This window comes from Mesorhizobium sp. RSR565B (assembly GCF_054719465.1).
Map to the genome: position 1 here is coordinate 1 of NZ_JBTTIE010000001.1, position 220371 is coordinate 220371.

General features: G+C 62.8%; 221 protein-coding genes and 4 pseudogenes (1 of these 225 only partly in view). 96 read left to right on the forward strand and 129 right to left on the reverse strand.

Translation table 11 applies throughout. From position 1 onward, the window contains the following. From ACYG9R_RS00005 to ACYG9R_RS00015, 3 genes are all read left to right on the forward strand, one after another. Positions 1-605: stage II sporulation protein M (locus ACYG9R_RS00005; RefSeq protein ID WP_460221798.1), on the forward strand; the 605-nt coding region annotated here is incomplete at its 5' end. Next, positions 592-1458: an RDD family protein gene (locus ACYG9R_RS00010; RefSeq protein WP_023824559.1), complete on the forward strand. Its 867-nt coding sequence runs from the start codon at positions 592-594 to the stop codon at positions 1456-1458. The genes ACYG9R_RS00005 and ACYG9R_RS00010, both read left to right, overlap by 14 nt. Before the next feature lie 13 nt (positions 1459-1471). Beyond that, a complete protein-coding gene (locus tag ACYG9R_RS00015; RefSeq protein WP_023702292.1) occupies positions 1472-1825 on the forward strand; it encodes a hypothetical protein in 354 nt (117 codons plus the stop codon). A gap of 7 nt (positions 1826-1832) precedes the next feature. Here ACYG9R_RS00015 and ACYG9R_RS00020 read toward each other — a convergent pair whose 3' ends face one another. Beyond that, complete coding sequence (locus tag ACYG9R_RS00020) at positions 1833-2519, reverse strand: D-lyxose/D-mannose family sugar isomerase (protein ID WP_023694398.1); 687 nt, start codon at positions 2517-2519, stop codon at positions 1833-1835. Between the two features lie 150 nt (positions 2520-2669). Between ACYG9R_RS00020 and ACYG9R_RS00025 the strand changes: the two genes are divergently transcribed. From ACYG9R_RS00025 to ACYG9R_RS00035, 3 genes and pseudogenes are all read left to right on the forward strand, one after another. Continuing rightward, complete coding sequence (locus ACYG9R_RS00025; protein WP_023824558.1) at positions 2670-3728, forward strand: D-TA family PLP-dependent enzyme; 1059 nt, start codon at positions 2670-2672, stop codon at positions 3726-3728. Between the two features lie 69 nt (positions 3729-3797). After that, positions 3798-4102: pseudogene (locus tag ACYG9R_RS00030) on the forward strand (type II toxin-antitoxin system RelE/ParE family toxin). Continuing rightward, positions 4095-4391: an addiction module antidote protein gene (locus ACYG9R_RS00035; protein WP_023824557.1), complete on the forward strand. Its 297-nt coding sequence runs from the start codon at positions 4095-4097 to the stop codon at positions 4389-4391. Before ACYG9R_RS00030 ends, ACYG9R_RS00035 begins: the two are co-directional and overlap by 8 nt. A gap of 47 nt (positions 4392-4438) precedes the next feature. On the opposite strand, the gene ACYG9R_RS00040 is transcribed toward ACYG9R_RS00035, so the two are convergent. The 10 genes from ACYG9R_RS00040 to hutI form a co-directional block, all read right to left on the reverse strand. Next, on the reverse strand, positions 4439-6070 hold the full coding sequence (locus ACYG9R_RS00040; RefSeq protein WP_023824556.1) for a tetratricopeptide repeat-containing sulfotransferase family protein: 1632 nt from the start codon (positions 6068-6070) through the stop codon (positions 4439-4441). 35 nt (positions 6071-6105) lie between these two features. Further along, on the reverse strand, positions 6106-6777 hold the full coding sequence (locus ACYG9R_RS00045) for an outer membrane protein (protein WP_023824555.1): 672 nt from the start codon (positions 6775-6777) through the stop codon (positions 6106-6108). A 190-nt stretch (positions 6778-6967) separates the two neighbouring features. Next, entirely contained in the window at positions 6968-7729 is a 762-nt protein-coding gene (locus ACYG9R_RS00050; protein WP_023824554.1) for a heme ABC transporter permease, read from the reverse strand. A gap of 171 nt (positions 7730-7900) precedes the next feature. Further along, positions 7901-9673 carry a glucan ABC transporter ATP-binding protein/ permease gene (locus ACYG9R_RS00055; RefSeq protein ID WP_023672897.1) on the reverse strand — a complete coding sequence of 591 codons (1773 nt, stop codon included), beginning with the start codon at positions 9671-9673 and terminating at the stop codon, positions 7901-7903. A gap of 343 nt (positions 9674-10016) precedes the next feature. Beyond that, entirely contained in the window at positions 10017-18596 is an 8580-nt protein-coding gene (locus ACYG9R_RS00060; protein ID WP_460221799.1) for a GH36-type glycosyl hydrolase domain-containing protein, read from the reverse strand. Between the two features lie 289 nt (positions 18597-18885). Further along, positions 18886-19485, reverse strand: a complete 600-nt coding sequence (locus ACYG9R_RS00065) for a HutD/Ves family protein (RefSeq protein WP_023824552.1) — start codon at positions 19483-19485, stop codon at positions 18886-18888. A gap of 12 nt (positions 19486-19497) precedes the next feature. Next, the gene (gene hutU / locus ACYG9R_RS00070) at positions 19498-21171 is read right to left on the reverse strand and encodes a urocanate hydratase (RefSeq protein ID WP_023672900.1); all 1674 of its coding nucleotides are present in this window, start codon (positions 21169-21171) and stop codon (positions 19498-19500) included. 25 nt (positions 21172-21196) lie between these two features. Further along, the gene (gene hutG / locus ACYG9R_RS00075) at positions 21197-22009 is read right to left on the reverse strand and encodes an N-formylglutamate deformylase (protein WP_023742743.1); all 813 of its coding nucleotides are present in this window, start codon (positions 22007-22009) and stop codon (positions 21197-21199) included. Position 22010: 1 nt separating this feature from the next. Further along, the gene (gene hutH, locus ACYG9R_RS00080; protein WP_023824551.1) at positions 22011-23549 is read right to left on the reverse strand and encodes a histidine ammonia-lyase; all 1539 of its coding nucleotides are present in this window, start codon (positions 23547-23549) and stop codon (positions 22011-22013) included. Continuing rightward, positions 23546-24781 carry an imidazolonepropionase gene (hutI, locus tag ACYG9R_RS00085; RefSeq protein WP_023816261.1) on the reverse strand — a complete coding sequence of 412 codons (1236 nt, stop codon included), beginning with the start codon at positions 24779-24781 and terminating at the stop codon, positions 23546-23548. The genes hutH and hutI overlap by 4 nt, the downstream gene beginning before the upstream one ends. Before the next feature lie 88 nt (positions 24782-24869). Between hutI and ACYG9R_RS00090 the strand changes: the two genes are divergently transcribed. Beyond that, a complete protein-coding gene (locus ACYG9R_RS00090; protein WP_023824550.1) occupies positions 24870-26222 on the forward strand; it encodes a formimidoylglutamate deiminase in 1353 nt (450 codons plus the stop codon). Continuing rightward, positions 26219-26959: a histidine utilization repressor gene (gene hutC, locus ACYG9R_RS00095; protein ID WP_023824549.1), complete on the forward strand. Its 741-nt coding sequence runs from the start codon at positions 26219-26221 to the stop codon at positions 26957-26959. The genes ACYG9R_RS00090 and hutC overlap by 4 nt, the downstream gene beginning before the upstream one ends. A 169-nt stretch (positions 26960-27128) precedes the next feature. On the opposite strand, the gene ACYG9R_RS00100 is transcribed toward hutC, so the two are convergent. Continuing rightward, positions 27129-27473, reverse strand: coding sequence for a RidA family protein (locus ACYG9R_RS00100; RefSeq protein ID WP_023672906.1), 345 nt, complete (start codon positions 27471-27473; stop codon positions 27129-27131). Between the two features lie 207 nt (positions 27474-27680). Here ACYG9R_RS00100 and ACYG9R_RS00105 point away from each other — a divergent pair, with 207 nt between their 5' ends. After that, entirely contained in the window at positions 27681-28019 is a 339-nt protein-coding gene (locus tag ACYG9R_RS00105; RefSeq protein WP_023672907.1) for a protein tyrosine phosphatase family protein, read from the forward strand. A gap of 215 nt (positions 28020-28234) precedes the next feature. On the opposite strand, the gene ACYG9R_RS00110 is transcribed toward ACYG9R_RS00105, so the two are convergent. Beyond that, positions 28235-28702 (reverse strand): Lrp/AsnC family transcriptional regulator, encoded by a 468-nt coding sequence (locus tag ACYG9R_RS00110; protein ID WP_023734215.1) that lies wholly within the window; start codon positions 28700-28702, stop codon positions 28235-28237. 139 nt (positions 28703-28841) lie between these two features. Here ACYG9R_RS00110 and hppD point away from each other — a divergent pair, with 139 nt between their 5' ends. Together hppD and ACYG9R_RS00120 are read left to right on the forward strand one after the other, a co-directional pair. Further along, complete coding sequence (gene hppD, locus ACYG9R_RS00115; RefSeq protein WP_023694412.1) at positions 28842-29957, forward strand: 4-hydroxyphenylpyruvate dioxygenase; 1116 nt, start codon at positions 28842-28844, stop codon at positions 29955-29957. Between the two features lie 3 nt (positions 29958-29960). Continuing rightward, on the forward strand, positions 29961-30185 hold the full coding sequence (locus ACYG9R_RS00120) for a type II toxin-antitoxin system Phd/YefM family antitoxin (RefSeq protein ID WP_023743658.1): 225 nt from the start codon (positions 29961-29963) through the stop codon (positions 30183-30185). A 3-nt stretch (positions 30186-30188) separates the two neighbouring features. Here the strand turns inward: ACYG9R_RS00120 and ACYG9R_RS00125 are convergent, their stop codons facing one another. Genes ACYG9R_RS00125 through hmgA form a run of 6 tightly spaced genes read right to left on the reverse strand, consistent with a single transcriptional unit; the run spans position 30189 to position 34561 of the window. Continuing rightward, on the reverse strand, positions 30189-30725 hold the full coding sequence (locus tag ACYG9R_RS00125; protein ID WP_023824548.1) for a DinB family protein: 537 nt from the start codon (positions 30723-30725) through the stop codon (positions 30189-30191). Between the two features lies 1 nt (position 30726). Beyond that, a complete protein-coding gene (locus ACYG9R_RS00130; protein WP_023743660.1) occupies positions 30727-31023 on the reverse strand; it encodes a hypothetical protein in 297 nt (98 codons plus the stop codon). Positions 31024-31030: 7 nt separating this feature from the next. After that, the gene (locus ACYG9R_RS00135; protein WP_023743661.1) at positions 31031-31327 is read right to left on the reverse strand and encodes a hypothetical protein; all 297 of its coding nucleotides are present in this window, start codon (positions 31325-31327) and stop codon (positions 31031-31033) included. Positions 31328-31339: 12 nt separating this feature from the next. Continuing rightward, on the reverse strand, positions 31340-32353 hold the full coding sequence (locus ACYG9R_RS00140) for a fumarylacetoacetate hydrolase family protein (protein ID WP_023672913.1): 1014 nt from the start codon (positions 32351-32353) through the stop codon (positions 31340-31342). Further along, complete coding sequence (locus ACYG9R_RS00145) at positions 32350-33237, reverse strand: MBL fold metallo-hydrolase (protein ID WP_023824547.1); 888 nt, start codon at positions 33235-33237, stop codon at positions 32350-32352. Before ACYG9R_RS00145 ends, ACYG9R_RS00140 begins: the two co-directional genes overlap by 4 nt. Before the next feature lie 10 nt (positions 33238-33247). Beyond that, complete coding sequence (gene hmgA / locus ACYG9R_RS00150; protein ID WP_023824546.1) at positions 33248-34561, reverse strand: homogentisate 1,2-dioxygenase; 1314 nt, start codon at positions 34559-34561, stop codon at positions 33248-33250. A 124-nt stretch (positions 34562-34685) separates the two neighbouring features. Here hmgA and ACYG9R_RS00155 point away from each other — a divergent pair, with 124 nt between their 5' ends. Continuing rightward, on the forward strand, positions 34686-35123 hold the full coding sequence (locus tag ACYG9R_RS00155) for a MarR family winged helix-turn-helix transcriptional regulator (RefSeq protein ID WP_023724852.1): 438 nt from the start codon (positions 34686-34688) through the stop codon (positions 35121-35123). A gap of 31 nt (positions 35124-35154) precedes the next feature. Here ACYG9R_RS00155 and ACYG9R_RS00160 read toward each other — a convergent pair whose 3' ends face one another. The 3 genes from ACYG9R_RS00160 to ACYG9R_RS00170 all read right to left on the reverse strand — a co-directional run bounded on the left by ACYG9R_RS00160 (position 35155) and on the right by ACYG9R_RS00170 (position 38188). Then, positions 35155-35778, reverse strand: a complete 624-nt coding sequence (locus tag ACYG9R_RS00160; protein WP_023824545.1) for a DUF4304 domain-containing protein — start codon at positions 35776-35778, stop codon at positions 35155-35157. Positions 35779-35796: 18 nt separating this feature from the next. Next, on the reverse strand, positions 35797-36831 hold the full coding sequence (gene tdh / locus ACYG9R_RS00165) for an L-threonine 3-dehydrogenase (protein WP_023715233.1): 1035 nt from the start codon (positions 36829-36831) through the stop codon (positions 35797-35799). 169 nt (positions 36832-37000) lie between these two features. After that, on the reverse strand, positions 37001-38188 hold the full coding sequence (locus tag ACYG9R_RS00170) for a glycine C-acetyltransferase (RefSeq protein ID WP_023824544.1): 1188 nt from the start codon (positions 38186-38188) through the stop codon (positions 37001-37003). 309 nt (positions 38189-38497) lie between these two features. Here ACYG9R_RS00170 and ACYG9R_RS00175 point away from each other — a divergent pair, with 309 nt between their 5' ends. Further along, the gene (locus ACYG9R_RS00175) at positions 38498-40564 is read left to right on the forward strand and encodes a putative bifunctional diguanylate cyclase/phosphodiesterase (RefSeq protein ID WP_023672920.1); all 2067 of its coding nucleotides are present in this window, start codon (positions 38498-38500) and stop codon (positions 40562-40564) included. Positions 40565-40585: 21 nt separating this feature from the next. Here the strand turns inward: ACYG9R_RS00175 and ACYG9R_RS00180 are convergent, their stop codons facing one another. Further along, positions 40586-40990: a MarR family winged helix-turn-helix transcriptional regulator gene (locus ACYG9R_RS00180; RefSeq protein WP_023672921.1), complete on the reverse strand. Its 405-nt coding sequence runs from the start codon at positions 40988-40990 to the stop codon at positions 40586-40588. Positions 40991-41180: 190 nt separating this feature from the next. Here ACYG9R_RS00180 and ACYG9R_RS00185 point away from each other — a divergent pair, with 190 nt between their 5' ends. Next, a complete protein-coding gene (locus tag ACYG9R_RS00185; RefSeq protein WP_023824543.1) occupies positions 41181-41588 on the forward strand; it encodes a hypothetical protein in 408 nt (135 codons plus the stop codon). Between the two features lie 220 nt (positions 41589-41808). Here the strand turns inward: ACYG9R_RS00185 and ACYG9R_RS00190 are convergent, their stop codons facing one another. Next, positions 41809-43854, reverse strand: a complete 2046-nt coding sequence (locus ACYG9R_RS00190; RefSeq protein WP_023824542.1) for an oxidoreductase — start codon at positions 43852-43854, stop codon at positions 41809-41811. 140 nt (positions 43855-43994) lie between these two features. On the opposite strand from ACYG9R_RS00190, the gene queF reads away from it, so the two are divergent. Next, positions 43995-44456, forward strand: a complete 462-nt coding sequence (queF, locus tag ACYG9R_RS00195) for a preQ(1) synthase (RefSeq protein ID WP_023713074.1) — start codon at positions 43995-43997, stop codon at positions 44454-44456. Between the two features lie 219 nt (positions 44457-44675). Here the strand turns inward: queF and ACYG9R_RS00200 are convergent, their stop codons facing one another. From ACYG9R_RS00200 to ACYG9R_RS00215, 4 genes are all read right to left on the reverse strand, one after another. Next, complete coding sequence (locus ACYG9R_RS00200) at positions 44676-45287, reverse strand: hypothetical protein (RefSeq protein WP_023824541.1); 612 nt, start codon at positions 45285-45287, stop codon at positions 44676-44678. 4 nt (positions 45288-45291) lie between these two features. After that, complete coding sequence (locus tag ACYG9R_RS00205; RefSeq protein ID WP_023694426.1) at positions 45292-45771, reverse strand: DUF3828 domain-containing protein; 480 nt, start codon at positions 45769-45771, stop codon at positions 45292-45294. Between the two features lie 92 nt (positions 45772-45863). Next, positions 45864-47513 carry an ABC transporter substrate-binding protein gene (locus ACYG9R_RS00210; RefSeq protein WP_023824540.1) on the reverse strand — a complete coding sequence of 550 codons (1650 nt, stop codon included), beginning with the start codon at positions 47511-47513 and terminating at the stop codon, positions 45864-45866. Positions 47514-47574: 61 nt separating this feature from the next. Next, a complete protein-coding gene (locus ACYG9R_RS00215) occupies positions 47575-49125 on the reverse strand; it encodes a trimethylamine methyltransferase family protein (protein WP_023824539.1) in 1551 nt (516 codons plus the stop codon). A gap of 90 nt (positions 49126-49215) precedes the next feature. On the opposite strand from ACYG9R_RS00215, the gene ACYG9R_RS00220 reads away from it, so the two are divergent. Together ACYG9R_RS00220 and mutL are read left to right on the forward strand one after the other, a co-directional pair. Next, positions 49216-50118: a LysR substrate-binding domain-containing protein gene (locus tag ACYG9R_RS00220; protein WP_023824538.1), complete on the forward strand. Its 903-nt coding sequence runs from the start codon at positions 49216-49218 to the stop codon at positions 50116-50118. 273 nt (positions 50119-50391) lie between these two features. Then, positions 50392-52245, forward strand: coding sequence for a DNA mismatch repair endonuclease MutL (mutL, locus tag ACYG9R_RS00225; RefSeq protein WP_023824537.1), 1854 nt, complete (start codon positions 50392-50394; stop codon positions 52243-52245). 25 nt (positions 52246-52270) lie between these two features. On the opposite strand, the gene ACYG9R_RS00230 is transcribed toward mutL, so the two are convergent. Both ACYG9R_RS00230 and ACYG9R_RS00235 read right to left on the reverse strand, forming a co-directional pair. Continuing rightward, the gene (locus ACYG9R_RS00230) at positions 52271-53032 is read right to left on the reverse strand and encodes a hypothetical protein (protein WP_155923298.1); all 762 of its coding nucleotides are present in this window, start codon (positions 53030-53032) and stop codon (positions 52271-52273) included. A gap of 109 nt (positions 53033-53141) precedes the next feature. Further along, positions 53142-54035: a DMT family transporter gene (locus tag ACYG9R_RS00235; RefSeq protein ID WP_023730491.1), complete on the reverse strand. Its 894-nt coding sequence runs from the start codon at positions 54033-54035 to the stop codon at positions 53142-53144. A 92-nt stretch (positions 54036-54127) separates the two neighbouring features. Between ACYG9R_RS00235 and ACYG9R_RS00240 the strand changes: the two genes are divergently transcribed. Continuing rightward, positions 54128-55054, forward strand: coding sequence for a LysR family transcriptional regulator (locus tag ACYG9R_RS00240; RefSeq protein ID WP_023824535.1), 927 nt, complete (start codon positions 54128-54130; stop codon positions 55052-55054). A gap of 17 nt (positions 55055-55071) precedes the next feature. On the opposite strand, the gene ACYG9R_RS00245 is transcribed toward ACYG9R_RS00240, so the two are convergent. Continuing rightward, complete coding sequence (locus ACYG9R_RS00245) at positions 55072-55677, reverse strand: hypothetical protein (RefSeq protein WP_023824534.1); 606 nt, start codon at positions 55675-55677, stop codon at positions 55072-55074. Between the two features lie 112 nt (positions 55678-55789). Here ACYG9R_RS00245 and ACYG9R_RS00250 point away from each other — a divergent pair, with 112 nt between their 5' ends. Then, a complete protein-coding gene (locus ACYG9R_RS00250) occupies positions 55790-56023 on the forward strand; it encodes a DUF2093 domain-containing protein (RefSeq protein ID WP_023694434.1) in 234 nt (77 codons plus the stop codon). Between the two features lie 230 nt (positions 56024-56253). Here ACYG9R_RS00250 and lpxK read toward each other — a convergent pair whose 3' ends face one another. From lpxK to epmA, 7 genes are all read right to left on the reverse strand, one after another. Beyond that, positions 56254-57282 carry a tetraacyldisaccharide 4'-kinase gene (gene lpxK / locus ACYG9R_RS00255; protein WP_023824533.1) on the reverse strand — a complete coding sequence of 343 codons (1029 nt, stop codon included), beginning with the start codon at positions 57280-57282 and terminating at the stop codon, positions 56254-56256. After that, the gene (gene waaA / locus ACYG9R_RS00260) at positions 57283-58599 is read right to left on the reverse strand and encodes a lipid IV(A) 3-deoxy-D-manno-octulosonic acid transferase (protein ID WP_023694436.1); all 1317 of its coding nucleotides are present in this window, start codon (positions 58597-58599) and stop codon (positions 57283-57285) included. It lies immediately after the preceding gene. After that, positions 58596-59384, reverse strand: a complete 789-nt coding sequence (locus ACYG9R_RS00265) for a lysophospholipid acyltransferase family protein (protein ID WP_023682942.1) — start codon at positions 59382-59384, stop codon at positions 58596-58598. The genes waaA and ACYG9R_RS00265 overlap by 4 nt, the downstream gene beginning before the upstream one ends. Positions 59385-59389: 5 nt before the next feature. Next, positions 59390-59635, reverse strand: coding sequence for a DUF4170 domain-containing protein (locus tag ACYG9R_RS00270; protein ID WP_023682943.1), 246 nt, complete (start codon positions 59633-59635; stop codon positions 59390-59392). A 68-nt stretch (positions 59636-59703) separates the two neighbouring features. Then, a complete protein-coding gene (locus tag ACYG9R_RS00275; protein ID WP_023689592.1) occupies positions 59704-60510 on the reverse strand; it encodes a 3'(2'),5'-bisphosphate nucleotidase CysQ in 807 nt (268 codons plus the stop codon). Then, positions 60497-61840, reverse strand: coding sequence for a TldD/PmbA family protein (locus ACYG9R_RS00280; RefSeq protein ID WP_023824532.1), 1344 nt, complete (start codon positions 61838-61840; stop codon positions 60497-60499). Before ACYG9R_RS00280 ends, ACYG9R_RS00275 begins: the two co-directional genes overlap by 14 nt. Positions 61841-62037: 197 nt before the next feature. Beyond that, positions 62038-63084, reverse strand: coding sequence for an EF-P lysine aminoacylase EpmA (gene epmA, locus ACYG9R_RS00285; protein ID WP_023745485.1), 1047 nt, complete (start codon positions 63082-63084; stop codon positions 62038-62040). 129 nt (positions 63085-63213) lie between these two features. Here epmA and efp point away from each other — a divergent pair, with 129 nt between their 5' ends. The 3 genes from efp (at position 63214) to ACYG9R_RS00300 (ending at position 66142) form a co-directional block, all read left to right on the forward strand. After that, positions 63214-63783: an elongation factor P gene (efp, locus tag ACYG9R_RS00290; RefSeq protein ID WP_023682947.1), complete on the forward strand. Its 570-nt coding sequence runs from the start codon at positions 63214-63216 to the stop codon at positions 63781-63783. 71 nt (positions 63784-63854) lie between these two features. Next, positions 63855-65315 (forward strand): phospholipase D-like domain-containing protein, encoded by a 1461-nt coding sequence (locus ACYG9R_RS00295; protein WP_023824531.1) that lies wholly within the window; start codon positions 63855-63857, stop codon positions 65313-65315. Positions 65316-65341: 26 nt separating this feature from the next. Beyond that, positions 65342-66142 carry an endonuclease/exonuclease/phosphatase family protein gene (locus ACYG9R_RS00300; protein WP_023671569.1) on the forward strand — a complete coding sequence of 267 codons (801 nt, stop codon included), beginning with the start codon at positions 65342-65344 and terminating at the stop codon, positions 66140-66142. Position 66143: 1 nt separating this feature from the next. Here the strand turns inward: ACYG9R_RS00300 and ACYG9R_RS00305 are convergent, their stop codons facing one another. The 6 genes from ACYG9R_RS00305 to ACYG9R_RS00330 all read right to left on the reverse strand — a co-directional run bounded on the left by ACYG9R_RS00305 (position 66144) and on the right by ACYG9R_RS00330 (position 73451). Further along, entirely contained in the window at positions 66144-68105 is a 1962-nt protein-coding gene (locus ACYG9R_RS00305; RefSeq protein WP_023824530.1) for a glycoside hydrolase family 127 protein, read from the reverse strand. A gap of 38 nt (positions 68106-68143) precedes the next feature. Continuing rightward, positions 68144-69001, reverse strand: a complete 858-nt coding sequence (locus ACYG9R_RS00310) for a carbohydrate ABC transporter permease (RefSeq protein WP_023682951.1) — start codon at positions 68999-69001, stop codon at positions 68144-68146. Next, the gene (locus ACYG9R_RS00315; RefSeq protein ID WP_023824529.1) at positions 69001-69921 is read right to left on the reverse strand and encodes a carbohydrate ABC transporter permease; all 921 of its coding nucleotides are present in this window, start codon (positions 69919-69921) and stop codon (positions 69001-69003) included. Before ACYG9R_RS00315 ends, ACYG9R_RS00310 begins: the two co-directional genes overlap by 1 nt. 326 nt (positions 69922-70247) lie before the next feature. Beyond that, entirely contained in the window at positions 70248-71486 is a 1239-nt protein-coding gene (locus tag ACYG9R_RS00320) for an ABC transporter substrate-binding protein (RefSeq protein ID WP_023824528.1), read from the reverse strand. Positions 71487-71555: 69 nt separating this feature from the next. Then, complete coding sequence (locus ACYG9R_RS00325; protein ID WP_023824527.1) at positions 71556-72611, reverse strand: LacI family DNA-binding transcriptional regulator; 1056 nt, start codon at positions 72609-72611, stop codon at positions 71556-71558. 195 nt (positions 72612-72806) lie between these two features. Then, the gene (locus ACYG9R_RS00330; RefSeq protein WP_023824526.1) at positions 72807-73451 is read right to left on the reverse strand and encodes an AbiV family abortive infection protein; all 645 of its coding nucleotides are present in this window, start codon (positions 73449-73451) and stop codon (positions 72807-72809) included. Between the two features lie 203 nt (positions 73452-73654). Here ACYG9R_RS00330 and ACYG9R_RS00335 point away from each other — a divergent pair, with 203 nt between their 5' ends. Both ACYG9R_RS00335 and ACYG9R_RS00340 read left to right on the forward strand, forming a co-directional pair. Next, the gene (locus tag ACYG9R_RS00335; RefSeq protein WP_155922436.1) at positions 73655-73921 is read left to right on the forward strand and encodes a hypothetical protein; all 267 of its coding nucleotides are present in this window, start codon (positions 73655-73657) and stop codon (positions 73919-73921) included. After that, the gene (locus ACYG9R_RS00340; protein ID WP_023824524.1) at positions 73911-75020 is read left to right on the forward strand and encodes an ImmA/IrrE family metallo-endopeptidase; all 1110 of its coding nucleotides are present in this window, start codon (positions 73911-73913) and stop codon (positions 75018-75020) included. Before ACYG9R_RS00335 ends, ACYG9R_RS00340 begins: the two co-directional genes overlap by 11 nt. Here the strand turns inward: ACYG9R_RS00340 and ACYG9R_RS00345 are convergent. From ACYG9R_RS00345 to ACYG9R_RS00355, 3 genes are all read right to left on the reverse strand, one after another. Continuing rightward, entirely contained in the window at positions 75006-75938 is a 933-nt protein-coding gene (locus ACYG9R_RS00345) for an alpha-glutamyl/putrescinyl thymine pyrophosphorylase clade 3 protein (RefSeq protein ID WP_023824523.1), read from the reverse strand. The two genes, ACYG9R_RS00340 and ACYG9R_RS00345, sit on opposite strands and share 15 nt — an antisense overlap. Further along, a complete protein-coding gene (locus tag ACYG9R_RS00350) occupies positions 75935-76951 on the reverse strand; it encodes a thymidylate synthase (RefSeq protein ID WP_023824522.1) in 1017 nt (338 codons plus the stop codon). Before ACYG9R_RS00350 ends, ACYG9R_RS00345 begins: the two co-directional genes overlap by 4 nt. Positions 76952-77316: 365 nt before the next feature. Further along, positions 77317-78195 carry a LysR family transcriptional regulator gene (locus ACYG9R_RS00355; RefSeq protein WP_032886666.1) on the reverse strand — a complete coding sequence of 293 codons (879 nt, stop codon included), beginning with the start codon at positions 78193-78195 and terminating at the stop codon, positions 77317-77319. A 163-nt stretch (positions 78196-78358) separates the two neighbouring features. Between ACYG9R_RS00355 and ACYG9R_RS00360 the strand changes: the two genes are divergently transcribed. The 10 genes from ACYG9R_RS00360 to ACYG9R_RS00405 all read left to right on the forward strand — a co-directional run bounded on the left by ACYG9R_RS00360 (position 78359) and on the right by ACYG9R_RS00405 (position 89340). Then, positions 78359-79549, forward strand: coding sequence for an MFS transporter (locus ACYG9R_RS00360; protein ID WP_031199609.1), 1191 nt, complete (start codon positions 78359-78361; stop codon positions 79547-79549). Then, positions 79546-80016: a cyclophilin-like fold protein gene (locus ACYG9R_RS00365; protein ID WP_023824519.1), complete on the forward strand. Its 471-nt coding sequence runs from the start codon at positions 79546-79548 to the stop codon at positions 80014-80016. The genes ACYG9R_RS00360 and ACYG9R_RS00365 overlap by 4 nt, the downstream gene beginning before the upstream one ends. A gap of 19 nt (positions 80017-80035) precedes the next feature. Next, entirely contained in the window at positions 80036-80431 is a 396-nt protein-coding gene (locus tag ACYG9R_RS00370) for a (R)-mandelonitrile lyase (RefSeq protein ID WP_023824518.1), read from the forward strand. A 24-nt stretch (positions 80432-80455) separates the two neighbouring features. Beyond that, a complete protein-coding gene (locus tag ACYG9R_RS00375; protein ID WP_023824517.1) occupies positions 80456-81472 on the forward strand; it encodes a zinc-dependent alcohol dehydrogenase family protein in 1017 nt (338 codons plus the stop codon). A 54-nt stretch (positions 81473-81526) separates the two neighbouring features. Further along, positions 81527-81961, forward strand: a complete 435-nt coding sequence (locus ACYG9R_RS00380; RefSeq protein WP_023753752.1) for a lipocalin-like domain-containing protein — start codon at positions 81527-81529, stop codon at positions 81959-81961. Between the two features lie 30 nt (positions 81962-81991). Next, a complete protein-coding gene (locus ACYG9R_RS00385) occupies positions 81992-83173 on the forward strand; it encodes an arabinose transporter (RefSeq protein WP_031199607.1) in 1182 nt (393 codons plus the stop codon). 305 nt (positions 83174-83478) lie between these two features. Then, positions 83479-87567 carry a Pls/PosA family non-ribosomal peptide synthetase gene (locus ACYG9R_RS00390; RefSeq protein ID WP_023824516.1) on the forward strand — a complete coding sequence of 1363 codons (4089 nt, stop codon included), beginning with the start codon at positions 83479-83481 and terminating at the stop codon, positions 87565-87567. Beyond that, complete coding sequence (locus ACYG9R_RS00395) at positions 87567-88025, forward strand: GNAT family N-acetyltransferase (RefSeq protein WP_031199606.1); 459 nt, start codon at positions 87567-87569, stop codon at positions 88023-88025. Before ACYG9R_RS00390 ends, ACYG9R_RS00395 begins: the two co-directional genes overlap by 1 nt. Further along, positions 88022-88690, forward strand: a complete 669-nt coding sequence (locus tag ACYG9R_RS00400; protein ID WP_023752074.1) for a 4'-phosphopantetheinyl transferase family protein — start codon at positions 88022-88024, stop codon at positions 88688-88690. The genes ACYG9R_RS00395 and ACYG9R_RS00400 overlap by 4 nt, the downstream gene beginning before the upstream one ends. 113 nt (positions 88691-88803) lie before the next feature. After that, positions 88804-89340 (forward strand): dihydrofolate reductase family protein, encoded by a 537-nt coding sequence (locus ACYG9R_RS00405; RefSeq protein ID WP_023712768.1) that lies wholly within the window; start codon positions 88804-88806, stop codon positions 89338-89340. A gap of 168 nt (positions 89341-89508) precedes the next feature. Here ACYG9R_RS00405 and ACYG9R_RS00410 read toward each other — a convergent pair whose 3' ends face one another. From ACYG9R_RS00410 to ACYG9R_RS00430, 5 genes are all read right to left on the reverse strand, one after another. Beyond that, positions 89509-90369 carry a patatin-like phospholipase family protein gene (locus ACYG9R_RS00410; protein ID WP_023712767.1) on the reverse strand — a complete coding sequence of 287 codons (861 nt, stop codon included), beginning with the start codon at positions 90367-90369 and terminating at the stop codon, positions 89509-89511. Next, positions 90366-91742 (reverse strand): M16 family metallopeptidase, encoded by a 1377-nt coding sequence (locus ACYG9R_RS00415; RefSeq protein ID WP_023821174.1) that lies wholly within the window; start codon positions 91740-91742, stop codon positions 90366-90368. The genes ACYG9R_RS00410 and ACYG9R_RS00415 overlap by 4 nt, the downstream gene beginning before the upstream one ends. Positions 91743-91930: 188 nt before the next feature. Next, positions 91931-93286, reverse strand: a complete 1356-nt coding sequence (locus ACYG9R_RS00420) for a M16 family metallopeptidase (RefSeq protein ID WP_023824515.1) — start codon at positions 93284-93286, stop codon at positions 91931-91933. Between the two features lie 96 nt (positions 93287-93382). After that, complete coding sequence (gene rsmD / locus ACYG9R_RS00425; protein WP_023824514.1) at positions 93383-93937, reverse strand: 16S rRNA (guanine(966)-N(2))-methyltransferase RsmD; 555 nt, start codon at positions 93935-93937, stop codon at positions 93383-93385. Between the two features lie 47 nt (positions 93938-93984). Then, the gene (locus ACYG9R_RS00430) at positions 93985-96153 is read right to left on the reverse strand and encodes a pseudouridine synthase (RefSeq protein ID WP_023824513.1); all 2169 of its coding nucleotides are present in this window, start codon (positions 96151-96153) and stop codon (positions 93985-93987) included. Positions 96154-96333: 180 nt separating this feature from the next. Between ACYG9R_RS00430 and ACYG9R_RS00435 the strand changes: the two genes are divergently transcribed. Then, positions 96334-96786, forward strand: coding sequence for a nucleoside deaminase (locus tag ACYG9R_RS00435; RefSeq protein ID WP_023694762.1), 453 nt, complete (start codon positions 96334-96336; stop codon positions 96784-96786). Between the two features lie 27 nt (positions 96787-96813). Here ACYG9R_RS00435 and ACYG9R_RS00440 read toward each other — a convergent pair whose 3' ends face one another. From ACYG9R_RS00440 to ACYG9R_RS00450, 3 genes are all read right to left on the reverse strand, one after another. After that, positions 96814-97497 carry a hypothetical protein gene (locus ACYG9R_RS00440; RefSeq protein ID WP_023700630.1) on the reverse strand — a complete coding sequence of 228 codons (684 nt, stop codon included), beginning with the start codon at positions 97495-97497 and terminating at the stop codon, positions 96814-96816. Between the two features lie 200 nt (positions 97498-97697). Continuing rightward, on the reverse strand, positions 97698-100679 hold the full coding sequence (gene ileS / locus ACYG9R_RS00445) for an isoleucine--tRNA ligase (protein WP_023824512.1): 2982 nt from the start codon (positions 100677-100679) through the stop codon (positions 97698-97700). 232 nt (positions 100680-100911) lie between these two features. Then, positions 100912-101715, reverse strand: coding sequence for a MipA/OmpV family protein (locus tag ACYG9R_RS00450; protein ID WP_023824511.1), 804 nt, complete (start codon positions 101713-101715; stop codon positions 100912-100914). A gap of 212 nt (positions 101716-101927) precedes the next feature. Here ACYG9R_RS00450 and ACYG9R_RS00455 point away from each other — a divergent pair, with 212 nt between their 5' ends. The 4 genes from ACYG9R_RS00455 to ACYG9R_RS00470 all read left to right on the forward strand — a co-directional run bounded on the left by ACYG9R_RS00455 (position 101928) and on the right by ACYG9R_RS00470 (position 103821). Beyond that, positions 101928-102233 (forward strand): ArsR/SmtB family transcription factor, encoded by a 306-nt coding sequence (locus tag ACYG9R_RS00455; protein WP_050590540.1) that lies wholly within the window; start codon positions 101928-101930, stop codon positions 102231-102233. Then, complete coding sequence (locus tag ACYG9R_RS00460; RefSeq protein ID WP_023824509.1) at positions 102230-102712, forward strand: SRPBCC family protein; 483 nt, start codon at positions 102230-102232, stop codon at positions 102710-102712. The genes ACYG9R_RS00455 and ACYG9R_RS00460 overlap by 4 nt, the downstream gene beginning before the upstream one ends. A gap of 12 nt (positions 102713-102724) precedes the next feature. Further along, a complete protein-coding gene (locus tag ACYG9R_RS00465) occupies positions 102725-103138 on the forward strand; it encodes an MAPEG family protein (protein ID WP_023734253.1) in 414 nt (137 codons plus the stop codon). Between the two features lie 128 nt (positions 103139-103266). Continuing rightward, entirely contained in the window at positions 103267-103821 is a 555-nt protein-coding gene (locus tag ACYG9R_RS00470) for an HdeD family acid-resistance protein (protein WP_023671535.1), read from the forward strand. 29 nt (positions 103822-103850) lie between these two features. Here the strand turns inward: ACYG9R_RS00470 and ACYG9R_RS00475 are convergent, their stop codons facing one another. Both ACYG9R_RS00475 and ACYG9R_RS00480 read right to left on the reverse strand, forming a co-directional pair. After that, entirely contained in the window at positions 103851-104834 is a 984-nt protein-coding gene (locus ACYG9R_RS00475; RefSeq protein WP_023682976.1) for a bifunctional riboflavin kinase/FAD synthetase, read from the reverse strand. A gap of 9 nt (positions 104835-104843) precedes the next feature. Beyond that, positions 104844-105704 carry a TIGR01459 family HAD-type hydrolase gene (locus ACYG9R_RS00480; protein ID WP_023671533.1) on the reverse strand — a complete coding sequence of 287 codons (861 nt, stop codon included), beginning with the start codon at positions 105702-105704 and terminating at the stop codon, positions 104844-104846. 336 nt (positions 105705-106040) lie between these two features. On the opposite strand from ACYG9R_RS00480, the gene ACYG9R_RS00485 reads away from it, so the two are divergent. The 4 genes from ACYG9R_RS00485 to ACYG9R_RS00500 all read left to right on the forward strand — a co-directional run bounded on the left by ACYG9R_RS00485 (position 106041) and on the right by ACYG9R_RS00500 (position 111555). Then, positions 106041-107930, forward strand: a complete 1890-nt coding sequence (locus ACYG9R_RS00485; protein ID WP_023694757.1) for a pilus assembly protein — start codon at positions 106041-106043, stop codon at positions 107928-107930. 187 nt (positions 107931-108117) lie between these two features. Further along, positions 108118-110091 carry a pilus assembly protein gene (locus tag ACYG9R_RS00490; RefSeq protein ID WP_023705732.1) on the forward strand — a complete coding sequence of 658 codons (1974 nt, stop codon included), beginning with the start codon at positions 108118-108120 and terminating at the stop codon, positions 110089-110091. A gap of 155 nt (positions 110092-110246) precedes the next feature. Next, positions 110247-110879 (forward strand): LysE family translocator, encoded by a 633-nt coding sequence (locus ACYG9R_RS00495; protein ID WP_023705731.1) that lies wholly within the window; start codon positions 110247-110249, stop codon positions 110877-110879. Positions 110880-111024: 145 nt separating this feature from the next. Further along, complete coding sequence (locus ACYG9R_RS00500) at positions 111025-111555, forward strand: CAP domain-containing protein (protein ID WP_023671529.1); 531 nt, start codon at positions 111025-111027, stop codon at positions 111553-111555. Between the two features lie 29 nt (positions 111556-111584). Here ACYG9R_RS00500 and ACYG9R_RS00505 read toward each other — a convergent pair whose 3' ends face one another. From ACYG9R_RS00505 to ACYG9R_RS00525, 5 genes and pseudogenes are all read right to left on the reverse strand, one after another. Then, positions 111585-114203: an EAL domain-containing protein gene (locus ACYG9R_RS00505; protein ID WP_245260095.1), complete on the reverse strand. Its 2619-nt coding sequence runs from the start codon at positions 114201-114203 to the stop codon at positions 111585-111587. Positions 114204-114536: 333 nt separating this feature from the next. Beyond that, entirely contained in the window at positions 114537-116072 is a 1536-nt protein-coding gene (locus ACYG9R_RS00510) for a DHA2 family efflux MFS transporter permease subunit (protein WP_023671527.1), read from the reverse strand. A gap of 349 nt (positions 116073-116421) precedes the next feature. After that, on the reverse strand, positions 116422-117594 hold the full coding sequence (locus tag ACYG9R_RS00515; protein WP_023824508.1) for an HlyD family secretion protein: 1173 nt from the start codon (positions 117592-117594) through the stop codon (positions 116422-116424). Continuing rightward, on the reverse strand, positions 117591-118061 hold the full coding sequence (locus ACYG9R_RS00520; protein ID WP_023705728.1) for a MarR family winged helix-turn-helix transcriptional regulator: 471 nt from the start codon (positions 118059-118061) through the stop codon (positions 117591-117593). Before ACYG9R_RS00520 ends, ACYG9R_RS00515 begins: the two co-directional genes overlap by 4 nt. A gap of 126 nt (positions 118062-118187) precedes the next feature. Continuing rightward, positions 118188-118400, reverse strand: a pseudogene (locus ACYG9R_RS00525) (iron chelate uptake ABC transporter family permease subunit); the annotation flags it as partial. Between the two features lie 128 nt (positions 118401-118528). On the opposite strand from ACYG9R_RS00525, the gene ACYG9R_RS00530 reads away from it, so the two are divergent. After that, positions 118529-119362 (forward strand): AraC family transcriptional regulator, encoded by an 834-nt coding sequence (locus ACYG9R_RS00530; protein ID WP_023824506.1) that lies wholly within the window; start codon positions 118529-118531, stop codon positions 119360-119362. On the opposite strand, the gene ACYG9R_RS00535 is transcribed toward ACYG9R_RS00530, so the two are convergent. Both ACYG9R_RS00535 and ACYG9R_RS00540 read right to left on the reverse strand, forming a co-directional pair. Continuing rightward, entirely contained in the window at positions 119293-120339 is a 1047-nt protein-coding gene (locus tag ACYG9R_RS00535) for a bifunctional helix-turn-helix transcriptional regulator/GNAT family N-acetyltransferase (protein ID WP_023824505.1), read from the reverse strand. The two genes, ACYG9R_RS00530 and ACYG9R_RS00535, sit on opposite strands and share 70 nt — an antisense overlap. A gap of 79 nt (positions 120340-120418) precedes the next feature. After that, on the reverse strand, positions 120419-121606 hold the full coding sequence (locus tag ACYG9R_RS00540) for an MFS transporter (protein ID WP_023700643.1): 1188 nt from the start codon (positions 121604-121606) through the stop codon (positions 120419-120421). Between the two features lie 170 nt (positions 121607-121776). Here ACYG9R_RS00540 and ACYG9R_RS00545 point away from each other — a divergent pair, with 170 nt between their 5' ends. After that, positions 121777-122403: a TetR family transcriptional regulator gene (locus tag ACYG9R_RS00545; RefSeq protein ID WP_023824504.1), complete on the forward strand. Its 627-nt coding sequence runs from the start codon at positions 121777-121779 to the stop codon at positions 122401-122403. Here ACYG9R_RS00545 and ACYG9R_RS00550 read toward each other — a convergent pair. Then, on the reverse strand, positions 122400-123269 hold the full coding sequence (locus ACYG9R_RS00550; protein ID WP_023824503.1) for a hypothetical protein: 870 nt from the start codon (positions 123267-123269) through the stop codon (positions 122400-122402). The genes ACYG9R_RS00545 and ACYG9R_RS00550 overlap by 4 nt on opposite strands. An 82-nt stretch (positions 123270-123351) precedes the next feature. Here ACYG9R_RS00550 and ACYG9R_RS00555 point away from each other — a divergent pair, with 82 nt between their 5' ends. The 5 genes from ACYG9R_RS00555 to ACYG9R_RS00575 all read left to right on the forward strand — a co-directional run bounded on the left by ACYG9R_RS00555 (position 123352) and on the right by ACYG9R_RS00575 (position 128137). Next, complete coding sequence (locus ACYG9R_RS00555) at positions 123352-124149, forward strand: class I SAM-dependent methyltransferase (protein WP_023824502.1); 798 nt, start codon at positions 123352-123354, stop codon at positions 124147-124149. 331 nt (positions 124150-124480) lie between these two features. Beyond that, positions 124481-125404, forward strand: coding sequence for a hypothetical protein (locus tag ACYG9R_RS00560; protein WP_023824501.1), 924 nt, complete (start codon positions 124481-124483; stop codon positions 125402-125404). A 239-nt stretch (positions 125405-125643) separates the two neighbouring features. Further along, positions 125644-125940, forward strand: a complete 297-nt coding sequence (gene groES / locus ACYG9R_RS00565) for a co-chaperone GroES (protein ID WP_006203049.1) — start codon at positions 125644-125646, stop codon at positions 125938-125940. A 64-nt stretch (positions 125941-126004) separates the two neighbouring features. Next, a complete protein-coding gene (gene groL, locus ACYG9R_RS00570; protein ID WP_023709705.1) occupies positions 126005-127660 on the forward strand; it encodes a chaperonin GroEL in 1656 nt (551 codons plus the stop codon). Between the two features lie 186 nt (positions 127661-127846). Beyond that, positions 127847-128137, forward strand: a complete 291-nt coding sequence (locus tag ACYG9R_RS00575; RefSeq protein ID WP_023689927.1) for a hypothetical protein — start codon at positions 127847-127849, stop codon at positions 128135-128137. Positions 128138-128139: 2 nt separating this feature from the next. On the opposite strand, the gene ACYG9R_RS00580 is transcribed toward ACYG9R_RS00575, so the two are convergent. From ACYG9R_RS00580 to ACYG9R_RS00590, 3 genes and pseudogenes are all read right to left on the reverse strand, one after another. Further along, a complete protein-coding gene (locus ACYG9R_RS00580; protein WP_155923297.1) occupies positions 128140-129225 on the reverse strand; it encodes a hypothetical protein in 1086 nt (361 codons plus the stop codon). A gap of 137 nt (positions 129226-129362) precedes the next feature. Further along, a pseudogene (locus ACYG9R_RS00585) lies at positions 129363-129476 on the reverse strand (LysE family translocator); the annotation flags it as partial. A 28-nt stretch (positions 129477-129504) separates the two neighbouring features. After that, positions 129505-130113 carry a TetR/AcrR family transcriptional regulator gene (locus ACYG9R_RS00590; RefSeq protein ID WP_023824499.1) on the reverse strand — a complete coding sequence of 203 codons (609 nt, stop codon included), beginning with the start codon at positions 130111-130113 and terminating at the stop codon, positions 129505-129507. A 102-nt stretch (positions 130114-130215) separates the two neighbouring features. Here ACYG9R_RS00590 and ACYG9R_RS00595 point away from each other — a divergent pair, with 102 nt between their 5' ends. Genes ACYG9R_RS00595 through ACYG9R_RS00605 form a run of 3 tightly spaced genes read left to right on the forward strand, consistent with a single transcriptional unit; the run spans position 130216 to position 132121 of the window. After that, positions 130216-131226 carry a zinc-dependent alcohol dehydrogenase family protein gene (locus ACYG9R_RS00595; protein WP_023697707.1) on the forward strand — a complete coding sequence of 337 codons (1011 nt, stop codon included), beginning with the start codon at positions 130216-130218 and terminating at the stop codon, positions 131224-131226. A gap of 41 nt (positions 131227-131267) precedes the next feature. Then, complete coding sequence (locus ACYG9R_RS00600) at positions 131268-131717, forward strand: OsmC family peroxiredoxin (RefSeq protein ID WP_023697708.1); 450 nt, start codon at positions 131268-131270, stop codon at positions 131715-131717. 17 nt (positions 131718-131734) lie between these two features. Continuing rightward, positions 131735-132121 carry a nuclear transport factor 2 family protein gene (locus ACYG9R_RS00605; protein ID WP_023824498.1) on the forward strand — a complete coding sequence of 129 codons (387 nt, stop codon included), beginning with the start codon at positions 131735-131737 and terminating at the stop codon, positions 132119-132121. A gap of 71 nt (positions 132122-132192) precedes the next feature. Here ACYG9R_RS00605 and ACYG9R_RS00610 read toward each other — a convergent pair whose 3' ends face one another. Both ACYG9R_RS00610 and ACYG9R_RS00615 read right to left on the reverse strand, forming a co-directional pair. After that, the gene (locus tag ACYG9R_RS00610; RefSeq protein WP_023671510.1) at positions 132193-132708 is read right to left on the reverse strand and encodes an OsmC family protein; all 516 of its coding nucleotides are present in this window, start codon (positions 132706-132708) and stop codon (positions 132193-132195) included. A 56-nt stretch (positions 132709-132764) separates the two neighbouring features. After that, the gene (locus ACYG9R_RS00615; RefSeq protein WP_023734267.1) at positions 132765-133190 is read right to left on the reverse strand and encodes a GFA family protein; all 426 of its coding nucleotides are present in this window, start codon (positions 133188-133190) and stop codon (positions 132765-132767) included. 182 nt (positions 133191-133372) lie between these two features. Between ACYG9R_RS00615 and ACYG9R_RS00620 the strand changes: the two genes are divergently transcribed. Further along, positions 133373-134365, forward strand: coding sequence for an AraC family transcriptional regulator (locus ACYG9R_RS00620; RefSeq protein WP_023697711.1), 993 nt, complete (start codon positions 133373-133375; stop codon positions 134363-134365). A gap of 23 nt (positions 134366-134388) precedes the next feature. On the opposite strand, the gene ACYG9R_RS00625 is transcribed toward ACYG9R_RS00620, so the two are convergent. From ACYG9R_RS00625 to ACYG9R_RS00660, 8 genes are all read right to left on the reverse strand, one after another. Next, entirely contained in the window at positions 134389-135000 is a 612-nt protein-coding gene (locus tag ACYG9R_RS00625) for a LysE family translocator (RefSeq protein ID WP_023689918.1), read from the reverse strand. A 69-nt stretch (positions 135001-135069) separates the two neighbouring features. Further along, a complete protein-coding gene (locus ACYG9R_RS00630; RefSeq protein WP_023715196.1) occupies positions 135070-135450 on the reverse strand; it encodes a YkgJ family cysteine cluster protein in 381 nt (126 codons plus the stop codon). A gap of 4 nt (positions 135451-135454) precedes the next feature. After that, on the reverse strand, positions 135455-135619 hold the full coding sequence (locus ACYG9R_RS00635) for a hypothetical protein (RefSeq protein ID WP_023671505.1): 165 nt from the start codon (positions 135617-135619) through the stop codon (positions 135455-135457). A gap of 1 nt (position 135620) precedes the next feature. Next, positions 135621-136028 carry a hypothetical protein gene (locus tag ACYG9R_RS00640; RefSeq protein ID WP_023824497.1) on the reverse strand — a complete coding sequence of 136 codons (408 nt, stop codon included), beginning with the start codon at positions 136026-136028 and terminating at the stop codon, positions 135621-135623. Next, on the reverse strand, positions 136028-136252 hold the full coding sequence (locus ACYG9R_RS00645) for a hypothetical protein (RefSeq protein ID WP_023689917.1): 225 nt from the start codon (positions 136250-136252) through the stop codon (positions 136028-136030). The genes ACYG9R_RS00640 and ACYG9R_RS00645 overlap by 1 nt, the downstream gene beginning before the upstream one ends. Positions 136253-136545: 293 nt before the next feature. Next, the gene (locus ACYG9R_RS00650) at positions 136546-136755 is read right to left on the reverse strand and encodes a cold-shock protein (protein WP_023671502.1); all 210 of its coding nucleotides are present in this window, start codon (positions 136753-136755) and stop codon (positions 136546-136548) included. 465 nt (positions 136756-137220) lie between these two features. Next, entirely contained in the window at positions 137221-137550 is a 330-nt protein-coding gene (locus tag ACYG9R_RS00655; protein WP_023824496.1) for a YciI family protein, read from the reverse strand. Between the two features lie 30 nt (positions 137551-137580). After that, the gene (locus tag ACYG9R_RS00660) at positions 137581-138234 is read right to left on the reverse strand and encodes a glutathione S-transferase family protein (protein WP_023684314.1); all 654 of its coding nucleotides are present in this window, start codon (positions 138232-138234) and stop codon (positions 137581-137583) included. Between the two features lie 171 nt (positions 138235-138405). Here ACYG9R_RS00660 and ACYG9R_RS00665 point away from each other — a divergent pair, with 171 nt between their 5' ends. Further along, positions 138406-138585 (forward strand): CsbD family protein, encoded by a 180-nt coding sequence (locus tag ACYG9R_RS00665; protein WP_023671498.1) that lies wholly within the window; start codon positions 138406-138408, stop codon positions 138583-138585. A gap of 50 nt (positions 138586-138635) precedes the next feature. Here ACYG9R_RS00665 and ACYG9R_RS00670 read toward each other — a convergent pair whose 3' ends face one another. Further along, positions 138636-139760: a metallophosphoesterase gene (locus ACYG9R_RS00670; protein ID WP_023824495.1), complete on the reverse strand. Its 1125-nt coding sequence runs from the start codon at positions 139758-139760 to the stop codon at positions 138636-138638. 129 nt (positions 139761-139889) lie between these two features. Between ACYG9R_RS00670 and ACYG9R_RS00675 the strand changes: the two genes are divergently transcribed. After that, positions 139890-140483, forward strand: a complete 594-nt coding sequence (locus ACYG9R_RS00675; protein WP_023671496.1) for a hypothetical protein — start codon at positions 139890-139892, stop codon at positions 140481-140483. A gap of 18 nt (positions 140484-140501) precedes the next feature. On the opposite strand, the gene ACYG9R_RS00680 is transcribed toward ACYG9R_RS00675, so the two are convergent. Beyond that, on the reverse strand, positions 140502-141188 hold the full coding sequence (locus tag ACYG9R_RS00680; protein WP_023824494.1) for a TetR/AcrR family transcriptional regulator: 687 nt from the start codon (positions 141186-141188) through the stop codon (positions 140502-140504). A gap of 85 nt (positions 141189-141273) precedes the next feature. Between ACYG9R_RS00680 and ACYG9R_RS00685 the strand changes: the two genes are divergently transcribed. The 6 genes from ACYG9R_RS00685 to ACYG9R_RS00710 all read left to right on the forward strand — a co-directional run bounded on the left by ACYG9R_RS00685 (position 141274) and on the right by ACYG9R_RS00710 (position 147215). Next, positions 141274-142035: an NIPSNAP family protein gene (locus ACYG9R_RS00685; protein WP_023824493.1), complete on the forward strand. Its 762-nt coding sequence runs from the start codon at positions 141274-141276 to the stop codon at positions 142033-142035. Between the two features lie 128 nt (positions 142036-142163). Beyond that, the gene (locus ACYG9R_RS00690; RefSeq protein WP_023697718.1) at positions 142164-142925 is read left to right on the forward strand and encodes an SDR family NAD(P)-dependent oxidoreductase; all 762 of its coding nucleotides are present in this window, start codon (positions 142164-142166) and stop codon (positions 142923-142925) included. Between the two features lie 103 nt (positions 142926-143028). After that, a complete protein-coding gene (locus tag ACYG9R_RS00695; RefSeq protein ID WP_023684319.1) occupies positions 143029-144015 on the forward strand; it encodes a glycosyltransferase family 10 domain-containing protein in 987 nt (328 codons plus the stop codon). A 587-nt stretch (positions 144016-144602) separates the two neighbouring features. Beyond that, positions 144603-146000 carry a class II fumarate hydratase gene (gene fumC, locus ACYG9R_RS00700; protein WP_023824492.1) on the forward strand — a complete coding sequence of 466 codons (1398 nt, stop codon included), beginning with the start codon at positions 144603-144605 and terminating at the stop codon, positions 145998-146000. Between the two features lie 248 nt (positions 146001-146248). After that, positions 146249-146671, forward strand: a complete 423-nt coding sequence (locus ACYG9R_RS00705) for a DoxX family protein (RefSeq protein WP_023671490.1) — start codon at positions 146249-146251, stop codon at positions 146669-146671. Positions 146672-146807: 136 nt separating this feature from the next. Continuing rightward, a complete protein-coding gene (locus ACYG9R_RS00710) occupies positions 146808-147215 on the forward strand; it encodes a DoxX family protein (protein WP_023824491.1) in 408 nt (135 codons plus the stop codon). 262 nt (positions 147216-147477) lie between these two features. On the opposite strand, the gene ppx is transcribed toward ACYG9R_RS00710, so the two are convergent. Together ppx and ACYG9R_RS00720 are read right to left on the reverse strand one after the other, a co-directional pair. Next, positions 147478-149010 carry an exopolyphosphatase gene (gene ppx / locus ACYG9R_RS00715; RefSeq protein WP_023684321.1) on the reverse strand — a complete coding sequence of 511 codons (1533 nt, stop codon included), beginning with the start codon at positions 149008-149010 and terminating at the stop codon, positions 147478-147480. Next, positions 149010-151202: an RNA degradosome polyphosphate kinase gene (locus ACYG9R_RS00720; protein WP_023700662.1), complete on the reverse strand. Its 2193-nt coding sequence runs from the start codon at positions 151200-151202 to the stop codon at positions 149010-149012. Before ACYG9R_RS00720 ends, ppx begins: the two co-directional genes overlap by 1 nt. A gap of 233 nt (positions 151203-151435) precedes the next feature. On the opposite strand from ACYG9R_RS00720, the gene ACYG9R_RS00725 reads away from it, so the two are divergent. Beyond that, positions 151436-151681, forward strand: a complete 246-nt coding sequence (locus tag ACYG9R_RS00725) for a zinc-finger domain-containing protein (RefSeq protein WP_023705697.1) — start codon at positions 151436-151438, stop codon at positions 151679-151681. Between the two features lie 19 nt (positions 151682-151700). Continuing rightward, entirely contained in the window at positions 151701-152939 is a 1239-nt protein-coding gene (locus ACYG9R_RS00730) for an FAD-dependent monooxygenase (protein ID WP_023824490.1), read from the forward strand. Positions 152940-153158: 219 nt separating this feature from the next. Here the strand turns inward: ACYG9R_RS00730 and ACYG9R_RS00735 are convergent, their stop codons facing one another. From ACYG9R_RS00735 to ACYG9R_RS00755, 5 genes are all read right to left on the reverse strand, one after another. Further along, positions 153159-153824 (reverse strand): TIGR02117 family protein, encoded by a 666-nt coding sequence (locus ACYG9R_RS00735; protein ID WP_023824489.1) that lies wholly within the window; start codon positions 153822-153824, stop codon positions 153159-153161. Positions 153825-153923: 99 nt separating this feature from the next. Continuing rightward, complete coding sequence (locus ACYG9R_RS00740; RefSeq protein WP_023671483.1) at positions 153924-154727, reverse strand: amino acid ABC transporter ATP-binding protein; 804 nt, start codon at positions 154725-154727, stop codon at positions 153924-153926. 84 nt (positions 154728-154811) lie between these two features. Next, the gene (locus tag ACYG9R_RS00745; RefSeq protein ID WP_023700666.1) at positions 154812-155969 is read right to left on the reverse strand and encodes an amino acid ABC transporter permease; all 1158 of its coding nucleotides are present in this window, start codon (positions 155967-155969) and stop codon (positions 154812-154814) included. A gap of 4 nt (positions 155970-155973) precedes the next feature. Further along, the gene (locus tag ACYG9R_RS00750; protein ID WP_023671481.1) at positions 155974-157161 is read right to left on the reverse strand and encodes an amino acid ABC transporter permease; all 1188 of its coding nucleotides are present in this window, start codon (positions 157159-157161) and stop codon (positions 155974-155976) included. Positions 157162-157223: 62 nt separating this feature from the next. After that, positions 157224-158252 (reverse strand): amino acid ABC transporter substrate-binding protein, encoded by a 1029-nt coding sequence (locus ACYG9R_RS00755; RefSeq protein ID WP_023671480.1) that lies wholly within the window; start codon positions 158250-158252, stop codon positions 157224-157226. Positions 158253-158710: 458 nt separating this feature from the next. Here ACYG9R_RS00755 and ACYG9R_RS00760 point away from each other — a divergent pair, with 458 nt between their 5' ends. The 5 genes from ACYG9R_RS00760 to ACYG9R_RS00780 all read left to right on the forward strand — a co-directional run bounded on the left by ACYG9R_RS00760 (position 158711) and on the right by ACYG9R_RS00780 (position 162928). Continuing rightward, positions 158711-159880: a cystathionine beta-lyase gene (locus ACYG9R_RS00760; RefSeq protein WP_023824488.1), complete on the forward strand. Its 1170-nt coding sequence runs from the start codon at positions 158711-158713 to the stop codon at positions 159878-159880. A 225-nt stretch (positions 159881-160105) separates the two neighbouring features. After that, entirely contained in the window at positions 160106-161194 is a 1089-nt protein-coding gene (locus tag ACYG9R_RS00765) for an HPP family protein (RefSeq protein WP_023727878.1), read from the forward strand. Between the two features lie 103 nt (positions 161195-161297). Further along, positions 161298-161966, forward strand: a complete 669-nt coding sequence (locus ACYG9R_RS00770; RefSeq protein ID WP_023730437.1) for an RNA polymerase sigma factor — start codon at positions 161298-161300, stop codon at positions 161964-161966. 115 nt (positions 161967-162081) lie between these two features. Then, the gene (locus ACYG9R_RS00775) at positions 162082-162606 is read left to right on the forward strand and encodes a DUF4142 domain-containing protein (protein WP_023824487.1); all 525 of its coding nucleotides are present in this window, start codon (positions 162082-162084) and stop codon (positions 162604-162606) included. A 10-nt stretch (positions 162607-162616) separates the two neighbouring features. Continuing rightward, positions 162617-162928 (forward strand): cupredoxin domain-containing protein, encoded by a 312-nt coding sequence (locus ACYG9R_RS00780; protein ID WP_023824486.1) that lies wholly within the window; start codon positions 162617-162619, stop codon positions 162926-162928. Here ACYG9R_RS00780 and ACYG9R_RS00785 read toward each other — a convergent pair. Then, positions 162904-163788, reverse strand: a complete 885-nt coding sequence (locus tag ACYG9R_RS00785; RefSeq protein ID WP_023730435.1) for a crotonase/enoyl-CoA hydratase family protein — start codon at positions 163786-163788, stop codon at positions 162904-162906. The two genes, ACYG9R_RS00780 and ACYG9R_RS00785, sit on opposite strands and share 25 nt — an antisense overlap. Positions 163789-163869: 81 nt before the next feature. Here ACYG9R_RS00785 and ACYG9R_RS00790 point away from each other — a divergent pair, with 81 nt between their 5' ends. Beyond that, positions 163870-164460 (forward strand): TetR/AcrR family transcriptional regulator, encoded by a 591-nt coding sequence (locus ACYG9R_RS00790; RefSeq protein ID WP_023730434.1) that lies wholly within the window; start codon positions 163870-163872, stop codon positions 164458-164460. Positions 164461-164552: 92 nt separating this feature from the next. On the opposite strand, the gene ACYG9R_RS00795 is transcribed toward ACYG9R_RS00790, so the two are convergent. Next, complete coding sequence (locus tag ACYG9R_RS00795; protein WP_023824485.1) at positions 164553-165779, reverse strand: anion transporter; 1227 nt, start codon at positions 165777-165779, stop codon at positions 164553-164555. A gap of 767 nt (positions 165780-166546) precedes the next feature. Beyond that, positions 166547-166783, reverse strand: coding sequence for a hypothetical protein (locus ACYG9R_RS00800; RefSeq protein ID WP_023671471.1), 237 nt, complete (start codon positions 166781-166783; stop codon positions 166547-166549). A 272-nt stretch (positions 166784-167055) separates the two neighbouring features. On the opposite strand from ACYG9R_RS00800, the gene ACYG9R_RS00805 reads away from it, so the two are divergent. From ACYG9R_RS00805 to ACYG9R_RS00825, 5 genes are all read left to right on the forward strand, one after another. Beyond that, positions 167056-167382 carry a hypothetical protein gene (locus ACYG9R_RS00805; protein WP_023727873.1) on the forward strand — a complete coding sequence of 109 codons (327 nt, stop codon included), beginning with the start codon at positions 167056-167058 and terminating at the stop codon, positions 167380-167382. A 773-nt stretch (positions 167383-168155) separates the two neighbouring features. Beyond that, the gene (locus ACYG9R_RS00810; RefSeq protein ID WP_023671469.1) at positions 168156-168323 is read left to right on the forward strand and encodes a Thivi_2564 family membrane protein; all 168 of its coding nucleotides are present in this window, start codon (positions 168156-168158) and stop codon (positions 168321-168323) included. Positions 168324-168336: 13 nt separating this feature from the next. Then, a complete protein-coding gene (locus ACYG9R_RS00815; RefSeq protein ID WP_081726903.1) occupies positions 168337-168630 on the forward strand; it encodes a hypothetical protein in 294 nt (97 codons plus the stop codon). A 161-nt stretch (positions 168631-168791) separates the two neighbouring features. Next, positions 168792-169262, forward strand: coding sequence for a GFA family protein (locus ACYG9R_RS00820; protein ID WP_023814799.1), 471 nt, complete (start codon positions 168792-168794; stop codon positions 169260-169262). Between the two features lie 571 nt (positions 169263-169833). Then, positions 169834-170028, forward strand: coding sequence for a hypothetical protein (locus ACYG9R_RS00825; RefSeq protein WP_023824484.1), 195 nt, complete (start codon positions 169834-169836; stop codon positions 170026-170028). An 83-nt stretch (positions 170029-170111) separates the two neighbouring features. On the opposite strand, the gene waaF is transcribed toward ACYG9R_RS00825, so the two are convergent. After that, entirely contained in the window at positions 170112-171134 is a 1023-nt protein-coding gene (gene waaF, locus ACYG9R_RS00830) for a lipopolysaccharide heptosyltransferase II (RefSeq protein WP_023824483.1), read from the reverse strand. After that, entirely contained in the window at positions 171131-172072 is a 942-nt protein-coding gene (locus tag ACYG9R_RS00835; protein ID WP_023808296.1) for a glycosyltransferase, read from the reverse strand. Before ACYG9R_RS00835 ends, waaF begins: the two co-directional genes overlap by 4 nt. A 484-nt stretch (positions 172073-172556) precedes the next feature. On the opposite strand from ACYG9R_RS00835, the gene ACYG9R_RS00840 reads away from it, so the two are divergent. Then, a complete protein-coding gene (locus tag ACYG9R_RS00840) occupies positions 172557-173216 on the forward strand; it encodes a glycosyltransferase family 25 protein (protein WP_023827220.1) in 660 nt (219 codons plus the stop codon). A gap of 19 nt (positions 173217-173235) precedes the next feature. Here the strand turns inward: ACYG9R_RS00840 and msrA are convergent, their stop codons facing one another. The 8 genes from msrA to ACYG9R_RS00880 all read right to left on the reverse strand — a co-directional run bounded on the left by msrA (position 173236) and on the right by ACYG9R_RS00880 (position 178262). Beyond that, positions 173236-173754 carry a peptide-methionine (S)-S-oxide reductase MsrA gene (msrA, locus tag ACYG9R_RS00845; protein WP_023671461.1) on the reverse strand — a complete coding sequence of 173 codons (519 nt, stop codon included), beginning with the start codon at positions 173752-173754 and terminating at the stop codon, positions 173236-173238. A gap of 68 nt (positions 173755-173822) precedes the next feature. Continuing rightward, on the reverse strand, positions 173823-174146 hold the full coding sequence (locus ACYG9R_RS00850) for a hypothetical protein (RefSeq protein WP_023689880.1): 324 nt from the start codon (positions 174144-174146) through the stop codon (positions 173823-173825). A gap of 3 nt (positions 174147-174149) precedes the next feature. Then, the gene (locus ACYG9R_RS00855; RefSeq protein ID WP_023671459.1) at positions 174150-174341 is read right to left on the reverse strand and encodes a hypothetical protein; all 192 of its coding nucleotides are present in this window, start codon (positions 174339-174341) and stop codon (positions 174150-174152) included. Continuing rightward, positions 174326-174565 carry a hypothetical protein gene (locus tag ACYG9R_RS00860; RefSeq protein ID WP_023684348.1) on the reverse strand — a complete coding sequence of 80 codons (240 nt, stop codon included), beginning with the start codon at positions 174563-174565 and terminating at the stop codon, positions 174326-174328. Before ACYG9R_RS00860 ends, ACYG9R_RS00855 begins: the two co-directional genes overlap by 16 nt. A gap of 96 nt (positions 174566-174661) precedes the next feature. Continuing rightward, positions 174662-174865: a hypothetical protein gene (locus ACYG9R_RS00865; protein ID WP_023689878.1), complete on the reverse strand. Its 204-nt coding sequence runs from the start codon at positions 174863-174865 to the stop codon at positions 174662-174664. After that, positions 174862-175554 (reverse strand): glycoside hydrolase family 108 protein, encoded by a 693-nt coding sequence (locus tag ACYG9R_RS00870; protein WP_023727868.1) that lies wholly within the window; start codon positions 175552-175554, stop codon positions 174862-174864. Before ACYG9R_RS00870 ends, ACYG9R_RS00865 begins: the two co-directional genes overlap by 4 nt. 373 nt (positions 175555-175927) lie before the next feature. Further along, positions 175928-177577, reverse strand: a complete 1650-nt coding sequence (locus ACYG9R_RS00875; protein WP_023824482.1) for a terminase large subunit domain-containing protein — start codon at positions 177575-177577, stop codon at positions 175928-175930. Between the two features lie 373 nt (positions 177578-177950). Further along, positions 177951-178262 (reverse strand): hypothetical protein, encoded by a 312-nt coding sequence (locus ACYG9R_RS00880; RefSeq protein ID WP_155922511.1) that lies wholly within the window; start codon positions 178260-178262, stop codon positions 177951-177953. 114 nt (positions 178263-178376) lie between these two features. Here ACYG9R_RS00880 and ACYG9R_RS00885 point away from each other — a divergent pair, with 114 nt between their 5' ends. Beyond that, entirely contained in the window at positions 178377-179522 is a 1146-nt protein-coding gene (locus tag ACYG9R_RS00885) for a HEAT repeat domain-containing protein (protein WP_155922510.1), read from the forward strand. A gap of 333 nt (positions 179523-179855) precedes the next feature. On the opposite strand, the gene ACYG9R_RS00890 is transcribed toward ACYG9R_RS00885, so the two are convergent. The 3 genes from ACYG9R_RS00890 to ACYG9R_RS00900 are packed head-to-tail and all read right to left on the reverse strand — an operon-like array spanning position 179856 to position 181282. Beyond that, on the reverse strand, positions 179856-180593 hold the full coding sequence (locus tag ACYG9R_RS00890; protein WP_245260097.1) for a terminase large subunit domain-containing protein: 738 nt from the start codon (positions 180591-180593) through the stop codon (positions 179856-179858). Next, a complete protein-coding gene (locus tag ACYG9R_RS00895) occupies positions 180493-180879 on the reverse strand; it encodes a hypothetical protein (RefSeq protein WP_023671450.1) in 387 nt (128 codons plus the stop codon). The genes ACYG9R_RS00890 and ACYG9R_RS00895 overlap by 101 nt, the downstream gene beginning before the upstream one ends. Further along, positions 180872-181282: a hypothetical protein gene (locus ACYG9R_RS00900; RefSeq protein WP_023671449.1), complete on the reverse strand. Its 411-nt coding sequence runs from the start codon at positions 181280-181282 to the stop codon at positions 180872-180874. Before ACYG9R_RS00900 ends, ACYG9R_RS00895 begins: the two co-directional genes overlap by 8 nt. Positions 181283-181777: 495 nt before the next feature. Here ACYG9R_RS00900 and ACYG9R_RS00905 point away from each other — a divergent pair, with 495 nt between their 5' ends. From ACYG9R_RS00905 to ACYG9R_RS00925, 5 genes are all read left to right on the forward strand, one after another. Next, complete coding sequence (locus ACYG9R_RS00905; RefSeq protein WP_023693742.1) at positions 181778-182593, forward strand: class I SAM-dependent methyltransferase; 816 nt, start codon at positions 181778-181780, stop codon at positions 182591-182593. Between the two features lie 248 nt (positions 182594-182841). Beyond that, entirely contained in the window at positions 182842-183285 is a 444-nt protein-coding gene (locus ACYG9R_RS00910) for a Ros/MucR family transcriptional regulator (RefSeq protein WP_023671447.1), read from the forward strand. A 72-nt stretch (positions 183286-183357) separates the two neighbouring features. Beyond that, entirely contained in the window at positions 183358-183522 is a 165-nt protein-coding gene (locus tag ACYG9R_RS00915) for a hypothetical protein (protein WP_023685951.1), read from the forward strand. A gap of 114 nt (positions 183523-183636) precedes the next feature. After that, complete coding sequence (locus ACYG9R_RS00920) at positions 183637-183906, forward strand: hypothetical protein (protein WP_023671445.1); 270 nt, start codon at positions 183637-183639, stop codon at positions 183904-183906. Positions 183907-184000: 94 nt separating this feature from the next. Further along, on the forward strand, positions 184001-184306 hold the full coding sequence (locus ACYG9R_RS00925) for a hypothetical protein (protein ID WP_023671444.1): 306 nt from the start codon (positions 184001-184003) through the stop codon (positions 184304-184306). A 22-nt stretch (positions 184307-184328) separates the two neighbouring features. Here the strand turns inward: ACYG9R_RS00925 and ACYG9R_RS00930 are convergent, their stop codons facing one another. Beyond that, a complete protein-coding gene (locus ACYG9R_RS00930; RefSeq protein WP_023700688.1) occupies positions 184329-184742 on the reverse strand; it encodes a DoxX family protein in 414 nt (137 codons plus the stop codon). Between the two features lie 145 nt (positions 184743-184887). After that, positions 184888-185391: an Lrp/AsnC family transcriptional regulator gene (locus tag ACYG9R_RS00935; protein WP_023671442.1), complete on the reverse strand. Its 504-nt coding sequence runs from the start codon at positions 185389-185391 to the stop codon at positions 184888-184890. Between the two features lie 84 nt (positions 185392-185475). On the opposite strand from ACYG9R_RS00935, the gene ACYG9R_RS00940 reads away from it, so the two are divergent. Beyond that, a complete protein-coding gene (locus ACYG9R_RS00940; protein WP_023697757.1) occupies positions 185476-186033 on the forward strand; it encodes an RBBP9/YdeN family alpha/beta hydrolase in 558 nt (185 codons plus the stop codon). 83 nt (positions 186034-186116) lie between these two features. Further along, on the forward strand, positions 186117-186482 hold the full coding sequence (locus ACYG9R_RS00945) for a VOC family protein (RefSeq protein ID WP_023753167.1): 366 nt from the start codon (positions 186117-186119) through the stop codon (positions 186480-186482). Here the strand turns inward: ACYG9R_RS00945 and ACYG9R_RS00950 are convergent. Both ACYG9R_RS00950 and ACYG9R_RS00955 read right to left on the reverse strand, forming a co-directional pair. Then, positions 186479-186634 (reverse strand): hypothetical protein, encoded by a 156-nt coding sequence (locus ACYG9R_RS00950; protein ID WP_155923296.1) that lies wholly within the window; start codon positions 186632-186634, stop codon positions 186479-186481. The two genes, ACYG9R_RS00945 and ACYG9R_RS00950, sit on opposite strands and share 4 nt — an antisense overlap. 97 nt (positions 186635-186731) lie before the next feature. After that, positions 186732-186887: pseudogene (locus ACYG9R_RS00955) on the reverse strand (short-chain dehydrogenase); the annotation flags it as partial. A gap of 142 nt (positions 186888-187029) precedes the next feature. Between ACYG9R_RS00955 and ACYG9R_RS00960 the strand changes: the two are divergent. Beyond that, positions 187030-187206 (forward strand): hypothetical protein, encoded by a 177-nt coding sequence (locus ACYG9R_RS00960; RefSeq protein ID WP_023671438.1) that lies wholly within the window; start codon positions 187030-187032, stop codon positions 187204-187206. Between the two features lie 113 nt (positions 187207-187319). Further along, positions 187320-187613: a DUF982 domain-containing protein gene (locus ACYG9R_RS00965; RefSeq protein WP_023685943.1), complete on the forward strand. Its 294-nt coding sequence runs from the start codon at positions 187320-187322 to the stop codon at positions 187611-187613. Between the two features lie 49 nt (positions 187614-187662). Here the strand turns inward: ACYG9R_RS00965 and ACYG9R_RS00970 are convergent, their stop codons facing one another. After that, positions 187663-188382, reverse strand: coding sequence for a Crp/Fnr family transcriptional regulator (locus ACYG9R_RS00970; protein WP_023671436.1), 720 nt, complete (start codon positions 188380-188382; stop codon positions 187663-187665). Positions 188383-188577: 195 nt separating this feature from the next. On the opposite strand from ACYG9R_RS00970, the gene ACYG9R_RS00975 reads away from it, so the two are divergent. Both ACYG9R_RS00975 and ACYG9R_RS00980 read left to right on the forward strand, forming a co-directional pair. Further along, positions 188578-188895 carry a DUF6894 family protein gene (locus tag ACYG9R_RS00975; RefSeq protein ID WP_023753170.1) on the forward strand — a complete coding sequence of 106 codons (318 nt, stop codon included), beginning with the start codon at positions 188578-188580 and terminating at the stop codon, positions 188893-188895. A gap of 105 nt (positions 188896-189000) precedes the next feature. Further along, the gene (locus tag ACYG9R_RS00980; RefSeq protein WP_023693749.1) at positions 189001-189501 is read left to right on the forward strand and encodes a hypothetical protein; all 501 of its coding nucleotides are present in this window, start codon (positions 189001-189003) and stop codon (positions 189499-189501) included. A gap of 37 nt (positions 189502-189538) precedes the next feature. Here ACYG9R_RS00980 and ACYG9R_RS00985 read toward each other — a convergent pair whose 3' ends face one another. From ACYG9R_RS00985 to ACYG9R_RS00995, 3 genes are all read right to left on the reverse strand, one after another. Beyond that, complete coding sequence (locus tag ACYG9R_RS00985; protein ID WP_023819043.1) at positions 189539-191653, reverse strand: EAL domain-containing protein; 2115 nt, start codon at positions 191651-191653, stop codon at positions 189539-189541. A 145-nt stretch (positions 191654-191798) separates the two neighbouring features. Beyond that, positions 191799-192356 carry an RNA polymerase sigma factor gene (locus ACYG9R_RS00990; RefSeq protein WP_023689856.1) on the reverse strand — a complete coding sequence of 186 codons (558 nt, stop codon included), beginning with the start codon at positions 192354-192356 and terminating at the stop codon, positions 191799-191801. 152 nt (positions 192357-192508) lie between these two features. Further along, positions 192509-192898, reverse strand: coding sequence for a DUF427 domain-containing protein (locus tag ACYG9R_RS00995; protein ID WP_023824480.1), 390 nt, complete (start codon positions 192896-192898; stop codon positions 192509-192511). An 818-nt stretch (positions 192899-193716) separates the two neighbouring features. Between ACYG9R_RS00995 and ACYG9R_RS01000 the strand changes: the two genes are divergently transcribed. The 4 genes from ACYG9R_RS01000 to ACYG9R_RS01015 are packed head-to-tail and all read left to right on the forward strand — an operon-like array spanning position 193717 to position 198317. Beyond that, positions 193717-194208, forward strand: coding sequence for a Csu type fimbrial protein (locus ACYG9R_RS01000; protein ID WP_023685937.1), 492 nt, complete (start codon positions 193717-193719; stop codon positions 194206-194208). A 26-nt stretch (positions 194209-194234) separates the two neighbouring features. Then, complete coding sequence (locus ACYG9R_RS01005; protein ID WP_023715167.1) at positions 194235-194957, forward strand: fimbrial biogenesis chaperone; 723 nt, start codon at positions 194235-194237, stop codon at positions 194955-194957. Beyond that, positions 194929-197346: a fimbria/pilus outer membrane usher protein gene (locus ACYG9R_RS01010; protein ID WP_023756419.1), complete on the forward strand. Its 2418-nt coding sequence runs from the start codon at positions 194929-194931 to the stop codon at positions 197344-197346. Before ACYG9R_RS01005 ends, ACYG9R_RS01010 begins: the two co-directional genes overlap by 29 nt. A 14-nt stretch (positions 197347-197360) precedes the next feature. Next, positions 197361-198317 (forward strand): Csu type fimbrial protein, encoded by a 957-nt coding sequence (locus ACYG9R_RS01015; RefSeq protein WP_023824479.1) that lies wholly within the window; start codon positions 197361-197363, stop codon positions 198315-198317. Here ACYG9R_RS01015 and ACYG9R_RS01020 read toward each other — a convergent pair. The 7 genes from ACYG9R_RS01020 to ACYG9R_RS01050 form a co-directional block, all read right to left on the reverse strand. After that, positions 198311-199288 (reverse strand): branched-chain amino acid ABC transporter permease, encoded by a 978-nt coding sequence (locus ACYG9R_RS01020; RefSeq protein WP_023824478.1) that lies wholly within the window; start codon positions 199286-199288, stop codon positions 198311-198313. The two genes, ACYG9R_RS01015 and ACYG9R_RS01020, sit on opposite strands and share 7 nt — an antisense overlap. A 1-nt stretch (position 199289) precedes the next feature. Next, the gene (locus ACYG9R_RS01025; protein WP_023824477.1) at positions 199290-200177 is read right to left on the reverse strand and encodes a branched-chain amino acid ABC transporter permease; all 888 of its coding nucleotides are present in this window, start codon (positions 200175-200177) and stop codon (positions 199290-199292) included. A 175-nt stretch (positions 200178-200352) separates the two neighbouring features. Beyond that, positions 200353-201057 carry an ABC transporter ATP-binding protein gene (locus ACYG9R_RS01030; RefSeq protein ID WP_023671422.1) on the reverse strand — a complete coding sequence of 235 codons (705 nt, stop codon included), beginning with the start codon at positions 201055-201057 and terminating at the stop codon, positions 200353-200355. After that, the gene (locus ACYG9R_RS01035) at positions 201054-201845 is read right to left on the reverse strand and encodes an ABC transporter ATP-binding protein (RefSeq protein WP_460221800.1); all 792 of its coding nucleotides are present in this window, start codon (positions 201843-201845) and stop codon (positions 201054-201056) included. The genes ACYG9R_RS01030 and ACYG9R_RS01035 overlap by 4 nt, the downstream gene beginning before the upstream one ends. A gap of 14 nt (positions 201846-201859) precedes the next feature. Continuing rightward, the gene (locus tag ACYG9R_RS01040) at positions 201860-203068 is read right to left on the reverse strand and encodes an ABC transporter substrate-binding protein (RefSeq protein WP_023824475.1); all 1209 of its coding nucleotides are present in this window, start codon (positions 203066-203068) and stop codon (positions 201860-201862) included. Positions 203069-203276: 208 nt separating this feature from the next. Beyond that, a complete protein-coding gene (locus ACYG9R_RS01045; RefSeq protein WP_032886639.1) occupies positions 203277-204335 on the reverse strand; it encodes a GSU2403 family nucleotidyltransferase fold protein in 1059 nt (352 codons plus the stop codon). Positions 204336-204546: 211 nt separating this feature from the next. Beyond that, a complete protein-coding gene (locus tag ACYG9R_RS01050; protein ID WP_023743926.1) occupies positions 204547-205143 on the reverse strand; it encodes a YdeI/OmpD-associated family protein in 597 nt (198 codons plus the stop codon). A 171-nt stretch (positions 205144-205314) separates the two neighbouring features. Here ACYG9R_RS01050 and ACYG9R_RS01055 point away from each other — a divergent pair, with 171 nt between their 5' ends. After that, a complete protein-coding gene (locus ACYG9R_RS01055) occupies positions 205315-205929 on the forward strand; it encodes a hypothetical protein (protein WP_023715162.1) in 615 nt (204 codons plus the stop codon). Positions 205930-206117: 188 nt separating this feature from the next. Here the strand turns inward: ACYG9R_RS01055 and ACYG9R_RS01060 are convergent, their stop codons facing one another. Next, positions 206118-207029 carry a S1C family serine protease gene (locus ACYG9R_RS01060; protein WP_023740033.1) on the reverse strand — a complete coding sequence of 304 codons (912 nt, stop codon included), beginning with the start codon at positions 207027-207029 and terminating at the stop codon, positions 206118-206120. A 429-nt stretch (positions 207030-207458) separates the two neighbouring features. Here ACYG9R_RS01060 and yghU point away from each other — a divergent pair, with 429 nt between their 5' ends. Then, the gene (gene yghU, locus ACYG9R_RS01065; RefSeq protein WP_023824473.1) at positions 207459-208328 is read left to right on the forward strand and encodes a glutathione-dependent disulfide-bond oxidoreductase; all 870 of its coding nucleotides are present in this window, start codon (positions 207459-207461) and stop codon (positions 208326-208328) included. Between the two features lie 153 nt (positions 208329-208481). On the opposite strand, the gene ACYG9R_RS01070 is transcribed toward yghU, so the two are convergent. Continuing rightward, complete coding sequence (locus tag ACYG9R_RS01070) at positions 208482-209678, reverse strand: aminotransferase-like domain-containing protein (RefSeq protein WP_031199594.1); 1197 nt, start codon at positions 209676-209678, stop codon at positions 208482-208484. A gap of 269 nt (positions 209679-209947) precedes the next feature. On the opposite strand from ACYG9R_RS01070, the gene ACYG9R_RS01075 reads away from it, so the two are divergent. After that, positions 209948-210688 (forward strand): sulfotransferase family protein, encoded by a 741-nt coding sequence (locus tag ACYG9R_RS01075; RefSeq protein ID WP_023735413.1) that lies wholly within the window; start codon positions 209948-209950, stop codon positions 210686-210688. 22 nt (positions 210689-210710) lie between these two features. On the opposite strand, the gene ACYG9R_RS01080 is transcribed toward ACYG9R_RS01075, so the two are convergent. The 4 genes from ACYG9R_RS01080 to ACYG9R_RS01095 form a co-directional block, all read right to left on the reverse strand. Next, positions 210711-210899 carry a hypothetical protein gene (locus tag ACYG9R_RS01080; protein WP_023671412.1) on the reverse strand — a complete coding sequence of 63 codons (189 nt, stop codon included), beginning with the start codon at positions 210897-210899 and terminating at the stop codon, positions 210711-210713. A 284-nt stretch (positions 210900-211183) separates the two neighbouring features. Then, on the reverse strand, positions 211184-211888 hold the full coding sequence (locus ACYG9R_RS01085) for a Crp/Fnr family transcriptional regulator (protein WP_023685922.1): 705 nt from the start codon (positions 211886-211888) through the stop codon (positions 211184-211186). 169 nt (positions 211889-212057) lie between these two features. Next, a complete protein-coding gene (locus tag ACYG9R_RS01090; protein ID WP_023689840.1) occupies positions 212058-212231 on the reverse strand; it encodes a hypothetical protein in 174 nt (57 codons plus the stop codon). A gap of 140 nt (positions 212232-212371) precedes the next feature. Next, positions 212372-212527: a DUF1127 domain-containing protein gene (locus ACYG9R_RS01095; protein ID WP_023671409.1), complete on the reverse strand. Its 156-nt coding sequence runs from the start codon at positions 212525-212527 to the stop codon at positions 212372-212374. A gap of 618 nt (positions 212528-213145) precedes the next feature. On the opposite strand from ACYG9R_RS01095, the gene ACYG9R_RS01100 reads away from it, so the two are divergent. Then, positions 213146-213982 carry an SLC5/6 family protein gene (locus ACYG9R_RS01100; RefSeq protein WP_023824471.1) on the forward strand — a complete coding sequence of 279 codons (837 nt, stop codon included), beginning with the start codon at positions 213146-213148 and terminating at the stop codon, positions 213980-213982. Positions 213983-214626: 644 nt separating this feature from the next. On the opposite strand, the gene ACYG9R_RS01105 is transcribed toward ACYG9R_RS01100, so the two are convergent. The 5 genes from ACYG9R_RS01105 to ACYG9R_RS01125 form a co-directional block, all read right to left on the reverse strand. Beyond that, a complete protein-coding gene (locus tag ACYG9R_RS01105; protein ID WP_155922509.1) occupies positions 214627-215319 on the reverse strand; it encodes a hypothetical protein in 693 nt (230 codons plus the stop codon). A gap of 32 nt (positions 215320-215351) precedes the next feature. Then, the gene (locus ACYG9R_RS01110) at positions 215352-216530 is read right to left on the reverse strand and encodes a gluzincin family metallopeptidase (RefSeq protein ID WP_023689836.1); all 1179 of its coding nucleotides are present in this window, start codon (positions 216528-216530) and stop codon (positions 215352-215354) included. Positions 216531-216609: 79 nt separating this feature from the next. After that, positions 216610-217332, reverse strand: coding sequence for a TfuA-like protein (locus tag ACYG9R_RS01115; RefSeq protein WP_032886634.1), 723 nt, complete (start codon positions 217330-217332; stop codon positions 216610-216612). A 5-nt stretch (positions 217333-217337) separates the two neighbouring features. Next, positions 217338-218492 (reverse strand): YcaO-like family protein, encoded by a 1155-nt coding sequence (locus tag ACYG9R_RS01120; RefSeq protein WP_050590539.1) that lies wholly within the window; start codon positions 218490-218492, stop codon positions 217338-217340. Between the two features lie 23 nt (positions 218493-218515). After that, positions 218516-220371, reverse strand: partial view of an AAA family ATPase gene (locus ACYG9R_RS01125; RefSeq protein ID WP_023824468.1) — the 3' portion only. 1306 nt of this gene lie beyond the right edge of the window; the window shows 1856 of its 3162 coding nt (coding positions 1307-3162); its start codon lies beyond the right edge, outside the window; the stop codon is at positions 218516-218518.

Sequence of the window (220371 nt, forward strand, 5' to 3'; positions counted from 1 at the left end):
AAGACAAGGGCTGGTTCGACGCCATCATTCCGCCGAGCCTGGCCGGCGGGCGCAACCCGGATGCCTCGGCCGACGTGCTGCGGCAGGTGCTTTATGACGGCGCCGGCGGCAATTTCCTGTCGGGCTTCGCCGCCTATCTGTTCACGCACAATGTCCAGGTGGCGATCCTGGCCTTCGCGCTCGGCTTTGCCTTCGCGGTGCCGAGCGTGCTCTTGATCCTGATGAATGGCTGCCTGCTTGGCGCGATGTTCCAGATCTACATCGCCAAGGGGCTCGGGCTGGAGCTGGGCGGCTGGCTGTCCATCCACGGCACCACCGAGATGTTCGCGATCGCCTTGGCGGGCGCCGCCGGCATGCGCATCGGCACGCGCATCGCCTTCCCCGGCGAACTGACGCGGATGACGGCTGCTGCCTATGCCGGGCGCGTGGCCGCCACCACCATGGTCGGGGTGACGATCATGCTTTTGTTTGCCGGCCTGCTCGAAGGCATCGGCAGGCAGGTGATCACCAGCGACGTGACACGCTATGCCATTGGCGGCGTCATGCTGACGCTGTGGCTTTGCTATTTCTATGTGTTCAGGGTGGTGCGGCATGGCAACCGCTAGGCGTGCTGCCGTCTCGACAATACGGCCGCTGATCACGCCGGAAGGCGTCGATCTCCGGATCAAGCTCGCCGATGCCGGCACCCGCGCCGCCGCCTTCCTGCTCGACTTTGTCATCATCATCGTCACGGCGATCGTGATCTCGATCGTTGCACTGTTCGGGCTGGCCGGCCTCAAAGGCGAAGGCGCGCAGCCGCTGTTCATCGTCTGGATCATCCTGATCTTCTTCCTGCGCAACGCCTATTTCATCGTCTTCGAAGCCGGCCGCCGCGCCGCCACACCCGGCAAACGGATGCTCGGCATCCGGGTGGCGTCGCGCAGCGGCGCCGGCCTGTCGATCGATCAGGTCATTGCCCGCAACCTGATGCGCGAGATCGAGATCTTCCTGCCGCTGTCGATCATCCTCGGCCGCAGCGAGATGGGGCTCGCCGACACGTTGTCGACGATCTTCGGGCTGGTCTGGACGCTGCTGTTTGCGCTCTTCCCGCTGTTCAACCGCGACCGCATGCGCATCGGCGACCTTTTGGCCGGAACGTGGGTTGTCGAGGCGCCGAAACTGGCGCTGGTCGAAGACCTGTCGCAACGCCAGGACACCACCACCCGCGCATTCCGCTTCACCCAGGCGCAGCTCGATGCCTATGGCATCGCCGAACTGCACAAGCTGGAGGAAGTGCTGCGCCGCGACGACTATTTCGCGCTGAAAGCCGTGGCCGAAACGATCGGACGCAAGATCGGCATGACGATCGAGCCGGTCGATTCCAGGGCCTTCCTCACCGCCTATTATGGCGAGCTGCGGGCACAGCTCGAACGCAAGCTTTTGCTGGGAACACGCAAGGCGGATAAGTACCAGCGGTAGATCGGAGTTCGGGATGCCGGCTCAAGTTAGCGAAGCGGAAAAAGCCAGAATAGAACGCGCCATTCAGGCGGCAGTCTCCGGATCCTGGAAGGAATTTGCAGAACTCACCGACGAACCGTTTCCAAACGATGCATCGATGAGGGAGCAATTCGGAGATACTTCTTCCCGACTTCAGCAAGCCGACGGAAATTGGGAAATGACCTCAGGCATAGGTATCGTGCCTGACGGCAGCGCGCGCCTGATCACAGTCTTGATCAAGGCGCCGCCCACCGTGGATATTGTCCTGACGCTGCACAGCACGAGCGATCGGGATGACAGCACGATCAGCATCTGGACGTTCTTTCAGCAGGTGAATTGGGGCGATTAGGCATCGCCTACCCCACCCACTTCTCATAGTCGGACACCAAAAGGTGCACCGGCGCGACATCCTCGTCGATGTTGGAGAAGCGGCCGATCGGCTCGCGGAAGACGTTGTCGGTGAGATCGTCATTGACGGTCGAGACCTCGCCGATCAGCACATCCTTGCCCTCGGCCCAGAAGGCGTGCCAGACGCCGGGCAGCAGCGTCACGCTCTGGCCCGGGTCGAGCTTCAGGAGCCCGCCTGCCGGCAGCCTGTGGATGGTGCCGTCGACCGGCACCGTCACTTCGGCCTTCGGATCGATGCCGCCGTCGCGATCGTGCATGAACAGTTCAAGCACGAGCTTACCGCCGCCGCGGTTGATGATGTCCTCGGCCTTGATGTTGTGGCGGTGCATCGGCGACAGCTGATCCTTGCGCGAGATCATGATCTTCTCGGCATAAAGCATGCCCATGCCCTTCTTCATGTCGGCATAGACGCCGTTGCGAACGGTGAACAGGAACAGGCCGAGTTCGTCGAATTTTTCCTGGCCGTAATCGGTGATGTCCCAACCGAGCCGCGAGGTGAAAATGGCGGCGGAGTCGGCCTTGCGCGCCTTCATCTCTTCCGGGCTCCAGTAGGCGAAGGGCGGCATGATGTAGCCGAACGAGCGGATGAAGGCGTCTGCATCGCGGATGATGTCGTTGACGGTGGAGCGTTTCATGATCGTGATCCCTTCGCGTCGCATTCCCTGGAGTTATCTGAAGCGCATAGCCGAACAGCGCTGCGGTGTCGACGCAAACTGCGTGCTGGCCCCATGACATCCGTGCGGATCGGGGCCATAAGTCAGCCAGATTTCCCAGGGTGATATTTCATGCAAGGCATAGACGACCTCGACACGCCGGCGATCCTCATCGACGCAGCCCGCGCCGAAGCCAACATCACACGAGCGCAGGCGCATGCCGACCGCCACGGGCTGAAACTCAGGCCGCACATCAAGACGCACAAGCTGCCTTATTGGGCGAAGAAGCAGGTGGCGGCCGGCGCGGTCGGCATCACCTGCCAGAAGATCGGCGAAGCCGAGGTGATGGCCGATGCCGGGCTGACCGATATTTTCCTGCCCTACAACATCCTTGGCCGCGCCAAGCTGGAGCGGCTCAAGGCCCTGCATGGCCGTGTGACACTGTCAGTGACGGCCGACAGCCTCGAAACGCTGGAGGGGCTCGCCGCCACCTTCACCGATGCAGGGCACCCCCTGCCCGTCCTGGTCGAATGCGACACCGGCATGGGCCGTTGTGGTGTGCAAAGCGCCGCCGAGGCGCTGGCACTGGCGAAGTTGATCGACCAAGCCAAGGGGCTCACCTTCGGCGGGCTGATGACCTACCCCGCGGCCGGCCGCGCCGCCGAGGCTGAATCGTGGCTGGCCGGCGCCAAACAAACGCTCGCGGCCTCGGGCCTCGCCTGTGAACGCATCTCCAGCGGCGGCACGCCTGACATGTGGCGCTCGGGCGAGGACAGCGTGGTGACCGAATACCGCCCCGGCACCTACATCTACCTCGACCGCTACCAGGTCGCCAAAGGCGTCGGCACGCTCGACGATTGTGCGCTGACGGTGCTCGCCACCGTGGTCAGCCATCCGACGCCGGCCCGCGCCATCCTGGACAGCGGCAGCAAGGCGCTGTCCAGCGACACGCTGGGGCTCGCCGATTTTGGCGAGCTGCTCGGCATGCCCGGCGCCCGCGTCACCAGCTTGAGCGAGGAACATGGCACGGTCACGCTTGGAAATGGTGCGAAGCTTCGCATTGGCGAGCGCGTGCGCGTGGTGCCTGATCATTGCTGCGTGGTGACCAACCTGTTCGACCAGGTGCGTCTGATCGACGGTGACAAGGTGCTGGAAACGCTGAAGGTGGAAGCGCGTGGGCGGATGGAGTGAGGCTTTTCGTTTTGGAGGCTCGCCCTATTTCGACATTGACGAATTGTAATTTATAACTTACTAGTCCCCATGGCAATCCTGAAGCAGACAGCCACCTTTCGGAGGTGGCACCAAAAGCTGAAAGACGGAAGAGCCAAGGCGGCAATTGCCGTTCGGCTGCAACGTTTGATTGTAGGAAATCCCGGCGACGTGGCCCCAGTGGGTGAAGGCATCAGTGAATTGCGCATTCACTATGGGCCCGGCTATCGCGTTTATTTCACAAGCGCGGTGAAACGGTCATCCTGCTCCTGTGCGGCGGGGATAAAAGTTCACAAGAAACCGACATACGGACAGCAAAGCGCCTGGCCGTAGAATGGAGTGACGACAATGGTTGAAAAAATCTATGATTTCGATCCCGCCGAAATGCTCGATTCCGATACGGCAATCGAGGCGTTTCTGGCAGAGGCAATGGAAACCGGAGACGCCAAATTCGTCGCGTCCGCCCTCGGTGTCGTTGCCCGCGCCAAGGGGATGAGCAACATTGCCAGAAAGACCGGCTTGGCTCGCGAGCATCTTTATACCTCGCTCAGCGAAAACGGCAATCCTACGCTGGAAACCACACTGGCGGTCATGAAAGCATTCGGCTTTCATTTGGCCCCAAAGCACGATGCAACTCATGTCTAATCTACGCCAGCGCGCGTCGAGCGCGAGGTTGTTCGGGCCAACTGAAATCAGGACTGATAAACCGGACCCAGCGCCGCCTTCAGCGGATCCAGCGCGTCGCCATACAGCTTCCAGCGCTCGACCGAGGATGAATAGATCGGCTGGCGCACCTGCCAGCGGCTCGGCGTCCGCACCGTGCGCTCGGTTTCGTTGAAACGCAGGCAGGCATCGTCCCACTCGACGCCGAGGAATCCGATCAATCCGCGGGCGCGATTTTCGAAATCGGCGACCGTTTCTTCGTAGGGTATGTCGTGGATATCCAGCGGGATGACCTTGGCCCAATGGCGCATTAGGCGGTCATACTGCCGGTAATACTGCCCAAGCTTGGTCAGATCGGCATTATAGCCGTGCGCCTCGGAAAAGTTATGCATGAAACAGGACGCGCAATTGTCCATCGGGTCACGCCGGCAATGGATGATGCGGGCATTCGGCAAGATCAGGCTGATGAAGGCCAGCAGCTCGAAATTATGCGGCATCTTGTCGACGACAAGCCGCGCCTTGCTGTTGCGTCTGTTGAGATCGTCGAGATACTTCGATCCAAGCTCCTTGGCCTTGGCCGCAGTGAGCGCCGCCATGCCCTTGGTGAAAATGGCTGGGTCGAGCTTGTCGAACCCAAGTTCGCCGGCAAGTGACCGAATGGTCGACAACTCGCCGGCGCCATGGATATCGCGATGGCTGGCGCATATCTGCTCGGTCAGCGTCGTTCCCGACCGGGGCATGCCGACGATGAAGACCGGGCGCCTGGATGGATTTCCCAAACTGGCTCGCGTCTTGAAGAAGCCAGCGTCGAAGGTGTCGATGAAGCTGTCGTAAAGCTGGGTGTGCCGGTCGATGTCGAAATCATTGCCGGAAATCGCCTTGGCCCTCGCGAAATGGCGGATGGCCGGGCTATACTCGCGCTGATCGTTGAGCATCTTGCCGGCGGCGTGGTGCAGCACTACCCGCTCGCGATCGGTGGTTGTCGGCAATTCCAGGCGTTTCAGCACCAAAGGCAACGTCGGATCGTCCTTGACCGCCCGGCGCGCAAGCGCCATTCCAGCCAGCGCCTCGACATGGCCCGGGTCGATGGCAAGGGCCTTGCTGAAGCATTCGACCGCCTCGGCCGGCCGGCCAATGTCGGTGAGCAAATCGCCCATACCGGCAAGTGCCATCACCGACTGGCCGTCGATAGCCAGCGCCTGGCGATAGAACCCTTCGGCAATGTCGCCCTCGAGCTGGCTGCGGTAGGAGCGGCCGAGATTGCACAGCGCTTCGATGAGCCCTCCGTCGAGCTCGATCGCCTTTCTCAGATGTCTGCGCGCCTTGTCGACGTTGCCGGTGACATTGTAGGCATTGCCGAGATTGTTGCGGAAGATGGCGTTGTCCGGTTCGAGCTTGACCGCCTTTTCCATATAGGCAATGGCGGCGTCATGATGCTCGGCCTCGATGGCGAGCGTGCCCATCAGGTTCAGCGCCATGGCATTTTTGGGCTGCGTGCGAAGCACCGTCTGGTAGCAGAACTCGGCCTCGCGAAAACGCTTGCGCCGTTGCAGGTCGATGCCGCGCTGCAATGTCTTTTCCGCCGGCTCACCGGCGGTCGGCAGCGAGGCTGGGATCATTGCCGGCAGGCCCAGGGGTTGCCGGCGTGGCAAGAGCGGCATCCGTCAAATCCCGGTCGCGGCCTGCGACGAACCAATCAGAACTTCAGGGTTACGCCAAGCTGGAGATTGTGGGAGTACAATTTGGCGTTCTCGTATGTGCCGCCGCCATCATTGTCGTCTAGATCCACGCTTGTCACGGCCTTAAAGCGGTAACCGAAATCGAGGTCGACATTCTGCGTTACCGCGTAGGTAACACCGGCGCCCACTTGGCCGGCGAAACCCCAGCCGCCAGGCCCGTATCCAAAGGCGTGGCCATCAAAGTGAGTATCGGCGGTAACATAGGCCGCGCCGAGACCGCCGCCGACATAGAGTTTGGCATCACCAAAATGCGCAACATCGGCCCAGACGTTGGCGAGAAGATAGGTGGCCGACAGATTGCCGGAAGCCGGATAGTTGCCGACGCCCGTGTAGCTGTATTCGCTTGCCTTGTAGCGCGCGTAGGACAGTTCGCCTTCGACACGAAACACATCGTTGATGCGCCGACCGACAGCGCCGCCGATTACGAACCCGGTATCAAGATCGACTGAATAGCCAGTACCATTGTAGTCCGTCTTCACATGGTTCGGGAAACTGGCGCCGCCAAAGAGCGTGACGTACCAGAGATCCTCCGCCCTCGGAACGTCGACGATCGCGTCGGCGGCGTACGCCGAACTCCAGCCAAGCACCAATGCCGTTGTCGCCACACCAGCCAGTAGAAGCAGTTTCATCGTCGATTCCTCGTAGCCTTCCAGCTACTTGCTCGCCTGCGGTTGGAGCTGTCAATAAGCAGACGCAGTCAGGGCACCCTTTCAGGAATCCTCGTTGCTATGCAGCAACATAGCAGCATACTCTAATTTAGACGGAGATAGGCAAAGGCTGCTGTTTCGGTTGTCATTCGAGTGGCCGGAAGAGAACCGCCTAGTCGCGTTGCTCTGCCTGCCGCGCCGCGATGCGCCTCATGCCAATGACCCGCCGGCGGCGAATCTCAGTGCGCATCGCCGTCAAATGCAGCGCGAAGAACAGCACGGTGAAGCCGAGCGCCATGACCAGCAGCGGCCATAGCAGGCTGGGATCGATCGTCGGTCCGCCGAGCCGGAACACCGAGGCCGGCTGGTGCAGCGTGTTCCACCAGTCGACCGAGAATTTGATGATCGGGATGTTGATGAAGCCGACGAGCGTGATGATGGCGGCGGCCCAGGCGGCGCGGCTGGCGTCATCCAGCGCACGCGTCAGCGCGATGATGCCGAGATACATCAGGAACAGGACGAAGACCGACGTCAGGCGCGCGTCCCACACCCACCAGGTGCCCCACATCGGCTTGCCCCAGATGGAGCCGGTGACCAGCGCAAGCGCGGTGAAGGTGGCGCCGATCGGGGCTGCCGATTTCAGGGCGACATCGGCCAAGGGATGGCGCCAGACCAGCGTACCGAGCGCGGCGACCGCCATCACCGTGTAGCACATCATGGCGAGCCAGGCGAAAGGCACGTGGATATACATGATGCGCACCGTGATGCCCTGCTGGAAATCCTCAGGCGCGGCAAAGCTCATATAGAGACCGATGGCGAGCAGGATCGCGGCGATCGACGCCAGCCACGGCACCAGCCTGTCGGCCAGCCCGACAAAGCGCGTCGGGTTGGCGAGGTCGGTCCAGCCGGCGAGGCGTGAGGAGGTGTCGCTCATAAGGTCTAGATAGACCGGCGGCGCGTTCGGGGCAATCGAGCGGTTGTCGCAGTGCTTACCCTCCCCCCTTGTGGGGAGGTCGCTGCAAAGCAGCGGGGTGGGGGTGGTGGGGCACCACCCCCACCGGGACCCTACGGGTCCGACCTCCCCACAAGGGGGAGGTAAAAAAGCTTACGCAGCTTCGATATTCACCGTGCGGCTGAGACGGCGGACTTCCTCGTCGTTGAGCAGGCCGCCGGCGCGCAGCAGGCTGGCGAAACGGCCATTGCGCAGCGACAGTTCGGCGAAGCCGCCCATCTCGACCACCTTGCCCTTGTCCATGAACACGACCAGGTCGGCGTCGCGGACGGTGGTCAGGCGGTGGGCGATGATGAAGGTGGTGCGGTTGCGCCTCAGTTCGTCGATGGCTTCCTTGACGCGGTCCTCGGTCTCGACATCGAGCGCGCTCGTTGCCTCGTCGAGCACCAGGATCGGTGCGTCCTTGAGCACGGCGCGAGCAATGGCGATGCGCTGACGCTCGCCGCCCGAAAGCTGGCCGCCGCGCTCGCCAACGACGGTGTCATAGCCGGCGCTCTTGGCAAGGATGAAATCCTGCGCGGCAGCCGCATTGGCGGCGGCGTGAACCTCGTCATAAGTCGCCTCGGCACGACCGACGCGGATGTTGTCCTCGATCGAGCGGTTGAGCAGGCCGGCATCCTGGAAGACGGTGGCGATCGAATGACGCAGCGACTTGCGGGTCACCGTGCGGGTGTCGATGCCGTCGATCAGGATACGGCCATGAGACGGCGAGAAGACGCGCTGCAAGAGGTTGATCAGCGTCGTCTTGCCGGCGCCGGTCGGGCCGACGATGGCAACCGTCTGCCCGGCCTGGACCTCGAAGGAGACGTCGTCGACGCCCTGCCTCGAATTGGCAAACTCGAAGCCGACATTCTCGAAGCGGACGTGGCCGGTGACGTTGGTGAGGTCGCGCAAGCCGTCCGGCTCGGCGGAGTCGGCGGCCGAATCCTCGAGGTGATAGAAGTCCTCGAGCTTGGCGCGGGCTTCCGAAATCTGGTTGGCGAAAGCCGACATCTGGTCGAGGCGGGCAATCAGCAGCGTGGCAAAGCCGGTGAAGGCGATGACGTCGCCGATCTTGAGCTGGCCATGGGTGACCAGATAGGCGCCGATCAAAAGCACAACCATCATCGAAATGGTCGACGACAGGCGGTGCAACGCATTGGCCATCGCCCACCAGTCGAGCACCGGGTTCTGCGCGTCGAGCAGGTTCTTGACATAGCGGCGCAGCGTATCGGCCTCGTGGCCGAGACGGTTGTAGCTCTGCAGCACGGCGACATTGCTGACCGAGTCGGTCACATGCGCGAAGACCTGATGGTAGTGGCGCTCGACCGCGGCCTGGCCCGCCTTGGTGCGCTTCATCACAAGCCGGCCGATGCCGACATAGAGAACGCCCAGCGCCATCAGTACCAGCGACATGCGAAGATCCATGCTTATCGCGGTCGGAATCAGCAGAGCCAGCGCAACCGCCGTCGACAGATGCTGGCGCATGAATTCAAGCCACAGGCTGAACAGCGTCTCGACGGCGCGCAGCAGCGTGTGCAGCGCGTTGGAGGTGCCGCGCTGGTGGTGCCAGGCGAGCGGCATGGTGATCACGCGCTCGAACGACTGGCACAGCACCTCGCTGCGCCGCTTGTGGGCAAAACGGTCGGCGCCGCGCGCCACCAGCACGAAGGCGACGATGTTAAAGGCGCCGAGACCGGCCCACAGCGCCAGCGTCGAAAACACCGAACCCTTATCGGAGATGGCGTCGATTACCCGGCCGAACATGATCGGCTCGAGGATGGCGATAATGGCGAGCGCGACATTCGCACCGCAGATAAACGCAACGCGCTTCCTGTCGGCTGCGAGATAACCCAGCGCTCTCCAGTAGATTTGCAGAAGTGACACTTCAGCTACTCCGCCCAAAACATTATTGTGCACCGCACCATTTCTTGACACGTACCGGTTAACGGGTCGCAAAACAATGCCCGTCTACCTCTTCCGTTCCCATTCTGCGAACAAAAGATGACGACGTTGCGAAATCTGCCGTGATCACCTAACGGTTTGAGATAAAAGGTGAAATGTCAGTCTTGCGGCAAAATCATGGCAGCAGCTGGCCCTGCCACATTTTTAGTCACTGCACGCTTGGACCGCCGTTATCGGGAAGGCACGCCGTTCTGCGCCAGGAGCATGCCGAAGTAGAAAACGCGCGCCTCGAAAGGCGCGCGTCAATAACCTGAAGCCTTTGATTTTACGAGGGTATCTTGACGACCACCTCGGTCTTGTCGCCGGCTTTCGGCTGAAAACCGGAAGATTTTGTCTTGGTTCCATTGACTTCGAGCGAGATGGATTTGGCCTTTTTGTCGCGGATGACGCGAACCTTGATCTCCGACCCCAGCATCTTCAGCGTGGCAGAATAGCCGTCCCAATGGCTGGGCAGTTTCGGCCGGAACGTGATCTGCTTGCCCCGCCGCTCAATGCCCAGAATGCCTTCGACCGCAGCACGGTAGAGCCATCCCGCTGAGCCCGTATACCAGGTCCAGCCGCCGCGACCGCCCTTGTCCTCACCGGAATAGATGTCGGCGGCGACGACGTACGGCTCGACGCGATAATGCTCGGCCGATGCATCGTCGAGCGCATGGTTGACCGGGTTCAGCATCGAGAAGCAGCGATAGGCATCGTCGGTGCGGCCCATTTCGGCGAGCGCGATCACGAACCAGGTCGCCGCATGGGTGTACTGGCCGCCGTTCTCGCGCACGCCCGGCGGATAACTCTTGATGTAACCAGGGTCCTTTCTCGTGTTCTGGAAGGCCGGGGTAAACAGTTTGACGATCTTGAGCTTGTCGTCGACCAGCAGGTTCGTCGCCTGCTGCATCGCCGTGGTCGAGCGCGCGGGGTCGCCCTCGCCGGAGAGCACGCTCCACGACTGCGCGATGGAGTCGATCTTGCACTCGTCCGAATTGTGCGAGCCAAGCGGCGTGCCGTCATCGTAGCTGCCGCGGCGATACCACTGGCCGTCCCAGGCGGTGCTTTCCAGCGCCCGCTTCAGCACATCGGCGTGTTTTGTCCAGGCCTGCGCCCGCTTGGTGTCGCCCTGCCCCTTGGCCACGGTGGTAAAGTCGCCCAGCGTCTTCAAAAGGAACCAGCCGAGCCAGACACTCTCCCCCTTGCCGGCTTCGCCGACGCGGTTCATGCCGTCGTTCCAGTCGCCGCCGAGGATCAGCGGCAGCCCGGCCGGGCTGCTGCGCTTGACCGCAAGGTCGAGCGCGCGCGCGCAATGGTCGTAAAGCGAAGCGCTCGTCTTGGAGATTTCCGGCGTGAAGAAGGCGTCGTGCTCGCCCTCGCCCAACACCTGCCCGTCGATGAAAGGCAGCTGCTCCTTCAGGATCCCTGTATCGCCGGTCACCTCGATGTAGCGATTGGTGGCATGCGCCAGCCAGACCACATCGTCGGAGATCATAGTGCGCACGCCGGCGTCGGTGCGCGGCAACCACCAATGCTGGACGTCGCCTTCGGGGAACTGCCGGCGCGCCGCATTGAGGATCTGGTCGCGCGCCAGTTTCGGATCATGCGCAAGCAGGGCCAGCGTGTCCTGTAGCTGGTCGCGGAAGCCGAAGGCGCCGCTTGCCTGATAAAAGGCCGAGCGGGCGCGGATGCGGCAGGCCAGGCTCTGATAGGGCAGCCAGTGATTGACCATGGCGTCGAGCGCCTTGTCGGGCGTCTCGACCTGGATGGTGTCGAGGAAGCCGCGCCAGACGCGTTCATTATCGGCCAGCCGCTGGTCGAAATCCTTGCCCGAATGGGTCTGCACCAACGCGCTCGCTTCGGCTGATGTAGCGGCGTCGCCAAGCAGCCAGACCAGCGTGACGTCGCCGCCGGCAGGGATGTCGATGTCGCTGGCGACAGCTGCGCACGGATCGTCGCCGGCCTCGACGCGGCCCGACAGGCCGGCGCCGCTGACGACAGTGTGCGGGAAGGCGCTGGTGCCCTGCCTGCCGATGAACTCGCCACGATCGGCTGTCACCGAATGCACCGGACCGGTGGCGGCCAGGAAGGCCACCCGGTCGCCGAAATCGAGACCGTAGGGGTTTTGCGCCAGAAGCGCGCCGGTCGCTGGATCCCTGGACGGGATGATGGTCGCAGCCGTGCTCGAGCGATGGCTGCCGAGAACCCATTCGGCATAGGCATAGATGCGCAGCCGCGCCGGCGCCGAGCCCGAGTTCTGGATGCGCAGCCGCGTGATCTTCACTGGATCGACGGGATCGACGACGTGCGTCAGATCCATTGACAGCGGGCCGCGTTTGGATCGGAAGGTCGAGAAGCCCTGGCCGTGCCATGTCTCATAGGTCATCGAGGGATCGCGGACCACGGCAGCCAGCGGCGAGAATGCCTTGCCGCTGGCCTGATCGTAGATGTAGATGCCCTCGCCCGGCCGGTTGGTGACCGGATCGTTCGACCATGGCGTCAGTTGGTAATCGCGGCTGTTGCGGCTCCAGGTGAAGGCAGCGCCTTCGGCCGAGACATGGAATCCGAACGAGGCGTTCGAGACGACGTTGATCCAGGGCTGCGGAGTCGTGCGCCGGCCGGTGAGACGCGTGACATAGTGACGGCCATCGCCTTCGAAACCGCCGAAGCCGTTCCACTGGCTGAGGCCGCTGCCGTCGGCGCTGCTGTCGGACGCGGCATGGTATGCAGGCGCCGCCGGCACCGGCAGAGACGGCTCGCGCAGTGACGCGGGGGCCGCCGGCTGCAGGCCATCGCGTGCTTGCAAGGTTGCCGCCTCGGCGCGTTCGATCTGGTCGAAGATGGTGCCGTTGCGCGTGTGCAGAACCACGCGGGCAACCGCCAGCAGCGTCTTGTACGTCGCCTCGTCCATCAGGTCGCGGCGCACGGCGAAGATGTGCTGGCGCGGCCCGAGTTCCTTGCCGCGCAGGCGGCTGTTTTCGCACAGCGTTTCGACCGCGCGCTGCAGGTCCTGGACATAGGACGATGCCTGCTCGTTGACGACCACAAAGTCGATCATCATGCCGCGGGCGCGCATATACTCCTGGAAGCGCAGCGCCTGGGCGACAATTTCGAGGTCGGCCACGTCGCCGATGCGGACCAGGAAGATCGGGAAATCGCCCGAAATGCTGGTCGGCCACAGGCTGGACTGCTTGCCCAGCCCCGAAGCGATGGATTCGCCGGGCAGGCGCAGGAACGGATCGGGATAGATCAGGAAACGCGCCAGCTTCTGCACATTGGCGGCGTCGGTCAGGCTGAGACCAAGATGGCGTGTCTGCACCTGCGAACGCGTCCAGGCAAGCATCGCCTGGCGGGCAAAACTTTCGGGATGGTCGAGCCTGGCGATGGCCTCGTCAAGTTCGGCGCGGTTGGCGCCGACGGCGGTCCAGAAGGTCAGCGATATCTTCTTGTTGGCCGGCACCCGCACCTGGCGGCGCAGGGCCGCTACCGGATCGAGGGTGAAGCCGTGGTGACCGCCAAGCTTGGCGCCGGGATCGAAGGCCGCCGCTTCCGCGATGGTACGGCCACGGCCGATGAAGGCACGGCGATCGGTTTCGGCCTCGGCATCGCGCGCCAATCCGGAGGGATCGGTGACGAAATGCACCATGGTGACGTCAGGCTCGTTCTTGTCGCGCTTGCGCCTGGTGGCAAAGATGGCACCGTTGTTGGCAGCGATCTCGGTCTCGATAAACATTTTCGAGAACGCAGGATGGGCATTGTCGGAGGCTTCGTTGCCCAGCACCAGCTCGGCAAAGGAGGTCACCTCGATATGCCGGTCAGTGGCGCCGTCATTGTAGAGCGTGACGCGCCGTCCCTCGCCATTGCCTTCCGAGATGACGATGCATTCGACCTCCGAACGCAGCGAGCCCACTGTTTTGACGAAGCTCGCCTTGTCGTCGGAAAACAGCGTCTGCACTCTCTCGCCGGTCGCCTGCTTCGGCTCCGCGGTGGCCGACCACCAGTCGCCGCTGCCGGCGTCGCGCAGGAAGATGTAGGAGCCGAGCCGGTCTTCGGTCGGGTCGGGCTGCCAACGGGTGACGGCGAGTTCGCCCCAGCGGCTGTAACCGGAACCGGTGGCCGAGACCATGACGGAGTAGCGGCCATTGGACATGACGCTGGTGGCGCGCAACGCCCTCAGCGGGTCGAGGACGATGCGCGAATCCGGGCTCTCGACCTCGGTCTCGTCCTTCGAGCGCTCGTCGGCTTCGGTCCTGACCGTGGCGGTCGGGATGTCGCGCGGCGCCCTCTCCTGCAGCAGGAGTTCGGCAGACTCGATCACCGGATCGCTGTGGAAGCGGTCGCGCAGCCGGCCCTCGAAGATGGCGTCGGCAACGGCGGCGATCGACATGCCGGAGTGATGCGCCATGTAGTTCAGGACAACAGCGTGGTCGGTGCCTTCCGGCACGCGCTGCGGCGTGAAGTCGACGGCGTCGTAAAAGCCATGCCGGCCGAGAGCGCCGATGGAGCGCAGCCTGGCCAGATTCTGGACGGATTCGCGCGGTGTGAACTGCGCCGCGAGGATCGTGGCGTAAGGGGCGATCACCGTGTTCTGGCCAAGGCCGCGCTTGAGGCCAAGTCCGGGCACGCCGAAATTGGTATACTGGTAGGTCAGTTCGCGGTCGCGGGCATTGTAGGCCGCTTCCGAAATGCCCCAGGGCACGTTCTTCGAACGCGCGTACTGGATCTGGCGCTTGATGATCAGCTTGCTGGTCTGGTTGAGGATCGACCCCTGCGGCTCCTTCATTACCAAAGGCGGCATCAGATACTCGAACATCGAGCCCGACCAGGACATCAGCGCACCCTGGAAGCCGATCTCGACGATCGGCCTTCCAAGCCGGAACCAATGCTCCGTCGGCAGGTCACCCTTGGCGATGGCGAACAGGCTGGTCAGCCGCGCCTCGGAGGCGAGCAGATCGTAGCAGCTCTCATCGAGCTGGTGCTCCTCGACCCGGTAGCCGATCGAGAGCAGTTTGCGCTCCTGACGCATCAGGAAAGAGAAATCCATCTCGAAGGCATAGCGGCGGCAGCGTTCGCGCAGCGCCAGCAGCTTGGCGCGCAAGGCTTCGACGGCGTTTTCGTCGCTGTGCGAGTCATGCACATGCGCCTCGCAGGTCGCTTCCAGCCGTGCCGCCCAGTCGGCGATAATGTCGCTGCGCTGCGATCCGGCCTCGGTGTGGATGGCGGTGGCGAGCTTGCGGATCTCGCCGGCAAGCACGGCCAGGTTAATGGTGCGGATCGAGGCCATCTCCGGCTGCGCCTTGATGGTCATGACGGCGCGCCGCATGCCATCGAGGCGATCGGCCAGACGCTGGCGCAACGGCCGCAGTTGCCGGCGGTCGTCAGGCAATTCCTCGAGGCTCTCGTCGAGGATACTCACCGTGTCGAGGACGCCTTCGAAATCGCCCTGCAGGTGAACGGACGGGGCTTCCGCCCATTCGGCGCAGGCAGCCGCCACCGCGACCAGATGTCCGGCGAGATTGCCGCTGTCGACGGCCGAGATGTAAAGCGGATAGAGCGGCTTGAGCGTCGTCGTGTCGTACCAGTTGAAGAGGTGGCCGCGGTTGCGCGGCATGCTCTCGATGGTCGTCATCGTGGCGTCGATGCGAGTGATGGCGTCGGAGAGCGCAATCCAGCCGAAATCGCGTGCCGACACCACCGACAGCAGGTAGACGCCGATATTGGTCGGCGACGTCCGCGGCGCTACAACCGGCGCCGGGCTTTCCTGGAAATTGTCGGGCGGCAGATTGTGGTGCTCGGCCGTGACGAAGGTTTCGAAATAATGCCAGGTGCGGCGCGCCACGGTGCGCAGCGCGTGGATGTCGGCCTGCGATATGCGCAGGCGGTCCTCGGTCTCGGCCGAGCGGCTGATCCAGCAGGCAACCGCCGGCGAACCGATCCAGAACAGAGCGAAGAAGAAGGCGACGAAGGCACCGGTGGAATCGGCCAGCACGGGGATAGCGAGACCGACGACGCCGATGATCACGGCGCCATACATCATGCTGTAATAGGAGCCGATATCGTTGTCGCCGCCCTTGTGCGCCTGCGACGCGGTGCGCCATTCCAGCAGGTTCTGGCGGCTGACGAACAGGCGGTAGAGCGTGCGCACGATGGCGTCGCCCATCATCCAGGCATTGTGCGCCATCAACAGCACTTTCAGCGCCACAAGGGCCGTGCCGAAGACGGTGTCGTGCGCCAGCGCGGAGAAATGGCCGCGCGGCGTCTGGTCGCCGCTCTTGGGCAGGATGGCGTTGACGACATCGAAGGTCGGCGCCATGAACAGCGACAGGATCAGCAGCGCCTGCCACTGCGCGGCCTGCGTGAAGGGCAGCAGCGTCCAGCCGGCGATCGCCGCCATCACCCAGAAGATCGGGGTCAGCGAGCGGCGCAGATTGTCGACCATCTTCCAGCGCGACAGCGCCGGCACGCCGGAACGCGGCGAGAAGATGAAGCGCAGCAGCTGCCAGTCGCCGCGCGCCCAGCGGTGGTGGCGCGAGGCGTCGACCGAGTAGCGGGTAGGATAGTCCTCGACCAGTTCGACGTCGGTGACAAGTGCTGCGCGCGCCAGCGCACCTTCGAGCAGATCGTGGCTGAGGACGGTGTTTTCCTCGATGCGGCCCTGCAGCGCCGCCTCGAAAGCGTCGACGTGATAAAGGCCCTTGCCGGTGAAGGAGCCGTCGCTGAAGACGTCCTGGTAGAGATCAGAGACGGCAAAGACGTAAGGATCGAGACCGCTGTTGGACGAGAAGACGCGCTGGAAGAAAGAAGCGTCGTCGCCGCTGGTGAGCGAGGCTGTGATGCGCGGCTGCAGAATGGTGTAGCCGGCGGTAACGACGCGCTTTGTCGCGTCGAAATGCGGGCGGTTGAGCGGATGGGCGAGCTTGCCGACCAGTGACGACACGGCGTCGCGCGTGGTGCGCGTGTCGGCGTCGAGCGTCATGACATAGACGACCTTTTCCGGCAGCGGCACGTCGAGCGGCAGGAAGGTGGTGTCGCTGTCGCCGCGCAAGAGAAGGTTCAGCTCATGCAGCTTGCCGCGCTTGCGCTCCCAGCCCATCCAGGCGCCCTGCGCCTGGTTGTAGAGCCGGCGGCGATGCAGGATATAGAAACGCGGCGCGCCTTCCGAGGGATAACGGGCATTGAGCCTGGCGATCTCGTCGCGCGCATATTGCAGGATCTCGATGTCGGCGGCGTCGATCTCGGTCTTGGAATCCGGCCAGTCGGACAGCAGCGCGAAATGGATTTCTTCGGCCGTGTTGGCGAGGTGATGCACCTCGATGTTGCGGATGTTTTCCTCGACATCATCGCGCGAGCCGATCAGCGACGGCACCACGACCAAGGTGCGTGATGCCGCCGGAATGCCGTGCTTGTAGTCATAGCCGACGAGCCGCGTCGGCTTCAGGAACAGTGAAACAACGGTGTTGAAGAAGGCGAGCGCGCCTTCGCTGGCAGGCACCGCAAACAGCGCCAGCATCAGCGTGATGGATTCCACCGACAGGCCGAGATGGGCAAGCGCATTGCCGGAGACAACCAGCAGTAGCACCGTCAGCAGGAAGACCGGCACAACGATGCCGAGCCAGCCCGTGGCGGTGAAGGCGCGCTTGAAGGTCACATGGAAGGGCGGCCGATAGCCGATCGCCTTTTCCAGATCCGGCCGGCGCGGGCCGACCAGGAAGAAGCCGACATCGGTATGCATGGCCGGATCGGCTGATGCATCCGGCACGCCGGAGGCATCGGTGACCCCGGGAACATGGCTGGCCAGCTCGATGGCCTTTTCGGCGACACGGAACTCGGACAGGTCGGAGCGGCGCGCCAGTTGCTCGATCGACGTGCGGTACTGGTCGCGCGAAAAGAAATCGAGCGCGGCGAAATCGGTGCGCTCGCGCAACAGCGTGTCGATGCGGCTGACGCCCTCGAACCACACCGTCCAGTCGACGTCGTTGATGAGGCGCAGGCCGCGGATGATGTTGCCGGTGGTGACATTGCCGCTGGACAGCGTGCGATGCTCGGAAATGATGATTTCCTCGGCGTCGGAGCCGGTTTTCTCGAGCTCGACCTCCAGCCATTCCAGCGCCCTGCCGGCATTCTGCGAGCCGTCCCGCAGGCGGTAGAGCAACTGGGTGGCGAAGGTGGTGTCCTGCGCATGCGCGCCGTAGCCCGACAGGATCTTCCGGCGGTCTGCATTGTCGTCGGTCGCCAGCACGCGGTCGGCGACCTCGTTGGCGATATGGCGCATCTGCCTGGTGCGGTCGACGCGCACGGCGATGCGGCGCAGATTCTCGATCAAAACGAAGCGCAGCAGCGACGGCAGCGCCCAGAGCTCGCCGATCTTGAGCGGCTCGACCGACTGAAAACCCTCGACGATGGATTTGAACATGGTCGCCGAAACCGAACTGTCGGAATGGGCGACATAGCTCCAGGCCAGGGCAAGCGCGCGCGGCACCGCGGCGCGATCGGCCACTTCCAGGGTCGGCAACTGCCGGTAGAAACGGCGCGGCAGGTCGCGCTTCACCTGAAAAATGGTCTCCTCGACGAGATAATTGTTGTCGAGCAGCCATTGCGCGGCAGGCGTGATGGTTTCGCCCTTGGCCTGGGCGGCATTGGTCGAGCGGTAGACTTCGAGGATTTTCTTGGCGCTGTCGCGGATGCGGGCCTGGAAATCGAACGGCGTCAGGCCGAACAGGTCCTTGACGTCGCCCTTGGCGAGGCTTTCGCCCAGCGCGCGCAGCCGCTCTTCGGGCAGGAAATTGGAGCGTATCGGCTCTTCGGTGATGACCGGGAAGCCGGCGCTGGACTTTTCGATATGGGCAGGATTTGTCTGGATATTCATTGAAAATTCCGCATGGGGGACGCGATGCGGCGCCACCGCCACGGCAATGTCCCTAAAACCAATTCAAATGCAATTGGTTGCATGATTACACTGGCCGAAAGTTTTGCTTCGCACCACGCCAGAGGCGTTATCCCTTCGACATTTTAAGTGGGGCTTCAGACAACTCAAGGACGAGCACCCCTGCCCTCCCGTCCGCCTTGGAACGACGGAAGGATTCGGGCTTTTTCGTGATCCAGACAACAGCTTACGCCAGATTTCTCCGGCGTGCGATCATGTTTGGCAACAGGCGTTAATCGTTGTGCTGGCGGTGCGGCTGGCCCAGCCTGGCTATCCGGATGACGAACACGGTCGTCGGCCGTACCGGTTCAACCCGTAGTTTCGCCTGCGGACCGAGCAACAGCGTGTCGAGGGGTCCAAGACGAGACGATGTCGGGCCGCTGAGGCCGACCTCGCCGTCGAACGGCAGGATCAGGGTCATAGCGCTGGTCGGCCGGATATCGGTCGGAACCGAGATCACCAGGCGCTGGACCGTGTGCATGGCCCGCCCGCGGCGGGTCATGACGTTGAGGTCGGTGATCGGACCGGAGATCAGCGCCGCCGAGGTCGGCACATCGGCCGGGAAGGACAGCGGGGCGGAAGCCGCCGTCACTTCGGCCGGCCGCCGGCCAGCAATGTCGAGGACGATGCCCTCGCCTTCCAGCACGGCCAGCGTGCGGTCGACGCCGGCAAAGCCCGAGAACGGCCCGCTATCCTCGACTCGCGCCATCGAAACGCGCCAGTCGAAATCGTCCAGGCCGGCGCCGTCCGGCGAGACGGCGATCTCGGTGGTCGTGCCGCCGCCATTCTTCCACGGCATGACCCGGTAGTCGGCGGCCCGTAGGATGCGCATCATTTAAGCCAATCAGCCTAAAATACCGGGCAGATTGAGCTGGTGCTCCTTCGCGCACTCGATGGCGATGTCGTAGCCGGCATCGGCGTGGCGCATGACGCCTGTCGCCGGATCGTTCCACAACACGCGCTGCAGGCGCCTTGCGGCGTCCGGCGTGCCGTCGGCGACGATGACCATGCCGGCATGCTGCGAGAAGCCCATGCCGACGCCACCGCCATGATGCAGCGACACCCAGGTTGCGCCCGACGCGGTGTTGAGCAACGCATTGAGCAGCGGCCAGTCGGAGACGGCGTCGGACCCGTCCTTCATCGCTTCCGTCTCGCGGTTGGGCGAAGCCACCGAGCCGGAATCGAGGTGGTCGCGGCCGATGACGACGGGCGCCTTGAGTTCGCCCCTGGCCACCATCTCGTTGAAGGCGAGCCCCAGCCTGTGGCGGTCGCCGAGGCCGACCCAGCAGATGCGCGCCGGCAGGCCCTGAAAGGCGATGCGCTCACGTGCCATGTCCAGCCAGTTGTGCAGATGGGTGTTGCCGGGGGTGAGTTCGCGCACCTTGGCGTCCGTCTTGTAGATATCCTCGGGATCGCCCGAAAGAGCAGCCCAGCGGAACGGGCCGATACCGCGGCAGAACAGCGGCCTTATATAGGCCGGCACGAAACCCGGGAAAGCAAAGGCGTTCTCGAAGCCTTCGTCCTTGGCGACCTGGCGGATGTTGTTGCCATAGTCGAGCGTCGGCACGCCGGCATTCCAGAACGCGACCATCGCCTCGACATGCTCGCGCATTGAGGCGCGGGCGGCCTTCTCGACAGCCTTGGGATCGGAGACGCGCTTCTCGCGCCACTCAGCCATCGTCCAGCCCTTGGGCAGATAGCCGTTGATCGGGTCATGCGCCGAGGTCTGGTCGGTGACCATGTCGGGGCGGATGCCCCGCTTGAACATTTCCGGCACGATGTCGGCCGCATTGCCGAGCAGGCCGACCGACTTCGCCTCGCCGGCCTTGGTCCAGCGCTCGATCATTTCCATCGCTTCGTCGAGCGTCTCGGCCTTCTCGTCGACATAGCGGGTGCGCAGCCGGAAATCGATCGAGTCCGGATTGCATTCGATGGCGAGGCAGCAGGCGCCGGCCATGACGGCGGCAAGCGGCTGGGCGCCGCCCATGCCGCCGAGGCCGCCGGTCAGGATCCATTTGCCCGTAAGGTTGCCATTGTAGTGCTGGCGGCCGGCCTCGACGAAGGTCTCGTAGGTGCCCTGCACGATGCCTTGCGTGCCGATATAGATCCACGAGCCGGCCGTCATCTGGCCGTACATCATCAGGCCTTTTTTATCGAGCTCGTTGAATTTGTCCCAGGTCGCCCAATGCGGCACGATGTTGGAGTTGGCGATCAGCACGCGCGGCGCATCGGTGTGCGTCCGGAAGACGCCGACCGGCTTGCCGGACTGGACCAGCAGCGTCTCGTCTTCATTGAGGGTCTTCAACGAGGCGACGATGCTGTCGAAATCGTTCCAGGTGCGCGCGGCCCGGCCGATGCCGCCATAGACGACGAGCTCATTGGGGTTTTCGGCGACATCGGGATCGAGGTTGTTCATCAGCATGCGCAGCGGCGCTTCGGTCGTCCAGTATTTGGCGTTGAGCTTGTCGCCGCGGGGCGCGCGCACTTCGCGGATGTTGTGGCGAGGATTGTTCATCATTGTCCCTTTGGAGTAAGGCGGCGTCTCAGCGCCCGGCCCAGTCAATGGCGGATTGGAGGATTTTCGTCAGTGTGGCGCGCATCGGCGCGGCGAACTCGGCATCATAAGGCACCGGCCAATTGTCCGGTTCGCCCTTGCCCTCGGGCTCGCGCAAATAGCCGCGATCGGCAAGTTCCATCTGCAGCGCATGGTAGCCGCCTTGCGGATTGCCGAAATAGCGGGTGATCCAGCCGCCCTTGAAACGACCGTTGATGACATTGCTTTCACCGCTCTCGGCCATGATCTGACCAACCAGCGCCTGCAGCGTAGGATCCGCGGTCTGGCCGTCATTGGTGCCGAGATTGAATACCGGCAGCGTGCCGTAGAACAGGCGCGGCAGCACCGACCGGATCGAGTGGCAATCGTAAATGACGACCTTCTCATGCAGGCCGCGCAGCCTGACGGCCTGGGCCGCCAGCATTTCATGGTAAGGCACGAAATACGCTATGCGGCGCTGGTCTATCTCCGACGGCGTCGGTTCCGCGCCGGGCAGATACAGCGGATCGCCGTCGAAGGTCTCGGTCGGGCATAGCGTCGTTGTCGTCTGCCCGGGATAGAGCGAGGCGCCGGAAGGATCGCGGTTGACGTCGATGACGGTGCGCGAGATCGACGTGTGCACAATCGTCGCGCCAAGGCCGGCGGCGAAATCGTAGAGATTGTCGATCCACCAGTCGCAATCGCGGCGGCCGAGCCAGGGCGAGACCAGCCGATTGTCGATGCCGGCGAGATCGATACCCGTGTGCGGGATGGACACCAACAGGGGTGCCGTGCCTTCCGTCACTGTCAGCCAGTCGGTCATGTCAGACTCCCGAAATCGAAGGCAGTGTCACCGCGCCGGCAGCCTTGATGGCAGCGCCGCTGCGCACCATGGCGATGGCCTTTTCCATATCGGGATGGAAATGTCGGTCGTTGTCGAGATGCGGCACTTCTGCGCGGACCAGTTTGCGCACGGCTTCAAGGGCCGCGCTCGACGCCAGCGGTGCATGGAAATCACAGCCCTGCGCGGCGGCCAAGAGTTCGATGCCGATGACGGCTGTCGCATTCTCGACCATGCCGATCAGCCGGCGCGCGCCATGTGCGGCCATCGAGACGTGGTCTTCCTGGTTGGCCGAGGTCGGGATGGAATCGACGCTCGCGGGATAGGCCTTCTGCTTGTTTTCGGAAACGAGTGCCGCCGCCGTCACCTGCGGGATCATGAAGCCGGAGTTCAGGCCGGGCTTCGGCGTCAGGAATGCCGGCATGCCGGACAGCGCCGGGTCCACCAGCATGGCGATGCGGCGTTCCGACAGCGAGCCGATCTCGCAGACGGCGAGCGCGATCATGTCGGCGGCGAAAGCCACCGGCTCGGCGTGGAAATTGCCGCCTGAAAGCGCAGTATCGTCCTCGGCGAAGATCAGCGGATTGTCGGTGACGCCATTGGCCTCGGTGCCAAGCGTGTCGGCGGCCTGACGCAGCACACTGAGCGCGGCGCCCATCACCTGCGGCTGGCAGCGCAGGCAGTACGGATCCTGCACGCGCTCGTCGCCGACGCGGTGCGATTCACGAATGGCGCTGCCGGCCATCAAGTTGCGCAGCGCTGCCGCCGTCTCGATCTGGCCGGGATGTTTGCGCAGGAGATGGATGCGCGGATCGAAGGGAGCGTCCGAACCCTTGGCGGCGTCGGTCGACAGCGCCCCGGCGACCAGCGCCGACTGATACAGCACTTCGGCCTCGAACAGAGCGGCCAGCGCGTAGGCGGTGGAAAACTGCGTGCCGTTGAGCAGCGCCAGACCTTCCTTGGCGCCGAGCGTCACGGGCTCCAGGCCGTGCGAGACGAAAGCGACCTTGGCCGGGAAGCGGCCATGCGGTGTAAAGCATTCGCCGACGCCGATCATCACCGCCGTCATGTGCGACAGCGGCGCGAGATCGCCGGAGGCGCCGACCGAGCCCTGCGCCGGCACCATGGGGATGACGTCGTTGGCCAGCATCGCTTCCAGCAACTCGATGGTTTGCGGCCGTACGCCCGACGCGCCCTGCGCAAGGCTGGCGAGCTTCAGCGCCATCATCAGCCGAACCACCGAAACCGGCATCGGCTCGCCGACACCGGCGGCATGCGACAAAACGATGTTGCGTTGCAGGGTCTCTAGATCCTCGGCCGGAATGCGGACGCTGGCCAGTTTGCCGAAGCCGGTGTTGATGCCGTAGACCGGCTCACCCTTGGCGACGATGCGGGCGACTGCCTCGGCGCTGGCCTTGATTTTTGGCCGGCAGGAGGCGTCGAGCTTCGGCATGGCGCCACGATAGATAGCGCGCCAGTCGGCCAGCGTCGCATTGCCGGGCTTCAGGTTAAGTTCGGTCATTGTCCTCTCCAGATGCGGGCATGGAGCGGGTTGAAGCCCATGCGGTAGACGAGTTCGGCCGGACGCTCGATGTCCCAGATCGCCAGGTCGGCGGATTTTCCTGCCTCAAGCGTGCCGGTCTTGCCAAGCAGCCCAAGCGCGCGGGCAGCCTCGCGAGTGGTGCCGGCCAGGCATTCCTCGACGGTTAGGCCGAAAAGCGTCGCTGCCATGTTCATGGTCAGCAACAGCGAGGTCAGCGGCGACGTCCCGGGATTGTTGTCGGTGGCGACCGCCATCTTGACGCCGTGCTGGCGGAACAGGCCGACCGGCGGCTTCTTGGTTTCGCGGATGAAATAGTAGGCGCCGGGCAGGATGGTCGCCACGGTGCCGGCCTTGGCCATCGCTGCGGCGCCGGCCTCGTCGGTGTATTCGAGATGGTCGGCCGACAGCGCGCCATAGCGGGCGGCGAGTTCGGCGCCATGCAGGTTGGACAACTGGTCGGCATGGAGTTTGACCGGCAGGCCAAGCGCCTTGGCCTTGTCGAAGACGCGGGCAATCTGTTCCGGCGAAAAGGCAATGCCCTCGCAAAAGCCGTCGACGGCGTCAGCCAGGCCCTCGGCGGCGATTCCGGGGAGGATGGTGTTGGCGACGAGATCGACAAAAGCGTCCTTGTCGCCTTTTGCTTCCGGCGGCAGCGCATGCGCGCCGAGGAAGGTGGTGCGGACCGTGACCGGGCGTTGCTTGTCCAGCTGCCGCGCGGCGCGAAGCGACTTCTGTTCATGTTCGAGATCGAGCCCGTAACCCGACTTTACCTCTACCGTGGTGACGCCCTCGGCCATCAGCGCATCGAGGCGTGGCAGCGTCTGCGCAACCAGTGCGTCTTCGCTCGCGGCACGCAGGGATTTGACCGAGGAGACGATGCCGCCGCCGGCACGGGCGACTTCTTCATAGGTGGCGCCGGCCAGCCGCATCTCGAACTCGTTGGCACGGTTGCCGGCATGGACGAGATGGGTGTGGCAGTCGATCAGGCCGGGCGTGATCCAGCGGCCTTCGCAATCGGTAGTCTCGCCGCCCTGAGCCAACGCTGACGGCATGTCGGCTTCCGGGCCGGCATAGACGATGATGCCGTCACGGGAGACGATCGCGCCCTTTTCGACGATGCCAAGTCCGGCAACGCCTTCGGCCATGGTTGCCAGGCGCGCATCACGCCAAAGCTGAAGGCCCCCTGCCCGGCTTTTGTCTTGTGCCGCCATCATCTTTTTCCGTTGCTTGGATGGCGATTATGTATATACATATTGAAACGCGCTGCAAGTGCATTGTTTATGGAATTCGGAGAAAAACGTGACGGCGATCTTTGCGGAACAGGCGCTGCTGACCGATGGCTGGCATGACAAGGTGCGGATCGTCGTCACGGACGGTCGCATCGCAACCGTCGAAGTCGACACGTCGCCGCGGAGCGGTGACGAACGCCACGCCATTCTGGTGCCCGGCATGCCGAACCTGCACAGCCACGCCTTCCAGCGCGGCATGGCCGGGCTTGCCGAACTGCGCGGTCCCTCCGCCGACAGCTTCTGGAGCTGGCGCGAGGTGATGTACCGCTTCGCGCTGTCGATGACGCCGGACCAGGTCGAGGCGGTCGCCGCCCAGCTTTATGTCGAAATGCTGGAGGCCGGATTCTCGCGCGTCGGCGAATTTCATTATCTCCACCACGATCGCGACGGAAAACCCTATGCCAACCTTGCCGAGATGGCCGAACGTATTGCCGCGGCCGCCGGCGAAACCGGGATCGACCTGACGCTGCTGCCGGTGTTTTATGCCCATTCCTCCTTCGGCGGCGCTGCGCCCAACGAAGGCCAGCGGCGATTCATCAACGATGTGAATCGGTTCGAACGCTTGCTTGAGAAAAGCCGCGAATCGGTTCGTGCGTTGAATCAGGCTGTCGTCGGCGTCGCCCCGCACAGCCTGCGCGCCGCGACGCCGGAGGAACTCAGCGCTGTTGCCGCCATTGCGCCGGACGGACCGATCCACATCCACGTCGCCGAGCAGGCGAAGGAGGTCGAGGATTGCCTGGCGTGGTCGGGTGCGCGACCGGTCGAATGGCTGCTCGCCAATGCCGGGATCGACAAGCGTTGGTGCCTGATCCACGCCACCCACATGACCGAGGCTGAGACAACCGGCATGGCCAGAAGCGGCGCCATTGCCGGGCTTTGCCCGATCACCGAGGCCAATCTCGGCGACGGCACCTTTTCAGCACCTCTGTTCATCGAACATGGCGGCCGCTTCGGCGTCGGCTCGGATTCCAACGTGCTGATCGGCCTGCCGGATGAATTGCGCCAGCTCGAATATTCGCAGCGCCTCGCACACCGCGCCCGCAATGTGCTGGCGGTGGCCGGCGGCTCGACCGGGCGGGCTCTGTTCGACGCCGCCCTCGATGGCGGCAGCACCGCACTCGGCGCCGGCCCGTCGCGGATCGCCGCCGGCGCCGCGGCTGATTTCGTCTCCCTCGACGAAAACCATCCATCGCTGGCCGGAAAAAGTGGCGATGCGATCCTCGACGCCTGGATCTTTGCCAATGGCGGCAAGGTCGATTGCGTCTGGGTGCACGGAAAAAAACAAGTCAGCGGCGGCCGGCATGCAGCGCGTGAGACGATCGCCGAGCGCTTTCGCCATGTGATGACGGCGCTTTCGGCATGAGCATATCAGAGACAGCGGCGGTGGAAGGCGGCGGTTCGCTGCACCAGCGCATCCTGTCCGACATCAGCGAGAAAATAATGTCCGGCGCCTGGGCGCCGGGTCACCGCATCCCGTTCGAGCACGAGTTGACGGCCGAATACAATTGCTCGCGCATGACGGTGAACAAGGCGCTGTCGCAGCTGGCCAAGGCCGGGCTGATAGAGCGCCGCCGCCGTTCGGGCAGCTTTGTCCGCCAGCCGCAGTCGCAGGCCGCGGTGCTGGAAATCCACGACATCAGGATCGAGGTTGAGTCGCTTGGCCTGGCTTATCGTTACGAGCGCTTGGCGCGGCAGAAAAGGCGCAGCAGCGCCGAGGATCGCGCCTTGCTGGAACTGGACGCAGCCGGACAGGTGCTGGCGCTTGAATGCCGGCATTTTGCCGGCAAGCGGCCGTTCGCGCACGAACAGCGGCTGATCAATCTCGCCGCCGTCGCGGAAGCCGCCGAGGAGGAGTTTCTCGACATCGCCCCCGGCCCTTGGCTGATCGGCCGCGTGCCATGGAGCGAGGCAGAGCACCGTATCCGCGCGGTCGCGGCCGACAGACATATTGCCGAAGCGCTCGACATCGCAACCGGCGCGCCCTGCCTGGTGGTCGAGCGCCGAACCTGGAGCGCCGAGCACCCGGTGACGCAGGCGAGGTTCACCTACGCCGCGGAGAGCCACACGCTGGTGGCGCGGTTCAGGCCTTCGCAGGGGTGATTACCCTCCCCCTCGAGGGGAGGGTCGCGGAGCAAGTGCCGCAAGGCGGCACTGGTGACGCGGGGTGGGGTCGGTGCAGCCTCGCCGACCCCACCCCGTCTCGCAGTCTCCGCTTCGCTTCGACTACTCGCCGACCCTCCCCTCGAGGGGGAGGGTAAGGCGCCGCGCTCTAAATCGCCGCCGTAACGATAATCTCGACGGTGTATTCCGGCCCTGCAAGCTTGGCCTCACCCGTGGCGCGGGCGGGCGTGTTGCCTTGCGGGACCCACTTGTCCCATTCCTTGTTCATCTCGGCGAAGGTGCCCATATCGGCCAGCCAGATGATCGCCTGCAGGATCTTGGTCTTGTCGGTGCCGGCCTTGGCCAGCAGTTCGTCGATAGATGCGAGGATCGACCTCGTCTGTTCGCCAACGCTGGCGCCGGGCGTTCCGACCTGGCCGGCGAGATAGACGGTGTTGCCGTGGATGACGATCTGGCTCATGCGCGGGCCAACATCGATGCGACGAATGCTCATGGGATGGTTCCTTCGTTTGTCGGTGCGCCTGTTTAGAGTCGCTGCCGGCTTCGGGCAAGGCCAACAGCGCGAAACCTCTTGAGCCTGGGTTGGATCTTAGACCGCAAATGTCTATCTGCGCCGAGGTATTTCTTTCCGGCGCGGATTGCCGACCTCGTGTGAGAGTGGCAAGACTTCGCGCCAAACCAGGTTGAGAGGATGAGAGCCATGGAATATCGAGAAATCAGCGAGGACTATTCGGTCTCGGGCCAGATCCAGCCCGAAGATGCCGCCGCCATCAAGGAAGCAGGTTTCAAGAGCGTGATCTGCAACCGGCCGGATGACGAGCAGCCCGACCAGCCTTCGGCCGACAGCGTCAAGGCGGCGGTCGAAGCCGCGGGGCTGGCCTTCCGCTACATCCCGGTAATCAGCGGCCAGATCACAGCCGAGAATGTCGAAGATCAGGCCGAAGCGCTCGACGCGCTCGAAGGCCCGGTATTTGCTTATTGCCGCTCCGGCGCGCGCTGCACCAATCTCTACGGGCTGATTCAGCAGTCCAAGGGGTGAGCATCCTGAGGCGCTGGCGATCCCTCACACCCCCCTCTGTCCTGCCGGACATCTCCCCCGGGGGGAGATCGGATGTCGCCTTCGCTCTTCGCCAATCGCCGACGTTGCAGGATGAGCGCTGGACAAAGCTGCTGATCTCCTCTTTGCGGGGGAGATGGCCGGCAGGCCAGAGAGGGGTGCTGTCCCGCCGACGTATCAACTGAAACTCTCTCAAACTAGATCGGCAGCGCGCCGGTCTCCTTCAGCGTCTCCAACACGATCGCCGTCTTCACATGCTGCACGGATTCGTGCGGCAGGAGCACACCGTTGACGAATTCCGACAATGATTTCAGATCGGGCGTCACCACCTTCAAGATATAATCCATCTCGCCGGTCAGCGCGTGCGCCTCCTGCACCTCCGGCAGCCGCGCCAGCAGCTCGCCGAAGCGCCTGGCATTGTCGCGGTTATGGGTGGCGAGCGTCACCGAGATGACGTTGACCAGCGAGAAGCCGAGCTTGTCGCGGTCGAGCACGGCGCGATAGCCCTTGATGTAGCCGTCTTCCTCCAGCCGCTGGCGGCGGCGTGAGCATTGCGATGCCGACAGGTTCACGCGCTCCGAGAGATCGTTGTTGGTGAGCCGCGCGTCGCCCTGCAAGAGAGCCATTATCTTGCGGTCAAATTGATCGATGCGCGCTTCATTCATCGATTCATCTCCAATCATGCATGAATTACGCACAAGATGATCATTTCAAGCGTTTGAATGCAAGCACCGTGCGGTCACTTCGCACTATCATGCGTCATCTCGTGGTCCGATGCGGCCACCATCCGTTTGGAGGAATGCCATGGGTCCCTTCCCGCACGACGCCCCGCCCGCAAAGATCAGCAAGGAAAACCCCGCCGGCACCGACGGTTTCGAGTTCGTCGAGTTCGCGCATGCGGAGCCGCAGAAGCTAGCAGAACTGTTCACCCGCATGGGCTATGTGGCGGTGGCCAAGCACCGCACGAAGGACATCACCGTCTGGCGCCAGGGCGATATCAACTATGTCGTCAATGCCGAACCGGGCTCGCATGCGATGAAGTTCGTCGACAAACACGGCCCTTGCGCCGCCTCGATGGCCTGGCGTGTTGTCGATGCCAAGCACGCATTCGAGCATGCGGTATCGAAAGGCGCCACGCCCTACGACGGCAACGACAAGGCGCTCGACGTGCCGGCCATTGTCGGCATTGGCGGCTCGCTGCTCTATTTCATCGAAGCCTATGGCAAGAAGGGCTCGGCCTATGATGCCGAGTTCGAGTGGCTGGGCGAACGCGACCCGCGGCCGCAAGGCGTCGGCTTCTATTTCCTCGACCACCTCACCCACAATGTCTATCGCGGCCAGATGGACAAATGGTGGGACTTTTATCGCGAGCTGTTCGGCTTCAAGCAGATCCATTTCTTCGACATCGACGGCAAGATCACCGGCCTCGTCAGCCGCGCCATCACCTCGCCCTGCGGCAAGATCCGTATCCCGCTGAACGAGTCCAAGGACGACACCAGCCAGATCGCCGAGTATCTGAAGAAGTACAATGGCGAAGGCATCCAGCATATCGCTGTCGGCACCGACGACATCTACGCCGCCACCGACAAGCTTGCCGACAACGGGCTGAAGTTCATGCCCGGTCCGCCGGAGACCTACTACGACATGTCGTACAACAGGGTGAACGGGCATGACGAGCCGATCGAGCGGATGAAGAAGCACGGCATCCTGATCGACGGCGAAGGCGTGGTCGACGGCGGCATGACCAAGATCCTGCTGCAGATATTCTCCAAAACCGTGATCGGCCCGATCTTCTTCGAATTCATCCAGAGGAAGGGCGACGAAGGTTTTGGCGAAGGCAATTTCCGCGCGCTGTTCGAGTCGATCGAGCAGGACCAGATCAAGCGCGGCGTGATCAAGGTCGATGGCAAGGCGGCGTGAACCGTGAACGTCTCCATAACCGAAGCAAAGGCCAAACTAACGGAACTCGTCGGCCGCGCGGAGGCCGGCGAGGAGATAGTCATCACTCATCACGGCAAGATCGCGGCGCGGCTCGTGCCACCAGTTCGAGAAGACTTGTTGTCGCGCATAGGTGCCCTGAAGGGCAAGATTTGGATTTCTGACGATTTCGACAAACTCGGCCCTGAATGGAACGAGTACACCAGATAAAGGTCAGAGGCCCAGCCGCACGACCTCTTCCCTCCTCACCTTCAAATCATAATCGAGCAAGAACTCGTCCAGTTGCGGCGGCGCGACTGACGTGCCGGAGAGCATCGCGTGCACCTGGCCGCGATGGTGGATGTCGTGCAGGAAGACATGGGCGAGAATGTCGCCGATTTTTTCGGGGATCATGCCATCCTCGCGCCGGTCGGTGATGACCTGACGGTCGAGATCCGCCTCCGACAGCTTCTCGCAAAAGGCGATCAGGCGTCGATCTGCTGCGACCTGGGCGGCAAACAGCGCCTGCGGCACATCGAACGGCACGTAGTCGTCATAGGCGGCCGCACCGACGCCGCCTTCTTCGAGAAAATCGAGATAGAGATGATCGACCGCAAGGATGTGGTTGAGCGTTGCCTTGATCGACGGGAAGAAGCTGGTGCGTTCGGCTTCGAATTCGCCGGGCTTCAGCGCAAGCACAGCGCGGTAGAGCCGGTCATTCGACCAGAGATTGTTGCCGGCCATGCGGCTGAAGTGGGTGAGAATATCCATGTTATGCGCTTGGCCAACCGACCAAGTCCACCAACTTCAGAATGACGAGTATGGCAGCTATCCCCAGAAGACGAGCGTTCATACCGCGGCGCAGTTCTTGCGTTCCTGCATCGCTTGCGACTTCCCGGTTCAAAGCGACGTACACAAGCCTCGGCAGGCGCGCCTCGCTGCTGAAATTACGCAGCCTTTCAGACCGATCCTCGACCTGCCGGCAGAGCCGAATTGCGGAAATCAAAAGCCAGCCGGTTGCGACGCTGCAAAGCCCAAGAAACCAAAGATAAGAAGCGGTATAGGCCATCTGCCATTCACGCTCCCGTCGATCGCATCAGATACAAGCCTGCCGCCATCACCGCGAAGCCGGCGACAACGATCAGCAAAAGGCGGTTCATGCGCCGCCGCATCGCCTGCGTCTCCTCGTCCCGCGCCACATTGGTGTTGGTGATGGTGTGGAACATCATCGCCTTGCGCGGGTAGCCACTGCGGTTGGTCAGATCGGGCGAGCGCGCCTCGATGCGGTAGCTCAGCCGGATCGCCTGGATGAAGACCACCAGAATGGCCAGCGCCCAGACGCCGGCCAGCAGGTAGAACGCCTCTCCCGTCACTATTGCCCCCTCTTATGCCTGGGACTTCTCGACCTTCTGCTCGATGGCGCCGAAGATCGAGTTTCCGCTTTTATTCTTCATCTCGATACGCACCGTATCGCCAAAGCGCAGGAACGGCGTCTTGGGCTCGCCAGACTCAATGGTCTCGATCATGCGCAGTTCAGCGATGCAGGAATAGCCGGCGCCGCCGGCCGCCACCGGTTTGCCCGGCCCGCCATCCAGCTTGTTGGAGACGGTGCCGGAACCGATGATGGTGCCGGCAACCAGCGGCCGTGTCTTTGCGGCATGGGCAATCAGCGCCGGGAAGTCGAAGGTCATGTCGACGCCGGCATTGGCACGGCCGAACGGCTTGCCGTTGACGTCGGCGAGCAGAGGCAGGTTGACCTTGCCGCCATCCCAGGCGTCGCCGAGTTCGTCCGGCGTCACCGCCACCGGCGAAAAAGCCGAGGACGGCTTCGACTGGAAGAAGCCAAACCCCTTGGCGAGCTCGGGTCCGGTGAGCGCGCGCAGCGTCACATCATTGACCAGCATGACCAGCCGGATGGCGGCGCGCGCCTGGTCGAGGCTGGCGCCCATCGGCACATCGTCGACGATGACGGAGACTTCCGCCTCCATGTCGATGCCGAAGGCTTCGTCCGCCGTGCGGATCGGCTCGCGCGGCGCGATGAAGGAATCCGAGCCACCCTGGTAGATCAGCGGATCGGTCCAGAAGCTTGCCGGCATCTCGGCGCCGCGGGCTTTGCGCACCAGCTCGACGTGGTTCACATAGGCAGAACCATCGGCCCATTGATAGGCGCGCGGCAGCGGCGAATGGGCGTCATGCTCATGGAAGCGTGCCGACGGCACCGCATTGTTCTCCAGCGATTCGGCGATCGTCGCCAGGTGCGGCGAAATCCGCTGCCAGTCGTCGAGTGCCGCCTGCAGCGTGCGCGCCAGGAACGAGGCGTCGGTGAAGCGCGTCAGGTCGCGCGAGACGACGACAAGCTTTCCGTCGCGCGTCCCGTCCCTCAATGTGGCAAGCTTCATGCGGTTTCCTCTCCTGATGCGGCTTTGGCGCCGTCTAAGTTCACAACAAGGCCGTCGCGGGCAATCGTCAAGTCACCCGCCCACGATTTCCTGACGGCCGCCTCCCAGTCGGCCTCGCCGATCGCGGCATCATCGGCCGGAATGAGGTGGTTGAGCACCAGCCTCTTCACCCCGGCATCGCTGGCGATGCGACCTGCCTGCTCGGCAAATGAGTGGCTGGCAAGCAGATGCTCTTTCAGCCGCGCGCCATTGCCGGTCCTGGCGACCAGCCGCTCGATGCCTTCTTCCAGCATGGCCTCATGGACGAGAATGTCGGCATTTCGGGCAAAGCCTGCGAGCGGCGGAAAGAAGGCTGTGTCGGCCGAGAAGACGATGCTTTTGCCAGCGTGGTCGAAACGCAGTGCGAAACAGTCCGTGACCGGCGGATGGTCGACGCGCAGTGCCGAGACCTTCAGGCCGCGCTGCGCAAAAATCTCGCCCTCGCCGAATTCCACGATCGAAGCCATTTCGCGAATGTCCGGCCTGCCCTCATCGACGATGCGAATTTCAATGTCGAACTCCATCGCCTGGCAGAAGCGGCGCCAGTATTGGCCGGTGCCGGGTGGTCCGAACAGCGTCACCGGGCTGGCGAGGCCGGCGGTCCAGGCGGTGTGGAGCAACGGACCCAGTTCCAGCACATGGTCGGAATGCAGGTGGGTGACGAAGACCAGGTCGAGCGCCTTCAGGCTGACGGCGGAATCGACCAGACCGCGCGTGACGCCGAGCCCGCAATCGACGACGATGGTTCGCCCGCCAAGCTCCAGCAGCGACGAACTCGGCCACGGCCCGCCCGGCCGCAGCGCCGGGCCGCCCTTGGAGCCGAGAAGCACCAGCCGGTCGTTCATTGGGCTGATCTCAAGACCAGTCGCCCTCCGGCGTGCCGTTGAAACGCTTCTTCAGATCGGTCCAGCAATCGATGTAATTGTCCTGCCTCGTTTCAAGCTCGGCGCCGTAGCGGGTGAGCATTTGCGGGAATCGGGTCTCGAACATGAAGGCCATGGTGTTGTCGAGCTTGACCGGTTTCAGCTCCGAGCGCGAGGCCTTTTCGAAGCCAGGCGCGTCTGGGCCGTGGGCCAGCATCAGATTGTGCAGGCTGATGCCGCCCGGGAGAAAACCTTCCTCCTTGGCGTCATACTGGCCGTGGATCAGGCCCATGAACTCGCTCATGATGTTTCGGTGGTACCAGGGCGGGCGGAACGTATCCTCCGCCACCAGCCAGCGCGGCGGGAAGATGACGAAGTCGATGTTGGCGGTGCCCTCCTCGCCGCTCGGCGCCGTCAGCACGGTGAAGATCGACGGATCGGGATGGTCGAACAGGATGGCGCCAACCGGAGAAAACGTCGCCAGATCATATTTGTAGGGGGCGTAGTTGCCGTGCCAGGCGACGACATCGAGCGGCGAATGGCCGATCTCGGTGACATGGAAATTGCCGCACCATTTCACCGTCAGCCGGCACGGCGTTTCCTTCTCCTCGAACCAGGCGCTGGGCGTCTTGAAGTCGCGTGGGTTGGCCAGGCAGTTGGCGCCAATCGGGCCGCGGTCGGGCAGCGTCAGCTTGGCGCCGTAATTCTCGCAGACATAGCCGCGCACTTCCTTGTCGGCGAGCTCGACCTTGAACACCAGACCGCGCGGCAGCACGGCGATCTCGCCGGGCCGAAGCTCGATGACGCCCATCTCGGTGAAAAAGCGCAAGGCACCGACCTGGGGGACAATCAGCAACTCGCCGTCGGCGTTGAAGAAATGGTCGTCGACCATCGAGCGGTTGGCGACATAGACATGCGCCGCCATGCCGCTTTGGCCCAGCACGTCGCCGGCGGTGGTGATGGTGCGCATCCCTTGAATGAAATCGGTCGGCTCCTTCGGCATCGGCACCGGGTTCCAGCGGTACTGGCCGAGCGCCAGCTCGTGGTCGCCGACATTGGGAGCGGTCTTCCACAGGGGATAGCTCGCCGCCTTGAAGCGGCCGGTGTGTTTTACGCTCGGCCGGATGCGGTAGAGCCAGGAGCGCTCATTGGTGCCGCGCGGGGCGGTGAAGGGCGAGCCCGAGAGCTGCTCGGCATAAAGTCCGTAAGCCGGCCGCTGCGGGGAATTGCGCCCTTGCGGCAGCGAGCCGGGCAGCGTTTCGGTCTCAAAATCATTGCCGAAGCCCGGCATGTAGGAAAATTCCATCCGATCCTCCCTGATCCCGACCGCCGCGAAGCGCGGCCTGCCGGCGATGTTGACCAAACTGGTTTCATTTGTAACCATCGAAAATGTAACTATCAACGGCTGATGCCGCATCCACGGTGCGCATATGGAAACCCTCGAACTCGAAAATTTCCTGCCCTACCGGCTTTACCGGCTGGCCGACGCTGTCAGCCGAGAATTTTCAAAAATCTACCGCGACCGTCACGGTCTGACGCGGCCGGAATGGCGCACACTCTCTGGGCTCGGACAGCGCGGCACGATGACCGCGACGGCGCTCGGCGAGCAGTCGGCCATGCACAAGACCAAGGTTTCGCGGGCGGTGGCGGAGCTTGAGCGGCGGCGCTGGCTGACGCGCACGCCGGACGAGAATGATCGGCGTGTGGAGCATTTGGCGCTGACCAAGGCGGGACTGGCCGCCTATCGCGAGATGGTGCCGCTGGCGAAAGCCTTTGAACGGCAGTTGCTGGCGAGGCTTGGTACGGAAGAGCGGGCGGCGATTGTGAATGGGGTGGCGGCGCTGGAGGCAAAACTCACCTTGGGTTGAGATCTTCCCATAAGTTCGACCGTCGCTGAAATCAGATCGCGAATGCGGCAGGCAACGCCCCTAGACCGTAATAGGCGCGTTCGGCTTCAATGAAGCCTCTGACACGGCTTCGAAATGCCACCGGATCATCAATGTAGGCTAGAAGCGCCTGCGCTTGCGAAGCCGCGTGTCTTTGAGCGCTTTCAAACAGTCGCCTTGCCGTTTCAAAACCACCGGCCAAACCAGCCGCCACCCCGGCGTGGAAGGCCGCCCACTCGCCGTAGGCGCCCGGCTGCAATTCACTCACGAGGATTTTCGCTGTCGCCTGGACGGAAGGGAACATCGATCGGTGAACCTGATCGATTTCGACGACCTTCTTGGCCATTTGATCAACCGCGAGAAGAAACTGTGGCGGGCTCTCGAACGGAACGAACTGTCCAATGCGCTCAACGCGATCGAAGGTAATCGCTTCCGGAAGCGAACCCCAGAGCCAGTGGACTGCTACGTTAAGGTAAGTGCCCTTGGACCAGGAACTGGGCTGGAACTCGACTACACTTAGCCAGAAGCCGCGATCGGCGATCCAGATTCGGGACTGCCCTTTGCGTCGAAATCCGGCCGGCTTCAGTACGAGCTTTGCCTGCGAGGCAATGATACGACCGTGCTCATTGTCCGCCATCTTGCACCCACACGTGCCTCACCAATCCATCACCACCTTGCCCGAACTGCCGCTCCGCATCGCGTCAAACCCCGTCTGGAAATCGTCGATCCCAATGCGGTGCGTAATCAGACCCGACACATCCAGCGGCCCCTGCACCAGGGCGATCATCTTGTACCAAGTCTCGAACATTTCGCGGCCGTAGATGCCCTTCAAGTGCAGCATCTTGAAGATGACCTTGTTCCAGTCGATTTCGAAGCCGGTCGGCGCGATGCCCAGAATGGCGATCTTGCCGCCATTGTTCATGGTGTCGATCATGTCGCGAAAGGCGGGCGCGGCGCCCGACATTTCGAGGCCGACGTCAAAACCCTCGGTCATGCCCAGCGCCGGCATAACGTCGCGCAGTTTTTCCTTCGAGGCATCGACGACATGCTGGACGCCGAGCTTTTTGGCCAGCGCCAGCCGCACCGGGTTGATGTCGGTGATGACGACTTTTCGCGCCCCCACACATTGGGCAACGAGCGCGCCCATGATGCCGATCGGCCCGGCGCCGGTGACCAGAACGTCTTCACCGACCAGGTCGAAGGACAGAGCGGTGTGGACGGCATTGCCCAGGGGATCGAAGATCGCGGCGATCTCGTCGGGCACATCGTCGGGGATCGGCACGACATTGTGCTGCGGGATCGCCAGATATTCGCCGAAGGCGCCGGGGCGGTTGACGCCGACGCCGAGCGTGTTACGGCAGAGATGCCCCCTGCCGGCGCGGCAATTGCGGCAATGGCCGCAGACGATGTGACCTTCGCCGGAGACACGCTGGCCGACCTTGTATTCGGTGACCGCAGCGCCGAAATCGGCCACCGTGCCGACGAATTCATGGCCGGTCACCATCGGCACCGGCACGGTCTTCTGCGCCCACTGGTCCCAATTGTAGATGTGGACGTCGGTGCCGCAGATCGCCGTCTTCTTGACCTTGATCAGCACGTCGTTGGGGCCGATCTCCGGCACCGGTGCCTCTTCCATCCAGATGCCCGGTTCGGCCTTGGCCTTCACCAGCGCCTTCATCATGTTCGACATGCTACAACTCCTTACCCTCCCCCTTGTGGGGAGGGTGGCCCGAAGGGCCGGGTGGGGGTCAAAAACTGGCGGAGGTCGTGACCCTGCAGACCCCCACCCCGCCTCCCGCCCGCTTGCTTCGCAAGCGGTCGGAAGTCGACCCTCCCCACAAAGGGGGAGGGTAAAACTCTCAGCCAATCACGCCCAGTTCCTTGCCGACCGCCGCGAACGCTGCCACGGCGCGGTCGATGTCGGCGCTGGAATGCGCCGCCGACATCTGCGTGCGGATGCGCGCCTGGCCTTTCGGCACCACCGGGAAGGAAAAGCCGATGACATAAATGCCGCGCTTCAGCATGCGCGCCGCCATTTCCTGCGCCAGGCTGGCATCGCCCAGCATCACCGGAATGATCGGATGATCGGCGCCGGCCAGCGTGAAGCCGAGCTTGCCCATTTCGGAGCGAAAGCGCGCCGCATTGGCATAGAGGCGTTCGCGCAGGGCGTCGCCATTGCGGATCAGCTCGAACACCTTGATGGAAGCGCCGGCAATCGCCGGCATCAGCGTGTTGGAGAAGAGATAAGGCCGCGAACGCTGGCGCAGCCAGTCGACGACCTGGCTTTTGCCGGAGGTGTAGCCGCCGGAGGCGCCGCCGAGCGCCTTGCCGAGCGTGCCGGTGATGATATCCACCCTGCCCTCGACGCCGCAATGCTCGGCCGAGCCGCGGCCGTTCTTGCCGACGAAGCCGACGGCATGGCTGTCGTCGACCATCACCATGGCGCCGTACTTTTCCGCGAGGTCGCAGACGCCTTTCAGATTGGCGATGATGCCGTCCATGGAGAACACGCCGTCGGTGGCGATCAGGCGGAAGCGGCAGTCTTTCGCCTCCTTCAGCCGCGCTTCGAGGTCGGCCATGTCGTTGTTGGCATAGCGGAAGCGCTTGGCCTTCGACAGCCGCACGCCGTCGATGATCGAGGCATGGTTCAGCGCATCGGAGATGATCGCATCCTCCTCGCCGAGCAGCGTTTCGAACAGGCCGCCATTGGCGTCGAAGCAGGAGCCGTAAAGGATGGTGTCGTCCAGGCCGAGGAAGGATGAAATCATTGATTCAAGCTGCTTGTGCTCTTCCTGCGTGCCGCAGATGAAGCGCACCGAGGCCATGCCGTAACCGTAGCGGTCGAGCGCGCCTTTGGCCGCGGTGCGCAACTCGGCGCTGTCGGCGAGGCCGAGATAGTTGTTGGCGCAGAAGTTCAGCACCTTGTCGCCGCCGACTTCGATCTCAGCCGACTGGGTCGAGGTGATCACCCGCTCGGATTTGTAGAGCCCGGCGGATTTCAGCCCTTGCAGTTCGTTGTCGATATGGGAGAGGAATGCCGCGCTCATGATCAGGTCCTGTTGAGATTGGCGCGACTGTCGCGCTACGCGCACTAAAAATCCACCGCAAAAGCGACCGCTTCGGTGGCGCGGCTGCCTCAACCCTGGCGCGATCCGATCGCATGGCCAGCATGCTGGAGTAGCAGGCACGCGAATACGGCCATGCCGCGAAATAACATGATAACCATCTCGGCAGCTTTCGTTTACTGCGGAAGCAGCAGTTCCGCCGGCTTCCAGACCTGTTAACCCTTTCAAGGCAATGGTGTTCTTGCCACGAATCGGTGGCAGAAATCCGTCGACCGAGGGGTCACCTAGAATATGTCGCAGCAGCCGGCGCAAACCGTCTCGGGCAAACTCATCCTGCTGATCAAGAGCGGCTACTGGCTGGCGCTGCTGATCATCGCCGCCATGGTGATGGCCTCCTTCATCCTGCTGCAGCAGATGATGGCGGCGCAACAGCACAACCATACTCTGCTCGACATCGTCAGCACCCAGAAGGCGCTGTCGCAGCGCATTGTCTTTTTGACCAGCGCAACCGGCTCCGCCGCGCGTGACAAGCAGCCGGCCCTGGTTGCCGCGCTGAAACAGGCGACCGCCGAGTTCGAGACGAACTACGACCTGCTGCTCAAACAGACGGGAGCCGACCCACTGTCGCCAGCATTGTCCGATCCAAAGTCGATCGAGAGCGTGCTCTACGGCAAGCCGTTCCACCTCGACTATTTCTCGGTCGGGCTGGTCGCCAATGGCGAAAGGCTGATCTCGTCCTTCGAATCCCAGCTCTCCGGCAATGCCGCCTACAAGGGCGGCGGCGAGCGCGTCAATCTCGATGCTTCCGTCGCCAATGCGACGCTGTCGGGTTATGCCGCGCTCGGCCAACGCATCGCCGCATTCGCCGACGAGCGGTCGGAAAAGCTCCTCGATCTCCACCGCACCTTGTTCTACGCCACCATCGGCGTCATCGTGCTGGTGGCGCTTTTCATCTTCCGGCCGATGTCGAAGGCGATCCTGCGCAAGACCCATGAGCTTGTCGATGCCCGCAACTCGATGGCCTTCATCGCCGTACATGACGGGCTGACCGGCCTGCACAACCGCACCTTCCTGACCGACCACTTCGAAACGCTGATCAAGGGCGCGCATCGCCGGCGTGAGAGGCTGGCGGTCATCCAGCTCGACCTCGACCGGTTCAAGCAGATCAACGACACACTCGGCCACGCCGCCGGCGACTATGTGCTGGTCGTCACCGCGCAGCGCATGCGCGATTCCTGCCGTGCGTCGGATCTGTGCGCGCGCCTTGGCGGCGACGAATTCGTGATGATCCTCAATGGCGCCGGCGGCCCCGAGGACATCAACATGCTGGCCCGTCGCATCCTGGAGGAGATCAACGAGCCGATTACCTTCCAGGGCACGACCATCCTTCCAGGGGCCAGCGCCGGCATTGCCGTCTATCCCATCGACGCCGACAATGCCGAGGATCTGCTCGTCCACGCCGACCTCGCGCTCTATTCCGCCAAAAAGCTCGGCGGCGGCAGCTTCTCGTTCTTCTCCGAGGAACTCAGGCGCGAGCTAGACTACCGCAAGCAGCTCGAGCACGACATCAAGGTCGCGATTTCGGAGAACGCCTTCCAGGTCTATTTCCAGCCGCAGGTGTCGCTGAGCAACGGCGCCATCAGCGGCATCGAGGCGCTGGTGCGCTGGAAGCATGCCGAGCGCGGCATGATTGCGCCGGGCGAGTTCATTCCGGTCGCCGAAAAATGCGGCTTCATGCCCGAGATCGGCCGCATCGTCTTTACCAAGGCGATCGAGCAAGCAGCCGAATGGGATCGCGCCGGCATCGCTTTCGGCCGGCTTGCCGTCAACGTGTCCGGCACCGAGCTGCGCGAACCCGACTTCGACCGCTTCCTGTTCGCAACGCTGGAAAAGGCCGGCCTTGCTCCGCAGAAACTGTCGCTGGAAATCGTCGAATCCGTCATTCTCGACGACGAGAAGACGGGCATCGCGGCGAAGCTGCGCCACATCCGCGCTGCCGGCGTCCATCTTGAGCTCGACGATTTCGGCACCGGCTATGCCTCGCTCAGCCACGTCAATCCCAACGAGATCGACCGGCTGAAGATCGACCGCCGCTTCGTCCAGAACATCAACGAGAATGGCGACAACACCAAGATCGTGCGCGCCATCACCGAGCTGGCGCGCGGTCTCGGCATTTCGATCGTCGCCGAGGGCGCGGAAACCGAAGCCGAGCTCGATTCGCTGATGGCAATCGGCTGCGATCAGGTGCAGGGCTATTCCATCGCCTTCCCGATGCCGCAGGACAAAGCGCGCGAATGGCTGCTGGCGCGCAGCCCGAAGAAAGCCAAGCTGAAGGTGCTTCAGGGCAATTTAGCCTAGACTATTGCCCACCGGTGCCGGTCATTTGGCCGGCGCGACATTCGCCCGCAATGCCGCCAGCACCTCGGCGAACTCCGCCAGCCTGTCGTCCGGCAATCCCGCGCGCAGCCGCTTGTCGAAGATGAGAGCCGCCGCCCGCAGCTTCAGGAACATCGTTTCGCCCGCCTGCGTCAGCTCGACCAGATGAACCCGGCGGTTGTCCGGATCGCGGCGGCGCGTCAGCAAGCCTTGCGCCTCCATGGCGTTGAGATGGTGGGTGAGCGTGGCGCCCTGGATGCCGATCATGCCGGCAAGTTCGCGTTGGTTGGCAAGCTCGCTCGACTTGACCGAAAGCAAGGTCAGCCACACCGGCAGCGTGCCCCCGGCCTCGACCAAAGCGGCGTCAAATGCCTGCGCCACCAGCTTGGAGGTGCGCGCGAGATTCATGCCGATTGGCGGACGGTCAAAGGGAGTCATGCGCCGACAGTAGAACAAGGCGCCGAGCGATGGAACGCGGCATTATACATTGACATCGAACCATTTGATACCTAACTATCATGCGTGTCGATCTGCCGAGTTCGTATTATCCGCGTTCGACAGGGATCCGAGGACGGGCGGCGGCAAGGAGGAAGCGGTCATGCAATATGTCTACATCGTCGTTATCGGCCTTCACGTCATGTCCGGCGTGTTCTGGGCCGGCACCACCATCACGCTTGCCCGCGACCCCGAGATCAGGGCGGAGCGCTTTATCGGACCGCAAATGGGCTCGGCCGGCATGGTGTTCGTGACCGGCGCCCTGCTCTGGTATTTCTTCCACGGCGCCTATTTCGGCTCGATGGAAATGGTGCTGGCGCTGGGCATCCTGGCCGCCTTCGCCGCTGCCGGCGTTCTCAGCGTCGTCGTCCGCAAGACCAGCCGGCAGCTTGCCGGCGCGGACGCCGCAACGGAAGCGGCGCTGCGCACCAAAATGGCCCGCGGCGAGCGCATCGCCGCCTGGCTTCTGGTACTCACCGTGCTTTGCATGGCGACGGCCAGGATGATTTGAGCCCTGCCGCATGTCGCCTCCCGGTTGAAGACCATTCCGCATCGTGCGTCGCCTGGCTCCCGGGCGGTGGCGTACGCGGCGCGCAGTTCGGACGGATGTGCAAGGTGGCTCTCCGCACAGAGGTTTGGCTGCGCGCCACCCATCACTTTGATCGATCGAGTTGCGCCCGCCGGAAGGGTGAGATCGAGTTTTGGAACAAGCCGTAGGCCGCTTGTAAAGCTCACACCCGCAAGCCGAACCTGATGCCATCATAGATGGCCGCGTGGATGTTGCGCGATGCGACCGCATCGCCGATGCGCAACAGCACGAAGCCGCCTTCGGGATTGCGTGAAGGAAAAATATCGCCGCCGCCGACCAGCCGCTCATAGTCGACCGCTCCACCATTCTTCGACAGCGGTTTCAGCCGGAGATAGAGATCGTCGAGCGGCGCCGTGCCGTGCTCGACCACCACCTGGTCGACCCGCCTCTCGCCGCGCCAGCCATTGGCAAAGTCGGAGGCGAGTTCGGCAACCAGCTGATTGCCTTCGCGCCGCACCGAGCGCAGCCTGGTGTTGATGGTGATGGTGACGCCCTTCTCGTGGAAGGCGCGCATATAGGGCACGTGATTCATGCCGCCCATTTCGGGGGCGAAGAAGCGCTCCGGCGAAACCAGCTCCAGTTTTGACCCTGCATTGGCGATCAGCTCCGCCGCGCCCATGCCCTGGTGGCCACCATTGTCGTCGAAGAGCAGCACGTTCTCCGCCGGCTTGACACTGCCGGCCATGATGTCCCAGCTCGACGTGACGAGATTGTCGCCCGATGTCAGCGGCGGGTTCTGCGGCAGGCCGCCGGTGGCGATCACCACCACGTCGGGCGACAGCGCCAGCACATCGTCCTGCTCGGCCCAGGTGTCGTAGCGGATCCCGACGCCGAGCCGGTCGAGTTCGGCCAGCCGCCAGTCGATGATGCCGATCAACTCCTTGCGGCGCGGGTTCTGCGTCGCCAGCCGAACCTGGCCGCCGGCCTGACCGGATGCTTCGAGCACGGTGACATGGTGGCCGCGTTCGGCCATGACGCGAGCTGCCTCCAGCCCGCCGGCGCCGGCGCCAACGACGACGACTTTCCGCCTGGGCCCTTCGGTCATGACGATGATATGCGGAATCTCGGCCTCGCGGCCGGTCGCGGCATTGTGGACGCACAGCGCCTCGCCGCCTTCATAGATACGATCGAGGCAATAGGTGGCGCCGACGCAAGGCCGGATCTCGTGCTCGCGACCTTCCATGACCTTCTTGATGATGTGCGGGTCGGCGATATGGGCGCGGGTCATGCCGACCATATCGAGCTTGCCGGTCGCGATGGCGTGGCGCGCCGTGGCGACATCGGAAATCCGCGCCGCATGGAAGGTCGGAAATTTCGTTGCCGCCCTCACCTCGGCGGCGAAATCGAGATGAGGGGAAGAGCGCATGCCGGTCACCGGGATAACCTTGGTGAGCGCCGCGTCGCTTTCGATCGAGCCGCGGATGATGTTCAGGAAATCGACCTTGCCGGAATTGGCGAGCCGTCTGGCGATCTCGACGCCCTCCGCCTTTGACAGGCCTTTGTCAAAATCCTCATCGGCGACCATGCGGATGCCGACGATGAACTTCTCACCGACGGCAGCCCGCACGGCATCCAGCACCATGTCGGTGAAGCGCAGCCGGTTGTCGAGCGAACCGCCGAACTCGTCGTCGCGATGGTTTGTGGCCGGCGACCAGAACCCGTCCATCAGATGGCCGTACGATTCGAACTCGATGCCGTCGAGGCCGGCCGCCTGGCAGCGCTGCGCAGCGGACGCATAGTCGGCGACGATGCGCTCGATGTCCCAGTCCTCGATAGTTTTCGGGAACGCGCGGTGCGCCGGCTCACGCACCGGCGAGGCCGACAGCACCGGCAGCCAGTCGGCCTTGTTCCAGCCGGTGCGGCGACCAAGATGGGTGATCTGGATCATCACCTTGCAGTCATGCTCGTGGCAGGCGTCCGCCAGTTCGGCCAGCCACGGCACGATGCGGTCGTCATAGACATGCAGATTCCCAAAGGCGGCCGGGCTGTCGCGCGAGACGATGGCCGAGCCCGCCGTCATTGTCAGCGCCATGCCGCCCTTGGCCTTTTCGGCATGGTAGAGCCGGTAGCGCTGTTTCGGCATGCCGTCCTCTGAATAGGCCGGCTCGTGGCTGGTCGACATCACCCTGTTCTTCAGCGTCAGGTGTTTGAGCTGGTAAGGCTGGAGAAGCGGGTCGTTGCTGGTCATCATCTTCCTACCATTCCAGTTTGTGTCGGAGCAGCGCGCGCTGCTCCAGTTCTTGTCTTAAGCATCGAATTTATCCGAAAATCGCTGCACACTTTTTGATCCGATGCTAATGAGCGCGGAAAATCCCCAGGAAAACCACGATGATCGATACCAAAACCCTCACCCAGCTCGGCGCCCACGTCGAGACGCCACAGAGCCCGGAGACCGCGGTCCTGGAGACCGTGCCGTTCCAGCGCGGCGACGGACCGCCGGCGATCGTGCGCTTCACCTGCCCGGAATTCACCTCGCTCTGCCCGGTAACCGGACAGCCGGATTTCGCTCATATCGTCATCGACTACGCACCCGATGCCACCCTTGTGGAATCGAAGTCGCTCAAACTGTTTTTGACTTCGTTTCGCAACCATGGCGCTTTCCATGAAGACTGCACGGTGATGATCGGCCGCCGCATTGTGGCGGCAACGAAGCCGCTGTGGTTGCGCATAGGCGGCTATTGGTATCCGCGCGGCGGCATTCCGATCGATGTCTTCTGGCAGACCGGCGCTCCGCCCGAAGGCGCCTGGTTGCCCGACACCGGCGTTGCCCCCTATCGCGGAAGGGGCTGAAGCTATTTTGCGGACCTTTAGCGGGACAGCGCCCCCCTCTGTCCTGCCGGACATCTCCCGCACACGGGGGGAGATTGGCCGCCACATAGGCTTTCGCTAATCTCAAATGATGCGGAGCGGGCGAGACGCTGGAACTGCTGATCTCCCCACCCGTGGGGGAGATGTCCGGCAGGATAGAGGGGGGCGCGAAGGATCGCAGGCGCTGACCCTCAATCAACATTATTCGCACTGATACTGGCTGAGCGCCCATTCACCGGTCACCGAAAGCAGATCGGATATCTTCCAGTCGCCGTCGACTTTCCTGAATTTCCATTCAAGGCGATGCGGGTTGCCGGCGACGACGAAGGCGACAATGACCTTGGCCTGGTCGCCATTGATCGCTTCGAGTGTCTTCAGGCTCTTATCGATCTCGGCCTTGTCATAGTCGGCATTGTCGAGCGCCATGTTGGGGTCGAGGCATTCGCCCTGCCCGGATTTGCGCAACGCGTCGCTCTTGTCGAGAACGGTTTTTGCCGGGTCGATGAAGTGGCTGCGCTGCGCCGGATCGATCTCCAGCCCCACCTGATCGTAAAATGGCCGCACCACCGCCGTCGGGGATCCCGGCAGAATGGGTGCGGCCGGTGCGGCGTCGGCCGGCGACCACCCAACCGGCGGTGTCGCCGCTTCCACCGCTGTCCCGGGTGGATTTGCGGGCGGTGCTGCGCCGGCCGGTGCCGTCACGGCCGGGGCATTGGCTGGCGGCGGGCCCAACAGGCCTTGTGCCGCGGCTGCGCTCATAGCCACCGCCAGCACGCACATGGGCGACAGCGCCAGGGCAAGACGGCGGAGCACAGGATCACTCCGGCGCTTTGTCGGGCATGCATTCCAGCGCGCTCAGCGTCCAGCTGCTGGTCTTGGAGGTAATGTCGGCGACCTTCCATTTGCCGTCGATTTTCTTCAGCGACCACAGCATTTCGCGTTTGGAATCATCGCCTTCCGCAAAAAGGCTGAAGGTGGCGGTGACTTCGGCCGTATCGCCATTGACGGTCTCGGCCAGCTTCAATGTCTTGGCAATCGACTTCTGGTCGAAATCCTGGGCGTCGAGGCCGGGATCGAAGTCGAGGCAGGCCACTTCGTCGGGCTTGTTCTTCGTTGCCTGGTCGTTGAGATCGAACAGCTTGGTCACCGGCTCGGTGAAGCGGTCGCGGTACTTTGCGTCTCCCTCGAATTTCACTTCAGGCACATAAAAGAACTTGACGGCGTTGGAAGCCGGCCCGGCCAGCACTGTCGCTGGCAAGGCAATCGAAAAGACAGCGGCAAGCACTATCGGTTTCATGCAGGCACTCCGGACGTTTGGCGGCAAGGTGCAATACCAGACATCCTGCATATCGGTTTTTTTGCGGCTCATGAAGCCCCGGCTGCACCGTCTCAGCCATCAAGCCAGACGTTCTGCAGGTCCATCTCGAAGGTCTGGTGGACGCCGTAGTTCTTCACCTTCTTGTTCATGTGGCTGTAGAGCTTCTGCCAGAAGGGTTGAATGATGACGCCGGAATCCTGCAGGATCTGCTCGACATCCTTCATCACCTCACGCCGCTTCTCCACATCGATCAGCGACAGCGCCTGCTTCAGCTTGGCGTCGAAGTCCGGGTTGGAATAGGCCGATTCATTCCAGGCCTCGCCGGTGCGATAACCAAGCGCCAGGACCTGGACGCCAAGCGGGCGCATGTACCAGATGGTCATCGAATAGGGATATTTCGTCCAGTCGTTCCAGAAGGTCGAGCCCGGCAGCACCGTGCGCTTGACCTTGATGCCGGCGTCGCGCAGTTGGCCGGCAATCGCGTCGCCGGTGTTCTTCTGCCAATCGTCCTCGACGGTGATCAGCTCGTGCTCGAAATCGGCCTGCCCAGCGTCGGCCATCAGTTTCTTGGCGCCGGCCGCGTCGCGCGTCTTCTTGGGCAGCGCGAAATATTCAGGATGGATAGGGCTGACATGGTGGTTTTCACCGACCGTCCCTCGCCCGGCATAGCCGAGTTCCAGCACCGCATTGTTGTCGACCGCCATCTGCAGCGCGTTGCGCACCCGCTGGTCGTCATAGGGCTTGTGGGTAACGTTCGTGCGGGCAACCAGCGTGGTTGCCGTCGCAACCTCGGACTTCTCCAGCCCCATCTTATCCAGGATGTCGATGAAGTCGGCCGGCGTCTCGAAATTGAGGTCTATCTCGCCGGATTCGAAGGCGTTGATCGAAGCGTTGAAGTCGGTGCCGTAGTCGATGAACTCGACGCTGTCGAGCGGCGCTTCACCACCCCACCACTTGCCGTTTTCACGACGCTTGACCACCGCCTTCTGGCCGACATCGTAGGAGACCAGTTCGAACGGGCCCGTGCCGATCGGCTTCTTGACCGGGTCGGCGCCTTCGGCGTCGAAATTGCGGTGGACGACGAGCGCGGGATAATCGGTGAGGTTCGGGATCAGCGAAATGTCGGGCGCGCTGAGCGTCAGCTTGACCGTATTGTCGTCGACCTTGGCGATCGCGCCTTCCCTGGCCTTGCCCGACTTTTCGTCGATCAGCCCGCCGACGCGAGCGGCCATGGAGTTGCCGGCGACCTTCTTCTCGCACCAGCGGGTAACATTGAAGACCACGTCATCGGCGTTGAAAGCATTGCCATTGTTCCAGGTGATGCCCTTGCGCACATGCAACGTGTATTCCGTGGCGTCGTCATTGATGTCCCAGCTTTCGAGCAGCACTGGCTCGAAGGTGAATTCCCTGGTGTAGCGGACCAGCGGCTCCAGCCAGCAGCGCGAGATGTTGGCGAGTTCCACCCAGTCATAGGTGCGCGGATCTTTTTGGGCCTTGACCGACATCGATATGTGCAGCGTGCCGCCCTTCTTCGGCTCCTCGGCAAAAGCCTGTCCCGGCGCGGCAAGGCCGATCATGCCGTAGGCCAGCGCCGTCGATGCGCCGAACGCACTTGCCAATGCAAGAAACTCGCGCCGGTCCATACGGCCAGCACGCGTCTCTTGCGCCATCGCCTCGATGGCCGTTGGCACGCGATCGCCATTGCTTTTGAAAAGTGTCATATCTTTCTCCCTTGCGGTTCCCATCGGGTCTTCGCCCGTTATCAACTCATTCGTCGTTCTCTTAGCTAACGCTGTCGGGCAGCCTCTCTTCGCGCTGCGCGATAAAGTCCCTGAGGCCCTCGGCAATGCCCTCATCGAGTTTCGGCTCTTCATAGTCGGCCAGCATGTTGCGGGCTTTCTCGCGGCCGCGCGTGTCGTGGTCCTTCGCCCCTCCAGCCTTCCATTGTTCGTAGGAGTTGAAATCCATGATGGTGGGCATGAAGAATGCCGACTCGTAATGATCGAGCGTGTGCTGGGTGCCGAGGAAATGGCCCTGCGGCCCGACCTCGCGGATCGCCGCCATGGCCTCCTTGAAGTCGTCGAACGGCAGGCCGCCGGCATATTTGTACCAGCCGACAAGCTGCTCGCAGTCGGTGGCGAATTTCGAATAGCCGCAGGTCAGCCCGGCCTCCAACCAGCCGGCGGAGTGCCAAATATAATTGGCGCCGGCGAGGATGGCGGCATGCATCAGCATGTTGGATTCATAGCCGGCCTGGGCGTCGTTGAGCTTGGAGCCGACATGGAAGCCGGAGGTTCGCCAGGGCAGTTTGTATTTCCGCGCCAGCGCGCCCATCAGATACATCATCTGGGCGGCTTCCGGTGTGCCGCCCATCGGCGCGCCGGTCTTCATGTCGACCGTCACCATGAACTGGCCGTAGATTTGCGGCGAACCAGGACGCAGCAGCTGGGTGAAAGCGACACCGGCCAATGCTTCGGCATTGACCTGCGCCACCGCGCCGACGGCCGAGGCCGAAGTCGATGCGCCGCACAGCGCAAAGGGCGCCAGGATCAGCGGCTGATTGCTGCGCGCATAGACCTTCATCGCGTCCAGCATGGTGGCGTCCCACACCAGCGGCGAGTTGCAGTTGGTAATCGACACCAGGACCGGGTTGTCGCGGACGAACTCCTCGCCGAAGACGATGCCGGCCATCGCCATCGTGTCTTCGGCGCGATCTTTGGAAGTAACGATGCCCATGAACGGCTTGTCGGAGTGCTTCAGCGCCGAATGGATGATGTGGAGATGCCGTTTCGGCACCGCGATCTCCATCGGCTCGCAGATGATTGAACTCGACGAATGCAGCGCCGGGGCCATGTAGGCGAGCTTGTGAAAATTGTTGAGGTCTTCAAGCGTGCCATAACGCCGGTTGTTGTCGAGGTCGCGCACGTAAGGCGCGCCATACATCGGCGCGAAGATGGAGTTCTTGCCGCCGACGCTCACGGTGCGCTCGGGATTGCGCGCATTGAGGGTGAACTCGGACGGAACCTTCGCGACCAGTTCCATCAGCAGGCCGCGGTCGATGCGGACGCGTGTCTCGGACACGTCGGCGCCCGCCGCCTTCCACATGGCGATCGCCTCGTCGTCGCGGAACTCGCAACCGACCTCTTCGAGGATGGCGAGTGACTCCTGGTGGATCAGTTCCACCGCCTCGTCCGGGACCATCTGGTAGGTGGGGATCTCGCGGACCAGCGTCGGGAACGAGGTGACGGGGGCGCTCCTCAGCGCCTTGCGTCCGAGGCGACCGCCGCCGCGGCGGTGGATTTGCTCGGTCAGTTCAGTGGCCGGTGCGTTCATGGAGCCTCCTCATTCCGTTGCAGCCAAGTTAGCGAGACGAAATATGGCTGTGACGCTGGAAAATCCTGATCTCTTGTATAAGCTGAGCTTATGCGAAGCCTGCGCCACCTCCTGCCCTCGGCCGGCAGCCTGATCGTCTTCGAGGCGGCGGGCCGGCTGTCGAGCTTCACCGCCGCCGGGCGCGAACTCGGCATGACGCAGGCCGCCGTCTCGTATGCGGTGCGTGGGCTGGAGGAACAGCTCGGTGCTCAACTCTTCCAGCGCCGTCACCGCCAGGTCGTCCTGACAGAGGCGGGCGAGCGTTTTCATGCCGACGTCTCGCTGGGACTCTCACACATCCGCAAATCGGCGGAGGATCTGCGCCTGCAGGCGACCGGCGGCCATGTCACGCTGGCCGCGTCGACCGCCTTCGGCTCGTTCTGGATGATGCCGCGCCTGCAGCAGTTCCGCGACGAGTTGCCTGGCATCGACCTGCGCATCCAGACCGCCGACCGCGACCTCGACATTATCGCCGAGCGCATCCCGCTAGCCGTGCGCGGCGGCGAACCGCGCGACTGGGCGGATTATCATTCGCTGCCGCTGGCCGACGAGGAAATCTTCCCGGTGGTAGGCGCCAGCTATCTGGCGAAATTCGGCATGCCGAGGAGCGTCGCGGAGCTGGCGACGCACCGTCTGATCCATCTCGAGGAGCCCTACCGCGAGGCGGCCAGCTGGGACGAATGGTTCCGGTCGGCCGGAGGCAGCCTCGACGACACCGCGCGCGGCCTGCGCATCAACGACTATGGCCTGGTGATCCAAGGCGTCATGGAGGGCCAGGGCATTGCGCTTGGCTGGCGGCATCTTGCCGAACGGCTGCTGGCCACGGGGTTGCTGGTGCCGGTGACCGATCACGTGCTTAGGACCGGCAAGGCGTTCTATATCGTCTGGCCGAAGAACCGCGAGTTAAGCGAGAATGCGCGCAAGGTAAGGGATTGGCTGGCGGCGCAAGCTTGAAATCGGTTGTAGCGTAGTCACTATCGCGGAGTTCCTTCACACCCCCCTCTGTCCTGCCGGACATCTCCCCCGCAAGGGGGGAGATTGGCAGTTCATATGTCGCGTCACCCTTCAAGCATTGGAGATTGGCGAAAGCCGTCGTGACATCTGATCTCCCTCCTTGCGGGGAGATGGCCGGCAGGCCAGAGGGGGGTGCTGTCCCGCTGGCGTCTCCAATGTCCGGCATTCATTGAAGCCTTCCGCACACCCTTCGAATCCGCCTATAATACCCCCATGCCCATTCGCCAGCTTTCGGAAACGATGATCAACCAGATCGCCGCCGGCGAAGTCATCGAGCGTCCGGCGAGCGTGGTGAAGGAACTGGTCGAAAACGCGCTCGACGCCGGCGCCTCCCGCGTCGAGGTCGTCACTGCCGGCGGCGGGCTGAACCTGATCCGCGTCACCGATGACGGCTCCGGTATCCCCGAACAGGAACTGGCGCTGGCCATTGCGCGCCACTGCACCTCGAAACTTGCCGACAACATTCACGATATCCGCTCGCTCGGGTTCCGTGGCGAGGCATTGCCGTCGATCGGTTCGGTGGCGCGGCTGTCGATCCGTTCGCGCACGACCGCAGGCGACGCTGCCGCCGAGATCGCCATCGAAGGCGGCCGCGTTTCGGCGGTCAAACCGGCGGCGGCCAATCGCGGCACAACGGTCGAGGTGCGCGACCTGTTCTTTGCCACGCCGGCGCGGCTCAAATTCATGAAGGGCGAGCGGGCCGAAAGCTCGGCCACCAGCGACGTGGTCAAGCGCATCGCCATCGCCTTCCCCGCCGTGCGCTTCACGCTGGCCGGCTCGGACCGCTCGACGCTGGAATTGCCGGCGACCGATGACAGTACCGAGGGCAGCCTGCGCCGCGTCGCCCAGGTGATGGGCGCCGAGTTTCCCGACAATTCCATCGCTATCGACGCCAGCCGGGACGGCGTGCACCTGACCGGCCACGTCTCGATCCCGTCCTTCACCCGCGCCAACGCGCTGCAGCAATATGCCTATGTCAACGGCCGTCCGGTGCGCGACAAGCTGATTGCCGGCGCCATTCGCGGCGCTTTCGCCGATGTGCTGCCGCGCGACCGGCACGCGGTGACCGTGCTGTTCCTGACGCTCGATCCGGCGACCGTCGACGTCAACGTCCACCCGGCCAAGGCCGATGTGCGCTTTCGCGACCCCGGCCTGGTGCGCGGGCTGATCGTCGGCGCCATCCGCGAGGCTCTGGCCAATGCCGGCATCCGCGCCGCCACCAGCGGTGCCGCCGGCATGATGGCGGCGTTCCGGCCGGGGGCGGCGTCCTACGCCCATGCCGGCCCGGCCAACGGCCATCGCAGCTACGACGCGGCCCACCGCGCATCGGGCTTTGCCGGGTTCGATCGCTCGCCGCAGCGGCCGCTGGATATGGGATTTGACGGCGCCGGCTTCCGCGAAAACGACCAGGCTGCATTCGATGCCGGGCCGCTTGTCAGCGCCGACGCGCGTGCAGGCACGGCCGAGCCGGCCGAGACGCTGCTTGGCACAACGCTCGGTGCTGCGCGCGCGCAGGTGCACGAAAACTATATTGTCGCGCAAACCAGGGATTCGCTTGTCATCGTCGACCAGCATGCGGCGCATGAGCGGCTGGTCTACGAAGCCCTGAAGGATGCGCTGCATTCCCGGGCCGTGCCCTCGCAGATGCTGCTCTTGCCGGAGATCGTCGACCTGCCGGAAGAGGATGCCGAGCGGCTGGCCATGCATTCCGAAACGCTGGCCCGGTTCGGCCTCGGCATTGAGCGTTTCGGTCCCGGCGCGGTGGCGGTGCGCGAGACGCCGTCGATGCTCGGCGAAACCAATGTCCAGCAATTGGTGCGTGATCTTGCCGACGAGATCGCCGACAACGACACTATCGAGACGCTGAAGGAACGACTGGACAAGATCGCCGCGACTATGGCCTGCCACGGCTCGGTCCGCTCCGGCCGCCTGCTCAAGCCTGAGGAGATGAACGCGCTGCTGCGCCAGATGGAAGCAACGCCGGGCTCCGGCACCTGCAACCACGGCCGCCCGACCTATATCGAACTCAAGCTCGCCGATATAGAGCGGCTGTTTGGGCGGCGGTGAGCACAAGCCAGGTCAGGGCACACGCTCAATTCACCAACAGGCGATAATCCTTGAACCTATGAGAGAAAACGTAATCCCTTGAGTAACCGGCGCTACCGCCGCGAAAATTCACGGAGATTATCTCGAAGCTTCTCCCAACCTGTTTTTGAACATTCATGTAGATGGGAGTCATCAGCATGCCGGCATCGCAATCGTCGTCATCGAAAGCGATCTCCTGAACGACCTTCTTTTTCTTCTTATCGATGACCCGCAGCTTATTCATGCAGACGAGAAAGCCCGCTTTCTCGTAGACCCCGGCAAATCTGTGGGTGGCTGTCTGCGCCCAGAAGGGAATCTCGACGGTGCCGTCAACCTTCGCCTCACCGGTATCGTCGAGGCTTGCGACCTTCTTCAGCGTGATCGGGAACTTGTCCGAGCCCTTGCTCCAAGTCCCTGTTGCGCCGCTTTCGCCAAGGTCGAGAGAAAACGGACATCCGATGGTGCCAACGGGCGTTTTCGATCCCATGACCAACACCCGGTCGAACTCCCTGTCGTCCGCGATCTCGCAAAGGAAGACGCTGGTGCCACTGATCTTGCCGTACACCGCTATCGGGCTTTGCTTCGCGTCGTGGAAATAGCTCCCCTCGACCGTAATCCCGCTGCCGAAACTGTCATATCTCTGCAGCGATAGGTGGACGGGGTTAGGTCCGATGGAGCCTTCGTAGTTTTCGACCTGATACCAGCCCGCGGCGGCTTTCCCGGTCAGCAGCAAAACGCAAAACATTGCCGATATGAACAGTCTTCCCATTCCGTCCCCCAGTGAAGGCAGCGTACCATAGCTGTCCTTCCTCTGGGTGTCTGCATTCTGATGGAAGCGGTTCTCGGTTTGAGTCCGAAAACAGCTCCAATCTTTTGTTTTAACGCTTTAAATTCACGACGATCACGCCGCCGAGGGCCAACGCACCGCCGATTATGCCGAGCAGAGTCGGCACTTCGCCCAGCCAGAAGAAGCCGATCAGGGCCGACATGGGCGAGACCAGATAGAGGAAGTTCGAGGCGCGCGCTGCCGGAAGACGCGACAGTGCGGTTGCCCAGGCGGCATAGGCGATCAGGCTGGGCACGATGCCAAGAAAGATCACGGCGCCGATACCGGCCGTGTTGGCGACCGCGGCCTGCGCAAAGCCGCTCGGCAGAAAGGGTGCCAGGCAAAGAGCGCCAAGGATCATGTTCGAGGCCGAAATGGTCAGCGGGTGATGGCGGGCAAAGAGCGGCTTCTGGACGATCGTGTTGACGGCCGAGCACAGCGCGGAGCCAAGAACCAGCAGCGCGCCGGTGTCGAAACTCAAGCCATTGCCGTCAGCCACAGCGATGATGCCGATGCCGGCGAAAGAAATCGCCGTGCCGAACCAGGCCCAGCTTGAGAAGCGCTCGCCGAGCAATGCCATTGCCATGATGGCGGTGAAGATCGGGCTGACATTGATGATGAAACCGGCGGCACCCGCCGAAACCGTCAATTCGCCGAAATTGAGCATGACAGTGTAGAGCGCGACGAAGATGGCGCCGCCAAAGACCAGGCGCCACACTTCGTCGAGCCTCGGCAGCGCCGGGCGCTTGACGGCAAGAAAGATCGCCGCCGGCACCGCGGCAATGGCAAAGCGCAGCGCACCGAGTTCCAGCGGCCCGAATGCGGCGAGGCCGGCACGGATCGCCGGAAAGGCCGAGGCCCAGCCAACCACCGTCAACGCCACGGCGATGGCCGCCGTGGTGTCCATCCGCTGTGTCGGATTCGACGTGCTGGTCGTTGCGCTCATCTGCCTGTCCTCGGGTTCCCAGAGTGTTGAAAGGCAGAAAGCGCCTTTTCGGCGCCGTTGACAAACGATCATATCGAGGATCACCTGTGACTATGGATCACAGCTCAGACACAATGGTGCCGCTCGAGACCCTGCGCGCCTTCGATGCGGCGGCGCGAACGGGGAGCTTTTCGGCCGCGGCCGAGAAGCTCAACATCACCCACGGCGCCGTCAGCCGGCAGATCGCCAAGCTGGAGGACTGGCTGGGCTTGAAAGTGTTCGACCGCGGCGCGCGCGGCGTCTCGCTGACCATCGAGGGCAACCGCCTGCATCTGCGCACGGCGGAAGCCTTTGCGCTGATCTCCAGCCATTCCGACCGCTGGGTCGAGCCGCGCGGCACCGCCGTGGTGCGGCTGACCTCGATACCCTCCGTCAGCGGGCTGTGGCTGATGCCACGCATGGCGGCGCTGGAGAACAATCCCACCAAGCTGCGCATCGTGCTCGACGTCGACATCCGCCAGGCCGACCTTGCCGATGAAGGCATCGACCTGTCGGTCCGCTGCGGCCGCGGCGGCATTCCGGGCCGCATCTCGGTGAAGCTGTTCGAGGAACATGTCTTTCCCGTCGCCGCGCCCGGCCTTGCCCACGAGATCGGTCGCGGCGACCCGGCCCGGCTGCTCAAATTTCCGCTGATCAACGATTCCGACGCTTCGGGGTGGCGTGCCTGGTTTGCCGCGCAAGGGATGGACTACCGCCCGCGCCCGCAGGATCGCCGCTTCGAGGACTACAATCTGGTGCTCGACGCTGCCGCCTATGGGCTCGGCATCGCGCTGGCGCGGCCACCGCTGACCGGACACCAGTTGGAGGCAGGCCGCATCGTCGCCATCGACGAGCGCACGGCGCTGAACCCGGTGTCGTACTGGCTCGACCGGCCGCTGGGGCGGCCGCGCATGGCTGCCGCCGAACTTTCACGCCGTATCGCTGTCGAGGCGGGGCTGGCGATGGACAAGATGGAAGCATTCCTCGAAGCCGAGCGATAGCGGCGATCGTTCGGTGCTCAGCGAAGCACCAGCAGGGCTAGCCCGACAATGGCGACGGCCAGAAACCCGGTTGCCAGCGCCATCAGACCGACACGCGTCTGCTGTCGGCCTTCCGGCTGGGCCGCATCATTCGGCCCAGACGTCGCCTGCTCCCGCTTCATTGGCATATCGGTGGTGGCAGCGCGGCGCTGCGGCGAAACCACGGGTGCGAGAAGCGCAAACCAGGGCAGTCCTGCGGGCTTTGCGGCAGCGCCATCTTCGGCCCTTGCCGGCGGCAGCGGCAGACCGCGCTGTGCATCGTCGTTGGCTGGCGTCGCCTTGCCTATCGCAGCGGTTGTCGGCCCGATATCGTCGGGCGTGGCGTCACCAGGCTCGGCAAGGGCCAGATAGGCTTGCAGGACCTCGGCAGAACCCGTCTGCTGCCCCTTTGCGGTGGCTGCGGACAACAGCGCCTGCAGCGCCGGCGCCGCTGCCTGCTGCAAAGGCGCGCCGGACGGCGTCGGCGGCTGCACCAGCGCCTTTATAAGTGCTGCTTTCGCCGGATCGGCCTTCGCCGACGGCAACGCTGCCAACATCATGGCCTCACGCAGCAGCGCGGTCAGGCGGGCGGATGAAATGTCCATACCGGTCCCATAAGAATGGTTTGGAGCGACAATAGCGCCTCAGCATTGCGTCAAGCTTGACCTTGCCGGCAATTTATGGCGATGAAATCAGCATGAACCTTGGCACCACTCCATGATGAACCGCTTCGAAGGCCCCGGCGGCAAGGAAGCCCGTATCCGCTATCTCGACGGCGACTTCCAGGTCACCAGCCCCGGCGCCTTCGTGCGCTGCGCGGTGACCGGCGAGAGCATTCCGCTGGACGAGCTCAAATATTGGAGCGTCGCCAGGCAGGAGCCCTATGTCAGCGCCGCCGCCTCGCTGCGCCGCGAGATCGAGATGCATCCGGACCTGCGCAGCCGGGGTTAAAGGCGCGCACAGAGCCGTTGGTCGCGTTCCTTCACACCCCCCTCTGTCCTGCCGGACATCTCCCCCGCAACGGGGGAGATTGGATGATCATCTTTGCTTTCGCCAAATCAACAGCGTTGCAGAATGAGCGCCATTGGCAAAGCTGCTGATCTCCCTCCTTGCGGGGGAGATGGCCGGCAGGCCAGAGGGGGGTGCTGTCCCGCCAGCATCTCCGCGTGACGCTGCACGCCCTACCCTCGCAGCTTCCGCTGTCTCCAGGCATCCAGCGTCTCGTCGATGATGCGCTCCGGCACAGTGTCGAGTTCGAACGTGGCGTCGATCTCCAGCACGGCGAGTTCAGCGAGGAAATCGGCCGGGGCAGCGCCGTGGCGCAGCCGGGCTGCGTCCTTGGCGGTGGTCACGAGGCCCAGTCCCTCACGGCGCGCGGTTGCCGCCAGTTCGGCGAGTTCGTCGGGGGCATAAAAATGATGGTCCGGAAACGACCGGCTCAGCGCCACTTCCGCGCCCGTGCCGCGCAGCGTCTCGAAGAATTTTTCGGGGTGACCGATGCCGGCAAAGGCGAGGAACCGCCGGCCGGCGAACCGCTCCTTGGCGGCGGGCTCGGCATGCGCCTCGAAGATCGGCCGGCCGGCGCGCGCCGCCTGGCGCACGACCTTGTCGGCGGCAGCGCCCTCGCCCATCTTCAACAGCCCATCGGTGAACACCAGTTGGTCGACGATGTTGGCTCTCAGCGGTCCACCCGGAATGACGCGGCCGTTGCCGATGCCGTAGCGGGCGTCGACGACGACCAGCGCATAGTCAATATGGATGCGCGCGCTCTGAAAACCGTCATCCATGATCAGGAAATCGCAACCATGGGCTTCCAGGAGCAGCTTGGCGCCGGCAGCGCGGTTGGGGCTCACCGCAACCGGCGCGTGCTCGGCCAAAAGCAGCGGCTCGTCGCCGACATGCTTTGCAGCGTCGTGACTGGCATCGACGACATGCGGCTGCGCGAACGAGCCGCCATGGCCGCGCGACAGGAATCCGGGATTGAGCTGCATGCGCCGGGCCTGCTTGGCCAGCGCGATGGCGACCGGCGTCTTGCCGCTGCCGCCGACGGTGAAGTTGCCGACGCAAAGCACTGGCGCGTCGATCTTTTTACGTATCGCCCGATGCATATGGCGGCCGGCGACCATGCCATAGACCGCTGATAGCGGCGACAGCGCAAAGACCCGCCAGTCCGGCGCTTCCCACCAGAAAGGTGGTGCTTCCGACGCCACCTATCGCCCGTCGGCGCCCTTCAGGCGCGACTTGACGATCAATGGCTGGATATAAGGCTCGAGCGACTTCAGCGTGTGCGCCAGCGCACCGCGCATCTGGTCGACTGTGGCGGCACCGGCCGCCATCATCTCATGGCGCGCAACTTCATTGCTCAGCAGGAAATTGACGGCGCCGGCCAGCATGTCGCGGTCGCGCACCAGCTTGGCGCCGCCGCTGTCGAGCAGGCGCTGATAGGCCTCGCGAAAATTCTGGACGTTGCGGCCGGCCAGCACAGCGGTGTCGAGCATGGCCGGCTCCAGCGGATTCTGGCCGCCTTCCGAGGTCAGCGAGCGGCCGACAAAGGCGATTTCCGTCAGCCGGAGATAAAGCCCCATCTCGCCGATCGTATCGCCGAGCAGGATATCGGTGTCGGCGGTGATCCGGTCGCCCTTGCTGCGCCGCGCCAGCTTCAGGCCCATGCCGGAAATCTGTGCGGCCAGCGCTTCGGCGCGGTCGGGATGACGCGGGACGATGATCGTCAGCAGGCCATGGTGGCGCTTGTAGAGCGTGGCGTGGACTTCCGCCGCGACCACCTCCTCGCCGTCATGGGTCGAAATTGCCGCCCAGGTCGGGCGGCCGGCGATCTGGCGCTTCAGCGTCGCCAGCGCCCGTTCGTCGACCGGCGGCGGCAAGGTGTCGACCTTGAGGTTGCCGGACACGGTGACCGGCCGGGCGCCAAGCGCGCGAAACCGTTCGCCGTCGACATCCGACTGGGCAACGACGTGTGCTAGGTTCTCGAACAGCGCCTCGGCGATGTTGGCGCGCTTCTTCCAGGATCTGAACGAACGGTCGGAGAGCCGGCCGTTGACCAGCACCTGCGGCACGTGTCGGGCGCCGAGTTCGAGGATGGTCATCGGCCATATCTCGGATTCGGCGATGATAGCCAGGTCCGGCCGCCAGTGATCGAGAAAGCGGCTGACGGCCGGCTTGAGGTCGAGCGGAACATATTGGTGGATGATGCGGTCGCCCAGCCGTTCGTCGGCAACCTGCGCCGAGGTCACTGTTCCCGTCGTCAGCACGATGTTGACACCGTAGTCGAGGATGCTTTGCACCAGCGGCACGACCGCAAGGGTCTCGCCGACGCTTGCCGCATGGATCCAGATCACCGGCCCTTCGGGGCGCGGCCGCCCGGCAACGCCGTAGCGCTCACGGCTGCGGCTGCGGTCTTCCTTGCCCTGCGATGTGCGCCAGGCGACATAGGGACCCATCAGCGGATAGGCGGCTGCACCGGCAAGGCGGTAGGCCGCCAGGAAGGCGCGCGCCCAGCCGACGCTCATGGCCTGCCGTCCACGAGCCGATAGGCCTCGGCGGTTGCGGCATTGAGCGCGGCCGTGACTTCCTGGCGCTTGCGCTCCATTTCGGCCTCGTCGGCATTGGCCGGCACGAAAACCGGCGTTCCGATGACGATCGAGGAGCGGCCGAACGGCAGGTTGATGGTGGTCTTGTCCCAGCTCCTTTCCAGCACCTTGCGGCGGCTGGTGGCGATGGCGGCAGGCATGATCGGCCGGCCGGAAAGGCGTGCCAGCAGAACGATACCAAGCCCCGCGTCGCGCGGCGTGCCGTGGGGAATGTCGGCGATCATGGCGACGTTCTTGCCGGCCACGAGTGACTTTTTCAGGGCGATGAGCGCCTTGGCGCCGCCCTTGTCGAGATGCTTCGTGCTTTCACGCCCGCCGGAGCCGCGCACCGCCTCGATGCCGAATTTTTCGATCATCAGCGCGTTGAGTTCGGCGTCGGCGCTGCGCGAGACCATGGCGACCAGCGGCCGTCCCTTGGGATAATAGGCTGGGGTCAGCAGATGCTGGCCATGCCAGAGCGCGATGATGCCGGGTTCGAATTCGGCGTAGTCGCCGCCTGAAAATTTAGCCGAGCCTTCGACCACGCGGTTGGTCAGGCGCACCAGGCGGACGAACTGGGCGAGCAGGCTGACGATCATGCTCTTGACGATTCGCGACTGCGCCAACGGCTCGCGGATCTTGCGCCAGAATGTCTTCGAACTGCCGCCGCGTCTTCTTCGGACCGCGGCGCCGGTGGGCTGCCCTTTCACCGCTTCATGCTCCATCGCTGTCAACCGGCGGCCTTGCTTTCAGGGTCGAGCAGCCGGTGCAGATGGACGACGAAATAGCGCATATGGGCATTGTCCACGCTGGCTTGCGCCTTTGCCTTCCACGCGGTGTGCGCGGTTTGATAGTCCGGATAAACCCCAACGATGTCGAGCGCGTCGAGATCGCGGAACTCGGTGCCTCCCAGCTTCTTCAGCTCGCCGCCGAACACCAGGTGCAAAAGCTGTTTCTTTCCGTCTTCCGCGGCCATTTCGGTCCTTCACATATTGTGAGTTTGCGACAGGTCTAGCCCAAAGCTGCCGACTTTGGAACCTTCGATCACGCTTCCGTATCGGCAATGACGCCGGCAAGCACGGTCAGCAACTGCCCGCTGCCGGCGACCAGCGCGCCGTGACGGATGATCTCCCCGGCATAAAGCGGCGCGCGGCCATGGCCGTCGAGCACGGCGCCGCCAGCCTCGCGCAAGATGAGATCGGCGGCGGCGATATCCCAGTCATGCGCGTTGGGCTTGACGAAGGTTGCGTCGAGCGTGCCGTTGGCGACCATCGCCAGCCGGTAGGCGAGAGAGGGAATGTGCGCCGCCCGCCGCACCCGGCCCTGCCATTGCGCCGGCATCAGGTCGATCAACTGCTTCAGCCCGCCGATCTCGACCGTCTTACCCAGGCCGCGCACGGCAATCGGCTTGCCGTTGCGGAAAGCTCCATGGCCAGGCAGCGCCCAATAGGTTTCGCCCTTGGCCGGACATTCGAGCACACCGGTGAGCGTGCGGCCATTCTCGACCACCGCGACGCTGACGCACCACGAGCGCAGACCTTCGAGGAAGCCGCGGGTGCCGTCTATGGGGTCGACGACAAAGGTGCGCCGCGCCAGAAGCCGCGCCGGATCGTCAGTCGTTTCCTCCGACAGCCAGCCATAGTCCGGCCGGGCCGCAAGCAGGGTCTCGCGCAAATAGGCGTCCGCCGCGTGGTCGGCTTCGCTGACCGGCGAGGTGCCGCCCTTCATCCACACTTGCGGGTTCTTGCCGAAATAGCGCATGGCGATCGCGCCCGCCTCGCGGGCGGCGTCGCGCAGCAGATCGAGGTCGTCCGAGGCCCCGGCCGATATGACCGGGTCACGCTCCGGCAAGGGTCATTCCTTCGATCAGCAGCGTCGGTGCGGCGGTGCCGAAATCGCGGTCAAGATCGCTCGCCGGCACCATGTTGAGGAACATCGTCTTCAAATTCGAGGCGATGGTCACCTCGGCCACCGGATAGGCAAGCTCACCATTGTCGATCCAGAAGCCGGATGCGCCACGGCTGTATTCGCCGGTCACCATGTCGACGCCCTGGCCGAACACTTCGGTGACATAAAAGCCGGATTTCAGCGACCTGATCAGGTCTTCCGGCGTCCTGTCGCCCGGCTCGATGGCGAGATTGGTCGAAGACGGCGATACCGACGAGCCGCTGCGCGCGCCGCGTCCGTTGGTGGTCAGCCCCAATTCCCGCGCGGCGGACGTCGACAGGAACCAGTGCTTCAGCACGCCGTTCTCGACCATCAACAGCTTTTCGCCCTCGACGCCTTCGCCGTCGAACGGGCGCGAGGCCTGGCCGCGACGCCGTAGCGGCTCGTCGGTGACGGTGATGGCAGCCGACGCAACCTGCTTGCCCATCATCTCGCGCAAGAAACTGGTCTTGCGCGCCGCCGAAGCGCCGTTGATGGCGCCGGCGAGATGGCCGGCAATGCCGCGCGCGACGCGCGGATCGAACACAACGTTGACCGGACCGGTCGCCGCCTTGCGGGCGCCGAGGCGGCGCACGGCGCGCTCGCCGGCCTTGCGGCCGATCAGCTCCGGCGCGTCGAGATCGGAAAAATGCTGGTTCGAGGAGTATTCGTAGTCGCGCTCCATGCCGGTGCCTTCGCCCGCAATAACGCTGGCCGAACGCGAAAAGCGCGATGCGACATAGTGGCCGACGAAGCCGTTCGACGTGGCCAGCACCAGCCCGCCAAGACCGGCGCTGGCGCCGCTGCCGGCCGAATTGGTGACGCCCTTGACTGCAAGGGCCGCTTCCTCGGCGGCAAGGGCCGCTTCCTTCAACTGATCGGCCGAAACCTCGGTGGCGTCGAACAGATCGAGGTCGCGCACCTTGCCGACCAGCAAAGCCGGATCGGCGAGACCCTGATAGGGGTCCTCGGGCGAGACTTTGGCCATGGCCACGGCGCGTTCAGCCAGCGCCTTGGGGTCCGATGCCGCCGTCGCCGAGACGCTCGCCACCCGGTTGCCGACGAAGACGCGCAGCGAGACATCGTCGCCCTCGGACGCTTCGGTGTGCTCGACCTTTCCCAGCCGCACCGACACGCCGATCGAACGGCCGCGCACGGCAACCGCGTCGGCGGCGTCGGCGCCGGCCCGCTTGGCAGCCTCGACCAGTGCCGCGACGCGGTCGGTCAATTTCGCTGCCTCTGATGTATCGGTCATGCGCGTGGTCCTGGCTGAAGCCGCGCCGGGCGGTAGCGGCTGCTGCACCATCTATTGTCCCAATGCGGCTTGTGCAATGGCGCACGGGCAATTGTCCCGCTGCGGCATAGCGCCCAAGCGGCCCGCAAAGCCATCCGCGGCGGCGCCACAGACGCGCGGCTTGACCGGTTTGTGAGTTTAACCGAGGCCGATTTCCGTCAAGGAGTGGCGACCGGCGTCCAGATCACGTCATCGATCCTCGTCGCGCCCGTTGCCAGCATCACCAGCCGGTCGAAGCCAAGCGCCGAGCCGCTGGCTTGCGGCATGATGGCGAGGGCGGCGAGAAAATCCTCATCCAGCGGATAGCGCTCGCCATAGACGCGCTCCTTCTCGTCCATCTCGGCGGCAAAGCGCCGGCGCTGCTCGGCCGGATCGGTCAGTTCGCCAAAAGCATTGGCGAGCTCGACGCCGCAGCAATAGAGCTCGAAGCGCTCGGCCACGCGCTGGTCCTCCGCGCTCGGCCGGGCCAAGGCGGCCTCGGAGATCGGATAGCCATAGAGGATTGTGGCCCGCCCCTGCCCCAGCATCGGTTCGACCTTTTCCACCATCACGCGGCTGAACAAATCGGCCCAGTTGTCATCGTCGGCCGTGCGCAGGCCGGCCTTGACCAGAGCATCATGAAGTGCGGCGCGGTCTGTGCCGCCATCGGCAGAAACGGTGGCAAGAAGATCGATGCCGGCGTAACGCGCAAAAGCTTCCGCCACGCTCACGCGTTCCGGCTCGGCAAACGGATCGGCCTCGCGGCCGCGAAAGCGGAAGGTTTTGGCGCCGGCCCGCTCAGCCGCGAGCTTCAGCAGTTCGGCGCAATCAGCCATCAGGCTCTCATAGGTTTCGCCGACTCGGTACCATTCGAGCATGGTGAACTCCGGGTGATGCAAAGGACCGCGCTCGCGGTTGCGCCAGACGGCGCCCAGGCTGAAGATGCGCCGTTCGCCGGCGGCAAGCAGCTTCTTGCAGGCGAATTCCGGTGAGGTGTGGAGGTAAAGCGGCCGGCGCGCACCGTCGGCGCCGATAGCCTCGGTGGCAAAGGCGGAGAGATGCGCCTCATTGCCCGGTGATATCTGCAGCGCCGCCGTCTCGACCTCGATGAAGTCGCGCTCGCCAAACCAGCTGCGCATTGCGGCAGCTATGGCGTTACGCGCCATCAGCCGCGGCCGGCGGTCGGCGTGAACATCCGGCGTCCACCAGGGCGAAGCGCCAGTCATGGGTTTGCCGGGCAACGGAATTGCTGACAGGGCTGGCGGTTCGGGCCAAGATGCGCTACGGCGACGGCTCTCGCAGCCGATTTGCGCCGAACGATCGTTTCAGGCCAACGAAGTCTAGGATTGAAAACCGTGGTGAAGGTCATCGCCAGTTCGCTCCGTAAAGGCAATGTCGTCGACAAGGACGGCAAGCTTTACGTGATCCTCTTTGCCGAAAACATCCACCCTGGCAAGGGTACGCCGGTCACCCAGCTCGACATGCGCCGCATCTCCGACGGGGTGAAGGTTTCGGAGCGCTACCGCACCACCGAGCAGGTCGAGCGCGCCTATGTCGAGGAGCGCGAGCACACCTTCCTCTACGCCGACGCCGAGGGGTATCACTTCATGAACCCGGAAAGCTACGACCAGGTCGCGGTGCCGGAAAGCGTGGTCGGCGACATGGCGCCCTACCTGCTCGAAGGCATGGCGGTGCAGATCTCGCAGTTCAACGGCATCGCCATAGCCCTGGTGCTGCCGCAGCGCGCTACTTTCGAAGTGGTCGAGACGGAGCCGACGACCAAAGGCCAGACGGCGTCCTCGTCATACAAGCCGGCCGTGCTTTCCAACGGCGTGCGCACGCTGGTGCCGCCGCACATCGCGCCGGGTACCCGCGTGGTGGTGATGACGGCCGATGGCGCTTATGTGGAGCGGGCGAAGGACTGACGCGCGAGCGCCTCCGTCCTGGTTGATCCGTTGCATTGCCTTCTGCGGCCGCTGGCTCGATAGTCCTGCCGATGTGGCAGACCTTTGTGACCTACTGGCCTCTGATCCTTGTGATCATTCCGATGCTGATGGCCGCCATCGGCATCGTCCACGCAATCATGACCAAGGAAGACGTGCGCGCCGCCACCGGCTGGGTCGGCGTGATGATCTTGTCGCCGTTCCTTGGCGCGATCATCTATGCCATTGCCGGCATCAACCGCATCCGCCGCGCCACCATCAGCGCCATGCGGCCCGTCGCCGGTGAAGCCGAGACAGCCAAACACGACCACGACATTGCGCTCGAAGCAATCATTTCAGCCGAATTCGGCCAGCGCTTTGCCGGCCTGAAGACGCTAGGCGACAGGGTGGCGCGGCGCGCACTGACGTCGGCAAACGCGATCACGATCCTCAGGACCGGCGACGAAGCTTACGCAGCAATGTGCCGGGCGATAGACAGCGCACAGCGCAGCATTCTGCTCGAGACCTACATCTTCGACAATGACGAGATCGGACGACGTTTTGTCGAATCGCTGGCCGGAGCGGTCCGGCGCGGCGTGACGGTTCGCGTGCTGATCGATGCGGTCGGCGTGCGCTATTCCGTGCCCAGCATCCTTGGGACACTCCGGGAAGCCGGCGTCACCGTCGATCTGTTCAACGGCAACATCGTCATGGGCCTGAGACTTCCCTATGCGAATTTGAGGACGCACAGGAAAATCCTGATCGTCGACGGCGCGGTGGCATTCACCGGAGGCATGAACATCCGCAAGGGGTTCTCGGCTGAATTCGCTGGCACTGCCAGCTCGGCGGATACGCATTTCCAGGTCACGGGGCCGGTCGTGGCCGACCTGTTCGCGGTTGCCGCCGAGGACTGGCGTTTTGCCGGCAACGAGGCCCTCAAGGACGAGGTCTGGCACGTGGCAAAGCCCTCGCCGCCTCCCGGTCAGCCGATCCTGGTGCGGGCGGTGGCGTCGGGGCCGGACGCCAGCATCGAAACCAACCATAAATTGCTGACGGGGGCATTTTCCGTCGCCCGCAAATCGATCCGCATCATGTCGCCCTATTTCCTGCCGGACCGGGAATTTGTCAGCGCGCTGGTCACGGCGGCCCGGCGCGGCGTCGAGATCGACATCGTCGTGCCCGCGGTCAACAATCTCTTCCTGGTCGGCCGCGCCATGACGGCGCAGTACGACCAGGTGCTGAAGCACTATTGCCGCGTCTGGCGGCATGAGGGGTCGTTCGACCATTCGAAGCTGTTGTCGGTCGATGGCGTCTGGGCCTATGTCGGCTCCTCCAACCTCGACGCCCGGTCGCTGCGGCTGAATTTCGAAATCGACCTGGAGGTGCTGGATACCGGCTTTGCCGCCGAGATCGAGGGGCGCATCGGAGCGGCAATCGCTTCCGCCAAACCCGTCACACTCGCAACCCTAAGAGCGCGGCCATTTGTCATCCGGGTCTTTGACCGGTTGTTATGGCTGGGATCGCCCTATCTTTAGAATCAGGACAGATTGAACGCAGGCCTATGGACATAAACGGACGCAGCCTTCCTGAAACAGTGCTCCTGTCGATCCGCGGCAGGAAAGCGCGCAAGGCGAACGCGACGCCGCGCAAGCACATTGAAGGCGCCCAGATGGTGGTCGCCTCCTACAACGTCCACAAATGCATCGGCACCGACCGCAGGTTCGACCCCGAACGGACCGCCCGCGTCATCCGCGAGATCGGCCCCGACGTCATCGCGCTGCAGGAGGCCGACAACCGCTTCGGCGACCGCGCCGGGCTGCTCGACCTTGCCCGGATCGAACACGAAACAGGGCTTGTGCCGGTGCCGGTTTCCGGAAGCGGCAAGGGCCATGGCTGGCGCGGCAACGTGCTTTTGTTCAAGCGCGGCACCGTGCGCGACGTCCATCAGATCAAGCTTCCGGGACTGGAGCCCCGCGGCGCGCTGGTTGCCGAGATCGACCTCGACGAAACGCGCACTCTGCGCGTCATCGCCGCGCATCTCGGCCTGTTGCGCCGCTCGCGTTCGGAGCAGGCCCGCGTCGTGCTCGACATCATGAGCAACCAGGATGAAAGGCCGACCTTGCTGCTCGGCGACCTCAACGAATGGCGGCTGGGCAACCGCTCGGCGCTCAAGACGCTGCACGCCACCTTTGGTTTCACGCCGGCGGCGGTGCCGACTTTCCCCTCAGGCCTGCCGGTGCTGGCGCTCGACCGGATCATGGCCAACCGGCACGGCATGGTCTCGTCGGTGGAAGCCCATGACACGCCGCTGTCGCGGGTTGCGTCGGATCATTTGCCGCTGACGGCGTTCGTCAGCCTGTAACTCATCCGTCCCGCAGCCAGACCAGCATCTCACCGGGTTCACGGTTGTCCCAGGCAAAGTACGGGACGGCGGTGATTTTCGTTTCGCTCACCGCCGGCGGATCGGTGCGATAGAGCCCGGTTTCCCAGTTTTCCTGGGCTTCCTTGCTGGCAAGTGCCGAAAGCGTGACGATGCCGCCGAGCAGGTTCGGCTCGGCATGCGCCTCGATTGTTGCCGTTCGCGGCAGAGCGATCCGATGCAACTGGCCGGCATTGTCGGTCTCCTCGACGCAATAGATCAGCGGACCGCGCGCAAGTGCGACGCGGCCGATGTCCTGACGCACCTCCGGATTGGCGAACAGACGGGCGATCGACATTTCGAGATCGAGTTCGACCCGGTCGCCCTGGCGCCACTCGCGCCGGATCGCGGCATAGCCGTCGCTGGTGATGTCATCCAGATCGACCGCGGCGCCGTTGACCTTGAGCGCCGCCTTGCCGCACCAGGAGGGGACGCGCAGGTGCAAGGTGAACTCGACCGGCGCGTCGGCTTCGATCCGAATGGAGACCGCGCCATCCCAGGGATAATTGCTGGTCTGAATCAGACTGACCGCCCGGTTCGATATGTCGAATCGCGCGGTGCTGTCGCCGTAGAGATGAACGGCCAGCGCATCATCCGAGAGGGAGTAGAAATAGCTGCCGATGGAGGCGACCATGCGGCCGATATTCGGCGGGCAACAGGGGCAGCGATGCCATTTCCAGCGATTGTGCCTGCCCCGGCTCTCCAACGGGTTCTCGTAGAAGAACAGCGAGCCGTCGAGCGACAGGCCGGAGATCGAGCCGTTGTAGAGCGCTCGCTCCATCATGTCGGCGTAGCGGGCGTTGGGGCCCAGGCCGAGCATGCGGCTGGCCCAGAACACGAGGCCGACCGAGGCACAGGTCTCGGCATAGGCGGTTTCGTTGGGCAGGTCGTAGTCGCTGGTAAAGCCCTCATTGTGCGCCGATGGCCCGAGGCCGCCGGTGACATAGAGGTTCTTGGTGGTGAGATCGTTCCACAGACGGTCGAGCGCTACCCTGAGCGTATCGTCGCCATATTCGGTGGCGATGTCGGCCATGCCGGAATAGAGGTACATCGCCCTGACCGCATGGCCGACGACCTTGTCCTGCTCGCGCACCGGCTTGTGCGACTGGTTGTACTCATAGGTCTTGAAATGATAGGCCTTCGGGTCGGCGCCGCGCGCACGCGCCTCCTCGTCGAAATAATGCGGCTGCTGCCCGCGCTGGTCGATGAAATACCTGGCCAGGTCCATGTATCTCTGCTCGCCGGTCGCCCGCGCCAGCTTGACCAGCGCCAGCTCGATCTCCTCATGGCCGCAATAGCCCTTCTTCTTGCCCGGCTCCGGACCGAAGGTGTCGGCGATATGGTCGACATAGCGGCATAGGATATCCAGCAGCTTGCGCTTGCCGGTGGCCTGGTAGTAGGCGACCGCGCCTTCGATCAGATGGCCGGCGCAGTAGAGCTCGTGGCAATCGCGCAGATTGGTCCAGCGCTTGCCGGGCTGGATGCGCTGGTACCAGCTGGAGAGATAACCGTCTTCCTGCTGCAGTTTGCCGTACAGGTCGATGACGGCATCGATCTTCTTCTCGAGTGCCGCGTTCTTGCGCCGGTAGAGCGAATAGGCCGCGGTCTCGATGGTCTTGCCCCAATCGGAGTCCCAAAACATCTGCGTCGTCACCGTCGAGCCGGTGAAGCCGGGGCTGGCAGCCTCGTCGGGCGACGGCGAATGGAACGGAATGACGACGCCCGGCGAGGGCCGGTCCGGATCGATCTGCTCCAGCATGCGCGCCTCGACGCAGCGCTCGTAGAGGATGTCGGCGGTGCGCGACGCCACGGCATCGACACGGTCGCCCCAGAAGCCGCGGACATCGACCTGCGGCACCGGCAGTGGGCGGAAGGCGAGTTTGTTGGCGGATGGTTGAACGGTCATCGTGTCACTCCGTTGGATATTGGTCATTTCACGGGGGGTCATTTCACCGCGCCGGCCATCAGGCCGCGGATGTAGAAGCGCTGCAGCAACAGGAAGAGCACCAGGCACGGCACCATCATCACGGTGACGCCCGCCTGCACGGCGCCCCAGTCGATGGCGCCGAAGCGGCCCGACTGAAGTGCGGTCATCATGATAGGCAGCGTGAATTTGGACTGGTCGGTCATCAGCACCAGGGCGGCCAGGAATTCGTTCCAGGCGCCGAGGAAGGCAAACAGCGCGATGGTGACGATGCCCGGCCAGACCAGCGGCAGCATCACCTTCAGCAGCATGGTGACGTTGTTGGCGCCGTCCATGCGCGCGGCCTCCTCGATCTCGCGCGGCACCGCGTCGAAGGCGTTGCGCATCATGAAGATCGAGAACGGCAATTGCAGCGTGGTGTAGACCAGGACCAGCCCGGTCAGCGTGTTGTGCAGGCCGACCTTGGTCAGCACCAGGAAGATCGGCGTCAGGATGGACTGGAAGGGGATCATGATCGTCGACAGGATGACGATGAAGAGCACATCCTTCATCGGAAAGCGGAAGCGCGAAAAGCCGTAGCCGGCCAGCACGCTGACGACGACCGACAGGATCACCGTCATCGAGGCGACATAGAGGCTGTTTTGCGCCGGCAGCCAGAGGCCGTCGCCAAAGGTGTCGAGCGTGCGATAGTTCTCGACCGAGAAGCCGGTCGTCGGCCATGGCGGCAGCGGCGGCTGGCGCGCCTCCTGCGCCGGCTTGAAGGTCGACAGCACGGCCCAGACGATCGGCGCGATGAACAGCACTGAGGCGATCATGCCGGTCGAATGCTCGGCGATCCTGAGCCAGAGGCGGCTGCTGCGGCTTCTTGCCTGCGCCATCAGTCGATGCCCTCCGGCTTGCGCAGCAGCCACAGCTGAACCAGGCTGAGCGCCACCAGGATCGCGAGCAGTATCATGGACAAAGCGGCGCCATAGCCGAGCTTGAACGAGACGAAGGACTGGTTGAAGATCCAGTAGACGGCGGTCAGCGTCTGGTTGCGCGGGCCGCCGCGCAGGATGATGTAGAACTGGTCGAAGGCGAGGATCGAGCCGGCGATCGACAGGATCAGCGCCAGCGCCAGCGTGCGGCGCATCAGCGGCAGGGTGATGGCGCGAAAGCGCGCGAACGGCCCTGCCCCGTCGATCATCGCGGCTTCCTGCAGATCGGTCGGGATCGACTGCAGGCCGGTCATCAGGATGATCATGGTGAAGCCCGCCACCTTCCAGACGACCATGGCGATGATCGACCAGAAGGCCGGCTGGAAGGTCGCCAGCAGGTTGAACTTTTTCGCCGTCAGGCCGAAATCGTAGGCGGCAGGGCTGAACAGGCCGGAATCGACATTGAGCAGCCACGACCACAGCAGGCTGGCCGAGGCGAAGCCGACGACCGCCGGCATGAAGAAGGATGTCCGGTAAAAGCCGGTCAGCCGCCTGGGCTTTTCGATGAACAGCGCCAGCGGAAAGGCGACGGCGAAGATCACGATGGTGACGATCACGGTGTAGTAGGCGGTGAAGCTCAGCGCGTTCCAGAAACGGTTGTCGCGCAGGATCGCCCGGTAATTGTCGAAACCGATGTAAAAATGCTCGCCCATCAGCGGCCAGTTGTGCAGCGACATCCAGGCCGTCATGCCGAGCGGGATGATGAAGAATACGACGACCAGCGCCACGGCCGGCGCGACATAGAGCAGGCCGATCCACTGCCGGCGGCCGGCACCGACCAGTTTTCTGGCGCGTGGCGAGGTGGTGGTGGTGATGGTCATTTACCCTCCCCCTTGTGGGGAGGGTCGCTGCGCAGCAGCGGGGTGGGGGTACGGCGCCGGCCTCCCACCCGGACCTGCGGTCCGACCTCCCCGCAAGGGAGAGGTAGGGCGTCGGTGCGATGATTGAGAATGCCAGAGGTCATGCTGCTCTTCCGTTGGATCCGTAGGGCGGCGGGACACTACCCCCACCCCGCTGCTTCGCAGCGACCCTCCCCACAAGGGGGAGGGTAAGGAGCGCCGGCCGCCCGTCCAGGGAGACGGACCGGGCGGCCGGATCAGGACCCGCGACGGCAAGGGCGTTGTGCGCCCTCGCCGCCGGCCAGTCCTTATTTCTGCGCCTGGTCGATGATCGACTGCATGGTCTCTTGTGCATTGGCGATGGCGCCATCGACGTCGTCGCCGAAGACGACCTCGTTGATCATCTGCGTCCACGGACCGTTGGCCGAGTTGATCAGGTCGTTGAACACCACGGAATAGGGCGTGCGGCCCTTGGCCATGGCTTCGGCGGCGATCTGGTAGCGCGGATCGAGATCCTTCAGCGCCTCCTTGGCGATGTCGCCGCGCACCGGCAGGCTGCCGTATTTGGCCAGGATGGTCTGGCCTTCGAGCGAATAGGCGAAGTCGAGAAACTCCTTCACCACGGCGAGCTTCTTGGTGCCCTTGGTGACGACGAAATTGTCGCCGCCGGCAAACGAAGACCAGCCGCTGTCCTTGCCCGGCAGGAAGGTGACGCCATAGTCGATATCCGGATACTGCGTGTTGAGCGCGCCGATGGCGAAGGCGCCGGACGGCGAAATGCCGATATTGCCGGTGGCGAAGGCGGCAAAGAAGTTGGCGCCGGTGTCGGTCTGCGCGCCGGCCGGCACCAGGTCCTTCTTGACCATCGAGCGGTAGAGGTCGATGGCGCCGCGCAGCTGCGGGCTGTCCAGCGTCGCCTTCGACCCGTCCTCGGAGAGGATATCGCCGCCCGAGGCCCACACCAGCGGCGTGAAGGTGAAGATGTTGCAGCCGCCGCAATTGCCGGAGAAATAAAAGCCCTTGATGTCGCCGCCGAGCGCGTTGACCTTTTCGGCATCGGCCTCGATCTCGGCCCAGTTGGCCGGCCCCTTGTCGGGATCGAGCCCCGCCTGCTTGAACAGTTTCTTGTTCCAGATCAGCACCGAGGCGTCGGCCGAGAACGGCAGCCCGTAAATGTGGTCCTTGTAGGTGCCGGTCTTGACGTGCGCCGGCGACAGGCTGGCGAAATAGGGCAGCGATTTCGCCCAGTCGGTGATGTCTTCGAGCTGGCCGGCGGCGGCAAAGGATGGCGTGTAGATCAGGTCGAGCGACAGCGCGTCGGGCGCCGTGCCGCCGGCGGCGGCGGCGCCATATTTCGGGATGATCTCGGCATTGGGAATGATGTCCAGCTTGACCTGGTTCTCATGGCCCTTGTTGAAGGCATCGACGATGCGCGGCATGAAGTTCGAGCCGTCGGCGCGAACCCAGATGTTGGCGGTGTCGGCGGCCATTGCAGGCAAGGCAATGATGCTCGCGGCGAGCGCGAACCCGGTAATCACGGTCTTCATGGTTTTCCTCCTCATGGTTCTGTTCTCCTCCCTGTTGCGGCGCTCCCTTAGATGGCGCCGCACGTTCTCCTAGCCGTCCAATGGGCGGCCGCATGACTGACGCACCACCAGCCGGCACGGCAGTTTTCGAATGCCCGGCGCGGCGGGTTGGCCGCCGACGAGCGAAAGCAGAGTGAGGCCGGCCTCGCGGCCGAGCGCCGCCAGGTTCATGTCGACCGAGGTCAGCGGCGGGCGGGTCGCCTCGGCCACGATCTCCCAATTGTCGAAGCCGATGACGCCGACATCGCCAGGCACGCCAAGGCCACGCTCGCGCAGCGCATCGATGACGCCGCGCGCGATCTGGTCGTTGCCGCAGAACACGGCGTCGGGTTTCTCTCCCTTCTTGTTGAAGAGCGTTGGGCCGTCGAACAGCTTTCCGACGGCTTCATTCCCCCAGGCTTCCGACCACGAGCCGAGCAAGGGCTCGGTGACCGGCAGGCCGTGCGCGGCCAGCACATCGCGAAAAGCCTGTGCCCGCTCATTCACCACGGCAAAGCTGGCAGGACCGCTGACATGGGCGATGCGCCGCCGCCCGAGCCGGCAAAGATGGTCGACCGCCAGCCGCGCTCCGCCGGCATCGTCGGAGACGAAGGCGACGGCATCGGGATCGGGCTGGCTGAAGGCGTAGATCACGGGCACGCCGAGATTGGCGAGGTCGACCGGCAGATGGCGGTCGATGCGCTTGCCGCTGGCGATGATGCCGTCGATGCGCTTGTCCAGCATCGCCTCGACATGCAGCTGCGCCAGCCGCGGGTCGTCCTCGACATTGCACATGAACACCGAGACACCGGCATCGACCAACGCATCCGAAATGCCCGACATGACCGGCAGCGAAAAGCGGCCATAGGTGTCGTTGGTCAGCAAGCCGACGGTAAAGGAACGCCGCCGAAGCAGGCTCTGCGCCAGGCTGTTGGGGCGAAAGCCGAGCCGCTGCGCCGTCTCGCGAATGCGCTGCCGCGTCTCGGCAGTCATCCGCCCCTGCCCGTTCAGCGCCTTCGAGGCCGTGGCCACACTGACGCCAGCCATCGCCGCGACTTCACGCAGGGTGACGGGGGTCTTGGCGGGTGGTGGGGTGTCGGAGGCCATGGTTAGGGTGTCGGTTCTCGGTTTGGGAAAAGGTTTTCTCTTACTGGGCTGTGGCGTGTCGATGTGGGTGGGTGGCGGATGCTGTGGGGTTTGGGAAAAGGTTTTCTCAGAGGGAGACTAGGATGAGAATTTGGGGATGGCAAGGGGAAATGAGGCGTCAAACGAACCCGCAGGTTGTCATGGCAACCGGCCTGCTCAACGACGGGGCGGCATAGGCGATTGCGCAAACTTGCTTACCAGCGACATTACCAATTCATACCGATCTCGCCGCGTTCGCTTGGCGATATTCGCTGCGGTCTCTTCAGCTGAGCTGGCGAGCAGCACATTGGCCGCAGTAATTTGCTGCTTGGCAAACTTAATCATCTGCTCAGCCATCGAAGCATTTATTCGCTCATCTGGTGTAACAAATGAACCGTCCTCAAAATCGCAATACATCGAAGCGTTGCGATATCTGAACAGAGCTGGCCCTACAGCAACTCCGGCGGCGGCCTTCATAAATAGGTCTTCAACGTCGATGGCCTTTTTCTCGGCTGCTACGGCCTCTTCGATCAACGGCACGGCGCTGGCCAATCCCATGAACTGACTTGCTTTCGAGTCATGTGATCTGAAGCGCTTTCCCGTGACCTTCCAGTCGACAGGAATGCCGAGAACGATCTGAGTGGCGGCGCCCAAAAGGATGGATAGCTTGCCGGCCTCTTCGCAAGCCACATACGAAAGAGCGTAGGATCTGCTTATCCTGCTGTTTTGGTAAAGTAACTCCGCGTCTTTTAGGAGTTCAGACGCGTTGTGACGAATCGCTATCATTCCTTCACAGATCGCCTGAAGGCTAAGATCTTTCATTCTCGATAATCCCATATTCTGTGAAATTGGTTGCGACTCTACTGGCGTCCAGCAATTGATCGTTTTGATTGCAAAGTAGCCGCATTAAAGCAAACTGCACTCAAAGCTAATTTTGAGTCGCTTGGTATCGGAATAATAGGCAGCGAATGGAGCTAGCTTTCAATCGCATCGCGCTTCGAAGGCTATGCGAGTCGTCGATAGCAATGGAAGATGAATTTGGGCTGGATGTGGCAAAAGCGCTTATGGCGCTTCTGGCTGAGTTGCGTGCTGCGGATTGCATTGACGACCTTCCGGATGTCGATATGACACCCACCAAAGGGCTCGGCCAGTCAACATCCATTCAAGTGACCGCTGGGGTGTTTCTGAAAATACAAGTGAACCACACGACCCCGCCGATGGATGCTTCCCAGGCGATCCTATGGGGCAAGGTCAGTCGGATAAAGATCATGGACATCTCGGATGAACGATAGAACTGACTCCTTCACTCCCGATTGGACGCATCCGCCTGGGTCTACAATCGCACGCATTATGGATCAACACGGCATGTCGTTAGCGACGTTTGCCACCCACATCGATCTTCCTGAACCGGAGGCAGATAGGCTTCTGATCGGGGAGACAGAGATCGACGAATCGTTGGCGCAACGCCTGAGTAAGGCCGTGGGTTCATCAGCTTCTTTTTGGTTGAAGCTAGAGCATATTTACCGAGCTGATTTTGAACGGACTGTGGGAAGGAAGACGGTAGAACAGCAGACTTGGCTGGCGCAATTTCCGGTCAAGGACATGGTGAAATTTGGCTGGGTTCCAGCACCAGCCAAGGAGGATTTGGCCGCGACTCTCCTGCATTTTTTCGGAGTTGATGACAAGGTCTCATGGCAGGCCCGATACGGACAGGACATAGCGGCAGTCTCATTCCGAACATCGCCCACCTACGAATCAAGACCGGGAGCCGTAGCAGTATGGCTTCGCTGGTCGGAGCTTCAGAGTGAGTTCATCCCATGTGCGCTTTGGAACCCTGCCCTCCTAAAGCTAAAGGTGACCGAGATGCGTGCTTTGACACGTCGGAAACATCCATGGCAGTTCATCCCACTTTTGCAGGCACTGTGTGCCGAATGCGGTGTTGCGCTCGTAATCGCTCCGGCTCCCACGGGATGCAGGGCAAGCGGCGCCACACGCTTCCTTTCAGCGACGAAGGCGCTTATCGCCTTGACGCTTCGCTACAAGTCAGATGACCATTTCTGGTTCACGTTCTTTCACGAGGTTGGCCACCTTCTGCTGCACGGTAAGGATGCACTGTTTCTCGAAGATGGAAGCGAGGTCGCTGAGAAGGAAGAGAAAGAGGCCAACGAATTTGCCGAGCGCACCCTGATACCTTTGGAGTTCAAAGGCTCGCTTGAAAAGATCCGATTTCGAGCCAACGACATCATTCGTTTGGCAGTGCAGATCGGCATCTCACCCGGAGTTCTTGTAGGGCAATTACAGCACTCAGGTCAGCTTGGCCGAGGCCAGTTCAACACGCTAAAGCGTCGTTATGAGTGGTCTCAGTGTGATACGAAGCTATCCTCGAAATAGCAGGTGTTGCGCAGGACTTTTCTGCCAATTGCACAAGCTATCCTCCAATGCCTGCATCCCTACCTTCAACTTCGCGTCGATCTGGAGCAGCAAGTCGTCCAGTTCTGAGGCGCGCAAATTCGCATTTGCTGCTCCGCCGAACAACAGACGAGCGCCGCGAAGTGGTCCAGTAGCGCTGTGCCAGAGATAGGCCGAGCCAGGCTCAATCGGTGCAATACCGAGCTTACCAAGCATTGTGAGAAAATCGAAGCGGCCGAGACGACCGAAGCGCATAACGTCATCCATTGAGCGATACATCTTGTCGAATACCGCCTGTGGGTTCTGCCCAACCTCGACGTGCAGGTCATGGATCATCCCCGCATGGGTGCGAGGTGGACCGACCCACGCAACATAGGTCTCGAACACTCTTGCTGTACCCTTTGTCGAGTCTGCTCTTAGGCTCTCGTACTTCCGATGGTTGCTAAAGCGCCATATACGAAGCAGTTGCTCATTGACGGCGAGCCAAGGTCGGAAAGCTCCAGGATTCTGAGATATTGCGGCCCAGTCCCAACGGCTTGGTCCTCCTACTTTTCCGTATATCTGCCGGGTAAGCTCCCATCCGTCGGCCTGATGTTTCCCGAAATGAGTAGCAAGGAATACGAGCCAATACGCTTCGTCGCGTCGGCCGGCGCGCAGGTGGAGAACTGCAGCTTTGAGCGGATCGAACATGCCGGAAGCAGGGTCGGCACGCGAAGGATGGTGCTGCCCGTCACGGATGTGAAAAACGAACTCAATTCGTCGCCGGCTGTCAACAAGCTGCTTAGCAAGACAGTTATACTGATCCTCCGTTGCGAGACCAGGCAAAGGAACGGTGTTGTTGTTGATCTCGTGTAGTACCTGCTGAAAGGTAGCGATCCTTAGATGCTCCGCGGCGCTCAACTCTGCTTTTCCTTCCCTACAACAAGCCCAGGAATATCAGGCTGGGGTATGAATGCTTGTGGAAGCTCTGCCTCCCTCCCTCGGATGAAGGCGTCGTAGACAGTCGAGGACATCAGATTCTTCTGTTTGACGACACCGCGATGGTCCTTCTGATCGAACAGTCTCTTTACAAGAAGGAGCCGAGCCAAATCGATCCAATATGGGTCTATTCCGTCTGTTCGGCCCAAAACGGTCGCCCCTTCTCGAATTTGGCGTTCCATATTCAGCAGCCATCTGACCGAACTCCACGGATCCCCTTTCGGCATCGGCGGCATCCCAATCGTATCCTGCCAGCCAGCGGCGATATATTTTTTGGCCCTCGCCTCTTCCCTGTCGTAGAGGTGAAGGCTTCCTACTGAATGGCTATAGGTACCGATTTCAAGATCGGTACTGCGGGCGACCAGTTCTTGGAGCACGGTGAATGCAAACACGTCGTGCGGCAAGCCGCGATAGGCGTCGTTGGAGCGCATGGAAACTTGACAATGAAGGTAGTCTCCCCGAGCGAAAAACTGGACCGTGCACGTGCAGGGAACATCCTTCTCCCCCAAGTCCGCTTGGTCAAAAATCTGGACGACTGCTTGGCGCGTGCTGCGCTTGTCCGGATCATTGAGCATGTCAATGATCCGTTTGATTTGGTTAGGTTTTCCTGCGAAGAGCCGCGGTCCGTACGCGCCGGTGGTGGAAGTCGCTTCCTGCGGAATTTTCGAGAATTCGCGGTATTTTGGTATGTAGTATTCGACAAAATCGAGAGTGTCTGACCCTGATAGGTACCAAAGCGTCTCACCTAGACAGCTTAAAAGTGTTGCCCTTTCTTCAGTCCGGCTGAACCTATTTCTAGGATTCGCCAGTTTTAGTAGAACTCCAGTTTCCTCTCGGTTTGGTCCCTTGGTAGGGCTCAAGCGATTACGACTTCTCAGTAATCTTCGGTAGACTACGCCGAGTAGATCATCGAGAGTTTCCCGCACCACGTACATTGTATGCGTCCAGTCACCCTTCCGAATCGGATGAGGCACTGTCGCACAATTTCAGCAACCGGATATCAGATTTAGAAGTATCGTCTGTCTCGGATCGAAAGTTATCTGTTCCGGCATCGCGACCCAAAGTCGAGTTCACCCGCAGCCTCCCGCGATGGGCGATGGGCTGATGGGCGCGGCGGGCCTGTTCGAATCCACCCGTCATGGACATTGCTGCGACCTAAACAGACCGGCAGTTTCAGGAGCATGCCAAAGGCCACCTGGATGACAGGAACCAGGCGCAAAGCAGCTTCCGTAGCGTAGAAATCAAAGAGCCTGGCGGTAGAACCTGCCATTTAAGCTCAGCTTCATGATCCAAACAGTTGTCAGATGCGATGGCGGAGCGCGTCGATGATCACCGCCATCGCAGGGGAGAGCTGTCGCCTGCTCGGATAGTAGAGGTGATAGCCGGCAAATGGCGGGCTCCAGTCGTCAAGCACGAGCCTGAGGCGTCCCTCGGCGATGTGGTGGCTGACGAGGTTTTCCGGGACATAGGCGATCCCGAAACCGCTTGTCGCAGCCTCGATCATGGGAATGGACGAATTGAAGGTGAGTTGGCCTTCCACCCGCACACGAAGGTCGCGGCCATCCCTGGCGAATTCCCAGGCATATAATCCGCCGAACGTCGCCTGCCGCATATTGATGCAGTCATGGTCGACCAGGTCCTGGGGCGCGGTCGGAACCGGATGGCGGGAAAAGTAGTCCGGCGAAGCCACGGCCACGAGCCTCCAATCGGGTCCGATGCGCACTGCGATCATATCCCTGTCGATGCTCTCACCAAGCCGCACGCCTGCGTCGAAGCGCTCCTCCACAATGTTCTTCATGCCGTTGTCGCTGTAGAGCTCGACGCGCACGTCGGGATTGTCGCTGAGCAAGGGCTGCAGCTTCGGCCAGACGGTCGTCTGGAGCGCATGGTCGGACAGGGTGATACGGACCGTTCCGGAGGGCTTGTCGCGAAACGCCACCAGGCTTGCGAGGTCGGATTCGATTTCCTCGAAGCGCGGAACGAGCGATTGGAAAAGTCGCTCGCCGGCGTCGGTCGGAGAGACGCTCCGTGTCGTACGCGTCAGCAGGCGGACGCCAAGACGAGCTTCAAGCTCCTTGATTGTCGAACTCAGGGTCGACTGCGAGGTTCCGAGCTTGGCCGCCGCCCTGGTGAAGCTGCGCTCCCGGGCGACCGCCACGAACCAGAGCAGGTCCTTCATGCCATCGCGTTGCACAGGGCACCTCCCATCGGACATTCATATCATGAGCAGATAAGTCCATGCGGATTGCTTAGTCTACTTAAATGGGTTCCCCTGCAATATCTTCCAGCAGCGATGGGGATTGGCGGCTGATCCGTCCGGTCGCTTTGCCAGGATGCCAATCATGGAAACCACGTACGACACAAGGCTTGTTGAAAACCGCGCCGCATGGGGCGCGGTGTTGTCGATGGCGCTGTGTGTTTTCGTGCTCATCGCGTCGGAATTCATGCCGGTCAGCCTGCTGTCGCCGCTAGCGGCCGATCTCGGCATCACCGAGGGCCGGGCGGGACAGGCGATCTCGATTTCGGGCGCTTTCGCCGTCGTGACCAGCCTGCTGGTCGCCGGCCTCACGCGCCACATCGACCGCCGACTGGTCGTGACCGGCTTTACCCTCCTCCTCATCGTGTCCGGTCTGGCTGTCACCTTCGCGCCGAACTACGCGTTGCTCATGGTCGGCCGGGCGCTGCTCGGTATCGCGATCGGCGGGTTCTGGTCGATGTCGACCGCGATCGTCATGCGCCTCGTGCCGCAAGACATGGTTCCGAAGGGTCTCGCCATGCTGAACGCCGGCAATGCCATTGCGGCCACCATCGCCGCGCCGCTGGGCAGTTTTCTTGGCGCCTATGTCGGCTGGCGCGGCGCTTTCTTCCTCGTCGTGCCGTTTGGTCTCCTGGCGCTGGCCTGGCAGTGGACAAGCCTGCCGCCGCTGCCGCCGCGCCGCAGGAAGCGTGCCGGCAATCCGCTGGCGCTGCTCGGCCGTCTTCCCGTCGCCACCGGCATGGCGTCGATCATGATGCTGTTCATGGGCCAGTTCGCGCTCTTCACCTATCTGCGGCCCTTCCTCGAGAACGTCACCCGGCTCGACATCGCCGCCCTCTCGGCGGTCCTGCTGGCGATGGGGCTGGCCGGGGTGCTCGGCACATGGTGCGTCGGCCGGCTTTTGCGCACGCGTCTGTTCAGCATCCTCACCGTCATCCCGCTGGTCATGGCTGCGTTGGCCGCCGCGCTCATCGCCTTCGGTGCACTCCCGGGTCCCACAGCGCTGCTGCTCGTTGCCTGGGGCTTCTTCGGCATGGCCGCGCCGGTTGGTTGGGGCACGTGGCTCAGCCGAACGTTGCCGAACGACGCGGAGGCCGGCGGCGGGTTGCAGGTAGCCGTCATCCAGCTCGCCATCACCGGCGGCGCCGCGATCGGCGGCACGCTGTTCGATACGGTGGGCTGGTGGGGACCGTTCACTCTGGGCGCGGTGCTGCTCTGCGGATCGGCGCTCGCCGCCCTTGCCGCAGCGTATATGGCCCGGAGGTCTTTGCCATGACGATCGAACGTGCGCCGCTCAGCCGCCGGACATTGCTCGGCGCCGCGCTCGCGGTGGCGGCCCTGCCTCGCACAGCCGCCAGCCAGGAAGGCCAATCTCCCGTCAGCCAGGAGCCCACCGACATGAAGATCAGGATGGTTTTCAACGGCCGCACCATGACCGCCACGCTCTACGACAATCCCTCGGCGCGCGACTTCTTCTCCATGCTGCCGCTCGACCTCGAGATCGAGGACTACGCCCATAACGAGAAGATCGCCTATCTGCCACGCAAGCTGACCGAGGAGGGAAGCGGTCCGTTCGCCGACGAGCAGCCCTACGACCTGTGCTATTTCATGCCCTGGGGCAACCTGGCCATGTTCTACGCCGACTACCGCCATCCCGGGCTGATCAGGCTTGGCCGCTTCGACGAGGGCGAGCAGGCCCTGCACATTCGCGGCAAATTCCCGCTTCGCATCGAACGCATTTGAGGACGCAAAGGAGATCACCATGGACATTCTTCGCGCCGGCACCAGGCCTTCCGGCAAGGGACCACCTGACTGGTTCACCGGAACGGTGCGGATCGATCCGCTCTTCAATCCCTTCGACGCCGAGCGGGTTCAAGGCGCACAGGTGACCTTCGAGCCCGGCGCCCGCACCGCCTGGCACACGCATCCGCTCGGCCAGACGCTGATCGTCGTCTCCGGCCTCGGCCGCGTGCAGCGCCAGGGTGGTCCGGTCGAGGAAATCCGTCCAGGCGACGTCGTCTGGTTCGCGCCCGGCGAAAAGCACTGGCACGGCGCGTCGCCTCAGACCGCCATGACCCACATCGCCCTCCAGGAGGTCAAGGATGGCAAGGTCGTGGACTGGCTGGAACATGTCAGCGACGCCGACTACGGCGGCTGATCTCTCCCCTCGAAAGGAACCAACATGCTTGCAACCGTTCTTCACAAACCGGGCGACATCCGCTGCGAGGAAATCGCCGATCCGAAAATCATGCGGCCGACGGACGCCATCATCAAGCTGTCGGCAAGCTGCATCTGCGGCTCGGACCTGTGGCCCTATCGCGGGCTGCAGCCGGTCGCCGGGCGGATGCATATGGGCCACGAATATTGCGGCATCGTCGTCGAGGTCGGCGCAGAGGTGCGCACGGTCCGCCCCGGCCAGTTCGTCGTCGGGTCATTCTGCCTCTCGGACAATACCTGCCCGCATTGCCGCTTCGGCTTCCAGTCGTCTTGCGTGCAGCGCGAGTTCATGTCGGGCGCGCAGGCGCCTTACGCTCGCGTACCCTTGGCCGATGGCACACTGGTCGCCACCGCCGAGGTGCCGCCGGCCGAACTCATCCCTGACCTGCTGGCGGTGTCCGATGTGCTCGGCACCGGCTGGTATGCGGCCGACGCAGCCGAGGTCCGCGAAGGATCGACGGTGGTGGTGGTCGGCGACGGTGCGGTCGGCCTGATGGGCGTGCTTGCGGCCAAGGAGATGGGCGCCGAGCGCATCATCGCCATGAGCCGGCACGCCAGCCGCCAAAAGCTCGCCCGTGAGTTCGGCGCCACCGAAATCGTCGCTGAGCGCGGCGAGGAAGGCGTGGCCCGCATCAAGGAACTCACCAAGGGCGTCGGCGCGGACTCCGTGCTGGAATGCGTCGGCACGGGAGAATCCTTCGACCAAGCGCTGGCCTGCTCCCGCCCCGGCGGCACCATCGGCTATGTCGGCGTGCCGCATGGCGTGAACTTCGACGGCCAAAAACTATTCTTCGGCCAGAAACGCATGCTGGGCGGCCCGGCGCCGGTGCGCCGCTTCCTGCCCGACCTGATGGACCGTGTGCTGCAAGGTCGGATCAAGCCCGGCAAGGTCTTCGACCTCAAGCTGCCGCTGGCCGAGGTCGCTGAAGGCTACCGCGCCATGGACGAGCGTCGCGCCATCAAGGTCATGCTTTCGGTGTGAGCAGCAATCGGGCGGACGGCCTGTGCGCACCAAAACTCAGAAAAGGAACAACATATGACGATGAGATTGAAGATTGCCGCCCTTGCGCTTGCGCTTTCGGTCGCCACGCCGGCTTTCTCGCAAGAGTCCGCGATCATCGGCGCATGGCGCATGATTTCGCTCGAGGCCGGCGCCGAGGGAAACCTCAAGCCCGTGCCATATTCCGGCCAGGTCATCTTCACCGAGGCCGGCACCCTCTCGGTGCAGGCGCAGAACCCCGACCCCAAGGCGCCGGACACGCCTTACACGGCGAATGGCTACGAAGCCTATTACGGGCCGGTCGCCATCAACGACAAGGACAAGACCTTCGTCATCACGATCGAGTCCTCCCTGGTCCGCAACCTTGTCGGCAAGAGCATGAAACGCAAATTCGAGGTCTCGGACAACAAACTGGTCCTCACGCCTGACAACCCGGCCGAAGGCTGGCGCGTGACCTACGAACGCTACTGATCCGAACAGTTGGATTACCGATTGACCAAAATGGCGCGGATATCAGACCGAAATGGCGTCATGGCGGAACTGACGCCGATCATGGCGGCTGTCTTCGCCGGCTTCCTGCTGATCGGCCTGGCGCTACCCGTCCTGCCGCTGCATCTTCACCAGCAGCTTGGCTTCGGCCCCTTCGCAGTGGGACTGGTGACGGGCAGCCAGTTCGTCGCCTCGATGCTGTCGCGCATCGGGGCTGGCAACTATGCCGATGGGCGCGGCGGCAAGCGCGCCGTCGTCGTCGGCCTCATTGCCGCTACCCTTGCCGGGCTATTTTACCTCGGCTCGCTGGCATTGCTCGACCGGCCGGTAGCGTCCGCATCGGCGCTGTTCGCCGGACGGGCGGTGCTGGGCGCGTCCGAGAGCTTCATCATCACCGGCGGCGTCGCCTGGGGCCTCTCCGTTGCGGGCGGACAGAACTCCGGAAAAGTCATAGCCTGGGTGGGCACGGCGATGTTTGCGGCGCTCGCGCTGGGGGCGCCGGTCGGATCTGCGCTTTATGCGGCGAGCGGTTTCACCGCGATCGCGCTCGCGACGATCATCCTGCCGCTGGCGACGCTGCTTGCCATCCTGCCGATGCGCGGCACCAGCGCCGCCTCGGGCAGCGTGCCGCAGTCATGGAGGAGCGTGGCGAAAGCGGTCTGGCTTCCTGGCGTCGGAGCTGCTTTCAGCAGCCTCGGCTATGGTGCTATTCTGGGCTTCGGCGCCCTGCTCTTCGCCGAGCGGGGCTGGCAGCCGGTATGGCTTCCTTTCACGGCCTATGCTGCGTCTCTGATTGTGGCAAGGCTGTGCTTCGGCCACCTGCCCGACAGGCTTGGAGGCGCACGCGTCGCCGTGATCTTCGTTGTGGTCGAGGCGGCAGGGCTGATGCTGATCTGGCTTGCGACCGGGCCTGTTGTCGCCGCAATCGGAGCGGGTCTGACTGGCCTCGGCTACTCGCTGGTCTATCCCGGCCTCGGCGCCGAGGCCGTAGGCCGTCTTCCGTCGCGCAGCCGCGGCCTGGCCATGGGACTCTACACCGTCTTCCTCGACGTGGCGCTCGGCTTCGGCAGTCCGGCGCTCGGCCTGGTCGCTGCGTCGACCGGGCTGCAATTCGTCTTCTTCGCCGTCGCGGCGGCGACGCTTCCGGCGTTGGGCATAGCTCTGCTGCTGGGTCGCCGTAGCGCTCCATTATAGACAGCTCGCCGGCGCCGTCCGCATGAGGTTCGCTCATAGTCTCTTTCCGGGTCGCCACTGAGGCTGAACCCCTGCCCCGCAAGGGTCGACGAGGCCCGGCAAATTCCCGCCCAGACACACTCCAGAAACAAAATTCAACAGTTCGGAAAAACCGGCGAAAAGATCGGGTGGCATAAGCTCCCCGGTCGAGATTCCGGGCTCTTCCTTTTTGGAAGCCCTCCACCAACAAAATCGCAGCGGCGGCGCAGTGCCTCCTCCAGCGGCGGCATGAACAGCCGGGCAATGCCCGGCGAGGACGAGAAAGTATGGACATGGACTACGATATCGCCGAACTGGACAGCGACGCGGCAACGGCGATCGGCAGCCTGGCAAGCATCGATGCGCTGGCAAGGATCGCTCGCGGCCCGGCAAGGGACGGCCAGGTCCTGACGGGCGCCGACTTTGCCCTGCAGCCGGGTGAGCGGCTCGATACGGTCTTCGAGCAGCTCGCCGTAACGTTTGCCGCACTGCCGGCGGTGATCTCCGAAGAGCGCGTGTGGACCTATCAGGAGCTGAACAGCCGTGCCAACCAGTTCGCCCGCATGCTGATCAAGCACGGCGTGCGGCCGGGCCACCGGGTCGGGCTCATTCTCGATCGGTCGGCGGAGACCTATGTCGCGTTGCTGGCGGCGATGAAGGCGGGGGCTGCCTTCGTGCCGCTGGCCACCGCGTTTCCGCAGGAGCGGATGGCGCTGATCATCGAAGACGCCGCCGTCAGCATGATCGTCACCATCGCCGCCTATGCGTCGCGCGCCGGTCAACTGCCCGTTCCCCATGTGCTGATCGACAGCGCCGCCGCCGAGATTTCCGCGCAGTCGCCCGCGCCGCTGAAGCCGCAGGCGGCCGACGACATTTGCTACATCCTCTATACCTCGGGCACCACTGGCAAGCCCAAGGGCGTGGTCATCACGCACCAGAGCTTCGTCAATTTCATACACGTCGCGGCCGCCTCCTACGGCTACCGGCCGGGCGACCGGGTGTATCAGGGCATGACCATTGCCTTCGACTTTTCCTCCGAAGAGATCTGGGTGCCGTTCGTCGCCGGCGCGACGGTGGTGCCGGCTCCTGGCCAGATGCCGCTGGTGGGCGAGGAACTGGCGGATTTCCTGCGCCTCCATGACATCACCTGCATGGCCTGCAGCCCGACCTTGCTGTCGTCGATGACATCGGACGTTCCCAGCCTGCGCACGCTTCTGGTGGGCGGCGAGGCCTGCCCGCACAATCTGGTGGTGCGCTGGTCGAAGCCGGGCCGGCAGATCCTCAACACCTACGGGCCGACCGAGGCGACCGTCACCGCAACGATGGGGGCGCTGACGCCGGACCGTCCCGTCACGATCGGCGCGCCGTTGCCGACTTACTCGATCGTCATTCTCGACGCTTCGCTGCCGCAACTTGCCGAGCCCGGTGAACTGGGCGAGATCGGCATTGCCGGCATCGGGCTCGCCGTCGGTTATCTGAACCGGCCGGACCTGACCGACCAGAAATTCATCGCCGATTTCGTCGGCCTGCCGAACAACCCGTCGCAGCGCATCTACCGCACCGGCGATCTTGGCCGGATCAACGATAGCGGCGAGATCGAGTATGCCGGGCGCATCGACACGCAGGTGAAGATTCGCGGCTATCGCATCGAGCTCGGCGAGATCGAGGCGGTGCTGCTCGACCAGCCCGAGATCGCCCAGGCCGCCGTCACCACCTGGGAGATCGAACCCGGTCGCGTCGAACTGGTTGCCTATTACGCGCTTAAAACCGGCGTAGCGGCGATTTCCCGAGGGGATCTCGCCCAGACGATGAAGCGGCGGCTGCCCGACTACATGGTGCCCGGCTATCTGGAGGAACTGCCTGCCATCCCGATGACCGTCTCCAACAAGGTAGACCTGCGCCAACTGCCGAAGCCGACGAGCGTCCGGCTTTCGGCCGATCGCACGATGGTGCCGCCCGGCAATGAGGACGAGCGATTCCTGGCGGAAGCGCTGGCCACGGTGCTGAAATTCGACGCGGTGTCGGTCGAGGATCACTTCTTCGACGATCTCGGCGCCAACTCCTTGCTGATGGCGCATTTCTGCGCGCGCGTGCGCACCAGGAAGGAATGGGCGACGACGTCGATGCGCGACATCTATCTCTATCCCACAGTGGCGCGCCTGGCGCTGCATCTGGGGGTAGCGGAGGAGATGACGACGGCAACCAACGAGCCGGTCCTCACCCGCCGGGCCTCGAATTTCGCCTACTGGACCTGCGGCGCGGCGCAGCTTTCGTTCTACGGCCTCTACAGCTACGTGGCGCTCTGGGCGATCAATGACGGCCTCAACTGGATGTATGACGCGCTCGACGATCCGCTGCAGCTCTATATCCGGTGCGTGGCGCTCTCGGCCGCCGTGTTCTTCGGCATGTCGGGCTTTGCAGTCCTGGCGAAATGGGTGCTCATCGGCCGCTGGAAGGCCGAGGCGTTTCCGATCTGGGGCGTGCGCTACTTCCGCTTCTGGGTGGTCAAGACGTTGATCCGCACCGCACCCGTCGTGCTGTTCCGCGGCAGCCCGCTCTACAGCCTCTATCTGCAGCTGCTCGGCACCAAACTCGGGAAAAACGCCGTCATCGAATCGAAGTCCGTGCCCGTCTGCACGGATCTTATTTCCATCGGCGCCAACACCATCCTGCGCAAGGAATCGATGATCCTCGGCTTCAGGGCCCAGTCCGGTTATATCCACACCGGGCCGCTGACCATCGGCCGCGATGCCTTCGTCGGCGTCGGCTCCACGCTCGACATCGACACCAGGATCGGCAACGGCGCCCAGCTCGGCCATTCGTCCTCGCTGCATCGCGGGCAAAGCATTCCCGACGGCGAGCACTGGCATGGATCGCCGGCGGTGCCGACCACGGCGGACTATTGCAAGGTGCGCAATGTCAATCCTTACCAGGTCCGGCGCTTCCTCTATGAAGCGCTGCAGCTGGTCGGCCTGTTTGGCCTCGTCACCCCGCTGCCGCTCCTGTTCCACAGCTACTGGGAATATGTCGGCGACGACTATCAGGAGACGATCGGCCTTGTCGCAATCGGCACCACGGTCACGCTTTTCGGCTATATCGCGGCGGCTTTCCTGGCAGCGACGCTGGTGCCGCGCCTGACGAGCCTGATCTTGAAGCCGGGCCGCACCTACACGCTTTACGGTTTCCGCTACTGGCTGCAGACCGTCGCCGAATTCGCCAGCAATTCCCGCGTGCTCGGGCTCCTGGCCGGCGACAGCTCGGCGATCGTGCACTACATGCGCGCCATCGGCTGGAACCTCAACAGAGTGGTGCAGACCGGTTCCAATTTCGGCTCCAACCAGCAGCACGAAAACCCGCTTCTGTGCGAGATCGGCACCGAGACCATGGTGTCGGACGGGCTGTTCATGATCAACATGCACAAGTCCGCCTCGGCCTTCAGGCTCGAGCCGACGCGCATCGGCGAGCGCAACTATCTCGGCAACAACATCTATTATCCGCCGGACGGGCGCACGGGCGACAACGTCCTGCTCGGCACCAAGGTGATGATCCCCATCGACGGGCCGTTGCGCGAGAATGTCGGCCTTCTCGGTTCGCCCGCCTTTGAAATCCCGCGCATGGTGAACCGCGACAAGGAGCTTATCGCGGGCGTCGACGAGGCAGACCGGCGCCGGCGCATCCCGTTCAAGAACCGCCACAACCTGGTGACCATTCTTCTGTTCCTGGCAACGCAATGGGTCATGCTGTTCGTCACGCTGGCGATCTGGGACCGGGCGCTGAACTACTATACGGAATGGGCGGAGGTGGCGCTGTTCGCCGCCGTCATCTTGACCTCGGCGATCACCATTCCGTTCTACATTCTGGTCGAGCGGGCAAGTCTTGGTTTCCGCGGCTTGAAGCCGCAGATGACGACCATCTACGACGTCGCCTTCTGGCGCCACGAGCGCCACTGGAAGCTGGCGGATTCGCCCATCGTGCGCCTGTTCGCCGGCACGCCGTTCCGGCCGATGATCCTGCGCCTGCTCGGCGTCAAGGTCGGCAGCCGGGTCTATGACGGCGGCAGCAATTTGACCGAGCGTTCGCTGGTCGAGATCGGCGACGACGTCACGCTCAACGAGGGCTGCGTGATCCAGGCCCATTCGCTGGAAGAAGGCGCGTTCAAGTCCGATTTCATCCGCATCTGCGATGGCTGCACGCTCGGGCCTTCCGCCTTTGTCCACTACGGCGTGGTGATGGGCAAAGGCTCGATGGTCGACGCGGACTCCTTCGTGATGAAGGGCGAAGAGCTGGAGCCCAACTCGATCTGGCGGGGCAACCCGGCCAAGCTGCATCGCTTCGTCGAGCCGCTGCCGGAGGATAGCGTCAAGGCAACGGCTTGATGGGCGCAGACGTCCGTCTCGTTTCGGTGACTGCGGCCAACCGGGCCCTGGTCGCGGCTCTGGAACTGGCCGCGGATCAGATCGATTTTGTCGCCAGCAATGCGGAGTCGCTGGACGAAGCCGAAACCGACGGGGACGCACGGCCGCGCGTCGTCATGGCAGGGGATCGCGTCGTCGGTTTCCTGATGTATGAGGCGCCAGAGGACGACGACGAGGCGCGGATCTACCGCTTCATGATCGATCGCGTCCATCAGGGCCAAGGCTACGGCAAGGCCGCTTTGCGCGAAGTGCTGGATGAAATCATGCGGCTCGGCCACATCAGCCACGTTTCGATCTGCTACGAACCTGGGAATGAAGCGGCACGCCGCCTCTATCGCGCTGCCGGTTTCGTCGAAGAAGGGCCCGACGAGGACGGGGAAATGATCGCCGACCTCGCTCTGCGGGGCGAACAGCCATGACGCGCCCGCTCGATGCCGGCGCCAGCCTGTCGGCGCAGTTGCTGGCGGCGATGGCCGCCATGGCACCCGCCGGCGTTCGGATCGGATGCCGCACGATCCGCGAAGGCGATGAGAACCATTTGCTGCCGCAGGAAGCACGCTCCATCCCGTCACGCCTGCCGCTGATGCGGCGGGCGAGTGGCGCGGCGCGGTGGATCGCGCACGAGTTGCTGGCGGATATGGGCTTGAACGACGTCGCTATCCTCCGCGGCTCCTCCGGCGCACCGGTATGGCCTCATGGAGTAACGGGGTCGCTGGCTCACGACGACGAGATGGCCGTGGCGGCCGTCGCGCCGCTCTCCCACGTCGCCTCGCTCGGCATCGATATCGAGCCCGCTTTGCCCCTGCCCGACGACATCTTCGCGCTGGTTGCAGCCCCCGCTGACCGGATCGACGCAACCGACTTGTATCTTGCCGGTCGCATCCTTTTTGCCGCCAAGGAAGCTGTCTACAAGGCCGCCTACCCGCTTGATGGCGAAGTGCTGGGCTATGAGGACATCACCGTCGATCTCGACGCAAGCGACGCTGTGACGAAGACGGGCCGCAGAGCGAGACTGGTTTACTGCGTTGCTCCGTGTGTGGTCGTTCTGGCGTTTGTCGATGGTGTCCGAAGCGCCCCCCTTTAAGCGCGATGGGCCAGCGCCCGACAGCAACGCCTGCTCAACAAAGCGCTTTTTTTTCGCAGAGCGGTCGCAAAAGGCTCACACGGTTCGTCCTTTGACAGAAGAAGGAGAGCGCCATGAGAAACCTTATTGTCACCGAATTCATCAGCATCGATGGCATCGCCGAGGTCGAGAAGCTGCCCAGCGTGACCTGGAACGATGAGATGCAAAGGTTCAAGGAGGACGAGCTTGCCGACAGCGGGGCCATGCTTCTGGGGCGCACGACCTACGAGATTTTTGCCGGCTCTTGGCCCAAGGAAACCGGAGACTTCGCCGACCGGTTCAATGCGCTGCCGAAATATGTCGCGTCGACAAGCCCGAAGGCACTCGACTGGAAACCGGCCGAGTTGCTGAAGGGTGTGTTGCCGGAAGCGGTTCGGGCGCTGAAGCAAGGCAGCGGCGGCAACATCTATGTGCATGGCAGCCTGAGCGTCGCGCGGGAATTGCTGCGCCATGGTCTGGTCGATCGCGTCAGGCTGCTGAGCTACCCTGGCTCCGTCGGGGAGGGCAAGAAGCTGTTCCCGCCCGATATGCCGGTGGCGTTGGAGCCGATCTCGACCGTACAGTTCAGCAATGGCGTGGTGGCGCTGGAATATGCGGCTGGGAGGGTGTGAGACGCTGGTGGGGTAATCTCCCCTTTAGGGGAGATGTCGCCGAAGGCGACAGAGGCGGTCGGTCCGTCCTGACGCAACCTCCTATCGACAGTAGGAGGTCTAGCTTCACGCGAGACGACCCCCTCTGGCCTGCCGGCCATCTCCCCCTCGAGGGGGGAGATCGGCAGCTCACCCTACTTTCTTCCCCCGCTTGCCCTTGGCACGCGCCTCGACCACTCTTTCCACCTCGCGCTTCAGTTCGTCCTTGACCTCCTGCGTCTCGGCCATCAGCGTGTCGATCTTCATGAAATCGAGCACGCGGTATTTCGACACTGGCGGGCGGATCAATATGTCTGGTGGGCGCTGGTTCAGCTTGTGGGCGATGATCGACTGCATCATCAATTGCGTCGCGCCGTACATCAGGTCGACCGTGGTCGGGTGCTTGCGCTCGGCCTCGCTCGGCGCGCCGACGACGTCGATGGCGATGATGATGTCGGCGTCGTTTTCGATGAGGTCGAACGGCACCGGATTGTAGATGCCGCCGTCGATCAGCACGCGGTCGTCGCGCGTCACCGGGCGGAACACGGCGGGAATGGCAGCCGAGGCGGCGAGCGCCGAATGCAGGTCGCCCTCGTCGAAGACGGCCAGCTTGTGACCGAAATAGTCCGTCGCCGTCACCTTCAGCGGGATTTTCAGCTCGGCGAAGGTTTCCGGGATGGCTTCCGGCAGGAACGCCTTCAAGATGCGCTCTATGTTGAACTGGCTGACTCGGATGCCGCCCTGCATCGCCTCGGCGATGGTGCCGGGACGCGAGCGCCACATGCGCGCCGCCACCTCGGCGCGGCGGCCGAGGATCGAGCGGGCGTAGTCCTCGATGTCCTTGCCGCTCATGCCCGAGGCCATGCCGGCGCCCATGATGGCGCCGATCGAGGAGCCGGCGATGGCCACGGGCTTGATGCCGAGCTCGTCCAGCGCCTCGACGATGTGGATATGGGCGAGGCCGCGCGCGCCGCCGCCGCCAAAGGCGATACCGAAAGTCGGACCTGTCATTTGGCCTCCAGCTTCGGCCCGATGCTCATGATCGCGGGCGCCGGCGTCAGCAGCTTCTTCGCCGCTGCCTTGACCTGATCGAGCGTCACGCCGTTGATGAGCGCCGCGCGGCGCTGCACGTAGTCGATGCCGAGATTGTCGAGCTGCAATTCCACCAGGGTCGCGGCAATGGCGCTGGAAGAATCCAGATTGCTGATAGCATAGGAGCCGACCATGTATTTCTTGGTCGCGTCCAGCTCGGCCTCGGTCGGCCCCTCCTGCGCCATCTTCTTGACCACCTCCTTGACGATGCCGAGCGTCTCGGCGGCGCGGTCGGAACGCGTCGCCGTGGTGATGATCAGCGCATTGGAATGCTGGTGGTCGACCAGGTTGGAATCGACGGAGTAGGCCAAGCCGCGCTTTTCCCGCACCTCGTCATAGAGGCGCGAGGTGAAGGTGCCGCCGCCGAGAATCTGGTTCATCAGCACCGCAGGGAAGAAATCCGGCGCATCGCGCTTCACACCGGGATAGGCAAACTGCAGCGAGGTCTGCGGCAGGTCGTAGTCGACCTCGAGCTGCTGGCCGAGCTTCAGCTCGGTATCGGCAACCGGTTGCAGCACCTGCTTTTCCGGCAGATCGCCGAAGACCTCGTCGAGCTTCCGTTTCAGCGTCGCGGCATCTATGTCGCCGACCACCGCAACATGCAGGCCGCTGCGGGCGAAATTGGCCTTGTGGAAGGCAGCCAGATCCGCCGCCGTGATGGTGGCGATGCTGTCCTTGGTGCCCTGGTCGGGCCTGGAATACGGATGTTCGCCATAGATGGCGCGCAGCCATTTGGTTTGCGCGACGGTGTTGGGGTCACGCTCATTGGCGATGATGCCGGACAGGATCTGGGCGCGGATACGGTCGATCGGCGCCTGGTCGAAGCGCGGGCTGGTGACCGCCAGCCTGAGCAGGTCGAAGGCCGCATCCTTCTGCTCGGCCAGCATCCGCATCGCGCCATAGGTGCCGTCGCGCGCCGCTTCGAAGCCCATTTCGGCGCCGGCATCGTCAAGCTTGATCTGGAAGGCCTCGCTGTCGAGGTCGCCGGCGCCCTCGTCGAATAGGCCGGTCATCAGATTGACCAGCCCTTCCCGCCCCGCCGGATCCTGCGTCGAGCCGCCATCGAAGACGAAGCGGATGGCGACGATCGGAATGGAGTGGTCCTCGACCAGCCAGGCGTTGACGCCTTTCGATGAGGTCACCGGCTGAATGTCCATCGCGTGCGCGGCAAGCGCCGGCAGGATGAGGAAGAAGATGCCGAGGAACAGTGTGGCGAAGACGTGGAGAACCGCGATGCGCCTATGAGTAATCCCATCAGGCCATTGATCGCCAAGGTCAGCTCCGCCCCTCATCGCGCTGCCGGGCACTTCTCCCCGTATAGTGACGGGGAGAAGGGGTCTCGCCGCGACGCTGGCGCTCTTCTTACGACGCTGATGGTTGGCGAAATCGACGATGACAGCGCCCCTCTCCCCGTCACTATAGGGGGAGAGGATGCCGGCAGGCAGGTGAGGGGCAGCGCTAACGCTCAATCTCGTCATCATCAATTCCCCGCCTGTTGCTGCGGCAAGAGATAGCCGGTCGTCGTACGATCGAGCAGCAGATAGCGTGCGGCGACCGCCTTGATCTCATCGGCGGTGACCTTGCGAATGCGTTCCGGCCATTCCTCGATATCCCTGACGTTGCCGCCGGTGGCGAGCTCGGCGCCGTAGAGATTGGCCATCTCGTCCTGCTTGTCGCGGGCGAAGATCATGGCCCTGATATAGCGGGCCTTGGCCTTCTCCAGCTCATCGGCGGTGACGCCGTCCTTGACGATGCGGGCGATCTCGGCGTCGACGGCCGCCTCGACGTCGCTCAGCTTGGCGTCGCCGCGCGGCGCGCCATAGACGGTGAAATTGGTGGCGTCGAGCATCGTACCCTGGAAGAAGGCGCCGGTCGCCGATGCGATGCCTTGCTTGACCACGAGTTGCTGGTAGAGCCTGCTGCGGCTGCCGCCGCCAAGGATCTCTCCCAGCAGGTCGAGCGCCTCGGCCTCGCCGGGTTTTGCCGTGTGGTAGGACGGAACCACCCATTGCGTCGAAAAGCTCGGCACCGAAACGCGCCCATCGGTGAGCGTCACCGTGCGCTTGGTGTTCTGCTCCGGCTCGACCGGGCGGATGCGCGGGGGCAGGTCGGGACCGCGCGCGACCTTGCCATAGGTTTTTTCGGCCAGCGCCTTCACGACCTCCGGCTCGACATCGCCGGCCACGATCAGCACCGCATTGTTGGGGCGGTAGTATTTGTCATAGAAGGCAACCGCATCGGTGCGGTTCAACTGCTCCATCTCCTGCATCCAGCCGATCACCGGAATGCGGTAGGGCTGGTTCTGCCAGAGCGTCGCGTCGACCTCTTCGTCGAGCACCGCCTGCGGATTGCTGTCGATGCGCGCGCGGCGCTCTTCCAGGATCACGTCGCGCTCGGTCTTGATGACCTCGTCGGTCAAGATGAGGTTGCGCATGCGATCGGCCTCGAAGCTCATCATCTCACCGAGTGCCGAGGGCGCCACCGTCTCGTGGAAGGCAGTGTAGTCATAGGAGGTGAAGGCGTTGTTGGAGCCGCCGATGGCCGATATGGCGCGGTCGAACTCGCCCGCGGCGTGGTTGGTCGTCGCCTTGAACATCAGGTGTTCGAAGAAGTGCGCTATGCCGGACTTGCCTGGCGGCTCGTCGGCGCTGCCGATCTTGTACCACACCATATGGGTGACGATGGGGGCGCGGTGATCGGGAATGACCACCACCTCCATGCCATTGTCGAGCAGGAAGTTGGCCACCTTGCCATCGTCCGCGGCCAGGGCCGGGCCGGCCATGGTCAGCGCGGTGGCGAGCAAGGCTCTCCGCAGCCATTCAGTATGAAATGTCATTGATGGCTCCGGTTGTTATCGCGCGACGATAGGCAAGGTTAGCCGCGGAGGCAAAGTGAATTGTGCGTCATTTTGAAGGCGCCGGTCGCTCCACCCTTACGCAAGCTCGATGAACCGGACCACCGTCTCGCCGTAGTTTCGTTCATCAACCACCGAGAATTCCGGCCCAATCTCGAAGGGCGCCGAGGCGGCTTCCTCGACCACGCAGAGCGCGCCGGGCAGCAACCAGCCGCCATCCCTGGCCGAGCGCAGGGCGCGCTCGCCAAGGCCCTTGCCATAGGGCGGATCGGCGAAGACCAGGCCGAATGCCGCAAGCGTACCGGCCTCACCCAGGGCGGTCGCGTCGCGGCGGAAGATCTTGGTGCGGCCGGTAAGGCCAAAAGCTTCGACATTGGTGCGGATCAGGCCGCGTCCTTCGGCCGATTCTTCGATAAAGACGCCATAGGAAGCGCCGCGCGACAGCGCTTCGAGGCCGAGAGCGCCGGTGCCGGCGAAAAGGTCGAGCACACGCGCGCCGTCGAGCTTGTCGGCAAAGCGGTGCGCCAGCACGTCGAAGACGGCCTCGCGGGCGCGGTCGGTCGTCGGGCGGATGGCATGGTCGCGCGGCGTCGCCAGCGGACGCCCGCGAAATTGGCCGCCGACGATTCTCATTTATGCCCGGGTCTCATTTAAGGCCGGATCTCATTTAAGTCCCGGCATCATCTGGTCCTCGGGCCCTTGGGACCGTTGCGTGGCCGCTCGCCGCCCCGACCGCCATCCGGACGCTCGCCACCCGGCTTGCCGAACGGCTTGGCTCCGCCCGGCTTGCCATAGGACGGCTTGAATGACGCCTTGCGCGCCTTGGCCTCGGCCGCCTTGGCGGCATCGGCTTCCGCCCTGCCCTTGCCGATCGGACGCGCGCCCGGCGCCATCCAGACATTAGCCTTGCGCTGGCCCGGCGGATCGATCGGCCGCTGCTCGCGCTCGGGCTTCTTGCCGCCGCGCGGTTTGTCACCAAAGGCGCCGCGCGGCTTGTCGCCGAAGCCTCCACGGGGCTTGTCGCCAAAATCGCCGCGCGGCTTTTCGCGAAACTCGCTGCGCGGCTTGTCCGAAAACTCGCTGCGCTCGGGTCTCGGGCCGCGTTCGCCAAAGCTCTTTTCCGGCCTCGCGCCCCTTTCGGGACTGGTCGACAGCTTGCCGAGCGCTTCGTCGCGGCTGCCTTCGCGGCGCTTGCGGTTCTTGATCAGACCGCCCTCGCCGATCGGCCGATGGTCACCCTCGCGGGTGACTTTCGGCCGTTCCGGCTCCGCGTCACGCTCTCGCCGCACCGGCTGGTTGGAAAACGGCTTGATGATCTCGGCGTCGAAATTGGCGCCGGATTCCTCGACCAGTCGCTCGCCGAGCTGGTCGCGCAAGACGCGGCCCTTGATCTCCAGCACATGGCCTTCGGCGAGATCGTCGAGCTGGAACGGTCCGTAGGAGATACGGATCAGCCGCGTCACGTCGAGGCCGAGCGATCCAAGGATGTTCTTCACTTCGCGGTTCTTGCCTTCGCGCAGGCCGATCGTCAGCCAGGCGTTGGTGCCTTGCTCACGGTCGAGCGTCGCTTCGATGGCGCCGTAGAAGACGCCGTCGACGGCAATGCCTTCACGCAGGCCTGCGAGCATGCTTTCCTCGACCTTGCCATGGACGCGCACGCGGTAACGGCGCAGCCAGCCAGTGGCAGGCAGTTCGAGCACGCGCGACAGACCGCCATCATTGGTGAGCAGCAGCAGGCCTTCGGTGTTGATGTCGAGGCGGCCGATGGTCATCAGCCGCGGCAATTCGGCCGGCAGCACGTCGAACACGGTCTTGCGGCCCTCGGGGTCGCGGTTGGTGGTAACGACGCCGGCCGGCTTGTGAAACAGGAACAGGCGGGTGCGCTCGATCGGCGGGATCTCCATGCCGTCGAGATGGATGATGTCGCCCGGCATGACGTTGAAGGCCGGCGAGGTCAAAGCCCGGTTGTTGACCTTGACACGGCCCGCCGCGATCAGGTCTTCGGCGTCGCGGCGCGACGCCAGGCCGGCGCGGGCCAGCCGCTTGGCGATACGCTCGCCGGCTTCTTCCGCATCTGCCGGACGCGGGCGCGGCTTGAAGGCGCCGCCAGATGCTTGCGGCCGGTCACCACCGAAATCGCGCTTGGGGCGATCGCTGAAGTCACGCTTGGGACGATCTCCGGCGTCGCGCTGCGGGCGATCGCCAAAATCGCGCTTTGGCCGGTCAAAACGCTTTTCGCCCTCGGCGGAAGCAGGCCGATCGCCACGCGGTGCGTAGGGCTTGCGCGGCCCTTCACGCTTTTCGAAAGGCTTGCCTTCGGGACGCGGCCCCTTGCTGAATGGCCGATCGCCGCCCTTGAAATCGCGCTTTGGCCGCTCGCCATCGGCCGCAACCGGCCGATCGCCGCGCGGTGCATAAGGCTTGCGCGGCCCCTCGCGCTTTTCATACGGCTTGCGTTCACCCTCGGCCGGCATAGGGCGATCCCCACGCGGCGCATAGGGTTTGCGCGGCCCTTCGCGCTTTTCATACGGCTTGCGCTCGCCTTCGGCTGCCATCGGCCGGTCACCGCGTGGTGCATATGGCTTGCGCGGTCCCTCGCGCTTTTCGAAGGGCTTGCCTTCGGAACGCGGACCTTTGCTGAATGGCCGGTCGCCACTTTTGAAATCGCGCTTGGGCCGCTCGCCCTCAGCCGCTGCGGGCCGGGCGCCTCGCGGTGAATAGGGTTTCTTGGCCCCGAAGGAGGGTTTGCCGCTTTTGCCGGCGGCGCCATCGCGGCGCGGCCCCGCGGCTCCAGGGCCGCTTTTGCCCGGGCCTTTGTGGCGCGGAGATTTCTTGTCGTTGTCGTCCATGTGGCCTTTGCCTTGTTGCGCTGCTACAGCGTGGCGCATCCTTTCGGACGCGCAAAGGACGCTATAGCACTTTGATTTGGCGCATGATCATTTCCGAAAATCTGTTCCGATATTCGGGTTGACGCGCTCCATAACAGGATCACCGCCAAGTGGCGAGGAGATAATCGGAATGGAAACCGCGTGAAGCGGCCGGATTTCATGGCGCTGGCGCTGAAAGAGGCGCAAGCCGCCGCCTTGCGCGGAGAAGTTCCGGTTGGCGCCGTCATCGCCAGCGGCGACACGGTGGTGGCATCCGCCGGTAACCGCACCCGCGAACTTGCCGATCCGACGGCGCATGCCGAAATGCTGGCCATCCGCGCGGCCTGCCAAACGCTCTCCAGCGAGCGGCTGACCGGCCACGACCTCTATGTGACGCTGGAACCCTGCGCCATGTGCGCCGGCGCCATTTCCTTCGCCAGGCTGCGCCGGCTCTATTTCGGCGCGGCCGACGAGAAGGGCGGCGCGGTGGTCAACGGCGTGCGCTTCTTCGCTTCGCCGACCTGCCACCATACGCCCGACATCTATCCGGGCATGGCCGAGGCCGATGCGGCGCTGCTGCTCAGGGAATTCTTTCGGGAAAGACGCGAAACGTAGAGCCTTCAGCTACCGAAGGCGGCGTTCCTACCAGGAGGGCAGCCAGTCGAAGAGCCCGCCGCTCTTGCCTTTGGCGGCCGCTTCCTTCTTGAGGCGGCGTTCCTTCTTGTATTCATCCTCGCCGAGTTCGCCCTGCGGCGCCGTGTCGGAGGCAGCTCGGTAGGCCAGAGGCGGCTCGCTCAGATATCTGCGAGTGTTGGGATCGCCCTGCTTTTGCTCTGCGGTGCGGCGCTGGATCTCCGCGGCGCGGCCCTTGTCTGAATCCTTCGGCGACCAGGCCGGCGGGTGGCTGGAGCCCGAATCCGCCAGCGCCTTCTTCACGGAAGCCGGATCGGTCTGCACGTCATCGACGATCCCCGATTGATAGGACGGGTCGTCCTGGTGGGCAGTGGCGTCGGCACGCAGACGGGCGCGGCGCTGCTCGGGCGATTCGGGCCAATCGGTGCTCGCCGTCTCGATGCTTTCCTGAGGCGGCGGCAGCACTTCCTTCTGCCCCGGCGCCGGCTTTACCAGCTCCGGACGCGGCCTGTAGTCGATCTGTTCCTTGTGCTTGGGCGTGATCGCGAAGGCGCCGGAAAGGTCTCCGGCAAGCTGCTCGCCAGCCGTCTTGTCGGTGCCGTAGGTCGGCGAACCCATGCAGCCGGACAGAGCGAGGCCGGACGCGACAAACGGCGCCAGCAGCGCAACGCGCGCATAAGTTCTCTTGGTCATGCCAAAAAGTCCCACTCTAGACAGCCTCTCGATCGTCACCGGCCGAAGGCCCGGTCCCCATCGTCCACGCTCTTGCGACGGAATTCCGGCGACAATTTGTCTTCCGGAGTTTCGCGTGTTTATCTCAACCACTCGTTAAGGGCAACGCGCGGGCGCTTTTCACCCGCCCGCCGTGGCATTTGTGCACCGGCTTTGAGCACTCACAAACGTCCCAGAGCCTTGAGTTCATGCAGCACGGCGGCATCGCGGGCAGACACGTCGGGGAATTCCACGTCCTGCCCGACATCGGCGGTATAGCGCCACGAACGCGCGCATTTGACCAAGCCGCGGTCCTCGGCCTTTTCGACCACCACCGAGACACCTTTGACATCGTCGAGCGCAAAGGCGCCTTCCGGCGCCTTGCCATGGGCGATGACGAGATCGCTGGTGATCGCCATCTCGGCCATGTCGACATCGGCGATCGCGGCTTCAAGCGCGGCATCGTCGAGGGTCACGACCGGCACGGCTTCCAGAGAGGCACCGATGACCTTCTGAGCGCGTGCGATCTCGAGCGCGCCGGTGACGACACGGCGAACCTGCCGCACCTTGCGCCATTTCTCAGCCAGTGCCTCGTTCTTCCAGTCGGCCGGAATCTCGGGGAACTGGTCGAGATGCAGCGAGACAGCATCCGGATGACGGTCGAGCCAGGCTTCTTCCGTGGTGAAGGGCAGCATCGGCGCCAGCCATTTCACCAGGCAGTCGAAGAGGTGGCGCACCACTTGTACCGAGGCCTTGCGCTTCACGCTGGCGGGTCCCTCGCAATAGAGCGCGTCCTTCCTGATGTCGAAATAGAAGGCCGACAGCTCGACCACCATGAAGTCGAGCAAAGTGCGGGTGATGCGTTTGAACTCGAACGCGTCGTAGCCCGAGCGCACGACCTCATCGAGTTCGGCCAGCCGATGCAGCATCAGCCGCTCCAGTTCCGGCATCTTGTCCAGCGGCACCTCCTCGCCATCATCATGGGCGAGCGTGCCCAGCATCCAGCGGATGGTGTTGCGAAGCTTGCGGTAGGCGTCGATGTTGGTCTGCAGCACGTTCTTGCCGAGACGCTGGTCTTCCCAATAATCCGTCGTCACCACCCATAGCCGCAGAATGTCGGCGCCGGACTGCTTGATGACGTCTTGCGGCACGACGGTGTTGCCGAGCGATTTCGACATCTTTCGCCCCTCCTCATCCATGGTGAAGCCATGGGTGACGACGGTGTCGTAAGGTGCCCTGCCCCTGGTGCCGCAGCTTTCGAGCAGCGAGGAGTGGAACCAGCCGCGGTGCTGGTCGGAACCTTCGAGATAGACGTCGGCCGGCCATTTCAGGTCCGGACGGTCTTCCAGCGTGAAGACATGCGTCGAGCCCGAATCGAACCAGACGTCAAGGATGTCCATCACCTGCTTCCATTTGGAGGCATCGTGATTGCCGAGGAAACGCTCCTTGGCGCCGGCAGCGAACCAGGCGTCGGCGCCTTCCTTCTCGAAAGCGTCCATGATGCGCTGGTTGACGGCTTCGTCCTTCAGCACGTTGCCGTCCTCGTCGGCAAAGACGGCGATCGGCACGCCCCAGGCGCGCTGGCGCGACAAGACCCAATCCGGGCGTTCCTCGATCATGGCGCGGATACGGTTCTGGCCGGCCGCCGGCACGAAGCGTGTGTCGTCGATCGCCTTCAGCGCACGGCTGCGCAACGTCGTGCCGTCGCCGAGGTCCTTGTCCATATAGACGAACCATTGCGGCGTGTTGCGGAAGATGATCGGCTTCTTCGACCGCCAGGAATGCGGGTAGGAATGCTTCAGCCGGCCGCGCGCGAACAGCGCGTTGCGCTTGATCAGTTCGTCGATGACCGCCTGATTGGCATTGCCCTTCTTGCCGTTATCGTCGATGACACGCGCGGCGCCACCTTCGCGATCCGGGCCAAAACCCGGCGCGTCCCTGGTGAAGAAGCCGGCATCATCTACAGTGAAGGGGATGGCAGGGTCGATGCCACGTGCGCGCAAATCCGATGCCGCATCCATCCAGGCATCAAAGTCCTCGCGGCCATGGCCGGGCGCGGTGTGGACGAAACCGGTACCGGCATCGTCGGTGACATGGTCCCCGGCAAGCATGGGTACGGCGAATTCGTAACCACCGCCGAGACCTTTGAAGGGATGTGAAAGTGTAAGGCTTCCAAGCTCTTCGACCGAAACGCTGCGAAGCCGATTCAAGGTGACCTTGGCCTTGGCCGAGGAGTCTTCGGCAAGCGCATCTGCAAAGATCAGCTTCTCACCGGGCTGTGGACCGAACGAATTTTCGGCTGCGGTAACTTCATAAAGGCCGTAGCCGATCCGTGACGAATAATTGACGGCACGGTTGCCGGGGATCGTCCACGGGGTTGTCGTCCAGATGACGACGTGGGCGTTGTCCAAAAGTGCAACGCTTTCCGGAACGCGCATGGACGGTGCAGCGTCTGATACAAAGTGCTCAACGCTCCAAAATCCTGACACAACTGGAAACTTCACCCAGATCGTGTCGGACTCATAGTCCTGGTATTCGATCTCGGCCTCGGCCAGTGCGGTGCGCTCGACGACGCTCCACATTACCGGCTTGGAGCCGCGATAGAGCTGGCCCGACATGGCGAACTTCAACAACTCCCCGGCGATGCGCGACTCCGAGTGGAAAGCCATTGTCGTATAGGGGTTCTTGAAATCGCCGACGACGCCGAGCCGCTGGAACTCGCCGCCCTGCACCGTGATCCAGTTCGCGGCGAAGTCGCGGCATTCCTTGCGAAACTCGTTGACCGGCACCTCGTCCTTGTTCTTGCCCTTGGCGCGGTACTGTTCCTCGATCTTCCATTCGATCGGCAGGCCATGGCAGTCCCAACCCGGCACATAATTGGCGTCATAGCCGCGCATCTGGAACGAACGGGTGATGACGTCCTTGAGGATCTTGTTCAGCGCATGGCCGATATGGATGTTGCCATTGGCGTAGGGCGGGCCGTCATGCAGCACGTATTTTTCGCGGCCGGCCGCGTCCTCGCGCAGCTTGCGGTAGAGATCCATGTCCTGCCAGCGCTTGACCAGCTGCGGTTCTTTTTCAGGCAAGCCGGCGCGCATCGGGAAATCCGTCTGCGGCAGGTAAAGCGTCTTGGAATAGTCGATCGTTTCAACAGTGTCGGTCATTGGTCTGCCATGTGCATTGCCCGGCGGGCGTAAAAGCTCGGGCGTGAACTATCATGATTGGAAAAGCGCGAGGGGGCGCGCAAAACTCCCGGCGGCTCCGGCGGCGCTCAGGCCGCCCGGAACACCGGGCCTGTAATTCGTATCGTCAGCGCGCGAAGGCGTGAAAAGCTCGTCATTGCCGGGCTTTTAGCCGAGAAAGCCGCAGGAATAAAGCGTCTCTTGTTCGATTCACTTACATCGCGAAGTCGAAGCGATAGGTGGTCGAGACGCCGACCGTGAACTGGTTACGGTCGCCGCGCTCCTTGACCAGGCTGGAATCGGCAGCCGGGCCCATCAGGCGCGCATATTCGCCGAACAGGCTGGCGGTCATCGGATCGGTCACCTTCCAGGTGATGGCGCCACCAAGGCCGGTCGATTTCAGGCCGCCGCCAGGATGGTATTCGCTCAGGCCCGAGGCCGCAGCCTCCTTGGCGTTGACACCATAATAAGAGTCGAAATAGCCCGACGAGGCAAAGGACACGCGTGGTCCGCCCGAAATTCTGACAGTCGGCGTCACGTCGTAGAAAGCATCGGCGGCGATGTCGGCGACAAAGCCATCATGGGCACGAATGCCATGGCGCAGTTCGGCGCGGGCGCGCAGCCAGTCCGTCGGATAGATTTCGAAGAAGCCGCCGACCTCACCGCCCCAGCGCACCGGGTCGAGGCCCTTGAGCTCATCCTTGCTGTCGCGGGAAAACAGGAATTTTCCGGTCAGGCCGGCGCGGACGCCGCCATCGTCGACCAGCGCCAGCGAGATGTTGTCGTTGCGCGAGGTAAAGCGCGCGGCCGGGCCGGCCTTGCCCAGCGAGATGATCGGCGATGCGCTGAGCAGATAGCTGTTGGAGCCCTCGAATTTCGGCGCGACCATGCCGGTGGCGCCAAGCGTCAGGTACCAGTCGCCGGACATCCAGCCGAAGGCACCCTCGCCCGCATTGGCGGTGGACACAGTGAGCAGCGCCGAGGCGAGAAACAGCGGAATCGTCCAGACAATACGCATCACCACCCCATACGCGAAACAAAACGGAGAGAACACCCGGCAGCCAAAGCCATGGCGCCGGTTCGGTAAAATTTGACTTAAAATCTACAGCAGTGGCGGCAACTGCGACCCTGTTTTTTGCGCTGTGGCCCATTTGAACAGGGCGCCGCCGGGCCTGTGGCGAGTTGACAGAAATAGCGAGGTTGCCTAAATTCGCGTTAGTGCAGACTAACATGAACAGATGGACAGCGCTTGGCGACCCGACCAGGCGGACGATCTTCGAACTGCTGGTCGAACAACCCTGTTCGGTCGGGGAATTGGCTCGTGCGCTTCCTGTCACCCGGCCGGCGGTCTCGCAGCACCTGAAGGTGCTCAAGGACGCCGGCCTCGTGGCCAACACACGGCTAGGCAAGCAACGCATCTACCGGGTCGAACCGGAAGGCTTGGCCAGCCTGCGCGCCGAACTCGACTGGTTCTGGAGCAAGACCTTGGCGGCCTACAAAGTGGTCGTCGAACAGCCCTTGAAGGAGCAGGAATGAGCACACATCAACCGCCCGTGAGGCACTCCATCCTTGTCGAGGCTCCGATCGCAAATGCCTTCAAGGTCTTCACCGAGGACTTCGGCAGTTTCAAACCCAAAGAGCATAACCTGCTTGCGGTGCCGATCGCGGAGACGATCTTCGAACCCCGCGTTGGCGGTCACGTCTACGACCGCGGTGTGGATGGCAGCGAGTGCCGCTGGGCACGGGTGCTGGCCTACGAGCCGCCGAACCGACTGCTTCTGAGTTGGGATATCAGCCCTCAATGGCAGATCGAGACCAATCCGGACAGGACCAGCGAGTGGGAAGTCCGGTTTACGGCGGAGACGAATAGCCGGACCCGCGTCGAGATCGAGCATCGCAATCTCGAACGTCATGGCGAAGGCTGGGAAGGCGTGCGCTTTGGGATTGACGGTGATCGAGGCTGGCCGCTGTATCTCAGGCGATTCCAAGATCTTTTTGCCAGCAAGGTGACCTGAAGGAGCACAATTATGGAACCCTATTGGCTAAGCATCCTCGGTGTACTGATCCTCTGTCTTTTGTCAGTCGCGCTGGCGGTTTACTCGGGTTCGTCCAAGGGATTTGCCGGAGCGCTTTCCGGTCCGGTGATCCCGGCCGACGACGCCAATCTCCTCTACAGGATCGACCGCATGCATATGAACTCGGTCGAGGCGCTGGCGCCTTTTGTCGTCCCGGCGGTGCTGGCCATGATGGTTGGCGTTGGGTCGGCCACGTTGGCGACCATTGTCTGGGTTCATGTGGCGATACGCCTGCTTCACCTGGGGGTTTACCTACGCGGCGGCAATGCCGCCAAGGGTGGCAGTGTCAGAACGATCGTCTACGTCTCTGGAGCGATCGTCACGCTTGTCCTCGTCCTTGTGACTGGGTGGGCTGCCATAAATTGACACGTACGCGCGAACCTCAAGCCACCGACGCTTTGTTTGTTTGCTAGCCGTCGCCATCGGCTGGACGTCCGCTACAGCCGGGGCTAACCTCCCGGCAAGGTGCCAGGCGATTTCGAGGAGATGCAGCCATGACCCTGCACGGTGATACCCTGAAAGATGCGATCGGCCGGACACGGGACAAATGGGGGTGGTTCGTCGCGCTCGGCGTGCTGCTGCTCATCTTCGGCGGCATTGCCTTCGGCAATCTGTTCATCGCCACCGTCGCCTCGGTCTATGTCGTGGGCTGGCTGATGCTGATGGCCGGCATCATCGAGATCGTGCATGCCTTCGGCGTGAAGACCTGGAGTCGCTTCTTCTATTGGCTGCTCAGCGGCCTACTTTATGCCGTTGCCGGTTTCTTTGCCTTCGACAATCCGCTGCTGGCCTCGACGGTGCTGACCTTGCTGCTGGCGGTGGCGCTGGTCGCTTCAGGCGCGCTCAGGGCCTGGGTCGGCTATAGCCACCGACCGGAAAAGGGCTGGGGCTGGGTCGTCGCGGCGGGCCTGATCAGCGTGCTGGCGGGGCTGACCATCGCCATGGGCTGGCCGGTCAACAGCCTGTGGGTGCTCGGCCTGTTCCTGGCCATCGACCTGATCTTCCAGGGCTGGAGCTTCATCGCTCTCGGACTGGCGTTGAAGAAGTAGGGGCTTGAAGAGGTAAGCGGCCGGAAGGCTCAAAAAGCGATGGCGCCGTCCAGATCCGAAAGCGGCCTGACGCCGGCCAGCAGCGCGCGCGCCTCCGCCTCGTCGCGCTTCATTTGTGCCACCAGCCCATCGAGCCCATCGAACTTCACCTCGGGACGCAAAAAGCCGAAGAGCGATACGTCGCAGATCTCGCCATAGAGATCGCCGGCAAAGTCGAAGACGAAGGTTTCGAGCAGCGGCGCGCCATTGTCGTCGACAGTCGGGCGACGCCCGAAGCTGGCGACACCATCATAGAGCGTGCCGTCGGCGCGGCGAAAGCGGACGGCATAAATCCCTTCCTTCAGAGTCGTTTCCGGCGAAAGCCTCATGTTGGCTGTCGGGAAGCCGAGCGTGCGGCCGAGCTGCTGGCCGCCGATCACTTCGCTTTCGACGGTGAAGCGGTAGCCGAGCAGGCCTGCGGCCTCGGCGACCTCTCCCTCGCAGAGCAGCTCGCGGATACGGCTCGACGACACCACCTCGGCGCCCTCGTCGCGAAAGGCGTCGACCAGGGTGACGCCGAAACCATGGCGCTCGCCTGCCGCCATCAGAAACGCAGGACCGCCCTGCCGGTCCTTGCCGAAGTGAAAATCGAAGCCGGTGACGGCATGGGTGATGCCGAGGTTCGTCTCCAGCACATCGGTCACGAAAGCCTCGGCCGACAGGCCGGCAAAGGCGCGCGTGAACGGCTGTTCGACGAGTGCGGCAAAGCCCAGATGCGACAGCAGCCGCGCCTTCATCGGCGGCGGCGTCAATACGAACAGCGGCATATCGGGCCTGAACACCTTGCGCGGATGCGGGTCGAAGGTCAGCACTAGCGCCGGCACGCCGCGCCGCCCGGCTTCGGCAAGCGCGCGATCGAGCACCGCCTGGTGGCCGCGATGGACGCCGTCGAAATTGCCGATCGCCACCACGCCGCCGCGCAAATGCGGCGGCAGCGGCGCGGTTGCTGAAATGTGTTCGAAAGCTGCGCTCATGCAGCAACCCTACCGCAGTCTCGGAATGACGGCGACCGGCCGGTAGCCGTGCTTTTGCAGAAAGGCTGCAAGCCTGGCGGGGTCCGGCTGCATGGGATCGCCATAGTCGCGCGCGTGAATGCCGCCCGAGACGTAAAGCACGTCGATGCCGTTGTCGGCGGCGCCCTTGACGTCGGTCATCATGCCGTCGCCGATGGCCAGCACCTCGGTGCGCGCGACGTCTCGGCCGAGAAGCACGGCGACCTCCCGCAGCGCTACGTCATAGACCGGCGCATAAGGTTTTCCGGCGATCAGCGTGCGGCCGCCAAGCTGGGCATAGTCGCGCGCCAAGGCGCCGGCGCACCAGATCATGCGCTCGCCGCGTTCGACCACGATGTCGGGATTGGCGCAGATGAAAGGCAGGTTCCTGGCGCGCAGCCGGCGCAGCAGATCGGCGTAATCCTCAGGCGTTTCCACCTCGTCGTCGAACAGCCCGGTGCAGACCGCGCCGGAGGCCTCAAACTCCTCGACGAGCTCGACGTCCAGACCGTCATAGAGGGTGAAATCGCGGTCGGCGCCGATATGGAAGATTTTTCGTGGGCCTTCGGCGATAAGGTCGCGGGTCACATCGCCTGAGGTCACGACGCGGTCGTAGGCGGCGGCGGGAACGCCGATCGCATTCATCTGCGCCACCACATCGGCATTGCGGCGCGGCGAGTTGGTGATCAGGACGACCGGGACCTTCGCCGCACGCGCGGCGGCAAGCGCTTCGGCAGCCGCCGGAAAATGCCATTCGCCATTGTGGATCACGCCCCAGACATCGCACAGGATGGCCGAGTAGGCGCCCGACAAATCCGCGAGCGAGCCGATGATATCAGGCGAATCCGCCATGCCGTTTACCTGCTGTGACGATCATTGCGAGAGCTGCAGCCGACGGTCCGCCGCAACCGGCCCCGCATTAACCGAAGCGTTTCATCCTGTCACCAGCTTTTCGGCACTTGCCAGGCTGTTGCGCAACGGGCTGATCGAAGGTTGCACAGGCAGCAACCACCCTTCTCCGAGCTTCGGTCTATCGAAACAATGTCGCACCGCTGATCACCAGGGCCGAGTGGTTAACGAGCCTTGAAAAGATGGGCCTATGTTGAACGCATTTCAGCAACCTGAAATTTAACGATTTTGTGGGCATCTTCGGACCGATATTGGGGTCCTGGCAGGGGTGCTGAAGGCATGATCCGCAGATTTCTGAACGACAGACGCGGCAACTATGCCTTGATGACAGTGATCACCATGGTGCCCTTGATGGGCGCGCTGGCGCTTGCCATCGACTACACCGATCTCTTGCGCCAAAAGCAGAACATGCTGAACGCGCTGGATGCCGCCGGGATTGCCACGGCACAGCAGATCGTCACCGGGGCGACCGACACGGCAGTCAAGGCCTATGCGAAGGATTTCTTCGAAGCCAATCTCGGCCGCGTCAAAGCAGCCAATACGGCCCTGACGGTGACGCTTCCCAACAACAACGCAGGTGGTGGCACGCTGAAGCTGTGCGCCGAATTGACGTACCACCCCTATTTCCTGCCGGCAGCGGCCATGATGATCGGAAGAACCGCCGCCGACGTCACAACATCGGCATGCTCGGAGATCCGCCTCAAAAACACGCTGGAAGTGTCTCTCGTGCTCGACAATTCCGGCTCTATGAGCATCAACGGCTCCGGCACCGGCCAGCCGCGAATAGATTTGCTCAAGAAGGCCGCGACCGAGCTTGTCAATACAATGGCGCTCCAGGCCGCACAAATGAAGCAGGTGACCAAGCCGGTGCAGTTCTCGCTGGTCCCGTTTTCTGCGTCGGTCAATGTCGGCGCTCCGATCCCCCCGGCTCCATTGCCGACGTGGCTGGACACGACCGGCATTTCCCCGATCCATCATCAGAACTTCGATTGGTCGACGATGACAGCGGCGGCAAATGCCACCAAATGGATCGAAAAAGTAGGCAGCGTTTACTACCAGCGCGGCACGGGCTGGGGCACAGACAAAGACAAGGAGATGACGCGTTTCACCCTCTATCAGGACATGATGGCAACGACCTGTACGAAGAAAAACTCGAACGGCACTTGCAAGACCTCCGTCGTCGCCAAATACGAAGCCTGGAAGGGCTGCGTGGAGGCGAGGCCGTATCCCTATAATGACGACGACACGTCGCCGACCACTGGGACGCCCGCCACCATGTTCGTGCCGATGTTCGCGCCGGACGAAGCTGGCAATTTCTGGACCGACACAACTCGCACCAGCACATCGACGTGGGGTTACGCCAACAATTGGTGGATCGATTATTCCGACACGCTGACTGTCCCCAAACGCCAGGCGGATATGCGCAAGTATTTTCTGACAAAGCCCTGGGACGCAGCAGCCGCTGCGGCCGATGATGGACCCAATTCGGCATGCACGACCGCCGCGATCACGCCGTTGCAGGACATAACCACCACCGATGGCAAGAAAATCCTGACGGATGCCATCAATGCCATGGCCCCGACGGGCAACACCAACGTGCCGGAAGGGCTGGCCTGGGGCTGGCGGACGGTGTCGAGCAACGAGCCTTTTACGCAAGGCCGGCCGAACACCGAAAGAGGCAACGACAAAGTGGTCATCGTCCTGACCGACGGCGCAAACACCTATAGCATCGGCCCCAGCAACGACATGACCAGCAACTACGCCAAGAATGGATCGACATACGCCGCCTATGGCTACACCGGCCCTAATTTTCCGAAGCCAGTGGAGCCTGCGACCCGCCTGTTCGTCAACACGACCGTCGCCAAGACAACCTATACGGCGACCAACTACACGGCCGCGCTTGACGAGCAGATGCAAACCCTTTGCGCCAATGCGAAGAATTCGAACATTCTCTTGATGACCGTCTCGCTCGACCTTGTTAGTTCCAAGCCGGCGGAAAAGACTGCCATAGATGCGCTCAAGAAATGCTCCTCGGATTCGCGCTTCCGCAAGGATCCGACCGACCCGAGCAAACCGGCGAAGCTGTACTGGAACGCGACCGGCGCCACCTTGTCGCAAAGTTTCAAGGAAATCGCCGACGAACTGTCGAACCTGCGCATCGTCAGCTGATCGGCGCGATCTTTCGAACAAGGCGCTCCGCCTCGGCGGGGCGTTTTGCGTTCGGCAGCTGGCGCATTTGGTTAGCGCCTGGTGAAGCGCTATCCGCGCAATCGAGCAGTTTCCCAAACCCGTCCTTCAACGTTTTGTGAAACTGTGGCGGCATTGAAGAATCCGCAGGCGGGGCCGCTTACATCACATGCGTGAACTCTGGCGCACATTCCGGCGTGACTTCTGGCGTGACCGCCGCGGCAATTACGCTCTGATGACCGTTGTGGCGATGGTGCCACTGATGGGCGGCGTGGCCATGGCCGTCGACTACACCGGCGTGGTCAGCGAGAAGCAGAGGGTGGTCAACGCGCTCGACGCCGCCAACTTCGCCACCGCGCGCCGGCTGGTGGAAGGCGCCACCGACGACCAGTTGCGGGCCTATGCGCTCGACTTCTTCAAGGCAAACCTCAACGACGTCGATCCCGCCGACACGACGCTCAGCGTTACGCTGCCCAGCAGCACGACCGGCGGCGGCATCGTCAAGCTGTGCGCCAGCCTGGTCTACAAGCCCTATTTCCTGCCGGCAGCGGCGATGCTGATCGGCAGGACGTCGGAAAACGTCACCTACTCCGTGTGTTCGCAAGTCCGGCTGAAGAACACGCTGGAAGTGGCCATGGTGCTCGACAATTCGGGGTCGATGTCGAACACGGGCACGGGTGCCGGACAAAAGCGCATCGACCTTCTCAAGCAAGCCGCCAAGCAGCTCGTCGACACGCTTGCCTTGCAGGCCGCGATGATCAAGCAGATCGACAAGCCGGTCCAGTTCAGCCTTGTGCCGTTCGCCGCCTCGGTCAATGTCGGCGCCAGCAACGACAACGCGTCGTGGATCGACGCCTACGGGCTGTCGCCCATCCACAATGAGAATTTCGCCTGGTCCACCCTTAACGCAGCCGACAAATATGCCCAGAAGATCGGCGGCATCTGGTACAAGAAAGGCACTGGCTGGGGTGAGCAGGAGGGGCAGATGCTGACCCGCTTCTCGCTCTACCGCGACATGAAAGTGGTCACCAGCCACGAGCGCATCGTCGGCAGCAAACGCGTGGTCTGCGACAAATATCGTGCCAATCATACATGCTCGGACAGCCACAACGAATACGACTACAACGACACATACGGACCGTTCGCCAGCTGGCAGGGCTGCGTCGAGGTCCGTCCCTACCCCTATAATGTCACCGACGCGCCGGCCTCCGGCGGACCGAACAACACCGGCACCGGCGTCGGCGATCCCGCGACCATGTTCGTGCCGATGTTCGCGCCGGACGAGCCGGGCAATCATTGGTACATAACGCAGGACCCCGACGAGGTGGCCCCCAAGACCTATGGCGCAGCCAACAGCTGGTGGAACGACGATCCGGCGAGCACCACCGGCAAGACCAGGCAGTCCAACATGGCCAAGTATTTCCAGCCACGGCCGATCAATGCTCCGGTGCTGGGGACGGGTGCAGGTCCGAATTACAGCTGCACCACCACGCCGATCACACCGCTGACCGACGTCGCCAACGCCGCCGGGCTGACCAAGATCAAGGCAGCAATCGACCTGATGGCGCCCAACGGCAACACCAATGTGCCGGAAGGCATGGCCTGGGGCTGGCGCACCGTCTCCAGCACGGAGCCTTTCACAGGAGGACGTCCTGAGACGGAACGAGGCAATGACAAGGTGGTCATCGTGCTCACCGACGGCGAGAACACCTATTCGACGGTGAGTTCCGACCCCGCCGGCAACAAGTCGACCTATGCCGGCTATGGCTATACCGGCGTTGGCTACAACGGCACTGCGGTCACCCGCCTGTTCGGCGGCACGTCGAGCGCCATCGGCCAGCTCAACTATTCGTCGAGCAACTACACCGCCGCGCTCAACGAGCAGATGGCGACGCTGTGCAACAACGCCAAGGCGGCCAACATCATGGTGATGACGGTGGCGCTCGATATGTCGACGACCGACGCCGGCGACAAGAGCGCGATGGAGGCACTGAAGACGTGCTCGTCGGACTCGCGCTTCCGCAAGGATCCGACCGACCCGAGCAAGCCTGCAAAACTGTTCTGGAACGCGACCGGCGCCACGCTGTCCGACAATTTCAAGGAAATCGCCAACGAGCTCTCGAACCTGCGCGTGGTGAGCTGAGGGTTGAAGCTGCTGATCTTCCCCCTTGCGGGGGAAATTGGCGGCTTCGCCGCTTTCGCCAATTTTCGACGCTGGCGCAAAGTCTCCGGCCATCATGCTCTTGCGGTGAGTCAAAACGCGTGCTCGGTATCGTCACCGCTTCCCGGAGATTGCCCGTGCCCGAAACCGCCAACCATCTAGCCTTCGCGCTGGTCTGCCTGGGCATGGTGCTGACGCCCGGGCCGAACATGATCTACCTGATCTCGCGCTCGCTGTCGCAAGGCCCCAAGGCCGGGCTGATCTCGCTCGGCGGCGTGGCGGCCGGCTTTCTGTTCTATGTCGTATCGGCTGCGCTGGGCATCACCGCGCTGCTGCTTGCCGTGCCGTTTGCCTATTACGCACTGCGCATTGCCGGCGCGCTCTATCTGCTATGGCTCGCCTGGCAAGCAGTGCGGCCCGGCGGGCGCTCACCATTCCAGGTGCGCGAACTGCCGAAGGACAGGCCGCGCAAGCTGTTCGCGATGGGCCTGATGACCAATCTCCTCAACCCCAAGGTGGCGGTGCTTTATCTGTCGCTGCTGCCGCAGTTCATCTCGCTGGGCAAGGGCCATGTGCTGTCGCAGCTTCTGGTGCTCGGCGCCACGCAGATCTCGATCAGCCTGACCGTCAATGCCATCATCGCGGTAACGGCCGGTTCGATCGCCACCTTTCTTGCCGGACGGCCGCTATGGATGGTCATCCAGCGCTGGATGATGGGCACGGTGCTTGCTGGGCTGGCGCTTAAAATGGCGACCGACGCGCAACGCTGATCGACGCAGCGCGCCGAGACTACATCGGCCGCCGACCTTCCCATTCGAATCGGCCGGCCGAACCTGCACGGAGGCCAGCGATTGAGATTTTCGCAGCCCTGCCCGGCAAAAGCCATGATCGCCGCTAAGTCAGGCAGGCATGACAATGATCTGCACCACCAATCACCCGCTCGCGCAAACCCGCTCTGGCGCAGCAAGTCCAAAACCAAACAGGCGCCTGCTGCTGATCGGCCTTGCAGCCATGGCCGGCCTCGCTGCTTGCAGTACGGTCTCGGTGCCGACCGGCGAAGGCGCCGGTGTGTCGTCCTCGGCCACCGCGACGCTGGCCGGCATCCGAGCTTCGGCCGGACTGCCGGCGCTGGTGCCGGACGCCCAGCTCGAGCAGGCCGCTCGGCAGCAGGCCGGCTATATGGCCTCACGCGAACGCATGAGCCACACGACGGGCTGGGGAAAGGATTTCGCGTCGCGGATGAAGGACAATGGGGTGCGGGGCGCCGCCGCCGAGAACATCGCCGAGGGCCGCTTCGACCAGCAGAAACTGTTCGACATCTGGATGCATTCGGCTGGCCACCGCCGCAACATGCTCGATCCGGATTTCAGCCGCTTCGGCCTCGCCTATGTACGCGACGGACGCGACAGCGCCATCCGCTATTGGAGCCTGGTGCTCGGAAAATAGCAGCCAGCGGTTACGGCGCGAGCCAGCCGTCAGCCTTTCGCGATCAGCTCGCCGATATCCCCAGCCGACAGGGGTTTGCTGAAATAATTGCCCTGCACCTCGTCACAATTGTTCTTGCGCAGGAAGGCGACCTGGTCTTCCGTTTCGACACCTTCGGCCAGCACCCGAAGGTTCAACTTCTGCCCCAGGGAAATCACGGCGCCAGTGACCGCCTGATCGTTCTCGTCGGTCGCGAGATCGTTGATGAAGGACTTGTCGATCTTCAGCCGCGCCACCGGAAACGTCTTGAGAGCGCTGAGACTGGAATAGCCTGTTCCGAAATCGTCGATCGATATCTGCACGCCGAGCTTTTGCAGTCCGTTCATCGTTGCGACCGCCAGCTCGAAATCCTGCATGATCAGGCTTTCCGTCACTTCGAGCTCGAGATACCTCGCCTCCAGGCCGCTTTCCTTCAATGCGTTGACGACGCGGTCGATCAGGTTCTTCTCCCGGAACTGCCGCGCCGACACGTTGACGCAGACGGTTACGGGCGGCAGACCGGCGCGCTGCCAGGCTTTGTTCTGCCGGCAGGCTTCGTGCAGGATCCAGTCGCCGAGCGGCACGATCAGCCCGGTCTCCTCGGCGGTCGGGATGAACATCGCCGGCGAAACCAGGCCTCGCGTCGGGTGGTTCCAGCGCACCAGCGCTTCGACGGCGAAAACCTGCCCCGATCGCAGATCCACCTGTGGCTGATAATGCAGAGCGAATTCCGACCGGGCGAGCGCGTTTCGCAATTCCTCCTGAAGCAGGAATTTTTCATGTGCCGTTGAGTTGAACTCCGGGGCATAGAACTGGAAATTGTCGCGGCCGAATTCCTTGGCGCGATACATGGCGGCGTCGGCATTGGCCAACAGCGTATCCGGGCTGGTCCCGTCCTTCGGGTAATTTGCGATGCCGATGCTGGCCGTCGTTCTCAGCCGATGCTCTCCGACAAGAACCGGTTCCGCGATCGCATCCCTGATCGTCTGCAGGGTTTCCGAGACCACATCGACATTGGTGGTTTGGTCGAACAGGACGATGACAAATTCGTCGCCGCCAAGCCGCACGACGGTGTCGGTGGCCTTCACGCATCCAACCAAACGGCTGGCGACGGTCTTGAGGAGTTCGTCGCCGGCATTGTGGCCAAACGTATCGTTCACCAGTTTGAAATTGTCGAGATCGATGAACACTACCGTCATCCAGCGATTGTATCGCTGCGCGTAGAGGACCGCCTGGGAAAGCCGATCCTCCAGCAAAGCGCGATTGGGCAGGCCGGTCAGCGCATCATGGTTGGCCATGAAGTGGATCTGGTCTTCCGCCAGTTTGCGCTCGATCGCGATGCCGGCAATGTGTGTGGTGAACTCGATCAGGCGGGTCTCGGCATGGGTGGGTTCGCGCACGGTCATCGAATACATGGCAAAGGCGCCCAACACGACGCCCCGATGCGACAGGATCGGGGTTGACCAGCACGAACGATAGCCATGGGGTGCCGCCAGTTCGCGGTAATCGTCCCAAAGCGGATCCTGCAGAATATCGGTAACAATGACCGGTTCCCGCCGGTAGATGGCGGTTCCGCAGGATCCCACCTTGGGACCGATGGCCGCCCCATCGATGGCGCTCGTATAGGCTTTCGCCAGGCCCGGCGCCGCACCGTGACGCAAATGAATGCCGTCCTTGTCGAGCAGCAGGACGGAACCGAATATCCCCTTCAACTGAGCCTCGACGAAGCGCATGAGGCGGTCGAGCACGTCCTCCAGCGGCGCGCTCGTGGCAATCATTTCGAGGATCTGCGCCTGCCCGCTGCGAAGGACATCCGCCTGCTTGCGGGCGGTGATGTCGTGGGCAATGCCAACCAGGCCGAAGATTTCATTTTGGCGATTGCGCAACGGCACCTTCGTCGACGAAAGCCATTTGCCGTTCCCCGACGCATCGACGACAAACTCTTCCGCGTCGATCACTGGTTGTCCGCTCTTGAGCAGGCGCTGCTCGACCAGGCGAAATTTCCGCGCAACTTCCGGGGGGTGGAGATCAAAATCGGTCAAACCGATCATGTCGCTGGTCTTGTTGCGGCCGCTATCGGTCGCAAGGGCGCTGTTGACCACGACGAAACGGCTTTGCGTATCCTTGACCCAGAGGTAATCGGGCACCCAGTCGATCAGCGCCTGCAGCGAAATGCGCTCGTCGACGATCTGCCGATTGGCGAGGAGTTCAGTGATGTCCTCATGCGTGGCGATCCAACTGCCATCGGGCATGGGCTGGTTACGGATCTGGATTGTGCGACCATCGACAAGTTTGGCGGTCCAGAGCCGCGAAGCCTTGCCCGAATTGATCGAGCGAGCCGTTGCGAGATAGGTGTCGGCGGCCGTCGCCGCCGTGCCGGCGGCGACGCGGCGTTCGACGATTTCGCTCAGTGTCACGCCAGGCCGCAATTCCTCGGGCGCAATGCGGTAGATTTCCGCATAGCGCCGGTTGCTCAGGATCAGCCGTTCATCGGCATCGAAAAAGCAGATGCCTTGCGAAATATTCTCGATCGCAGTCTCGAAGCGCAGGGTCTGCCCTTCGAGACCCGCAATGGTCGTGCGAAGTTCTCCCTCGAGCGTATCGTAGGAAACGTCAGCCAGTCTTGCCAATGCGGCTACGCCCACCGGCCCGCGCGCCCCGACGGATCTTCTGGATGACTTCGTGACCAACAGACCTCCTCCGGTTTGGCACCTGAAACAAGAAAGGGCCTCTGTCGTGCCAGACGAAAGTCGACTGACAATGTTACAGATGTGCTAATTCAAGATGAACTGTAACGGAATTGGAGGCGTCAGCAACCAGATACCAAAGGTGCAAATGTCATTTCAAATCAACTTCCAACGGCTCATTATCGATATTCTTTTGCACACGCGGGTTTTGACGATCATCCGAGCAACAAATCATCAGGGGCAACCAGCTTGCTGCCAGCGCTACCGGCGCCCGCCTCAATCCATATGCGCGGCAGGAGCTGCCGCGCCGGCCGGAGCGGTCTTCGGCTTGCGCAGCAGGAAGACAAACGGAATGGCAACCAGCGTCATCACCATCAGCAGTTTGAAGTCGTTGACGTAGGAGATCATCATCGCCTGGATGTTGACCATGCGGTCCACCTGCGAAAGTGCCGTCGGATCGCCGCCTGCTGCCGCCGGCGAGGCCGCCCACAAATTGGGGTTGAACGGGTTGATGAAAGCCGACAGTTCGGTGTGATTGACCTGCGTGTTGCGCACCATGAGAACCGTCACCACCGACACACCGATCGACGAACCGAGATTTCGAACCAGGCTGAACAGGGCCGTGGCGTCGGTGCGGAAGCGCACGTCGAGCGTAGCGAAGGCCACCGTGGACAGCGGCACGAACACCATGCCCATGCCCAGGCCCTGGATGACGCCGGAGCTGAGGATCAGCCAATTGTCCATCTGCGGCGTGAAGGAGGACATGGTGTAGAGCGACTGCGCGGTGAGCAGAAAGCCGATGACGACGAGGATGCGGGCGTCGATCCTGCTCATGAGCCGTCCAACGACAAGCATCGAAATCATCGTGCCGACACCGCGCGGCCCCAGGACGACGCCGATGGTGACGGTCGGATAGCCGAAGATGGTCGACAGCATCGGCGGCAGCAGCGACATCGAGGCCAGGATCAGCACGCCCATGACGAAGATGAAAGCCAGACCGGTGACGAAATTGCGGTCGAGGAAGATCTTGGGGTCGATGAAAGGACGTTCCGCCGTCAGTGTATGGATGATGAAAACCCAGAAGCCGGTGATCGAAAGAGCAAGCTCGATCCAGATTTCGACCGAGGAAAACCAGTCGACCTCGCCGCCGCGGTCGAGCAGCAGCTGCAGCGCGCCGACGCCGAGCGAAATCATGGCGAAACCGAAGAAATCGAAGCTGCGGATCCGCCGGGCAACGACCGGCAAATAGGCTGCCATGCCGAGGAAGGCGATGATGCCGACCGGCAAATTGATGAAGAACACCCAGCGCCAGTTGAAATTCTCGGTCAGCCAACCGCCCAGCGTCGGACCCAGGATCGGCCCCAGCATGATGCCGGCGCCCCAGATGGCCATCGCCTGGCCGTGGCGTTCCCTGGGGTTGATGTCGAGCAGGAAGGTCTGCGACAGCGGTACGATGGCTGCGCCGAACACGCCCTGCATCAGCCGGAAGAACACTATGCTCTCCAGGCTCCAGGCAATGCCGCACAGCATCGAGAACACGGTGAAGCCGACAACCGCCGCCAGGAACAGTTCCTTGCGGCCGAAGCGGTCGGCCAGCCAGCCGGTCACCGGCGTCATGATCGCGGCGGCAACGATGTAGGAGGTCAACACCCAGTTGATGTTGTCGGGCGACGCGCCGAGGTCGCCGGTCATGGTCGGCAGCGCGACATTGGCAATCGTGGTGTCGAGCGCCTGCATGACCGTCGCCAGCATCAGCGCCACGGTGATCAGGCCGCGATGCGGCACTTCCTTGAAAGGTTCTGGTGTGGTCATGATGCGGAACTTCCGACAGGTAACAAAAACGTGTACATTAGGTTTCCGGGCGGCGAGGCCTTCTCTGGTGAAGAGACCCTCATCGCGGTGGGACGCGATCTATCGATGTGGGGGTTACATCGATCGAAGGTCTCGACACATCAGGCGCTTGCCGCCCGGAAATCCAAGGTCCGAAGGATGGGCGCCGAGATGGTCCAGGTTGTGGGCAGGCCGCGATGCGGTCCGGTCCAATCCACCCCTCGTTCAACCTGCCGTCGGACCGATCCTGTCATCTCAACTTCACCTCGCCTGCGGCGGGCGTTCTGCCGGGCCGTGATCCTGCTTTTCGAGATCACGGTCCATTCACAGTCTATTGTGCTTCGCCTGCGGTGGCGTGGCCGAAGATAGCGGGGAACCCGCGAGCAACGCCGGTATCCACCGTAACCGAGGCGCTCATGCCGGTGCGCAGCGCCATTTTGGCGTCGGCATCGGTCAGCTCCAGGCGCACCGGAATGCGCTGCGTGACCTTGACCCAGTTGCCGGTGGCGTTTTGAGCTGGCAGCAGCGAAAACTCCGCGCCGGTGCCGGCGCCGATCGCGTTGACGGTGGCCTCGAAAGTTCTGCCCGGATAGGTGTCGACGACGATCTCGGCCTTCTGGCCAGGCTTCATGTGGGTAAGCTGGGTTTCCTTGAAATTGGCATCGATCCAGGTGTCGCCGGTCTCGACCAACGCAAACAGCGGCGTGCCGGAACCGACATACTGGCCGACCTTGAACGAGGAGGCCTGGCTGATGACGCCGTCGGCCGGCGCCTTGACCGTGGTCTGCGCCAGATCGTAGGCGGCCTTGTCGCGCGCGGCGAGTGCGGCCATCACCGTCGGATGCTTGTCGGTCTCGATATCGGGATTGCCGGCGAGAGCCGCCTTGGCGCTGATGATGCCTTGCTCGGCAACGGCCAGTTGCTGCCTGGCCTTGTCGAGATCGTTCTTGGCCTCGTCCAGCGACGATTTGGCGTTGATGCCCTTCTGGGCAAGGTCGGCGGCGCGGTCATACTGCGACTGCGCGTAGTCGACCTGGCTGGCATCGGACTTTTCCTGCGCCAGCGCCTGGCTGTAGGCGGCGCGCAGCTGTTCGATTCCGACGCGTGCGACTGCGACCGCCGCGTCGGCCTGGGCTAACGCGATCCGGTAGGGCTCGGGGTCGATGGCAAACAGCACATCGCCCTGCTTGACCTGCTGATTGTCCGAGATGCCGACCTGAACGATGCGGCCGGCGGTGTCCGAGGCGATCGACACCTTGGCCTGCTGCAAATTGGCGTTCTCGGTTTCCTGATAGCGGCCGCCGGTCACCCAGACATAACCGCCACCAATGGCCAGCGCGGCCGGCAGGGCGACCATCAGCAGCAAGCGGCCGAGGCGGCGCTTCTTGACCGGAGCCGGAGTGGGCTGCACCGGGGGAGCCACCGCGACAGGTGCTGCGGCAACCGGCTGCGCCGGCGTGTCGAGCTTGCTTACATTCTCGTCTATCTTGACTGCCGCGTTCATGCTGCTGCCCCTTCCGTACTCTTCAAGGACGACGTCTCGCCGTCCGCCAGGTTTTGCACGATGGTGTCCAGCGCCCGGATCAGGACGCGGCGATCGTCCGGCGAAACCCCGACCAGCGATTCCTCATAGACTTCGCCGGCCAGGCTTTTGACCTCGGCATAGGCCGCGTTCGCCTTGGCGGTCGGGAAGATCATGCGCACGCGCCGGTCAGTTGCGTCGGAGCGCCGTTCGATCCAGCCGCCCTCCTCCATCCGGTCGACGAGGCGCGAAACGCTGATCGGCTCGATTTCGAGAAGTTCGGCGAGGCGAGCCTGGGCGACACCGGCCTCCTTGGCAACGCGAACCAGAAGCCGCCATTGTGCCGAGGAAAGGCCAAGACCGCTGGCGCGCGCCTCGAAGCGCTTGCGCATGAGGCGCTGCACGTCGTGGATCAAAAAGCCCAATCTATCTATGCCGTCGGAAACCATGAGCGGTATATATTATAAGCGTGCTTACCATTCAAGGCGCCGCATTGCGCCAGAGCCAAAAAAGAGGGATGGCAGCCATGCAGATGCGGTCATGGCACAGTCAATAACGGTTGCGGATGACCTCCCGACCGTGACGTGAATTGCCGTCGAGAACGCCGCGAGGAGAAAGGTCGTCATGCGCGTCCCCGCCACTGGCACACCTAGGCTTTCGGCGGCATTTTCGCCGGCGAGGAAGGCATCGAGCCGGCGGTGGTTCCACAGCGCGTAGCCAAGGATGGTGCCCGCACCCAGCGCGCCCAGCCAGATATTGTCCCAGCGCGCCAGGCCGAGGCCGCCCAGCAGCGGCTTCCCACCATGGTGACCTGTCACAGTCGACCAACGCCGGTCGATTTTACGACAGGCGCAATTTCGATCAAACTGGCCTCGCAAAAAGCCGACAAAATGTGCCGCCAAATGCGAGGAGACCTATGAACCCGACCGAGAAAGCGCTGTGGTTTGTCGAGAGCCATCTGCCGGAAGCGATCTCGCTTGAAGATGTCGCGCAAAGCAGCGGCGTCTCGCGCTTTCATGTGACGCGCGCCTTTGGCGCCGCCACCGGCCGTTCGGTGATGGGCTATATGCGCGCGCGCCGGCTGACCGAAGCGGCGCGCAAGCTGGCTTCCGGCGCGCCCGACATCCTCTCGGTCGCGCTCGATGCCGGCTACGCCTCGCACGAAGCCTTCACCCGCGCCTTCCGCGACCAGTTCGGCACGACGCCGGAACTGGTGCGCGCGCAGGGCAGCCTCAGCAATCTCGATCTCGTGGAGCCGATCCTGATGGACCAGTCCTTCCTCGCCTCACTGCCGCCGCCGCGCTTCGAGACCGGCCGCCCCTTCCTCATTGCCGGGCTCGGCGAGCGCTACAGCTGCGAGACCAGCGCGGCCATTCCGATGCAGTGGCAGCGCTTCGGTCCCTATATCGGCAACATTCCGGGCGAGACCGGTGACGTCGCCTATGGCGTCTGCGTCAATGGCGACGATGCCGGCAATTTCGACTATATCGCCGGGGTCGAAGTTTCGGATTTCTCGGACCTGCCGAAGGAGCTTTCGCGGGTGCGGGTGCCGGCGCAGAAATACGCCGTGTTCACCCATGCCGAGCATATCTCCACCATCCGCCGCACCGTCAACACGATCTGGAACAAATGGCTGCCGGCCTCGGGGCACGATATAGCCGACGGCCCCGAATTCGAGCGCTACGGCCCAGAGTTCGATCCGCGCAGCGGCAATGGCGGGCTGGAGATATGGATTCCGGTTAGAGTGTGAGAGCGTTTGCGCGCGATCTTGCCTTCTTCCGGTGAAAAGGCGCTACAGCTCAGGTTCCAGTTCTGGCCGACCAGATCCTTGCCGAAGGCGTGATGGCGCTCTTCGTCCACCAGCCTGAAGCCCGCACTCTCATAGATGTGCCGGGCGGCGGTCAAAATGTCGTTGGTCCACAGGGTCAGCGTCTTGTAGCCCCTGGCGCGGGCGAAGCCGATGCACTCCTCGACCAGCCGTTTGCCGATGCCGAGGCCGCGCGCCGAAGGCTCGACATAGAGCAGGCGCAATTTTGCCACCTCGTCGGACTTGCGCACGACGAAGACCGAGCCGACCACCTCCCCTTGCCGTTCGGCAATCCAGCTGCGTTCCCATTCTGGATCGAAGGATTTTACGAAGGCGCCGAGGATTTCGGCGACCAGCGCCTCGTAGGTTTCGTCCCAGCCATAGTCCTGTGCGTAGATCTGTCCTTGGCGGCGCACCACCCAGCCGATGTCGCCGACCTGCAAGGGGCGCAGCATATACGGCACTTTGGACTCCGGGCTGTCGCCCAGGAGTTGCTGCACCGTCTGCATGGCCTTGACCAGCCGGTCCTGTTCGGCAGCAGGAAGCCGCTCCAGCAAGGCCGCGACCTGGTCGTGCGAAGCCCGGTTCAGCGGCGCGAAGGCCTGCCGCCCCACCGGCGTCAGCGTGATCGACGACTGCCGCGCATCCGACGCCAGCGGCGCGCGCGCAATCAGCTGCAGGTGCTCGAACTTCTTCAGGAGCCGGCTGACATAACCGGCGTCGAGGCCGAGATCGCGGATGAGATCGCTGGCGGTCAGGCCATCGCGATGCGCCAGTTCGTAGAGCACCCGCGCCTCGGTCAGCGAGAAGGCGCTTTTCAGCAGGCCTTCGTCGAGCAGACCTATCTGGCGGGTGTAGAAGCGGTTGAAAGCCCGCACCGCGTCGATGCGTTCCTTGCCGGGTTGATGATGGATCGTCATGGGAAGCCTCCTGCCCATCAACGATCGGTCATTTATTTGACTTAGTCAAGTATCGAGGAGATGCTCCTCCGGTCGTGTCTCAGGCGATGGCGCGGCGGCGCCGTGCGATCAGGACGAACAGGCCGAGCAGCACAACGCTGGCCGCAGCACTGGCGGCGGCAAATTCCGGCACCGGCCGAAAATCCTTGCCGTCGATCAGCAGCGATGCCGCGACCGGGCCGATCGCCAGACCGAAAAGCTGGGCCGCCGGCACCAGAAGCACGGCCGTGCGCGTCTCGTCGGCGGTGATCGCCAGCCGGATCTGATAGGGCACGATGAACAGAAGGATGAAGCCCATGATCAAGGCCGCGACCCAGAAAACCGTCAGGCCGGGGCTGCCGGCGAGCATCACGGAACTGGCGACGGCGACCACGCCGATCGCCACGATGGCGAAGCGGTAGTCGATGCGCGCCTCGAAGACGGTAGCCGTCATTGCGCCCAGCACCTGCAATGCGAGGTTGGCCGAGACGATCAGGCCGACGGTGCGGCCATCGATGCCGTATTGTGCGCCAAGCGGCTCGAGAAACGCCCAGACCGAGCCGAAGAACATGAAGTAGCAGAAGACGCTCAGCAAAGCGGCAAGCGAAGGAACGGTCAGCACATTGCTGAACTGTTCCTCCTTGGGCAGGTCGGCATAGCTATCCGGGACGATGAAGGCGACGGCCACCGAGGCGATGCAGACGACGGCAAGGACGATGAAGCCGCCCGCCGATCCGGCGGCCGGGATGACGTAAAGCGCCAGCAGCAGGGCAAGGGCGCATTGCGCCAGGGTCTGAAGGGTGACGAAGAAGCCGCCGATGCGCTCGGCCCGGCGTGAACGGGCGATCAGTTCCGTGGCGACCGCCACCAGCCCACCCTCGGCGAGGCCTGCCACCGCGCGGGCGGCAATCAGCGAGGTCGAGGTCAGCGCATAGGCGGTCGCCCCGTTCGCCAGCGCCAGCAAGAGCAGAAGGACGGCACTTTTCAAGCGCATATTGTGGGCGGACAGCATCATGGCGATGGCCGCCGATCCGATGCCGATGGCGATCATCTCCGCCGTGGCGACCAGCGCGAGTTCGTCACCGCTGACATGCCCTTCGGTGTAGAGCGCGCCGAGAAGCACCGGCTGCAGCCCGAGAATGAGCAGGCCGACCGAGCCGATCCACAATGCCGAGGCGAGTTGCGCCCCAGTGGGGTTGCCGACCAGCCAGTCGCCGTTCCCGGCATCCGCGTTACCAGCAGAAGTCACGGTCGCCTCCCAACGTCCTTGCCTGACGGCAAAAAAACTGACAGTCTGTCAGCATTTAGAAACTGATACTCGATCATATTCGTTTGTCAATCAGTAGCGGGACTTGGCACCAACAAGGCTGGGGATGGTCTTGGCGATCGAATGGTCTGGGCGATCGAGAGGATGGCGGCATGAACGAAGCAGTGCAGATGACGACCGAACCGAGGCGCAGGCCCAAACAGGAGCGCAGCCGCGAGCGCATCGACGCCATCCTGTCGACGACCATGCGGCTGATCGGCGAGAAAGGCATCGACGCCGTCACCATGAAGGAAGTCGGCGCACAGGCCGGCGGGCCGATCGCCACCGTCTATCATTACTTCCCCAACAAGTCGGCGATCCTGGCGATGCTCTACGAGCGATTCTCCGAAGTGAGCCGCGCCCGGCTTGCCGCGATCGTTGCCGACGTCGGCGGGCTGAGCGACGTTATCGCTGCGGCCGACCGGCTGCTCGACGACTACTATGAGCGCGTCGCCGGCGACCCCGCCATTCAGGACCTGCAAAACGCCATCCAGGCTGACAAGGCGCTGAAGAATCTCGACATCGCCGAAACCCGGCACCAGGCGACGATGTTCTGCGACCATGTCGGCCCCTTTCTCGCGCCAGAGCGACGCAATGAGTTCGGCCGTATGGTTTTCCTGATCTTCCAGCTGGCCGGCGGCGTCGTGCGCATGGCGCTGACCCAGAACCAGGAGGAAAGCCGCCACACCATCGAGGACTACCGGTCAATCATCCATACGCAGTTGGGACTGTTTCTCTAGCGCCCGATTCGACCCCGTCCGGTCTGGTGGATGAGGTTTTCGAAGCCGTCGGCCAGGTTGGCTGTGCCGGCGGCAACAATCTTCGACAGGTTCCTGGCGCGACCTGGGGTCTTGTTGGCATCGAGCAGCACGGCCCTGCCCTCATGCACGACAAAGTCGAATTTGCCATAGTCGAAGCCCAGCTTCCGACGCAAGGCGCGCAGTTCGTCGGGAACCGCAACCGGCTCCCGGCGGACGGTGTCGTCGCCCTTGACCAGGCGCTGCGGCGAGACATAGCGGGTGCAGCGCTCCCGATCGCCGCAGAATATCCAGAACCGCGCCGCAAACCCGTCGGGCTCGATTTCGGGAATGAATTTTTCCACGATCAGGTCGGCACGCCTGAAAATCTCCGGCGCCACATCGGCCAGCGAGGCATGCACCTGATAACGGTCGAAGGTCTGCGCGCCCGGGAAAGGCACTGCCTTGCCGGCGCGAACGGATTTTCGGTTGAGCTGCTCCTCGGGCGTCCCCCAATGATTGAGGTTGCTCTTGACGATGACCTGGCCGCTCCAGTTGGCACCCTCCTCGAGGATCGCACCACTGATGCGGCGCTTGGAAATGTCGGTTGCACCAAGATTGAGACAAATCGGAAATCCGCGCGCGTAGTCGACATAGTCCGATGGCGTCACCGTCGCGTCGACATGCAGGACGGCAATATCGGCGTTATGACTTGCCGAGGGTCCACGCATGATCTGCACGGAGTGACCGCGCCGTTTCAGCTCCGCCAGGACGTCGAACAGCATGTAGGGGCTGTCCTGGCGCAGCAGGAGGCCCCGCCGGCTCTGGAAGCGGTCAAATTCATGCGTTATGACGGCAATGCGGGCCATGGCCTTTCCTGCATGAGGTAACTCGCAAGGCAACCAACAGCCTGGAAGGAAATATGTCCAGCCTTTCCCCAAACCGTTCCGCATGACTGAGCATTGGGACGCAATTCGCCGTCATTGGCGGCTTCTCGGGTCGCCGCTGTGTCCGCCCCCGGAAGCTGTCGCCGCCTATGAGCGCGAACTTAGCCTGCAATCAGTCGATGTGGTGCTGCTCGGGGTCACGCCGGAGCTTGCCGGCCTCGGAAGGACCATGCTCGCGATCGAGGAGTCCACTGCCATGATATCGGGCATCTGGCCGGGCGATACCGCCTCACGCAAGGCGGTGATCGGCAACTGGCTGGAGTTGCCGCTGGGCGACGAAAGCGCCGGGGCGGTGATCGGCGACGGCTGTCTGTCGGCGCTGGACTCCTCGGTTGCACGGCAGGCGCTGCTTGCCGAGATCTCGCGTGTGCTGAAGTCCGATGGGCGGGCTGCATTGCGCGCCTATGCAAGCCCTCAGGTGCCGGACGATCTGCAGGAGGTCCGGGCGCTGACGCTGTCCGGTGGTGTCGCGACCTTCCACGAACTCAAATGGCGCATTGCCATGGCTTGTGCCGGCGGCGATCCCGACCGCGCCATTCCGGTGCGGGCGATCCTCGACGCCTTCGATGCGCTGTTTGCCGACCGGGAGGCCCTTGCCGCGACGACCGGATGGGAGATGCCGGTCATCGGCACCATCGATGTCTATGCGAATTCGCAGACTGTCTACAGTTTCGCCCCGGCGGCGACGCTGGTCGAAGAGGCGAGCCGGTTTTTTGACAGTGTCCGCCTCGCGCCGACAGGGGGTTATGGGCTGGCGGAACGATGCCCGCTTCTGGTGCTTGAATCGCCGCGGCGCCGGTAGATTTCTTCGGCACGCTGTTGCCGCATGACACTCGGTGGGCGAAGCCTGTCGAAGTCTAGGGCGGCATGACCATCTGGCCTTGGTTCGCCGCAATTTGCGGAGTCGGCCAGCTTCAGAGCTTTACTTTGGCATGCGGAAACTAGACTTTCCTCCAGTAGTTCAGCTCTGCGGGAGGGATGCATTGGGGATTCGCTTTCAATGGTTTGCACGCCTGATGGCAATTGCCGCGGCACTCGGGGCCACATTGCCACCGGCCCAATGCGAAGATGCACACTCGTTGATCGTGCCTTTGATCAAATTGGAGTATCCCGGAGAGCCAAGGAACATTCGCATGCTTTATGTGAAAATCCTTTCGCTCGGCGATCACACAGTAAACCAGCCTTTGCTGCTCGATACCGGATCGAGCGGAATGACGATCGAGTGCCAATCGGTGCTGTCGGCCGAACTCTGTTCGGACACAGGAATAAAGATCACGAAGGATCAGCAGATCGACGGCATCATGGTGACCACGCAACAAGCGGTGATGACGTATGGAACTTACGATGAGTACGGCAACGTTGCCTATGCTCGCGTGGCTTTCGGGTCGCCGAAATCCCCGGTCGCCACCATCACTGCAATCCCGTTCCTCATCCGCTACAAAGTAGTCAGGCGAAGTACCGGCGAAATCGTTGGTGGCCCGCTTTGGGCCAAAGGCACTTTCGGTATCTCTCCCGTTGGCGGAGGCGGACCAGACCGGGTCATCAAATCTCCGCTTGCCTATGTGAACTTTGGGCCCGGCCTCCACAAAGGCTATTACCTCTCGCCGATCGGCGCCAAATGGAAGGTCTGCACAAACGAGGACGGCAACTGCCCGCAAGTGGAAGGGCTCCATATTGGCGTGCCGAAAGACGTAAAAAAGGACTTCAGGGTGCAAAGCTGGAAAGTGGCCAGCTTGCGATACAATTTTCCCACGATCGACGCCTGTATCTCATGGGGATTTGAACCGACGTGCCGGCCAACGCTTTACGATACGGGCAACTCAACGATCATGGTCCCCACCGACGCCTCGGCGCCGTATTCGTCGCTGAACCGAGGCACGAAAGTCCTGGTAAAAGCCGACGGACAGGACGATTGGAATTTCAAGACCACCTACAATCCCGAGGTGGAGATCGTTCCCGGGCTTGAGCATAACATCGTCGGCATCCGCTACTTCGAGAAGAATAGCATGTTGCTGGATTTTGAAACGCGCGAGATCGGCCTGCGCCTCGGACATTGAGTTCCCATCGACAGGACGGCATTCGGGCCTGCGTTCAGGCAGCGAGCCAAGTTTTCCGGAATCGTGAGGCAACTTTGGATAAATTTCGCGCTATTGCCCCTTCCCGCGCGCCTTGACTCTCGAAAGCCACGCGCTTATTTCAGCGCGACGTTAGCACTCTCCCCAGGTGAGTGCTAACGCACATCCGGCACCGCCGGATCGAGGAACAGCTCTCACCGTTCTCATTCGAGGAAGAAAAAATGGCAAAGTCGAAGTTCCGCCCGCTTCATGACCGCGTGGTCGTACGCCGGGTCGAATCCGAATCCAAGACCGCCGGCGGGATCATCATCCCGGATACGGCAAAGGAAAAGCCGCAGGAAGGCGAGATCATCGCCGTCGGCTCCGGCGCTCGCGACGAAGCCGGCAAGCTGGTCCCGCTGGACGTCAAGGCCGGCGACCGCATCCTGTTCGGCAAGTGGTCGGGCACCGAAGTCAAGCTCAATGGCGAAGACCTTCTGATCATGAAGGAATCCGACATTATGGGCATCATCGGCTGATTATCGGCCTCACCGTCAACTGAATTTCGGGCTTGATCGCAAGCCCCCTGCCAGGAGCTAAAAAATGGCTGCTAAAGACGTAAAATTCTCCCGCGACGCCCGCGAGCGCATGCTGCGCGGCGTCAACATCCTCGCCGACGCGGTGAAGGTCACGCTCGGCCCCAAGGGCCGCAACGTCGTCATCGACAAATCGTTCGGCGCACCGCGCATCACCAAGGACGGCGTCACCGTCGCGAAGGAAATCGAGCTTGAAGACAAGTTCGAAAACATGGGCGCGCAGATGGTCCGCGAAGTTGCTTCGAAGACCAACGACATTGCCGGCGACGGCACCACGACCGCGACCGTCCTGGCGCAGTCGATCGTCCAGGAAGGCCACAAGGCGGTTGCCGCCGGCATGAACCCGATGGACCTGAAGCGCGGCATCGACCTGGCCGTGACCGAAGTCGTCGCGGCTCTCGGCAAGGCTGCCAAGAAGATCAAGACCTCCGAGGAAGTTGCCCAGGTCGGCACGATCTCGGCCAATGGCGACGAGTCGGTCGGCGCCATGATCGCCGAAGCGATGCAGAAGGTCGGCAATGAAGGCGTCATCACGGTTGAAGAGGCCAAGACCGCCGAGACCGAGCTGGAAGTCGTCGAAGGCATGCAGTTCGACCGCGGCTATCTCTCGCCCTACTTCGTCACCAACGCCGACAAGATGGTTGCCGAGCTCGAGGACGTCTACATCCTCCTGCACGAGAAGAAGCTTTCCAACCTCCAGGCCATGCTGCCGGTTCTCGAAGCCGTCGTGCAGACCTCCAAGCCGCTTCTTATCATCTCGGAAGACGTCGAAGGCGAGGCTCTGGCCACGCTGGTCGTCAACAAGCTGCGTGGCGGCCTGAAGATCGCCGCCGTCAAGGCGCCGGGCTTCGGTGATCGCCGCAAGGCCATGCTGGAAGACATCGCCATCCTCACCGGTGGCCAGGTCATCTCGGAAGACCTCGGCATCAAGCTCGAGAATGTCGGCCTCAACATGCTCGGCCGCGCCAAGAAGGTGTCGATCTCCAAGGAGAACACCACCATCGTCGACGGCGCCGGCAAGAAGGCCGAGATCCAGGGCCGCGTTGCCCAGATCAAGCAGCAGATCGAAGAGACCACGTCGGACTACGACAAGGAGAAGCTGCAGGAACGTCTGGCGAAGCTCGCCGGCGGCGTTGCGGTGATCCGTGTCGGCGGCGCGACGGAAGTCGAAGTCAAGGAAAAGAAGGACCGCGTCGATGACGCTCTCAACGCGACCCGCGCGGCCGTGGAAGAAGGCATCGTTGCAGGCGGCGGCGTCGCTCTCCTGCGCGCTTCGGCCAACATCAAGGTCACCGGCGTCAATGCCGACCAGGCTGCAGGAATCAACATCGTTCGCCGTGCACTGCAGGCTCCGGCCCGTCAGATCGCTTCGAACGCAGGTGCCGAAGCTTCGATCGTTGCCGGCAAGATCCTCGACAACAAGGGCGCGACCTACGGCTACAACGCCCAGACCGGCGAGTATGGCGACATGATCGCCATGGGCATCGTCGACCCGGTCAAGGTCGTTCGCACCGCTCTCCAGGACGCGGCCTCGGTCGCCGGCCTGCTCGTCACCACCGAAGCCATGATCGCGGAGGCTCCCAAGAAGGAGTCGGCCGGCGGCGGCATGCCTGGCGGCATGGGCGGCGGCGGCATGGGCGGCATGGGCGGCATGGATTTCTAATCCAAGCTATCTGGCTTATGCATACGGAAAGGGCGCCGAGAGGCGCCCTTTTTATTTTGGACTGAGCCCGTCAGCCGCATCTGCATACTCGAACAACAGCGCTGCTGGTGAGGCGGCGCGATTATCGCGCCTGTTGCTCGTGAAGGGACGACTATCTGCCAACGCTACTTCACCGGCTGGCAACGGATGCGCGCGCTCACGCCGCTGGTGGGCAAGTTTTCGGAAACGGCTTTTCTGCGCTTTACAAGGATTAGGCATCAATCGCCGGCGTTGTGGGCCAAACTGGACAAGTTAAGCACAGAAAGGGGTGGCGGCTCCCTGTCGGCATTGTTCCCGCGCAACGAAAGCTGGACCGCATTCTGGAAAGCGATGCTCGTACGCGCCGACGCGGTCGCCGATGTCAAGAAGCGCGACGAGGCAAGAAAGGCGATCGTCGAGCAGTTGGCTAGCCAGAACCTTCTCGACAGCGGGACCTAAATTTAGCGATTGGAATGCAGTTCATCCAGAAGCGTCATAGCCTTCGAATAGACGGCGCGCGACCTTGCCTCGCGGCCCTCGATCGGTGCCTGGAAACTGTAGCCAGCGAAAACGGTGCCATCGATCGAAAACGCGACGCGACATCGGTCCAACGAACAATCCATCAAATAGATCGCGTTGTCCGGCAGCCGCCAGCTTGGGTCGGTGCTGACCCAGTATTCAGCATTCGAAGGCATTTTATAGCGGACAAAACCGACTGCCGGCAGCCCAACGATCGGGTTGCCGCTGCCTGCCGATTTGGCAAGTCCTGCAGCAAGTTCTTCTCGCGGCGGCCCGTTGAGGAGAAAGGGATGCCTCAGCGAAAAATCCGACGATAGACCCACGACAAGCGTTTCGGGCCAGTCTGCCAATGCTTCGGGTGCATTGAATCTGTCGCACCACAGAGCGACCCAACCACCGGGTTTAGCCATGGTACAAAATGTTCGCTCGACGAGATTCGGCTTGCGGTGGTTCTTCAGATCGCCAAAGCGCAGGGAGAGTGAACTGGCGGTCAGGGGAATCAAACCATTGTCAGTTGCGCTGCACACCAGGCGCGTGCCTTTGGCACTGCTCAAACCGTAGTCGGCTATATAGCCGTTGCTGATCTGCACCACGGGCGCAGGCGGGGTCGAGAGCAAACGGCCGCCGATCTTGATGTGGATGATCGATGTCAGACAGGCTTGCGATGCCGGCCGTGCGTCAAGTTTCGGTTTGACGACAAACAGCCATGAAAATCCGAGCGCCAAGACCAGAAACGCGACGAGCACAGGCGACTGTACGATGGCCCTCTTCGCGCCGAACGAACTCAATCCCAACCCTATGCCTCGCGCGATGACGCCCACCGCCGCACCTATTGCCATTGCTGCCCACAGCACGGCAGCCAACAAGCCTCCCGGTCCGTCGAAAGAGCCATCGCCACGCAGGTAAGCGATGCCGGCAGCCAGGACGACAGCGCAGACGGCGAGACACACGCGGTTCGGCATTGCCACCGCGATGAAGAAGGGCACAAACAGAAACGGAAGCGGAATCAGGATCAAAGGCGTCAGCAAGACAAGCACTCCTCGGCGTTGGCCGATTGCCATTTGCTTGCCTATGAGCGCGGAACGATGGCGAGCCGGACCAGGCGCCGTGCAGATGCCGCGTAGATTTTCAGCACACGCATAGATCGGATCGGCCGTCCCTGCCCGTCGGCCATTGCCAGTTTGGCGCCGAGCATGACGAAGGCGCCGGCGAAGGTGCGGCGCATCCAGCTCAGCACCATCGGCCGCGACACGACATGGCTGCGGATCGAGGCGGCGAAGCTGGAGCGCCGATTTGCGGGACCGACCTCAGATAGCGGCGTCGGCGTGCCGCGCAACCTTGCCCGCAAGCACCGCCTGCTCGACCAATGCAGCCACCTCATCGGCCACCACCAGCACCGGTGCACGGTCGCGGGTGGCCCGCGCAATCACCATCAGCCCTTCCAGCGAGGATTCGACCAGCAGTGCCAGGGCATGCGCCCGGCGTTCGGGCACTCCTGCCCTGACAAAGGCCTGTCGCAGCAAGCCGATCCATTGCTCGAAAGCCGATCGGCAGAGTTCCGCCAGTTCCGGCACATCGGTGGGTGAATCCAGCACCACCGGCGCGATGGGGCAACCCAGCGAAAAATCATTGTCCTCCAGCATGCGCCCGACCGACTGGTAGATGTGATGGACGGCCACTGCAGGATCGCTCTCGGCTGCCAGTGCTTCGCCCAGCCTTTTCGTGACGTCGGCAACGCTGTTGCGCGTCACCTCGATGACCAGTTGGTCCTTGCCGCCTGGGAAATGAAAATAGAGCGAGCCGCGCGGCGCCCCGCTGGCGCCCAGAATGTCGTTGAGCGAGGTGCCGTGATAGCCGCGCTGCCTGAGCAACAGGCCTGTGGTCTCGAGTATGCGGGTGCGGGTGTCGTTGGCCATGTCAACCTCTGTCAGCAGTGACGCATTATAGGCCTTGCCAAGAATATGACAATCGGTCTATATAATATGTGGATCAGTCTATATACTATTAAGGAGAGTGACATGCGCAGCTACCGTCTCGAAGGGTTTGGTGGAACCGAATCCCTGGCGATGCGCGACGAGGCGCGGACGGAACCGAAACCGCATGAGATCGTGGTGCGAGTCCGCGCCGCCTCGCTCAATCGGCGCGACACGATGATCCTTGGCGGCACCTATCCCTTGCCGGCGCGGCAAGGCATCGTGCCGCTGAGCGACGGAGCCGGTGACGTCGTCGCAATCGGCGATGCCGTCACCCGTTTTGCCGTCGGCGACCGCGTCACCGGCAGCTACTTCGCCCGCTGGATCGATGGCCGCATCAATGCCGGTCTGATCGACCAGCTCGGCTGTACGCTTGACGGCATGCTGACTGAGTTTGCCGTGCTCGACGAACAATGGGCGGCGCGACTGCCCGATCATCTGAGCTGGCACGAAGCGGCGACGCTGACCTGCGCCGGCGTGACGGCCTGGAACGCGGTGACCGGGACCCGGATTCCGAAGCCTGGTCAATGGGTTCTCACCATCGGTTCGGGTGGCGTTTCGCTGTTTGCTCTGCAGTTCGCCAAGTTGCTCGGCTGCCGGGTTGTCGCCATCACATCGCGCGCGGAGAAGGCCGACAGGCTGCGGGCGCTGGGCGCCGACCTCGTTGTCTCCAGCACCGACATACCGGAATGGGGCGGCTGGGCGCGCGAGCAGACAGGCGGAGTCGACCTCGTCGTCGAAACCGGCGGCCCGGCCACCTTCGCGCAGTCGCTGATTGCCAGCACGCTTTATGGACACATCGTGCTGCTGACGCTGCAGGACGCCAGTGGCAGATCGATCGAGATGCCGGCAGCGCTTTATCAGCGCAGCCTCGCCACCATCAGCCGCCTGTTCGTCGGCAGCCGCAGCAATCTTGAGGCCATGCTGCGCGCCGTGTCGCAGCATCGCCTCAAGCCCGTTGTCGACAGGGTCTTCCCCTTTGCCGAAGCCCCCGAAGCGTACCGCCACTTCCAGCAGGGCGACGTGTTCGGGAAGGTTGTCATCGACTGCGCCTGACCCAATTGCCCGCTTTTCAACCCCGAATCAGGAGAACGACCATGACCATCCGTGAAGCTTCCGCAGAATGGCAAGGCACGCTGAAGGAAGGCGGCGGCCGTCTGCGGCTTGGCAGCGGCGTCTTCGAAGGCGCCTATTCCTTTCCGTCGCGGTTCGAGGACGGTCCGGGCACCAATCCCGAAGAGCTGATCGGGGCAGCACATGCCGGCTGCTTCTCGATGGCGCTGACCTTCATCCTCGGCCAGGAAGGCCACGTCGCCCGCACCATCCGCACCGTCGCCAAGGTGCATCTCGGCGCGACCGCCGCCGGGCCGACGATCACCCGCATCGAGCTCGAAACGGAAGCAGAGATTCCCGGCCTTCAGCCTGCCGAATTCCAGCGTATGGCGGAGACGGCGAAGACGACCTGCCTTGTCTCTCGCGCTTTGGCCGGCGTTACAACCATCACCCTCAAGGCCGAGCTGGCCGCCACCACTGCCACGGAACAATGAAAACCAGGAGGTATGAGATGAGCCAGGACAGCATCACGAGCATTCATCCGGGCGACCACTCTAGCCAGACGGCCGAGATCATGCGTCGCTTCAACGATGTGTTCCAGTTGCACGATCCGTCCGCGCTTGCCGAGTTGGTGGCGCAGGATTGCGTTATCGAAAACACCGTGCCGGCGCCGGACGGCGCCCGCCATGCCGGCAAAGAGGCATGCATTGACCTATGGTCGGCGATCGCCAGCCAGCCCGGCACGCGCTTCGACCTCGAGGAAACCTTCGTCGCCGGTGAACGGGCGACGATCCGCTGGCGCTACTTCATGGCCGACGGCAACTCCATCCGCGGCGTCAACCTGATGCGTGTCGCGGACGAGCTGATCGTCGAGGCGATGGGTTACGTCAAAGGATAGAAGCGTTGCCCGGCACTCCCGTTCCCAGCCCGGAATCTCGCTCAAGTCGAGTTTCCGGGCCGGTTTTCTGGTCACTGGATGACGCGGTGCAGCTTCACCGTGGTGCTGGGACTGTTCTGGATGGTCTGGAAGATCACGCAATAGCGATCCGTGAGTTCGAGCAGTTGGTCGAGCTGACTTTGGGGAGCGTCGGTGTCGATGTCGAAGCGCAAGCGGATTTCCTTGAAGCCGACTGGAACACCCGCAGTCACGCCGAGCGTGCCGCGAAGATCGACGTCACCTTCCGCGGAAACTTCGGCGGACCTGATCGGAATTTCGAGCACGGCCGCCGCCGCGCGCATCGAGACACCGGCGCATGCGATCAGCGCCTCCAGCAGCATGTCGCCGGAGCACAGTTCCTGGCCGCTGCCCCCGGCCATCGGATGAATGCCGGCAAGCGCCAGCCCGCGTCCGGTCTCGACCTTGCAGGTCACGGTGGACGCGTCGGCGACGCCTTTGGCCTTCAAGGTGAGGAACGCGGCCTTCGCATCCCTGCGATAGAGATCCTTGATCGGCTCCTGCGTGGCGCGAAATGTTGCGATTTCCATGAACAATCTCCTGTCTTGAATTGTCGTTGTCAAAAATGGCGAGCAGTGGCCGGGCCTTATTCCGGCACCGCGATGCCGGAGCCGCCGAGCTCAGCCGGAAAGTCCCTGAGCTTGGGCAGCCCATCCTTCATCGGCAGCACGGTCTCAGCGTAGTTGACGTGAACCCCAGGCGTGAATTTCACGCCTGGTATGGTTGCCGCATAGACATCGACCAGGCCGAGCGGCGGATGAACGGTCATCAGATGACCACCGCATTTCGTGCAGAACTGGCGATCGCTCATTTCGGTCTTCTCGAACCCGGACAGGAACTCCGCGCCCCTGGTGACCTTGACGTTCTGAGGCTTCCACAGCGTGAAGGCGTTCACGGGAGACGCCGACCACGATCGACACGAACCGCAATGGCAATAGCCCATTGCCTCGGCGGCTCCGTGCACTTCGATTTCCACGGCGCCGCAAAAACACCCGCCCTTATGTACCGTCATGACATTTGTCCCTGGTTGGTTTCGACAGCACTCAGCGCCCTCTCTCGGCAGCGCTTGAGCACCGGTGCAGGTTTAGGAGTTCTGGCCGCGAACTGAATGATACGGCGTCCGCCTCGCTTGACAGCGCGTCCGGAACTCGAAAGGGATGGCTGACCGGCTAGCCGGGTGCGGGACGAAACGGAATGGCCGGGGATGCTCTGTCTGACCTGTTGAGGACGGTACGCCTTACCGGCGCGACGTTTTTTGACATTGAGGGCCACGAGCCGTGGGCCGTCTGCTCGCCGGCGCCATCGTCCATCCTGCCGAAGATCCTGCCCGGTGCGGACCATCTGATCTCCTACCATGTGGTAACGGCCGGTCGCTGCTTCGCGCGCATCGTCGGCCAGGAAGCGATCGCGCTGGAGGCCGGCGAAGTCGTCGTCTTCACCAGGAGCGACCCGCATATTATGTCCAGCAATCCGGCGCTGCGCGCCGATCCGCCGACAGCCGACGTTCTCGACATCGCAACAGCCGGCCGGATGCCGTTTTACATCAACTGCGCCGGCGACGGCGCGACCTCGGCCAGGCTGGTTTGCGGCTATCTCGCCTGTGATGCACAGCCTTTCAATCCACTGCTCGAGGCTTTGCCGCCGGTGATCAAGGCCGGAGCTGCCAAAGGCGATGGCGGCTGGCTCAGCCAGTTCATCAACCTGGCTGTCACGGAGGTGGCGCAAAAGCGCGCAGGCAGTGAAACGGTGCTCACCAAACTGAGCGAACTGATGTTTGTCGACGTGTTGCGCCGTTACTTGGAATCGCTGCCGCCACAAACCACGGGATGGCTGGCTGGCCTGCGCGATCCGCACCTGGCGAGGGCACTGGCGCTGATCCACGACCGGCCGGCGCATAACTGGACGGTGGAGGCGCTGGCGAAGGACTCCGCGCTGTCGCGCAGCGTGCTCGCCGAACGCTTCACCAGGCTGGTCGGCATGCCGCCAATGCATTATCTCGCCAAATGGCGCATGCAGATCGCCTCGGAGCTGCTCAGCGCCGGCTCCAGCAACATGGCCAGCATCGCCGCTGAAATCGGATACGAATCCGAGGCAGCGTTCAGCCGCGCCTTCAAGAAGATGATCGGCCTTCCGCCCTCCGCCTGGCGTCTAGGCATCCGGACCGGATCCGGAACCGACGAAGAGTAGGCCGATGCCTGCCAGATCCTGTTCTATCGATCAGCAAGCGCCAGCTTGGCCCCAAGCATGACAAAGGCGCCGGCGAAGGTGCGGCGCATCCAGGTCAGCACCATCGGCCGCGACACGACATGGCTCCGGATCGAGGCGGCAAAGATGCCGTAAGCGACGAAGACGACGAAGGTCAGCAGCATGAAGACGCTCGAGAGCTCCAGCATCTTGGCAAATGCGTTCGGTTCGGTCGTGCTGACGAATTGCGGCAGGAAGGCAAAGAAGAAGATCGACAGCTTCGGGTTCAGGATGTTGATCAGGATGCCGGAGGTGATGACCTTGGCTGCCGAGCGGGGTGCCGCGTTTTCATCGACGCTCAGGCCGCCCTTCTCCTTCAGCGTGTTCCAGGCCATGTAGAGGAGATAGGCGACGCCGAGATATTTCAGCGTCTCGAAGGCGACAGCACTTGTGTGCAGCAGCGCCGCCAGGCCGGTGATGGCGGCGGCCATATGCGGGATGATGCCAAGCGTGCAGCCGAATGCAGCAGTGATCGAGGCGCGCGCGCCTCGCGAAAGCCCGGCGCTCAGCGTGTAGAGAACGCCGGTGCCGGGCGAAGCCACGACGATCAGCGACGTCAACAGGAATTCGATGCTCATGGTTCCTCCAACGCCCTGCCCATGGTGGAAGCTATCGGGGGATGTGGGATGAGGCAAGGTGGGCGTCGGCTAGATCGTTGGCATCCCGTGCGCCTTGCGCGCCATCAGGCAATCGTCGCCGCCAGGCATGCAGGCGTGGCAGACGTCCGGGCGGATCTCGTAGATGCCGCAGGCTGTGTGCTTGCCGATCTCGCCCGTAAGCGCCGAACAGCGCACGCCCTCGCAGCGCATCCCGGACAGGTCGGCGGACACGAACTTTTCCGGAATCCGGTCAAGTTGCGCATCGTCCTCGGTCGAGAAGCGCGGCCATTCGGCCGAGTAGGAGCAGCAGGCGCCGCAGCTCTGGCAATCGAAAACCGGCTGGTCGTCCTGTTTTGACGACCGGATATCCCTGGCGGCCAACGCGACCAGCCCAGGCGCTGCGAGATTGCGATCGGCTTGGTGCGGCAAGGCGCTATTTCTTCTTGCCTGCCTTGCCCTTGGGCGTGGCGGCTGGCGCCTCGAACAGATCGGTCGCCGACGGTTCGGCGGCCTTCGGCGCGGCAGCGGGCTTGGCCTGCTTTGCAGTGGCAGCAGCCGGCGCTGCCGGCTGATCCTTGGTGGAAAACTTTATGGCCATGTCAGTCCTCGTCGGAAAAGCGGGATGATGGTGCGCGCGGATTGCGCAAGCGGCCGATCAGCGCCGAGACCGCCGTGATGTTCATTTCCTCGGGCGACCAGTTCCTCGCCTCGGCAATGTGGTGCGCCGCCAGTTCGCGATGCGTGCTGCCGCTATAGGCGGCATCCTGGTAGGTCACGCGCTCGTGGGTCTTTTTGTCCTCGCGGACATATTCGACCAGATAGTTCGGAGCTTCGGCACGGCCGCGCACGCCGACGCGCACCTGGGCATCGCCATGCGCGCGCTTGCAGCGCTCGAGCTTTTCCAGCACACGGCGGACATATTCGACCGGCTTGTCCAGGCCCGGGACCATGGACGCTATGGTCGCATCGGCATCGATCGGCGTGGGCGGTACGCGCTTGGTGGCCATCAGCGTTTGCCTGCCCGCTTTGGCAGCGCCGCAAGGACTGCGGCCGCTGCCATGTCGTCGGCTTCCTTTTCCTTGCGCAGTTCGCGCAAGCGCGCGGTCTTGGCTTCGCGCGCCTCGCTGACGGCATCACGCTCGGACAGGATGCGGTTGAGTGACATCGACTGGGTTTGCGTCTTGCTGAACAGCGAGCCGGCCTGGTCGGCAGTCTTGGATTGAGTGGTCAAAACTTTCTCCTGTCGGGAGCCTGGTGCCGATAGAGCGAGAGCGGTCTTCGATTACGACCAAAGCAATACGGCAGCGGGGCAGTATGGGCGGTTCAGATTGCTGGATCGTCCCTTAGCACGTTCCGGCCGGCGTGCGGCGCACTTTTAGCGGCATGACGCACAAAATGAAAAAGGCCAGGCACCGCCTGACCTTCCATGAAAGCGCCGCGCATCCAGTTGGATGCGCAAGGCGCTCCTTTCAGCCTTTCATCGGTGCCAGTACATCCGTGGTCACCGGAAGGCCGAATTCCTTATCAGGCCGCCTTCAACTGGTCGGCGGACATCTTGCCCGACTTGTTGTCGCGGGTCATCTCGTAGCCGAGCTTCTGGCCCTCGACGATGTCACGCATGCCGGCGCGCTCTACGGCCGAGATGTGGACAAAAACGTCGGCGGAGCCGTCGTCAGGCTGAATAAAACCAAAACCTTTGGTGGCGTTGAACCATTTCACTGTGCCGGTGGCCATGAAGAACCCTTTCCCTGGCAAATATTCGTTCACCATCGTGCGACTGCACAACAGCGTTTTGTCTCGATTTTTGATGGGGAAGTTCGTCAAAGGCGCGCATCATGCGCGGATAACAAAAGTCGGTCAAACAAATATCGACATGTTTCTTATAGACTTCTTTTAGCGCCGAGTCAATTTCTGGTTTGGCCGGAGCCCAAATTCAACCTGAGGGTGCCTGAGGCATAAGCCTCAACTGACGAGGTGGCGGAGCTCAAGGCGTTCCAAAAAATATTCCACGCCCCGGAACCAATCGCAAGCCGGCGCATTTCCGTGGTGTCAGCAATTCAGAGAGCATCTCGGTAATGCTGGCAAAAGAACGCCTCCCGCACATTAAACGGTGCGAGAGGCGTTCTTGTAAGTGCCCTTGTCTGACGCAATTCCCAGGGGAAAACCGTTTCACACTTTCCTTAAACTCACGCTGGCGGCCTACAGGATCGCGCTGATCAGCGGCAGGATCTCGTAGTGGAAACCGCGGCCGGAGCTCGACACCGGATCGCCGTCGGTGACCGCTCTTGCCTCGGCTTCGCTGCCGACACGCAGGATCAGCAGACCCCAAGGACCGGCCGGGTCGGCGACCGGCCCGGCCAGGATCATGGTGCCCTCGGCAAGCTTGCCGCGCAGATAGTCGGCATGCCGGCCCATCAACTCCCTCTCCTCCTCCGTCAGGGTGAAGGCGAAGTCCGGCCGAGGCGGGATCAGCCGGCAGTGGAAGATTGTTGGCGCGGTAGTCTCACGCGGTCCATCATTGCTGGCCATCGGTCACTCACCGTGATGTCATTAGTGGTCCTATTCGTCCGGGCCGGGTTCCGGCCAAGTCTCCTTCGCTGCTTCCGCATACCAGTGCCGCATCGCCGGCGTTGCCAACACGGCGTCGACGTAGGCGCGCGTGTCGGGCGCGAGCTTGCCGCCATAGGTGTCGAAGCGGGTGACGACAGGTGCATACATGGCATCGGCCGCGGTGAAATGACCGAACAGGAAGGGGCCGCCTTTGCCGTATTGTTCCCGGCACTGGCGCCAGATCGTTTCGATGCGCGCGCGCTGCATTTCGCCTTCGGCGTCGAGCGGCTTGTGGCCCTTCGGCCGGCGCAAATTCATCGGCCAGCCATAGCGCACCTCGCGAAAGCCGGAATGCATCTCGGTCGCCACCGAGCGAGCCAAGGCGCGGGCGCCGATATCCTGCGGCCAAAGTTTTTTCTCCGGAAACAGGTCGGCCAGATATTCAAGGATGGCAAGGGTTTCCCAGACAATCCTGCCATTGTGATTCAACACTGGCACAAGGCCGGTGGGCGAGACTTTCGCCAGAGCGGCAAAAGTCTCGGGCGTGCGCAGGCGCACGAAACCTTCCTCGAACGGGATCTCCAGATGCTTCATCGCCACCCATGGCCTCAGCGACCAGGACGAAAAGCACTTGTTGGCGATGATGAGCGTAAATTCAGCCAAGGCGGTCTCCCCAAAATTTCGTCACACTAGTCACACGATACGACGCGGCAAAGCGTTTCGGCGACCATATAAGCGACCAGATGCGACGATGATCGCCGCCCAGGGAACCTAAGCCAAGCCGGCCCGTTTGCCTCCTGCGAATGAATCCCCGGAATCCCAGGAGATGCAAAGATGGTGAACAAGGATCAGGTTGCCGGCGTGGCCAAGCAGGTCAAGGGCTCGGTCAAGGAGGCCGGCGGCAAGGCGACCGGCAACAGGCAGACCCAGGCCGAAGGCACTGCAGACAAGACCGCCGGCAAGGTGCAGAAGGTCTATGGCGACGTGAAGGACAAGATCAAAAAGGCGCTCTGACCCGATCTCGCAGGCAATGAGGAAGGCGGCTCAAGGCCGCCTTTTTCTTGTCAGAGGCTGAGACTCTTGCTGAAGGCGCTGGTGAACTTGACCTCGCCGTGGTCGCCGGCCGCCTCGCCCAGCACTACGTCCATGCTGTCCCCGGTTACCCTCACCAGCGCGAAGCCGCCCATATAGGCGGCCTTCGGCTTGAACAGGTCGAGGCCATCGCTCTTGTAGATCATCGGCACTTCGTGCTGATGGCCATGGAAGATGGCGATGACATTGTAGCCCTTCAGCGCCGCCAGCAGCGCCTGGCGGTCGGCCTCGCTCCACCAATGCGGCGCGCCTGCGCCGTCATCGTCATAGGTGCGCTTGGCCGGGTCCCAGCGCTCGACCGAGAAAGTGTCCCAGCCATAGTGCTGGAACAGGATGACGGGACGGCCATCCGCCGCGTAGGTCGCCAGATCCTGCTTCAGCCACGGCAGGCTGCTCACCGCGCCATGGCCGGTGTCGCCGGCAAAGCGGTGGGTCTGGACGAGATGCAGGCCGCCCCAGTCCCAGGAATAGCAGTCGGTGTCGACATCGTATTCGGTGGCCGGCACCGGCGGCTTGAAGAACACGCCGGGGCGGTGGTTGATCTCGACATAGTCGCGCAATTCACGCCGGTACCAGTCGACATGGGGCGGCGAGCCGTTCTGGTCGAGATCGTGATTGCCGAGGCCGACATAGACCGGCATGTGCACGCGATCGGGACCGACGCCCTGTTGATAGCGCTGGCTGAACTGCAACAGTTGCGTGCCTTCGCTGGGCTCGGTGATCTGGCCGCCGCCATCGTCGGTGATGTCGCCGCCGACAACGAGGCCGAGCGGCGCATCGATGCGGCCGCCGGCCGAACGCAGGCGGGTTGCAACGCCATCGATCTCGACTGGCCATTGCCGGCCGGCCAAGCCATTGAGGACAGCGACATTGCGCAACAGCGCGGCATCGGTCTTGCCTTCCTCCAGGCAGTTGGGGCTGAGGCCGCTCGACATGCGGCAGGCATGGACATCGGCGATGAACAGAAAGGTGGCGTCGATGGGCTGGATGCGCTTGCCGGTCTGGCCAAGCGCGGCGCGCGGCAGCATGCCAGCCATGGCAAGGCCGGCTGCCTGTGCGAGGAAATTGCGACGGGAGAGGACGAGCTTGCGATTCATGACCTGAAATTCAGCACAGCCGGCGCCCCACCGTCCAGTTGCCAGGAATGGCAGGTCGACACGGTACACTGGCTCTGGCATTTCTTGGGTCATGCTGGCGCGCGGCAAATACAAGCACAGGGGGATTTCATGAGAGCCGTTTCGATAGGCGTGGTGCTGGCTGGGTTGCTGCCGGCGGCTGCGGTGCATGCCGCCGATTGTGTCGACGCAAAATCGGCAAAGGCCGGCTTCGTTCTGGAAATGCCTGGCGTCCGCAGCGAGTTTCGGCCGGTGGCCGGCGGCATGGTGTCCGTCGCCAACACCTACGAATCGCAATCGCCGCAGACACAGTTCCTGTTTGCCGGCCTGGTCGAAGTGTTTCGCGACAGCGATACCGGACGGGTGGCGACGATCCCGTTTTCCGATCTGCGAAAACTGTTTCCGCTGAAGACTGGAGCCAAGAGCACGATCGAATTCGTCGAGCTGTCGCCGAACAAGCAGCCGAAGAGCACCAAGACGCTGAGCCTGGTCGTCAAGGGCAAGGAGACGTTCAGTGTCGGCGGCTGCAAATACAACGTGCTGGCCGTCACGGAGACCTTCAAGAACGGCGCCGGCGAAACGCTGGACACATTTACCGCGCTTTATGCGCCCGATCTGCAAGCGTCCCTCGCCCGGCGCTACGACGAAGGGACCAGCGCGGAATCGGTGAACGGTTACGAGACGATCAAGCCGCTTTCCAACTAGAACAGCGCAGTTCCGGCCTCAAGGTGTTCCCGGCCGCAGCAGGATCCTGCTACGCCGCTTCGCTCTGCTCGGGAATGGCGACGTTGAGCTGCCCTGAAGTTCGGCCAGGCAATCGCGCAGCACGCTGGCATCCTGTGCCGTCTTGGCCATCGACATGGCGCCGGAATAGGCGGCGATGGCGAGTGCCGCAAAGCGCTCGGGGTCGGTGCCCTGCTCCCTCCCCGACTGCTGGTCGGCTCGCACCTTGTCGGCAACCGCCTGACGCCATCCGGCAAAGATGCCGGCCAAAGCGGCGCGGAAATCCGGGTCAGCGAGCGACAGTTCATGCGCCAGATTGTTGAGCGGACAGCCGCGCACGAAGCCTTGCTGCTCAAGCTCGGTCGCCACCGCCTCGAATACCGCGCGCACGCCTTCGCGCGCCGAGCCTGCCGCCCGTACAGGGTTGATCCAGGTTTCATCGAGGGCCGCTGCCACGCGCTCCTCGATCACCGCCAGAGCGAGCGCCTTCTTCGTCGGGAAATGATGATGCAGCGCGCCGCCGCTGACGCCTGCGGTCGTCATCAACTCGCCAAGAGCGGATGCATGATAGCCACGCGCCTGGAACGACGCTTCGGCGACATCGAGCACCTTGTTGCGCAGCCCTTCGGGATCGTTGGTGCGTTTTCGCGGCGGCCCTTTCGGAGCCCGAGCAATCTCTGCTGACATTTGCCAACGATAGCAGATTGACAAAACAGGACAACCGATCTGTTTTATAAACCGGATGATCATCCTGTTTTTTGGAGACGACACAATGACCGTACCCCTGAATGCGCCTGCAACGGCAAAACTGCTCGCTTCGCCTGTCGTCGAGTTGCGGCAGTACACGCTGAAGCCGGGCCGGCGCGAGACGCTGATCGACATCTTCGACAGTCGGTTCATCGAAGGCCAGGAACACGCCGGCATGACCATCATCGGACAGTTCCGCGACCTCGACCGCCCCGACATGTTCGTCTGGCTGCGCGGCTTCGGTGGCATGGAAGCGCGGAAGCAGGCGCTCACCGCCTTCTATGACGGGCCGGTGTGGACGGCGCACCGCGACGCCGCCAATGCGACGATGATCGATTCCGACGATGTACTGCTCTTGAAGCCGGCATGGCCAGGCGCCGGCTTCGATCTGTCAGGCTCGCAGCGAGGCGCCATGCCGGCGGATGGAAAGTTGAGCGCAGACAATGGCTTGACCGGTGTTGTTGTCATCCAGATTCATCATCTGCGGTCTGGCGCCGAAGCCGATTTCGCCGGCAATTTCGAAACGGACGCCGTTCCGGTCCTTATCGGCGCCGGCGGACGGTTGCTTGGCGCCTTCATCACCGAGCACGCTGAAAACAGCTTTCCCCGCCTGCCGGTGCGCTTGAGCGAAAACGTCTTTATCGCGGTGACGGGTTTCGACAGTCCCGAGGCGCATGCCAGTTACGAAGCCGCAGTTGCCGCTTCGCCCCAATGGCAAGCGGCCGATGTGACCTGGCGGACCGAAACCTTGCGCCTGACGCCGACGTCGCAGTCGCTGCTGCGGTAACCGGATCGGCACGCGGCCAACCGAAGTTCATACTGAGCGATAGGCCGGCGGCTTGACCGCCCTCGCCGATCGGCATTGCCTTCGTGACGCGGGCAACAGCGAGAGCATTCGATGCGACTTGGCCTTCAATGAGACTTTCTGGCAAGCGAGCACTGGTGACCGGCGGCTCGGACGGCATCGGCCTGGCGATATCGGAAGCTTTCTTGCGCGAGGGCGCCGACGTGCTGATCGTCGGTCGCGACACCAGCAAGCTCGAGACCGCCCGCGAGACACTTGCGGCGGCGGGCAACGTCGGCACCCAGTCGGCCGATCTCTCGACCTCGTCCGGCATCGATGCCGTGGTCGATCGCGCGAAAGCAACCGGCCCGCTCGACATCCTCGTCAACAATGCCGGCGTCGCTTATCTGGTGCCTTTCGAGACCGTCACCGAGCACCAATTCCAGCAATCCTTCGCGCTCAATGTGACGGCGGCGTTCTTCCTTACCCAGCGGCTGCTGCCGCATCTCGGCGCCAACGCCTCCGTCATCAATATCTCGTCCTACTTCGCCGACAAGATGATCCCGAAGCGGCCGTCGAGCCTGTATTCCTTGTCCAAGGGCGCGCTGAATTCGCTGACCAAGTCGCTGGCCTTCGAGCTTGGTCCGCGCGGCATCAGGGTCAATGCGATTGCGCCCGGCACGGTCGACACCGCCATGCGGCGCAAGTCGATCGACAACCTGCCGGCGGCAGCGCAAGCCGAGCTGAAAACCTATGTCGAGCGCAGCTACCCGCTCGGCCGCATCGGCCAGACCAGCGATCTTGCCGGCATCGCCGTCTATCTGGCCAGCGACGAGGCGGCGTGGACCAGCGGCGGCATTTTCGCGATCGATGGCGGGTATACGGCGGGGTGACCGTTTGGACGGCCCTCGGCCTCGAACAAGCGGAGCACTTGACCAAACTTCCGATACCGCGTCTGTCTGCAGATTGAGCAATGCTTCAGACATTCGTGGTGCCATGCCGTCTATCGATCCACTGATCCTCTTCTACACAACGTTCTTCAGCAAACCCGTCGATATCGCGTCGATACAGTGCGAAATGCCCGGGCGGTGGACACTGGACAAACGACGGATTTCCGAGGCCGCGGCAGTCGTCTTCCATATTCCGAACTTTCGCGAAGTTGGCGATGCCTACAAATACCCTGGTCAATATTGGGTCGCCTGGTCGATGGAATGCGGCCAAAACTACAAGCGACTTGCCGACCCCAAAATCATGCGGCACTTCGATATCATCATGACGCATGAATCCCGGTCCGATGTCTGGGTACCCTACCTTCCGCGTGCGGTGTGGTGGAAAGATGCGCTGGCCAGACCAATCGTGCCGAAAACGGAAGAAGCGCCGGTCGCACTCTTCCAGTCGGCCGGCCTGAATTATAGCGGCCGTGTCGATTTGGCGAACGAACTGGCGCGCCACATCAAGATCGATTCTTATGGCCGATATAGCAACAACCGATCGGTCTCTGGCCCCGATCTGGGCTCGAAGACCAAGATCGAAACCATTGCGCGGCACAAATTCTGCCTGGCCATGGAGAACTCGATCGAGGCCGACTATGTCACCGAGAAAATCTATGACGCGTTCATGGCGGGCACGGTGCCGATCTACCTTGGCGCTCCTAATGTGGACGAGTTCGTTCCGGAGCACTCCTTTATTGACGCCAGTGCCTTCGCCAGCGCCAGCGATCTTGCAGCCTATCTCCAGCACCTGATCGCAACGCCGCAAGACTACGAGGCTTATTTCGACTGGCGCTCAAAGCCATTGCCCGACAATCTCGTCAAACGGGTGCAATCATTGGAAACACCCGCGTTCTGCAGACTGATGAGCGTCGTGCGCCAGCGTCTGGAGGCGCGGACAAGCACGCCTTCCGGACGGCGAACACTTCCGTTCGGCTATAGAGCCTATCTCAGGACAAAGCTGCGCCGTTGGAGGAAAAAGGTTCCGAGCTGACGGTCCGCGATCAGGCGCGCTTTCAGCAAAATACCGAGGACAAAGAGCGTCTCTTGCGACGTCGAGACGGCTTCGACCTTGCCGCAATGCATCTTGGAAAACTCCGAGGCCATGTGGAGGCGCTCCCAGGGTGGACTTGAAATTCTCGGCTTCGCGATCCGAAGCTCGATCCGGATGCGATGCCGGATTTTGGTCGGGAAACTGAACAGAAGGACAAGTGCATAAGCTACCTCATCGCTGCTGTTGCCAGTGAGACGCCGGCACGGATGGTAGTTTGTGTGGCAGCGTCGCTCGTAGGTAGAGTAGGTAGACATGAATTGCGCATTGCTGATCCTGGGGGAAGTTTGCGTAGAGCAATCCGCCAGCTCGACATGATCTTATCGAGCTAAATCCGCAAGTTTCCGTCCACTTTATGGGATCAAGCCGCACTGAGGAGCAATTTCCTTCACACGAAAGTGGAGGGTGCAGGATCCCGAAGGGCGGCGCTACTGCTTCAACCGATTTACTGCCTGCCGGCCGCAATCTCTGCTTGAAGGCCATTGTGCAACGCGATACGCCGTTGCCGAATTCGATCGTCGGAGAGACAAGTGACCGCTGCCAGGACCAGAACCGAAACCGACACGTTCGGCCCCATCGAGGTTGCCGCCGACCGTTACTGGGGCGCGCAGGCGCAGCGTTCCCTCGGCAATTTCAGGATAGGCTGGGAAAAGCAGCCGGCCTCGATCGTGCGTGCGCTCGGCATCGTCAAGCGAGCGGCGGCGGAAGCCAATATGGAGTTGAAGCGGCTCGATCCGGCAGTCGGCAAGGCGATCATCGAGGCGGCGCAAGAGGTGATCGACGGCAAGCTGAACGATCATTTCCCGCTGGTCGTCTGGCAGACCGGCTCGGGCACGCAGTCCAACATGAACGCCAACGAGGTGATCTCCAACCGGGCGATCGAACTTCTGGGCGGCGTCATGGGCTCGAAGAAGCCGGTGCACCCCAACGACCACGTCAATATGAGCCAGTCGTCGAACGACACCTACCCGACAGCCATGCACATCGCGTGCGCCGAGCGCATCGTGCACGATCTGCTGCCGGCGCTGAAGCATCTCCACGCTGCGCTCGAGGTCAAGACGAATGCCTTCGCCCACATCATCAAGATCGGCCGCACCCATACGCAGGACGCGACACCCCTCACGCTGGGCCAGGAATTTTCCGGCTACGCCGCGCAGGTGGCCTCTTCGATCAAGCGCGTCGAGATGACGCTGCCCGGCCTGCAGGAACTGGCGCAGGGCGGCACCGCCGTCGGCACCGGCCTCAACGCGCCGGTCGGCTTTGCGGAAAAGGTGGCGGCGCGCATCGCCGAAATCACCGGCATCGCCTTCGTCACCGCGCCGAACAAGTTCGAGGCGCTCGCCGCGCACGATTCCATGGTGTTCTCGCATGGCGCCATCAACGCGGCGGCCGCCGCCCTCTTCAAGATCGCCAACGACATCCGCTTCCTCGGCTCCGGCCCGCGCTCGGGCCTCGGCGAACTGTCGCTGCCGGAAAACGAGCCGGGTTCCTCGATCATGCCGGGCAAGGTCAACCCGACCCAATGCGAGGCTCTGACGCAGGTCTGCGTGCAGGTGTTCGGCAACAACGCCTCGCTGACCTTCGCCGGCAGCCAGGGCCATTTCGAGCTCAACGTCTACAACCCGCTGATGGCCTACAACTTCCTGCAGTCGGTGCAGCTGTTGGCCGACGCTTCGATCTCCTTCACCGACAATTGCGTCGTCGGCATCGAGGCGCGCGAAGACAACATCAAGGCCGCGCTCGACCGCTCGCTGATGCTGGTGACGGCGCTGGCGCCGACGATCGGGTACGACAATGCCGCCAAGATCGCCAAGACCGCGCACAAGAAGGGCACCACCTTGCGCGAGGAAGCACTGGCCACCGGGCTGGTCAGCGAGGCAGACTACGACCGGCTGGTGCGGCCGGAGGACATGACGCATCCGGGTTAAGCGATTCCAGGGGAAGTGCCTTCCTCGAAGCGCGCAGCCCTTCCTCTTTGGAATTGCGTCAACTAGAAATCCGAATTGTGTGGCGGGACAATTTGCTCCCGCCGCTGCTGGCCGCGACAAGAATTTTGCGTCGGTCGAACGATCCCGAAATGTACGTCCTGTGAACAATGTGTCGCCGGACTGGCGGCTTTGGTGAACAGTCGGCTTGGTCTATCTGACGGGACATCAACCCTTTTCGGAGAGCCACCATGTCCATCAACACTTCCGCTGCCGGCGCCGGCATCGCGTCCAACAGCTCCACCACCATCCTGCTCGGCCGCATCCTGCTCGCCGCCATCTTCCTGCTTTCCGGCTTCGGCAAGCTCACCGCCATTTCCGGCACCGCCGGCTATTTCGGCGCCATGGGCCTGCCGGTGCCGACCATAACGGCCATTGTCGTCGGCCTGATCGAATTGCTCGGCGGCCTTGCCGTGCTCGTTGGCTTTCAGACCCGCATCGCCGCCTGGGTGCTCGCGGTCTTCACCATCGCCTCGGCCTTTGTCGCCCATACCGGCTGGGCCGACCAGAACCAGATGATCCATTTCCTGAAGAACGTCGCCATCACCGGCGGTTTCCTGCTGCTGGCTTCCTCGGGCCCTGGCGCCTACTCGATCGACGCCAAGCGCGGCTGAGCTTTCCCTCCCAAGCCTGAAAAAAGCGGCGTGGAATTTCCACGCCGCTTTTTCGTTGTCTGCCCAAGCGCGCGCCCGCCCCATCCCTGCTAGGATCGGTCTCGAAACAGCCTGCGGACAGACAACGGAGATGACCATGCCCCGCGATGCATTGCTTCTGATTTCCCGGCTGCTGCTCGCCGCCCTGCTCGTTCCCTCCGGCTACCACGCGCTCGCCGACATTGCCGGGACGAGCGGCTATTTCGCCGGCCTCGGCATGCCATTGCCGACGCTTGCCGCCTGGGGCACCGGGCTGTTCGAGTTGATTGCCGGTCTCTTGATACTGGTCGGCTTTCAGACGCCGGTCGTTGCGATACTTCTTGCCGCTTTCTGCATCGTTGCAGGCTCCATCGGCCACTACGGCCAGGGCGGCGATGACCCGATGCTCACCTTCCTGCACCAGCAGATGCTGATGAAGGATATTGCCATCGCCGGTGGATTCCTGGCGCTAGCCATGGCCGGCGCCGGGGCTTGGTCGATCGACGGGCGCCGCGCCGCGGTCTGATATCGTCAAATATCGTCCCGGTTGAACCATCGACGCCCGTGCCAGGTCGACCCCCACTCCGTCTCGGCTTCGTCGAGCCACCTCTCCCCCGATCGACGGGGTAGAGGAAGGGCGCGAGCCTATTGCCGCCAACGCTTTCCAACGAGGCTCCCTTCCCTTTCCCTCCGGAGGGGGAGGTGGCGCTGCGAAGCAGCGACGGATTGAGGAAGCCGGTGCTCGAACGCGAGGCCGACGACGACATGGTTTTGCTGTCAGGCCGCGCCTACTTCACCGACACGCTCTGCCCACCCTCGACCGCCAGCACCAGCCGGCGGTTGGTGATCCGCGCCAGTTGCGCCAGCCGTCCGGCCGGGCGTTCGCCGTAAAGATCGGAAAGTGAGGCCGGCAGCACCAGCGCCAACGTGCCATTGCCGCGGTTTTCCCATTTCAGCCGCGGCATGACGCCGGGCATGGCCGCCGTCAGCAGATAGACGACGCGCAGCACCGCCGCCAGGATGCGGGCGCGCTCGAGATAGCGCGGCGTCGCCAGGCCGCGGATTTCCGGCGCCGCATCGTTGAACACGCCTTCGTGGCGGAACAGGCCGACCAGCGCCAGGAAGGCACGGCCGGGGTGATCGACGCCAATGAAGGAGGCGTGGGCAATGATGTTGAGCGACTGCTTGCCGCGATATTCCGGGTGTGCGCGCCAGCCTATATCGGCCAGCAGACAGGCAGCGTGGCGATAGCGCGCCTCATCCTCCGTCTCGTCGATGCCGAAGGCGGCAAAGGTCTTGTCCGTCCATTCGACAAGCTCATGCGCATGGGTGACCGAGCGCGACCGCAGCCGCGCCAGTTCCTCCGAAGCGGAGACCAGCGGATCGGCCTTCTGCTCGGCAGGGTCGAGCAGCGAATAGAGAAACCCTTCGCGCACGCCCAATGCCGAGACGATAATCTTCGACGGCTGCATCGCCGCCATGATCTCCTGCAGCACGACCGCGCCATAGGGCAGCAGCGAACGGCGGTTCTTCGACACACCTTCGATGCCCTTGACCTTCTCGATCTCGCCTTTCGCCACCTGCTTCAGGAAATTGGCGGCGCTTTCGACACCGATCTCATAGTGGTGCATGACGCCAAGCGGGTAGTTGGTCATTTCCATGTGCAGCCGGGCAAGGTTTCGCCAGGTGCCGCCAACGGCGTAAAAGGGCCGTCCCGGCCCGCCCTTCAACAATTTGGCGCGCGCCAGTTCGTCGCGGGTGATCTTTGCCGCCTGGGCGAGCGAATTCCTGGCCATGTCCTGCAGCCGCAGGCCACCCAGCGGCAGCGTGATGCCGTCGCCGATCGCCTCGCCATTGATGTCGATAAGCTCCAGGCTGCCGCCGCCAAGATCGCCGGCAATGCCATTGGCGGGGTGGAAGCCCGAAATGACGCCAAGCGCCGAATAATGCGCCTCCTGCCGGCCAGTGAGCACGCGGATCTCGGTCTTGAGCACATCCTGGGCCCGGTGGATGAAATCGGGGCCGTTGATCGCTTCGCGGGCCGCGGCCGTTGCCAGCACAAACATGTGCTCCGCACCCGCCTGGTCGGAGAGCGCGCGGAAACGGCGGAACTCCTCCATCGAGCGCGTCACCGCCTCGGGATCGAGCTTGCCGGTCGAAACGATGCCGCGGCCGAGACCGGCCAGCATCTTTTCGTTAAACAGCAAGGTCGGCGAGCGCGCCAGCCCTTCATAGACGACAAGGCGGATCGAGTTCGAGCCGATGTCGATGATGGACAGCGGCCGGCGATCCTGCAGCCGGCCTTGGGACGTTGAAATCATCAGCCGGTGTTCTTCTTGCGACGCTTGAACTGCGCGATGCGCTTGGGCGCATGCGACTTCAGCGCGTCACCCCGTCCCGACAGGCTCGGATTGGTCATGAAATATTCCTGCGCGTTGAACGGTTCCTCACCCTCCTCCAGCACGACGCGCCGGGAGGTTCCGTCAGCCAATACGTCGAAACTTTGCTGGTTGTCCATGATGTTGCCCAGCATGATCTGGCCAAGGATCTGTTCATGCACCGTTGGATTGGTGATCGGCACCATGGTCTCGACGCGGCGGTCGAGATTACGTGGCATCAAGTCGGCCGAGGCGATGTAGACGATCGCCTCGTCCGACGGCAGGCCATGGCCGTTGCCGAAGCAGTAGATGCGGCTGTGTTCGAGGAAGCGGCCGACGATCGACTTGACCCTGATGTTTTCCGACAGGCCGGGCACCTGCGGCCGCAGGCAGCAGATGCCGCGCACGACGAGATCGATCTCGACGCCGGCACGGCTGGCGTCATAGAGCGCGTCGATGATGTTGGGATCGACGAGCGCGTTCATCTTCATCCAGATGCGCGCCGGACGGCCAGCCAGCGCGTAGGCGACCTCGTCGGCAATGTGCTTGAGGATACGGCTGCGCAGCGTAAACGGCGAGATGGCGATCCGCATCTCATCGGTCGGCTCGGCATAGCCGGTGATGAAGTTGAACAGCTGGGCGACATCGCGCGCGATCGTCGGATCGGTGGTGAAGAAGGACAGGTCGGTGTAAATGCGCGCTGTCACCGGATGGTAGTTGCCGGTGCCGAGATGCACATAGTTACGCAGCTTGCCGTCCTCGCGCCGCACCACCAGCGACATTTTCGCATGGGTTTTGAGTTCGAGGAAGCCGAACACGACCTGGACGCCGGCGCGTTCGAGGTCGCGCGCCCAGCGGATGTTGGCTTCCTCGTCGAAGCGCGCCTTGAGCTCGACCAGGGCGGTCACCGACTTGCCTGCCTCGGCCGCGTCGACCAAGGCGCGCACGATCGGGCTGTCGTTGGAGGTGCGGTAGAGCGTCTGCTTGATCGCCACCACCTCAGGGTCGGCCATCGCCTGGCGCAGGAATTGGACCACCACGTCGAAGGATTCATAGGGGTGGTGGACGACGATGTCCTTCTCGCGGATGGCCGCGAAACAGTCGCCGCCATGCTCGCGGATGCGCTCGGGAAAGCGTGGATTGTAGGGGGTGAACTTCAGGTCGTCGCGCGGCACGGCGACGATCTCGGAAATCTGGCTGAGCGCCAGCGGGCCGGTCAGAACGCTGATGCGACTCGAAGAGACGCCAAGCTCGCCGGCGACGAACTCGCGCAATTCGCCGGGCATCGACTTGTCGAATTCGATGCGGATGACCGAACCGCGGCGGCGGCGCTTCAGCGCCGTCTCGAACAGGCGCACGAGATCTTCCGACTCTTCCTCGACCTCTATATCGCTGTCCCGGATGATGCGGAAGGTGCCTGAACCCTTGACCTCATAGCCGGGGAACAGCTTGCCGATATAGAGGCCGACAGCCTCCTCCAGTGGAATGAAGCGAACGTGCTGCTTGCGGTCGGGCAGACGGATGAAGCGCTTCAGCGCCACCGGCAGGCGCAGAAGCGCGCTCATCTCCTCGCCATTCTTGCGATGGCGCAATTGCAGCGCCATCGAGAAGCCGAGATTGGGAATGAACGGAAACGGATGCGCCGGGTCGATCGACAGTGGAGTCAGCACCGGGAAAACCTGGTCCTGGAAATGGTCTTCCAGCCAGACTTTTTCATCCTTGGTCAGTGCATCGCGGGTGATGCTCTCAATGCCTTCCTTGTTGAGCAGCAACATCAGCGCCGAAAGGCTATTCTGCTGGTCCTCCTGCAGCCGCTCGACCTCGCGCAGTAATTGTTCCAGCTGCTGCTCCGGCGTGCGGCCGTCGGGGCTCTTGAGCGCAATGCCTTCGCGCACCTGGCCCGCAAGGCCGGCGACGCGGACCATGAAGAATTCATCGAGATTGGCGGCCGAAATCGACAGGAAACGGACGCGTTCGAGCAGCGGATGGTGCTCGTTCTGTGATTCCTCGAGCACACGCCGGTTGAACTGCAGCCAGGAGAACTCACGGTTGACGAACCGATCGGGGTTGCCGCCCTCGGGGCTCGCCACCTCGACATTGATGAATTCGCTCTGCACCGGCTTCAGTTCGTTCATGGTTCCTGCTCTTCCCCGCCAACCGTCCCTTGGAGCGCCGCTGGACGTGCCATGCCTCTAACACGCTTTTGTGACGCATGGCCCTTCGGCGAAAACCGTTCCGATTTCAGGGACATGCACTTAACCGGCTCACCGTATCCTCTGACAGGCTTTTGCGACAGTTTCATTTCATCGATCTTGCAAACAGGCCTGTTATGTTCCAGATGCTTTTCGACGAGATCAAGGAGACGACGATGGCAGGCGGTTCCATTCCCCACTTCCAGAACGATGCGGGCCATCCGGCAATCGACATCGGCGTCAAGGAATTCATGTGCACCGGCGCCAACCCGCCCTTCGACCATCCACACGTGTTCCTCGACATGGGCGACGACAATGAAAAGGTCTGTCCCTACTGCTCGACGCTCTACCGCTATTCGGCGAAGCTGAGGGCGACGGAAACGCTGCCGGCTGGTTGCCTTTATATCGACCAGGCCGCCTGATCCTTCCGCGACAAGCCCGATGGAAGACATCAGGTCCCGGCAGGTCATAATCGCCGGGGCCGGCATCGCCGGGCTGACCGCTGCCCTTGCCTTCGCCGGACGGGGTTATCCGGTAAAGCTGATCGAACAGGCACAGCACCTAGAAGCGGCCGGCGCCGGCATCCAGCTTTCGCCCAACGCAACACGCATTCTTGGAAAACTCGGCGTGCTCGACCGACTGCTGCCCGCAGCGTTGCGGCCGGAAGCGGTCGTGCTCAAGGACGCCGGGACGCTGCGCGAACTGGCGCGGGTACCGCTCGGGCACGCCGCCGAAGCGCGCTGGCAGTCGCCCTATCTTGTCGCCCATCGCGCAGATCTGCAGGCAGCGCTGCTGGGGCAAATGGCTGAACGGTCGCAGATTGAGCTCATCACCGGCGCCCGCGTGACCGGCATCGTCAAAGACGCGCAATATGTCGCCGTGACCGCCGAAGTGGACGGCCGCGAGATCGAGGCACGCGGCAAACTGCTGGTCGGCGCCGACGGCGTCTGGTCGGCGGTCCGGGCGCAACTCGCAGGCGAGGACTTCGTCAAAAGCCGTTTTTCGGGCGAACTCGCCTGGCGAGTCACGATCGCGGCCGACGGTGCGGCCGGAGAAGGCTTTGTCGCGATCGGCGCCGCCGACTGCGTCACCACGTTCCTGCATCCTGGCTTCCACATGGTCGCCTACCCCGTCAGCAAAGGCCGGGCCTTCAATCTCGCCGCCTTCACCAAGGGTGAGCGCATGGCCGAAGGTTGGTCGGGCCATGCCGATCCCGCGATCCTCACGGCTGCCCTGCGCGGCACCGCGCCGGGCCTGACGAAGCTTGTGGCACTGGCCGGCCCATGGACGGCCTTTCCGATCCACACCGTCGAACAACAGCGGTGGACGAGCCCGCGGGGCATCGCGCTGATCGGCGACGCTGCGCATGCGATGACGCCGTTTGCCGCACAGGGCGCGGCAATGGCGATCGAAGATGCCATCACGCTTGCCGACGCTATCGCCGATTTCCCTGGCGATCTGCCCAGAAGTTTTCAAATCTGGGAAAATCTTCGGCGGCCGCGTGTCGCCAAGGCCGCGCGTCGTGGGGCCGTAAACCGCCTCGCCTGGCATGCTGCCGGCCCGGTGGCGATCGCCCGCAATCTGTTCCTGGCCATGCGCTCGCCCGACAAGCTCGCCGCCGACCTCGACTGGCTCTATGGATGGCGAGCGGACACTCGGCAGTCTAGATCGTCGACGTAGCGATCCTTCCCACTCCCCTCTGTCCTGCCGGACATCTCCCACTCAAGGGGGGAGATTGGATGTCGCCGTCGCCTTCGCCAAAATCGCCGGCGTTGCAGCAGGAGCGCGGGCAAAACGGCTGATCTCCCTCTTGCGGGGGAGATGGCCGGCAGGCCAGAGGGGAGTGCTGTCCCGCTGACTTCAAAAGATCCAACACTGTCGCGGTGCGATGAAGGACTGCTAGTTATAAAACCGCATTGAAAATCCCAGCGAGGCCGGCAGCGGGTTCCACCAGCCGGTGCGCAGGCCGGCGGTGCGCAGGCCGGCGGCTGTCCAGGTGTTACAGCCGACAAGCGCGTTGAAATGGCCGTTCGCCTCGAAGAAGCGGTCGAAGCTGGAATAGGCGGCGTTCTCGATGACGACCGGACCATGCGGCCCTTGCTGGAAACTCGCGTCGATATAGTCGAGCAGCGCTGCAAAACGTTCCTCATCGATGTCAAAACCGGTGACAGCAGGGTGCGGCTCGGCGATGGCCCCGGCGATATCGACATGCATGACCGAGGCGTCCAGTGTCAGCGCCTTGAGGACGGGCACTGCTTTCAGCTGCGACCAGCTCGGCGTCTCCAGATAGAAGGCCCGGCCGCCCCAGCCAAAGACGATGTAGCGCACTTCCGGGGCGTCGACAGGGATGCCGGCAGCGACCAGGAAATGGAAGCGCCGGCGCACCTCGTCATCGACGGGAATGGCGATGTCGGTGTGGATCGGATTCTCCAGCACCAGAATATGGCGCGTGCCCTCACCCGCTGCTGACGCCGGCCACAGCGGACGCGGCACCAGCGTGCCGAGCGTGGCAGCGAGCGCGACCACGATAATCAGCATGGCCACGAAACGCAGGGCTTTTCTCATGCGGCGGCGGCTTTGTGTTTCAATGGAGAAGATCGACCCCAGATAGCAAAAGAGCCCGGCCGCATTGCGGCCGGGCTCTTTTGGTTCGCATGAAAATGCTCAGTGCAGGATCTGCGACAGAAACAGCTTCGTGCGCTCGTGGCGCGGATGGTCGAAGAACTCGGCCGGCGTGTTCTGTTCGACGATCTGGCCCTGATCCATGAAGATCACCCGGTTGGCGACTTTGCGGGCAAAGCCCATTTCGTGGGTGACGCACAGCATGGTCATGCCTTCCTCGGCCAGGCCCACCATCGTCTCCAGCACTTCCTTGATCATTTCTGGATCGAGCGCCGAGGTCGGCTCATCGAACAGCATGATGCGCGGATTCATGCACAGCGAACGCGCGATCGCCACGCGCTGCTGCTGGCCGCCCGACAGCTGGCCCGGATATTTGTTGGCCTGTTCGGGGATCTTGACGCGCTTGAGGAAGTGCATCGCGATTTCCTCGGCCTGCTTCTTCGGCGTCTTGCGCACCCAGATCGGTGCCAATGTGCAGTTCTCCAGGATGGTCAGATGCGGGAACAGGTTGAAGTGCTGGAACACCATGCCGACCTCGCGGCGCACCTCGTCGATCTTCTTGAGATCGTTGGTGAGTTCCTTGCCGTCGACGATGATCTTGCCCTTCTGGTGCTCTTCCAGCCGGTTGATGCAGCGGATCATGGTCGATTTGCCCGAGCCCGAAGGACCGCAGATGACAATGCGCTCGCCGCGCATCACCTTGAGGTTGATGTCCTTCAGGACATGGAACTCGCCATACCATTTGTGCATGCCGATGATGTCGATTGCGACATCGGTGGTCGAGATGTGCATCTTCTTGGCATCGACCTTGATCTCTTCGGCGCTGACCGCGTTTTCTATGACCATGGCAGGTTCCCCTTTTTGTTCTGTCTTTTAGCTATGATGCATGTCGTTGTCCCAAAACCGCTAAACACTTTTGGGCGACATGCATCAACGTTTGTGGCCGGTGTCGAGCCGGCGTTCCGTGTACATCGAATAGCGCGACATGCCGAAGCAGAACAGCCAGAAGACGAAGGCTGCAAAGATGAGACCGGATCTCGCGGTCTGTGGCGTCGCCCAATTGGCGTCCGAGAAGTTCTGCTTGACGACGCCAAGCAGGTCAAACATCGAGATGATGATGACGAGGCTTGTGTCCTTGAACATACCGATGAAGGTATTGACGATGCCGGGGATGACCAGCTTCAGTGCCTGCGGCAGCACGATCAGCACCATCTTCTGCCAGTAGCCCAGGCCAAGCGAATCCGCACCCTCATACTGGCCCTTGGGGATCGCCTGCAGGCCGCCGCGCACCACTTCGGCCATATAGGCGGCGGCAAACAGCGAGACGCCGATCAGCGCCCTGAGATATTTGTCGAACGAAACCCCGGCGGGCAGAAACAGCGGCAGCATGACGCTGGCAAAGAACAGAACGGTGATCAGCGGGATGCCGCGAACGAACTCGATGAAGACCACGCACAGTGTCTTGACGATCGGCATCTTGGAGCGCCGGCCGAGCGCCAGCACGATGCCCATCGGCAGCGACACGGCAATGCCGACAAAGGACAGACTCAGCGTCACCAGCAGCCCGCCCCATAGCTGGGTCTCCACATGCGGCAGGCCGAAGATGCCGCCGACCAGGAGCACGAACGCGATGATCGGCAGTGCCAGGAATAGAAGAATGGCGTTCAACCCCTTCCGCGGCACGCGTGGCATCAGCAACGGCACCAGCAGCGCCACGAACAGGACGGCGACCAGGATCGGCCGCCAGCGCTCTTCCAGGGGATAGCGGCCAAGCATCAACTGGCCGAACTTCGCGTTGACGAAGGCCCAGCAGGCGCCTGACCAGCCGTCCGGCTGGATGCCGCCTTGCGCCACCGTGGCGCATACAGTCCGGTCCGGCCCCGTCCACTGGGCGTTGATGAAGGCCCAGTTGACGACGGGCGGCACGATCATCACCACCAGCGCAATAGCCACTACAGTCAGGATGACGTCGCCCACCGAACCGATCAGGTTCTTGCGAACCCAGGCCAAAGGCCCCCGCACGCCGGCCGGGGCTTGTTGAGCGAGTGCCATTTCGGTCCGCACCCAGGAGGTATCATGTTCCTGCATGGTCTTACCTCTCCACCAGCGCCATCCTGGCGTTGACCACATTCATCACCGCCGACGTCACCAGGCTGATGATGAGATAGACGACCATCATGATCAGCACACCCTCGACCGCTTGACCGGTCTGATTCAGCACTGTGCCGGCGATCGCCGTCAGGTCGGGGTAACCGATGGCAATGGCCAGCGACGAGTTCTTTGTCAGGTTGAGATACTGGCTGGTCAGCGGCGGGATGACGATCCGCATGGCTTGGGGAACGACGACAAGCCGCAGGATAGATCCCGGCCGCAGCCCCAAGGCGCCAGCCGCTTCGGTCTGACCCTTGCTGACGCCGAGAATGCCGGCGCGCACGATCTCGGCGATGAAGGAGGCCGTGTAACAGGACAGCGCCAAATAGAGAGACAGGAACTCCGGCCCGATCTGAAAGCCTCCGGTCAGGTTGAAGGTCGATTGTTTTGGAAAGTCGAAGCTCAAGGGAAAGCCGCTCAGTGCATAGGCCAGGAGCGGAAGGCCGACGATCAGCGCCGCCGAAGTCCAGAATACGGGAAACTGCTGGCCGGTTGCCATTTGCCGCTGGCGTGCCGTGCGCGCGACAAAAAAAGCCATGGCGATGCCGACAAGCAAGGCGACAAACATCAGCCAGGAGCCGTCGCCCCAGATAGCGCGCGGAAAATAGAAACCGCGTTGGTTGAGGAAAGAGCCGAACGGCAAATTGAAACTGTCGCGAGGCGCCGGCAGTACCGCGAGCACGCCTGAATACCAGAAGAAGATCACCAGCAGCGGCGGGATGTTGCGGAACACCTCGACATAGACCGTGCAAATCTTGCGAACCAGCCAGTTGCGCGATAACCGGCCGACGCCGACAATGAAGCCAATGATGGTCGCGGTGATAATGCCGGCAACGGCGACGATAATGGTGTTGATAAGCCCGACGACAATGGCCTGGCCATAGGTCGAATCGGAATCATAAGCGATGGGCCTGACTGGAATGTCAAAGCCTGCTCGGTTGTTCAGGAAGCCAAAACCGGAAGTAATATGCAGGCGCTGCAGGTTGACGATGACGTTGTGGACGATCCACCAGACGCCCGCCACCAGCAAGATGACAACCACCGCCTGGAAGAAAAACCCGCGGACTTTCGGATCGTTGATGAAGGAACCGCGGCTCGGCTCCTCGCGAAGAACTTCCTGCGACGCCATTGCTCATCCCCTGGAAAGAGAAACCGGAAGGCAGATGATCTGCCTTCCGGATCACATTTCGATCAGCGGATCGGCGGTGCGTATTGCAGGCCGCCCTTGGTCCACAGCGCATTGATGCCTCGCGCGATCTTCAGCGGGCTGCCGGTGCCGACATTGCGCTCGAACATCTCACCGTAATTGCCGACTGCCTTGACGATGTTGACGACCCAGTCATTGCTCACGCCAAGGTCGGTTCCGATCTTGGTTTCGGCTTCCTGACCGAGCACGCGCTTGATCTCCGGATTATCCGAGGTCTTCATCTCTTCGACATTGGCCTGGGTGATGCCCAGTTCCTCTGCCTGCAACAGGGCGAAGTAGGTCCACTTGACGATGTGGTACCACTGGTCGTCCCCCTGGCGTACGGCGGGGCCGAGCGGCTCTTTGGAGATGATCTCGGGCAGCACGACATGGTCGGCCGGCGCACTCAGCGTCAGGCGGATGCCATAGAGGCCGGATTGGTCGGTGGTGTAGACGTCGCAGCGGCCGGCGTCATAGGCAGCGTTGACCTCTTCCAGCTTTTCGAAGACGACCGGGTTGTACTCCATCTTGTTCGCCTTGAAGTAATCGGCGAGGTTGAGCTCGGTGGTGGTGCCGCTCTGCACGCAGACTGCCGCACCTGAAAGCTGCAGCGCCGAATTGACGCCAGGCAGTTTCTTGGCGTTGATCATGAAACCCTGGCCGTCATAATAGGTGACGCCGATGAAGTTCAGGCCAAGCGCGGTATCGCGATTGATGGTCCATGTGGTGTTGCGCGACAGGAGATCGATCTCGCCCGACTGCAACGCGGTGAAGCGCTCCTTGGCGCTGAGCGGCGTGAACTTGACCTTGGAGGCATCGCCGAAGACTGCACCAGCGACAGCGCGGCAGAAATCCGCGTCGATGCCTTTCCAATCGCCTTTGTCGTCAGGCGCCGAGAAGCCGGCCAGGCCCGTCGAGACACCGCACTGGATGAAGCCCTTCGCCTTGACGGTATCGAGCGTTGTCGCCGACGCGGCCGAAGCCATCCATCCAAGCGCAGCGGCACCGAGAATGCCAATTGCAATATGTTTCATAACCCACAGACCCTTTTCTGTTTTCAGGTAAACCCTGATCCTCAGGCAAATCCTGATCTTTTCCCGCGTGAACCCGGCTCCCATCCGGCTCATTCCGGAACCTCGCGTCGTAACCGACGCCCGGCCCCTCCCATTCACGAACTGCATCGAAGGCGATTATCTCTGTGAGGTCAAGGGAAATGACCGTTTCACGACAGCTTTGAAAACCAATTGCCGCAAATGCCTGAATTGCGGACAACACCCTCAGGAAAGCAGCAAGCCCCGCAAACAAAAACGGCAAAGTCCGTCGACGCTAATCCACATCCACTCATGAAATCCGCGGCTCTGGATTGCCACGCGTTCCAGACTATTCATAGGGGAATTGGCCTATGCAAAGGGCACCGCGTGGCGGGCGCCCGCTGTTGCACGGCCAATGCCGCCGCTCTATGGCTAGCGCTTTCACCACAAGGCGAAGAGCAATGGCGACTGACGGCAACGAAATGGGTATCAACACGCGGCTTGCCCATTCGGGCAACAATCCGCACGACTATTTCGGCTTCGTCAATCCGCCAATCGTGCATGCCTCGACCGTGCTCTATCCCAATGCGTCGGCGATGGCGGCGCGCAGCCAGAAATACACCTATGGCACACGCGGCACGCCGACCACCGATGCGTTGGCGCATGCGATCGACGCGCTGGAAGGCTCCGCCGGCACCATAATCGTGCCGTCGGGCCTGGCGGCGGTGACCGTCCCGTTGCTGGCGTTTCTCTCGGCAGGCGATCACATCCTGATTGTCGATTCCGTCTACCATCCGACCCGCAATTTCGCCGACACGATGCTGAAGCGGCTGGGTGTCGAGGTCGAGTATTACGCTCCGCATGCCGGCGCCGGCATCGCCAGCTTAATCAAGCCGAACACCAAAGTCGTGTTTACGGAATCACCGGCCTCCAACACCTTCGAGGTGCAGGACGTTCCGGCGATCGCCAAGGCCGCGCATGAAACGGGCGCCATCGTCATGATGGACAACACCTGGGCAACGCCGCTCTATTTCCGTCCGCTCGACCACGGCGTCGATATCTCGATCCATGCGGCGACGAAATATCCGGCCGGGCATTCGGACGTGCTGCTGGGCACAGTGTCTGCCAATGCCAACTGCTGGAAGCAGCTTTGCGAGACGTTCTACACGATGGGCTGCTGCGCCGGCCCCGACGACGTCTACCAAGTCCTGCGCGGCCTGCGCACGATGGGCGTTCGGCTGGATCACCATCAAAAGAGCGCGCTTGCCATTGCCGTCTGGCTTGAAGGCCAGCCCGGCGTGGCCCGCGTGCTGCACCCGGCGCTTCCCAGCCACCCCGACCACGCGGTGTGGAAGCGCGATTTTTCCGGCTCTAGCGGCATCTTTTCCATCGTGCTCAAAGGCGGCGGCCAGAGACAGCAGCATGCCTTCCTCGATGCGTTGAAAATCTTCGGTCTCGGCTATTCCTGGGGCGGCTATGAGAGCCTCGCCGTGCCGGTCTTCCTCGGCGACCGTACCGTCGCCAAGGGCCCCTATGACGGCCCGCTGATCCGGCTGCAGATCGGACTCGAGGATGTCGAGGACCTCAAGGCCGATATCCTGCGCGGGCTGGAAGCGGCCGCTGCGGCATGACACCAGCAAACTTGCGAAGCTGATTCCGCTGGTCCGCCCAACCCGTTGAAAGGATTGGCGAGCGACTTTCGCAGGCGATCGACGTCGCAAAGCCGCTCATGGGTCGACCAAGCGCAATCTTATTTCCCCAATGCGCGCTTTTTCGGATCGGTTTGACTTTCAAAATCGTCGGTCCAACGCCATTGCAGGCGCTGCGCGCACAATTCCAGCCGGACTGAGCTTGCCATGGCCTTTCGTCTCTTTGTCCCCATTCTCGCCGGCGCGACGCTGCGCGAGCGCCTCATCGCCTGCATCGGGGCGATGATCGGCATTGCGCTGACCGGCGCGATCGGCGCGCTGGTGCTTGGCAATGGCCCGCATGTGCCGCTGCTGGTGGCGCCGATGGGGGCGTCGGCGGTGCTGCTGTTTGCGGTGCCTGCAAGCCCGCTGGCGCAGCCATGGTCGATCATCGGCGGCAATACAATATCGGCGCTGGTCGGCGTGATCGTGGCCCATTTCGTCCATCAGCCCGTTCTCGCCACGGGCATTGCCGTGGCGATGGCGATCGCCGCCATGTCGTTCTCGCGCTGCCTGCATCCGCCGGGCGGAGCCGCCGCACTGACCGCCGTGCTCGGCGGGCCGGCCGTGATCGGTGCGGGCTTCCTGTTTCCGTTCGTGCCGGTGGCGCTGAACTCCATGATGCTGGTCGCGCTCGGCTATGCTTTCCACAGGCTGTCGCGACGCAGCTACCCGCATGTGCCGGCCCCTGCCCCGAAAAGCACGCACGGAACCATCGATCCGCCGGCTCAGGAGCGCATCGGCTTCCGGGCCGAGGACATCGATGCCGCGCTGGCTGCGCTCGACGAGACCTTCGACATCGACCGCAACGATCTCGAACAGCTGCTGCGACAGGTCGAACTGCAAGCGACGATGCGCGCACACCGAACCATGTTGTGCGAGGACATCATGTCCCGCGACGTGATTTCGGTCGATGAACACGCGTCCGCCGATCGGGCGCGTCATCTGCTGCTCGACCACAATATCCGCACGCTGCCGGTTGTCGACAAGGACGCCAGGCTGGTCGGCACCGTTGGATTGAGGGAATTGGCGCGAGCCGACGAAGCCGTCGGAAGCGTTACGTCGACAGCGTCGACCGCCGCCGCCGGTACGCCCGCCATGGCCCTGCTACCGGTGCTCACCGACGGCCGCACCCATGCAGTCATCATCGTGGACGGGGACAGCCGCATCCTTGGCCTGATCACGCAGACCGACCTGCTTGCGGCCACGGCGCGAGTGCAGGCTGCTGACAAGCCGCTGGCGGAAGCAGTATTCTAGGCGCCGTCGGAGCCGGGCGAAAATGGCCGGGAACCTTTTGCCGGCGATGTCATCCAATGTCTTGATCGAGGTTTCGGACGGGGATTGGATCGAGGAACTGGCCATGCCTGCTATGTCTGTACCAATGCCCACGGCTGCTTCAAGCGAGATGCTTCTCGTGCGCCGCGCGCTGGCACGCGAAGGCAACGCCTTCTGCATCATCATGAAGACCCATAATCAGCGGCTCTATCGCATCGCTCGCGGGGTGGTGCGCAACGATGCCGAAGCCGAGGACATCGTCCAGGAGGCCTATGTCAGAGCCTTTGCCCATCTCGATGCCTTTCGCGGGGAGTCCTCATTGGCCACCTGGCTGTCGCGCATCGTCATCAACGAGGCGCTCGGCCGTCTGCGCAAAAGGCGGCGGACGGTGGCGAAAAACCCGCAAGCCGAAATCATCCAGTTCCCCCTCAATCCCAGCGACGATCCGGAGCGGACGATGGCGCAGCGGCAGATCCTCGAGTTGGTGGAACGGGCGACCGACAGCCTGCCCGATGTTTATCGGACGGTGTTCGTGGCGCGGGTTATCGAGGGGCTCAGTATCGAGGAGACCGCCGAGCTGCTTGGCGTGCGGCCGGAAACCGTCAAGACAAGGCTACACCGCGCCCGCGCCCTGGTACGCAAGGCACTCGACGACCAGATCGGGCCGGTGCTGCTCGACGCCTTCCCGTTTGCCGGCCGGCGCTGCGACAGGCTGACCAGCGCCGTCATGCAGCGGCTCGGCCTGGAGAGCTGATCATCGGCTGATTTGGCCGATTTCCCCGGGAACGTTTGCCGCCGCTGCGCATCCAATGACCGTCAATTGAAAAACATGGCCCGGCGCGATCCCGCGTCCGGGCGAAGGAGATGCCATGCTTACCCGACACACCGCCACCCTCGCAGCCTTGCTGCTGCTTGGCGCCGCCCCGCTTGCACAAGCCGCCGACAAGCCGACGGACCCGCAGATCGCCCACATCGCCTACACCGCAGGCGTCATCGATGTGGAAGCCGCCAAGCAGGCGATCAAGAAATCGAAGACCAAGGAGGTCGTGGATTTCGCCAACGACATGGTGCGCGACCACGAAGCGGTCAACGCGCAGGCACTGGAACTGGTAAAGAAGCTGAAGGTGACGCCGGAAGACAACGCAACCAGCCAGGCGCTGACCAAGGCTGCGGCCGAGGAGCGGGCGAAGCTCGCCAAACTCGACGGCGCAGCCTTTGACAAAGCCTATGTCGACAACGAGATCGCCTACCACAAACAGGTCGACGGCGCGCTTGAAACCCTTTTGATCCCATCGGCCAGCAATGCCGAGTTGAAGAGCCTGCTGCAGACCGGCCTGAAGATTTTTCAGGGCCATGAACAGCACGCCGAGCATGTTGCAGGTATGCTGAAGTAAGGACCAGGCCATGTCGAAACGGCTGCTATGGATTGCACTGGCGCTGGTCTTCGGGACCTCACCCGTGCAGGCCGAAACCATCCAGGTCACCGTCGACAAGCTTGTCTTTTCGCCGGCCACCGTCGAGGCGAAGGTCGGCGACACGATCAAGTGGGTGAACAATGACGTGTTCGCCCACACGGCTACCGTCAAGGGCGGCTGGGAAGTGATGATCCCGCCGAAGTCAACAGCGAGCCTGACCCTGCAGAAGGCGGAAGCGGTCGACTATTTCTGCCGCTTCCACCCCAACATGAAAGGTCATGTGGCCGTGACGGCGCCTTGATCGCGGTCCGCAAGCCCGTCCTGCTGCGTTGAGGCTCGCTTGGCTTCATCCGGCCGGGTGATGTGCGTCCACGAGCCGTGACAGCCCGGCTGGCGGCGTGCGATCCAGGCATCCAGCCCTTCGCGCAGATCAGCGGTCGGAGCCATGCGGGCGAACTGCTCGGCCTCGACAGCCAAGCCATCCGCGATGCTCTGGTTCAGGCCGCGCGCCACTGCTGTGAGGATCGAGGCAATTGCTGCAGGAGAATGCCTGGTCATGCGCCGGGCGAGATCAATTGCGGCGGGCATCAGCTCCTCATGCGGCACCACCTGATTGACGAGGCCGAGTTCGAGGGCGCGCGGCGGCGGGAACCAATCGCCGGTCAACAGCAGCTCGAGCGCCCTCTTGCGCCCTGCCAGCCTCGGAAGCCGCTGCGTGCCGCCGAAAGCAGGCGGCATTGCAAGGTTGATCTCAGGCTTGGCGAACAAGGCGCGGTCGCTGGCGATAGCGAGCGGCACGGCTTCGGTGATCTCGCAGCCGCCGCCGAAGGCGATGCCGTTGACGGCGGCGATGACGGGCTTGCGGAACGCCTCCAGCCTTGCCGTCAGCCGCTGTCCGCGCATGACGAAGTCGCGCAGGGCAACGTCGACGCCGATGGCCACGCTGCCTGAGAATTCATGGATGTCGCCGCCGGCGGAGAAGGCGCGCTCTCCTGCTCCAGTGAGGATGACGGCGCGGATGGCATCGTCGGTCTCGGCGGCATCGAGGAGCGCAAGCAGGCGATCAATCAGCGCATAGTTCAAGGCGTTGAGCTTCTCCGGCCGATTAAGTGTGAGGATGGCGATCCCGTTGCGGGCCCCGGTGAGCACAAGCTCGGTCATGTCTTTTCCTTCCCTGTGTTTGTCGACGGAGAGGATCAGGCTTTCGGTTGTATGTATATTCACTAGTCGGTATACTTGCGTATGAGCGAAGCACCAAGCCCTACCCGCAAACGCATTGTCGATGCCGCAACGAAGCTGTTCTATGCCGAGGGGATCGGCCGCGTCAGCGTCGATGCAGTGGCGGAAAAAGCCGGGCTGACCAAGCGCACGCTCTACTATCATTTCAAGAGCAAGGACGATTTGATCGCGGCCTATCTCGACGGTCGCGACCAGCCGAACCTCAAGCAGATAGCCGGCTGGTTCGAGATGGCCGAAGGCGATGTCGAGCGCAAGGTCGAGGCGATTTTCACCAATCTGGCGCGCGTGGCGAAGCACCCGAAATGGAGAGGCTGCGGCTTTCTGCGCACGGCAGCCGAACTCGCTTCCATGCCCGGACACCCGGCCGTTAAAGCGGGGGCGCGGCATAAGCAGAATTTCGAGACCTGGCTGGCCGGCGAACTCACAGGCCACGGCGTCGACGAGCCGCAGACCCTGGCGCGCGAAATCGTGCTTTTGATGGACGGCGCGTTCTCGATCATGCTGATCCACCGCAACCCCGACTATGTCGAGGCCGCCGGACATGCCGCTGCAACGCTGGTTCGAGCAAGGTCAGGATCGGCGACTATCCGCTAGAGCGTTCACCGTTTAATGGAGACGGCGAAACACGCTATTTCTTTGACGCAATTCCGGACGGAGAACCACTTCACACTTTTCGTGGAGTTGCTCTAGAATCCAGCCGCCAGCCATGCCGTGCCGACGGCAAGGGTGAGCAGCGTCAGTGGCAGGCCGACCTTGAAGAAGGCTGAGAAGGACAGCTGCGTGCCGGCCGCCCGCGCCTGTTCGGCGACGATCAGGTTGGCGACCGAGCCAAGCAAGGTGAAGTTGCCGGCCAGCGTCGAGCTCATCGCCACCACCAGCCAGGCACGCCCGGGGTTCTCAAGGCCGGGTATGAATGGCCGCAGCGCCAGCACGGCCGGAACATTGCTCATGATGTTGGAGAGCACCGCGGTGAAGCCCGATAGACGCCAGACGTCGTCCAGCCCGAGGTTCTTGGCCGAGGCGATGATGTCGGGCGTCAGCAGCGTCTTTTCGGCGCCGGCGACAACGATGAACAGGCCGGCGAACATGAACAGCAGCGGACCGTCGATCTCGCGGTAGATGCGGGCCGGCTTGATGGCGCGGGTGAGCAACAGGATGGCGCCGCCGATGAGCGCTGCCTTGGCAACCGGAACGCCGGCGAAGAAGGCGATGGCCAGGCCGATGCAGACAACCACCGCCTTCAGCACCTGTCCCGGCAGCATGCGGCCGCGATAGACTTCCGGGTTGAGATCGGCGGTGCGGGCGAATTCGGCGCGGTAGACGATGCGCACGATGACGATGACCGCGACGAGGCCGAAGAGGGCAACCGGCGCCAGGGCGGCCGAAAAGGCCGGGTAGGAAATTCCCGACAGCGCGCCGATGACCATGTTCTGCGGGTTGCCGGTGATGGTGGCGACGCTGCCGCAGTTGGACGCGGTGGCGGTGGCGATCAGATAGGGAATGGGATTGCGATTGATGACACGGGTGACGTGGACGACGATCGGCGCCATGACCAGGCAGATGGCGTCGTTGACCAGGAACGCCGACAGCACGCCGGTCAACAGCGTCACCATCACCAGCAGCACGAAAGGCGCGTGCGCATGCTCGATAGCGTAGGCGCCAAGCGCCCGGAAGGCGCCGGACACCTGCAGATGCGCCACCACGATCATCATCCCGAGCAGCAGCGTAATGGTGTCGAAATTGATGGCGCGATAGGCATCTTCCATACTGAGTGCGCCGATGGCGATCATCGCCGCACCCCCCAGCAAGGCGATCCCTGCCCGGTCGAGACGGAGGCCTGGAATACGCCCGATTGCGACGCCGGCATAAGTCAGGACAAGGATCAAAAGTGCCGCTGCGCCCATCAATGTCATTGGCAGACATCCTTGTCCAAACGAACCGACGCAGAAACGGACTGTTCCCGCTCAGGCATTTGCCGGGCAGCTTTAACGCCGCTCCAGCAAAGCGAAAGCCTATAACGATCCGAATGCGAAAATCGGTGGGCAAAATCGCGGGTCGACCGATGCCGGGAGCAACCGGAGCTTGACTTTGAGACGGCCGAAATTGGGAACGAGACACGCGCGGCGGACTGCCGGTGGCCTGAGATCGCCATCCGCGAAACTTCCCCCTCGGAAGGCTCGTGATCTATGTGATTAAATTCTAATTTAGGCTTTCCGGGTATGGATAGCTTAGCCGTATTTCGGCCTTGGGGTTTCAGATGGTCCAGGTTCTTGAGAGGGAATGCCGTGTCTCGGAGAACGAGGCTCTGCTGGCGCGTCCGATAGAATGTCCACAATGCCACGGAACCCGCAAGGTGTTTGTCTGTGCCCGGTGGGCGAGCTCGAACGGCCATTGCTGCCCTGGAGGAACACACCGGCTCAGGTGCCCCGGTCACAGCGTCACGTGCATGGAGTGCGAAGAGAACCTTGAGCGTATCTGAAAGCGATCGCGACCATTTCCTGTTCGGAAAACGCAAAAAGCCCGCTCCGGCGAACCGGAGCGGGCTTTGCAACCATACGCCAAGAGTACCCTGCTGAGACCAGTACCCTGCCGAGAGCCGACCCGCTTTGCGTTTCCGCCACTGCAATAAATTGGTAGCGGCATTTCCAGAAAAAGCGATTGTTGGCTAACCGCCGTCGGATTACTCGCCCGACTGGCCGTCGCCAGTCACACTGCTGCCCAGAATTCCAAAGTCCTGAGACTTAGTTCCTTGTCCCGCAGTCAGGAATCCATCCGCATCCAGGCCGCGCCGCAGCAGTTCCCGCACCGCCGCGGACCGGCTTGGCATGCGCTTTTCGAAGCGCCAGTTTTCCAAGGCAGCCAATTCCTCGGCTGTCAGCATGATCTGCAGTCGCTCGGGTCGTTCCAGCTCGGCCATTCGCGCCTCCAACCGTCAAGACCAAAAATATGGTGAGTTAGTATTGTCTCAATTGCAGTATAGCTAGGGGTCCCCGTGCAGCGCGTCAAGAGAGGCTGATGGGTGACTCACATACAAGACCAACGATGAGGAAGACACGCCGATAGCGCAACCCGCGCAGTCTGCTAACTATTTGATTTACCTGAGAATATTTTATATTCTTCTTGCCATCGGAAGGTCGTTGGCGCATCTTGACCACGACGGGACAACCGGCTCCTGAAAGGAAGGTTTCCATGCGCTACGGATATTCGGCTCGGCTACGGGAGGATCTCAATTCACGGGTCCTGGGCGCGCTGCGCTCGCGCGGAATGGTCAATATTGCGGTGGTTGCCGAGGACATACGATTGCGTAACCTGGACGAGAACGTCGCCCTTGAAGACGTCGAGCGGCTTGTGATGCAGACGGCCCAACTCTACGGCGCGGTGATGGAATTGGACGGACTGACCTCCGTCGAGGCGGGGAGATTGACTTCGCTTGCCGACGATAAGCACGAACTGTCTGGCATCGGCAATTCCGACACCACAGGCGGCCAAACCGCTCCCCTGCTGGGATTGTCCTAAGGCGCGACCCGCTCTTTCAATCGACAAAATCCGCGAGAGAGATTTGGACCGAGCGCAGCCGCGCCTGGAGCGTCCAGACGACGCCTTGTTCCCCAAATTCCAGTTGTCCGGTGCCGCTAAGCGCTTGTGGTGCAACCCGCTTGAGCACGACGGAGCCAAAACCGCGGCGCGTCGTCCCACTCAGGTTCGGCGGCCTCGTTGTAGAAGGTGATGCGGCCCTGTGTGTCGATGGTGTAGGCTGCAACGGGCAACGCTTCCAACAAACTGGCGGGCCCGACACCTGGGATTCCAATCCCCGCATGTTGGATGACGTATTCCCCTACCCCAAATTCCCCACCTGCTCGATTTGCCCGTTCCGCGGTAGCTGAGATGCACGTGCGAGGTTTCGGTTCCCGTCGTCCCCTTGGGACGGCAATTGTTCTCCTCAGAAAAGGCGATCACCCGCCGGGCGGCGCCGGATCTCAGGGCTCGCGCAAATGTCGACAACGAAGCGCAACTCAGGCCGTCTTTGTCGGAAGCTCGTCAACCCGAGGCGGTTCTCCCGTTAGCCCCGCCTGACGCCAGCAACAAGTTGCCTGGAACTGTGTCGCCGATGGCAAACGACAACATTGCGGCAAACAGGCCCTGATCGGCATCCAGCTTCAAAGGCCGCGGAACGTTGTTTCGCAGCCTTTACGCTGCGCCGATGGCTTCGCATCGACAGGAACCAATCAAGGGCCAGAGCGTTTGCCGCTGCGTACTCTTCTCAGACGTAGCCAGACGGAGTGAGGGACATGGCTTCATCGGTACTTATCGGCATTCTGATCACTTTCCTGGTGATCATCCTGGTGCTCTATCTCATCCAGCGTCTGCCGCTCGATGGCCGCACGAGGCAGATCGCGCAGATCGTTGTCATCATTATCGGCATCATTTCGCTGTTGAAATACCTGGCCGTATTTTAGGATAAGGATCGCCATGACATCCCAAACAATCGCATGGATCATTGGAACGGCGTTGTTTGCAGCAACAAGCACGGCCTACGCCCGACCCGACACGCGTTCGATGAGCTGCGAGGAGACGCAGCACCTGATCCGGAGCCATCACTCGGCGGTGTTGACGACCGGCCGGAATACTTACGATCGCTATGTCCGCCAATACGGCAACGAGTGCGACTGGCCGGAGGTGCCGGTCGCTGCCTCCGTTCCGACACGTGATGGCCAGTGCCGTGTCTATTGGTGCCGGGAACCGGTGTCCGATTTCCCGAACTGACATATCCAGCAGCCTTGCGGCGGTCGTTGCCATGGCGCTCCCGGGTTCAGACGATGCATTGCGCGAGGCGACATGGAACCCTTGCGCCGCGCGTGAATTGATTGTGCGCATGGCGCTGCAAGATGTAGCGGTGTGATGCCCAACCAGATGGAGGAGCGGTCATGCCCAATGATACAAGGCGGAGCGGCAGCTGCCTGTGCGGCGGCATCCAGTTTTCGGTGACGGGAGATCCCTTTCGGATTGGCCTTTGCCATTGCAAGGACTGCCGCAAGGCTAGCGGGTCGGCTTTTTCGGCGTTTGCAGTGTGGCCGCTCGAGGCGTTCGAAACGACGGGTATCGTCAACAGCTACGGCGACAGAAGTTTTTGTCCCACCTGCGGCGGCCGGGTCCCTTTGGTTCGTGAGAATGAGGTGGAAGTGACGATTGGCAGCCTCGATGAGGTGCCCACCGAAGGGCTGGAGCCCAGCTATGAACTCTGGGTCAATCGCCGTGAGCACTGGTTGCAACCCTTGCCTGCCGCCCGGCAAATCGAGCACGACCGGGTCGATGACGAGCCGACAAACCGGACAGCCGAACCGATTTCTGACGGTGTCGAGACGCCGTCTAGCTTGCCGCAACGCAAGTCGGCCTAGCGCGAGCGGCGCAGACAGCCGGCAGGCAGGAAATTCATTCTCGAAACCGCCCGATGTCGACAGGGCCGGGTCCGACAACATTTCACCCGGTAGAAGCCAAACGCAAAAAGCCCGCCTTGGCGTCAAGCCAAGGCGGGCGGTAGATCATCCGGCCTGCGCTGCCGTGGAACGATGGGTTGGCCAAAGCCCTGGGCTGAGACCCGGTGCCGTTTGTAACCGGCGATTGACTACGGAGCGGCCCCGGTCAGCTGGAATTCGTCTTGTGGTTGCAACGATGCTACGTTTTGTTTGGAAACGAGAGCCTAAGGCCACGCAATATCGTTACGTCAACTATGCTGTCCAAGTATCTCGTGGTGTGAACTGAAGGAATCTTCCTGTCTTGTACAAAAGAACGCTTTGTTTATTTTCTTTCCGTCAAATAGTGTAGCGAATCTTGAAGCCGGATGGGGCGGGTTTCATGCAGCCAGCGCCTTCGCAGGATCGCGGTCCGCACGTGCAATATCCACTTCACGGCTATCTTCATGCAAGCATAGTCGGCGCAAAGTTCATGCGCAGACATTGGGGGGCACCGATGGACCAGCCGAGCAAAATGGAGAACCTGCAGTTCGCGCAAGCGATACTGCGGGAGCTTCGGCAGAAAGCCGAAGCCGACGGCGAGAAGCTTCTGACCTACCTCATTGACATGGCCTACCTTGAAGCCAGCGACCGCATCCGTGCCCACTGGGTCGGCAATCACGAGCCCGAAAACCGCAGGGCCAAGGGGTAGTGTCAAGGGGTAAACCCGAAACGGGGCTATGGTTGCCCCCACGGAGCGTTTGATCAGACGCTTGGGGCCGGCGAGGCCACCGGTCAGTTGGCAATACCGGCTGAGAGGTCAGCCAGAACCTCCCTCACCCGAGTTTCGCTGACGCCGCGCGTGTCCTTGACCCAGCTAGGCGTCGAAAGCGGCGGTTCGATAAAGCGAACATGGTTGTTTACGGGCCCATGCACATAGGGGCGATTCAGCCCGTAGATGAGCGCGCATGGGACGTTCAGGGCAGCGGCGGCGTGGGAAATCCCGCCATCAACCCCGAGGAACATGGTCGACGCGGCGATCTGGCACATCGCGTCAGCAATCGACGGGGTCGAGGTGAAGTCGATTGCCTCAGGAATGGCGGCGCGGATTTTTGCGGCACCGGCGTGCTCGCGCGGTCCGCCCACAATCCAGATTGCCCAGCCGCGATCATGATGGTCTCTGGCGATCGAAATGAAGCGCTCGACGGGCCATGAGCGGAAATTCTCAATGTCGGCAGTATAGAGCGCCAGGGCCGGTCGGCCGGCATCGATCTTCTTGTGCTGGCGCCAATCGTCCAACTCGGCCGGATCGACCACAAGCCGGGGCGCCGGCCACTCTGCGCCCGCAGCCGGCTTTTCGCCAAGCGAGGCAATCGAGCAGACCTCCTCGAAGAGCCGCGTCTTGCGGGGTCCGAAGGCCCATAGATGCGCCAACCAGCCGGCGGGGAAGCGATTGAGGAGGCCGAATTGCAACTCCTGCGGATAGCCGATGCGCTCCTCTATTCCGGCCATGAACGCCATCAGCGCCGCCTTGGTGCTGCTGGTCATCAGATAGGCCGTACGGTAATTTTCCTTGCGCAACTCGCCAACCAGGCGGCTGCGCTCGCCAAAACCGGGGCGCTGATGACGCTTGGCAAGCGCCCAGCCCTTCCTGACATGCGGCATCAGGCGCGCCAGCGGCGCTGCAACGGGCGAGGTGACGACATCTATGGGGCGATCAGGAAATCGCGCGGCAATGATCTGGATGGCGGAATGGCAACGGACGAAGTCGCCGACCGCGGGGAAGCCGACGAAGAGGATTGGATCGCCGGTCGTCAAGGAAGCGCTTCGCCGTCAAGGATGCGGGCATAGAGATCCAGATAGCCGCGCGCCGCTTTTTGGATGGGAAATCTCGTCGCGGCCGATTCGCGGCATTGCTGAGGCGTAAGGTCGGCGACGGCCTCGAAAGCGGCCGCAAATTCTTCATCGGTCTCAAAGAAGCGCCCGCTGTCGGCATCGACCGTCTCGGGCAATGCGCCTCGCGTCGTCGTCAGCACCGGAGTGCCGCACAACATGGCTTCGACCGGTGCGTTGCCGAACGGCTCCTCCCAGGCGATGGGGTTGAGGAAGGCTCGCGCTTCGCCGAGAAGGCGAAGCTTCGGCTCGCCGTCAACGATTCCGTGGAAACGGTATCGCCTGCCAAGGCTCTTGAAAAACAACCCTTCGCGGCGGGTCTGACTTCGGCCCAGCAGTTTCCAACGCGAGCCACCGGCGATATCGAGACCGAAATCGAATTTTTTGGCGAGATCGACGGCGCGGTTGAGGCCTTTGCTTGATCGTGCAATGCCGGCGAGAAATAGCAGGCGGTCGCCCTTTGCAGCCGACAAACGATAGGCGTCCACCGGAAAGCCATTGTAGACGAATGTCTCGCGCCCATGCTGGCGGGCATGATTGGCGCTGATAAAGCTCCAGTTCGCAACTGGCATGGGCTGGTCCGGCATAAAGCCGCGCTGCGTATTCAGCGTTGGAAATGGCACCTCGACGGGCCAACTATGGGTGTGGACGATTTGCGTGTCGCGCGGAATGGCTGCCCGGCATTCGGCATCGGTCGAAGCGTGCCGGACTTCGAAGAGCGGGTGGCTGGAGCCAGGGCCAGCGATCACCACGACTTCGTGTCCGAGACGAACCATCTCCGTGGCCAGCCATTCGACCTGACGCTGAATCCCACCGTAACCTCGGCAGGGTATTACGCCCTTCAAAACGAGCGTCACCCGCATTGACCTTGCCTCACAATGCTCTCAAAGACGGCCCAGTTGCGTCACGGGCTGGGCATTGTCAAGGTCGCGCCAGAAACGCAAAAAGCCGCGGCGGCCTCGATCGGGTTACGGAATCGTTAATCAGCGCTTGCTACTATACCGGATGACCAAGAATCTCGGCAATGCACCCAGGACCATCTCCAGGCAACAGCCAAAGACCTCCGCTCTTGGTGGGCTGACGCCCGCCCTGTTTCCCCTTGTGGTCGTCGCGCTCGGATACATGATCGGTCGGCAATTCTTCGGCTTCTAGGGCGACTCGTCTAGGCGCGCACGGTAAAGGCTCGCGCCACGCGGGGGACGCCGTCAATGTCCACCCAACCTCCAAAATCAACCGGCGGCACCGTACGCCGCTACCCACTGCCCCGCACGTAAGCAAATTTTGTGCAATCACGGGAACGTGATATTCACTGATCACCGGACAAAGGGGGCGCTGATGAGGTGTCTGGTGATCAATCTTGATCGTTCTCGCGATCGGCTGGCGCATGTCGCGTCCGAGTTCGGCCGGATCGGAGTACCATTTGAGCGTGTCTCCGCCATTGATTGCCCCGATTGCTGCTCTGTCGCCAAAAGCCCGCTAAGCGCTGCTGAGGTTTGCTGTTTCCTGAGCCACCGCTCGTGTTGGGAGATCGTTGCGAACGGCGCGGATCAATATGGCGCGGTTTTCGAGGACGACGTCGTTTTCGGCGCGGGCGCCGGCTCGCTGCTTGCTTCCGATCGATGGGTGCCGCGCGATGCCGATGTGATCAAGCTGGAAACGCATTTTGCCAAAGTGAGGGTCGGACGCAAGGAAGTCATGCCGGCGCTTTGCGCACAGCACCATTTTGTTTCGGGACGAGAGCGCTTTCCAAGCCTCGTGCGACGGCCCGGGAGGCGGCCAAAACCGTTTCTCGATCGAATTGTCGGAGAAGCGGTGCGAACCTTCGCCTATCTTCGAAACCAGAGCCTGACCGGAACAAAGAAGATCGAGGCCGTCGCGTTCTCAGGCTCTGAGGTCGACGGCAAACCCGTCCACGGCGCGTTCATCTATGGGCAGCCCGAGCACGGCCACCTCAACAAGGCGGCCGGCATACCGATCGCGCGGAAGAATAGTTCGACCGCCAGATAAGCAGACGATAGCGGCTGCGTTACGAAACAGCCTTTTCGCGGACCGGAAGCTTCCAGCCCGGCCTGACAAAGTGGCAGGTATAGCCGTTGGGGTATTTCTCGAGATAGTCCTGATGCTCTGGCTCCGCCTCCCAGAAATCGCCCACCGGCGCAAGCTCGGTGACGACCTTGCCCGGCCACAGTCCAGAGGCATCGACATCGGCGATGGTGTCTTCGGCGACGCGCTTCTGCTCGTCGCTGGTGTAGAAGATCGCCGAGCGATAGCTCATTCCGACATCGTTGCCCTGGCGGTTCCTGGTGGTCGGATCGTGGATCTGGAAAAAGGATTCGAGCAATGTGCGAAAGCTGATCCTGGCCGGATCGAAAACGATCTCGATGGCTTCGGCATGGCTGCCGTGGTTGCGATACGTGGCGTTGGGCACATCGCCACCGCTATAGCCGACGCGGGTAGAGATCACGCCGGGATAGCGCCGGATCAAATCCTGCATGCCCCAGAAACAGCCGCCGGCAAGGACTGCACGTTCGGTGGACGTCGCCATATCATACCTCCATTGGATTGCTCCTTAGGTAGGCATTGTCGCTGGCTTCTTCCAGCATCTCAAGTGCATCACTCGTTGCCGGCCGAGCCGAACCGCCGCACGATGACCTCGAAGACGATGTCGGAAATCCACATGGCCGAGACGCCGATCAAAAAGGCGGCGGCGAGCGTCGTGGTGTCGTCGGCCGGATCGGGGATAGGCATGCCGGTTGCCCTGAACCAGGCGACGGCAGGCAGCGTCAGATACGCAGCCGCCAGCGCCCCGCAGATCGGCGAGGCAATCATCTCGCGCAGCTTGTAGCGATGGCGCGACAGTGCTCGCAGCACGCCGCCGGCTAGCCCGGCGGCGACGACCGGCCCCTTGATGCCGAGCATGTCGAAGAGGTCGTGCATCGGCTAAGGCCTCCATCCGCAGAGCTTTTGTCCCTTGCGGTTGTGCGCCAGGAGCGCTCTCGCCTCGGCGTCCGACAGGACGTCGACGGCTTCGGCCGACAGGCGCAGCGGGCTCGAAATCGCGCAGAAGCCGCCCGAAGCAGTCGTGCACCCGGCAAGCGCCACAAGCAGCGCAAGCATCAGTCCCTTGCCCATGATTTCAGCTCCTTTCGAACAGCGTCCGCCGGCAATGCGCCGACGTCGTTCTGCACCTGCTCAGCGACCGCGCGCGCCGCGGCCTCAGCGGCCGCCAGTTTGCCGCGCTCGGCCCTGGCGCCGGCCAGCCGCTGGTGAGCGCCCCAGCAAAGGGCGGCGATGACCGATGCCAGGAAGCCCAGCAGCGCTTTGTTGCCAAGCAGGACGGCGAGGAGCGCGCTCACAGCAGCCACCCGGCGACAAGCCCGGCGGCAAAGCCGATAGCATAGGGTTTCGCGGCTTCGAGATAGGCGATGAGCAGTTGTTGAAACCCTTCCATGTCAGTGCTCCCAGCCGGATTTGCGGGCCAGCCAGTGCCAGGTCTCGGTGACCGAGGCGATGGCGAGACCGGCGGCGATCTCCAGACCAGCTTGAATGTCGGGGTCGGAAGAAAATGCCGCCGCGTCGTCGGCGCCGAGCAGGCCACGCGCGACCAGAACACCGGCGCCGTAACGCAAGCCGATGCGGATGAAGACGGCGATCATGTCGAACTCCTTGCGAAAATCGATTTCAGGATTTGAAGCAGCGCACGCCAGAACGGCAGGCGTTCGACGGGGCTGACGGGCCCGCCGGTAGACACCGGCGGCATCGCACTGCCGGGCTTCGGCGAGAGCGCTGATGGCTGGGGCGGGGTGCCCGGCAAAGGTGCCGGAGCGGGCTGTAGTGCCGACATCAACAGCGCCTGGGAACGGACCGACCGGATGCGATCGCTCCAACCCTTGCCGAAAACCGGCCAGGTCGGCAGCCGCCGCAGGAATGCCAGGCGGGCATCGCAAAGATCGTCGATGACTGCGCCCGGTGGCCTGGCGCCGACAGCTTTGAGCGTGGCCGGGCCGATCCTGCCGTCCTGTGCGGTGCCAACTGCCGCCTGCAGATATTTAGCCGCCCTGCCCGGCCCACTGTTCACGGCGAAGTCGAAGACGGCATAGTCGACACCGCCGGGAAGCTCGGCGCCCGCAGCGGCATTCCAATAGAAGCGGCGATAGACCGTCGCCACCTGAGCATCCGTGATATGGCGAAGGTCGACCTTCGTCGCATCCGCCTTCACGTAGCGGCGGAAATTGGCCAGCGTCACGCCCTTCATGGTTGCGCCGCCGGGATCGGCCGGATTGTCGGACCAGCCGCCTTCCGATTTGAGGACGAGCGCAAGCGCCCGCGCGAAGTTGCGGTCCATTGGGGTTTTCCTTTCTGCCCGCGAAAGGCAGGTTGTCGATTTGCGAAGCTGCTTGCGGTTAGGCGTCGATCATCGAGACAACGTCGCTGGAGACCTTGGCGGGGCGGTATTTGGTGGCGTCGGCCGGAAAGGAGATCGGAACGGCGAATCGAGCGACGGCACCATTGCCGTCGTCGCCGCTGCGATGGTGATCGAAGATGCACCTCCGTATGCAGTGTTAGGAAGAATTCCGGCAAAGGTGATCAAGAAGCGCTTCGACGACGAAAATAGCCGAGGCTTATTGAGATTCGGTGGTGGATTGGGCAGACGCCATATCTCGGAAAGAGAGAGCGGCCTTTTGATCTTTCTTTTGAAGAATTCACTCGAATTTATGCTAGGCCCATGCCCTAATGACAAGCCGCCAGCTTGCATTGGTAATATTTAGAAATCCACCAGTGTCTTTGCGTGTAATCTGAACGGCACTAGAAGCCTGCGACCCAAATCTAACGACCATATTTGTAGCATCGGGAACGACACTTAGGCCTCGATTGGTGCTTGCTTCGTGCGATCCAATCGAGACAGGTTCTTCGTCTCCAATAGAATAGCCACCCTCAGCAGTGGTGCACTGTAAGAATGCAAGGTAATTTTTCGGCTTCACCCCCAGCCCATGAGCCAACGTCAGCGACCCGCCGGATGTGATCGTCTGTTGCGGGCTTTCATAAAACTTCTGAAGCAACGCCGTGGACGACTGGACATAGCGTGCATCCTGTTCGGCCTGCGACCATTGCAGCTTGATCCATCCTCCCCAGGCACCGCCAGCCTGCCTGCGCCGCCATAGCTTTTGGTCTGCCGCCGTAGTGTCGTTGACGAAATCATGCACCGTCTGCGTCCGGTAGCCAGTGCTTCCGTGCGCTTCCACAAACCCCAGGAACCAATTTACGCCGTCTGGCGCATTAGCCGCCGCCGAGGCCATATACCAGCCGTTGTCCAGGGCGTTGTTCCAATCGGTGATCGTCTGCGCGACGACACCGAGGTTAGGTCGGCTATCAAGTTTCAGATCAAACCCAGCCTTGACGAACCCCGTTGTAGCCAATTGCGTGGTATTCGTTCCAGGCGCTGCGGTCGGCCCCGTTGGCGTCCCGGTAAATGTCGGGCTGGCCTTCGGCGCCAGGCTGGACACCGCGATCCCACTATCCTTCCCCACCTTGCCCGTGGTGCCCGCGAAAGTGACAATATTGTCGGTTGCCGAAGACGCAGGCCCCAAAAAATCTCCTACTCCCGTCCCGTCGGCGCCTCTGTCGCCGGTACGGTCGAACATCAGCCAGATGCCGTTGGCCACCGTCGGCAAAGTGCCGGCGCCGCTGACATAGGCGAGCGTCAGTTTGCGGTAGCGCGTCGCGGCCATCAAATCGTCGCGCAGTTTCACCACCTTGCCGTCCTTTCGGTGAAAAAGCCTGAATTCCTCGAACCAGGGCAGCAGCGTCGAAAACACCTTGAAGCGGCCGGATTGCATGCGGTCGAGCATTTCCATCAGCCCCGCCTCGACCGAGACCGAGCCGTCGGCGAAGCGGGCGTGGCCCGACAGCATGTTCAGCCCGTGCGCGGCGTATTGTCTGGCAAGCGCGGTGCCCGCGCCTTCCAGCGTCTCGCGGCGGCCGTCGCGCGGCCAGGCCCAGGGCAGCCACTCGCCCCACGGCTTCAGGGCCAGTACCTGCATGGCCGGCGTCTGCTGCGAGGCCCGCGCCGCCTTGGAGATATAGACGACATCGGCCTCCGTATCCCAGGCCAGCTCGACCGCGGCCGACGGATGGTCCCAGCCGAAATCGAGGGCGCCGATCCGCGGCCAGTAGCGCGGCAGCCGGAACGGCTCGCAGGCAATCAGCTCCTCGGCAATCGGAAAGATGCGGCCGGAGCCCAGCACCGGAATGCCCTTGGCCCTCGCTTCGCGCTCATGTTCGGGATAGGCGGCGATGATCGCGGCACGCTCGTCCGGCGAATAGTGTTCGACGTCGTCTATGGTCATGAAGGTGACGTGACGGGTCATGCAAGCATGCTCCAATAGAGTGTGGCCATTGATACCAGCGCTCATCAATGCGAAGCTGACCCAAGACTTGGGGGAACACATGATTCGGATTGCAATCGTTGTCGGCATTGCCGCCAGTGCATCGGCATGCACCAGCCAGGCGAATGTTCCTTACGATACTAGTAAAAAAATCTGCAGAACCCGTACCGATCCAGGAACAGGGTTCAAACGCGAGGTCTGCGTCCCCGACACTCCCAATCAATCCTGTATGCTCTATATATATCAGTATACCGGTCGAGAGAAAATATTGTGCGGCCCATTAACGCGCAAATCGTCAACCGCCGAAGGTCGTGCCAGGCAACTTGCCGGCACCAAATACCCCTGATTCGACTTATCAACTGGGTTTGATGCGGATCACCTTTGGCGCCTGCGCATCCATGAACATGTAGCACCTGCCAAGCAGCGCCTTTTTGCCGAGCTCATCGAACACATTCTGCCCCAGCGGCGTGATCAGCACCTCGCCCGTAGCCAGCCCATCCTGGTGGCGGGCCTCGATCTCTTGCCAATGCGCATTCGCAACGTCGGAAAGCACGACATTGAAGGCTGGATGATTGTAGCTGACCAGCACGTTGCCATCATCCATGTCAGACGGCTTCATGTCCGGGTGATAGTTGTAAATCATGGCAAGCGTCTGGATGGCGGCCATGGCTGCCGCCTCATCGGACAGGCCGGCTTCCGTCAGCACGCAGGTGCCGTTTCAAGGATGGCAAAGTCACGGCCTCTGTCGAAGTAATAGCCGAACCGTTCCTCGATGCGATCGATGGGTTGTGAAAACGAGGGTCGCCATTTGGGCACCTGGGGCTTTGATACCTCAGCACCACCCGCCGGCGACACGACAAGCGAAGACAAACCGCCTGTCAATACCTGCCGCCTGTTCATGGACTTGGTTCCTCGACAACCTGGCCACCAGTCTAGTCGCGGTTCGCAATTCCGCAACGCGCCGAAACGGGAAAGCTTCGCTCTCATCTTTTCCTTTATCGCTTTATGCGGTAGGTCTTGCCGTGCATCGGCGACATCGATGCGTCTGGGCTGGTGCATTCTGCGCGGCCTGTACTCTACGCGGGTGGGACAGCCACTCTTTGCCATGACAGATCTATTCGAGGCGATGCGCCTGTCCGCCGAGGACAGCGAGGTTGCTCATCTTTTTTTCAGCGAAGGCGGTAAGATCCTGCTGCCACTCGGCAAATCGACAAATGCCATGACAGGTCAGGAGATGCTGGAGCGGCTGCTGTCGTCCCCGCATGATGACGATGGCGCGCTTGCCAACGACCTTCTCGGCGAGCTCGGCAAGACGGTGCCGTTGGAAAGCCTTCGTCTCCTGCTGACATCTGCCAATGCTGAGACGCGAGCGGCGGGTGCGTTTATTGCCACCTTTCAAAACCAGAACATAAGTTCGATGGTGGGTGAGCTGGCCGCGCTGCTTGGGGACAGCAACCCGCGCACGCGCTTCGATGCCGTGGAGTCTATCTTGCGATGCAGTACGCGGAACGATGGTCAGCATCTCGCGCAGGCGTTGTTTGCCCTTGATGATTATCACGATGGTGTACGCATGGGAGCCGTCAAATTTGTGCGCTTTGCAAAAGACTGGCAGTTAAAGCTTGCGCGTCAGCACGCCGCGTTGCTCAGGCCGCAAACGCCGTTTTCGGCGATCGCCGATATCTCCGGGCAATGGCGAGGTGATGCATCAGGCATGATCCGTGCTATGCTCGACCATTCAGAGCCGGTAGTGCGCCGTTACGGCTTGGGGCTGGCCAGCCGGGCGAGGTTGGTCGTTGTTGACGCGTTCGTCGAATGGGCGCAGGCGTCCGCCGATCCTGAAATCAGCAAACTGGCAACCGATTGCATCGAGCACAACCAGATATCGCACCACGCCGTATGGCAATCATCGTTGCCGGCAATCGCCTGAGGCACCGCTGATCTCGGGGTCAAGATAGCGACGTGACAGGACGTAGAGCCTGCCGAACTGATTCAAAGTAATGTCGTATGATGTTGTCCGCGCACGATATTTGCGCCGGGCGTGGCGGTTCTTACCTTCTCCCTTTGTGGGGTGAGAAGCGGTCCGCGTGGCGGACGAAAAGCCAATTGCTTGGCTTTTCGAGCTTCGAACGCCCTGAGCCTGCGAAGGGCCGGGTGGTGGCCGATCCAACCTGCCGGGTCCCCGCTGCTCCGCAGCGTCCCGGCGTTCGCCGGCCTTTCGTCGTGCCACTGGCACGACGAATTCGCTTCGCGAACCAGCTGCTCACCCCACAAGGGGGGAAGGGAGAACCTCCTGCGCCGTCAAGAACCGCAGCACCACGTCGCTCATGCCAAGCAGCGGCGTAAACGTCACCATGGTGATGCCGCCCGTCGCGTTGGTGCGGGTCAGGCCTTCGGAATAGATATCGAGCGGCGGCTCCTCGTCGAACCAGACGCCGTGCAGGGTTTCGCCCTGCCACTTTTCGCGGCCCTTCTCATAGCTCTTGAACGACAGCACCGATTCATCGGCCTGCACGTCGCCGCCGCCGCCCCAGCGCACCACGATGCTGTCGAGCGCGCCCGGCGCGCCGCGGCCCATCGTGGTCTGGCGGATGGCATCGGCGGGGATCATGCCGGTGCCCCATGCCGCCTGCTGCTGCGGCGGGCCGACCAGCACGCGCTGCGGGTTGTCTCGCGTGCCCTCGCCGGTCACGCCGGCAGCCCATAGCCTGACGGCGGCGTCGAAGGTCTTGCCCTGCCACCACGCGGGATAGCGGCCGGTGAGATGCATGGCCCATTCGGCGCCGCCGGCCCTGGTCTTGCCCAACTGGTTGCCGGCCATGAACAGACGTTCCCGGTTCTGCGCGCCGGCGGCGTGAAACTGCGCCTGCCTGGGATAAGGCCGGTAGGCGGCAAGCTGGTTAGTCCTGCGCCTGCGGTCCAGCTCCTGCAGCAGCGCCAGATAGTGGCGGCGCGTCTTCAGGCTGGTCGCCAAACGGCCCGAGGACGGCTTCGAGGCCACGGATGCGGCGGCGGATCTCGTCATCGCTCAGGGCTTCCAGATTGTCAGATGAAACATGCAAATCCTTGGCCAGATCCTTGGGTAGCACCGATTGCACGATCTTCAGATACTGGTCGGGCTTGTCGGCCCGGACCGCGGCAATCACGCCGGCGCCATGGGCGCTGAAATCGGCGCGAACCGCGTCGAGGAAATCATCGCCAAGCGTCTTCTTCGTCCGCTTCGGCTTGGCAGCGGCGGCAGTCGCCTTGCGGCCAGGGCGCGCACGCGGCGCCGTCCGGTCAGCCATGATCCGAGATCCCGGCGGGCTCGGCGGTAGGTGCCTGTTTCGCTGGCCGCTTGATCTTGCCGGACTTGATCTTGCCGGACTTGCGCCGTGCCGATTTTGGCCCTGACCGTGTTGGGGCGGCCTTGCGGGCTGCATCAGCGGCCGGCGCGTGGCGCTTTCCGGCAGACGCGGCTTTCAGGCTTGCCCTGGCGATCGCCCTTGCGTCGTGCGCGCCGCGCGGAAAGCCGAAGCCGCCGATGGCATCGACAGGACCACCGCGAACCATGCCGATCAGCACGCCCGGCACGACCGGCTCGATACGGCCGATGCGCGCCTGCGGGGCAGCGCCCTCGAACACGCCAATGGCGCTGACGACCTCGCGGCCGTCATCGTCGGTGATGATGGTGGCATAGCGGTTGGACAAGGGAGGCCTCGCGGATAAGGCAGAATGAACCGAGGATAGCGTTCCTTCACGCCCCCCTCTGTCCTGCCGGACATCTCCCCCTCAAGGGGGGAGATTGGCAGCTCCAGGGTCGCGACCAATTTGCAGCGCTGACGATTGGCGAAAGCAAGGCGGCAGTCCGATCTCCCCCCCGTGTGGGGGTTGAGGAGTGGTCCGCGCAGCGGACGGAAAGCCAATTGCTTGGCTTTCCGAACGACGAACGTCCGGCAGGCCAGAGGGGGGCTGTCCCGCCGACATCCGATATCCGCACGTTGTGGGCATCAGGAAAACAAAACCCGCCTCGTGGGCGGGTCGGTGGCGCAAATCAGCACCATGGACAAATCATAGCAAAGCTGCCCTCACCCGTCAATGCAGATAAGAAATAATTCCTACTCCGGTCAAAGCCTCGTCCTTGGCGGCGGCGCGCATTGCGCGAGGGCCGCATCGATGGGATGCTGGGTCTCGTCGGAGAGCGAAATGAGCGATGTGACCAGTCACTATGGCAGCGGCGGCATTGTCGAGCGCATCCTGTCGGCTGTGCCGGACGCAAAGGCCGGCAGCCTCGCAGCCAAACAACTCTATCCGTTCGATCAGCTTCATGGCCGCGAGCTGATCGCCACGCAGGACCATGCTGCGCGTCTTGCGCCCTCCGCCGGCGATCGGGTTCTGGACATCGGCAGCGGCATTGGCGGCCCGGCCCGGTTCCTTGCCGAGACCTATGGGTGCAGCGTCGACGGCGTCGACCTGACGCAGGCGTTCGTCGAGGCATCCCGCCGATTGACCGAGCTCTGCGGCCTCGGCGACAAAGTGCGTTTCCATGAGGCCGATGCGACAAGGCTGCCTTTTGCGGACGACACATTCGACGCGGCGATCTGCTTCTATGTCGGCATGAATATCGCCGACAAGGCGGCGGTCATCGGGCAAGCGTGGCGCGTACTGAAGCCGAAGGCCAGGCTTGTCTGGACCGAGGCGGTGCTGGCGGACGGCGAGCCTCACTATCCCTTGCCTTGGGCGGTGTCGGCTGTGGCCAGCCATCTCGTCGACCGCGAAACCCTGAAGGCTCTGTTTGCTTCAGCCGGATTCCAGGTCGACGACGTCATCGACGAAACCGGCGATCACGTCGAGCTGGCGTTGAAACGGGCAAATTCCAGCATGGTTCCGTCGCCCGCCCAGCAGCAGGCCAATGAGATCGTGCTCGGCGCCGAGTTCGTGCATCGGCGAAAAAACTACATAAGCAGCCTGAGCGAGGGAAAACTCGCGTCACTGGCCATCATCGCTTCCAAGCCGGCCTGAAACAAAAAACCCGCCTCGGCGGCGGGTTGGTGGCCCAAATCAGCAACGTCGACAAATCATAGCATAGCTGCCCTCACCGGTCAAGATATGTCAGGAAAGAATTCCTACATCGACATCGATCGGAGACTCGGCGATGCTAGCGCTACCACATCCGGCGTCAAGTCATATGCATATGTTCTAAAGTGCCATGCCGTCGGCGGATGTTGTCTGATAATTTGTCCTTTGGCATCAAGGGGGCAAAAGAAGCCATGTCTGAGGACAAAATCCGAAATATAAATCTGACCGCCGACATCGTCGCGGCATTCGTGCGCAACAATTCAGTGCCTCCGGATAGCCTGCCGGCGTTGATCGAGAGCGTCAATGCAGCGCTCGCGGCCGTGGACAATCCCGTTGCTCCGCCGCAACCTGCGCCTGAGCCCGCGGTCAACCGCAAGCGCTCGGTAACGCCGAATTTCATTTACTGCCTCGAGGATGGCAAGAAGTTCAGGTCGCTGCGGCGTCATCTCGGCTCCGCCCATGGCATGACGCCGGAAGCCTATCGCGCCAAATGGGACCTGCCCGGCGACTATCCGATGACGGCGCCCAGCTACGCCGCCAAGCGCTCGGAGCTGGCAAAGGAGTTCGGGCTCGGCATCAGGACACCCGAGGCCCCGGCCGCCAAGGCGCCGGCCAAGAGCAAGACCAAGGCGTAAAGGCACGCCCCCTCCGTGCCGTACGCCTGCTGGAGGACGATCGTGGTGGCCGGAGAGCCCAATGACGTTCGCGTGGAACGTGTGGACCGCCGCCAATGGGCGGTGCTGGTTGCCGAGAATGGCACGGTGACCCAGCATCTGTTCATGGCCCAGGAAGCGGCCGAGGAGTTTGCCGACGGCGAGCGGACAAGGCTCGGCCTTCCCGCCAGGCCGCCGGCGGCGGATCCGCTGGCCTGAACAGTCCTTCAACGGGCTGCAGGATACAAGACGCAGCCTTCGACAGGCCGTCTAGCGACTGGTCATTAGCTGGCTCTTATGGAATCATTCCACTCCAACTCGGGGGAGAGCGGGATGGACAAACCAGCCATGGCATCCGTGTTCAGGATGCGGCAAGCGCCAGCCACTGTTTCGGGCGTTCGCAGCGTCGGCCAAGGCCAGGCCGATCCGGTCATCGGCAGAAGGCCGCTCGGCGAGGCGATCCGCTTCGTCATCGACGCCCATCCCCATTACGACATCAGCTGCGTTTCGATCGCCTATGGCGACGGCTCGGCCCCGCGCCTCGGCAGCCGGGAGGTCAAGGCGCTGTGGGCCGAATATGGCCGCCGCTGGATGGAAGAGTAGCGCAGGCCATCGGCCGACGCCTATCGCTTGCATCCCCGTCCGGATCGTAACAGCGGCTCATGCGTTGAGCGTGAGCCAAATGGGAGCAACAGCCATGAACGTCGCCAATCTGCAACTCGAAGGCCTGCTGATGGCCGTCGCCTCGATCAATCAGGTGCTGGTGCGCAAGGGCCTGCTCACGGTGGAGGATATCGACATTGCGCTGCGCAAGGCCGAGGCCATCGAAACCGGCGAGGAGCGGTCCGACGGCATGTCGGAGTCCAACCGCGACGCCGTCAACTTTCCGATCCGACTGCTGGAACTGGCCAATCAATGCCAGCCGGAGGCGGACATGCCGTCCTTCTCGAAACTGGCCCGCATGGTCGGTCAGATGAAGGAACCCTACAACGACCAGATGTGAGGCGGTCTGCCGACGCGGGGCCTCACCCTCGGCCAATCTTCGAGGCCAGCACGCTGCCCGGTCCATGCACGGCGGCGAACAGCAGGCCGGCGGCGAACGGGAAATGGGACATGAAGGCGCCGAACTCGGCCTGGTTGCCGGTCCAGTGCGACGGACCGTGGAAGGCAAAGCCGAGGAAGACCACGTAGACGGCGGCGACCAGGGCGGCCGGCGTGAAGAACGCTCCGGTCAGCAAGGCGATCACCAGCAGCGTTTCGAGGATCGCGGCGCACCAGGCCAGAAACAGCGGGAACGGGAAGCCGGCGGCGGCGATGTAGCCGGCGGTCATGTTCATATCCATGAACTTGAAGGCTGCTCCCATCGCGAACATGGCGGCCAAGGTCAGGCGGGCGATGAGAATGGCCGCGGTCTGCCACGGCGATTGAACGGCTTCCATGATGTGCTCCAAAGGTTTGCAACGGGTTTCGCCCCAAGGACGGGCGCCACGCCGCCGATCCTACACCAGCCCGCGAAATTCTTTCGCGGCAAAGCCGGACCTCGCAAAAGGAGGCGCTTGCAATCCTCTTGCCGCGCGTGGCCGCTCAGAGCTTCGCCATCAGCTCCCGCCCCAACCGTTTCGGCGGCTCGGCGCGCAGCACCACATTGGTCGTCACCGCGCCGTAGCGGCCGATGGCATCGACGATGCTTTCGAGGTCGGGCGGCGACGGCACGACCACCTTGACCAGAAAACAATCCTCGCCGGTCACCCGCAGCACCTCGACCACTTCCGGCATGGCCGCGAATTTCTTCAGGCAGGTCTGGATGTGCTCATGCGTGGTGCGCAGGCGGATCATGGCCATGGTGCCGAGACCGAGGGCGGTGGGATCGATCGCGGCCCGGTAGCCGGCGATGATGCCGCGCTCCTCCAGCCGCTTCACCCGCTCCGACGTCGCGGGCTGGGACAGGCCGACGCGGCGGCCGAGTTCGGAAATGCCGATGCGGCCATCCTCCTGCATGATCTCGATGATTGCCATGTCGGTGGGGTCGAGCCGTGGCCGGTAATCGCCGTTTGCCATGAACACCTTCAATCCATCGGAATTCTTCATCGCTTTCCGATGATCTCTCATTCCGCGAACAAGGAGAAGCCCTAGGATTGGGACATCATCTGCGGCGAAGAAACAGGATTTTCCATGACCGACTTCATCATTCTGCCGGGCAGCGGCGGATCGGGCGAGGCCCACTGGCAGACACGCTGGCAACAGGCCGACCCGGCGATGCGCCGCTTCAGCCCGGCAAGCTGGGAGCTGCCGGATTTCGACGACTGGGTGGCGGCGCTGGACGTCGCGGTGTCACAGGCACAGACCCCGCCGGTGCTCGTCGCCCACAGTCTCAGCTGCCTGCTGGTCGCGCATTGGCAGGCGGTGTCGAGCCGTCGGATCGGCGGGGCGTTTCTGGTTGCGGTTCCCGACCCGGCCTCGCCGGTCTATCCCGCTTACGGAATTCCCTTCGCCGATACGCCGCGCGGGCCGCTTCGCTTCCCCTCGCTGATCGTGGCCAGCACCGACGATCCCTATGATCCGAACGGCTATGCCGGTGAGAAAGCCACACAATGGGGCAGCGAACTGCACATCGCCGGGCCGCTTGGTCACATCAACAGCAATAGCGGGCTGGGCGACTGGCCGGCGGGAATGGAGCTGCTGACGGCCTTCGTGAGAGACAGACAGGCCGACCACGCAATCGCACCGTAGGCGCCCGAAGCGTGCGCCGCGGGCTTGCCCCAGCTTGTCCCGCCAGCTATCTCTCGGGAGGGCGTTTGTGAGGGAGCCTGCGAATGGTGTCCGTCCGATATCTGGTCCGCGATGTCGATCTGTCCATCGCGTTTTATACGAGCCATCTGGGCTTCGCGCTGAAGCAGCAATTCGGTCCGGCGATGGCCATCCTGACGCGCGGCGACCTCTCGCTCTGGCTCGCCGGTCCCTTGGCGTCGGCAGCCAGGCCGATGCCGGACGGCCGGACACCCGAGCCGGGCGGATGGAACCGCTTCGTGCTCGAGGTCGAGCAATTGCCGTCAATAGTGACTAAGATGGGCGAGGCCGGCGTGGGGTTCCGCAACCAGATCGTCGAAGGTCCGGGCGGGCGACAGATTCTTTGTGAAGACCCGTCCGGCAACGTGATCGAGCTGTTCGAGCCCAGCTAGGCTTCGGCCGTCGCCTCGGATTCGGCGCCGGGCTTTGCCTGGCCTTCCCACTGCCGCTCCGCCTCTGCTTTGCGCTTCGGACAATCCTCGTAGTCGTGCTCTCGCGAACCGCAATAGGAGCAGCATTTTGCCGGCGTGTCGGTTCGAAGCATTGTGGCCATGCACAAGAATGCACGAAAATTCATCCGGTTGCAGCAGCGTCCGCGACGTCGCTGCTCGGATGCGTGACCGCCAGCCTGGCGACGCCGCTCAATAGCCGCCGACGATCGGCAAACTCTCGCCGGTGATTAGCTTGAACATTGCGGCCAGGAACACATAGGCCGGCGCGATCTCCTCCGGCTGGGCCGGGCGCTTCACCGGGGTCTTGGCGCCGAACTGCGAGACATCCGCCGCCTGCTTGTCGGACGCGAGACCAGCAGAAGGGTTGGCGGCAGACATTGCGCGCGGCGCGTATTCGTCCGGCCTATATCAAAGTTAAATGCGGATGCTGGGGGTGAGGTGGTAGGTGATCGCGATGGGGGGACTCTCAACGCGCTCGAGGTGTCCCATGGACGTTCGAAATCTGATTGCCAAATTGTCAGCCGCGGTATTGCACCGCCGCGCCGCGTCTTCGCCGATACTGTTCAGGCCGATCCGCAACTCGCTCGCCGACATCCCGTTGAAGCCGGCGCCGCGGCCGCCTTATCGTCCGCATCGGCCGATCTGGCCGGCAAGCAACATGTAGCTCGGCGGGCTGCAACCAGTTTGTGATTTCCTCGTTTATGGCGATCCCGTTTTCAAGGAGGCAAGTGATGAGATCGATCCGGGCGAGGCGCGAATGGTTTGGATGGTGAGCGCATGAGCCGTTTTCTGCCCCTGACGATCAGATTCGTGGACGGCAGCGCGATGACGGTGTCGTCGATCGCCGACGCCAGGAGGGCGCTAGGCGGAACATGGAAGAACAAGCAGACGGCGGCCTACAAGGCGGCCGACAGGCTGGTGGACGACGCGTTGAACGGCATTTGCCGCCCGGACATCGCCTTTGCCGCTTTCCAGAATGCCGCCGCCCAACAGGGCTTGCTGAAGCCGGCCAAGCCAAGTGCCGCCCTTGCCATGCTCGACGAATTGGCGTCGCTGGATGGGCATCGTTGAAAGACCGGCTGACGGATTGCCGGCGATGTCATGGCGAACGCCGGATGGCCTATCTCGGCTCGCGATTCATGCTGAGATATGTCGGGTCGAACTCGGCGATTTCCACCAGCTGCTGCCAGTCCAGAATGGTCACCATGTAATTCGCCCAGCCGATCACACCGATCTTGCGCAGCGCGCCGATGACCCGGTTCATGTGGACGACCGAAAGCCCAAGCACATCGGCCAGTTCCGCCTGCGACAGGGGAAGCCGGAAACTCATGCCGTTGGTCTGCTTGACGACCTGGAGCCGCACGAACAGCTCGCACACAAGATGCGCCAGATGCGAAGTCTTGGACCGCCGGCCCATGGCCACGATCCATTCCCGATGGATGGCGCCATCGACGAGCGTGTCCAGCCAAAGCAAGCGGCTGAGATGAGGTGCCTGTTCGGTGATCGTCCTTAGCCGACTGTGGTCGGCGGCGATCACCCGGCATGGCGACAAAGCTATAATGCCATGGTCCATTGTCTTGAGCAGGAAGGCGTGCAAATCGACAAAATCGCCTGGCACCTGCAACGAGGTGAACTGGCGCCCGCCATCCTCCAGCACTTTGTAGCGCGCCGCCAGACCCTCGATGATGAGCGTGCTGTAGCCTGGCCTCGATCCCTCGGAAACGATGTCCTGACCGGTGGCAAAATCCATCTCGATGGTCATGGCGGCGGCCAGCAGCCCCTTTTCCTGCTCGGACAAAGCGTCATGCTGGCCAAGGTTGAGATAAAGCGGTTCTAGCATCGAGGATCCAGTTCGAGATTTCGTGGACATTCGTGGCCTAGCCAAACGCCGGAGATCGGGTGCGGTTGCAATCGGCCGGCACGGCGACGGCTCCTGGCAGGAAATCTGCTCAGGACACAGTCGCATGGAACCATGGGTGCGGGTTGGGATTTAATCCATGTCGCTCAAAAATGGCCCCGATTTTGAGACAACGACATGCATAAAAACACAGACCTGAAGCGCGTCGCCTGCGCCCTTTCAACCGCGACGCGCTTTAGCGTTCTCCAGCAGGGACTTGCACATATGGAACGGTTCTACTTCGACTTGTACAACGCCGAGACCCAGATTGACGAAGAGGGGCAGCTTTTTCCCAGCCGGGAGCGTGCGGGAGCCGAAGCGCTGCGCATATTGCACGATGTGGCGCGCGACGAGATTCCGGAGGGCGACCACCGGCGGATCACTGTCAAGATGCTGAACGAGAACAGGGAGCAGATATTCGAAGCGTCGCTGACCATGGCGTCGCTGTGGAGTTGAACTCGTCGACCCTGTCGAGGACTGTATGGAACCTCTTGCCCTCCCCTCTGTTTCCTAAGGAGGGCCAGCGGCAGAAGCTGCACGGCTGATTGACTGGAGGCATCTATGTCCTTGCAAAAGCTTCATCCCGAGCAGGTCGACGACACACGCAGGCTTGCCTATTCGACCTTTGCCCCGGCGCTGATCGGTTCGCTCACCAAGCGTCTGGCGCGGTGTCAGGGCGTCAAGGAACTGGGCGCCCTGGAAAAGTCGCTCATCCGGCTGATCGAAGACTCCGATGTCGATGGGCCGCAAGCCGAGGCGATGAAAGAGTTCGCAATCGAACTGGTGGTGTCGACGATATCGGAAGCCCGCGCTCACCCCGACACCAAGAGCGATGTCGAAGCCGTTGGCGAGCGCCGCGCCGAAGGCCGCTCCGAGAACCCGCAGACGCTCGAGGAGCAGTTGCAATCAGGCCTCGAAGACAGTTTTCCGGCCAGCGATCCGCCCGCCGTCGTCTCGACCGCCATTTCCGGCGCCTCGAAGGACCTTGTCGGCACCGACGAGGTGTTGCGCCGCAAGAAGGAGGCGGCGCAACGAAAGCAGGAAAAGGCCGACGCCGGTTAGCCGGACAAGTCGCGCCAGCTCGGGCGGTGAGAAGCCGTCAGCCGAAGCGCTTTTCCGGTGACTGTCCGCTGGATGGTGACTGTTCGCCGGCCCGCGCGACGATCGCCTCGAGCGGCTCCGGCCGGTGAAGCAGAAAACCCTGGCCATAGGCCACGCCCATGCCGCGCAAAATGTCGAGCGCTTCCTGCTGTTCGATCTTTTCGGCCACCACCGCGCAGCCGAGACTTTTGGCGATGCCCGCTATGGCCGAGACGATCTCGCGATCGAAACGGCTTTCCGCGATATTCTCGATGAACGAGCCGTCGATCTTGATCTGATCGACCGGAAAGCGCCGCAAATATTCGAACGAGCTCATGCCGGCGCCGAAATCGTCGAGGCTGACGCGGCATTGCCGCTCGCGCGCCTTGCGCACGAACTGCTCGGCGGCGTCGAAATTGGTGACGGCCGCGGTCTCGGTGATCTCGAAACCGATGCCGGAATGCGGCGCCCCGGTCTCGGCGATGACGGCGTCGACGAAATCCCATAGCAGCGGGTCGCTCAGCGTCTGCGCCGACAGGTTGAAGCCGAGCATGATGGCGCCTGACCGCATCGCCTCGCCATGCTGCGAAAGCGCTGTCCTGATGATCCAGCGGTCCAACCGCGAGGCAATGCCGAAGCGCTCGGCGACCGGAATGAATTCGCTGGGCGGGATCAGCTTGCCATTGCGCCCGGCAAGCCGCGCTAGCACCTCGACATGGCGGCTCTCCTTCCAAGGCTGGCCCAGAAGATGGATCTCCTGGCCGAACAGTTTCAGCCGCCCGTCATCCATGGCGTCGACCGTGTCGGCGGCGACACGCGCCGCGTTGAGGCCGCCGGAGCCCGACGCCGCATCGGCCGAAAACACCGCGAAGCGATTGCGCCCGGCCGCCTTGGCGGCATAGCAGGCGTCGTCTGCGCAGGCCAACGCATCGGCAACTGTGGTGGTGGTGTCCTCGACGAAGGCGATGCCGATGCTGGCCGCGAGTTTTCGCGAGGTCGCCGGCAGTCCGAGGTCGGCGTCACGGACCGCCGCAAGAATCGCGCCGGCCAGCGCCTCGGCCTTGGCCGATTGGCAATTGGGCACCAGCAGCGCGAACTCGTCGCCGCCGAGGCGCGCGGCACGCGCCGATGCCGGCAGGCAGCCCAGAATACCGGCGGCGACACCCCTCAGCGCCAGGTCGCCGGCGGCGTGGCCGGCAAAGTCGTTGAGCGCCTTGAAGTAGTCGAGATCGACATAGAACACCGCCAGCGGCAAAGCCCGCTCGGTGGCGATATGCACGGCCAGCAGCCGGTCGAAGGCGGCACGGTTCAACAGGCCGGTCAGCGCATCGTGGTGAGCGGCGTAGGCGAGTTCCCGCTCGCGCTTCTTGTCCTCGGTGATGTCGCGCACGGTGCCGAGAATCTGGCCCGCCGTCTCGGGCGCCGCGATGAAGCGCACCAGCGATTCGACATGGCGGATTTCGCCGTCGCGCCTGACGATGCGGTATTGCGCGGCGACGACGCCGTCGGTCGAAAGCGGCGCCAGATGGGCGCGCTCTGCGGCATCCTTGTCGTCGGGGTGCAGATAGGAATGCCAAAGGTCGGCAGCCACCTCGTCGGTGTCGGCGACCAGTCCGAATATCTCCCTGGTGCGGGCGTCCCAATAGCTCTTGTTGGCGTCGATATCGTGATGCCAGATGCCGGTGCCGCTGGCCGCCAGCGCCAGGCGAAAGCGCACATTGACCCGCTCCAGTTCGGCTTCCGCCTCTTTCTGCCGGCTGATGTCGGTCTGCACGCCCATCAGCCTGACCGGCCTGCCCGTCTCGTCACGCTCGACAATGCCGCCGCGGTCCAGCACCCAGATCCAGTGGCCGTCCTTGTGCTTGAGGCGTAGCTCGGTCTCGATCGAGGCGGTCAGGCCGGAAATGTGCCGCTCTCCGCTGGCCAGCGCCCGCTGGCGGTCGTCGGGATGCGTCAGCTTCAGCCAGAGGTCGTCGCTGTTGGCAAGCTCGCCATCCTCATAACCCAGCATGTGCGACCAGGTCGGCGAATAGAAACAGTCGCCGCTCAAAATATCCCAGTCCCATACGCCGAGATGAGCGCGTTCGAGCGCAAGCGCCCAGAATTCGCCGTTGCGTATTTTCTCTTCAGCCATGCCCTGGTTTCGCTCACTCCGTCGCCGCCACTATGCACGCAAGCAGAGAAGAAAGCGTTACCGGGTGCGCCGCGCCCACAGTGCGGACAAGGCCTGCAATCGTGCCGGACCATGCCGTAAGGCGTCATCATGCGATTGGGGCTCGTCATGCCATTGGCGCCCTGATTGGAACCGCCCTGGCCGGGCCTGGCTCGACGATCCTTATCGCGCGGCGGCGCGCATTGTCCTCGAGCAGGCCGCGCAGTTCCTCGCGGCCGCGCGCGATGCGCGACATCAGCGTGCCGGCCGGCACGCCGAGCATCTCGGCGGCCTCGGCATAGGAGAAGCCTTCGATGGCGACCATGGTCAGCGGGGCACGGCGGTCCGGGCTGATCGCCTGCAGCGCGTCGATGATCTCGCGCGCGGCGACGTTCTCCAGCTGGTCGGCGGGAGAGGCCTGCACCTCGCCGGCCTCCAGCGGCAGCATCGAGGCCTCGCCACGCCGGTTCACCTTGCGCATCTGGTCAATGAACAGATGATGCATGATCGTGAACAGCCATTTTCGCGGGCTCTCTCCCGTCTGCCAGTTGTCCAGCCGCAGCAGCGCCCGCTCCAGGCAGTCCTGGACGAGATCGTCGGCGGAATCGCGGTCGCGCAGCAGCGAGCGCGCATAGCGGCGCAGGCGCGGGATTTCGTCGAGAATTGCTCTCTGCTTTTCGTCCATGACCCTTTTGTCTTCGTTTCGGCATGCCGTTGCCGCAAAACCGCTGCGCCCCCGGGTGAGGACAGCTTTGGCTGATCTGAAAAAATTCCTCTGTTCATGCCTGTCGTCGGCTCCAAGAACGCTGGGCACTTTTGGGCGACAGGCATGACGCGCTAGCGCGGCGTGGCGTCGATGGCGACCCGGTCGGGATAGAAGGCGCCGTGGGCGCGAATCTCGGCCATCTCGTCGAAGGGCTGCTCATAGGCCCACATCGCGTCGTTGCCGGTTTCACCCGCCGGCAGCACGTTCCAGTAGCTGGCGTCACCCTTGTAGGGGCACAGCGTCGACCGCTCCGTCTTCTTGAGCTTGCGGAAGTCGATGTCCTCGAACGGGATGTAGAAGGAGAAGGGATGGGGCGGCTCGGTCACCATTTTGGCTTTTGCCGAGGAAGCGATGATGGTGCCGTTTGCAAACACGACGACACGCCCGGTGAAGGGCTCGACGGTGATCACCTTGCCCGGATTGCGCCTGAAGCCGGGTGACGGGTTCGCATGCTGATCCATGACTGCTCTCCTTGTCCGCTGGTGGTTCGATGCCGGTCGACGGCGTCAGCTCTCACTGGTCACTGATGGGCCGGCGACAGCGGTCACACGCGACAGCTTCTGGCGCTTTTCGAGCTGTGGCTTTTCATAGGTCTTCTTCATCGTTCTTCCTTTTCTGACGTCTGGCAGCCGGTCCGCGCGGCTGCCGGTCGTGGATCATGGCTCCAAGGGACAACAGGCGCATCTCCCGTCCGGCCGATGCGCCGCCGAAGGAAATCCGGGCCAGCGTGGCAAGAACGATTCGCATGTGTTTCGCCGCGATCCGACGGCGGTGGATTTATCTCAGCCGGGACGGCCATGCTTGGGCCGGGCGGAACACGGTTTTGGCGAATGCGGCCCTGTCAGCACGACCGCAAGGCTTGGACAGGCGCGAACAGCTACCGGCGCGGCTATGGCGATGGCTGCTTGGCGCCGGTGCACGCCGCGAAATATCGATAATAAAGGACGACAGGTGAGACTCTACAAAATCAAGATGATTTGCCAGATATTTCGCCTTTTCGGCACGAGAAGCAAAATAAATTTTCGACAGACAAACTTTCACTTCGGAAAAATGTCCATTTCATCTCTGTTAACCAAATATTAACCAAAATTATCCGATACATACCGAAGTTATTCGCTGTCGCAATCCGAATCTAAGTTGTAATAATCATTGCACAGTTCGCTTATGACATTACTGTATCGTTGATGTCTTGCGAAGCATGCAACGGAGGAGCTGTAGGAGTGAAATCCGGGTCAAGACTGTGTTGCGAGGAACGGTCTGCCCGACGGAGGAAACACGCATGAGATTGCTGAAATATGCGCTGCTGGCGGGAGCGTCGCTGCTTCCCATCCTGCCCGCGATCGCCGCGACCGCGACGGGCAGCATGAATGTCCGCATCACGATTACCGACGAATGCAAGGTGCAGACGGCGAGCGATCTCGATTTCGGCTCGCACGGTGTCATTGATGCGAATGTCGACCAGACCAGCACCATCAACGTGCAATGCACGACCGGCAAGTCCTACAATGTTGGTCTGAGCGCCGGAGCGGGCGCGGGCGCAACGGTTGCTGTTCGCAAGATGACCGGGCCGGCGTCGGCGACGATCGACTACACCATCTACAGGGAAAGCACCCGGACGCAGCTTTGGGGCACCACGATCCCCACCGACACGGTCGGCGGAACCGGCAACGGCGCCATTCAGCCGCTGACGGTCTACGGGCGTGTTCCACCGCAGACGACACCGGCGGCGGGCCTCTACACCGACACCGTTGCGATCACCATAACGTACTGACAATCGATACCAACACGAGGACGATCATGCGATCCATGCTTTCACGCATCGGAGCCACGGCTGTTCTGTTGCTGTGCGCCGGTCTCTCACAAGCCGCTTCGCTCAGGGTGGCGCCGACAGGTCTCGAGCTGATCTCGCCCGACGCCTCGGCGGTTCTCAACCTCAGCAACGATGACCCCAAGCGGCCGATCAATGTGCAGATACGCGTCTTCGCCTGGAGCCAGGCTGGCGGGATCGAGACGCTGACGCCGACTACCGACGTCGTCGCCAGCCCGCCATCGACCAAACTCGGACCCAATGCCCAATACGTGGTTCGCGTCGTGCGCGTCAGCAAGGCGCCGGTGCGGGCCGAGGAAAGCTACCGCGTCATCGTCGACGAGTTACCCGACCCGTCGCGCAAGAAGGCCGGTACGGTCGCGCTCGCGCTGCGCTACTCCGTGCCGGTGTTTTTCCGCGACGCCGATGCGGCCGCGCCGGCAGTCGCCTGGAGTGTTTCGCGCAAGGGCGGCAGTCTTGTGCTGACAGCCAGCAATACCGGTGAAAGTCGTCTCCGCTTGTCCAACCTATCCCTGACCCAGAACGGCAAAAAGCTCGGCAACCGAAACGGGCTCGTCGGTTATGTCCTGGGCGGCGCGACCATGCAGTGGCCGATCGGCAGCGGCAAATCACTGTCAGCGGGCTCCGTGCTTTTGAAGGCACAGAGCGATCTTGGACCCTTCGATGCCAACGTTGCCGTCAAGGGCAAGTAGCGTCGCTGTCATCGTCGCGGTTGCGACTTTCACACCTTGCTTGGCGGTGCGTTCGCAGGAATTTCCGGCCGTGACGAACCTCGAACAGCCGGCTTCCGTTTTGCCAGCGGGCCGCAGCCTCTATCTCGAGGTGTTCATCAACGACGTTTCGACCAAGCTGGTCGGCAATTTTATCGAGATGCCGGATGGTGGGCTGGCGGCGGCGCCCCAAGAGCTGAAGGAGGTCGGCCTGAAACCGCCGGAGGACATAGCCGACGCCGGCGGCCTGGTCAGGCTCGACCAGTTGGCCGACGTTTCGTTTCGGATCGATGAGGTAGCCCAGCGCCTCTACGTCACCGCCGCCAATGACAGCCGCGAGGCGCGCATGGTGGATCTCGGCTTGCGCTTGCAGGACCGGCCGGCGCCGCAATCGGGCTTGGGCGCGGTTCTCAACTATTCGCTGTTTGCCAGCTCCAACACATTGTTCGACAAGGACGTCGAGCTGTTCCAAGGCGTTTCCGGCGGCTTCGATGCGCGCGTGTTCAGCCCCTATGGAACGCTCAGCCAATCCTTCATCGCCGGCTATTCCGACGGCAGGCTGGGCGGCTTCACGCGGCTCAACACGACATGGAGCTATTCCGACCCCGACCGGCTGATGACCTACCGCGCCGGCGACTTCATCTCCGGTGGATTGTCGTGGACGCGTCCGGTCTATCTCGGCGGCATCCAGGCGCAACGCAACTTCCACCTGCGATCGGACCTGGTGACGCTGCCGCTGCCCTCCTTCGGCGGCACGGCGGCGGTGCCGTCGACGCTCGAGGTCTATACGCAGAACGTGCGCACCTATTCCGGCGACATCCAGCCCGGGCCGTTCCAGGTCACCAATCTGCCGGTGTTCACGGGCGCCGGACAGGCGCAGGTGGTGCTGCGCGACAGCCTCGGCCGCGAGACCACGGCCACCTTGCCGTTCTATGCCTCCAGCATGCTGCTGCGCCAGGGACTGCTCGACTTTTCCGTCGAGGCAGGGATGGCGCGGCGCAATTTCGGCATCTCCTCCGACGATTATGACGGCCGCGTCATAGGGGTCGCCAGCGCGCGTTACGGCGTGACCGACCGGCTGACATTGGAAGCCCATGCCGAGGGCGGCGCCGATCTGATCAATGGCGGCATAGGTGCTGCCTTCCCGCTCGGGGCATATGGCGCGGCTTCGCTGGCGGTCGCCGGCAGCCATCATGACCGGCGCACCGGCTCGCTGGTCGATGCCAGTGTCGAATTCGGCTATGACGGCTGGGCGATCAACGCCCACATGCAGCGGGCCTTTGGCGGCTATGAAGACATCGCCTCGATGACGGCGGAGCCGGTTCTCGACCCCGACGACTTCACCCGTTTCAGCGCCGGCGTGCCGCGCGCGGTCGACCAGGTGACGCTCAGCGTGCCGATGCCGATCGATTTCTCCAGCTTCAACCTGTCCTATACGCATTTGAAGAGCGCCGAGGGCGAAAACAGCCAGATCGTCGGCCTGTCCTACAGCCAGGCGATCTTCAAGCGCAGCACGCTCTATGCCACCGCCTTCGCCGATCTCGACGACGACAGCAGCTATGGCGTGTTCGCCGGGATTTCGATCCCGTTCAACGACGACATCTCGGCGTCGACAGGCGTCGAGCAAGGCCCTGACGGCCTCAATGTCACTGCCGACCTCGCCAAATCGGAGCGGGCCGAGGACGGCAGCATCGGCTGGCGGCTGCGCACCTCGGAGGGCGAGGTCCCCAATCGTTCGGCAGCTGTCAGCTACCGCGCGCCGTTTGCGCGTTTCGAGGCCGGCGCCCAGCAATTCGACAAGGACTTTCGCGTGACCGGCCAGATGGACGGCGCCATTGCGGTCGCAGGCGGCGGGGTGTTCGCCACCAACCGCATCGACGATGCCTTTGCCGTCGTCGATGTCGGCACGCCTGATGTCGAGGTCTTGCATCAGAACCGGCCTGTAGGCAGGACCGACAGCAAAGGCCGCATCCTGGTCACCGGGCTCAACTCCTATGAGCTGAACACGGTCTCCATCGACCCGAAGAATCTACCAGTCGACGCGGATGTCCCTGCTACCAAGGAGACCGTCGTCCCAGCCGACCGCAACGGCGTCGTGCTGAAGTTCGGCGTGTCCGAGGCGGCGCAGGCCGCGCTGGTGACGCTGGTCGACTCGAGCGGAACGCCGCTCGAAGCCGGACTGTCGGGACGCGTCGATGGCGGCACTGAAGACTTTGTCGTCGGCTATGACGGGCAGGCCTACATCAAGGGCCTCGGCAAGCAGAATTCAGTGCAGGTCGAGCGCGCTGACGGCGGTTCATGCCGGGCAGAGTTTCCCTTCGAGGCGGCGCGCGGCCGACAAGTGGTGATCGGGAACGTGGTGTGCCAATGATAGCTGGAGGAAAAATGCTGCGCGCCGTAATCATCGCCCTGCTGCTGGTGCTGCTCCCGTCGCTCGCCCGGGCGCAGAGCTGCAGTTACACCGTCACCAGTTTGAATTTCGGCCTCATCGACACGCTGTCGGGCACCGCGGCGACATCGACAGCCACCTTCACCGCGACTTGCAGCGGCAGTTTGCCATTGCTGCTGCCCGTCCTGGTCTGTCCGCATATTGCCGCCGGCACCGGCGGTGCAACCTCGGCGGCGGCCCGGCAGATGGCGAGCGGCGTCAACAGCCTCAACTATCAACTCTATTCGGACCCCGCAATGAGCGTTGTCTGGGGCACCTATAACTGGGCCTATGCCTCGCGCCCGCCACCGCTGCTGCTGAGCCCCAATCTCTTCGGCAACTCAATCGACACCCTGACGCTCTATGGCCGGGTTCCCGGCGGCCAGGCGACCGTTCCGCCGGGCACTTATCTGTCGACATTTTCGGGCGGGCAACTCGAGTTCCGCTCCCGGACAACCCTGTTGAGCAGCAGCTGCAACACCGGCGCGGGCAACTTGGGCACCAGTCCGACCTTCACCATCAACGCCACGGTCGCGGCAAACTGCCTGGTCGCCACCCAGAACATCGATTTCGGCTCCAAGGGCGTGCTCGACGCCAATGCCGATGCCACCGGCCAGGTCTCGGTCACCTGCACGCCGTCGACCGCGTACACGGTTTCCCTTAATGGCGGCACGACAGGGGGCACGCCGACCAATCGCAAGATGTCGAAGGGCGGCGAGCGGGTCACCTACGGCCTCTACAAGGACGCCGCGCGCTCGCAGCCCTGGGGTGACGCCGGAACGCCGGGAAGCACGGTGGCCGGCACCGGAACCGGCTTGGCGCAACCGCTCATCGTCTACGGCCGCGTGCCGCCGCAGACGACGCCCTCGGCCGGCGTCTACACCGACACGGTGGTGGTGACCATCACCTACTGAGAGCGGCCATTGCCTGGTGAAAGCCAGCGCGCGTAAATCTCGCCGACGATGCCGCGGCGAAAGACCAGCACGCAGATCATGAAGATCAGGCCGGTGGCGATGGTCACAGGGAAGCCTGAGGTGGCGAGGGTGTTTTCCAGGCCGACGACGAGGCCGGCGCCGACGACAGGACCGACCATGGTGCCGATGCCGCCGAGCAGCGTCATCAGGATCACCTCGCCCGACATCTGCCAGGTGACGTCGGTCAGCGTCGCGAACTGGAAGACGATCGCCTTGGTGGCGCCAGCAAGCCCGGCAAGGGCTGCCGACATGACGAAGGCGGCGAGCTTGTAGCGGCCGACCGAATAGCCCAGCGAGATGGCACGGTTCTCGTTCTCGCGGATCGAACGCAGGATCATGCCGAAGGGCGAGTTGACGATGCGCCAGACGGCGAAGACGCCGATGAGGAAGACGGCAAGCACGACGAAATACATGTTGAGCGTGACGTTGAGATCGACGATGCCGAACAGATGCCCGCGCGGCACGCCCTGTATGCCGTCCTCGCCTTCGGTGAACGGCGCCTGGACGCAGAAGAAATAAAACATCTGCGCCAGCGCCAGCGTGATCATCGAGAAATAGATGCCTTGCCGGCGGATGGCGAGGAAGCCCATGACCAGGCCGAGCACGGCCGCTCCGGCGGTGCCGAGCAGGATGCCGGCCTCGGGCGGCCAGCCCCATGCCTTGACGGCGTAGGCGCAGAAATAGGCGGCGGCGCCGTAGAAGGTGGCGTGGCCGAACGACAACAGCCCGGTGTAGCCGAGCAGCAGGTTGAAGGCGCAGGCAAACAGCGCGAAGCACAGCATCTTCATCAGGAAGATCGGATAGACGAAGAAGGGCGCGGCTATCAGCGCCAGTATGGCCAATGCCAGCAATACCCGCTCCAGCCGCACGGAGGCGGCGGTGCGCTGTTGGTGAAGGGTTGCCTCGCTCATCTCAGGCGTCCCTTCCGAACAGGCCGGCGGGGCGCAGGAGCAGCACGACCGCCATGATGACGAAGACGACGAGGTTCGACGCCTCGGGATAGAACACCTTGGTCAGGCCCTCGGCGAGGCCGAGCATATAGCCGGTGACGATGGCCCCGAGGATCGAACCCATGCCGCCGACCACGACGACGGCAAAGACGACGATGATGATATCGGAGCCCATCAGCGGACTGACCTGGTAGACGGGCGCGGCGAGAATACCGGCAAGGCCGGCGAGCGCCGCGCCGAGCCCATAGGTGAGCGTCAGCAGCAGCGGCACGTTGACGCCGAAGGCCTGCACCAGCTCCGGATTCTCGGTCGCGGCGCGCAGATAGGAGCCGAGCCTGGTCTTTTCGATCAGGAGCCAGGTGCCGATGCAGATAATGAGCGAGGCCACCACCACCCAGCCGCGATAGTTGGGCAGGAACATGAAGCCGAGATTGGTGCCGCCGGCAAGCTGCGCCGGAACGGCATATGGGTTGCCTGACACACCGTAGTAGAAACGGAACACGCCTTCGATGACCAGCGCCAGTCCGAAGGTGAACAGCAGCCCGTAGAGCGGATCCAGGCGGTAGAGCCGCGACAGCGCCACGCGCTCGACCGCCATGCCGAAGACGCCGACGATGAGCGGCACCAGGAGCAGCGCCGGCCAGTAGCCGATGCCGAGATGGACGAGCAGCAGGTAGCCGATGAAGGCGCCGAGCATATAGAGTGCGCCATGGGCGAAATTGATGATCCGCAGCAGGCCGAAGATGACGGCCAGGCCGAGGCTCAGCATGGCGTAGAAGGAGCCGTTGATCAGCCCGACCAGCATCTGGCCGAGCAAGGCCTGGACGGGGATGCCGAAGATCACGGTCATGGCGTCACCGATGGTGTTGCAAGGGGGATGCGTCTGTGCGGCACGTACCCCCACCCGGACCTTCGGTCCGACCTCCCCACAAGGGGGAGGTAGGGCGGTGGCCCTCCACCCTCCCCCTTATGGGGAGGGTCGCTGCGCAGCAGCGGGTTGGGGGTACTGCCGTGGGCTGTCGTCATCATACCCCCAACACCTCGTGCAGCTGTTGCGTGTGAGCGGCAAGCTCGCTTACGGCAAAACCCTCCACCACCTTGCCGTGCTCCATCAGGTAGAAGCGGTCGGCGATGCGGGCGGCGAAGCGGAAATTCTGCTCGACGAGCAGGATGGTCATGCCGCGCTTTTTCAAGGTCGCCAGCAGTTCGCCGATGCGCTGGACGATGACCGGCGCCAGGCCCTCGGTCGGCTCGTCGAGCAGCAGCATCTGCACGCCCGTCCGCAGGATGCGGGCGATGGCCAGCATCTGCTGTTCGCCGCCGGAGAGTTTGGTGCCGGGGCTGTTGCGGCGCTCCTTGAGGTTGGGAAAGAGATCGAAGATCTCGTCGACGCTCATGCCGCCCTTGGCCACCACCGGCGGCAGGATCAGGTTCTCGTCGACGGTGAGCGTGGCGAAGATGCCGCGTTCCTCCGGCACGAAGCCGATGCCGCGATGGGCAACACGATGCAGCGGCAGGCGCATCAGGTCGCTGCCATCGAAGGCGACGCTGCCGCTGCGCTTGCGGACCAGCCCCATGATGGCGCGCAGCGTTGTGGTCTTGCCGACGCCGTTGCGGCCGAGCAGCGTCACGGTCTCACCGCGAAAAACGTCGAGGTTGACGCCATGCAGCGCATGGCCCTCGCCATACCAGGCATGGAGATCGCGCACGGCAAGCAGCGGCTCACTCATGCTCGGTCCCCCTGCTCGGTCCCCATGTAGGCGACCCTGACGCGCTCATCGCTGCTCACCGTCGCGTAGTCGCCGGCGGCGAGCACCTGGCCGCGCTGCATGACGGTGATCCAGTCGCAGAGGTCGGCGACGACGGTGAGATTGTGCTCGACCATCAGCACGGCGCGGTCCGTTGCCAGCGAGCGGATGATGCCGGAAATGACGCCGACATCCTCGTGCCCCATGCCGGCCATCGGCTCGTCGAGCAGCAGCACTTTCGGGTCGAGCGCCAGCGTGGTGGCGATCTCGAGCACGCGCTTTCGGCCATAGGAGAGATCGCCGGCCGGACGATGCGCGACATCGTCGAGACCGACGACGGCAAGCAGTTCGCGCGCCCGTGGAGTCAGTTGGTCAAGCGCGGCCAGCGAGCGCCAGAACTGGAAGCCGAGCCCGCTCGGCCGCTGCAAGGCGACGCGGACATTGTCGAGCACGCTCAGATGCGGAAAGATCGCCGATATCTGGAACGAGCGGACGAGACCCATGCGCGCCACCCTGGCCGGCGCGGTGCGGGTGATGTCGTTGCCCAACAGTTCGATCCTGCCGCTGCTCGGCTGCAGGAACTTGGTCAAGAGGTTAAAGATCGTCGTCTTGCCGGCGCCGTTCGGCCCGATCAGCGCATGGATCTGGCCGTGATGGACGTCGAGGTCGACATTGTTGACGGCGACGAAACCGGCAAAATCGCGCCGCAGGCCGCGGGCGGAGAGCACCACCCGCGGCTTGATTTCGGCACCGTCCGGCTGGACGGCCACGGCTTGCGCCAGCGTCACTTGGTGACGAGCGGGCAGCCGCTGTCTTCAGCCTTGATGAAGGCCTTGTCGCCCGGAATGGTCGCAAGGTAGGTGTAGTAGTCCCAGTCCTTCTTCGACTCCTCGGGCTTTTTGACCTGATAGAGATACATGTCGTGCACCATCGAGCCGTCGGCCTGTACCTTGCCGTTGGCGTTGATGATGTCGTCGACGGGCATTTCATGGAGTTGCTTGGCGACCGCCTCGGTCTCGTCGGTGCCGGCCTTGTCGATGGCCTTGAGATATTGCAGCACCGCCGAATAGGTGCCGGCCTGGATCATGTTGGGCATGCGGTTGGTGCGCTTGAAGAAGCGCCCGGCGAAGTCGCGGCTCTTGTCGTCGCGGTCCCAGTAAAACCCTTCGGTGAGCACCACGCCCTGCGCCGCCTGCAGTCCGAGGCCGTGCACCTCGGCAAGCGTGAACAGAAGTGCTGCCAGCCGCTGGCCGCCGGCGACGATGCCGAACTCGGCCGCCTGCTTGATGGTATTGGAGGTGTCGAGGCCGGCATTGGCAAGGCCGATAACTTTGGCGCCGGAGGACTGCGCCTGCAGCAGGAAGGAGGAATAATCCGTCGATCCCAAGGGGTAACGCACCTCGCCCAGCACTTTGCCGCCGCTTGCCTCAACAACCTTTGAGGTCTGCTCCTTCAGCGAATAGCCGAAGGCATAGTCGACGGTGATGAAATACCAGCTGTCGCCGCCCTGCTGCACAAGCGCGCCGCCGGTGCCGACCGCCTGCGAGTGGGTATCGTAAGCCCAGTGGAAACCGTAGGGCGAGCATTGCTTGCCGGTCAGGTCGGCCGATGCCGCTCCGGTAACGATGTCGATCTTCTTCTTTTCCTTGGACAACCCCTGGACGGCGAGCGCCACCGAGGATGTCGTCAGTTCCATGATCGCGTCGACCTGCTCGGTGTCGTACCACTGGCGCGCAATGTTGGAGGCAATGTCGGGCTTGTTCTGGTGATCGGCGTTGACGATCTCGATCGGCGCGCCCTGCACCTTGCCGCCAAAATCCTCGACCGCCATCTTGGCGGCCTCGACCGACCATTTGCCGCCGAAATCGGCATAGACGCCCGACTGGTCGTTGAGGATGCCGATCTTGACCTTGCCGTCGGAAATTTCGCCGGCCGCCGCCGGCATCGCAGTCGCCGCAAGCAGCACGGCTGAGACGAGATAGGATGCTTTCACAGGTGGTTCCTCCCTTGTGGCCGACGCTGGAAAACGCGGCGGCCTTGCAATGGTTCAACAACTCCGTCCGGTTCTCGCTGAAATCCGGGCCAGCGCCCGCCACTTCTCCTCTTGGCAACCCCTCCGCCCTGGGTGCGCCGGGAACCGTAGCATCACATTTCGCGAGGCGAGAATGCTATTTTCGTAGCATGGCGTGCTAGCGCGGCCGCTACCAGTCGGGCTCAATTGGAGAGTCTTCGGAAAAGCCGCTCGGGCCAGGCAGAGAGAGCGTTGCGGCCGCAGCGTCCAGCAGTGCCCCCGGAAGCCCTTTGAGATGCTCGCTGTCCAGCGGAAGCGCAAGATAGCCCGTGGCAATGCGTGCAGCCGCTTCCGCCTGTTCACGATCTCTCATTGCCTTGACCGCAGACCGATCAGGCCGCGTGGCCAGCCAAGCCTTGTGCAGAGCGAACATTCGAGGGTCGACCGTCGGCATGCTTACGGGATAGCCACGCTCATCGATCGCCACAGCCTCCACCTTCGGGGCGTTGATGAGCCATTGCAGCCCCTTCATGGGTGCGCTGTCGAGGTCGTCGGCAAGCTGTGTAATCGAGGTAGTGGCGTTGTCCTTGAGGACATGTCTTGCCCGCGGACGGATCAGGTCGACCACATAGCCATCACGGTTCGCTGCCCTGAAGGCCCGGGGCTGGAGCGGCTTGAAGGACCTGTCCACTTTACGCAACACGCCTATCAGGCCGGACTGGCTTACCCTCTCGCCGGTCACGAAGCTGATGCGGCGTCGGGAATCGAAGAGCAGGTCGATGTCGCCGGTTGCCGTGAGACCGCTGGTGATCTGGACGCCCGCCAGAGCCTCGTAAGCGAACAGCGCATTCGTGCCGACGACCAGCAACTGCTTGCCCAGCGGGTCTGTTTCGGCGCACCGCCGCAATATCCGTGCGGCGATGGCCGGTACCCTGCCCAACCCCATTGCCACATTGACTTTCGCCAGGCCGTTCAGGCGATCGGCCAGACCTGCCAGCAGATCCTTGTTCTGCACCCTGCCCTCGGAAAACGCAGCGAACGCCTTCTCCGTCTGGCTGCTTTTCGGCCCGAGTGAATTCTCGACCTGCCGGACCTTCCGCAGCAGGTATTCAGCACCGCTGCGCTCAACCCAGCGCATGCTGCCTGCAAAGCGCCTTTGGCGCTGGTCATCAGCACGCTGCCAGGCCTCGTAGACCTGTTGCGTATCTATGAGTTGGCGCCGCTGCTCGCCGGTCAACTCTCTCAGCATCGTTTTCCACTCTTAAGCCAGGATCAAGTTAACATAGTGGAAAACTCTTAATTAACAATAAGTTGCTATGTTTTTTCCACTATCGCATCTATCACCCACACGCCGAGTGGAAAATACCGTAAAAACAATAGGTTATGTCCGAGAAAGGGAGGCCAGAACCTCACACGCGGGTTTTTAGCTGCGCGCGCCATGGCAGCCGCTTGCCGTCGCCTCACCGCTTCTGCGGATAGATCGGCTCGCCGCGCTTCAGCATCTCGACAAAAGCCTCGATCTTCTTCCTGCGCCCCGCCTCCGTCTTCATGTTGTGCGTTCGAAACGCCAGCGCGAACCGGTTCTGGGCGGAAAGCTTTGCCAGCATCTCCTTCGCCTTCGGCTCGGCGTCGATGGCGGCCTGCAGATCGTCAGGGATCTTCATGTCCTTGCCTGAGGCATAGGCGCGGTCCCAGCGGCCGTCGGCCTTGGCCGCCTCGACCTGTTTCAGCCCGTGTTCGGTCATGCGGCCCTCCTCGACCAGGCGGGCGACATTGTCGATGTTGATCTTGCTCCAGATGCTCTTCTTGCCGCGCGGCGTGTAGCGCTGCAGAAAGCTCTTGTCGTCGAGCGGCTTGCGTATGGCGTCGATCCAGCCGAAGCACAGCGCCACGTCGATGGCCTGCTTCGGCGTGATCGAGGCGAGGCCCGAGCCGACCTTGTGGACCTTGATCCAGACCTCGCTCTCGCCGGCATGATTTTCGCGCAGCCAGGCGTAAAAACTGTCGGGATCGGGGAATTCATGAACCTTGTCGGGATCGACCTTGAACGGCGCCATCATCACCTCGTTGTTGCCGGGCCGGCTGTATCGGCTGTCGATGCCAGTTTCCGTCAGCGGCGTCGATACCCCCTAGCCTATTGCGAGCCGGCTTGCGCCCAAGCCGGCGCTCATGGCAGTTTCCCGGCTGGTCGAGCCGGGCAAGGCAGACTGCAATTCGGGGGAAATGCCATGCGATCGATGTTACTCGGCCTCATCCTTCTGCTGCCGGCCTCGGCGCTCGCCGAACCCATCGAAACCCAGAAGATCATCACCGCGCTGACCGGCGACTTCAATGGGGACGGCGCCGCCGATCTGGCGATGATCGTCGAGACCGAGCCCGAAGACGATACCATGGACATGCATTTCTTCCTGAGGGACAAAAAGTACAATTTTCTGAAACCCGCCGGCGTCGTGCATGAGCAGGTCTACGGCGAATGGAACGACTACGACCAGCCGCATTATGAGGGCTCCGGCATCGAACCGGAGTTGACCTTGCTGCCCAACGGCTCGATCAAGATCTATCTGCCGGGGCTGATCGGCCCCGGCGAGCGGACCGACATGACGCTGACCATCGCCTGGCGCAACGAGGCCTTCGTCGTCGCCGGCGTTGCCTATGACCATTACAAATACCAGTCCGTTGTCGTCTACAGCAGCTGCGACTACGACGTGCTGACCGGCAAGGGCAAAAGTATGCAGACGCAGGATGATGATAGCAAGGTGAACAGTATCGTGTCTGTCGAAGGCCAGGTCGTGCCCTTCGCGGAGTGGGACACGGGGACGCCTTTTAGGGTGTGCGGGGATTGAGGGGGCAGCCAATCTCCCCCCTCGTGGGGGAGATGGCCGGCAGGGGGGCCGCTGTCCCGCCAACGCACCGGCCAGTGTCAGCCACGTTTATCCCGCGATTCTTGTCAGAAAATAGATCGAGAGGTCGCGATCCTTCGCGCCCCCCTCTGCCCTGCCGGGCATCTCCCCCACTTGGGGGGAGATTGGCTTCACTGCAGATGCGGTTTCTTCAAAAAGCTGTTTCGGTCGGCGGATTTCACTCGCAGCCAAGTCTCACGACCGTCACGCACGACCCTGAGAGGAATCTCCGAACCCGCCGGATTCTGCCATAGCTTGCGGTAGAAATCGGCGAGCCCGTCGACCTCGCCATCGCGCACGTCGGAGATGATGTCGCCCTGGCGCAGGCCGGCCTTGGCGGCGGGGCCGCCTTCGGCGACGCTCATCACCACGACCGCACCGTTCGACTCGGCCGAGAAGGCGCCGAGCCATGGGCGCGGCGGCTTCGCCACCTGGCCGCGCGTCAGCAGATCGTCGAGGATCGGGGTCAGAAGGTTGATCGGCACGACCATGTTGATGTCGGCGACCTCGCCGTTGCGGCTCATCTGCAAAAGCAGCGAACCGATGCCGAGCAGGCTGCCATCCTGGCCGATGAGCGCCGCGCCGCCCCAGGACGGATGCGCCGGGGCAATGAAGATCGCCTCGTCGAGCAGATATTCCCAATAGCCGGCGAATTCCTGCTTGGTGACGATGTGTGCCTTGACCGAGCGGCCGGTGCCGTCGGCAAACACCACGGGGTCGCCGATCTTGGCCTTCGAGGCGTCACCCAGCGCCACCGCCGGCAGGCCGAGCGGCGCCAGCGCCTGCACCAGGCCGAAGCCTGTCTCCTGGTCATAGGCCAGCGCATGCGCCGGCACGACGCGGCCGTCCTGGTCGGTCAGCCAGACTTCCTCGGCCTCGGTGATGAGATAGCCTATGGTGAGCACCAGCCCGTCGCCGCGGATGACGACGCCGCTGCCTTCCCGGCGCGTGCCCAGGGCATTGGCCGTGAAGGCATCGTCGGGAACCATGGCGCGCACGCCAACGACGGAGCGCAAGAGCGGGGAAACGGGATCGACGGGCATGCTTTCATCCTGGCAGATATGCGTGGGCAGTATCCTCTATAGGTATGCCGCGCTGCACAGGGCGCAAGGGCTTAGGCAACAAGGCAATCATTTCAGAGGCTGGCGCTGCTCCTCATCCGCCTGCCGGCACCTTCTCCCCGTATAGCGACGGGGAGAAGGGAGATGGCCGCAACATCGGCGCTCTTGGCAACGCTGGCAATTGGGGAAATCAGTAGGCGACAGCGTCCTTCTCGCCGTCACTATACGGGGAGAAGTGCCCGGCAGGGCGATGAGGGGCGGCGCCGACATCGATAATAGTTCAACACAAGTTGAACCTTTCTGAATTGCACCTATGTGTTCCCGTATCTAGGTTCCGCCGACTTTTCCGCCATCAGTCTCGCGCCCTCGCGCAAGTCGTTTTCGCCCCGCCAAACCCAAGGAATTTCCCGCATGACCGAATACATCCCGCCGAAAGTCTGGAGCTGGAAGAAAGCCAATGGCGGCACGTTCGCCAGCATCAACCGGCCTATTGCCGGTCCGACGCATGACAAGGTGCTGCCGGTCGGCAAGCATCCGCTGCAGCTCTATTCGCTGGCGACGCCGAATGGGGTCAAAGTGACTGTCATGCTGGAGGAGCTTCTGGCGCTCGGCCACAAGGGCGCCGAATACGACGCTTGGCTGATCCGCATCAACGATGGCGACCAGTTCGGCTCGGGGTTTGTCGAGGTCAACCCCAACTCCAAGATCCCGGCGCTGCTCGACCGCAGCGGCAAGACGCCTGTCCGCGTCTTCGAGTCCGGTTCGATCCTGCTTTATCTCGCGGAAAAGTTCGGCGAGTTCCTGCCGACCGAACAGCCGGCGCGCGCGGAAACCTTGTCCTGGCTGTTCTGGCAGATGGGTTCGGCGCCCTATCTCGGCGGCGGCTTCGGCCATTTCTACGCCTATGCGCCCGAAAAAATCGAATACGCCATCGACCGCTTCGCCATGGAGACCAAGCGCCAGCTCGACGTGCTCGACCGGCGGCTGGCGGAGACTGAATATCTCGGCGGCGCCGGCTATTCGATCGCCGACATGGCGGTATGGCCCTGGTATGGCGGCCTTGCGCTCGGCCGCATGTACAATGATTCCGCCGAATTCCTGTCGGTGCAGGACTACGAGCACGTACAACGCTGGGCCAAGGCGATCGACGCCCGCCCGACCGTGCAACGCGGCCGCATGGTCAACCGCGCCTTCGGCGACCCGGCCATGCAACTGCACGAGCGCCACGACGCCAGCGATTTCGAGACGAAGACGCAGGATAAATTCGTGGTGGCGGAGTGAGCTAATCTCCCCCCTTGAGGGGGAGATGGCCGGCAGGCCAGAGGGGGTCGGCTCGACTGGGCGCGACCTCCTGCGACTGATGAAGGTTAGCGCTCCACGCGCGGCGACCCCCTCCTGTCGCCTTCGGCGACATCTCCCCCTCGAGGGGGGAGATTAGCCCATCAATTTCGCCAGCCTCGGCACGCCTTCACCCACGGCGCGTTCATCTGCGAGCGTAAAGCTCATCCGCATCGTGTTGCGTCCCGAACCGTCGGCGTAGAATGCGTTGCCCGGCACGAAGGCCACGCGGGCTTCCTTGACCGAGCGGGCGAGCAGTGCCGTGGCGTCCGCACTTTCAGGCAGCGTCAGCCAAACGAACATGCCGCCTTCCGGCCGGCTCCAGCTGACGCCATCCGGCATTTCCGCTTCGAGTGCTGCAAGCAAGCCGTCGCGGCGCTGGCGGTAGGCGCCGATCAGCTTTTCCACCTGGCCGTCATACACGGCCTCGGAGACGCGGTGCATGACCAGCTGGTTGATCGACGGGCTGTGCAGGTCCGACGCCTGCTTCATCAGCACCAGCCGCTCGACGACACGGCGCGGCGCGCAGACCCAGCCGACGCGCATGCCCGGCGACAGGATTTTGGAGAACGAGCCGCAATAGAGCGTGCGGGCGTTTTCGATGCCGCCTGAGCGTTCGCAGTCGAGCGCCAGGATCGGCGGCTGGCCCTCGCCGTCATAGCGCAGCGCGCGATAGGCGGCGTCCTCGATGACGGCAATGTCGAGCTCGCCGGCGAGGTCAAGCACCGCCTCGCGCTGCTGGCGATTCAGCGTCTCGCCGGTCGGGTTGGCGAAATCGGGCACGAGATAGGCGAATTTCACTTTGCCGCCTGCAGCGGCAGCCGCCGCCTGGTAGGCGGCGGGCGTCATGTTGCCGCCATCCGGCGTCAGCCGGTCGTAGCGCGGCTCATAGGCGTTGAAGGCCTGGAGCGCGCCGAGATAGGTCGGCCACGTCACGAGCGCTGTGTCGCCGGGCGACAGGAACAGCTTGCCCAGATAATCCAGCGCCTGCTGCGAGCCGGAGGTGATGAAGATGTTGTGCTCGTCGCAGGCGATGCCAAGCTTGCCCATCTGGCCGGCCAGCCATTTTCTGAGCGGCAGATAGCCTTCGGAGACCTGATACTGAAGTGCTGCGCTCGCCTCCGCGCCGCCCAGCACCGAGGCGTAAGCATCGGCGATCGCCTGCGCCGGAAACAAAGCCGGATCGGGGATGCCGCCGGCAAAGGAGATGATGTCGGGCTGGTCGAGCAGTTTGAGCAGCTCGCGGATTTCCGACGCCTTCATGCGCGAGGCGCGCGACGCCAACAGGTCCATCAAACTCACGAGCCCACCTCCCGGGATACGGCATCTGGTCCAGCATGACCGTTCCGGCCATGCGAATTAGGTCAATCTGGCTGACCTATTATCAGGCTCCCCCACCCGCGGGAATAGCGAGACCGTGATTCCGCGTGGCCCAGACGAAAAAGGAAACACATTTTTTCCCCTGCATAGGGAAAATTGTTGCGCGCCGAGGGGCGCGGATGCAACATCATTCCGAGCGGACCGGCATAAAAAGAAAAGCGGTCTCAACAAGGGGGGTTAAAATGACGCTTGAGCTCATCGGGGCCGGATTCGGCCGCACTGGCACATGGTCGACCTTTGCCGCGCTGAACAGGCTGGGCCTTCCCAGCTATCACATGCAGGAAGTCATCCTCAACAAGGCCAACAAGGACCATCTCGACTTCTGGCGCAAGGTGGCCAACAGCCCGCCCGGCAGCCAGCACGACTGGACCAGAGTGTTTGCCAACTACAAGGCGACGGTCGACAATCCGGGATGCTGCGTGTGGCGCGAATTGATGGCCGCCTATCCCGACGCCAAGGTGCTTTTGACGCTGCATCCGCGCGGCGCCGAGGCCTGGTACGACAGCACCATCGACACCATCCACTTCACCGAGACATTGTGGCAGTTCAAGGTGCTGGAATGGCTGACGCCGTTCGGCCGAAAATTCGGCGACATGTCGCACAGGCTGATCTGGGGCCGCACGCTTGCCGGCGTGATGGACGACCGCGCCAAGGCGGTGGCGCGCTACAACGCCTATACCGAGGAGGTGATAGCGGCCGTGCCGCGGGAGAAGCTTCTGGTGTTCAAGGTCAGCGATGGCTGGGCGCCGCTCTGCGGCTTCCTCGGCGTGGCGCTGCCCAACGAGCCTTTCCCCAACCTCAACGACCGCGAAAGCGTCAAGAAGATCATCCGCGACATCATCAACGGCAGCTACATCATGCTGGGGCTGTCGGTGGCGGCGGTGCTTGCGGTGATCGCGGCGCTGTGGTGGTGGCTGGGGTAGCCGCCGGACCATCAGGGTACCGCTACTTGCGCGTGATCCAGCCGAGGAGATCCGGCTCGACGTCTTCGTGGTCGGTCAGGTCGCGAACCAGGGAAGCGGCGAGCGCGCGCCACCGCTTTTCCGGGACATTGTCTTCCATCACCGATTTGATGAAGGCGGCGCGCAGGATGGCGCAATCGAAGGCGGATACATCGAAAAGCAGTTCTGCCATTTCGGTTTTCCCCGTTCACATCGGGCGGGCGGGCCTGTCGAAGCCTCAGGCGCCAGCGCCCCATATACATGGTCGACGACAGCAGATTCATACTCTTGCCGAACCAAGGTTCAACACAATTCGATTGTACGGTTTTTACCAAGCGATTGCGGTTCGTTGCCCGCTTTTGCGCCGATGCTAGATTTGCCGGGCGGCCTCTCCCCAGATGGCCGCAAATGGCCGGCGCGGCTCTGGCAACATGCTTTCACCGGCATTCGCGTCGGCCATTTCCAGCCCTGCCAGGCTCAGCCCAGCAGGCGTTCGTATTCGGCCTCGGCCTGGCCGTAGAAGCCGTCGGCGACGGCGATCAGGCCATCCCGGTCGCGGATGACGATCTCGCCGCGCCGCGACCGGATCAGGCCGCGCCCTTCCAGGATCTGCAGGCCGATGGTGACGCCCGGACGCCTGACGCCGAGCATGACGGACAGGAACTCATGCGTGATCTGGATCTGATGGCCGACCACCCTGTCGTCACACATCAGGAGCCATCTGGCCAGCCGATCCTCGAGCTTGGCGCGGGCATTGCTCAGCGCAGTGGATTTGGTCTGGCCGTGCAGATAATGGGCATAGCGCAGCAGGAAGGCGCGAAGCGTCGGGCTTTTCTGCAACGCTGCCTTGAACGGCTCGGAATCGATGCACACCGCCTCGCCCGGCATCTGCATGTAGCAATCATGGGGCGCCCAGTCGGCGCCCATCACCAGAGCGGAGCCCGACATGCCTTCGTGGCCGATGATGCCGACCTCGGTGTCCAGGCCCGGCCGGTTCCTCGCCACCACCGAGGCCAGGCCGCTTTCCAGGAAGCATACCGAGGCGACCGGCTCGCCCGCCATTTCGAGCGGGGCTTTGAGATCGAGCACACGATGGTGCAAATGCGGCGCAAGCAGTGCGAAGTCGGCCGGGTTCATGCGGCGCAAAAGGCCGCTTTTCTCCTTGCTGACCGACTGGTCCATCGCTCTCTCCCCAAGGGCAAGAGCACATGTCATCTCCCAGCCGTCGGCGCCCTGCCCAAATGCAAACGGTCATTGGACGATAGCTGACTCGGATTCAGCCATTGTACTTCGTACAAAACCGACAAATCAGGGGCGACGCCCCATGGATCAATCCAGCAGCTTTCCTGGATCAGCGCTTCGGGCGGTCAGCCGCAACCATGCGCGCTTCGCGCACGATGGACGAGCGATCGTTGCCGATCAGCGATGCGATCTCTTGTATCTGCTGCTCGGAGGCCCCGGTTTCCCGCGCCAAGGCCGCGAGCGCCTCGGCGCTCAGACCGGACTGTCTCGGTTGCTCCGCCATGGCTCCAATGCCTCCTGTCGGGGCAGGAGTGCGATGGTCGCTCCCAAGCGTCAGCGCCCATTGATGTGGCCGACGATGCTGCACTGTACGCTTCCGAACAATCGATGGCGAGCGATATATTAGCGACGCTGGATGCGGCCCTAGAACGGCAGCCTTATCTCATCGATCGACCTCGACTCCGTCCAGCCAATGTCCTTCTGGATCTCCGTCGGCAGCGCATTCAGTGCGCGCACGGTCTTCCTGTGCTTGCTGGCGCGCGCCAGGGCAGCGCGAATTCTGCTGAGACTTTCAAACATCGGTTACCTCCATGCAGCAGCAGAGCGCTGCCTTAGGCCCGCTCTTGCACGGCCTCTGTAACCGATCGATTGCGCGGCAACGGTGAAGCGCTTCACAAACCGATGCCGGCCAGAAACATTTGTATACAAATTAGTTGCGCTCCCGCGGTGGCGTGATCCGACCTATGGCAGGGCGATCGCATATGGCGCTCCCTCGGGTTCGGCGACCCACCTACCCTTCGTCGGCGCAAGGCGATCACATATGAGTTCTTACGAAGAGGACCCCCACCCTAACCCTCCCCACAAGGGGGAGGGAACGCTGCCGCAAGCCACCCATTCTGGCGTGGAACCTAGGCGATTTGCGGCGATCAGCGCCTAGCAAGTCTCCCTCCCCCTTGTGGGGAGGGATTAAGGGTGGGGGTATTCGCTGGCGCCGCCTTATGCGATTGCCCTGCCCTCCTCCGCGCCATCGCCGGCATCGGCGTCCGCCAGCCTCGCCTATGGACGAATCCCATCATGCGCAATAAGGATGGGGTCTGCCGTGGCGCTTTCGCGCCGGGGCAGGCGACGTTCGTTCAATGACGCTGCGCCGGGCGCCTTTGACGCCCCGCAAAAGTGTCGATACCGGGGGATCTGGTCATGACCGACAACAAGCCGACCGTAGACGTTACCAAGGACTGGCAGGCAACGCAGGGCCAGAAGTCCGGCGCCACGCGGCTGCGCCTGTTCGCCGTGCTGTCGTGGGTCATCGCCATTGGCGGCGAGATCGCCGGGATCGTCTTGCTCTACAAGCACAAGTTCGACCAGGGCAACCTGCCGCTGCTGATCGGCATCCTGGTCGGGATCGCGATATTCGCCATCGTCGGCAGCCTGCTCTGGAAGGCGGCCAACCGGAAGGACCCGGCCCGCGAATCCGACACGTTCAGGTTCTTTGTCCAGAACCAGCTCGGCGCGATCATCACGCTGATTGCCTTCCTTCCGCTGGTTCTCTTGATCCTCAACGACAAGAACATGGACCCGAAGAGCAAGAAGGTGGCCGGCGGTATCGGCGCCGTGCTGGCCGTGGTGGCGACGCTGATCGGGGTCAGCTACCAGCCGCCATCGGTCGAGCAGTACACGCAGGACATGAACACCTGCGCGGAACAGATCAAGGCGGGGCAGCCGACCACGGCCTGTTCGCCCGAGGTCGCCGCCCAGGCGCAGGCGATCGCCACCGACTCCACCACGGTGGCCGCGGCGACGAAGGACGCGGCACACCCCAATGGCCAGGATATCGTCTACTGGATCGCGCCGGAAAACGGCGCCGCGAAGTCCGACACCGAGCATGTCTTCCACCTCTGCGCGGCCGTCAGCCCGCTGAAGGACAAGACCGTCAACAGCGGCACCGTGACGGAAGCCTACGCCCAGAACGCCATCCGCATCACCAAGCAGATCGAGATGGAACAGAAGCAGTGCGGGTTCACGACCACGCCGTGAATGAGGCTGCGGGCTGGCGTGGCCGATTGGGTGCGCCAAACTGGTGGTCCACATCATAGTTGTCCGTCAGTGGCGTGCGGTCCCTCGTGGCGCGAAGGCTTACATGGCGGGACTAGACGCAACGTAAGCGGCTGGGGCACGCCAAATCCCTGGCAGGGGCACGACGAAAATTGAATGTCGCATTTGGGCCGCTTCCTGCCTGTCCGGTTTCGGGTGGTAGCATTCGGAAAGCGGACACACTCGTTGACTGGCGCGACAGCTAAATCCCGTTTGCCGGACACGGCGAGGATGCCGAGGGCCTCTCGGATATCGATGTGATGAAGCCTTTCGCGTTCGTGTCGACAGGATTCAATGGATCTCGGCCGGCGGTGACAACCAGGGCGCACAACATGGCCATCGTGCGGAACTCCCGTCGCCAGTTATGTCGCCGAGCCGATGCGCCCCACGCCCGCCCTCTAGACCGAGGACAGCCCCGAGACCAAGACACGGAAGGCCGTACCCAACCCGCGGAATGAGAGTCTGATCAACCGTCGTCTCTGAGCTCCACCCCCCAGCCCTGTGCAGCTTCAGCCGATCCGACTGCATGGCAAACCTGCCAAGCAGGCGAGCCTTCTTGCCTTCAACCTTGACGGGAACATGAGAGACTAGTCGCTCAGCTTTCCGCCACGGTGTCCCATCGTCATCTTGGATGCGTACATCGTCGGTGAACGCTTGCCTGGAAGGTTCGCCTCGAGGACGATCTGTTCGACAAAGCCCTGGTTCATCTCCAACTCCACGCATTCGTTGAGCTTATCGACGAGCCAAACCGCGTAGCCTTCAGGTTCCTTGGCGTCAAATTCCGAATCGTCCGCCGGAATCTTGGGTTCCGGAAACGCCGGGATGATCATTATCTTGGGCTTTGGCAAATCGTAGGTATGTCCCTCATAGGCATAACCGACAATTATCCCGCACGATGTTTTCTGTTCTGGAGATGATCCGAGCATGAAGGTACTGCCTACCGTTGAAAGGACCGCAGCGCCAAAATTCTTCAGGTCGATCTTGAAATGGTAGGAGACTCTGATTGGTATTTTTGGAAATGGGATATTTCCATTTATTATATCTTGGCGGCCTTTGTTGCTGTCATACTTCTTCAATACTTCAAGTGCGTTGACATGTTGCTCGTCGGTGATAGGTTCCCCAGGCGCGGTTTCGACATACATGCCGGTGTCACCAAAGGGTGCTGGCGCACCGGGCACGCTGAGTCCAATTTCCGCCCCCAAGCCATAGAGCCTAACCTGTGTTGCGTTGTAAGCGCCTGACGGAAAGGTTAGTGTCGGTCGGTGATAGTCGTCGCTCATTTTCCTCGCTCCTTTTTGCTGCATCCTTCAGTTCACAAGATCTCCCGCCAGCTGAAGTTCTCATCGAATTTTTCCGCGAGCATCGGCGCGACGCGATCGCTGGAGTCCACCACCAACGCCGCGGCCTTTTCGAACGACAGGTCGTCCGCATCGAGGCGTGGCCATGCCTGAGCAAGTGCGAGAGCCACCTCGTCCCTTGCTCTGATCAGCATGCTCTTGAACATGAAGGGCCGAGCGCGGAAGGCGCGGGACGTGAAATCCGAAATGCGCTGCATGTCGGATTGGTCGACATCCTTAATATCGATCCCCAGCAGCCGCTCGTCGGCCAACCCCTCGTGCACCAGTGCCGCGTGGTAGACGTGGACGATCGTGTCGAACACAGCCCCCGTGAATGGCCGTGACCTGTCATGGATTTCCGCCGTCACCTCCGACATGCGGCGTGCGTTGCTGGCGAGGCGGATCTGCCGATCGCCAGTCAGCTCGGCAATCCGGTTCAACTCATTGAGAACAAGCAGGTTGCCATTGCAGTGCCGCAGCAGCCGGTCCATGCCGCTGTCGAAATTCAGGAAGGACAAGAGCGAGACCAGATCCGAGCTGGCTTCGTGGAACGGTCCGAAATCGCCTTGAGTCAGGCCGCCAGTTGGTGTCCCGAACAGCGAAAACAAGATTGCGTGGCCGACCTCATGTGCGATCACATCGAAGTTGAGCGCATAGGGATAGTTGCCTCCGTCGATGCCGCGCTCTCGGCCGAGTTCCAGATAGCCATAGCCCGATTGCGCATTCTCCCAGTCGACGAAGGGGATGATTTCGAGCCGCTCGAACGTCTCGGCGAAATACCAGACAATCGGTTTGCCGAGGTAGCTTTCCCAGATGTCCAGCACGCGGCTGACCGAGGCGAAAGCGTGCGCAGAAAGGAACTGCCGCGAGGTCAAGGAAAGCTGATCGAAATGGCCGTCAAAGCCAGCCTGTGCAGGTGGAAAGGTTTCGCCGACAAACGGTGGCAGATAAGGGTAGTCATAAGGCTCCTTGTCGAGGAGCGGATCGCGAACGTAGATGCGGTGATCTTCCGGGCCGGAGCGGATCAGATCGGGTGGAGTAGAAATCCATACTGTTTCGGGTGTTCCGTAACCCGAAAGGTGAGGGACCTGCGGGTAGACCAGGAACCGCGTACCCAGCACACCTTGCGCAACGGCACGATCGACCGCGTCCAATTGCTTGGCCCCCTCTGACGATGCCACGCTATCACGGTGCTTACGTTACGTAAATCGTCGGCCGCCAAGAGGTCAGGGCCTATAGCGCCAGCCCCGCATCATCCATATCCTTGGAGAAGGCCGTGGTTAGCTGTAATTCCGGCACGGGGTATGCTTTTTCAAATGCTTGCTCTCGCAAAAGTTCGAGTGCCCGCAGGGCATCTTGCTTTTTTTGCTGGACGAAAGCGGCGCCGAGCTCCCTGCACAAGATCTCGACGTCGTCCTTGCCGTCGTGCGCATCCCGGACCATCCGTGCCAGGGTGCGATCGCGAAAATTGACGGCCTGTGCCGCACCCTCGAGCCTCGCCTGCTGTTCGGGTGAAATCACGCCGCGCCGGCAAGCAGCACGAAGGGTCCGGCGCAGGTCAATCAGCGCATGCGTCAATTGAGCGAAATTCACCTCGGCCGGTCCATGCAATACCGCTACTGCGTCGTCGGGTGCAAAGGCGCAGCGGCGATACCATCGGTAGATAAGCCCGACGCCTTGCATATGGGGGAACAGCTCGGCTGCTCGAAGGGCACCCATGCTGGCCGCGCCGACGACATGAATGCCGCGGCTGAGGGCCCACAGGATTTCCTTGTGCCGAACCGCCGGCTCGGTCTGAAAACCGCCATCTATGAGAAGGATCGCACTCGGGTCGAAATGCTGCACGGCCGAAACGATCGAGCCTTGCACGGCCGGGGGAAGGCATACCGCATCGACGACCTTCAACGCGTCGGAATGGGACACGGTAGGGCCAGTGAAGACGAGTTTCGGGCGCATAATCCCTACCCCTGCAAGAGCGGCTGCAAGGCAGGGATGACAATCCTGACAACCGACAGGGCGTCGAACGGTTTCGTTCCCACCCGGATTAGGTGAACCGCATCGAACCCTCTCTCTTCGAGAATTGCCAAGAGGACCGACAGCCCGTCCGACGCCGTGTTGAACTTCTGCTCGGCGAACGCGCCGAAATCCACGCTGCGCGGGCCGTCGCGGAGGAGCCGGCGATGCGCTGCAATCACCTGCCGATCGGGGTATTTCGGATAGGACGCGCGCGTCAGGTCATCGCGCGCGCCCGAGATCGCCGCCAGACGGGCCTGGGCCGCTTCGTAGATGGCGTGCGCCGCCGCGCCGGCAGGACTGAAACCGGCGGCCGAGCCATCAGCCGGGTGATCCAAAAGGACCGTTTCCGTCGGTTCGTCTTCCAGCAGATGGCACCACACCACCGGTATGCCCAACGGCGACAAAGCCTGCCAAAGGCCGACCAGCACGTTCTTGGCCGCCAAAGTTTCCAGGAGATCGCGGAGCGACGGATCATCGATCGTCTCGGGATCGATGCGTTGACGGTGGAAAAACCCGTGGGTCCGGTATGCCGTGGCGATCGCGTCGCGTTCGATGCATTCAAGCATGCCATGAACGATGGCATCCGGCTCCTCGAAGCCTGCTGCCAAACCGCTCGTCGATGCCGCGAAAATGCCGTCATGGGGCAGCGACGGCAACACATAGGCGGTGTGCACGAGCTCGAACGGGACCAGGTCGCGGCTGCCGGTAAGAAGATTGTCTGCGGCTACCCACGCGGTCTCCCTGCCGCGCCATCCCGGCGCGGTGCCCCCTTGGAGATACCTTTCGAAACGATCTGGCGGGATGCCCAATTGATCGGCGCAGCCGACGACTGGTTCGAAATTCGCCACCTGCTCTGCAAAGAAGCTCTCGGCCGATTCCAGCATGGCCGATATCCCGGCTTGCACCAGGGTGGCGCCCTTGCCTTGCGCGACCGCGTTGGAGAGCGAGAAAGGTCTTGTCACCTGCACGACCGGGATACCAAGCTGGTCGAGCCCGGTGATGTCGGCGATCCGCGTGATGCCCAGGCCTTCGCGCATCTTCATCAGCCTCGCCAGCGCCTCGTCGGGCGGCGGACCAAGGCGTTGATATCGCTCCAGCATCGCGGATGCTCTTGCAGGGCCCGCTAGTGCCGAACGGCCGATTCGGGATTGACGATCAGCGCGGCGCCCGGCTCGAGAGCGGATTTCGCACGTTCGACCCGATCGCGATAGCGCGACGACAGTTCAGGCGACAGGCCTGATGATTGAAGGGTCTCGTATGTACTGACGAGGAAAGGCACGGCACTTTGCTCCGCGGCTATGGCGATGCTCTTTTCGAGGGCAGCGATTACGTCCGCCTCCGCATCGCCCTGGAGAAGAAGTAGCTCCGCCCTTCGCCTGTAGAGCTCTGCCAGCCAGAAGCGGCTGCCGCCGGCCTCGGCCTGCGCCACAGCCGAGCCCAGCAACGCGAGCGCCTCATCGACCTCGGCAGTTCGTGTCAAAAGCTCTGCCAGCATGCCGCAATAGACCGGTTCGTCCTCAGGCGTCTGGAACTCGCCATGGAGGCCAAGGCCTTGCCGCATTTTCTCCCTGCCGCTCTCGACCTGGCCGGCGTTGCCGTCGCACCAGCCTTCGAAGATTTGCGCTGCGGCGGCGAGAGCGGGCATATAATGGCGCTCCGTCAAGTGGCGCAGATCCGCTATCACGCTTCGTAACCTCGAAAAATCTCGGCGATAGCAATGCAGCATCGCCTCGTTGAGATAGGCATGTGCGATGCTGCCGGCATGTCCGGTTTGCTGCGCCCAGCTCCTAGCTTCGGACATCGAATGGATCGCGCTTGCCGGCTTTCCGACAAACCAAAGCGACAAGGCGCGGTGGGCGAGCCCGCAGACCCTCGCGTCATGCCCGCCGAACAACGCAGCATTGGCTTTGCCCTGGCCGTGCTCATAGAGCGAAAGTCCTGCGTCGACTGCCGCGATGCAGCGGTCGTGGCGGCCAAGATTGAAGTCGATTGCCCACACGCAATGCCTGGCCTGGAGTTGCACTTCGGCATCCTCGACATCCCTGAGATCGCTGAGCACCACTTCCGCGCGCTCGCCGTCCATGACGGTATCCGTGAACCACCAGCCCCAGTAGATCGGGAACCACTTGGCCCGCTCGGCCACCGGCCGCCGCCGGGCTATCACCACGCCGTCCTCGTACAATTTGCGGGCGGGCCCCGAGTTCGGACCTTCGACAGCGGTCAGGATGGGACCGAGCACGATCATGGCCGATAGCCGCAGCGCGTCTCGCCTGTCGGCTGCCGCAACGTGCTCGCAGAGCGCCAATGCATGCTCGAGTATCTGCCTCGCTTCCGCCATTGCCGAGCGCGACGAGCTTTCCGTGCCTGCGATCACGAACTGAGCGATCGCGTCCTCCATAAGGCCTGCGCGCTCGGCGTGCTCGGCGACCTCGGCGGTGCTCAGCCACCCGGCCAGGTTTCGGTTGCGGCTCACCGCGGCAAACAGGTGGCGATGCAAGGCCTGCCGTTTCTTGCGCAGCGTTGCGTTGTAGATCGTCTCCTGGATAAGCGCATGGCGCACGCCATAGACCGGAACGCCAAAAGGCCGCACGCGGATCAGGAACCCGGCCTCGCTCAGTGAATCCAGCGCGTTTGCGATGATTTCGTCGTCGAGCTCCGGCAACAACGCGCGCAACAATTCCTGATTGAAACGATTGCCCGCGACGGCCGCGGCGCGCGCGACTTCGCGTGCCGGCCCTAGCGTTTCGAGCCTGGCCTCGATCACGCTTTCAAACACCGAGGCATGACTACGCGTCGCGGTCTGCGCCAGCCGATCCGTTGCCGAGGCCGCGTTCTCGGCCATCCACTGGCAGATTTCTTCGATGAACAGCGGGACGCCTCCGGTCACGCGTTCCACCACGTCGAGCAATTCCGGGGAAGTTGAAGGCTTGCCTTGCGGCCACATGGCCGCGATCGCCAGCCGCGTTTGCTCGCGGTTGA

Excerpts from the sequence above, each read along its gene's own strand:
- ACYG9R_RS00010 (WP_023824559.1), top strand. The coding sequence starts at position 592 with ATGGCAACCGCTAGGCGTGCTGCCGTCTCGACAATACGGCCGCTGATC.
- ACYG9R_RS00015 (WP_023702292.1), top strand. The coding sequence starts at position 1,472 with ATGCCGGCTCAAGTTAGCGAAGCGGAAAAAGCCAGAATAGAACGCGCC.
- ACYG9R_RS00020 (WP_023694398.1), bottom strand. The coding sequence starts at position 2,519 with ATGAAACGCTCCACCGTCAACGACATCATCCGCGATGCAGACGCCTTC.
- ACYG9R_RS00025 (WP_023824558.1), top strand. The coding sequence starts at position 2,670 with ATGCAAGGCATAGACGACCTCGACACGCCGGCGATCCTCATCGACGCA.
- ACYG9R_RS00035 (WP_023824557.1), top strand. The coding sequence starts at position 4,095 with ATGGTTGAAAAAATCTATGATTTCGATCCCGCCGAAATGCTCGATTCC.
- ACYG9R_RS00040 (WP_023824556.1), bottom strand. The coding sequence starts at position 6,070 with ATGCCGCTCTTGCCACGCCGGCAACCCCTGGGCCTGCCGGCAATGATC.
- ACYG9R_RS00045 (WP_023824555.1), bottom strand. The coding sequence starts at position 6,777 with ATGAAACTGCTTCTACTGGCTGGTGTGGCGACAACGGCATTGGTGCTT.
- ACYG9R_RS00050 (WP_023824554.1), bottom strand. The coding sequence starts at position 7,729 with ATGAGCGACACCTCCTCACGCCTCGCCGGCTGGACCGACCTCGCCAAC.
- ACYG9R_RS00060 (WP_460221799.1), bottom strand. The coding sequence starts at position 18,596 with ATGAATATCCAGACAAATCCTGCCCATATCGAAAAGTCCAGCGCCGGC.
- ACYG9R_RS00065 (WP_023824552.1), bottom strand. The coding sequence starts at position 19,485 with ATGCGCATCCTACGGGCCGCCGACTACCGGGTCATGCCGTGGAAGAAT.
- hutU (WP_023672900.1), bottom strand. The coding sequence starts at position 21,171 with ATGATGAACAATCCTCGCCACAACATCCGCGAAGTGCGCGCGCCCCGC.
- hutG (WP_023742743.1), bottom strand. The coding sequence starts at position 22,009 with ATGACCGACTGGCTGACAGTGACGGAAGGCACGGCACCCCTGTTGGTG.
- hutH (WP_023824551.1), bottom strand. The coding sequence starts at position 23,549 with ATGACCGAACTTAACCTGAAGCCCGGCAATGCGACGCTGGCCGACTGG.
- hutI (WP_023816261.1), bottom strand. The coding sequence starts at position 24,781 with ATGGCGGCACAAGACAAAAGCCGGGCAGGGGGCCTTCAGCTTTGGCGT.
- hutC (WP_023824549.1), top strand. The coding sequence starts at position 26,219 with ATGAGCATATCAGAGACAGCGGCGGTGGAAGGCGGCGGTTCGCTGCAC.
- ACYG9R_RS00100 (WP_023672906.1), bottom strand. The coding sequence starts at position 27,473 with ATGAGCATTCGTCGCATCGATGTTGGCCCGCGCATGAGCCAGATCGTC.
- ACYG9R_RS00105 (WP_023672907.1), top strand. The coding sequence starts at position 27,681 with ATGGAATATCGAGAAATCAGCGAGGACTATTCGGTCTCGGGCCAGATC.
- ACYG9R_RS00110 (WP_023734215.1), bottom strand. The coding sequence starts at position 28,702 with ATGAATGAAGCGCGCATCGATCAATTTGACCGCAAGATAATGGCTCTC.
- hppD (WP_023694412.1), top strand. The coding sequence starts at position 28,842 with ATGGGTCCCTTCCCGCACGACGCCCCGCCCGCAAAGATCAGCAAGGAA.
- ACYG9R_RS00125 (WP_023824548.1), bottom strand. The coding sequence starts at position 30,725 with ATGGATATTCTCACCCACTTCAGCCGCATGGCCGGCAACAATCTCTGG.
- ACYG9R_RS00130 (WP_023743660.1), bottom strand. The coding sequence starts at position 31,023 with ATGGCCTATACCGCTTCTTATCTTTGGTTTCTTGGGCTTTGCAGCGTC.
- ACYG9R_RS00140 (WP_023672913.1), bottom strand. The coding sequence starts at position 32,353 with ATGAAGCTTGCCACATTGAGGGACGGGACGCGCGACGGAAAGCTTGTC.
- ACYG9R_RS00145 (WP_023824547.1), bottom strand. The coding sequence starts at position 33,237 with ATGAACGACCGGCTGGTGCTTCTCGGCTCCAAGGGCGGCCCGGCGCTG.
- hmgA (WP_023824546.1), bottom strand. The coding sequence starts at position 34,561 with ATGGAATTTTCCTACATGCCGGGCTTCGGCAATGATTTTGAGACCGAA.
- ACYG9R_RS00155 (WP_023724852.1), top strand. The coding sequence starts at position 34,686 with ATGGAAACCCTCGAACTCGAAAATTTCCTGCCCTACCGGCTTTACCGG.
- ACYG9R_RS00160 (WP_023824545.1), bottom strand. The coding sequence starts at position 35,778 with ATGGCGGACAATGAGCACGGTCGTATCATTGCCTCGCAGGCAAAGCTC.
- tdh (WP_023715233.1), bottom strand. The coding sequence starts at position 36,831 with ATGTCGAACATGATGAAGGCGCTGGTGAAGGCCAAGGCCGAACCGGGC.
- ACYG9R_RS00170 (WP_023824544.1), bottom strand. The coding sequence starts at position 38,188 with ATGAGCGCGGCATTCCTCTCCCATATCGACAACGAACTGCAAGGGCTG.
- ACYG9R_RS00175 (WP_023672920.1), top strand. The coding sequence starts at position 38,498 with ATGTCGCAGCAGCCGGCGCAAACCGTCTCGGGCAAACTCATCCTGCTG.
- ACYG9R_RS00180 (WP_023672921.1), bottom strand. The coding sequence starts at position 40,990 with ATGAATCTCGCGCGCACCTCCAAGCTGGTGGCGCAGGCATTTGACGCC.
- ACYG9R_RS00185 (WP_023824543.1), top strand. The coding sequence starts at position 41,181 with ATGCAATATGTCTACATCGTCGTTATCGGCCTTCACGTCATGTCCGGC.
- ACYG9R_RS00190 (WP_023824542.1), bottom strand. The coding sequence starts at position 43,854 with ATGACCAGCAACGACCCGCTTCTCCAGCCTTACCAGCTCAAACACCTG.
- queF (WP_023713074.1), top strand. The coding sequence starts at position 43,995 with ATGATCGATACCAAAACCCTCACCCAGCTCGGCGCCCACGTCGAGACG.
- ACYG9R_RS00205 (WP_023694426.1), bottom strand. The coding sequence starts at position 45,771 with ATGAAACCGATAGTGCTTGCCGCTGTCTTTTCGATTGCCTTGCCAGCG.
- ACYG9R_RS00210 (WP_023824540.1), bottom strand. The coding sequence starts at position 47,513 with ATGACACTTTTCAAAAGCAATGGCGATCGCGTGCCAACGGCCATCGAG.
- ACYG9R_RS00215 (WP_023824539.1), bottom strand. The coding sequence starts at position 49,125 with ATGAACGCACCGGCCACTGAACTGACCGAGCAAATCCACCGCCGCGGC.
- ACYG9R_RS00220 (WP_023824538.1), top strand. The coding sequence starts at position 49,216 with ATGCGAAGCCTGCGCCACCTCCTGCCCTCGGCCGGCAGCCTGATCGTC.
- mutL (WP_023824537.1), top strand. The coding sequence starts at position 50,392 with ATGCCCATTCGCCAGCTTTCGGAAACGATGATCAACCAGATCGCCGCC.
- ACYG9R_RS00230 (WP_155923298.1), bottom strand. The coding sequence starts at position 53,032 with ATGGGAAGACTGTTCATATCGGCAATGTTTTGCGTTTTGCTGCTGACC.
- ACYG9R_RS00235 (WP_023730491.1), bottom strand. The coding sequence starts at position 54,035 with ATGAGCGCAACGACCAGCACGTCGAATCCGACACAGCGGATGGACACC.
- ACYG9R_RS00240 (WP_023824535.1), top strand. The coding sequence starts at position 54,128 with ATGGATCACAGCTCAGACACAATGGTGCCGCTCGAGACCCTGCGCGCC.
- ACYG9R_RS00245 (WP_023824534.1), bottom strand. The coding sequence starts at position 55,677 with ATGGACATTTCATCCGCCCGCCTGACCGCGCTGCTGCGTGAGGCCATG.
- ACYG9R_RS00250 (WP_023694434.1), top strand. The coding sequence starts at position 55,790 with ATGATGAACCGCTTCGAAGGCCCCGGCGGCAAGGAAGCCCGTATCCGC.
- waaA (WP_023694436.1), bottom strand. The coding sequence starts at position 58,599 with ATGAGCGTCGGCTGGGCGCGCGCCTTCCTGGCGGCCTACCGCCTTGCC.
- ACYG9R_RS00265 (WP_023682942.1), bottom strand. The coding sequence starts at position 59,384 with ATGGAGCATGAAGCGGTGAAAGGGCAGCCCACCGGCGCCGCGGTCCGA.
- ACYG9R_RS00270 (WP_023682943.1), bottom strand. The coding sequence starts at position 59,635 with ATGGCCGCGGAAGACGGAAAGAAACAGCTTTTGCACCTGGTGTTCGGC.
- ACYG9R_RS00280 (WP_023824532.1), bottom strand. The coding sequence starts at position 61,840 with ATGACCGATACATCAGAGGCAGCGAAATTGACCGACCGCGTCGCGGCA.
- epmA (WP_023745485.1), bottom strand. The coding sequence starts at position 63,084 with ATGACTGGCGCTTCGCCCTGGTGGACGCCGGATGTTCACGCCGACCGC.
- ACYG9R_RS00295 (WP_023824531.1), top strand. The coding sequence starts at position 63,855 with ATGTGGCAGACCTTTGTGACCTACTGGCCTCTGATCCTTGTGATCATT.
- ACYG9R_RS00300 (WP_023671569.1), top strand. The coding sequence starts at position 65,342 with ATGGACATAAACGGACGCAGCCTTCCTGAAACAGTGCTCCTGTCGATC.
- ACYG9R_RS00305 (WP_023824530.1), bottom strand. The coding sequence starts at position 68,105 with ATGACCGTTCAACCATCCGCCAACAAACTCGCCTTCCGCCCACTGCCG.
- ACYG9R_RS00310 (WP_023682951.1), bottom strand. The coding sequence starts at position 69,001 with ATGGCGCAGGCAAGAAGCCGCAGCAGCCGCCTCTGGCTCAGGATCGCC.
- ACYG9R_RS00315 (WP_023824529.1), bottom strand. The coding sequence starts at position 69,921 with ATGACCATCACCACCACCACCTCGCCACGCGCCAGAAAACTGGTCGGT.
- ACYG9R_RS00320 (WP_023824528.1), bottom strand. The coding sequence starts at position 71,486 with ATGAAGACCGTGATTACCGGGTTCGCGCTCGCCGCGAGCATCATTGCC.
- ACYG9R_RS00325 (WP_023824527.1), bottom strand. The coding sequence starts at position 72,611 with ATGGCCTCCGACACCCCACCACCCGCCAAGACCCCCGTCACCCTGCGT.
- ACYG9R_RS00330 (WP_023824526.1), bottom strand. The coding sequence starts at position 73,451 with ATGAAAGATCTTAGCCTTCAGGCGATCTGTGAAGGAATGATAGCGATT.
- ACYG9R_RS00335 (WP_155922436.1), top strand. The coding sequence starts at position 73,655 with ATGGAAGATGAATTTGGGCTGGATGTGGCAAAAGCGCTTATGGCGCTT.
- ACYG9R_RS00340 (WP_023824524.1), top strand. The coding sequence starts at position 73,911 with ATGAACGATAGAACTGACTCCTTCACTCCCGATTGGACGCATCCGCCT.
- ACYG9R_RS00350 (WP_023824522.1), bottom strand. The coding sequence starts at position 76,951 with ATGTACGTGGTGCGGGAAACTCTCGATGATCTACTCGGCGTAGTCTAC.
- ACYG9R_RS00355 (WP_032886666.1), bottom strand. The coding sequence starts at position 78,195 with ATGAAGGACCTGCTCTGGTTCGTGGCGGTCGCCCGGGAGCGCAGCTTC.
- ACYG9R_RS00360 (WP_031199609.1), top strand. The coding sequence starts at position 78,359 with ATGGAAACCACGTACGACACAAGGCTTGTTGAAAACCGCGCCGCATGG.
- ACYG9R_RS00365 (WP_023824519.1), top strand. The coding sequence starts at position 79,546 with ATGACGATCGAACGTGCGCCGCTCAGCCGCCGGACATTGCTCGGCGCC.
- ACYG9R_RS00370 (WP_023824518.1), top strand. The coding sequence starts at position 80,036 with ATGGACATTCTTCGCGCCGGCACCAGGCCTTCCGGCAAGGGACCACCT.
- ACYG9R_RS00375 (WP_023824517.1), top strand. The coding sequence starts at position 80,456 with ATGCTTGCAACCGTTCTTCACAAACCGGGCGACATCCGCTGCGAGGAA.
- ACYG9R_RS00380 (WP_023753752.1), top strand. The coding sequence starts at position 81,527 with ATGACGATGAGATTGAAGATTGCCGCCCTTGCGCTTGCGCTTTCGGTC.
- ACYG9R_RS00385 (WP_031199607.1), top strand. The coding sequence starts at position 81,992 with ATGGCGCGGATATCAGACCGAAATGGCGTCATGGCGGAACTGACGCCG.
- ACYG9R_RS00390 (WP_023824516.1), top strand. The coding sequence starts at position 83,479 with ATGGACATGGACTACGATATCGCCGAACTGGACAGCGACGCGGCAACG.
- ACYG9R_RS00395 (WP_031199606.1), top strand. The coding sequence starts at position 87,567 with ATGGGCGCAGACGTCCGTCTCGTTTCGGTGACTGCGGCCAACCGGGCC.
- ACYG9R_RS00400 (WP_023752074.1), top strand. The coding sequence starts at position 88,022 with ATGACGCGCCCGCTCGATGCCGGCGCCAGCCTGTCGGCGCAGTTGCTG.
- ACYG9R_RS00405 (WP_023712768.1), top strand. The coding sequence starts at position 88,804 with ATGAGAAACCTTATTGTCACCGAATTCATCAGCATCGATGGCATCGCC.
- ACYG9R_RS00410 (WP_023712767.1), bottom strand. The coding sequence starts at position 90,369 with ATGACAGGTCCGACTTTCGGTATCGCCTTTGGCGGCGGCGGCGCGCGC.
- ACYG9R_RS00415 (WP_023821174.1), bottom strand. The coding sequence starts at position 91,742 with ATGAGGGGCGGAGCTGACCTTGGCGATCAATGGCCTGATGGGATTACT.
- ACYG9R_RS00420 (WP_023824515.1), bottom strand. The coding sequence starts at position 93,286 with ATGACATTTCATACTGAATGGCTGCGGAGAGCCTTGCTCGCCACCGCG.
- rsmD (WP_023824514.1), bottom strand. The coding sequence starts at position 93,937 with ATGAGAATCGTCGGCGGCCAATTTCGCGGGCGTCCGCTGGCGACGCCG.
- ACYG9R_RS00430 (WP_023824513.1), bottom strand. The coding sequence starts at position 96,153 with ATGGACGACAACGACAAGAAATCTCCGCGCCACAAAGGCCCGGGCAAA.
- ACYG9R_RS00440 (WP_023700630.1), bottom strand. The coding sequence starts at position 97,497 with ATGACCAAGAGAACTTATGCGCGCGTTGCGCTGCTGGCGCCGTTTGTC.
- ileS (WP_023824512.1), bottom strand. The coding sequence starts at position 100,679 with ATGACCGACACTGTTGAAACGATCGACTATTCCAAGACGCTTTACCTG.
- ACYG9R_RS00450 (WP_023824511.1), bottom strand. The coding sequence starts at position 101,715 with ATGCGTATTGTCTGGACGATTCCGCTGTTTCTCGCCTCGGCGCTGCTC.
- ACYG9R_RS00455 (WP_050590540.1), top strand. The coding sequence starts at position 101,928 with ATGAACAGATGGACAGCGCTTGGCGACCCGACCAGGCGGACGATCTTC.
- ACYG9R_RS00460 (WP_023824509.1), top strand. The coding sequence starts at position 102,230 with ATGAGCACACATCAACCGCCCGTGAGGCACTCCATCCTTGTCGAGGCT.
- ACYG9R_RS00465 (WP_023734253.1), top strand. The coding sequence starts at position 102,725 with ATGGAACCCTATTGGCTAAGCATCCTCGGTGTACTGATCCTCTGTCTT.
- ACYG9R_RS00470 (WP_023671535.1), top strand. The coding sequence starts at position 103,267 with ATGACCCTGCACGGTGATACCCTGAAAGATGCGATCGGCCGGACACGG.
- ACYG9R_RS00475 (WP_023682976.1), bottom strand. The coding sequence starts at position 104,834 with ATGAGCGCAGCTTTCGAACACATTTCAGCAACCGCGCCGCTGCCGCCG.
- ACYG9R_RS00480 (WP_023671533.1), bottom strand. The coding sequence starts at position 105,704 with ATGGCGGATTCGCCTGATATCATCGGCTCGCTCGCGGATTTGTCGGGC.
- ACYG9R_RS00485 (WP_023694757.1), top strand. The coding sequence starts at position 106,041 with ATGATCCGCAGATTTCTGAACGACAGACGCGGCAACTATGCCTTGATG.
- ACYG9R_RS00490 (WP_023705732.1), top strand. The coding sequence starts at position 108,118 with ATGCGTGAACTCTGGCGCACATTCCGGCGTGACTTCTGGCGTGACCGC.
- ACYG9R_RS00500 (WP_023671529.1), top strand. The coding sequence starts at position 111,025 with ATGATCTGCACCACCAATCACCCGCTCGCGCAAACCCGCTCTGGCGCA.
- ACYG9R_RS00510 (WP_023671527.1), bottom strand. The coding sequence starts at position 116,072 with ATGACCACACCAGAACCTTTCAAGGAAGTGCCGCATCGCGGCCTGATC.
- ACYG9R_RS00515 (WP_023824508.1), bottom strand. The coding sequence starts at position 117,594 with ATGAACGCGGCAGTCAAGATAGACGAGAATGTAAGCAAGCTCGACACG.
- ACYG9R_RS00520 (WP_023705728.1), bottom strand. The coding sequence starts at position 118,061 with ATGGTTTCCGACGGCATAGATAGATTGGGCTTTTTGATCCACGACGTG.
- ACYG9R_RS00530 (WP_023824506.1), top strand. The coding sequence starts at position 118,529 with ATGAACCCGACCGAGAAAGCGCTGTGGTTTGTCGAGAGCCATCTGCCG.
- ACYG9R_RS00535 (WP_023824505.1), bottom strand. The coding sequence starts at position 120,339 with ATGACGATCCATCATCAACCCGGCAAGGAACGCATCGACGCGGTGCGG.
- ACYG9R_RS00545 (WP_023824504.1), top strand. The coding sequence starts at position 121,777 with ATGAACGAAGCAGTGCAGATGACGACCGAACCGAGGCGCAGGCCCAAA.
- ACYG9R_RS00550 (WP_023824503.1), bottom strand. The coding sequence starts at position 123,269 with ATGGCCCGCATTGCCGTCATAACGCATGAATTTGACCGCTTCCAGAGC.
- ACYG9R_RS00555 (WP_023824502.1), top strand. The coding sequence starts at position 123,352 with ATGACTGAGCATTGGGACGCAATTCGCCGTCATTGGCGGCTTCTCGGG.
- ACYG9R_RS00560 (WP_023824501.1), top strand. The coding sequence starts at position 124,481 with ATGCTTTATGTGAAAATCCTTTCGCTCGGCGATCACACAGTAAACCAG.
- groES (WP_006203049.1), top strand. The coding sequence starts at position 125,644 with ATGGCAAAGTCGAAGTTCCGCCCGCTTCATGACCGCGTGGTCGTACGC.
- groL (WP_023709705.1), top strand. The coding sequence starts at position 126,005 with ATGGCTGCTAAAGACGTAAAATTCTCCCGCGACGCCCGCGAGCGCATG.
- ACYG9R_RS00575 (WP_023689927.1), top strand. The coding sequence starts at position 127,847 with ATGCGCGCGCTCACGCCGCTGGTGGGCAAGTTTTCGGAAACGGCTTTT.
- ACYG9R_RS00590 (WP_023824499.1), bottom strand. The coding sequence starts at position 130,113 with ATGGCCAACGACACCCGCACCCGCATACTCGAGACCACAGGCCTGTTG.
- ACYG9R_RS00595 (WP_023697707.1), top strand. The coding sequence starts at position 130,216 with ATGCGCAGCTACCGTCTCGAAGGGTTTGGTGGAACCGAATCCCTGGCG.
- ACYG9R_RS00600 (WP_023697708.1), top strand. The coding sequence starts at position 131,268 with ATGACCATCCGTGAAGCTTCCGCAGAATGGCAAGGCACGCTGAAGGAA.
- ACYG9R_RS00605 (WP_023824498.1), top strand. The coding sequence starts at position 131,735 with ATGAGCCAGGACAGCATCACGAGCATTCATCCGGGCGACCACTCTAGC.
- ACYG9R_RS00610 (WP_023671510.1), bottom strand. The coding sequence starts at position 132,708 with ATGGAAATCGCAACATTTCGCGCCACGCAGGAGCCGATCAAGGATCTC.
- ACYG9R_RS00615 (WP_023734267.1), bottom strand. The coding sequence starts at position 133,190 with ATGACGGTACATAAGGGCGGGTGTTTTTGCGGCGCCGTGGAAATCGAA.
- ACYG9R_RS00620 (WP_023697711.1), top strand. The coding sequence starts at position 133,373 with ATGGCCGGGGATGCTCTGTCTGACCTGTTGAGGACGGTACGCCTTACC.
- ACYG9R_RS00625 (WP_023689918.1), bottom strand. The coding sequence starts at position 135,000 with ATGAGCATCGAATTCCTGTTGACGTCGCTGATCGTCGTGGCTTCGCCC.
- ACYG9R_RS00635 (WP_023671505.1), bottom strand. The coding sequence starts at position 135,619 with ATGGCCATAAAGTTTTCCACCAAGGATCAGCCGGCAGCGCCGGCTGCT.
- ACYG9R_RS00640 (WP_023824497.1), bottom strand. The coding sequence starts at position 136,028 with ATGGCCACCAAGCGCGTACCGCCCACGCCGATCGATGCCGATGCGACC.
- ACYG9R_RS00650 (WP_023671502.1), bottom strand. The coding sequence starts at position 136,755 with ATGGCCACCGGCACAGTGAAATGGTTCAACGCCACCAAAGGTTTTGGT.
- ACYG9R_RS00655 (WP_023824496.1), bottom strand. The coding sequence starts at position 137,550 with ATGGCCAGCAATGATGGACCGCGTGAGACTACCGCGCCAACAATCTTC.
- ACYG9R_RS00665 (WP_023671498.1), top strand. The coding sequence starts at position 138,406 with ATGGTGAACAAGGATCAGGTTGCCGGCGTGGCCAAGCAGGTCAAGGGC.
- ACYG9R_RS00670 (WP_023824495.1), bottom strand. The coding sequence starts at position 139,760 with ATGAATCGCAAGCTCGTCCTCTCCCGTCGCAATTTCCTCGCACAGGCA.
- ACYG9R_RS00675 (WP_023671496.1), top strand. The coding sequence starts at position 139,890 with ATGAGAGCCGTTTCGATAGGCGTGGTGCTGGCTGGGTTGCTGCCGGCG.
- ACYG9R_RS00680 (WP_023824494.1), bottom strand. The coding sequence starts at position 141,188 with ATGTCAGCAGAGATTGCTCGGGCTCCGAAAGGGCCGCCGCGAAAACGC.
- ACYG9R_RS00685 (WP_023824493.1), top strand. The coding sequence starts at position 141,274 with ATGACCGTACCCCTGAATGCGCCTGCAACGGCAAAACTGCTCGCTTCG.
- ACYG9R_RS00690 (WP_023697718.1), top strand. The coding sequence starts at position 142,164 with ATGAGACTTTCTGGCAAGCGAGCACTGGTGACCGGCGGCTCGGACGGC.
- ACYG9R_RS00695 (WP_023684319.1), top strand. The coding sequence starts at position 143,029 with ATGCCGTCTATCGATCCACTGATCCTCTTCTACACAACGTTCTTCAGC.
- ACYG9R_RS00705 (WP_023671490.1), top strand. The coding sequence starts at position 146,249 with ATGTCCATCAACACTTCCGCTGCCGGCGCCGGCATCGCGTCCAACAGC.
- ACYG9R_RS00710 (WP_023824491.1), top strand. The coding sequence starts at position 146,808 with ATGCCCCGCGATGCATTGCTTCTGATTTCCCGGCTGCTGCTCGCCGCC.
- ppx (WP_023684321.1), bottom strand. The coding sequence starts at position 149,010 with ATGATTTCAACGTCCCAAGGCCGGCTGCAGGATCGCCGGCCGCTGTCC.
- ACYG9R_RS00720 (WP_023700662.1), bottom strand. The coding sequence starts at position 151,202 with ATGAACGAACTGAAGCCGGTGCAGAGCGAATTCATCAATGTCGAGGTG.
- ACYG9R_RS00725 (WP_023705697.1), top strand. The coding sequence starts at position 151,436 with ATGGCAGGCGGTTCCATTCCCCACTTCCAGAACGATGCGGGCCATCCG.
- ACYG9R_RS00730 (WP_023824490.1), top strand. The coding sequence starts at position 151,701 with ATGGAAGACATCAGGTCCCGGCAGGTCATAATCGCCGGGGCCGGCATC.
- ACYG9R_RS00735 (WP_023824489.1), bottom strand. The coding sequence starts at position 153,824 with ATGAGAAAAGCCCTGCGTTTCGTGGCCATGCTGATTATCGTGGTCGCG.
- ACYG9R_RS00740 (WP_023671483.1), bottom strand. The coding sequence starts at position 154,727 with ATGGTCATAGAAAACGCGGTCAGCGCCGAAGAGATCAAGGTCGATGCC.
- ACYG9R_RS00745 (WP_023700666.1), bottom strand. The coding sequence starts at position 155,969 with ATGCAGGAACATGATACCTCCTGGGTGCGGACCGAAATGGCACTCGCT.
- ACYG9R_RS00750 (WP_023671481.1), bottom strand. The coding sequence starts at position 157,161 with ATGGCGTCGCAGGAAGTTCTTCGCGAGGAGCCGAGCCGCGGTTCCTTC.
- ACYG9R_RS00755 (WP_023671480.1), bottom strand. The coding sequence starts at position 158,252 with ATGAAACATATTGCAATTGGCATTCTCGGTGCCGCTGCGCTTGGATGG.
- ACYG9R_RS00760 (WP_023824488.1), top strand. The coding sequence starts at position 158,711 with ATGGCGACTGACGGCAACGAAATGGGTATCAACACGCGGCTTGCCCAT.
- ACYG9R_RS00765 (WP_023727878.1), top strand. The coding sequence starts at position 160,106 with ATGGCCTTTCGTCTCTTTGTCCCCATTCTCGCCGGCGCGACGCTGCGC.
- ACYG9R_RS00770 (WP_023730437.1), top strand. The coding sequence starts at position 161,298 with ATGCCTGCTATGTCTGTACCAATGCCCACGGCTGCTTCAAGCGAGATG.
- ACYG9R_RS00775 (WP_023824487.1), top strand. The coding sequence starts at position 162,082 with ATGCTTACCCGACACACCGCCACCCTCGCAGCCTTGCTGCTGCTTGGC.
- ACYG9R_RS00780 (WP_023824486.1), top strand. The coding sequence starts at position 162,617 with ATGTCGAAACGGCTGCTATGGATTGCACTGGCGCTGGTCTTCGGGACC.
- ACYG9R_RS00785 (WP_023730435.1), bottom strand. The coding sequence starts at position 163,788 with ATGACCGAGCTTGTGCTCACCGGGGCCCGCAACGGGATCGCCATCCTC.
- ACYG9R_RS00790 (WP_023730434.1), top strand. The coding sequence starts at position 163,870 with ATGAGCGAAGCACCAAGCCCTACCCGCAAACGCATTGTCGATGCCGCA.
- ACYG9R_RS00795 (WP_023824485.1), bottom strand. The coding sequence starts at position 165,779 with ATGACATTGATGGGCGCAGCGGCACTTTTGATCCTTGTCCTGACTTAT.
- ACYG9R_RS00800 (WP_023671471.1), bottom strand. The coding sequence starts at position 166,783 with ATGGCCGAGCTGGAACGACCCGAGCGACTGCAGATCATGCTGACAGCC.
- ACYG9R_RS00805 (WP_023727873.1), top strand. The coding sequence starts at position 167,056 with ATGCGCTACGGATATTCGGCTCGGCTACGGGAGGATCTCAATTCACGG.
- ACYG9R_RS00810 (WP_023671469.1), top strand. The coding sequence starts at position 168,156 with ATGGCTTCATCGGTACTTATCGGCATTCTGATCACTTTCCTGGTGATC.
- ACYG9R_RS00815 (WP_081726903.1), top strand. The coding sequence starts at position 168,337 with ATGACATCCCAAACAATCGCATGGATCATTGGAACGGCGTTGTTTGCA.
- ACYG9R_RS00820 (WP_023814799.1), top strand. The coding sequence starts at position 168,792 with ATGCCCAATGATACAAGGCGGAGCGGCAGCTGCCTGTGCGGCGGCATC.
- ACYG9R_RS00825 (WP_023824484.1), top strand. The coding sequence starts at position 169,834 with ATGGACCAGCCGAGCAAAATGGAGAACCTGCAGTTCGCGCAAGCGATA.
- ACYG9R_RS00835 (WP_023808296.1), bottom strand. The coding sequence starts at position 172,072 with ATGCGGGTGACGCTCGTTTTGAAGGGCGTAATACCCTGCCGAGGTTAC.
- msrA (WP_023671461.1), bottom strand. The coding sequence starts at position 173,754 with ATGGCGACGTCCACCGAACGTGCAGTCCTTGCCGGCGGCTGTTTCTGG.
- ACYG9R_RS00850 (WP_023689880.1), bottom strand. The coding sequence starts at position 174,146 with ATGCACGACCTCTTCGACATGCTCGGCATCAAGGGGCCGGTCGTCGCC.
- ACYG9R_RS00855 (WP_023671459.1), bottom strand. The coding sequence starts at position 174,341 with ATGGGCAAGGGACTGATGCTTGCGCTGCTTGTGGCGCTTGCCGGGTGC.
- ACYG9R_RS00865 (WP_023689878.1), bottom strand. The coding sequence starts at position 174,865 with ATGATCGCCGTCTTCATCCGCATCGGCTTGCGTTACGGCGCCGGTGTT.
- ACYG9R_RS00870 (WP_023727868.1), bottom strand. The coding sequence starts at position 175,554 with ATGGACCGCAACTTCGCGCGGGCGCTTGCGCTCGTCCTCAAATCGGAA.
- ACYG9R_RS00875 (WP_023824482.1), bottom strand. The coding sequence starts at position 177,577 with ATGACCCGTCACGTCACCTTCATGACCATAGACGACGTCGAACACTAT.
- ACYG9R_RS00880 (WP_155922511.1), bottom strand. The coding sequence starts at position 178,262 with ATGGCCGCCATCCAGACGCTTGCCATGATTTACAACTATCACCCGGAC.
- ACYG9R_RS00885 (WP_155922510.1), top strand. The coding sequence starts at position 178,377 with ATGGGTTGTGAAAACGAGGGTCGCCATTTGGGCACCTGGGGCTTTGAT.
- ACYG9R_RS00895 (WP_023671450.1), bottom strand. The coding sequence starts at position 180,879 with ATGGCTGACCGGACGGCGCCGCGTGCGCGCCCTGGCCGCAAGGCGACT.
- ACYG9R_RS00905 (WP_023693742.1), top strand. The coding sequence starts at position 181,778 with ATGAGCGATGTGACCAGTCACTATGGCAGCGGCGGCATTGTCGAGCGC.
- ACYG9R_RS00910 (WP_023671447.1), top strand. The coding sequence starts at position 182,842 with ATGTCTGAGGACAAAATCCGAAATATAAATCTGACCGCCGACATCGTC.
- ACYG9R_RS00920 (WP_023671445.1), top strand. The coding sequence starts at position 183,637 with ATGGACAAACCAGCCATGGCATCCGTGTTCAGGATGCGGCAAGCGCCA.
- ACYG9R_RS00925 (WP_023671444.1), top strand. The coding sequence starts at position 184,001 with ATGAACGTCGCCAATCTGCAACTCGAAGGCCTGCTGATGGCCGTCGCC.
- ACYG9R_RS00930 (WP_023700688.1), bottom strand. The coding sequence starts at position 184,742 with ATGGAAGCCGTTCAATCGCCGTGGCAGACCGCGGCCATTCTCATCGCC.
- ACYG9R_RS00935 (WP_023671442.1), bottom strand. The coding sequence starts at position 185,391 with ATGAAGAATTCCGATGGATTGAAGGTGTTCATGGCAAACGGCGATTAC.
- ACYG9R_RS00940 (WP_023697757.1), top strand. The coding sequence starts at position 185,476 with ATGACCGACTTCATCATTCTGCCGGGCAGCGGCGGATCGGGCGAGGCC.
- ACYG9R_RS00945 (WP_023753167.1), top strand. The coding sequence starts at position 186,117 with ATGGTGTCCGTCCGATATCTGGTCCGCGATGTCGATCTGTCCATCGCG.
- ACYG9R_RS00950 (WP_155923296.1), bottom strand. The coding sequence starts at position 186,634 with ATGCTTCGAACCGACACGCCGGCAAAATGCTGCTCCTATTGCGGTTCG.
- ACYG9R_RS00960 (WP_023671438.1), top strand. The coding sequence starts at position 187,030 with ATGGACGTTCGAAATCTGATTGCCAAATTGTCAGCCGCGGTATTGCAC.
- ACYG9R_RS00965 (WP_023685943.1), top strand. The coding sequence starts at position 187,320 with ATGAGCCGTTTTCTGCCCCTGACGATCAGATTCGTGGACGGCAGCGCG.
- ACYG9R_RS00970 (WP_023671436.1), bottom strand. The coding sequence starts at position 188,382 with ATGCTAGAACCGCTTTATCTCAACCTTGGCCAGCATGACGCTTTGTCC.
- ACYG9R_RS00975 (WP_023753170.1), top strand. The coding sequence starts at position 188,578 with ATGCATAAAAACACAGACCTGAAGCGCGTCGCCTGCGCCCTTTCAACC.
- ACYG9R_RS00980 (WP_023693749.1), top strand. The coding sequence starts at position 189,001 with ATGTCCTTGCAAAAGCTTCATCCCGAGCAGGTCGACGACACACGCAGG.
- ACYG9R_RS00985 (WP_023819043.1), bottom strand. The coding sequence starts at position 191,653 with ATGGCTGAAGAGAAAATACGCAACGGCGAATTCTGGGCGCTTGCGCTC.
- ACYG9R_RS00990 (WP_023689856.1), bottom strand. The coding sequence starts at position 192,356 with ATGGACGAAAAGCAGAGAGCAATTCTCGACGAAATCCCGCGCCTGCGC.
- ACYG9R_RS00995 (WP_023824480.1), bottom strand. The coding sequence starts at position 192,898 with ATGGATCAGCATGCGAACCCGTCACCCGGCTTCAGGCGCAATCCGGGC.
- ACYG9R_RS01000 (WP_023685937.1), top strand. The coding sequence starts at position 193,717 with ATGAGATTGCTGAAATATGCGCTGCTGGCGGGAGCGTCGCTGCTTCCC.
- ACYG9R_RS01005 (WP_023715167.1), top strand. The coding sequence starts at position 194,235 with ATGCGATCCATGCTTTCACGCATCGGAGCCACGGCTGTTCTGTTGCTG.
- ACYG9R_RS01010 (WP_023756419.1), top strand. The coding sequence starts at position 194,929 with ATGCCAACGTTGCCGTCAAGGGCAAGTAGCGTCGCTGTCATCGTCGCG.
- ACYG9R_RS01015 (WP_023824479.1), top strand. The coding sequence starts at position 197,361 with ATGCTGCGCGCCGTAATCATCGCCCTGCTGCTGGTGCTGCTCCCGTCG.
- ACYG9R_RS01020 (WP_023824478.1), bottom strand. The coding sequence starts at position 199,288 with ATGAGCGAGGCAACCCTTCACCAACAGCGCACCGCCGCCTCCGTGCGG.
- ACYG9R_RS01025 (WP_023824477.1), bottom strand. The coding sequence starts at position 200,177 with ATGACCGTGATCTTCGGCATCCCCGTCCAGGCCTTGCTCGGCCAGATG.
- ACYG9R_RS01030 (WP_023671422.1), bottom strand. The coding sequence starts at position 201,057 with ATGAGTGAGCCGCTGCTTGCCGTGCGCGATCTCCATGCCTGGTATGGC.
- ACYG9R_RS01045 (WP_032886639.1), bottom strand. The coding sequence starts at position 204,335 with ATGCTGAGAGAGTTGACCGGCGAGCAGCGGCGCCAACTCATAGATACG.
- ACYG9R_RS01050 (WP_023743926.1), bottom strand. The coding sequence starts at position 205,143 with ATGGCGCCGTTCAAGGTCGATCCCGACAAGGTTCATGAATTCCCCGAT.
- ACYG9R_RS01055 (WP_023715162.1), top strand. The coding sequence starts at position 205,315 with ATGCGATCGATGTTACTCGGCCTCATCCTTCTGCTGCCGGCCTCGGCG.
- ACYG9R_RS01060 (WP_023740033.1), bottom strand. The coding sequence starts at position 207,029 with ATGCCCGTCGATCCCGTTTCCCCGCTCTTGCGCTCCGTCGTTGGCGTG.
- yghU (WP_023824473.1), top strand. The coding sequence starts at position 207,459 with ATGACCGAATACATCCCGCCGAAAGTCTGGAGCTGGAAGAAAGCCAAT.
- ACYG9R_RS01070 (WP_031199594.1), bottom strand. The coding sequence starts at position 209,678 with ATGGACCTGTTGGCGTCGCGCGCCTCGCGCATGAAGGCGTCGGAAATC.
- ACYG9R_RS01075 (WP_023735413.1), top strand. The coding sequence starts at position 209,948 with ATGACGCTTGAGCTCATCGGGGCCGGATTCGGCCGCACTGGCACATGG.
- ACYG9R_RS01080 (WP_023671412.1), bottom strand. The coding sequence starts at position 210,899 with ATGGCAGAACTGCTTTTCGATGTATCCGCCTTCGATTGCGCCATCCTG.
- ACYG9R_RS01085 (WP_023685922.1), bottom strand. The coding sequence starts at position 211,888 with ATGGACCAGTCGGTCAGCAAGGAGAAAAGCGGCCTTTTGCGCCGCATG.
- ACYG9R_RS01090 (WP_023689840.1), bottom strand. The coding sequence starts at position 212,231 with ATGGCGGAGCAACCGAGACAGTCCGGTCTGAGCGCCGAGGCGCTCGCG.
- ACYG9R_RS01095 (WP_023671409.1), bottom strand. The coding sequence starts at position 212,527 with ATGTTTGAAAGTCTCAGCAGAATTCGCGCTGCCCTGGCGCGCGCCAGC.
- ACYG9R_RS01100 (WP_023824471.1), top strand. The coding sequence starts at position 213,146 with ATGACCGACAACAAGCCGACCGTAGACGTTACCAAGGACTGGCAGGCA.
- ACYG9R_RS01105 (WP_155922509.1), bottom strand. The coding sequence starts at position 215,319 with ATGAGCGACGACTATCACCGACCGACACTAACCTTTCCGTCAGGCGCT.
- ACYG9R_RS01115 (WP_032886634.1), bottom strand. The coding sequence starts at position 217,332 with ATGCGCCCGAAACTCGTCTTCACTGGCCCTACCGTGTCCCATTCCGAC.
- ACYG9R_RS01120 (WP_050590539.1), bottom strand. The coding sequence starts at position 218,492 with ATGCTGGAGCGATATCAACGCCTTGGTCCGCCGCCCGACGAGGCGCTG.